General features: G+C 64.7%; 229 protein-coding genes and 1 riboswitch (2 of these 230 running past the window's edge). Of the genes, 91 read left to right on the top strand and 138 right to left on the bottom strand.

Annotation, left to right across the window (positions count from 1 at the left end):
- Positions 1-1,818: the 5' portion of a TonB-dependent receptor gene (locus PSTAB_RS04515; protein WP_013981896.1), read on the bottom strand. It extends 444 nt beyond the left edge of the window; 1,818 of the gene's 2,262 nt are visible here — the first part of the coding sequence; the start codon lies at positions 1,816-1,818; the stop codon falls past the left edge of the window.
- Between the two features lie 137 nt (positions 1,819-1,955).
- On the opposite strand from PSTAB_RS04515, the gene PSTAB_RS04510 reads away from it, so the two are divergent.
- The gene (locus tag PSTAB_RS04510) at positions 1,956-2,636 is read left to right on the top strand and encodes a Fe2+-dependent dioxygenase (protein WP_013981895.1); all 681 of its coding nucleotides are present in this window, start codon (positions 1,956-1,958) and stop codon (positions 2,634-2,636) included.
- Entirely contained in the window at positions 2,636-3,394 is a 759-nt protein-coding gene (locus tag PSTAB_RS04505) for a tetratricopeptide repeat protein (protein WP_013981894.1), read from the top strand. The genes PSTAB_RS04510 and PSTAB_RS04505 overlap by 1 nt, the downstream gene beginning before the upstream one ends.
- Positions 3,395-3,452: 58 nt before the next feature.
- Here the strand turns inward: PSTAB_RS04505 and PSTAB_RS04500 are convergent, their stop codons facing one another.
- Positions 3,453-4,616, bottom strand: a complete 1,164-nt coding sequence (locus PSTAB_RS04500; protein WP_011912182.1) for a type III PLP-dependent enzyme — start codon at positions 4,614-4,616, stop codon at positions 3,453-3,455.
- 405 nt (positions 4,617-5,021) lie between these two features.
- On the opposite strand from PSTAB_RS04500, the gene PSTAB_RS04495 reads away from it, so the two are divergent.
- Both PSTAB_RS04495 and PSTAB_RS21080 read left to right on the top strand, forming a co-directional pair.
- Entirely contained in the window at positions 5,022-6,605 is a 1,584-nt protein-coding gene (locus PSTAB_RS04495) for a peptide chain release factor 3 (RefSeq protein ID WP_013981893.1), read from the top strand.
- Positions 6,606-6,682: 77 nt separating this feature from the next.
- Positions 6,683-7,090, top strand: coding sequence for an endonuclease domain-containing protein (locus PSTAB_RS21080; RefSeq protein WP_013981892.1), 408 nt, complete (start codon positions 6,683-6,685; stop codon positions 7,088-7,090).
- A 449-nt stretch (positions 7,091-7,539) separates the two neighbouring features.
- On the opposite strand, the gene PSTAB_RS04485 is transcribed toward PSTAB_RS21080, so the two are convergent.
- From PSTAB_RS04485 to ptsP, 4 genes are all read right to left on the bottom strand, one after another.
- Positions 7,540-9,930: a membrane-bound PQQ-dependent dehydrogenase, glucose/quinate/shikimate family gene (locus tag PSTAB_RS04485; RefSeq protein WP_013981891.1), complete on the bottom strand. Its 2,391-nt coding sequence runs from the start codon at positions 9,928-9,930 to the stop codon at positions 7,540-7,542.
- A 122-nt stretch (positions 9,931-10,052) separates the two neighbouring features.
- Positions 10,053-11,792: a PTS fructose-like transporter subunit IIB gene (locus PSTAB_RS04480; RefSeq protein ID WP_013981890.1), complete on the bottom strand. Its 1,740-nt coding sequence runs from the start codon at positions 11,790-11,792 to the stop codon at positions 10,053-10,055.
- 17 nt (positions 11,793-11,809) lie between these two features.
- Positions 11,810-12,745 carry a 1-phosphofructokinase gene (gene pfkB / locus PSTAB_RS04475; RefSeq protein WP_013981889.1) on the bottom strand — a complete coding sequence of 312 codons (936 nt, stop codon included), beginning with the start codon at positions 12,743-12,745 and terminating at the stop codon, positions 11,810-11,812.
- Entirely contained in the window at positions 12,745-15,627 is a 2,883-nt protein-coding gene (gene ptsP, locus PSTAB_RS04470) for a phosphoenolpyruvate--protein phosphotransferase (RefSeq protein WP_041771648.1), read from the bottom strand. The genes pfkB and ptsP overlap by 1 nt, the downstream gene beginning before the upstream one ends.
- 178 nt (positions 15,628-15,805) lie before the next feature.
- Between ptsP and cra the strand changes: the two genes are divergently transcribed.
- From cra to PSTAB_RS04440, 6 genes are all read left to right on the top strand, one after another.
- The gene (gene cra, locus PSTAB_RS04465; protein WP_013981887.1) at positions 15,806-16,795 is read left to right on the top strand and encodes a catabolite repressor/activator; all 990 of its coding nucleotides are present in this window, start codon (positions 15,806-15,808) and stop codon (positions 16,793-16,795) included.
- A gap of 66 nt (positions 16,796-16,861) precedes the next feature.
- Positions 16,862-17,167 carry a nucleotide pyrophosphohydrolase gene (locus PSTAB_RS04460; protein WP_013981886.1) on the top strand — a complete coding sequence of 102 codons (306 nt, stop codon included), beginning with the start codon at positions 16,862-16,864 and terminating at the stop codon, positions 17,165-17,167.
- The gene (locus PSTAB_RS04455; RefSeq protein WP_013981885.1) at positions 17,164-17,913 is read left to right on the top strand and encodes a methyltransferase domain-containing protein; all 750 of its coding nucleotides are present in this window, start codon (positions 17,164-17,166) and stop codon (positions 17,911-17,913) included. Before PSTAB_RS04460 ends, PSTAB_RS04455 begins: the two co-directional genes overlap by 4 nt.
- 18 nt (positions 17,914-17,931) lie before the next feature.
- Positions 17,932-18,540: a DUF4136 domain-containing protein gene (locus PSTAB_RS04450; protein ID WP_013981884.1), complete on the top strand. Its 609-nt coding sequence runs from the start codon at positions 17,932-17,934 to the stop codon at positions 18,538-18,540.
- 73 nt (positions 18,541-18,613) lie between these two features.
- Positions 18,614-19,171, top strand: coding sequence for a DUF4136 domain-containing protein (locus PSTAB_RS04445; protein WP_013981883.1), 558 nt, complete (start codon positions 18,614-18,616; stop codon positions 19,169-19,171).
- Positions 19,172-19,256: 85 nt separating this feature from the next.
- Complete coding sequence (locus PSTAB_RS04440) at positions 19,257-19,706, top strand: DMT family transporter (protein ID WP_013981882.1); 450 nt, start codon at positions 19,257-19,259, stop codon at positions 19,704-19,706.
- A 21-nt stretch (positions 19,707-19,727) separates the two neighbouring features.
- On the opposite strand, the gene PSTAB_RS04435 is transcribed toward PSTAB_RS04440, so the two are convergent.
- Positions 19,728-20,663, bottom strand: a complete 936-nt coding sequence (locus PSTAB_RS04435) for an SdiA-regulated domain-containing protein (protein WP_011912170.1) — start codon at positions 20,661-20,663, stop codon at positions 19,728-19,730.
- A 222-nt stretch (positions 20,664-20,885) separates the two neighbouring features.
- Here PSTAB_RS04435 and PSTAB_RS04430 point away from each other — a divergent pair, with 222 nt between their 5' ends.
- From PSTAB_RS04430 to PSTAB_RS04420, 3 genes are all read left to right on the top strand, one after another.
- Positions 20,886-21,179, top strand: coding sequence for a hypothetical protein (locus PSTAB_RS04430; RefSeq protein ID WP_011912169.1), 294 nt, complete (start codon positions 20,886-20,888; stop codon positions 21,177-21,179).
- Positions 21,180-21,275: 96 nt separating this feature from the next.
- The gene (locus tag PSTAB_RS04425; RefSeq protein WP_013981881.1) at positions 21,276-22,649 is read left to right on the top strand and encodes an MATE family efflux transporter; all 1,374 of its coding nucleotides are present in this window, start codon (positions 21,276-21,278) and stop codon (positions 22,647-22,649) included.
- A gap of 2 nt (positions 22,650-22,651) precedes the next feature.
- Positions 22,652-23,110 carry a DUF2214 family protein gene (locus PSTAB_RS04420; protein ID WP_011912167.1) on the top strand — a complete coding sequence of 153 codons (459 nt, stop codon included), beginning with the start codon at positions 22,652-22,654 and terminating at the stop codon, positions 23,108-23,110.
- Positions 23,111-23,123: 13 nt separating this feature from the next.
- Here PSTAB_RS04420 and speA read toward each other — a convergent pair whose 3' ends face one another.
- From speA to thiO, 3 genes are all read right to left on the bottom strand, one after another.
- Positions 23,124-25,037 (bottom strand): arginine decarboxylase, encoded by a 1,914-nt coding sequence (speA, locus tag PSTAB_RS04415; protein ID WP_013981880.1) that lies wholly within the window; start codon positions 25,035-25,037, stop codon positions 23,124-23,126.
- A 122-nt stretch (positions 25,038-25,159) separates the two neighbouring features.
- Positions 25,160-25,531 carry a translation initiation factor Sui1 gene (locus tag PSTAB_RS04410; protein ID WP_013981879.1) on the bottom strand — a complete coding sequence of 124 codons (372 nt, stop codon included), beginning with the start codon at positions 25,529-25,531 and terminating at the stop codon, positions 25,160-25,162.
- A 148-nt stretch (positions 25,532-25,679) separates the two neighbouring features.
- Entirely contained in the window at positions 25,680-26,777 is a 1,098-nt protein-coding gene (thiO, locus tag PSTAB_RS04405) for a glycine oxidase ThiO (RefSeq protein WP_013981878.1), read from the bottom strand.
- A 153-nt stretch (positions 26,778-26,930) separates the two neighbouring features.
- Here thiO and PSTAB_RS04400 point away from each other — a divergent pair, with 153 nt between their 5' ends.
- The 7 genes from PSTAB_RS04400 (at position 26,931) to PSTAB_RS04370 (ending at position 34,285) form a co-directional block, all read left to right on the top strand.
- Positions 26,931-27,425, top strand: a complete 495-nt coding sequence (locus PSTAB_RS04400) for a GspH/FimT family pseudopilin (protein WP_041771646.1) — start codon at positions 26,931-26,933, stop codon at positions 27,423-27,425.
- Between the two features lie 167 nt (positions 27,426-27,592).
- Positions 27,593-28,084 carry a GspH/FimT family pseudopilin gene (locus PSTAB_RS04395; RefSeq protein ID WP_013981877.1) on the top strand — a complete coding sequence of 164 codons (492 nt, stop codon included), beginning with the start codon at positions 27,593-27,595 and terminating at the stop codon, positions 28,082-28,084.
- Between the two features lie 8 nt (positions 28,085-28,092).
- Complete coding sequence (pilV, locus tag PSTAB_RS04390) at positions 28,093-28,650, top strand: type IV pilus modification protein PilV (RefSeq protein ID WP_013981876.1); 558 nt, start codon at positions 28,093-28,095, stop codon at positions 28,648-28,650.
- The gene (locus PSTAB_RS04385) at positions 28,647-29,498 is read left to right on the top strand and encodes a PilW family protein (protein ID WP_041771644.1); all 852 of its coding nucleotides are present in this window, start codon (positions 28,647-28,649) and stop codon (positions 29,496-29,498) included. Before pilV ends, PSTAB_RS04385 begins: the two co-directional genes overlap by 4 nt.
- The gene (locus PSTAB_RS04380) at positions 29,495-30,100 is read left to right on the top strand and encodes a PilX N-terminal domain-containing pilus assembly protein (protein WP_013981874.1); all 606 of its coding nucleotides are present in this window, start codon (positions 29,495-29,497) and stop codon (positions 30,098-30,100) included. Before PSTAB_RS04385 ends, PSTAB_RS04380 begins: the two co-directional genes overlap by 4 nt.
- A gap of 11 nt (positions 30,101-30,111) precedes the next feature.
- Positions 30,112-33,837: a pilus assembly protein gene (locus tag PSTAB_RS04375; protein ID WP_172600240.1), complete on the top strand. Its 3,726-nt coding sequence runs from the start codon at positions 30,112-30,114 to the stop codon at positions 33,835-33,837.
- 34 nt (positions 33,838-33,871) lie between these two features.
- Positions 33,872-34,285: a type IV pilin protein gene (locus PSTAB_RS04370; protein WP_041771921.1), complete on the top strand. Its 414-nt coding sequence runs from the start codon at positions 33,872-33,874 to the stop codon at positions 34,283-34,285.
- A gap of 66 nt (positions 34,286-34,351) precedes the next feature.
- Here the strand turns inward: PSTAB_RS04370 and ispH are convergent, their stop codons facing one another.
- The 6 genes from ispH to murJ all read right to left on the bottom strand — a co-directional run bounded on the left by ispH (position 34,352) and on the right by murJ (position 41,881).
- The gene (ispH, locus tag PSTAB_RS04365; RefSeq protein WP_013981871.1) at positions 34,352-35,296 is read right to left on the bottom strand and encodes a 4-hydroxy-3-methylbut-2-enyl diphosphate reductase; all 945 of its coding nucleotides are present in this window, start codon (positions 35,294-35,296) and stop codon (positions 34,352-34,354) included.
- Positions 35,297-35,414: 118 nt separating this feature from the next.
- A complete protein-coding gene (locus PSTAB_RS04360) occupies positions 35,415-35,852 on the bottom strand; it encodes an FKBP-type peptidyl-prolyl cis-trans isomerase (RefSeq protein WP_013981870.1) in 438 nt (145 codons plus the stop codon).
- The gene (gene lspA / locus PSTAB_RS04355; RefSeq protein ID WP_013981869.1) at positions 35,845-36,348 is read right to left on the bottom strand and encodes a signal peptidase II; all 504 of its coding nucleotides are present in this window, start codon (positions 36,346-36,348) and stop codon (positions 35,845-35,847) included. The genes PSTAB_RS04360 and lspA overlap by 8 nt, the downstream gene beginning before the upstream one ends.
- Before the next feature lie 117 nt (positions 36,349-36,465).
- On the bottom strand, positions 36,466-39,297 hold the full coding sequence (gene ileS, locus PSTAB_RS04350; RefSeq protein ID WP_013981868.1) for an isoleucine--tRNA ligase: 2,832 nt from the start codon (positions 39,295-39,297) through the stop codon (positions 36,466-36,468).
- Position 39,298: 1 nt separating this feature from the next.
- Positions 39,299-40,249: a bifunctional riboflavin kinase/FAD synthetase gene (gene ribF / locus PSTAB_RS04345; RefSeq protein WP_013981867.1), complete on the bottom strand. Its 951-nt coding sequence runs from the start codon at positions 40,247-40,249 to the stop codon at positions 39,299-39,301.
- Positions 40,250-40,333: 84 nt separating this feature from the next.
- Complete coding sequence (gene murJ / locus PSTAB_RS04340) at positions 40,334-41,881, bottom strand: murein biosynthesis integral membrane protein MurJ (protein ID WP_013981866.1); 1,548 nt, start codon at positions 41,879-41,881, stop codon at positions 40,334-40,336.
- A 221-nt stretch (positions 41,882-42,102) separates the two neighbouring features.
- On the opposite strand from murJ, the gene rpsT reads away from it, so the two are divergent.
- Positions 42,103-42,381, top strand: coding sequence for a 30S ribosomal protein S20 (rpsT, locus tag PSTAB_RS04335; protein WP_003288018.1), 279 nt, complete (start codon positions 42,103-42,105; stop codon positions 42,379-42,381).
- Between the two features lie 89 nt (positions 42,382-42,470).
- Here rpsT and PSTAB_RS04330 read toward each other — a convergent pair whose 3' ends face one another.
- The 5 genes from PSTAB_RS04330 to rplU form a co-directional block, all read right to left on the bottom strand.
- The gene (locus PSTAB_RS04330) at positions 42,471-42,935 is read right to left on the bottom strand and encodes a CreA family protein (RefSeq protein WP_013981865.1); all 465 of its coding nucleotides are present in this window, start codon (positions 42,933-42,935) and stop codon (positions 42,471-42,473) included.
- An 8-nt stretch (positions 42,936-42,943) separates the two neighbouring features.
- On the bottom strand, positions 42,944-44,062 hold the full coding sequence (proB, locus tag PSTAB_RS04325; RefSeq protein ID WP_011912148.1) for a glutamate 5-kinase: 1,119 nt from the start codon (positions 44,060-44,062) through the stop codon (positions 42,944-42,946).
- 106 nt (positions 44,063-44,168) lie between these two features.
- Complete coding sequence (cgtA, locus tag PSTAB_RS04320) at positions 44,169-45,386, bottom strand: Obg family GTPase CgtA (protein WP_013981864.1); 1,218 nt, start codon at positions 45,384-45,386, stop codon at positions 44,169-44,171.
- A gap of 157 nt (positions 45,387-45,543) precedes the next feature.
- Positions 45,544-45,801, bottom strand: a complete 258-nt coding sequence (gene rpmA, locus PSTAB_RS04315; RefSeq protein ID WP_011912146.1) for a 50S ribosomal protein L27 — start codon at positions 45,799-45,801, stop codon at positions 45,544-45,546.
- A 35-nt stretch (positions 45,802-45,836) separates the two neighbouring features.
- Entirely contained in the window at positions 45,837-46,148 is a 312-nt protein-coding gene (gene rplU / locus PSTAB_RS04310) for a 50S ribosomal protein L21 (RefSeq protein WP_013981863.1), read from the bottom strand.
- Between the two features lie 241 nt (positions 46,149-46,389).
- Here rplU and PSTAB_RS04305 point away from each other — a divergent pair, with 241 nt between their 5' ends.
- Together PSTAB_RS04305 and PSTAB_RS04300 are read left to right on the top strand one after the other, a co-directional pair.
- Positions 46,390-47,358, top strand: coding sequence for a polyprenyl synthetase family protein (locus tag PSTAB_RS04305; RefSeq protein WP_013981862.1), 969 nt, complete (start codon positions 46,390-46,392; stop codon positions 47,356-47,358).
- 144 nt (positions 47,359-47,502) lie between these two features.
- The gene (locus tag PSTAB_RS04300) at positions 47,503-47,730 is read left to right on the top strand and encodes a PA4570 family protein (protein WP_003281581.1); all 228 of its coding nucleotides are present in this window, start codon (positions 47,503-47,505) and stop codon (positions 47,728-47,730) included.
- Positions 47,731-47,839: 109 nt separating this feature from the next.
- Here PSTAB_RS04300 and PSTAB_RS04295 read toward each other — a convergent pair whose 3' ends face one another.
- The 7 genes from PSTAB_RS04295 to PSTAB_RS04270 form a co-directional block, all read right to left on the bottom strand.
- A complete protein-coding gene (locus PSTAB_RS04295) occupies positions 47,840-48,457 on the bottom strand; it encodes an FKBP-type peptidyl-prolyl cis-trans isomerase (RefSeq protein WP_013981861.1) in 618 nt (205 codons plus the stop codon).
- A gap of 73 nt (positions 48,458-48,530) precedes the next feature.
- Positions 48,531-48,659, bottom strand: a complete 129-nt coding sequence (locus tag PSTAB_RS21075) for a DUF2256 domain-containing protein (protein WP_020306566.1) — start codon at positions 48,657-48,659, stop codon at positions 48,531-48,533.
- Positions 48,656-50,191 carry a cryptochrome/photolyase family protein gene (locus tag PSTAB_RS04290; RefSeq protein ID WP_013981860.1) on the bottom strand — a complete coding sequence of 512 codons (1,536 nt, stop codon included), beginning with the start codon at positions 50,189-50,191 and terminating at the stop codon, positions 48,656-48,658. Before PSTAB_RS04290 ends, PSTAB_RS21075 begins: the two co-directional genes overlap by 4 nt.
- Positions 50,192-50,225: 34 nt before the next feature.
- Entirely contained in the window at positions 50,226-50,531 is a 306-nt protein-coding gene (locus PSTAB_RS04285) for a DUF6482 family protein (protein ID WP_013981859.1), read from the bottom strand.
- 87 nt (positions 50,532-50,618) lie between these two features.
- Positions 50,619-51,107 carry a TIGR00645 family protein gene (locus tag PSTAB_RS04280; RefSeq protein WP_011912140.1) on the bottom strand — a complete coding sequence of 163 codons (489 nt, stop codon included), beginning with the start codon at positions 51,105-51,107 and terminating at the stop codon, positions 50,619-50,621.
- 154 nt (positions 51,108-51,261) lie between these two features.
- A complete protein-coding gene (locus PSTAB_RS04275; RefSeq protein ID WP_013981858.1) occupies positions 51,262-51,588 on the bottom strand; it encodes a PA4575 family protein in 327 nt (108 codons plus the stop codon).
- 174 nt (positions 51,589-51,762) lie between these two features.
- The gene (locus PSTAB_RS04270) at positions 51,763-54,204 is read right to left on the bottom strand and encodes a Lon protease family protein (RefSeq protein WP_013981857.1); all 2,442 of its coding nucleotides are present in this window, start codon (positions 54,202-54,204) and stop codon (positions 51,763-51,765) included.
- 269 nt (positions 54,205-54,473) lie between these two features.
- On the opposite strand from PSTAB_RS04270, the gene PSTAB_RS04265 reads away from it, so the two are divergent.
- From PSTAB_RS04265 to PSTAB_RS04240, 7 genes are all read left to right on the top strand, one after another.
- Complete coding sequence (locus tag PSTAB_RS04265) at positions 54,474-55,502, top strand: cytochrome-c peroxidase (RefSeq protein ID WP_013981855.1); 1,029 nt, start codon at positions 54,474-54,476, stop codon at positions 55,500-55,502.
- Between the two features lie 101 nt (positions 55,503-55,603).
- The gene (locus PSTAB_RS04260) at positions 55,604-55,993 is read left to right on the top strand and encodes a cupin domain-containing protein (protein ID WP_049790749.1); all 390 of its coding nucleotides are present in this window, start codon (positions 55,604-55,606) and stop codon (positions 55,991-55,993) included.
- Entirely contained in the window at positions 55,986-56,150 is a 165-nt protein-coding gene (locus PSTAB_RS21710) for a hypothetical protein (protein WP_013981853.1), read from the top strand. The genes PSTAB_RS04260 and PSTAB_RS21710 overlap by 8 nt, the downstream gene beginning before the upstream one ends.
- Positions 56,151-56,162: 12 nt before the next feature.
- Positions 56,163-57,032: a c-type cytochrome gene (locus tag PSTAB_RS04255; RefSeq protein WP_041771642.1), complete on the top strand. Its 870-nt coding sequence runs from the start codon at positions 56,163-56,165 to the stop codon at positions 57,030-57,032.
- Between the two features lie 45 nt (positions 57,033-57,077).
- Positions 57,078-58,448: a cbb3-type cytochrome c oxidase subunit I gene (locus tag PSTAB_RS04250; RefSeq protein WP_013981851.1), complete on the top strand. Its 1,371-nt coding sequence runs from the start codon at positions 57,078-57,080 to the stop codon at positions 58,446-58,448.
- A gap of 7 nt (positions 58,449-58,455) precedes the next feature.
- Complete coding sequence (locus tag PSTAB_RS04245; protein WP_013981850.1) at positions 58,456-59,271, top strand: CbbQ/NirQ/NorQ/GpvN family protein; 816 nt, start codon at positions 58,456-58,458, stop codon at positions 59,269-59,271.
- Positions 59,272-59,279: 8 nt separating this feature from the next.
- Positions 59,280-61,316: a nitric oxide reductase activation protein NorD gene (locus PSTAB_RS04240; protein WP_013981849.1), complete on the top strand. Its 2,037-nt coding sequence runs from the start codon at positions 59,280-59,282 to the stop codon at positions 61,314-61,316.
- Positions 61,317-61,319: 3 nt separating this feature from the next.
- Here PSTAB_RS04240 and mscL read toward each other — a convergent pair whose 3' ends face one another.
- The gene (gene mscL / locus PSTAB_RS04235) at positions 61,320-61,730 is read right to left on the bottom strand and encodes a large-conductance mechanosensitive channel protein MscL (protein WP_013981848.1); all 411 of its coding nucleotides are present in this window, start codon (positions 61,728-61,730) and stop codon (positions 61,320-61,322) included.
- A 247-nt stretch (positions 61,731-61,977) separates the two neighbouring features.
- Here mscL and PSTAB_RS04230 point away from each other — a divergent pair, with 247 nt between their 5' ends.
- A complete protein-coding gene (locus tag PSTAB_RS04230) occupies positions 61,978-62,238 on the top strand; it encodes a YdcH family protein (protein ID WP_013981847.1) in 261 nt (86 codons plus the stop codon).
- Between the two features lie 111 nt (positions 62,239-62,349).
- Here the strand turns inward: PSTAB_RS04230 and PSTAB_RS04225 are convergent, their stop codons facing one another.
- Positions 62,350-62,784 carry a CopD family protein gene (locus PSTAB_RS04225; protein WP_013981846.1) on the bottom strand — a complete coding sequence of 145 codons (435 nt, stop codon included), beginning with the start codon at positions 62,782-62,784 and terminating at the stop codon, positions 62,350-62,352.
- Positions 62,785-62,899: 115 nt separating this feature from the next.
- On the opposite strand from PSTAB_RS04225, the gene radA reads away from it, so the two are divergent.
- Positions 62,900-64,261, top strand: a complete 1,362-nt coding sequence (radA, locus tag PSTAB_RS04220; RefSeq protein WP_013981845.1) for a DNA repair protein RadA — start codon at positions 62,900-62,902, stop codon at positions 64,259-64,261.
- Positions 64,262-64,264: 3 nt separating this feature from the next.
- On the opposite strand, the gene PSTAB_RS04215 is transcribed toward radA, so the two are convergent.
- The 3 genes from PSTAB_RS04215 to glyA form a co-directional block, all read right to left on the bottom strand.
- Complete coding sequence (locus tag PSTAB_RS04215) at positions 64,265-64,633, bottom strand: PilZ domain-containing protein (RefSeq protein ID WP_013981844.1); 369 nt, start codon at positions 64,631-64,633, stop codon at positions 64,265-64,267.
- A gap of 56 nt (positions 64,634-64,689) precedes the next feature.
- Entirely contained in the window at positions 64,690-65,151 is a 462-nt protein-coding gene (locus PSTAB_RS04210; RefSeq protein WP_013981843.1) for a methyltransferase family protein, read from the bottom strand.
- Positions 65,152-65,292: 141 nt separating this feature from the next.
- On the bottom strand, positions 65,293-66,546 hold the full coding sequence (gene glyA, locus PSTAB_RS04205; RefSeq protein WP_013981842.1) for a serine hydroxymethyltransferase: 1,254 nt from the start codon (positions 66,544-66,546) through the stop codon (positions 65,293-65,295).
- Between the two features lie 254 nt (positions 66,547-66,800).
- Between glyA and ettA the strand changes: the two genes are divergently transcribed.
- The 6 genes from ettA to gdhA all read left to right on the top strand — a co-directional run bounded on the left by ettA (position 66,801) and on the right by gdhA (position 73,993).
- Positions 66,801-68,468: an energy-dependent translational throttle protein EttA gene (ettA, locus tag PSTAB_RS04200; protein WP_013981840.1), complete on the top strand. Its 1,668-nt coding sequence runs from the start codon at positions 66,801-66,803 to the stop codon at positions 68,466-68,468.
- Positions 68,469-68,633: 165 nt separating this feature from the next.
- Complete coding sequence (gene siaA, locus PSTAB_RS04195; protein ID WP_013981839.1) at positions 68,634-70,625, top strand: biofilm regulation protein phosphatase SiaA; 1,992 nt, start codon at positions 68,634-68,636, stop codon at positions 70,623-70,625.
- Between the two features lie 15 nt (positions 70,626-70,640).
- A complete protein-coding gene (siaB, locus tag PSTAB_RS04190; protein ID WP_013981838.1) occupies positions 70,641-71,183 on the top strand; it encodes a biofilm regulation protein kinase SiaB in 543 nt (180 codons plus the stop codon).
- A 17-nt stretch (positions 71,184-71,200) separates the two neighbouring features.
- Positions 71,201-71,578, top strand: a complete 378-nt coding sequence (siaC, locus tag PSTAB_RS04185; protein WP_013981837.1) for a biofilm regulation phosphoprotein SiaC — start codon at positions 71,201-71,203, stop codon at positions 71,576-71,578.
- Positions 71,579-71,590: 12 nt separating this feature from the next.
- Positions 71,591-72,376 (top strand): biofilm regulation diguanylate cyclase SiaD, encoded by a 786-nt coding sequence (siaD, locus tag PSTAB_RS04180; RefSeq protein ID WP_013981836.1) that lies wholly within the window; start codon positions 71,591-71,593, stop codon positions 72,374-72,376.
- Between the two features lie 279 nt (positions 72,377-72,655).
- Positions 72,656-73,993 (top strand): NADP-specific glutamate dehydrogenase, encoded by a 1,338-nt coding sequence (gene gdhA, locus PSTAB_RS04175; protein ID WP_013981835.1) that lies wholly within the window; start codon positions 72,656-72,658, stop codon positions 73,991-73,993.
- Between the two features lie 98 nt (positions 73,994-74,091).
- Here the strand turns inward: gdhA and PSTAB_RS04170 are convergent, their stop codons facing one another.
- Positions 74,092-74,868, bottom strand: a complete 777-nt coding sequence (locus PSTAB_RS04170) for a ferredoxin--NADP reductase (RefSeq protein WP_013981834.1) — start codon at positions 74,866-74,868, stop codon at positions 74,092-74,094.
- A gap of 93 nt (positions 74,869-74,961) precedes the next feature.
- On the opposite strand from PSTAB_RS04170, the gene PSTAB_RS04165 reads away from it, so the two are divergent.
- The 3 genes from PSTAB_RS04165 to PSTAB_RS04155 all read left to right on the top strand — a co-directional run bounded on the left by PSTAB_RS04165 (position 74,962) and on the right by PSTAB_RS04155 (position 77,103).
- On the top strand, positions 74,962-76,089 hold the full coding sequence (locus PSTAB_RS04165) for a methyltransferase (protein WP_013981833.1): 1,128 nt from the start codon (positions 74,962-74,964) through the stop codon (positions 76,087-76,089).
- On the top strand, positions 76,086-76,463 hold the full coding sequence (locus tag PSTAB_RS04160) for a MerR family transcriptional regulator (protein ID WP_013981832.1): 378 nt from the start codon (positions 76,086-76,088) through the stop codon (positions 76,461-76,463). The genes PSTAB_RS04165 and PSTAB_RS04160 overlap by 4 nt, the downstream gene beginning before the upstream one ends.
- Before the next feature lie 235 nt (positions 76,464-76,698).
- Positions 76,699-77,103 carry a carboxymuconolactone decarboxylase family protein gene (locus PSTAB_RS04155; protein ID WP_013981831.1) on the top strand — a complete coding sequence of 135 codons (405 nt, stop codon included), beginning with the start codon at positions 76,699-76,701 and terminating at the stop codon, positions 77,101-77,103.
- A gap of 34 nt (positions 77,104-77,137) precedes the next feature.
- Here the strand turns inward: PSTAB_RS04155 and PSTAB_RS04150 are convergent, their stop codons facing one another.
- Both PSTAB_RS04150 and PSTAB_RS04145 read right to left on the bottom strand, forming a co-directional pair.
- Positions 77,138-78,193: a serine hydrolase gene (locus PSTAB_RS04150; protein WP_170934285.1), complete on the bottom strand. Its 1,056-nt coding sequence runs from the start codon at positions 78,191-78,193 to the stop codon at positions 77,138-77,140.
- The gene (locus PSTAB_RS04145; protein ID WP_013981829.1) at positions 78,190-79,269 is read right to left on the bottom strand and encodes a serine hydrolase; all 1,080 of its coding nucleotides are present in this window, start codon (positions 79,267-79,269) and stop codon (positions 78,190-78,192) included. Before PSTAB_RS04145 ends, PSTAB_RS04150 begins: the two co-directional genes overlap by 4 nt.
- 143 nt (positions 79,270-79,412) lie before the next feature.
- On the opposite strand from PSTAB_RS04145, the gene PSTAB_RS04140 reads away from it, so the two are divergent.
- Complete coding sequence (locus tag PSTAB_RS04140) at positions 79,413-80,651, top strand: acyltransferase family protein (protein ID WP_013981828.1); 1,239 nt, start codon at positions 79,413-79,415, stop codon at positions 80,649-80,651.
- A gap of 210 nt (positions 80,652-80,861) precedes the next feature.
- Here PSTAB_RS04140 and PSTAB_RS04135 read toward each other — a convergent pair whose 3' ends face one another.
- The 6 genes from PSTAB_RS04135 to PSTAB_RS04110 form a co-directional block, all read right to left on the bottom strand.
- Positions 80,862-83,063 carry a xanthine dehydrogenase family protein molybdopterin-binding subunit gene (locus PSTAB_RS04135; protein WP_013981827.1) on the bottom strand — a complete coding sequence of 734 codons (2,202 nt, stop codon included), beginning with the start codon at positions 83,061-83,063 and terminating at the stop codon, positions 80,862-80,864.
- Positions 83,060-84,046, bottom strand: coding sequence for an FAD binding domain-containing protein (locus PSTAB_RS04130; RefSeq protein ID WP_013981826.1), 987 nt, complete (start codon positions 84,044-84,046; stop codon positions 83,060-83,062). Before PSTAB_RS04130 ends, PSTAB_RS04135 begins: the two co-directional genes overlap by 4 nt.
- Positions 84,043-84,555, bottom strand: coding sequence for a (2Fe-2S)-binding protein (locus tag PSTAB_RS04125; protein ID WP_013981825.1), 513 nt, complete (start codon positions 84,553-84,555; stop codon positions 84,043-84,045). Before PSTAB_RS04125 ends, PSTAB_RS04130 begins: the two co-directional genes overlap by 4 nt.
- A 124-nt stretch (positions 84,556-84,679) precedes the next feature.
- On the bottom strand, positions 84,680-85,270 hold the full coding sequence (locus PSTAB_RS04120) for a nucleotidyltransferase family protein (RefSeq protein ID WP_013981824.1): 591 nt from the start codon (positions 85,268-85,270) through the stop codon (positions 84,680-84,682).
- Between the two features lie 7 nt (positions 85,271-85,277).
- On the bottom strand, positions 85,278-86,252 hold the full coding sequence (locus tag PSTAB_RS04115) for an XdhC family protein (RefSeq protein ID WP_011912112.1): 975 nt from the start codon (positions 86,250-86,252) through the stop codon (positions 85,278-85,280).
- Positions 86,253-86,320: 68 nt separating this feature from the next.
- Complete coding sequence (locus PSTAB_RS04110; protein ID WP_013981823.1) at positions 86,321-86,884, bottom strand: DJ-1 family glyoxalase III; 564 nt, start codon at positions 86,882-86,884, stop codon at positions 86,321-86,323.
- Between the two features lie 130 nt (positions 86,885-87,014).
- Here PSTAB_RS04110 and PSTAB_RS04105 point away from each other — a divergent pair, with 130 nt between their 5' ends.
- Complete coding sequence (locus PSTAB_RS04105; protein WP_013981822.1) at positions 87,015-88,310, top strand: NCS2 family permease; 1,296 nt, start codon at positions 87,015-87,017, stop codon at positions 88,308-88,310.
- Positions 88,311-88,428: 118 nt separating this feature from the next.
- Positions 88,429-89,517: a tRNA (uridine(54)-C5)-methyltransferase TrmA gene (gene trmA / locus PSTAB_RS04100; RefSeq protein WP_013981821.1), complete on the top strand. Its 1,089-nt coding sequence runs from the start codon at positions 88,429-88,431 to the stop codon at positions 89,515-89,517.
- 58 nt (positions 89,518-89,575) lie between these two features.
- Here the strand turns inward: trmA and PSTAB_RS04095 are convergent, their stop codons facing one another.
- The 7 genes from PSTAB_RS04095 to PSTAB_RS04065 form a co-directional block, all read right to left on the bottom strand.
- A complete protein-coding gene (locus PSTAB_RS04095) occupies positions 89,576-91,729 on the bottom strand; it encodes an LTA synthase family protein (protein ID WP_013981820.1) in 2,154 nt (717 codons plus the stop codon).
- A 28-nt stretch (positions 91,730-91,757) separates the two neighbouring features.
- Positions 91,758-92,165: a diacylglycerol kinase gene (locus tag PSTAB_RS04090; RefSeq protein ID WP_013981819.1), complete on the bottom strand. Its 408-nt coding sequence runs from the start codon at positions 92,163-92,165 to the stop codon at positions 91,758-91,760.
- Complete coding sequence (locus PSTAB_RS04085) at positions 92,155-92,874, bottom strand: lipopolysaccharide kinase InaA family protein (protein WP_013981818.1); 720 nt, start codon at positions 92,872-92,874, stop codon at positions 92,155-92,157. Before PSTAB_RS04085 ends, PSTAB_RS04090 begins: the two co-directional genes overlap by 11 nt.
- A gap of 2 nt (positions 92,875-92,876) precedes the next feature.
- Positions 92,877-93,554 (bottom strand): class I SAM-dependent methyltransferase, encoded by a 678-nt coding sequence (locus tag PSTAB_RS04080; RefSeq protein ID WP_013981817.1) that lies wholly within the window; start codon positions 93,552-93,554, stop codon positions 92,877-92,879.
- Between the two features lie 81 nt (positions 93,555-93,635).
- Positions 93,636-94,904, bottom strand: a complete 1,269-nt coding sequence (locus PSTAB_RS04075; protein WP_013981816.1) for a sensor histidine kinase — start codon at positions 94,902-94,904, stop codon at positions 93,636-93,638.
- On the bottom strand, positions 94,894-95,577 hold the full coding sequence (locus PSTAB_RS04070; protein ID WP_013981815.1) for a response regulator transcription factor: 684 nt from the start codon (positions 95,575-95,577) through the stop codon (positions 94,894-94,896). The genes PSTAB_RS04075 and PSTAB_RS04070 overlap by 11 nt, the downstream gene beginning before the upstream one ends.
- An 84-nt stretch (positions 95,578-95,661) precedes the next feature.
- A complete protein-coding gene (locus PSTAB_RS04065; protein ID WP_013981814.1) occupies positions 95,662-96,699 on the bottom strand; it encodes an SdiA-regulated domain-containing protein in 1,038 nt (345 codons plus the stop codon).
- A 237-nt stretch (positions 96,700-96,936) separates the two neighbouring features.
- Here PSTAB_RS04065 and PSTAB_RS04060 point away from each other — a divergent pair, with 237 nt between their 5' ends.
- From PSTAB_RS04060 to PSTAB_RS04025, 8 genes are all read left to right on the top strand, one after another.
- On the top strand, positions 96,937-97,626 hold the full coding sequence (locus PSTAB_RS04060) for a thermostable hemolysin (RefSeq protein WP_013981812.1): 690 nt from the start codon (positions 96,937-96,939) through the stop codon (positions 97,624-97,626).
- Positions 97,610-99,055 (top strand): AMP-binding protein, encoded by a 1,446-nt coding sequence (locus tag PSTAB_RS04055; RefSeq protein ID WP_013981811.1) that lies wholly within the window; start codon positions 97,610-97,612, stop codon positions 99,053-99,055. Before PSTAB_RS04060 ends, PSTAB_RS04055 begins: the two co-directional genes overlap by 17 nt.
- Positions 99,056-99,070: 15 nt before the next feature.
- The gene (locus PSTAB_RS04050; RefSeq protein ID WP_013981810.1) at positions 99,071-99,742 is read left to right on the top strand and encodes a TenA family transcriptional regulator; all 672 of its coding nucleotides are present in this window, start codon (positions 99,071-99,073) and stop codon (positions 99,740-99,742) included.
- Positions 99,729-100,559 carry an SDR family oxidoreductase gene (locus tag PSTAB_RS04045; RefSeq protein ID WP_013981809.1) on the top strand — a complete coding sequence of 277 codons (831 nt, stop codon included), beginning with the start codon at positions 99,729-99,731 and terminating at the stop codon, positions 100,557-100,559. The genes PSTAB_RS04050 and PSTAB_RS04045 overlap by 14 nt, the downstream gene beginning before the upstream one ends.
- Positions 100,556-101,206 carry a tetratricopeptide repeat protein gene (locus PSTAB_RS04040; RefSeq protein WP_013981808.1) on the top strand — a complete coding sequence of 217 codons (651 nt, stop codon included), beginning with the start codon at positions 100,556-100,558 and terminating at the stop codon, positions 101,204-101,206. The genes PSTAB_RS04045 and PSTAB_RS04040 overlap by 4 nt, the downstream gene beginning before the upstream one ends.
- Before the next feature lie 69 nt (positions 101,207-101,275).
- On the top strand, positions 101,276-101,935 hold the full coding sequence (locus PSTAB_RS04035; protein ID WP_013981807.1) for a response regulator: 660 nt from the start codon (positions 101,276-101,278) through the stop codon (positions 101,933-101,935).
- The gene (locus PSTAB_RS04030; protein ID WP_013981806.1) at positions 101,929-103,401 is read left to right on the top strand and encodes an ATP-binding protein; all 1,473 of its coding nucleotides are present in this window, start codon (positions 101,929-101,931) and stop codon (positions 103,399-103,401) included. The genes PSTAB_RS04035 and PSTAB_RS04030 overlap by 7 nt, the downstream gene beginning before the upstream one ends.
- A 58-nt stretch (positions 103,402-103,459) precedes the next feature.
- Positions 103,460-104,011: a cytochrome b gene (locus tag PSTAB_RS04025; protein WP_013981805.1), complete on the top strand. Its 552-nt coding sequence runs from the start codon at positions 103,460-103,462 to the stop codon at positions 104,009-104,011.
- A 54-nt stretch (positions 104,012-104,065) separates the two neighbouring features.
- Here PSTAB_RS04025 and PSTAB_RS04020 read toward each other — a convergent pair whose 3' ends face one another.
- The 11 genes from PSTAB_RS04020 to PSTAB_RS03970 form a co-directional block, all read right to left on the bottom strand.
- Positions 104,066-105,298 (bottom strand): molybdopterin molybdotransferase MoeA, encoded by a 1,233-nt coding sequence (locus tag PSTAB_RS04020; RefSeq protein WP_013981804.1) that lies wholly within the window; start codon positions 105,296-105,298, stop codon positions 104,066-104,068.
- A complete protein-coding gene (moaB, locus tag PSTAB_RS04015) occupies positions 105,295-105,840 on the bottom strand; it encodes a molybdenum cofactor biosynthesis protein B (RefSeq protein ID WP_013981803.1) in 546 nt (181 codons plus the stop codon). The genes PSTAB_RS04020 and moaB overlap by 4 nt, the downstream gene beginning before the upstream one ends.
- 240 nt (positions 105,841-106,080) lie before the next feature.
- A complete protein-coding gene (gene moaA, locus PSTAB_RS04010; protein WP_013981802.1) occupies positions 106,081-107,070 on the bottom strand; it encodes a GTP 3',8-cyclase MoaA in 990 nt (329 codons plus the stop codon).
- Positions 107,071-107,179: 109 nt separating this feature from the next.
- Entirely contained in the window at positions 107,180-108,136 is a 957-nt protein-coding gene (locus PSTAB_RS04005) for a peptidylprolyl isomerase (RefSeq protein WP_013981801.1), read from the bottom strand.
- A gap of 80 nt (positions 108,137-108,216) precedes the next feature.
- The gene (gene narI, locus PSTAB_RS04000; RefSeq protein ID WP_013981800.1) at positions 108,217-109,008 is read right to left on the bottom strand and encodes a respiratory nitrate reductase subunit gamma; all 792 of its coding nucleotides are present in this window, start codon (positions 109,006-109,008) and stop codon (positions 108,217-108,219) included.
- Positions 109,001-109,756, bottom strand: coding sequence for a nitrate reductase molybdenum cofactor assembly chaperone (gene narJ / locus PSTAB_RS03995; RefSeq protein ID WP_013981799.1), 756 nt, complete (start codon positions 109,754-109,756; stop codon positions 109,001-109,003). Before narJ ends, narI begins: the two co-directional genes overlap by 8 nt.
- A gap of 3 nt (positions 109,757-109,759) precedes the next feature.
- A complete protein-coding gene (gene narH / locus PSTAB_RS03990; RefSeq protein WP_013981798.1) occupies positions 109,760-111,298 on the bottom strand; it encodes a nitrate reductase subunit beta in 1,539 nt (512 codons plus the stop codon).
- An 11-nt stretch (positions 111,299-111,309) separates the two neighbouring features.
- Positions 111,310-115,068, bottom strand: a complete 3,759-nt coding sequence (locus PSTAB_RS03985) for a nitrate reductase subunit alpha (RefSeq protein WP_013981797.1) — start codon at positions 115,066-115,068, stop codon at positions 111,310-111,312.
- A 105-nt stretch (positions 115,069-115,173) separates the two neighbouring features.
- The gene (locus PSTAB_RS03980) at positions 115,174-116,661 is read right to left on the bottom strand and encodes an MFS transporter (RefSeq protein ID WP_013981796.1); all 1,488 of its coding nucleotides are present in this window, start codon (positions 116,659-116,661) and stop codon (positions 115,174-115,176) included.
- A gap of 14 nt (positions 116,662-116,675) precedes the next feature.
- Complete coding sequence (locus tag PSTAB_RS03975) at positions 116,676-117,134, bottom strand: universal stress protein (RefSeq protein WP_011912084.1); 459 nt, start codon at positions 117,132-117,134, stop codon at positions 116,676-116,678.
- A 15-nt stretch (positions 117,135-117,149) separates the two neighbouring features.
- Complete coding sequence (locus tag PSTAB_RS03970; protein ID WP_013981795.1) at positions 117,150-118,751, bottom strand: MFS transporter; 1,602 nt, start codon at positions 118,749-118,751, stop codon at positions 117,150-117,152.
- A gap of 267 nt (positions 118,752-119,018) precedes the next feature.
- On the opposite strand from PSTAB_RS03970, the gene PSTAB_RS03965 reads away from it, so the two are divergent.
- From PSTAB_RS03965 to PSTAB_RS03950, 4 genes are all read left to right on the top strand, one after another.
- Complete coding sequence (locus tag PSTAB_RS03965) at positions 119,019-120,995, top strand: ATP-binding protein (RefSeq protein WP_013981794.1); 1,977 nt, start codon at positions 119,019-119,021, stop codon at positions 120,993-120,995.
- On the top strand, positions 120,973-121,581 hold the full coding sequence (narL, locus tag PSTAB_RS03960; protein ID WP_011912081.1) for a two-component system response regulator NarL: 609 nt from the start codon (positions 120,973-120,975) through the stop codon (positions 121,579-121,581). Before PSTAB_RS03965 ends, narL begins: the two co-directional genes overlap by 23 nt.
- Positions 121,582-121,747: 166 nt before the next feature.
- On the top strand, positions 121,748-122,533 hold the full coding sequence (locus tag PSTAB_RS03955) for a type IV pili methyl-accepting chemotaxis transducer N-terminal domain-containing protein (RefSeq protein ID WP_013981793.1): 786 nt from the start codon (positions 121,748-121,750) through the stop codon (positions 122,531-122,533).
- Between the two features lie 96 nt (positions 122,534-122,629).
- The gene (locus PSTAB_RS03950; protein ID WP_013981792.1) at positions 122,630-123,325 is read left to right on the top strand and encodes a Crp/Fnr family transcriptional regulator; all 696 of its coding nucleotides are present in this window, start codon (positions 122,630-122,632) and stop codon (positions 123,323-123,325) included.
- A gap of 3 nt (positions 123,326-123,328) precedes the next feature.
- Here PSTAB_RS03950 and PSTAB_RS03945 read toward each other — a convergent pair whose 3' ends face one another.
- Positions 123,329-123,868 (bottom strand): DUF4345 domain-containing protein, encoded by a 540-nt coding sequence (locus PSTAB_RS03945; protein WP_013981791.1) that lies wholly within the window; start codon positions 123,866-123,868, stop codon positions 123,329-123,331.
- A gap of 191 nt (positions 123,869-124,059) precedes the next feature.
- Between PSTAB_RS03945 and PSTAB_RS03940 the strand changes: the two genes are divergently transcribed.
- Positions 124,060-124,494, top strand: coding sequence for a DUF411 domain-containing protein (locus PSTAB_RS03940; RefSeq protein ID WP_013981790.1), 435 nt, complete (start codon positions 124,060-124,062; stop codon positions 124,492-124,494).
- A 118-nt stretch (positions 124,495-124,612) separates the two neighbouring features.
- Positions 124,613-125,470: a KPN_02809 family neutral zinc metallopeptidase gene (ypfJ, locus tag PSTAB_RS03935; protein ID WP_041771640.1), complete on the top strand. Its 858-nt coding sequence runs from the start codon at positions 124,613-124,615 to the stop codon at positions 125,468-125,470.
- A gap of 102 nt (positions 125,471-125,572) precedes the next feature.
- Here ypfJ and PSTAB_RS03930 read toward each other — a convergent pair whose 3' ends face one another.
- From PSTAB_RS03930 to PSTAB_RS03920, 3 genes are all read right to left on the bottom strand, one after another.
- The gene (locus tag PSTAB_RS03930; protein WP_013981788.1) at positions 125,573-126,163 is read right to left on the bottom strand and encodes an HAD family hydrolase; all 591 of its coding nucleotides are present in this window, start codon (positions 126,161-126,163) and stop codon (positions 125,573-125,575) included.
- Positions 126,160-127,029 (bottom strand): acyl-CoA thioesterase II, encoded by an 870-nt coding sequence (gene tesB, locus PSTAB_RS03925; RefSeq protein WP_013981787.1) that lies wholly within the window; start codon positions 127,027-127,029, stop codon positions 126,160-126,162. The genes PSTAB_RS03930 and tesB overlap by 4 nt, the downstream gene beginning before the upstream one ends.
- Positions 127,030-127,105: 76 nt before the next feature.
- The gene (locus PSTAB_RS03920) at positions 127,106-127,660 is read right to left on the bottom strand and encodes a GNAT family N-acetyltransferase (RefSeq protein ID WP_013981786.1); all 555 of its coding nucleotides are present in this window, start codon (positions 127,658-127,660) and stop codon (positions 127,106-127,108) included.
- 70 nt (positions 127,661-127,730) lie between these two features.
- Here PSTAB_RS03920 and PSTAB_RS03915 point away from each other — a divergent pair, with 70 nt between their 5' ends.
- Together PSTAB_RS03915 and PSTAB_RS03910 are read left to right on the top strand one after the other, a co-directional pair.
- Positions 127,731-128,651 carry a histone deacetylase family protein gene (locus PSTAB_RS03915; protein ID WP_013981785.1) on the top strand — a complete coding sequence of 307 codons (921 nt, stop codon included), beginning with the start codon at positions 127,731-127,733 and terminating at the stop codon, positions 128,649-128,651.
- Between the two features lie 19 nt (positions 128,652-128,670).
- Positions 128,671-129,954, top strand: a complete 1,284-nt coding sequence (locus PSTAB_RS03910) for a BaiN/RdsA family NAD(P)/FAD-dependent oxidoreductase (protein ID WP_041771639.1) — start codon at positions 128,671-128,673, stop codon at positions 129,952-129,954.
- A gap of 27 nt (positions 129,955-129,981) precedes the next feature.
- Here the strand turns inward: PSTAB_RS03910 and adhP are convergent, their stop codons facing one another.
- Complete coding sequence (gene adhP, locus PSTAB_RS03905; protein ID WP_013981783.1) at positions 129,982-131,004, bottom strand: alcohol dehydrogenase AdhP; 1,023 nt, start codon at positions 131,002-131,004, stop codon at positions 129,982-129,984.
- A 195-nt stretch (positions 131,005-131,199) separates the two neighbouring features.
- On the opposite strand from adhP, the gene PSTAB_RS03900 reads away from it, so the two are divergent.
- Positions 131,200-132,039 carry an AraC family transcriptional regulator gene (locus PSTAB_RS03900; protein WP_011912070.1) on the top strand — a complete coding sequence of 280 codons (840 nt, stop codon included), beginning with the start codon at positions 131,200-131,202 and terminating at the stop codon, positions 132,037-132,039.
- Positions 132,040-132,140: 101 nt separating this feature from the next.
- Positions 132,141-132,728, top strand: a complete 588-nt coding sequence (locus PSTAB_RS03895; RefSeq protein WP_013981782.1) for a LysE family translocator — start codon at positions 132,141-132,143, stop codon at positions 132,726-132,728.
- Between the two features lie 74 nt (positions 132,729-132,802).
- Here PSTAB_RS03895 and PSTAB_RS03890 read toward each other — a convergent pair whose 3' ends face one another.
- Entirely contained in the window at positions 132,803-133,141 is a 339-nt protein-coding gene (locus tag PSTAB_RS03890; RefSeq protein WP_237234195.1) for a DUF2845 domain-containing protein, read from the bottom strand.
- A gap of 43 nt (positions 133,142-133,184) precedes the next feature.
- Positions 133,185-134,510 (bottom strand): DEAD/DEAH box helicase, encoded by a 1,326-nt coding sequence (locus PSTAB_RS03885; protein ID WP_013981780.1) that lies wholly within the window; start codon positions 134,508-134,510, stop codon positions 133,185-133,187.
- Positions 134,511-134,834: 324 nt separating this feature from the next.
- On the opposite strand from PSTAB_RS03885, the gene rimA reads away from it, so the two are divergent.
- Positions 134,835-135,644 (top strand): S6 modification regulatory phosphodiesterase RimA, encoded by an 810-nt coding sequence (gene rimA / locus PSTAB_RS03880; RefSeq protein ID WP_041771638.1) that lies wholly within the window; start codon positions 134,835-134,837, stop codon positions 135,642-135,644.
- A 3-nt stretch (positions 135,645-135,647) separates the two neighbouring features.
- Here the strand turns inward: rimA and PSTAB_RS03875 are convergent, their stop codons facing one another.
- The 10 genes from PSTAB_RS03875 to PSTAB_RS03830 all read right to left on the bottom strand — a co-directional run bounded on the left by PSTAB_RS03875 (position 135,648) and on the right by PSTAB_RS03830 (position 150,717).
- Positions 135,648-136,331 carry a type 1 glutamine amidotransferase domain-containing protein gene (locus PSTAB_RS03875; RefSeq protein ID WP_013981778.1) on the bottom strand — a complete coding sequence of 228 codons (684 nt, stop codon included), beginning with the start codon at positions 136,329-136,331 and terminating at the stop codon, positions 135,648-135,650.
- A 121-nt stretch (positions 136,332-136,452) separates the two neighbouring features.
- Positions 136,453-138,342, bottom strand: a complete 1,890-nt coding sequence (locus PSTAB_RS03870; protein ID WP_041771916.1) for a methyl-accepting chemotaxis protein — start codon at positions 138,340-138,342, stop codon at positions 136,453-136,455.
- Positions 138,343-138,527: 185 nt separating this feature from the next.
- The gene (locus tag PSTAB_RS03865) at positions 138,528-139,988 is read right to left on the bottom strand and encodes a sodium-dependent transporter (protein ID WP_013981776.1); all 1,461 of its coding nucleotides are present in this window, start codon (positions 139,986-139,988) and stop codon (positions 138,528-138,530) included.
- A gap of 81 nt (positions 139,989-140,069) precedes the next feature.
- On the bottom strand, positions 140,070-140,729 hold the full coding sequence (gene maiA, locus PSTAB_RS03860) for a maleylacetoacetate isomerase (RefSeq protein ID WP_013981775.1): 660 nt from the start codon (positions 140,727-140,729) through the stop codon (positions 140,070-140,072).
- The gene (locus PSTAB_RS03855) at positions 140,719-141,702 is read right to left on the bottom strand and encodes a fumarylacetoacetate hydrolase family protein (protein WP_013981774.1); all 984 of its coding nucleotides are present in this window, start codon (positions 141,700-141,702) and stop codon (positions 140,719-140,721) included. Before PSTAB_RS03855 ends, maiA begins: the two co-directional genes overlap by 11 nt.
- Positions 141,702-142,841, bottom strand: coding sequence for a homogentisate 1,2-dioxygenase (locus tag PSTAB_RS03850; RefSeq protein WP_013981773.1), 1,140 nt, complete (start codon positions 142,839-142,841; stop codon positions 141,702-141,704). Before PSTAB_RS03850 ends, PSTAB_RS03855 begins: the two co-directional genes overlap by 1 nt.
- Before the next feature lie 157 nt (positions 142,842-142,998).
- Entirely contained in the window at positions 142,999-144,084 is a 1,086-nt protein-coding gene (gene hppD, locus PSTAB_RS03845; RefSeq protein WP_013981772.1) for a 4-hydroxyphenylpyruvate dioxygenase, read from the bottom strand.
- A 410-nt stretch (positions 144,085-144,494) separates the two neighbouring features.
- The gene (locus PSTAB_RS03840) at positions 144,495-145,904 is read right to left on the bottom strand and encodes a sodium-dependent transporter (RefSeq protein ID WP_013981771.1); all 1,410 of its coding nucleotides are present in this window, start codon (positions 145,902-145,904) and stop codon (positions 144,495-144,497) included.
- A gap of 128 nt (positions 145,905-146,032) precedes the next feature.
- Positions 146,033-147,127 (bottom strand): Glu/Leu/Phe/Val dehydrogenase dimerization domain-containing protein, encoded by a 1,095-nt coding sequence (locus tag PSTAB_RS03835; protein WP_013981770.1) that lies wholly within the window; start codon positions 147,125-147,127, stop codon positions 146,033-146,035.
- 119 nt (positions 147,128-147,246) lie between these two features.
- Positions 147,247-150,717 (bottom strand): indolepyruvate ferredoxin oxidoreductase family protein, encoded by a 3,471-nt coding sequence (locus PSTAB_RS03830; protein ID WP_013981769.1) that lies wholly within the window; start codon positions 150,715-150,717, stop codon positions 147,247-147,249.
- Positions 150,718-150,958: 241 nt separating this feature from the next.
- On the opposite strand from PSTAB_RS03830, the gene PSTAB_RS03825 reads away from it, so the two are divergent.
- On the top strand, positions 150,959-151,429 hold the full coding sequence (locus tag PSTAB_RS03825) for an Lrp/AsnC family transcriptional regulator (RefSeq protein WP_013981767.1): 471 nt from the start codon (positions 150,959-150,961) through the stop codon (positions 151,427-151,429).
- A gap of 31 nt (positions 151,430-151,460) precedes the next feature.
- Here the strand turns inward: PSTAB_RS03825 and PSTAB_RS03820 are convergent, their stop codons facing one another.
- Positions 151,461-151,877: a DUF192 domain-containing protein gene (locus PSTAB_RS03820; protein ID WP_013981766.1), complete on the bottom strand. Its 417-nt coding sequence runs from the start codon at positions 151,875-151,877 to the stop codon at positions 151,461-151,463.
- 111 nt (positions 151,878-151,988) lie between these two features.
- Between PSTAB_RS03820 and PSTAB_RS03815 the strand changes: the two genes are divergently transcribed.
- The 4 genes from PSTAB_RS03815 to PSTAB_RS03800 all read left to right on the top strand — a co-directional run bounded on the left by PSTAB_RS03815 (position 151,989) and on the right by PSTAB_RS03800 (position 156,949).
- Positions 151,989-153,329: a short-chain fatty acid transporter gene (locus PSTAB_RS03815; protein ID WP_013981765.1), complete on the top strand. Its 1,341-nt coding sequence runs from the start codon at positions 151,989-151,991 to the stop codon at positions 153,327-153,329.
- Positions 153,330-153,600: 271 nt separating this feature from the next.
- Complete coding sequence (locus PSTAB_RS03810; RefSeq protein ID WP_013981764.1) at positions 153,601-154,992, top strand: GntP family permease; 1,392 nt, start codon at positions 153,601-153,603, stop codon at positions 154,990-154,992.
- Between the two features lie 154 nt (positions 154,993-155,146).
- The gene (locus tag PSTAB_RS03805; RefSeq protein ID WP_013981763.1) at positions 155,147-155,917 is read left to right on the top strand and encodes a 3-hydroxybutyrate dehydrogenase; all 771 of its coding nucleotides are present in this window, start codon (positions 155,147-155,149) and stop codon (positions 155,915-155,917) included.
- Between the two features lie 135 nt (positions 155,918-156,052).
- Positions 156,053-156,949: a ribose-phosphate diphosphokinase gene (locus PSTAB_RS03800; RefSeq protein ID WP_013981762.1), complete on the top strand. Its 897-nt coding sequence runs from the start codon at positions 156,053-156,055 to the stop codon at positions 156,947-156,949.
- A gap of 248 nt (positions 156,950-157,197) precedes the next feature.
- Here the strand turns inward: PSTAB_RS03800 and PSTAB_RS03795 are convergent, their stop codons facing one another.
- The 4 genes from PSTAB_RS03795 to PSTAB_RS03780 all read right to left on the bottom strand — a co-directional run bounded on the left by PSTAB_RS03795 (position 157,198) and on the right by PSTAB_RS03780 (position 159,827).
- The gene (locus PSTAB_RS03795; protein WP_013981761.1) at positions 157,198-157,980 is read right to left on the bottom strand and encodes a DNA-formamidopyrimidine glycosylase family protein; all 783 of its coding nucleotides are present in this window, start codon (positions 157,978-157,980) and stop codon (positions 157,198-157,200) included.
- Positions 157,981-158,046: 66 nt separating this feature from the next.
- Complete coding sequence (locus PSTAB_RS03790) at positions 158,047-158,931, bottom strand: RluA family pseudouridine synthase (RefSeq protein ID WP_013981760.1); 885 nt, start codon at positions 158,929-158,931, stop codon at positions 158,047-158,049.
- A gap of 162 nt (positions 158,932-159,093) precedes the next feature.
- A complete protein-coding gene (locus PSTAB_RS03785; RefSeq protein ID WP_041771637.1) occupies positions 159,094-159,357 on the bottom strand; it encodes a PepSY domain-containing protein in 264 nt (87 codons plus the stop codon).
- Between the two features lie 113 nt (positions 159,358-159,470).
- Positions 159,471-159,827: a copper-binding protein gene (locus PSTAB_RS03780; RefSeq protein ID WP_013981758.1), complete on the bottom strand. Its 357-nt coding sequence runs from the start codon at positions 159,825-159,827 to the stop codon at positions 159,471-159,473.
- A gap of 171 nt (positions 159,828-159,998) precedes the next feature.
- Here PSTAB_RS03780 and PSTAB_RS03775 point away from each other — a divergent pair, with 171 nt between their 5' ends.
- From PSTAB_RS03775 to PSTAB_RS03760, 4 genes are read left to right on the top strand one after another with little or no spacing between them, the layout of a single operon-like run.
- Positions 159,999-160,307: a PepSY domain-containing protein gene (locus PSTAB_RS03775; protein WP_003281732.1), complete on the top strand. Its 309-nt coding sequence runs from the start codon at positions 159,999-160,001 to the stop codon at positions 160,305-160,307.
- Positions 160,308-160,315: 8 nt separating this feature from the next.
- Positions 160,316-160,621: a PepSY domain-containing protein gene (locus tag PSTAB_RS03770; protein ID WP_003301964.1), complete on the top strand. Its 306-nt coding sequence runs from the start codon at positions 160,316-160,318 to the stop codon at positions 160,619-160,621.
- Positions 160,621-161,286, top strand: coding sequence for a response regulator transcription factor (locus PSTAB_RS03765; protein ID WP_013981757.1), 666 nt, complete (start codon positions 160,621-160,623; stop codon positions 161,284-161,286). Before PSTAB_RS03770 ends, PSTAB_RS03765 begins: the two co-directional genes overlap by 1 nt.
- The gene (locus PSTAB_RS03760) at positions 161,283-162,599 is read left to right on the top strand and encodes a sensor histidine kinase (RefSeq protein WP_013981756.1); all 1,317 of its coding nucleotides are present in this window, start codon (positions 161,283-161,285) and stop codon (positions 162,597-162,599) included. Before PSTAB_RS03765 ends, PSTAB_RS03760 begins: the two co-directional genes overlap by 4 nt.
- 3 nt (positions 162,600-162,602) lie before the next feature.
- Here PSTAB_RS03760 and PSTAB_RS03755 read toward each other — a convergent pair whose 3' ends face one another.
- A complete protein-coding gene (locus tag PSTAB_RS03755; RefSeq protein ID WP_003281738.1) occupies positions 162,603-162,818 on the bottom strand; it encodes a hypothetical protein in 216 nt (71 codons plus the stop codon).
- A gap of 325 nt (positions 162,819-163,143) precedes the next feature.
- Between PSTAB_RS03755 and PSTAB_RS03750 the strand changes: the two genes are divergently transcribed.
- The 9 genes from PSTAB_RS03750 to PSTAB_RS03715 all read left to right on the top strand — a co-directional run bounded on the left by PSTAB_RS03750 (position 163,144) and on the right by PSTAB_RS03715 (position 175,525).
- Positions 163,144-164,016 carry a helix-turn-helix transcriptional regulator gene (locus PSTAB_RS03750; RefSeq protein ID WP_013981755.1) on the top strand — a complete coding sequence of 291 codons (873 nt, stop codon included), beginning with the start codon at positions 163,144-163,146 and terminating at the stop codon, positions 164,014-164,016.
- Between the two features lie 1,078 nt (positions 164,017-165,094).
- Entirely contained in the window at positions 165,095-166,330 is a 1,236-nt protein-coding gene (locus PSTAB_RS03745; RefSeq protein WP_013981753.1) for an exonuclease SbcCD subunit D C-terminal domain-containing protein, read from the top strand.
- Positions 166,327-169,980 (top strand): SbcC/MukB-like Walker B domain-containing protein, encoded by a 3,654-nt coding sequence (locus tag PSTAB_RS03740; protein WP_013981752.1) that lies wholly within the window; start codon positions 166,327-166,329, stop codon positions 169,978-169,980. Before PSTAB_RS03745 ends, PSTAB_RS03740 begins: the two co-directional genes overlap by 4 nt.
- A 243-nt stretch (positions 169,981-170,223) precedes the next feature.
- Positions 170,224-170,440: riboswitch (cobalamin riboswitch) on the top strand.
- A complete protein-coding gene (locus tag PSTAB_RS22170; RefSeq protein WP_435966893.1) occupies positions 170,396-170,527 on the top strand; it encodes a hypothetical protein in 132 nt (43 codons plus the stop codon). Its footprint overlaps the riboswitch before it by 45 nt.
- Before the next feature lie 13 nt (positions 170,528-170,540).
- Positions 170,541-172,448 carry a TonB-dependent receptor domain-containing protein gene (locus PSTAB_RS03735; protein ID WP_013981751.1) on the top strand — a complete coding sequence of 636 codons (1,908 nt, stop codon included), beginning with the start codon at positions 170,541-170,543 and terminating at the stop codon, positions 172,446-172,448.
- Positions 172,449-172,525: 77 nt separating this feature from the next.
- A complete protein-coding gene (locus PSTAB_RS03730) occupies positions 172,526-173,299 on the top strand; it encodes an ABC transporter substrate-binding protein (protein ID WP_013981750.1) in 774 nt (257 codons plus the stop codon).
- Entirely contained in the window at positions 173,287-174,273 is a 987-nt protein-coding gene (locus PSTAB_RS03725; protein ID WP_013981749.1) for a FecCD family ABC transporter permease, read from the top strand. Before PSTAB_RS03730 ends, PSTAB_RS03725 begins: the two co-directional genes overlap by 13 nt.
- Positions 174,274-174,293: 20 nt before the next feature.
- Entirely contained in the window at positions 174,294-174,992 is a 699-nt protein-coding gene (locus PSTAB_RS03720) for an ABC transporter ATP-binding protein (protein ID WP_237234194.1), read from the top strand.
- Between the two features lie 2 nt (positions 174,993-174,994).
- Positions 174,995-175,525 carry an ATP:cob(I)alamin adenosyltransferase gene (locus PSTAB_RS03715; RefSeq protein ID WP_013981747.1) on the top strand — a complete coding sequence of 177 codons (531 nt, stop codon included), beginning with the start codon at positions 174,995-174,997 and terminating at the stop codon, positions 175,523-175,525.
- 71 nt (positions 175,526-175,596) lie between these two features.
- Here PSTAB_RS03715 and PSTAB_RS03710 read toward each other — a convergent pair whose 3' ends face one another.
- From PSTAB_RS03710 to nrdR, 12 genes are all read right to left on the bottom strand, one after another.
- Positions 175,597-176,403 (bottom strand): cobalamin-binding protein, encoded by an 807-nt coding sequence (locus tag PSTAB_RS03710; protein ID WP_013981746.1) that lies wholly within the window; start codon positions 176,401-176,403, stop codon positions 175,597-175,599.
- Complete coding sequence (locus PSTAB_RS03705; RefSeq protein ID WP_013981745.1) at positions 176,403-176,810, bottom strand: hypothetical protein; 408 nt, start codon at positions 176,808-176,810, stop codon at positions 176,403-176,405. Before PSTAB_RS03705 ends, PSTAB_RS03710 begins: the two co-directional genes overlap by 1 nt.
- Complete coding sequence (gene ribA, locus PSTAB_RS03700; protein ID WP_017244894.1) at positions 176,807-177,424, bottom strand: GTP cyclohydrolase II; 618 nt, start codon at positions 177,422-177,424, stop codon at positions 176,807-176,809. Before ribA ends, PSTAB_RS03705 begins: the two co-directional genes overlap by 4 nt.
- Positions 177,425-177,547: 123 nt before the next feature.
- A complete protein-coding gene (locus PSTAB_RS03695; RefSeq protein WP_013981743.1) occupies positions 177,548-178,195 on the bottom strand; it encodes a retropepsin-like aspartic protease family protein in 648 nt (215 codons plus the stop codon).
- An 89-nt stretch (positions 178,196-178,284) separates the two neighbouring features.
- Positions 178,285-178,782: a phosphatidylglycerophosphatase A family protein gene (locus PSTAB_RS03690; RefSeq protein WP_013981742.1), complete on the bottom strand. Its 498-nt coding sequence runs from the start codon at positions 178,780-178,782 to the stop codon at positions 178,285-178,287.
- Positions 178,783-178,833: 51 nt separating this feature from the next.
- Positions 178,834-179,796: a thiamine-phosphate kinase gene (gene thiL, locus PSTAB_RS03685; RefSeq protein WP_013981741.1), complete on the bottom strand. Its 963-nt coding sequence runs from the start codon at positions 179,794-179,796 to the stop codon at positions 178,834-178,836.
- A 12-nt stretch (positions 179,797-179,808) separates the two neighbouring features.
- Entirely contained in the window at positions 179,809-180,294 is a 486-nt protein-coding gene (gene nusB / locus PSTAB_RS03680) for a transcription antitermination factor NusB (RefSeq protein WP_011912029.1), read from the bottom strand.
- Positions 180,291-180,767 carry a 6,7-dimethyl-8-ribityllumazine synthase gene (gene ribH / locus PSTAB_RS03675; RefSeq protein WP_011912028.1) on the bottom strand — a complete coding sequence of 159 codons (477 nt, stop codon included), beginning with the start codon at positions 180,765-180,767 and terminating at the stop codon, positions 180,291-180,293. Before ribH ends, nusB begins: the two co-directional genes overlap by 4 nt.
- Before the next feature lie 183 nt (positions 180,768-180,950).
- Positions 180,951-182,030 carry a bifunctional 3,4-dihydroxy-2-butanone-4-phosphate synthase/GTP cyclohydrolase II gene (ribBA, locus tag PSTAB_RS03670; RefSeq protein WP_013981740.1) on the bottom strand — a complete coding sequence of 360 codons (1,080 nt, stop codon included), beginning with the start codon at positions 182,028-182,030 and terminating at the stop codon, positions 180,951-180,953.
- Between the two features lie 11 nt (positions 182,031-182,041).
- Positions 182,042-182,704: a riboflavin synthase gene (locus PSTAB_RS03665; protein WP_011912026.1), complete on the bottom strand. Its 663-nt coding sequence runs from the start codon at positions 182,702-182,704 to the stop codon at positions 182,042-182,044.
- Positions 182,705-183,241: 537 nt separating this feature from the next.
- On the bottom strand, positions 183,242-184,342 hold the full coding sequence (ribD, locus tag PSTAB_RS03660; protein WP_013981739.1) for a bifunctional diaminohydroxyphosphoribosylaminopyrimidine deaminase/5-amino-6-(5-phosphoribosylamino)uracil reductase RibD: 1,101 nt from the start codon (positions 184,340-184,342) through the stop codon (positions 183,242-183,244).
- Complete coding sequence (nrdR, locus tag PSTAB_RS03655) at positions 184,339-184,806, bottom strand: transcriptional regulator NrdR (protein ID WP_003304016.1); 468 nt, start codon at positions 184,804-184,806, stop codon at positions 184,339-184,341. Before nrdR ends, ribD begins: the two co-directional genes overlap by 4 nt.
- Before the next feature lie 113 nt (positions 184,807-184,919).
- Here nrdR and PSTAB_RS03650 point away from each other — a divergent pair, with 113 nt between their 5' ends.
- The 3 genes from PSTAB_RS03650 to thpR are packed head-to-tail and all read left to right on the top strand — an operon-like array spanning position 184,920 to position 186,532.
- Positions 184,920-185,345 carry a YbaY family lipoprotein gene (locus PSTAB_RS03650; RefSeq protein ID WP_013981738.1) on the top strand — a complete coding sequence of 142 codons (426 nt, stop codon included), beginning with the start codon at positions 184,920-184,922 and terminating at the stop codon, positions 185,343-185,345.
- The gene (locus PSTAB_RS03645; RefSeq protein ID WP_013981737.1) at positions 185,342-185,995 is read left to right on the top strand and encodes a class I SAM-dependent methyltransferase; all 654 of its coding nucleotides are present in this window, start codon (positions 185,342-185,344) and stop codon (positions 185,993-185,995) included. Before PSTAB_RS03650 ends, PSTAB_RS03645 begins: the two co-directional genes overlap by 4 nt.
- Positions 185,996-186,010: 15 nt before the next feature.
- Positions 186,011-186,532: an RNA 2',3'-cyclic phosphodiesterase gene (gene thpR / locus PSTAB_RS03640; RefSeq protein WP_013981736.1), complete on the top strand. Its 522-nt coding sequence runs from the start codon at positions 186,011-186,013 to the stop codon at positions 186,530-186,532.
- Between the two features lie 19 nt (positions 186,533-186,551).
- On the opposite strand, the gene yedF is transcribed toward thpR, so the two are convergent.
- Both yedF and yedE read right to left on the bottom strand, forming a co-directional pair.
- Entirely contained in the window at positions 186,552-186,791 is a 240-nt protein-coding gene (yedF, locus tag PSTAB_RS03635) for a sulfurtransferase-like selenium metabolism protein YedF (RefSeq protein ID WP_013981735.1), read from the bottom strand.
- Positions 186,760-187,986, bottom strand: a complete 1,227-nt coding sequence (gene yedE, locus PSTAB_RS03630) for a selenium metabolism membrane protein YedE/FdhT (protein WP_013981734.1) — start codon at positions 187,984-187,986, stop codon at positions 186,760-186,762. The genes yedF and yedE overlap by 32 nt, the downstream gene beginning before the upstream one ends.
- A gap of 206 nt (positions 187,987-188,192) precedes the next feature.
- On the opposite strand from yedE, the gene trxA reads away from it, so the two are divergent.
- Positions 188,193-189,062, top strand: coding sequence for a thioredoxin (trxA, locus tag PSTAB_RS03625; RefSeq protein WP_013981733.1), 870 nt, complete (start codon positions 188,193-188,195; stop codon positions 189,060-189,062).
- Here the strand turns inward: trxA and PSTAB_RS03620 are convergent.
- Positions 189,056-189,442 carry a hypothetical protein gene (locus PSTAB_RS03620; protein WP_013981732.1) on the bottom strand — a complete coding sequence of 129 codons (387 nt, stop codon included), beginning with the start codon at positions 189,440-189,442 and terminating at the stop codon, positions 189,056-189,058. The two genes, trxA and PSTAB_RS03620, sit on opposite strands and share 7 nt — an antisense overlap.
- A gap of 95 nt (positions 189,443-189,537) precedes the next feature.
- On the opposite strand from PSTAB_RS03620, the gene PSTAB_RS03615 reads away from it, so the two are divergent.
- From PSTAB_RS03615 to PSTAB_RS03600, 4 genes are read left to right on the top strand one after another with little or no spacing between them, the layout of a single operon-like run.
- A complete protein-coding gene (locus PSTAB_RS03615; protein ID WP_013981731.1) occupies positions 189,538-190,164 on the top strand; it encodes a DUF2796 domain-containing protein in 627 nt (208 codons plus the stop codon).
- Positions 190,165-190,181: 17 nt separating this feature from the next.
- Complete coding sequence (locus PSTAB_RS03610; RefSeq protein ID WP_013981730.1) at positions 190,182-190,889, top strand: ABC transporter ATP-binding protein; 708 nt, start codon at positions 190,182-190,184, stop codon at positions 190,887-190,889.
- A 3-nt stretch (positions 190,890-190,892) separates the two neighbouring features.
- The gene (locus PSTAB_RS03605) at positions 190,893-192,158 is read left to right on the top strand and encodes an ABC transporter permease (RefSeq protein ID WP_013981729.1); all 1,266 of its coding nucleotides are present in this window, start codon (positions 190,893-190,895) and stop codon (positions 192,156-192,158) included.
- A gap of 8 nt (positions 192,159-192,166) precedes the next feature.
- Positions 192,167-192,679, top strand: coding sequence for a DUF3299 domain-containing protein (locus PSTAB_RS03600; protein WP_013981728.1), 513 nt, complete (start codon positions 192,167-192,169; stop codon positions 192,677-192,679).
- Between the two features lie 51 nt (positions 192,680-192,730).
- Here the strand turns inward: PSTAB_RS03600 and PSTAB_RS03595 are convergent, their stop codons facing one another.
- Genes PSTAB_RS03595 through PSTAB_RS03570 form a run of 6 tightly spaced genes read right to left on the bottom strand, consistent with a single transcriptional unit; the run spans position 192,731 to position 197,628 of the window.
- Positions 192,731-193,822 carry a tetratricopeptide repeat protein gene (locus PSTAB_RS03595; protein WP_013981727.1) on the bottom strand — a complete coding sequence of 364 codons (1,092 nt, stop codon included), beginning with the start codon at positions 193,820-193,822 and terminating at the stop codon, positions 192,731-192,733.
- Position 193,823: 1 nt separating this feature from the next.
- Entirely contained in the window at positions 193,824-194,537 is a 714-nt protein-coding gene (locus tag PSTAB_RS03590) for an energy transducer TonB (RefSeq protein WP_013981726.1), read from the bottom strand.
- The gene (locus tag PSTAB_RS03585) at positions 194,537-194,950 is read right to left on the bottom strand and encodes an ExbD/TolR family protein (RefSeq protein ID WP_013981725.1); all 414 of its coding nucleotides are present in this window, start codon (positions 194,948-194,950) and stop codon (positions 194,537-194,539) included. The genes PSTAB_RS03590 and PSTAB_RS03585 overlap by 1 nt, the downstream gene beginning before the upstream one ends.
- 11 nt (positions 194,951-194,961) lie before the next feature.
- Positions 194,962-195,507 carry a MotA/TolQ/ExbB proton channel family protein gene (locus tag PSTAB_RS03580; RefSeq protein WP_011912010.1) on the bottom strand — a complete coding sequence of 182 codons (546 nt, stop codon included), beginning with the start codon at positions 195,505-195,507 and terminating at the stop codon, positions 194,962-194,964.
- A complete protein-coding gene (locus tag PSTAB_RS03575) occupies positions 195,500-196,846 on the bottom strand; it encodes a MotA/TolQ/ExbB proton channel family protein (RefSeq protein WP_013981724.1) in 1,347 nt (448 codons plus the stop codon). Before PSTAB_RS03575 ends, PSTAB_RS03580 begins: the two co-directional genes overlap by 8 nt.
- Positions 196,843-197,628, bottom strand: a complete 786-nt coding sequence (locus PSTAB_RS03570; protein WP_013981723.1) for a DUF3450 domain-containing protein — start codon at positions 197,626-197,628, stop codon at positions 196,843-196,845. Before PSTAB_RS03570 ends, PSTAB_RS03575 begins: the two co-directional genes overlap by 4 nt.
- A 184-nt stretch (positions 197,629-197,812) precedes the next feature.
- Here PSTAB_RS03570 and PSTAB_RS03565 point away from each other — a divergent pair, with 184 nt between their 5' ends.
- Positions 197,813-198,490 carry an OmpW/AlkL family protein gene (locus PSTAB_RS03565; RefSeq protein WP_013981722.1) on the top strand — a complete coding sequence of 226 codons (678 nt, stop codon included), beginning with the start codon at positions 197,813-197,815 and terminating at the stop codon, positions 198,488-198,490.
- A 70-nt stretch (positions 198,491-198,560) separates the two neighbouring features.
- On the opposite strand, the gene PSTAB_RS03560 is transcribed toward PSTAB_RS03565, so the two are convergent.
- The 4 genes from PSTAB_RS03560 to PSTAB_RS03545 form a co-directional block, all read right to left on the bottom strand.
- Complete coding sequence (locus tag PSTAB_RS03560; RefSeq protein ID WP_013981721.1) at positions 198,561-199,490, bottom strand: NAD-dependent epimerase/dehydratase family protein; 930 nt, start codon at positions 199,488-199,490, stop codon at positions 198,561-198,563.
- A complete protein-coding gene (locus PSTAB_RS03555) occupies positions 199,483-200,367 on the bottom strand; it encodes a sugar nucleotide-binding protein (RefSeq protein WP_017244908.1) in 885 nt (294 codons plus the stop codon). The genes PSTAB_RS03560 and PSTAB_RS03555 overlap by 8 nt, the downstream gene beginning before the upstream one ends.
- A 10-nt stretch (positions 200,368-200,377) precedes the next feature.
- On the bottom strand, positions 200,378-200,869 hold the full coding sequence (locus PSTAB_RS03550; protein WP_003281797.1) for a single-stranded DNA-binding protein: 492 nt from the start codon (positions 200,867-200,869) through the stop codon (positions 200,378-200,380).
- A gap of 171 nt (positions 200,870-201,040) precedes the next feature.
- Positions 201,041-202,408, bottom strand: a complete 1,368-nt coding sequence (locus PSTAB_RS03545) for an MFS transporter (RefSeq protein WP_013981719.1) — start codon at positions 202,406-202,408, stop codon at positions 201,041-201,043.
- A gap of 131 nt (positions 202,409-202,539) precedes the next feature.
- Here PSTAB_RS03545 and uvrA point away from each other — a divergent pair, with 131 nt between their 5' ends.
- Entirely contained in the window at positions 202,540-205,377 is a 2,838-nt protein-coding gene (gene uvrA / locus PSTAB_RS03540; protein ID WP_013981718.1) for an excinuclease ABC subunit UvrA, read from the top strand.
- Positions 205,378-205,443: 66 nt separating this feature from the next.
- Here the strand turns inward: uvrA and PSTAB_RS03535 are convergent, their stop codons facing one another.
- The 30 genes from PSTAB_RS03535 to tuf form a co-directional block, all read right to left on the bottom strand.
- The gene (locus PSTAB_RS03535) at positions 205,444-206,901 is read right to left on the bottom strand and encodes a catalase (protein WP_013981717.1); all 1,458 of its coding nucleotides are present in this window, start codon (positions 206,899-206,901) and stop codon (positions 205,444-205,446) included.
- 161 nt (positions 206,902-207,062) lie between these two features.
- Entirely contained in the window at positions 207,063-207,452 is a 390-nt protein-coding gene (rplQ, locus tag PSTAB_RS03530) for a 50S ribosomal protein L17 (protein ID WP_011912000.1), read from the bottom strand.
- Between the two features lie 45 nt (positions 207,453-207,497).
- On the bottom strand, positions 207,498-208,499 hold the full coding sequence (locus PSTAB_RS03525; protein WP_003281807.1) for a DNA-directed RNA polymerase subunit alpha: 1,002 nt from the start codon (positions 208,497-208,499) through the stop codon (positions 207,498-207,500).
- Positions 208,500-208,521: 22 nt separating this feature from the next.
- On the bottom strand, positions 208,522-209,142 hold the full coding sequence (gene rpsD, locus PSTAB_RS03520; RefSeq protein WP_013981716.1) for a 30S ribosomal protein S4: 621 nt from the start codon (positions 209,140-209,142) through the stop codon (positions 208,522-208,524).
- Between the two features lie 17 nt (positions 209,143-209,159).
- Positions 209,160-209,549, bottom strand: coding sequence for a 30S ribosomal protein S11 (gene rpsK / locus PSTAB_RS03515; RefSeq protein WP_003281811.1), 390 nt, complete (start codon positions 209,547-209,549; stop codon positions 209,160-209,162).
- A gap of 30 nt (positions 209,550-209,579) precedes the next feature.
- Positions 209,580-209,936 carry a 30S ribosomal protein S13 gene (gene rpsM, locus PSTAB_RS03510; protein WP_011911998.1) on the bottom strand — a complete coding sequence of 119 codons (357 nt, stop codon included), beginning with the start codon at positions 209,934-209,936 and terminating at the stop codon, positions 209,580-209,582.
- Positions 209,937-210,065: 129 nt separating this feature from the next.
- Complete coding sequence (gene rpmJ / locus PSTAB_RS03505) at positions 210,066-210,182, bottom strand: 50S ribosomal protein L36 (RefSeq protein ID WP_003281814.1); 117 nt, start codon at positions 210,180-210,182, stop codon at positions 210,066-210,068.
- A 29-nt stretch (positions 210,183-210,211) separates the two neighbouring features.
- On the bottom strand, positions 210,212-211,540 hold the full coding sequence (gene secY / locus PSTAB_RS03500) for a preprotein translocase subunit SecY (RefSeq protein ID WP_011911997.1): 1,329 nt from the start codon (positions 211,538-211,540) through the stop codon (positions 210,212-210,214).
- Positions 211,541-211,975 carry a 50S ribosomal protein L15 gene (gene rplO, locus PSTAB_RS03495; protein WP_003281817.1) on the bottom strand — a complete coding sequence of 145 codons (435 nt, stop codon included), beginning with the start codon at positions 211,973-211,975 and terminating at the stop codon, positions 211,541-211,543. It abuts the gene before it with no gap.
- 3 nt (positions 211,976-211,978) lie between these two features.
- The gene (rpmD, locus tag PSTAB_RS03490; protein WP_003281818.1) at positions 211,979-212,158 is read right to left on the bottom strand and encodes a 50S ribosomal protein L30; all 180 of its coding nucleotides are present in this window, start codon (positions 212,156-212,158) and stop codon (positions 211,979-211,981) included.
- 2 nt (positions 212,159-212,160) lie between these two features.
- The gene (gene rpsE / locus PSTAB_RS03485) at positions 212,161-212,661 is read right to left on the bottom strand and encodes a 30S ribosomal protein S5 (protein ID WP_011911996.1); all 501 of its coding nucleotides are present in this window, start codon (positions 212,659-212,661) and stop codon (positions 212,161-212,163) included.
- Positions 212,662-212,664: 3 nt separating this feature from the next.
- On the bottom strand, positions 212,665-213,015 hold the full coding sequence (rplR, locus tag PSTAB_RS03480) for a 50S ribosomal protein L18 (RefSeq protein WP_013981715.1): 351 nt from the start codon (positions 213,013-213,015) through the stop codon (positions 212,665-212,667).
- 10 nt (positions 213,016-213,025) lie between these two features.
- Positions 213,026-213,559 (bottom strand): 50S ribosomal protein L6, encoded by a 534-nt coding sequence (gene rplF / locus PSTAB_RS03475; protein ID WP_041771635.1) that lies wholly within the window; start codon positions 213,557-213,559, stop codon positions 213,026-213,028.
- Between the two features lie 12 nt (positions 213,560-213,571).
- The gene (gene rpsH, locus PSTAB_RS03470; protein WP_011911993.1) at positions 213,572-213,964 is read right to left on the bottom strand and encodes a 30S ribosomal protein S8; all 393 of its coding nucleotides are present in this window, start codon (positions 213,962-213,964) and stop codon (positions 213,572-213,574) included.
- Positions 213,965-214,143: 179 nt separating this feature from the next.
- Entirely contained in the window at positions 214,144-214,449 is a 306-nt protein-coding gene (gene rpsN, locus PSTAB_RS03465; protein ID WP_011911992.1) for a 30S ribosomal protein S14, read from the bottom strand.
- A gap of 13 nt (positions 214,450-214,462) precedes the next feature.
- Positions 214,463-215,002 (bottom strand): 50S ribosomal protein L5, encoded by a 540-nt coding sequence (rplE, locus tag PSTAB_RS03460; protein ID WP_011911991.1) that lies wholly within the window; start codon positions 215,000-215,002, stop codon positions 214,463-214,465.
- A gap of 19 nt (positions 215,003-215,021) precedes the next feature.
- Complete coding sequence (rplX, locus tag PSTAB_RS03455) at positions 215,022-215,336, bottom strand: 50S ribosomal protein L24 (RefSeq protein ID WP_003304067.1); 315 nt, start codon at positions 215,334-215,336, stop codon at positions 215,022-215,024.
- An 11-nt stretch (positions 215,337-215,347) separates the two neighbouring features.
- Entirely contained in the window at positions 215,348-215,716 is a 369-nt protein-coding gene (rplN, locus tag PSTAB_RS03450) for a 50S ribosomal protein L14 (protein WP_003281831.1), read from the bottom strand.
- A gap of 23 nt (positions 215,717-215,739) precedes the next feature.
- Complete coding sequence (gene rpsQ, locus PSTAB_RS03445) at positions 215,740-216,006, bottom strand: 30S ribosomal protein S17 (protein WP_011911990.1); 267 nt, start codon at positions 216,004-216,006, stop codon at positions 215,740-215,742.
- A gap of 2 nt (positions 216,007-216,008) precedes the next feature.
- Positions 216,009-216,200: a 50S ribosomal protein L29 gene (gene rpmC / locus PSTAB_RS03440; RefSeq protein WP_003281834.1), complete on the bottom strand. Its 192-nt coding sequence runs from the start codon at positions 216,198-216,200 to the stop codon at positions 216,009-216,011.
- Positions 216,200-216,613, bottom strand: coding sequence for a 50S ribosomal protein L16 (gene rplP / locus PSTAB_RS03435; protein WP_003281836.1), 414 nt, complete (start codon positions 216,611-216,613; stop codon positions 216,200-216,202). Before rplP ends, rpmC begins: the two co-directional genes overlap by 1 nt.
- A gap of 12 nt (positions 216,614-216,625) precedes the next feature.
- Positions 216,626-217,312, bottom strand: coding sequence for a 30S ribosomal protein S3 (rpsC, locus tag PSTAB_RS03430; RefSeq protein WP_003289210.1), 687 nt, complete (start codon positions 217,310-217,312; stop codon positions 216,626-216,628).
- 13 nt (positions 217,313-217,325) lie between these two features.
- Positions 217,326-217,658, bottom strand: coding sequence for a 50S ribosomal protein L22 (rplV, locus tag PSTAB_RS03425; protein ID WP_003304070.1), 333 nt, complete (start codon positions 217,656-217,658; stop codon positions 217,326-217,328).
- A gap of 13 nt (positions 217,659-217,671) precedes the next feature.
- Positions 217,672-217,947 (bottom strand): 30S ribosomal protein S19, encoded by a 276-nt coding sequence (gene rpsS / locus PSTAB_RS03420; RefSeq protein WP_003293029.1) that lies wholly within the window; start codon positions 217,945-217,947, stop codon positions 217,672-217,674.
- A 16-nt stretch (positions 217,948-217,963) separates the two neighbouring features.
- Positions 217,964-218,785, bottom strand: a complete 822-nt coding sequence (gene rplB / locus PSTAB_RS03415) for a 50S ribosomal protein L2 (RefSeq protein ID WP_011911989.1) — start codon at positions 218,783-218,785, stop codon at positions 217,964-217,966.
- A 14-nt stretch (positions 218,786-218,799) separates the two neighbouring features.
- On the bottom strand, positions 218,800-219,099 hold the full coding sequence (gene rplW, locus PSTAB_RS03410) for a 50S ribosomal protein L23 (RefSeq protein ID WP_003281842.1): 300 nt from the start codon (positions 219,097-219,099) through the stop codon (positions 218,800-218,802).
- Positions 219,096-219,698 (bottom strand): 50S ribosomal protein L4, encoded by a 603-nt coding sequence (gene rplD, locus PSTAB_RS03405; RefSeq protein WP_011911988.1) that lies wholly within the window; start codon positions 219,696-219,698, stop codon positions 219,096-219,098. Before rplD ends, rplW begins: the two co-directional genes overlap by 4 nt.
- Positions 219,699-219,710: 12 nt before the next feature.
- Positions 219,711-220,346: a 50S ribosomal protein L3 gene (rplC, locus tag PSTAB_RS03400; protein ID WP_011911987.1), complete on the bottom strand. Its 636-nt coding sequence runs from the start codon at positions 220,344-220,346 to the stop codon at positions 219,711-219,713.
- Between the two features lie 82 nt (positions 220,347-220,428).
- A complete protein-coding gene (gene rpsJ, locus PSTAB_RS03395) occupies positions 220,429-220,740 on the bottom strand; it encodes a 30S ribosomal protein S10 (protein WP_003186070.1) in 312 nt (103 codons plus the stop codon).
- Positions 220,741-220,890: 150 nt separating this feature from the next.
- On the bottom strand, positions 220,891-221,156 hold the end of the coding sequence (gene tuf / locus PSTAB_RS03390) for an elongation factor Tu (RefSeq protein WP_011911986.1). The gene runs 928 nt beyond the window's last position; 266 of the gene's 1,194 nt are visible here — the last part of the coding sequence; its start codon lies beyond the right edge, outside the window — the gene reads right to left on this strand; its stop codon occupies positions 220,891-220,893.

Here is a 221,156-nt window from a genome sequence, read left to right as displayed (position 1 = left end):
GGCGCCCAGTTCCAGGCCATCGACCCGGGTTTCACCGATGCTTTCCTGGAAACCGCTGGCGTTGGTCACCCGCGCGTTGGTCTTCTCGGTGCGGAACAGCGCGGCGGTCAGGCCGAGACGCTCATCGAGGAAGTCCCACTTGGTGCCGATCTCGTAGTTACGGTTGCGCTCGGGATCGAGAATCGCGTTGTTGACGCTGAGCGCATCGGCACCCTCTCCACCGGTCTCGCCGGACGGGTTGCTGGAGGTCGACCAGGCCGCGTAGAGGCTGCCGTTGGGCAGCGGATTGAAGACCAGGCCCAACTGGTAGTTCCAGAAGTGGCTCTTGTTCTCCGGCCGCGTCACCACTCCGGCAGTGGAGACGGCCTTCTGCTCCGTTTCGTAGTCGTCGTAGCGCAGGCCCATGTTCAGCGACCATTGCTCGTTGAACTTCAGCGTATCGAATACATAGGCCGCCAGCGTTTCGGTGTCGGTATCGGTCGTCGCGGTGCTGCGCGCAATGCTGCCGGTCCAGGCATCCTTGGGGCTGGGGTTGTACAGGCTGGTGCAGTCACCGGACGCCAGGTGCGCCGGCGTACAGGTGTTGCCGCTGGTACCCGGAGTCACTATGTAGGGTCGGTTGTGCACCCCCACATCGCTGATCTCGACGCCCGATACCAGGGTGTGCTCGATGCTGCCGGTATCGAACCGTGCGGTCAGGTCGGTCTGGTTGACCCAGCTCTGGGTGTTGGAGTTGCGGCTCTTGGCAGAGCGCGAAACCAGGCCATTGGCCACGTTGCCACGCGAGTCATCCGGGTTGGTGACGATGTAGTCCAGGGTGGTGCGGGCGATACGTGTGGTGTTGGAGACGGTCAGGTTCTCGTTCAGGTCGTGCTCCAAACGGATCGTGCCGGCATCCGTGGTGCTCTCGCGGAAATCGCGACTTTCCAGGCCATAGAAGTTGTCCCGATCGACCTTGGCGGGCTCGCGGCGCGGATTGCTCGGCGTCGCCACCGTCAGCGGAATGCCGTAATCCGGCATGTCGTCGGTTTCCAGGTGGTAGTACGACAGCGTCGCGCGGGTCGGCGTATCGAAGCCGAAGGTGATGGTCGGCGCCACGCCCCAACGACTGACGTCAACGCCATCGCGGCCGGCGACGTTGGCTTCGTGCTTCATCAGGTTCAGGCGCCCGGCGACGTTGTCGCCGAGCACGCGGTTGACGTCCAGTGTGTAGCGGCGCGTCTGGTCCGAGCCGAGGGTGACGCTGGCGTCGCCGAAGTCGCGCTGCTTGGCGGTCTTGCTGATCAGATTGAGGCTGCCACCCGTGGAGCCCGCGCCAGTGTAGGCCGACCCCGGCCCCTTGCTCACCTCGATGCGCTCGACGTTGAAGATCTCGCGGGTTTGCGAGCCAACATCACGCAGGCCATCGATAAAGGTGTCGCTCTCGGCGTTGAAGCCGCGAATGATCGGCCGGTCACCCGCCGGGTTGCCGCCCTCACCCGCACCGAAGGTAATGCCGGAGGTGGTACGCAACGCGTCGACCAGCGTGAGCGAGCCGGTGTCGCGGATCACCTGATCGGTAATCACGGTGACCGATTTTGGGGTCTCGCGCAGCGGCGCGGTGTACTTCTTCGAAGCGGAGGTATCGGCTTTGTAGCTTTGCTCCTGCTCGCCGATCACGGTCAATTCGTCGAGCGCGACCGGCGCATCGCCGCGGGCGGCAGTGGTGTCCGGCACGGACTGGGCAATGGAGGGGGCGGAGAAAGCGGTTAGGGCAACACCAATAGCCGAAGCCAACACGCGGGGTGGCTGGGCCAGTTCGAGAGACTGACGCGACATGGAATGCAGATCCTCAGGAGTTAATGCAACTGCGAATTGCTATTATTAGCGGATGGCATTCTGATACATTCTGTCGCATTCTGAAACATCTAAATGCAAACTAATATCGTTCAACCTTTTCCTTCTGCCGGTGTCCCATGCTGCTACGCATTGCCAATGTGTTTTCCCGCGAAGAAACCGCCCGTATCCGCGTCGCGCTGGAACAGGCTGCCTGGCAGGACGGTCGGGTAACGGCCGGCTACCAGTCGGCCAAGGCGAAACACAACCTGCAGCTGGCCGAAGACGACCCGCTCGCCCGCGAGATCGCCGAAGCCATGCTGCAGCGTCTCTGGCAACATCCGCAGTTCATGTCCGCCGCACTGCCGAGCAAGGTCTTCCCACCCCTGTTCAACTGCTATACGGCCGGCGGCGAGTTCGGCTATCACATCGACAACGCGGTGCGGCAGGTGCGCAACAGCGCCGAGCGCGTGCGCACCGACTTGTCCGCCACGCTGTTCTTCAGCGACCCCGACGAGTACGACGGCGGCGACCTGGTCATCCAGGACACCTACGGCACCCAGCGGGTCAAATTAGCTGCCGGCGACATGGTGCTCTACCCCAGCACCAGCCTGCACAAGGTCGAGCCGGTAACCCGCGGCGCACGGCTGGCCTCGTTCTTCTGGATTCAGAGCCTGGTGCGCGAGGACGCTCAGCGCACGCTGCTTTACGAGATGGATCAGGCCATTCAGCAGCTGACTGCCGATGTGCCAGACCACCCGTCCCTGGTGCAGCTGACGGGCACTTATCACAACCTGCTGCGGCGCTGGGTCGAGGTCTGATGCAGCATCTTCTGCGCCGTGAGGAAACACTCGACACCACCCAGCTGGGCGATCTCGCCGAACAGCCGCAGCGTGCCGCGCGATTGGTACTGGCGGCTGCGGCGAACGGGGAAATCGAGGCCCAGGCACTGCTCGGTCAGATCCTGCTGGAAGGCTACGGCATCCAGGCCGATCCGACGCTGGCCCTGACCTGGTTCGACATCGCCGCCGAGCGCGGACATGCCATGGCCTGCAACATGGCCGGGCGCTGCCACGAACACGGCTGGGGTTGCACAGCCGATACGAAGCGCGCCGCCGACTACTACCGCCGCGCCGCCGATCTGGGGCTGGACTGGGGCATGTACAACCTCGCCAACCTGCTGGCCACCGGACGTGGCGTGGTGAAGGACCACACGACCGCCTACCGGCTCTATCGTCAGGCTGCCGAGCTTGGTCATGCCAAGTCGATGAACCTCACCGGCCGCTGCCTCGAAGACGGCTGCGGCGTGGCCCGGGATGTCACCGCGGCACACGCCTGGTATGCACGCTCGGCCGAAGCCGGCGACTTCCGCGGGCAGTTCAGCCACGCTGCCGTATTGCTGGCACAGGGCCAATGGGAGCAGGCCCGCGGCTGGCTGGAGCGCGCCTTGCGGCTCGGCCATCTCAGGTTTATCGAGACCGCGCTGGCCAGCCTGCGGGCCGCCGCATTGCCGCAGATCGCCGATATCGTCGAGGCCTACGCGCGACGACGCGACGAGCTACGCGCCGGGGCGCGGTGAGCGAAAGGCGGAAACGAAAACGCCCCGCATGGCGGGGCGTTCGTGCAGCGACTAAGGCTTAGATGTAGTAGGCCTTCAGCGGCGGAAAGCCGTTGAATTCGACGGCGCTGTAGCTGGTGGTGTAGGCACCGGTGGACAGCCAGTACAGGCGATCACCGATGGCCAGATTCAGCGGCAGGCCGTACTTGTAGTTCTCGTACATGATGTCCGCGCTGTCGCAGGTCGGACCGGCGATCACCACTTCCTCCACCTCACCCTTCTTCTCGGTGTAGATCGGGAACTTGATGGACTCGTCCATGGTTTCGATCAGACCGCTGAACTTGCCCACATCGACGTACACCCAGCGCTCCACGGCGGTGCGCGACTTGCGTGCCACCAGCACCACTTCGCTCACCAGGATGCCGGCATTGGCGATCAGCGAGCGGCCCGGCTCCAGGATGATTTCCGGCAGGTCGTCGCCGAAGTCTTCCTTGAGGAAGCGGATGATCTCCTCGGCGTAGGTTTCCAGGCTGTTGGTGCGGGTGATGTAGTTGGCCGGGAAGCCGCCACCCATGTTGATCATCTTCAGCTCGATGCCGTCTTCTTCCTTCAGGCGCTCGAAGATCACCTTGACCTTGGCGATGGCGGCGTCCCAGACGGAGATGTCGCGCTGCTGCGAGCCGACGTGGAAGGAAATGCCGTACGGTTCCAGGCCCAGCTGGCGGGCAAGAATCAGCAGATCCATGGCCATGTCGGTCTGGCAGCCGAACTTGCGCGACAGCGGCCAGTCGGCCGTGGTCGAGCCTTCGGTGAGGATGCGCACATAGACCTTCGCGCCCGGCGCGGCCTTGGCGATGTTGCGCAGGTCGGCTTCGGAGTCGGTGGCGAACATGCGCACGCCCTTCTCGAAGAAGTAGCGGATGTCCCGGGATTTCTTGATGGTGTTGCCGTAGCTGATGCGCTCCGGACCGACGCCGCGGGACATGACCTTGTCCAGCTCGTAGATCGAGGCGATATCGAAGCTCGAGCCCTTGTCACGCAGCAGGTCGATGATTTCCACCGCTGGGTTGGCCTTGACGGCGTAGTACACCTTGGCGAATTCGAAACCGGCGCGCAGGTCGTCGTAGGCCTTGCTGATGGTTTCGGTGTCGATCACCACGAACGGGGTTTCGTGCTGGTCGGCGAAGGCCTTCATCTTCTGGAAGGTGGCGCGCGGGAAATAGTCTTCGATCTTGACCGTCATGCGTGGGACTCCAAAAACGGGAAACAAAAGTCGGATGAGGGGTGAAGGGCGTCAGCCCTGACAAGAACGCCTGATCAGTTTCCCCACTTTGGTTCGCCTACTTCCCAAGGCATGTCGCCGAGTATCACGTGGATCTCTCGTCGTCAGTACTTGAGCCGGATGGATCGTTGCCAGCATGGACGTTCGGGCGCGAACTTTAGGACCAAGGGGGGCATAGATCAATCAAAAAAACGTCCCGATTGCGCATCCGTTTCGAGTTGTTGTCGATTCAAAACAAAGCGTCATGGAAACTGCACAAAACGGCTGATTTCCGCTGCCGTGCCGGCCGCAGGGAAATCCATTTGCCGCTATAATCGCCGCCTTTTTTGACAGACCGACTACTCGTCGACGGGTTCCTTAATTCCGATGACCACTCAGGCCGCCGAAGTCGCGAAGCGCCGTACCTTCGCCATCATCTCGCACCCCGATGCGGGCAAGACCACCATCACCGAAAAGCTGCTGCTGATGGGCAAGGCGATCGCCGTCGCCGGCACGGTGAAATCCCGCAAGTCCGACCGCCACGCCACCTCCGACTGGATGGAGATGGAAAAGCAGCGCGGCATCTCCATCACCACCTCGGTGATGCAGTTCCCCTACCGCGAGCACATGATCAACCTGCTCGACACCCCCGGCCACGAGGACTTCTCGGAGGACACCTACCGCACCCTGACCGCGGTGGACTCGGCGCTGATGGTGCTCGACGGCGGTAAGGGCGTCGAGCCACGTACCATTGCGCTGATGGATGTCTGCCGCCTGCGGGATACGCCAATCGTGAGCTTTATCAACAAGCTCGACCGCGACATCCGAGACCCCATCGAACTGCTCGACGAGATCGAAGCGGTCCTGAAGATCAAGGCCGCGCCCATCACCTGGCCGATCGGCTGCTATCGCGACTTCAAGGGCGTGTACCACCTGGCCGAGGACCGCATCATCGTCTTCGTGCCCGGCCATGGCCACGAACGCATCGAGACACGGGTCATCGACAAGCTCGATTCCGACGAGGCCCGCGCGCACCTGGGCGATATGTACGACGATTTCGTCGAGCAGCTGGAGCTGGTCCAGGGCGCCTGCCACGAATTCGACAAGGACGCCTTCCTACGCGGCGAGATGACCCCGGTCTTCTTCGGCACCGCGCTCGGCAACTTCGGCGTCGACCATGTGCTGGACGCCGTCGTCGACTGGGCACCGAAGCCGCTGGCGCGCGTCGCCAACGAGCGCACCGTGGAGCCGGTCGAGGAGAAATTCACAGGTTTCGTGTTCAAGATCCAGGCGAACATGGACCCCAAGCACCGCGACCGCATCGCCTTCATGCGCATCTGCTCGGGCAAGTACGAGAAAGGCATGAAGATGCGCCACGTGCGCATCAAAAAGGACCTGAAGATCGCCGACGCGCTGACCTTCTTCTCCAGCGAGCGGGAGATGCTGGAGGAAGCCTGGGCCGGCGACATCATCGGCCTGCACAACCACGGCACCATCCAGATCGGCGATACCTTCACCGAAGGCGAAGTGCTGGGCTTCACCGGCATCCCGCACTTCGCCCCGGAACTGTTCCGGCGCGTGCGTCTGAAGGATCCGCTCAAATCCAAGCAGCTGCGCCAGGGCCTGCAGGAGTTGGCCGAGGAAGGCGCCACCCAGGTGTTCTTCCCGGAGCGCAACAACGACATCATCCTCGGCGCGGTGGGCGTGCTGCAGTTCGACGTGGTCGCCAGCCGCCTGAAGGAGGAATACAAGGTTGAATGCGCCTACGAGGCAATCAACGTCTGGTCGGCGCGCTGGATCGAGTGCAGCGACGAGAAGAAGCTCAAGGAATTCAAGGACAAGGCCTACGAAAACCTCGCTGTCGACGGCGGCGGCCACCTCACCTACCTGGCCCCGACCCGCGTCAACCTCAGCCTGATGGAAGAGCGCTGGCCGGAGGTGAAGTTCCGGGCGACGCGCGAGCATCATTGAGGCAACCGACCGCCTCGCGCTGATCGAGCAAGCTCTCGCACGGATGCGAGAGGCCTATACCGACACAAGGATGTGCGATGCCTACCGAACGCCCATCGCCCGAACAACGTCACTTCGCCAGAGCGCTTCGCAGCCAGCTCACCGATTGCGAGCGCCTTCTATGGCGGCGGCTGCGCAATCGCGGCTTAGCGGGATTCAAGTTCCGGCGGCAGCACCCGTGGCCGCCTTATGTGCTGGATTTCTACTGTGCCGAGCTGCGGCTGGTGATCGAGCTCGATGGCGGGCAACACCATGACGCCGCCGGGCTTGCACGGGATCAGCTGCGGACAGCGCATCTGGAGCGCCAGGGGCTGGAGGTGCTGCGTTTCAGTAATCTGGACGTATTGCAGAATCTGGAAGGCGTTCTGACGGAGCTGTTGCGCTGGATCGAAGCCCGCGCCCCTCACCCCAACCCTCTCCCCAGCGGGGAGAGGGGGCCTGAATGAAGCCACCGAATCATCCGTACTTGGCGGGCACATCATGCATTCCACCCTACACCGGACCGGCAACCCAACTCGGCGCAGTCCCCTCGCCCCTCCGGGGAGAGGGCTAGGGTGAGGGGCTGGCCGCCATGCCTAGCGCCGCAACTAAAACCCACAGCCCTATCAGCTACTCCTCAAGCGTCCAGGCGATCAATGAATCACCCAGTTTGGTACCGAGCGAGTTATGCCGGTATGGGTCGAAGCCCGGCCTCGCCCCTTCCTCTCCAACGGGGAACGGTGGCCTGAGTGAAGCCACCGAACCATCCTTAGATGGCAGGCACATCATGCATTCCACCCTACACCGGACCGGCAACCCAACTCGGTCCAGTCCCCTCTCTCCTCTGGGGAGAGGGCTAGGGTGAGGGGCTGGCGGCCATGCCTAGCGCCGCGACTAACACCCCCACCCCTATAACCTACTCCTCAAGTGTCCAGGCGATCAAGGAGTCACCCAGCTTGGTGCCGAACGAGCCATGCCCGCCGGCCATCTGCACCACGTACTGCTTGCCGGTCTTCTCGGACACGTAGGTCATCGGCGTCGCCTGGCCACCGGCGGGCAGGCGACCTTTCCACAGTTCCTTGCCGTTTTGCAGGTCGTAGGCGCGCAGGTAGTAGTCCAGGGTCCCGCTCATGAAGGCCACGCCACCCGCGGTGACGATCGGCCCACCCAGCGCTGGCGTACCCACCGGCAGCGGGATGCCCAAGGGCGCGCTGTCGCGGCTGGTGCCGTTCTTGTGCATCCAGACCTTTTTCATGCTGCGCAGGTCCAGCGCGGTGACGTAACCCCAGGGTGGCGTCTGGCAAGGCAGGCCGAGCACCGACAGGAAGGGCTCCAGCCGCACCATGTACGGCGCGCCGAGGTTCGGCTGCAGACCGGTCTCGCCACCACCGGTGCGCTCCTCCGGATCGACGTCATCACGGTTGACCATGGTCGAGACGAAGGCCAGGTAGTTCGGTGCGCCGAACAGCAGCTGGCGGCTCGGATCGACGGCCACGGACGGCCAGTTAAAGGTTCCCACGTTGCCCGGGTAGATCAGCGAGCCCTGCTCCGACGGCGGCGTGAAATCGCCCTCGTAGCGCAGCTGGCGGAACTGGATGCGGCACATCATCTGGTCCAGCGGCGTGCCACCCCACATGTCGCGCTCGCGCAGTGGCTCGTCCGGCGCGTAGCTTACGGCCGAATAGGGCTGCGTGGGCGCGGTGAACTCGCCGTAGTCGGTGCCTTGCGGCACGGGCATCTCGTCGACCGGCACGATGGGCTCGCCAGTACGCCGGTCGAGGATGTACAGGTCGCCGCGCTTGGTCGGCTGGATGATGGCCGGGACCTTGCCCTGCGGCCCGTCGATATCCACCAGCGTGGGCTGCGAGGGCAAGTCGCGATCCCAGAGATCGTGGTGCACCGTCTGGAATTCCCAGCGCACCTGACCGCTCGCCAGGTCCAGCGCTACCAGAGTGTCCGTGAAGCGCTCGGATTCCGGCGTTCGCGGCTGCGCCCACTGGTCCGGCGTCTGGTTGCCGGTGGGGATGTAGACCAGCCCCAGCGACTCGTCGGCGGTGGCGATGGTCCAGGAGTTCGGCGTGCTGCGCACGTAGGTTTCGCCGGGGGCCAGGGGCTCGGTGGCGTCCGGATTGCCCGGGTCGAAATTCCATACCAGCTCGCCGCTGCGCACGTCATAGGCGCGGATCACCCCGCTGGGGGAATCCACCGCACCGTTGTCGGTGATCGAGCCACCGACGATGACCAGCTTCTCGGTCACCACGGGCGGCGAAGTCGGCAGGTAGACGCCCAGCGCGCCCTCGCCCAGCCCGGCCTTGAGGTCCACCGTGCCGGCATCACCGAAGTCCTCGCAGGGCTTGCCGTCGGCAACGTCCAGGGCGATCAGCGTGCCGTCATTGGTCGGCAGGAACAATCGGCGCTCGCAACGCGCAGCCGGCTCGGCCGCAGAGGCCGGCGCCTGGCTGTAGGCCGTGGCGTCGTGGTAGGCCAGACCGCGGCAGGTCATGTGCTGGTAGTACTCGGCATCGCGATTGATGCTCGGATCGAAGCGCCAGCGCTCCTCGCCGGTGTCGGCATCCACCGCGATGGCGATGCTGTGCGGGGTGCAGATGAACAGGTTGTCGCCAACCTTCAGCGGTGTGACCTGGTAGGTGATCTCGCCGGGGTCGCCCTCACCCGGCAGATCGCCGGTGTGGAACTCCCAGGCCTTCTTCAGCTTGCCGCCATTGGCCGGCGTGATCAGGTCCGCCGGAGCGTAGCGGTCGCCCCGGTCGGAGCCGCCATAGGCCGTCCACTCGCTGGCCTGGCGTCCGGCCTGACCTTCCGGGGCCAGACCCTGCATCTGCGCGTCGCTGAACTCACCGGTGATCGAGTGGTAGTCCTGCGTCAGCGAATAGCCTGCCATCAGCGCACCGGCCAGCAGGCCGATCCCGAGCAGACCGCTCGCACCGTCGCGCCAGATCAGCCGATCGCTGACATGGCGATTGACGAAGGGCAGGATCAGCCAGAGCCCGAGGATGCACCAGAGGTCGATCCGCGGTGCCAGCTGCCACCAGTCGAAGCGCACCTCGTAGAACGTCCAGGCCAGCGTGCCCAGCAGCAACGTCGCGTACAGCCAGATCGCCGCGCGCCGCCGGGTGAACAGCAGGCCGGCCACCACCAGCAGACCGACACCGGCGACCAGGTAGTACCAGGAACCGCCCAACGTCGCGAGGTAGCCGCCGCCGATGGTCATGAGCGCACCCAGTACCAGAATCACCAGGGCGGTCAGGGTGATACGCAGGGGCCGCGCCCCGTAATCGATACTCATCGCAGTCTCCAGCCAGATCGATGCAAAGCAAAAAGCTGGCGAAACCTTCTGACACAAAGTCTTCGCCAGCTTGTAGTGGATGCGGCGCGGAGCCCTTTAGTTCAGCCCTTTTGGCCTGCCGGTCAGGCGGCCGCACCGACCGCAAGCGGCTGAGTCTCGGGCCGCTTGATCAGCGCGTAGACCACCCCGGTCAGCAGGCTCCCGGCCAGGATCGCGACCAGGTAGAGCAATGCATGGTTGATCGCGTTGGGAATCAGCAGCACGAACAGCCCGCCATGGGGCGCCAGCAGCTTGGCACCGAACGCCATGGACAGCGCGCCGGTCAGTGCACCACCGGCGATGCTGGCCGGAATCACCCGCAGCGGGTCCTTGGCAGCGAAGGGAATCGCGCCCTCGGAGATGAAGCAGCAACCCAGCACCAGCGCGGCCTTGCCGGCTTCGCGCTCGGTCTGGGCGAACTTGCGGCGGGCGATCAGCGTGGCGATGCCCATGCCGATCGGCGGCACCATGCCGGCGGCCATGGTCGCGGCCATCGGCGCGTAGCTTTGCGAGGCGAGCAGCCCGACGGAGAAGGCATAGGCCGCCTTGTTCACCGGCCCACCGAGGTCGACGCACATCATGGTGCCCAGCAGCAGCCCGAGCAGGATCGCGTTGGAGGTGCCCATGGTGTCGAGGAACTCGGTGAGCCCGGCGAGCAGCTTCGCCACCGGCGTGCCGACGATGTAGATCATCACCAGGCCCGTCACCAGGCTGGCCAGCAGCGGAATGATCAGGATCGGCTTGAGCGATTCGATGCTGGCCGGCAGTGGAATCCAGCGACTCACCGCCTTGGCCGCATAGCCGGCGACGAAACCGGCGATGATGCCGCCAATGAAGCCCGCGCCGAGCGTGCCGGCCAGCAAGCCGCCGATCATGCCGGGCGCCAGGCCCGGGCGGTCGGCGATGGAATAGGCGATGTAGCCGGCCAGCAGCGGCACCATCAGCTGGAAAGCGGTTTCGCCGCCGATCTTCATCAAGGCAGCGGCTAGCGTGCCCTCCTCCTTGAACGCCTCGATGCCGAAGACGAACGACAGGGCGATCAACAAACCGCCCGCCACCACCATCGGCAGCATGTAGGACACCCCGGTCAGCAGGTGTTTGTAGACACCGGTCTTCTCCGCTTTCTGCTCTCCCGTAGCGGCACTTGCCGTGACGCCACCGCCGAGCACGGCCGCTTCCTGCAGCGCACGATCCAGCGTCGCCTCCGGTTGCTTCAGTGCGACACCGGTGCCGCAGCGGAACACGCGCTTGCCGGCGAAACGGGTGACATCCACCTCGATATCGGTCGCCAGCAGCACCGCGTCGGCTTCCTCGATGGCCTGGGGGTCCAGCACGTTGCGCGCGCCCACCGAGCCACGCGTCTCCACCTGCAGGTCGTAGCCCTTGCGCGCGGCGGCCTGCTGCAGCGCCTCGGCGGCCATGAAGGTGTGCGCCACGCCGGTCGGGCATGCGGTGATGGCCACCAGCTTGGGTTTGCCGGCGGACGGCGCGGCGTCGGCTTCGTCGACCGGCTGCAATTCGGCTGCGGTATCGGCGGCGCTGCGCAGGAAGCCTTCTGGGTCGAGCAGGGCCTCGGACGGGGTCGACTGCACGACACGCTTGCCGACGAAGCGTTGCAGCGACAATGGCCCGGTTTTCACCACCACGACCAAGTCGGCCTCGGCGATCTGTTCGGCCGTGAGCGGCGAGCCGATGGCCTTGGGATCGTGGACTTCCACGGCGGTCGACCAGCCCAGGCGATGAGCCGCGGCTTCGAGCAGGCGCGAGGTCAGCACGCTGGTGACCATTCCGTTGGGGCAGGCCGTGATGATGAGCAGATTCATTCCTTCACCTCTTGTAATTATTGGCTGAGCGGCTGCAACCGCACGGCCGCTTCAAGCTCGGCCAGTTGCGCCCGATCAGTGATGCCGAAGCCGATTTGGCCGACGGCCTGAGCGGCAATCGCCGTGGCATGCGCCAGCGTTCGCTCGGCCGGCCAACCCGCCAGCAAGCCGTGGAGCATGCCGGCCAGCAGCGAATCCCCGGCGCCCACGGTGCTGACCACCCGCACCTTCGGCGGCTGGGCATGCCAGGCGGCAGCCGGCGAAAACCAGCTGACCCCGGCGGCGCCCTGGGACATCACGACATGCTCGATGCGGGCATTCAGGCGCCGAGCCTCGTCGGCCAGGGCCTGCGCGTCGGCCGGATCGAGGTCGCGGGCCTGGGCCAGTTCCTCTTCGTTGGGCTTGATCAGCCAGGGTGACAGGGCCAGCCCTTCGCGCAGCGCCGCGCCACTGGTGTCCAGCGCGACACGCGCACCGAGCCGCGCGAGCTGCTGCAGCAGCTCGACGAACCACGGAGCCTCGACGCCGCGCGGCAGGCTGCCGGCCACCACGACCAGCTCATGGCCAGGCACCATGCGTTCGAGGCGGGCTAGCAGCTCGTCGCGCTGGGCGGCACCGACCTCCAGCCCCGGGCCATTGATATCGGTGATCCGCCCATCCGCCTCGGCCAGCTTGATGTTGCTGCGGGTCTCGCCCGCCACGCGGACGAACTCGTCGGCAAAGCCCCGTGCGGCGAACAGCTGCTCGAAAGGCTGGGCATTGGCTTCGCCGAGAAAGCCGGTCACGGTCAGCTGATGGCCGAGATCGGCCAGGACCTGGGCGACATTGAGCCCCTTGCCCGCGGCGTGCACCTGCAGGTTGTCGCTGCGATTGACTTCGCCCAGGCGCAGCGCGGGCAGCTGCACGGTGAGATCCAGCGCGGGATTGAGGGTGACGGTCAATACGCGCGCCATCAGCAGTGCTCCCCGACGAAGGCGCGCACTTCATGGGCGCCGGGCAACATCAGGGCCTGCTGAGCGAGTTGCTGACAGGCGACGAAGTTCAGCTCGCGCACCCGCGCCTTGACCAGCGCAATGCTGCGCGCCGACACGCTCAACTCATCAACGCCCAGCCCCACCAGCATCGGTATCGCCAGCGCATCGGCGGCCAGCTCGCCGCAGACGCCCACCCATTTGCCCTGCGCGTGGGCGGCTTCCACCGTCATACCGATCAGACGCAACACGGCCGGGTGCAAGCCGTCAGCCTGCCCTGAAAGAGTCGGGTGGCCGCGGTCGATGGCCAGCGTGTACTGGGTCAGATCGTTGGTACCGATGCTGAAAAAATCGACTTCCTGCGCCAGCACCGGCGCGATCAGCGCGGCGGACGGGATCTCGATCATGATGCCCACCTGCAGGTCGGCCACCGGCAATTCGACGCGCAGGCGATCGACCAGCGCCTTGGCGGTGCGCCATTCCTCGATATTGCCGACCATGGGAAACATGATCCGCAGCGGCCGGCCGTCGGCGGAGGCGAGCAAGGCACGCAGCTGGGTTTCGAGGATGTCCGGGCGCTGCAGGCTCAGGCGAATGCCGCGCACACCGAGGAAGGGGTTCTCCTCGGCCGGCATCGGCCAGTACGGCAGCGGCTTATCGCCGCCGACATCGAGCGTGCGCACCACCAGGGGCCGGCCTTCGAGGGCTTCCAGCACACGGCGGTATTCGGCTTCCTGGGTCGCCTGATCCGGCGCCTGAGCGTGGTTCATGAACACCAGCTCGGTGCGCAGCAGGCCGATGCCCTCGGCACCGAGCGCCACCGCCTCGGGCGTCTCGCCGGCGGCGCCGATGTTGGCAGCGATCTCCACCGGATGGCCGTCACGGGTGATCGCCGGCTCCAGACGTCGCTCATGGGCCAGGCGCTTGCGTTCCTCCCGCGCGGCGCGCTCGCCCCGGGCCTGTTCGAGCTGCGTATCGCTCGGCGCTACCAGCAGCTCACCGCGCTCGCCATCGAGTAGCAGCAAGGTGTTGGGCGCCAGGCCGAGCACACCGGGCCCGGCGCCGACGATGGCCGGAATACCCAACGCCCGGGCAATGATGGCGCTGTGCGAGGTGGCGCCGCCGCCGGCGGTGAGAATGCCGGCGACGCGCTGGGCATTGAGGGTGGCGACGTCCGACGGCGCCACCTCGTCCATCACCAGAATGTAGGGCTCGTCCGGGGCCTGCTCGGCTTCGACACCGGCCAGGCAGGCCAGCACGCGGCGGCCCACGTCGCGCAGGTCGGCCGCACGCTCGGCGAGCAGCTGGTCATGCAGCGCCTCCTGCTGCTGCGCCGCGCTTTCGATTTCCTCCATCCAGGCCGCCTCGGCGCTGAGGCCTTTCTGCAGGCACACCTGCACCTCTTCGCGCAGGGCAGGATCCCTGAGCATGGCCTGGTGGGTGGTAAAGATGTCGCGGATGCTGGCGACCTGGCTCTGCGCGATCAGCGTGCCGATTTCCGCGAACACCTTGTCCAGCGCCGCGTCGAGCCGCTGCAGCTCGACGGCGGGCGATTCGCCGCGCCGCGGATAGTCAATCGCCTGCGGCTTGCGCACCAGCACCGGGCCGATGGCGATGCCGGGCGAGGCGGCGATGCCGATCACCTGCTCGCCGGCCCGCAAGGCGGGCACGTCCTGGGCGGCTTCGTTCAGTTGCACGGTGGCAGCTGGCGGCTCCGCCGGTTCCCCGCCGACTGGCAGCGGCTCGATTTCCTCGCCCAGCCCTTCCTCCACCGCGCGCACCAACGCCGGCAAGGCATCGTCGGCGATCGAGGGCTCGGCGATGAACTCCAGCACCTGCCCGCGATGCGAGCCCATCACCAGCAGCTTGCTCAGGCTCTTGGCCGACACCCCCGCGCTCTGGCTGCCGGCCAGGCGCACGCGGATCTCGCCGGCAAAGGCCTGTGCGACCTCGGTCAGCACCTTGGCGGGCCGTGCGTGCAGGCCGTGGGCATTGGCCAGCGGCACGCGGGCGCTCGGCCAGTCCGCCGGCACGTCGCCGCCCAGGGCTTCGAGCACTGTGCGACTGGAAGTCGCCTGGCTCAGCTCCGCGCCGCGCCCCTCAATCAGCAGGTTGCACAGGCGTTCGAGCATCGCCCGGTGCGCTTCACCGAGACTGGCCAGCACGAACAGGCCGTTGAGCGGCTGGCCGTGATGATCCAGCGACGCGGCGGGTGTGACGAACGCCAGCCCCGGTCGCTGCACCGACTGCTCGCTGCTCAGCCACCAGAGGCCCTCACCCAGCGGCAAGGCCTGGTCGAGCGCGAGCCCGGCATTGAAGCCAGAGACCACGCATTCGGCGCGCTTGAGCAGCTTGACGCCCTGCCAGGCCAGCTCATCGAAGTCCTCGGCGGCGACGCCCAGCCCCACCAGCTCGCCATCGAGCGCCAGTTCCTGCGGCGCGCCCTGCAGCAGCGCGATGATCGCCTCGGGGCTTTCGGCCTTCTGCAGCGCCTCACTGAGGTCGCCCTCACCGAGAGCGCGGGTCAGCAGCTGCAGCAGACGCAGATGCTCGTCGGAACGCGCGGCGATGCCGATGGCAAGGTGGACCTGCTGGCCGTTGCCCCAGTCGACGCCCTCCGGAAAATGCAGCAGCCGCACGCCCGTGGTGAACACCTGATCGCGGGTTTCCGGGGTGCCATGGGGGATCGCGATGCCCTGGCCGAGAAAGGTCGAGCCCTGGGCTTCGCGTGCGCGCAAGCCGTCCAGGTAGCCGGGCGCCACCAGCCCGTCGGCGACCAGCACCTCGCCGAGCAGGGCCAGCGCGGCCGGTTTGTCCGCCGCGACCTGATGCATGTGGATGTGCTGCGCATTCAACTCAAGCATGAAGAACTCCTGCGGGGCTCGCGATTGTTGTGGCCGACGATGCGCCGGCATTGCCCGAATCCTGGGCTGGCGCTTCAGACCTGAGAGCTGCTGAAACGTTTCAGCCAAGGCTGGCACATTACGCAATATTGGGTAATTCTAGAAGCCCGAGTTCATACCACCCGTCTTAGGCCCCCAGTTGAAACTGACCGACATCGCCCGCCTCGCCAACGTTTCGGTAACCACCGCCAGCTACGTGCTCAACGGCAAGGCCGCGCAGCGACGGATCAGTCCAGCCACGGTCGAGCGCGTGCTGGCGGTCGCCGAGCAGCAGGGTTTCCAGCTCGACCAGCAGGCCGCCGGGCTGCGCCGCGGGCAGTCCCGGACCCTCGGTTTCATCGTGCCGGACCTGGAAAACCCCAGCTATGCACGCCTGGCCAAGCTGCTCGAGCAGCGTGCGCGACAGCGCGGCTACCAGTTGCTGATCGCCGGGACGGACGACGAGCCGGACACCGAGCGCCAGGTCATTCAGGTGCTGCGCTCGCGACGCTGCGATGCGCTGATCGTCGCCAGCTGCCTGCCGGCGGACGATGCCGGGTACCGCAAGGTCCAGGCGACCGGCACGCCGGTGATCGCGCTGGACCGTGCGCTGGATGCCGAGCACTTCAGTTCGGTGGTCAGCGACGACCGCGAGGCCGGCGCGCAGCTGACCCGCTCGCTGGACGTGCCGCCCGAGGCGCATGTCGCCCTGATCAGCGCGCGCCCGGCGCTGCGCATCAGCCAGCAGCGCGAGGAAGGTTTCCAGCAGGCACTGGCGCAGCACCGCGGGCCGGTCAGCATCCTGCGTGCCGAGCAGTTCAGCCGCGCCTGCGGCCGCGCGCAGATGCTCGCCCTGCTCGACCGCGGCGCGCTGCCCGATGCGCTGATCACCACCGCCTACGTGCTGCTGGAAGGCGTGTTCGACGCGCTGCGCGAGCGCAACCTGCTCTGGCCCGAACAGCTGCGGCTGGGCACCTTCGGTGATGCGCAGTTGCTGGATTTCCTGCCGATCCGGGTCAACGCGATTTCCCAGCAGCACGCACAGATCGCCGAGCAGGTGCTGGAGCAGGCCATTCGCGCCATCGAACAGGGCGACTACCGCCCCGGCGTGATCGCCATCGAGCGCGAGCTGAAGGTCCGCCGCGGCTGACGCCCTCTTGCGGGCGCCGACGCACTGGCGGAAGCTTGTCGTCTTTCGAACAGCCCGCCTCCCCTGATGAACATCGAACAGATCACCCAGCGCCTGCATGCGATCCGCGATCGCAACGACTGGCAGCGCTTTCACAGCCCGAAGAACCTCGCCATGGCCGCCAGCGTGGAAATGGCCGAGCTGGTGGAAATCTTCCAGTGGCAGACCGAGGACGAGTCGCGCCAGCTATCGGCCGACAAGCTCGAGCACGCTGGCCAGGAGGTCGGCGACATCCTCATGTACCTGCTGCTGATGTGCAGCGAGCTGGGGATCGACATGGAACAGGCGCTGCTGGACAAGCTGGCCGACAACGAGCGGCGCTTCGTCCGATGAGCGACCGCCATTTCGACGAGCTGGCGACGCGTTTCGCCGAGAAGATCTACGGCGGCGCCAAGGGCGCGATCCGCCTGGCCGTGCTGCAGGCCGACCTGGCCGAGATCCTGCCGCCGCGCCCGCTGCGGGTGCTGGACATCGGCGCCGGGCTCGGCCATATGAGCCTCTGGCTGGCGCAGCAGGGCCATGCGGTCACCCTCGCCGAGCCCGCCGAACCGATGCTGCAAGGCGCCCGCCAGCAGTTCGCCGACGCCGGTCAGCAGGCCACCTTCATCCAGGCGCCCTGGCAGGAGGTGGAAGCGCGTGTCGACGGCCGCTTCGACTTGGTCATCTGCCACGCCGTGCTGGAGTGGCTCGCCGAGCCCCAAGCGATCCTGCCGGTGCTGCACCGCCTGACCGCGGCCGATGGCTGGCTGTCGCTGGCCTTCTACAACCGCGATGCGCTGATCTACCGCAACCTGCTCAAGGGCCACTTCAAGAAGCTGCGCAGCCAGACCTATGCCGGCGAACGGCAGAGCCTGACCCCGCAGCAACCGCTGGACCCACGCGAACTGGCTGCGCAACTCGCGCCGCACTGGCAGGTCGAATTCAGCAGTGGCGTGCGCGTTTTCCATGACTACATGCCCGCCGATTTCCAGGCCCGCACCGAGCCGGCCGACCTCATCGAGATGGAGCTGGCCTACCGCCGCCATCCCACCTTCGCCGGCCTCGGGCGCTATCTGCACTGGTTGTGCCGACCACGCTGAGCCGGCCGGGAGGTTTCCATGTCGAACCGCGCGTTCTTGCCCTTGCTCTGCCTTACCCTCGCGGCCTGCCAGAGCCAGAACCCCTATACCGATGAATCGGCGCCGATCCCGCCCGCCCCTCCGGTGGAACAGATCCAGGCGCCCACCTACCCGGCCGCGCCCCGGGACTTCTCCAGCTACCAGCACTGGAGCTGGCGCAGCCCGCCACCGGGTACGGCCTCGATCAGCGGTGAAGAACTGCAGGAAATGGTCGCCGGCGCACTCGATCAACGTGGTCTGCGCCCGGCCCCGGGCAACGCTCCGGGTGATGTACGGATCAGCGCCAGCGCCAGCAAGGAAACCCGAGTCCGCCAGACCTACGACAACTACGGCTACGGCCCGCATGTCGGCGTAGGCCGTTATGGCGGTGGCTACGGCACCGGGTATGGCGTCGGCACCAGTGTGCCCATCGTGCGCAACTACGAGGAGGAAGTCGTCTCGGTGCGCATCGAGATGTTCGATGCGGCCTCCGGGCAATCGGTCTGGAGCAATCGTGCCGAAGCGCGCCTGAGCGGCAGCCGGGCCAAGCAGCAAGATGCGGTGCGCCAGGCCGTCGAGCGGGCGCTGGCCGATTATCCGCCGCGCTGAGTGCGGCAAGTGGCTACGCGCCGAACGAAGGCGCCGGGCCTAGACTGAGCAGACCCTTCCCTGGAGAACGATCATGTTCCGCCGCCTGTTGCTGATTCCCCTACTCCTCGCCCTCGTCGCCTGCCAGGGCCCGCAGGTGCAGCGTGATTTTGATCCGACACGGGATTTCTCCGCCTATCGCGCCTGGAGCTGGAAGGAGCCGGCGCTGCAGTACCGGCCGGATGACCCGCGCATACAGAGCGACCTCACCGAGCAGCGCATCCGCGACGCCATTGCCGAGCAACTGGACCAGCGCGGGCTGCGGCCCGCCACGGCGAGTGCCGCGGCCGGCGTGCAGGTGCAGGCCTGGTACATCGTCGACCAGCGCACCCAGCAATACACGACCACTTCCGGCGCCTGGGGCAACCCCTGGTACGGCTACTGGGGCGGACCGATGTTCACCGATACCCGCACCATCGACTGTCAGGTCGGCACCTTGCAGATCGATCTGTATGACGCCACCGACGGCAAGCTGGTCTGGCGTGGCAGTGCCGAACAGGTACTGCGCAACCGCCAGGGCACGCCCGACGAGCGCACTGGCAGCATGCGCGAGCTGGTGGCGCGGGTGCTGTCGCAGTACCCACCGCACTGAGCCAAGCGCCTGAACCTGCCGCGGTGCTGGCGAGTGACTGCCGCGCTCGCCATACTGTCGCGCCGCTGATCCTTGGAGACCTGAAATGCCTGCTGTTGCCTGGTGGTTGCTCACCCTGCCGTTCATTGCCGGAGCCATGCTGCCTTTGCAGGCCGGAATCAACGGTCAGGTGGCTCGCCAGCTCGGCAACGTCATGGGCGCGGCGCTGCTTTCCTTCGCTGTCGGCACTCTGGCCCTGTTCCTCATTGTGCTGACCCAGCGCGACCTGCCGGCGCTGCAGTCCCTCAAGGCACTGAGCTGGTGGCAATGGACCGGCGGCCTGCTGGGCGCGTTCTTTATCGCCACCGCCGCCTTCGCCGCGCCGCGCACCGGCGCGCTGCTGTTCATGGCGTTGCTGCTGGCCGGGCAGTTGTTCGTCGCCCTGCTGCTGGACCACTTCGGCTGGGCCGGTTTCCGCCAGTCGCCCATCAGCCTCGGCAAGGTGGCCGGCCTGTTGCTGATCTTCGGCGGTGTCTGGCTGATCCAGCGTGGCTAGGTTTGCACAGCCAGGTCATTCTCACTGATGCTCGAAGGCGTAGAACAGGTTGGGCTCGCTGACCAGATAAAGATTGCCCTGAGCGTCGAACGTCATGCCCTCGGCCTGCGGCACGCTGCGCTCGAGCCCGGCGAAACCGCGCCATAGCGAGCGGAAACTGACCAGCTCCCCCTCGGCATCCAGCTCCAGCATCATCTTCGCCTCGTCGCTGAGCAACACGAGGTGACCGGTCTGCTCGTCGAAATGCACCGACGACAGGTCGCTGGCCATGTCAAGCTTGTCGATCCAGGCCTGGCGGTCGATGATCTTGATGTCCATGTCGCCGGCCAGGCTGCGCTTGATGCCGTGGATTTCATAGAGCTTGCGCGGCGAATGCTCCTTGACCACGAACAGACGATCGCCCGCTCGGTCGTAACCGACGCCTTCGAAACCGGTGTTGTCCGCCTCGTTCAGCGCCAGCGTGATGGAGCGTGCATCGGCGCGGCGCAGCGGGCCGGCCAGGTTCGGCACTTGCACCACCACCAGCGCCTGCTGGCGTTCCTCGGTCAGCACCAGCAGGTCGTCACCCAGATAGGTCACGCCCTCGACGTCTTCGAAGCCCTGCAGCGGGTAGCGCGCGATGAACGTCCCATCACGGCCCAGCGCCAACAGCTCCTCGGGGTTGTTGACCACGGCCCACAGGTGACCACGACGCTCGTCGTAGGTCAGCCCGGAAAGGTTGTCCTTCACCGTTGCCACGGGCAACGCATCGATTCTCGCCCGGTATTCCGGCAGCCACAGGCTGCGACGCTCCCAGCTGTTCTCATGCCAGGTGGTTTTCAGTGTGTAGAACAGCCGCTCATCCAGATGCAGCGTGACGGCAAGGTACAGCAGGCAGAACAGCAGCAGGCCACAGGCCCAGCTCAAGGGGCGCAGCGTCGCCAGTCGTCCCAGCTGCGCGATGGCGAGGGCTCGCATGGTGTCTACTCGTTGAAGTCGTGTGGGCAGGCTGCCCGGGACTTGTTGCAGTTGAATGAAGGCAGGAATCGCGACGGATGCGTCACGCACTACGCAGGGACATTCCGACCCTCATCCGCCGCGCTTGTTCCCCTCTGACATTGAACTCTCGGCCCCGGCCAGCAGCCCAATGCCCAGGGCTGCGCTTGCGCACCGCAATCGAACGATCTGGGAGAGTGATAGATGCGGGTAGAAGGATTCTTCGAGTGGCTGGGTCAGGCACTCGGCACCGTCATACGTTTCATCGTCGAAGGGCTGGCCGACTTCTTCGGCCTGTTTGCCCGCGCCGGGCACAACTTTCTCGAGGGGTTGTCACGCACGCTGGGGATGGACCGCTCGCTGCTGAGCCTGGTCGCGCTGGTCATCGGCCTGCTGTTGCTGGTCGCGGCCGTTCGCTCATTCTTCCGCGGCTCGATCATCGGCGGACTGGTCTGGCTGTTCCTCGGCTTGTGGCTGCTGAGCTGGCTGATTCACTGATCGCGCCGATACATCGCCCGGTGTGCCCCGGGCACTGCGGTTTTTCCTCTTTTCCCACAGGCCACGTATAGTGCCGGGCCGTCCCGGAGGCCCGTAATGTCCCGCATGCTTGCCGCCTGGCGCCACGCGCCCACGCATCAGAAGGTGTGGGCGCTGGCGGCGCCGATGATCCTGTCGAACCTGTCCGTGCCGCTGGTGGCGCTGGTGGACAGCAGCGTGATCGGCCATCTGCCGCACGCTCACCAGCTGGGCGCGGTAGCGGTTGGCGGCAGCCTGTACACGCTGCTGGTGTGGGTGATGGGCTTCCTGCGCATGGGTACCACCGGCTTCGCCGCACAGGCAGCCGGCCGCCAGGATGGCGGCGCGCTGCGCCAGATACTGTTGCAGGGACTGTTGCTGGCCGTCGGCTTCGCCCTGCTGCTGGGCACGCTCGGGGTGCCACTCAAGGGCGCCGCGCTGCAGCTGATGCAGCCCTCGGCGGAACTGAACGACCTGACCCGCGACTATTTTCACACGCGCCTGTTCGGCCTGCCCGCCGCGCTGGCCAGCTATGCACTGATCGGCTGGTTTCTCGGCACGCAGAACGCCCGCGCGCCGCTGGCCATTCTGCTGACGACCAACCTCATCAATGTCGCGCTGGACCTGTGGTTCGTGCTCGGCCTCGACTGGGGCGTGGCCGGGGCCGCTCGCGCCTCGGTGATCGCCGAATGGAGCGGCGCGCTGCTTGGCCTGGCCCTTACTCGCAAGGCCCTGGCGCGTTATCCCGGCCGACTCGACACTCGCGCGCTGCGGCACTGGACAAGCTGGCGCCCGCTGATGGCGGTCAACCGCGACATTTTCCTGCGCTCGCTGGCACTGCAGCTGGTGTTCTTCCTGATCACGGTGCAGGGCACCCGCCTGGGCGATGCCACAGTCGCCGCCAACGCCCTGCTGCTCAACGGCCTGCTGCTGACCGCGCATGCCCTCGACGGACTGGCCCATGCGGTGGAAGCCTTGAGCGGGCATGCCATCGGTGCAGGCGACCGCAACGCACTGCAACGGGTGATGGTGGTTGCCGGGGGTTGGTCATTGCTGGCCAGCATCGCCTTCGGCCTGTTCTTTCTGTTCGGCGGCCAGCTGTTCATCCAGTTGCAGACCGACATACCCGAGGTGCGCCAGACCGCGCTGACCTACTTGCCCTATCTGGCGACATTGCCGCTGATCGCGGTCTGGAGCTATCTGCTCGATGGCCTGTTCATCGGCGCCACCCGCGCGCGGGAGATGCGCAACAGCATGCTGCTGGCAGTGGCGCTGACGTTGCCGCTGGGCTGGCTGCTGCAGGGGCTGGGCAATCACGGCTTGTGGCTGGCGTTTCTCGCCTTCATGCTGACGCGTGGCATCTGCCTGGGCGTGCTCGCCTTGCGTCTGCAGCGCCGCAGCGCCTGGTTTACCATGAGCACGCCTGGCACCACCCATTCCGAAGGACGCTGAACATGGCCTATGCCATTGCCGCCTACCTCCACTTCCTGGCGATCTTCCTGCTCTTTGCCCTGTTGCTGCTGGAGCATCAGCTGTTCCGCCAGCCGCTGACGCTGGAGCGCGCGCGCAGCCTGTTCCGCATCGATATAGCCTTTGGCATCACGGCCGCGGCCGTGCTGGCGAGCGGCATCGCCCGGGCGGTCTTCTACGGCAAGGGACTGGACTACTATCTGAAGAACAGCTTCTTTCACGCCAAGGTCGGTTTGTTCGTAGTCGTCGCCGTCCTGTCCATCTACCCGACGCTGACCTTTCTGCGCTGGCGCCCCGCTCTCGCGGCAGGCCAGGCACCGACCATCTCGAGCGGCAGCGCCAGATGGGTCAAGCTGACCATCCGCCTGGAGCTGCTGCTGCTCGCGATGATTCCCCTGCTGGCGGCGCTGATGGCACGGGGCTTCGGCGTCATGCCCGGCTGACGCCGGGCACCCATCAGGGCGTCAGGTAGGACGAACGCGTCAGTCCCAGGCGCAGCGCGTCGATGTACTGCGTGCGTTCCTTGGCGCTCAACTTGGCCCCGGCCACCTTGTCGCGGTAGTAGGTCATCAGCTCCTCGGGCGACAGATGCACATAGCGCAGCATGTCCTCGATGGTGTCATGGGTCTCGATGCCGGCGTGGTAGTAGCTACCGTCCTCGCGCTGATAGACGTTCACCGAATCGGTATCGCCGAACAGGTTGTGCATGTCGCCGAGAATTTCCTGATAGGCACCCACGAGGAACACCCCGAGGAAATACTCCTCGCCAGGCGCGACCTCGTGCACCGGCATGCTGCTCTCGATGCTCTGCTCGTCGACGTAGTGCTTGATCTTGCCGTCCGAGTCGCAGGTCAGGTCCTGCAGCACGGCGCGCCGCACCGGCTCCTCGGTCAGCCGCTGCAGCGGCACGATCGGCAGGATCTGGTCGATCGCCCAGGTATCGGGCAGGCTCTGGAACACCGAGAAATTGCAGATGTACTTGTCCGCCAGCTTGTCATTGAGCTCGTCGAGCACCGCCCGATGGGAGCGCTGACGGGCCTTGAGCTGGTTGTACAGACGACGGCAGATGGCGAAATAGCTCTGCTCGGCCAGCGCCTTCTGCGCCAGCGTCAGCTTGCCGGACGCGTACTGCGCGCTGGACTCGCTCATGTAATGGGTGGCGCGCCAGTAGGTCTCGGTGACCATTTCCGGGTCGGTCGGCCCGAGCAGATCGGCCAGCGACTGGACGATGTCCGGCAGCTCGCCGTAGTTGTCGATCTGCGGTATTTCGTCGTTGTGCCGCTCGACGTCGGTGACCTGCATGACCAGCACCGCATGGTGCGCCGTCATCGCCCGACCGCTCTCGGAGAAGATGTTCGGATGCGGCAGCCCCTGCGCCTCGCAGAACTCCTTGAGCATGCCGACCACGGTACCGGCATATTCGTCGATGTCGTAGTTGATCGAACTGGCATTGCGCGAGTGGGTGCCGTCGTAGTCGACGCCCAGGCCGCCGCCGACATCGATGTAATCCACCGGCAGGTTCAACGCCCGTAGCTCGGCGTAGTAACGGATAGCCTCACGGAAGCCCTGACGGTAATCCGCCAGGTTGGCGATCTGCGATCCCATGTGGAAGTGCAGCAGGCGGATGCCCTGATCCATTTCTGCGGCGCGGAAGCGTTCGATCACCGAGAGCAACTGCGCTGCGGACAAGCCGAACTTGGAACGCTCGCCACCGGTATCGGCCCATTTGGACGATGCCAGCGACGACAGGCGCACACGCAGACCGACCTGCGGGGTCAGCTTGAGCTCGTTGGCCTCCTCGATCACCAGTCCGACCTCGGACTCCTTCTCGATGACGATGAACACCTTGTGGCCGAGCTTCTGACCCATCAGCGCCAGGCGGATGAACTCGCGATCCTTGTAGCCATTGCAGACGATGGTGCCGCCCTTCGGCGCCAGCGCCAGCACCGCCATCAGCTCCGGCTTGGAGCCTGCCTCCAGGCCGATGGAAACGTTCTGCGTGGCGATGATGTTCTCCACCACCGCTTCCTGCTGATTGACCTTGATCGGGTACAACGCGGTGTACTTGCCGGCGTACTCCATGCGCTCGATGTTGGCATCGAAGGCGCCAGTCAGGCGCCGCACGCGGTCCTGCAGGATACCGGGGAAGCGCACCAGCAACGGCAGCGACAGCCCTGCCTCGCGCAGTTGTTCGATCAGCCCGTTGAATTCGATCGGCTCGCCGCTGGGGCCCTGCGGGCGAACCTCGACGTTGCCCTGATCATTGATGGCGAAGTAACCGGCGCCCCAGTGGCGAATGCCATAGATGCTGCGGCTGTCGGCAGCGGTCCACTGGCTACCGTCGTCTTTGCGTGTGCGTCGTACAGGCATCGAAGCCTCCCGGAAAGAATTGAACGTTTCGCCGCAAGCAGATGTGCCCGGCGAAGGCTATGCGGCTTCGACAGCCGATATGCGCAAAAAGGTGAAAATTGGTGAGGCTGTCACAGCGGCACTCAGCCGCCAGACTTCTTGGCCTTGAAGCCGCGTTTGCCGAGTTCGTCGAGCAGCAGCTGCACGTGATCGCCCTGAATCTCGATGACACCGTCTTTCAGCGCCCCGCCGGTACCACAACGGCGTTTCAGCGCGCTGGCGAGCTCCTTGAGCTCGCTCTCCGGCAGAGGCACGCCACTGATAGTCGTCACCGTCTTGCCACCCCGGCCCTTGCTCTCGCGACGTACCCGCGCAATGCCGTCGCCTTCGGGCACGAGGTTTTGCTTGCACACGCAGCTGCCCAGAGGCTGACTGCAGTCGGGACAATGCCGACCGCTGTCGGTGGAATAGACCAGCCCACCCAGGCCGGCCAGGGAAGTGGTTTTCTTGGCCACGCAAACCTCGCTCGCGAATCTGGTCCTGTCTGACAGGACCGAACAGCCGGCTAATTTACCAGCATTGCGGCCCAGCTAGCAGACCGCCGCCCGGACAACGACCAGTGCCGGCCGGACGACCTGCGAGAAAAGTTCGAGCCTGCGCGCCTCAGACGATACGTCCGGTTGGCGCATAAGGTGCCGGGTCCACGATCGGTTCGCGACCGAGCATCAGATCCGCCAGAAGCTGGCAGGACGCAGGTGCCAGCACCAGCCCGTTGCGGAAGTGCCCGCAGTTCAGCCACAGCCCATCGAAGCCGCTCACCGGTCCTATATAAGGCACGCCGTCCGGCGAACCGGGCCGCAGACCTGCCCAGTGTCTGACCACTTGCGCGTTGGCCAGCGCGGGCAGCAATTCGATTGCGGTCGCTCGCAGGCTTTGCAGCGCATCCTCGGTGGGCGTCTTGTCGAAGCCGACATCTTCCAGCGTGCTGCCGACCAGGATATGGCCGTCGCGCCGCGGAATCGCATAGCGCCGCTTGGCCAGCACCATGCTCGGCAGGAAGTCTTCGGCGCACTTGAAGAGGATCATCTGCCCCTTCATCGGCTTGACCGGAATCTCCAGCCCCAGCGTCGCCAGCAGCTGTGCACTCCAGGCGCCCGCCGCCACCACGACCTGCTCGGCATGCATATCGCCCTGCGCCGTCCTCACGCCCACGATCCGCGAGCCGTCCTGCAGAAAGCCCTCGACCGGGCAATGCTCGACGACCGTCACGTTGGGCAACCTTGCCAGCGCCCCGCGTAACGACTGCAGCAGCCGCGGATTGCGAATGTTGGCGACTCCCTGCATATACACGGCCCGCTGGTACCCATCGCCCAGCGAAGGCACCGCCCGATGTACCGCCTCCATCGACACCGATTGCAAAGGTCGGCCATAGCGCTCGGCCCAACTCAGCGCCTCGGCCTCGTCGTGCAGATCGAGCCAATAGAGCCCCGTCACATGCACCTCGGGGTCCACGCCCGTCTCGCTTAGCAGCCGTTCACCCAGCTGCGGGTAGAAGTCCTGCGACCAATGCGCAAGCGCCGTAACCGCCGGGCTGTAGCGCCACGGGTACAGAGGCGAAACGATCCCGCCGCCAGCCCAGGAGGCTTCGCTGCCGACATCGCCAGACTCCAGCAGCAACACCGACTTCCCCGCTTCCGCCATTCGATAGGCCGATAGCAGACCAATCACGCCTCCGCCGACAACGATCACTTCTTGATTCACAAGCCTCTCCCACAATCTGGTTCACATTTCCGCCCGAGCTGACTTGGACGGCCGGGCACGCTGCTTTAAAAGAGAACGTTCGCGCATCTCTTCATGACATGCGCGAACAGCAGCCAGGACGGCCGAACATCATACGTGCAAAGGAACCGCACTATGTCGAACCGAAATCAAGGCTTCACGCTTATCGAACTGATCGTCACGCTGACAATACTGGGCATCGCTGTCGCGATCGCCGTCGCGGCATTTGGAGAGGTGATTGAACGGAATCGACAGGAGGCACTGAAAGACGAGATCGAGAACGCGCTGTACACCGCCCGCACGCAAGCGATTCTGCAGCGCCGGACCATCGAGATATGCGGGAGCGGAAACGGAAAGAGCTGCTCATCCAGCTGGACGGATGGTTGGCTCATTCGTGCACCGAGCGGCCAGATACTGAAGCACACCCAGCTTCCGGCCCATACGCTGCGCTGGAGGGGGTTCAGCCCTTCCGTGCGCTTCCGTGACAACGGCACCAGCCCCACAAGCAATGGACGCTTCTTCCAATGCTACAAACAGCAAATTGCCTGGCAGCTCATTCTCAATCGACAAGGTCGGGTACGAGCCGGGTCGCCCGCAGAAAACGCCAGCAACGCGAATCTGTGTCGATGACTGAATTGCTTGAGCAGGAACACGAACATCGACGCCGTCACAACTTGATTTGACGCAGATCGAAGGGCCGACCGCCCATCCACGTATATGTGCCAACCATCTTCCGCAGAAGGACAGACACACTGGTGCATTTGCATTATTCGCTCACGATTCTCTTGGAGCACACCATGTCACGCCGAACCGACATGCACGGATTCACCCTGATCGAATTGATGATCACCTTGGTGTTACTTGGCATATTCGCCGCGATTGCCGTTCCCAGTTTCAACGCGCTGATCCGCGGCAACCAGGTGCAAAGCAAGGCGGAGGAGCTGGTCACTTTCCTGCAGTTCGCTCGCGGCCAGGCTGCGCTCAATCGGCAACCATATGAAGTGCAGATCAAAAGCAACGCGCCATGGGAAATCCGCAAAAGCGGCAGCAACGAAGCCGAGCGAGTTCTCGAACACAATCCGGAGCACGCTGAAATACTCAGTTCGGCCCTGAGCGACAACAAGCTCGTGTATCGCCCCAACGGGACCGCGACAGCCGCCAAGTTCACCATCTGCCGCGAAGCAGACCCCACCACCGGCTACTTGCTCGAAGTACAACCCAGCGGCGGTCTCGTTCTTTACCCACGAGGCCAGAAAGATGGAGCCGCCTTGGACAGCTGCACCCCATGAGGAAAGCGATGAAAACCAATAAAGGCTTCAGTCTGATCGAAGTGCTCGTAGCGCTACTGCTGACCACCATCGGAGTACTTGGAATGGTGGCGCTGCAAGGCCGCAGCATCCAATACACCCAGGACTCCGTACAACGCAACACGGCCATTCTTCTGTCCGGAGACCTTATCGAAATCATACGGGCACACCCGAAAGAGCTTTTCAACACCTCCCCTCCAAAGTTCCCCATGAACAGCGGGTTAAAAAGCAGCTCGATGTTCTACAAGGAGGCCGGAAGCGATTTCATTGATCGTGAAAGCTGCGTCGCTAGCCCGACCCGAATAGCGCAGACAGCAAAAGAGTTGCGTGACTGCTGGGCGGACAAGGTGGAAGCAGCGCTACCTGGCGGAGCCGAGCTGTTCGACAGCGATACCTACATCTGCCGAAGCTCCACGCCGGGCAATTGCGACGGCCAAGGCTCGATGCTCGAGATTCATATGGCCTGGCAAGTTCGAGAAGGCGCCTGTCTCGACTCGAGCAATACCGACGACACCGTCTGCACCTACACCGTTCGGGTAGAACCATGAAACACATGAAACATGAAGTCGGCCTGTCCATGGTCGAGCTGTTGATCGCGTTGGTTATCAGCAGCTTCCTCATCCTCGGGATCACCCAGGTTTATATCGACAACAAGCGCAACTACGTTTACCAGCAGAATCAGGCGGGAAACGTGGAAAACAGCCGTTTCGCCGCTCTTGTAATCAACGACTATCTGGGCAAGGCCGGGTATCGTCGCTCGCCTTCGGCATTGCTAGATATCGTATTTCCTGCCCGTGGAGCTACCGGCGGATGTCAGGCATTCAGCGCAGGCCACGCAGCCACTGGCCTCGACCCCGACGAAGGGATCGGTTTCTGCATCCGATACCAGCCACAGGTGAGCAACGAACTTGACTGTCAGGGCGTTGCCAGCCCGGTCGTATACAACGAGGCATTCCCTTCGTCGCCACCAGATGCGAGTGAACTCACCGTTCTGGCTTTCAAGTATGAGCCAAGTAGCGACGGGGAATTGCAGAGCGGCGCGCTGCTTTGCAAGAGCCTGAACGCCCCCAGCCCACAGTACGGTGAGGTGCTTCGCGGCATTGCCGATTTCCGGCTCGATTTTGGGGTTGGCAAAGCAGACATGCTGGAAAAGGAAGTCACGACATTCATCTCGCAAGCCGACTGGACGCCGGCCAGCGGCGCCATTCGCAGCGTGCGCTATTCGCTGCTGCTCACCAGCCGTGCCAGACAGCGTGACAGCGACGATTCGAAGGTGCTTGCCGATTGGCTCGTCGAGGCACCCGCGGATGAACAAACCCGTCTGCAGGACGCAGACAGCGGACGTATCTATCAAGTTGCAGGAGCAACTCAGACCCTAAGGAACCTCATGCCATGAGCCTTAACACTCGCAAGTCTCAGGGCGGCGCGGTGCTGCTCGTATCACTCGTCATGCTCCTGGTCCTAACGGTGCTTGCGGTCAGCAGCATGCGTGGCGTGACGCTTGAATCACGTATAACGGCAAACCGCGCCCAAGACATGAAAACGCAGAACATTGCGGACGCGGCATTGCGGGAAGCTGAGTTTCGTTTTTACGGTCCTGGCAACTTGGCCGACAAGCTTGAAGCTAACGCGGCTAACTGCGAGACCTCGAACACGATAAAGCTCAACGGCATCAATAAGCCATGTCTGCTTGAAGTAGAACCCGATCGCCGCCTGGCCTTCGTAGACCAGCCGCAACTCATCAGCGCGGACGACCTGTCGATCACGTCGAAAGTCTGGATGCCTTACCGTGGCACAGACCCCGCCGCAGAAACTGAAGCAGATGCGTCCTACAACAGCATTCTGGCGGACGAGACCGGCAACGCAGCCCTGAACGCGGAGTATGGCGGCCGTGGCGAAGGGAACGGCACCTACTTCTACCTCAACAATGGCAAGACTGGCGATGCTCTTTATCTGCAGTCGACGCACGCCAACATCTACCTTGGCCTTAACAATTGAGAGCCGACATCATGTTTCGTTTTCGAACCTATTCTCATGCCAAGACGCTGTCGTCTGCGTTGTTCGGCGTGGCACTGCTGAGCGCAGTCAACAGCTTTGCTGCTGTATCACAGAGCCCATTAAGTCTTACTGTTGGCGTCCCGCCAAACATGTTGCTGACACTGGACGACTCGGGCAGTATGCGCTGGGCTTTCGCGCCTGATAGCATGGGAGCTACTCATACAACGCGCAGGGCCAAATCGAGCGATTACAACCCGATTTACTACAACCCTAATGTGATTTATAAAGCACCCATCGTTTTCACAACGGCGGGCGTCGAGCAACAGCTATCAACGAGTTTCACTGCTGCTTGGCATAACGGTTTTAATACCACCGTTGGCTCAGTCGACCTTAGCAAGGCCAACTACCGCGTATCTTGGGACGTACCGATCACCAATGCACCTTCGAGCTATACGTACGCGGACTTCACAAAGTACGGCGGAAGCACTGGAACCTTATTCCGCTTAGCGCAAAATCCCGCAGCAGACTTCAGCGCTAGCGCTAGCCGCACAACTAACGATACCACCCCGGTTACCGTGGGCGACATCACCTTCGCTATCACCCGAACTGGCAAAAACAGCTGTACAGCGACCGCAACGATGGCAGGCGTGACTGTAACTGCGGCCTGCACCGGCTCTAACAATAGCTTCACAGCTAGCTTAACCCAAGTCAGCGTCCCCCCTTACTATTACAAATATGACGCTTCTATCTCCCCGACATGCACCACTGTCAATGACAGTTGCTATCGTCTAAATTTCATCAGCACGGACGAACGTCAGAATTTCGCTAACTGGTACTCCTTTTACCGTAACCGCGCTCTTTCCACAGTGACTGCGGCTGCACTGGCGTTCTATGACTTGTCGCCCTCGGTGCGCCTAAGCTGGCAGAGCCTAGGTAACTGCACGACGTTCAGCAGTACCGACCCCAATAGCCAATGTAAAAACAACGCTTTCAAAGAATATTCCCCAACTCATAAAGGGCAACTCTACGCGTGGCTACGAACTATTGCCTTTGACCAAAGCACGCCCTTGCCAGCTGCTCTCAAAAGAGCTGGTGAGTTCTATACCACAAGCACGCCGTGGCAGAAGAACCCTAACGGCACGGGCAACACTCCGCAAAACACATATGCCTGCCGGGCCAGTTACCACATCCTCATGACCGACGGACAGTGGAACGCCACGACCACGATGCCAAGTAATTTCCGTCATGACGCGGCGAACTTTACATTGCCCGACGGACGAGCCTACAGCCAACGCAAGCCCTACTACGACAGCACGAACGAAACCCTGGCTGACCTTGCGATGCACTACTGGGCTACAGACCTCAATCCAAATCTCGACAATGATCTGCCCGCTTATATGCCTTTCAAAAGCGGGGACAACACCACAGATTACTGGGATCCGCGTAATGACCCAGCGACCTGGCAGCATATGACGAACTTCGTCATGGGTCTGGGGCTGACCGAGTCCTTGAACAATGCCAGCATTCCCTGGGCTGGCAGCACATTCGCAGGTCAAGGCTATTCCAACCTACTCGCAGGCACAGCCAACTGGCCAGCTGCCTCCAGCGGCAGCGCTAACAACGTCTACGACCTCTGGCACGCTGCCATCAACTCTCGCGGCGAGTTCTTCAGCGTCGACAGACCGGAGGCGATGGTTAAGGCATTTGATGACATCCTGTCCCGCATCGCTGATCGCAAATCCACTGCGGCGAGGCCCGCAATCAACTCTGGTCAAGTCAGCACCGACGAGAACAACAACGGTACGGTAAAGACAGTCTCCTATCAGACGTCCTATGCCAGCGACGACAACTGGTCGGGCGACGTCAAGCGTTTCGAAAAAACGTGGAGCGCTCAAAACAACGCATTCGAGACTTCCGAGATATGGAGTGCCAAGAATCAGGTGCCTGGGTGGCAAAGCCGCAACATCAAGATGGCTGGCAATACGAACAGCGGCCTGGTGAACTTCAGCTGGGAAAACGCCGGCGCTGCGAATACCGACGGCACGTTAGCTAACCTGCTCAGCCGCGACCCGGAAAATAGCAACCTGCCCGACACACTTGGCCAACGCCGACTGGAGTATCTGCGCGGCAAGCGCAGTGATGAGGGCTCACCATTCCGCCACCGCAGTGGTGTATTGGGAGATTTCTATTCATCAAGCCCAGCCGTGGTCACAGGGCCACGTTACCTCGTCAACTACAGCAACCGGCTGGAAGGGAACACTGCTTACTCGACCTTCGCGACCAGCATCGCCAACCGCACGCCGCGCGTTTACGTGGGCGGGAATGACGGCATGCTGCATGGCTTCAATGCACTGACCGGCGTCGAAGAGTTCGCCTTCGTCCCCAGCGCGGTTTTCCACAAGTTGAACAAACTGACCGGAAACAATTACAGCCATGAGTTCTATGTCGACGGCAGCCCAGTCGTAGCCGATGTCTATAACGGCACCGAGTGGCGCACCATCCTGGTCGGTACCTTGAAGGCAGGCGGCAAATCCATTTTCGCACTGGATATCACGTCCCCCGGAAGCGAAGAGCTGCTATGGGAATTCGATGACAGCAGCCTGCCGGCTGACGCAGCTGTGAAGATGGGCTATAGCTTCTCCCAGCCTACGATTGCGCGCCTGCACACCGGAACCTGGGCCGTCGTATTTGGTAACGGCTACGAAAGCGCCAACAACACCAACGGCAAGGCGGCTCTGTTCATCGTCGATGCAATGGAAGGCACCCTCCTCAAAAGCCTTGAGGTTGAAGGCGTAAACGGCATTGCCAACGGCCTTTCGACGCCGAAGCTTGCCGATTACAACGCCGACGGCGTAGCTGATTACGCCTATGCAGGAGATCTGCAAGGCAATCTCTGGCGTTTCGACCTGCTGCGTAACGGTCGTAGTGATACGGCGCCCTTCACCACCGAAGATGACAGTGAAAACGCCATTGATGACTTCGAGGTGGCCTTTGGTGGCCAACCGCTGTTCAGCGCCGTGGCAAACACCGGGACCAAAGGTCGTCAGCCCATTACATCAGCACCAAGCCTAGTGCTCCACCCTACTGGCTTCGGCTATCTGGTCGTATTCGGTACCGGCAAGTTCTTCGAAACCGGCGACAAGGAAGGCGACAAGAGTTTCGCCCAAACGGTATATGGCATCTGGGACAAACAGACGCTGGGCGAGGAAGCAAGTGACCCGAATATCGCTCGCAGTAGCTTGCAGGAACAGACGATCACAACCCAAACCACCGTCGAGGCCAACGGCACCACGCGCCAAGGTCTCGTACTGAGCAATAACAACGTCAGCTGGCAGGGCAGTGACACCCAAGCGGCACAAAACGGCTGGTTTCTGAACCTGCGCAAGAGCCAGGGGGAGATGGTGGTGGAAAACATGTCGCAGCTGGGCCGCACGATCTTCTTCCAGACGCTGATCCCTAACGATGATCCATGTGGTGACGGCGCGAACAACTGGACCTATGCCATCAACCCCTTCACAGGCGGCAGAACGTCCCACAACGCCTTCGACTACCGCCCGACAACGGACATAGGCACAACCAACGTCTCAGCCATCCGCCAGGACGGTGAAGGGGGCGGCACGCTATCGCAGGATTCCGATGGGACCTACCAGTATTGCACAGGCCAGGAATGCGTTAACGTCTACCCAGATCCGGCCAGCCTGGGCCGCCAGAGCTGGCGCCGGGTCGAGCAGGAGTAGCAGCCGGATGAACTCAGTATTAATGGAGCAGTACATGAAGCGCGCTCAGAGCGGTTTCACCCTGATCGAGGTCATGATTGTCGTCGCAATCATCGGGATCCTGGCGGCGATCGCCTATCCCAGTTATGACGAGTACGTTAAACGCGGTAACCGTACCGAAGGCCAGGCGCTGCTGAACGATGCAGCCGCTCGACAGGAGCGCTATTTCGGCCAGAACAACGCCTACGTAACCGCCGACGCGAATATCGCCAAGCTGGGTCTGAAGAACGGCAACACTTCGGAAACAGGCAAGTACACGCTTTCCGTAGGCTCTACCAATGGCGACGGCGGGTATACGCTGACAGCAGAACAGGATTTCGGCGACGCTAAATGCGGCAACCTGACTTTGAATGCCCTTGGCATCAAAGGTAACACTGGCAGCAAGAGCGCAGCGGATTGCTGGCGTTGAACTGAAGGCGCTCCGCTAGACAATAAAAAAGGGGTCTCTAAAGACCCCTTTTTTGACGAGAAAGCATCACAGTGCCTTAACCCGCAGTTCCTTCGGCATGGAGAACGTCACGTTCTCCGGCCGCCCTTCCAGCTCGGCCATGTCGCTGGCACCCCACTCTTTCAGCCGCTCCATTACCCCACGCACCAGCACCTCTGGCGCCGATGCGCCGGCGGTGATGCCGATACGCTCGACGCTCTCGAACCATTCTCGCTTGAGGTCCTCGGCGCCGTCGATCAGATAGGCCGGGGTGTTCATGCGCTCTGCCAGCTCACGCAGACGGTTTGAGTTTGAGCTGTTGGGGCTGCCGACCACCAGTACCACGTCGCATTCATCGGCCAATTGCTTTACCGCATCCTGGCGATTCTGCGTGGCGTAGCAGATGTCGTCCTTGCGTGGACCGCCGATGCTCGGGTACTTGCTGCGCAGCGCGTCGATGACGCGACTGGTGTCATCCATGGACAACGTGGTCTGGGTGACGAATGCCAGGGTCTCGGGGTTGCGCACCTGCAGCTGAGCGACATCCTCTTCATCCTCGACCAGATAGATCGCACCGCCATTCCGCGAGTCGTACTGCCCCATGGTGCCTTCGACTTCAGGGTGGCCCTGGTGGCCGATGAGGATGCACTCGCGCCCTTCACGACTGTACTTGGCCACTTCCAGATGCACCTTGGTCACCAGTGGACAGGTGGCGTCGAACACCTTCAGGCCGCGTTTCTCGGCTTCCTGTCGAACGGCCTGTGAAACGCCATGGGCGCTGAAGATGACGATGACGTTGTCCGGCACCTGATCCAGCTCCTCGACGAAGACCGCACCGCGGGCACGCAGGTCTTCCACGACGAACTTGTTGTGCACGACCTCATGTCGCACATAGATCGGAGGACCGAAGACTTCCAAGGCGCGGTTGACGATTTCGATGGCGCGATCTACACCCGCGCAGAAGCCGCGAGGGTTGGCGAGTTTGATTTGCATGATGGGTCTCGGCACGCGAAGGCTTGATGACGGGGGAGTGTAACGCGATACGTGCGGGCTTTCTCGGGTGCCCTTCGTCAGCCAGCGGACGCGAACGCCTCCGCCGACTGCGAGCCGGTTACACCGGTTTGACGTCGATGATTTCGACTTCGAACGTCAGGGTCTTGCCAGCCAGAGGATGGTTGAAGTCGACAGTGACCTGATTGTCATCGAAGGCCTTCACCACCCCTGGCAGCTCAGTGCGGGCCGCGTCCTGAAAGCTCACCATCAAGCCTTCGGAGAGCTCCATCCCGGCGAACTGACTGCGTGGCATGACCTGCACATTCTGCTGGTTGACCTGACCGAAGCCCTGCTCCGGCGCAATCTGCAGGGTGCGCTTGTCACCTGCCTTGAGTCCGTAGAGTTGCTGCTCGAAGCCTGGCAGCAGGTTGCCATCGCCCACCTTGAAGGTGGCAGGCTTCTTGTCGAACGTGCTGTCGACCAGCTCACCCGTCTCCAGGCCGAGCGCGAAATGCAGGGTGACTTCCTTGTCCGGCCCAATGCGCTGTTCAGTCATGTGCGGCTTCTCCGGTCTTGTTGCCCTTGAACATATCCAGCGCCAGCATCACGGCGCCGACGGTGATGGCGCTATCGGCGATATTGAATGCAGGGAAATACCAGCGATTCTGCCAATGCACCAGGATGAAATCGACCACATGGCCCAGCACCACGCGGTCGTAGAGATTGCCAATCGCACCGCCCAGAACCAGCGCCAGCGCGACGGCCAGCCAGGTTTCGTTCGGTTTTAGACGCTTAAGCCAGACCACCAGCACAGCGCTTACGCCAATCGCGATCACGGCAAACAGCCAGCGCTGCCAGCCACCGTGATCGGCGAGGAAGCTGAACGCCGCACCGGTGTTGTAAGCCAGCGTCCAGGCGAAGTAGCCGGGAACTACGTCGACCTTTTGATACAGGCTGAAATTGGCCTCGAAGTAGTGTTTTGTCGCCTGATCGAAGGCGATCACCAGCACACTGAGCCAAAGCCAGGGGAGCCTGCCGAAACGTGCACTCATACCGCAGCCTCCGCTAGCACACCGCGCGGCAAGGTGGTGGTGGTCCTTTCCCCACCGAAACGGAAGGCCACGTCGTAATGGGGGGCTGAAGCCCACCCTACGGCAGTAAGCACAGAGTCACGCATAGTGGCGAACCTCACCAGCACCTTCGATGTTCTCGATGCAGCGCCCGCAGATTTCCGGATGCTCGGCATGAGCACCAACATCTGGAAGGTGATGCCAGCAACGCCCGCACTTGCTGTGCTCGGTCTTCTTGACCACCAGCTTGAGGCCGACCAATTCGCTGTCCACGGCTTCGGCTGGCGCCTGGGTCAGTGGTGCGATATCGACAGCAGAGGTGATCAGTACGAAGCGCAGCTCGTTGCCGAGCTTGGCCAACTCTGCAACCAGGGCATCTTCGGCATACAGCGTGACTTCGGCCTGCAGGTTACCGCCGATGGCCTTGGCGTTGCGCTGGTTCTCCAGCTCCTTGTTTACCGCCGCCTTGACCTCCATGACCTTGTCCCAGAACGGGCGACCCAGCTCGAAGCCTTCCGGCAGCTCGGCAAGCCCTTCGTACCAGGTATTGAGCATCACCGACTCGTTACGCTCGCCCGGCAGGTACTGCCAGATCTCTTCGGCGGTGAACGCCAGGATCGGTGCGATCCAGCGCACCAGCGCCTCGGCAATGTGGTACAGCGCAGTCTGGCAGGAACGCCGCGGCAGACTGTCGGCGCCGGTGGTGTACTGGCGGTCCTTGATGATGTCCAGATAGAAGCCGCCCAGCTCCTGCACGCAGAAGTTGTGCACCTTCTGGTAAACGTTCCAGAACCGGTAGCTGGTGTAAGCCTCCTCGATCTCGCGCTGCAGCAGCAGCGCACGGTCGATGGCCCAGCGATCCAGCGCAATCAGCTGATCATTCGGCACCATGTGCTGCGCCGGGTCGAAACCGTCGAGATTCGAGAGCAGGAAGCGCGCGGTGTTGCGGATGCGTCGATAGGCATCGGCGCTGCGCTGCAGGATCTGCTTGGAAACCGCCATCTCGCCGGAATAGTCGGTGGCCGAGACCCACAGACGCAGGATGTCGGCGCCCATGCTGTCGGTGATTTCCTGCGGCGCGATGACGTTGCCGAGGGACTTGGACATCTTGCGGCCGTTCTCATCCACGGTGAAACCGTGGGTCAGCAGGCCCTTGTACGGCGCATGACCGTCGATGGCCGCGCCGGTCAGCAGCGAGGAATGGAACCAGCCGCGATGCTGATCGGAGCCTTCCAGATAGAGGTCGGCACGCGGCCCCTGCTCGTGGCCCATGGGGTGCGAGCCGCGCATCACGTGCCAGTGGGTGGTGCCGGAATCGAACCAGACGTCCAGGGTATCGGTGATCTTCTCGTACTGCGCCGCTTCGTCGCCGAGCAGCTCGGCCGCGTCCAGCTTCGACCAGGCCTCGATACCGCCCTGCTCTACGCGCTGCGCCACCTGCTCCATCAGCTCGACGGTGCGCGGGTGCAGTTCGCCGCTTTCCTTGTGCAGGAAGAACGGGATCGGCACGCCCCAGGTGCGCTGGCGCGAGATGCACCAGTCCGGGCGTCCGGCGATCATGCCGTGCAGGCGCGCCTGCCCCCAGGCCGGGACGAACTCGGTCTGCTCGATGGCGTCCAGTGCACGACGACGCAGCGAACTGCCGTCATGGGCAACCTTGTCCATGCCGACGAACCACTGCGCCGTGGCGCGGTAGATCAGCGGCGTCTTGTGCCGCCAGCAGTGCATGTAGCTGTGCTGGATCGACTCGTGCTTGAGCAGCGCACCCACCTCGGCGAGCTTTTCGACGATCACCGGATTAGCCTTCCAGATGAACTGGCCGCCAAAGAACGGCAGATCCGAGACATAGACGCCGTTGCTCTGCACCGGGCCGAGAATGTCGTCATTCTCCATCCCGTAGTGCTTGCAGGAGCGGAAGTCGTCCTCGCCGTATGCGGGCGCCGAATGGACGATACCGGTACCGGCACCGGTTTCCACGTAGTCGGCCAGATAGACCGGAGCGAAGCGCTCGTAGAACGGATGACGGAAGCGGATCAGCTCCAGCGCCTTGCCTTCGCAACGGGCGATGATTTCACCGGCCAGGCCATAGCGCTGCAGACAGGACTCGACCAGTTCTTCGGCCAGCACCAGCAAGCGCTCGCCGGTGTCCACCAGCGCATAGACGAACTCGGGATGCACGTTCAGCGCCTGGTTGGCCGGAATGGTCCAGGGCGTGGTGGTCCAGATGACGATGCTGGCGGACTTGGCCAGACTGGCCAGGCCGAACGCGGCGGCCAGCTTGTCGGCGTCCTCGACATCGAAGGCGACGTCGATGGCATCGGATTTCTTGTCCTGATACTCCACCTCGGCCTCTGCCAGCGCCGAACCGCAGTCGAAGCACCAATTCACCGGCTTCAGGCCCTTGAAGACAAAGCCACCCTCAACCATCTTGGCCAGGGCACGAATTTCCCCGGCCTCGTTGGCGAAGTCCATGGTCTTGTAGGGGTTGTCCCAGTCGCCCAGAACGCCGAGACGAATGAAGTCGGCCTTCTGCCCTTCGATCTGCTCGGCGGCGTAGGCGCGGCAACGCTCGCGGGTCAGATCCGCTGGCTGGTTCTTGCCGAAGGTGGTCTCGACCTTGTGCTCGATGGGCAAGCCATGGCAGTCCCAACCCGGTACGTAAGGTGCGTCGAACCCGGCGAGGGTACGCGAACGCACGATCATGTCCTTGATGACCTTGTTCACCGCATGGCCGATGTGGATGTTGCCGTTGGCGTACGGCGGGCCATCGTGCAGGATGAACTTCGGGCGTCCCTCGCCGATCTGCCGCAGCTTCCGGTACAGGTCGATGCTGTTCCAGCGCTGCAGAATCTCCGGCTCGCGCTGTGGCAGACCGGCCTTCATCGGAAATGCCGTGGACGGCAGATTGAGGGTCGCTTTGTAATCGGTCATTTCAGTCCTGACTCGTCATAAGGGATGAAGCCCGCCAGTAATCACGGGCAGCGGCGATGTCCGCATCGATCGCCGTCTTGAGCGCCTCAAGCGAGGCAAAGCGCTGCTCGTCGCGCAGCTTGCGATGAAAGGTCACCTGCACCAGACGGCCATACAGGTCACCCTGGTAATCGAGCAGATGGACCTCCAGATGGGGCTGGCCGTCGCTTTCGACCGTAGGCCGCATGCCGATGTTGGCCACGCCTGCGAACACATTGCCCTCTACCTCGAGTGTCACGACGAACACGCCGCTGAGCGGCGTATTGCGACGCTTGAGCTGCACATTGGCAGTCGGTGCGCCGAGCTGGCGACCTAGCTTTTGCCCATGCATGACCCGACCGGTGATACCGAACGGCCTGCCGAGCAGCGCCTCGGCACAGCCCAGGTCACCGTCGGCCAGCACTTGGCGCAGCCGCGTACTGCTGACCCGCTCGCCATCCACCTCAATGGTGGTCGCGGCCTCAACCGAGAAGCCTTCGGCCGCGCCGGCCTTGAGCAGGAAATCGAAATCGCCGGCGCGGTCGCAACCGAAACGGAAATCGTCACCCACTTCCAGGTGCCGCACGCCAAGGCCTTCCACCAGCGTGGCATGGACGAACTCGGCGGCACTCAGCTCACGCAGGCGGCGATTGAACGCCAGACACAGCACCAGATCGACGCCCTGCTCGCTCAGGAGCTGCAGCTTTTCACGCAACCGGGTGAGCCGTGCCGGCGCCTTGTCCGGCGAAAAGAACTCACGCGGTTGCGGCTCGAAGATCACCACACAACTGGGCAGCCCCAATTCGGCCGCACGCTCGCGCAGCCGCGCCAGGATGGCCTGATGCCCCCGGTGCACGCCGTCGAAATTGCCGATGGTGGCGACGCAGCCCCGATGCCGGGGTCGCAGATTGTGAAGGCCTCGAACCAGCTGCATACCGCACTTCTTGCTTGAAAAGTGGCCGATTATACGCATGTGCCGAGCATCCCGGACAGGTTTGCATCGGCCGGACAGTGGCGATCAATGCCGCAAATGTCGCGGCCGCAACCCCGTCAGCAAGAGCCCGCCGGCAAATGCCGCCAGGCCGGCACAGACCAGCAAGCCCAATTGCAGCGCGCGCTGCTGCCAACCCCACTGGAACCAGTCCTGGGCCGGCACGTTCAGCCACCAGACCACCGCCACCATCGCCGCACAGGCCGCCGCCAGGCGCAGGCCGAACAGCCACCAGCCGGGTGCCGGCCGATAGACGCCGATTTTGTACAGCCCCCAGAAAAGCAGCACGGCATTGAGCATGGATGACAGCGAAGTCGCCAGCGCCAGGCCGACGTGCTGCAGCGGCCAGATCAGAATCAGGTTCATCACCATGTTCGCCACCATACAGATCACGGCGACACGCACCGGCGTCTTCAGGTCCTGACGCGCGAAGAAGCCCGGCGCCAGCACCTTGATCAACATGAACGCCAGTACGCCCAGCGAGTACGCCTGCAGCGCCCGAGCCGACTGCACTACCGCCTCCTCGCTCATGGCGCCGTAGTAGAACAGGCTGGCGATCATCGGTTCGGCGAGAATGCCCAGTGCCAGTGCCGCCGGTACGCCCACCAGCAGCACCATGCGCAGCGCCCAGTCCAGAGTCGCCGAGAACGCCTTGGGATCCTCGCCAGCATGCTGGCGCGACAGGCTCGGTAGAATTACCGTGCCGATGGCGATGCCGAACGCACCCAGCGGCAATTCAGACAGCCGGTCGGCGTAATAGAGCCAGGAGACGCTGCCGGTTTGCAGGAAGGACGCCAGCACGGTATCCAGCAGTAGATTGATCTGGCTCACCGAAACCCCGAACAGCGCCGGCACCATCAACAGCATGATGCGCCGCACCCCCTCGTCACCCCGCTTGACTCGTGGCCTGGGCAGCAGCCCCAGCTTGGCGACATACGGCAGCTGGAAAGCCAGCTGGGCGAACCCGGCGATGAACACGCCCCAGGCCAGCGCCATGATCGGCTGATCGAAATAGGGGGTCAGGAACAACGCCGACATGATCATGCAGACGTTGAGCAGCACAGGCGTGAAGCCGGGCACCGCGAAATAGCCGTAGCTGTTCAGCACCCCCGAGGTGAAGGCCGTCAGCGAGATCAGCATCAGATAGGGAAAGGTGATGCGCAGCAGCTCGCCGGCCAGCTGCATTTTCGCCGGATCGTCATGAAAGCCCGGCGCGAAGACCATCACCACATAGGGCGCGAACAGCACGCCCAATGCAGTCAGCCCTGCCAGAATGAGCCCCAGCATGCCAGCCGTACGATCCACCAGCTGCTTGACGTCCGCCAGCGTGCGCTTGGTGCGGTACTCCGACAACACCGGCACGAAGGCCTGGGCGAAGGCCCCCTCGGCGAACAACCGGCGGAGGAAGTTGGGGATCTTGAACGCGATGAAGAACGCATCCGCCGCCGCACCGGAGCCGAAGTAGCTGGCGACCACCATATCGCGTACCATGCCCAGCACGCGCGACAGCAGGGTCATGACACTGACCACGGCGCTGGAGCGCAACAATCCGCCCTTGCCGATTTTTTCGGACATTTGTCTTCCTAGAGTTGCAGCGAGAGTGATCGACCGGGCGCCCTGCGCCGGCCTGATCGATGGCCAGTTACGACACGAAATGAGGCGGCGAGTTTAGCCTCAGCCCATCTGTCCGGCCAGCTTCTCAAGCCATTCGACCAGGCTTGACAAACGCCCTTCGCATCGGCATGATTCGCGGCCTTATTTGCTTTGCAATCCCCACGTTTTCGAGGAGTTCGACGGTGGCCAACAGCCCTTCCGCCAAAAAACGCGCAATTCAGGCTGAGAAGCGTCGCAGCCACAACGCCAGCTTGCGCTCCATGGTTCGCACCTACATCAAGAATGTGGTCAAGGCCATCGACGCCAAGGACCTGGACAAGGCCCGCGCAGCCTACACCGCCGCTGTGCCGGTCATCGACCGCATGGCCGACAAAGGCATCATCCACAAGAACAAAGCCGCTCGTCACAAGAGCCGCCTGAACGGCCACATCAAGGCCCTCGGCGAAGCTGCTGCAGCCTAACTGCAGGTTCTTGTAAAAAAACCGGCCTAGCGCCGGTTTTTTTGTGCCTGCTTTTTCTGCCTCACCCCGACGGATCCAGACGACGGCAATTATTGCGTCACCGGCCAGGGCAGAATCGGAATCGCCGTCACAGCATTCTGCGGACTACCCTCGATGACCCGATCGCTGTACACGAGATAGACCAGCGCATTGCGCGACTCGTCAAAGAAACGCACCACCTGCATGGTCTTGAACACCAGCGACGTGCGCTCCTTGAACACCAAATCGCCATCCTTGAGCTTGCCCTTGATGCGAATCGGGCCGACCTGACGACAGGCGATGGAGGCTTCCGCGCGATCCTCCGCCAACCCCAGGCCACCTTTTATTCCACCGGTCTTGGCCCGCGACAGATAGCAGGTCACGCCATCGACCATGGGATCATCGAATGCCTCGACGACGATCTTGTGATTCGGCCCGAGCCACTTGAACACCGTGTCGACCGCGCCGATCTCCTCGGCAGCCGCCAGGCCCGGCAGGGCCAATCCCATCATCAGTGCCGCAATCGCCAAGCGCATGGAACACCTCAGACCAGAATCATGTTGTCGCGATGGATCAACTCGGGCTCATCGACATAGCCCAGCAGCTTTTCGATCTCGTCGGATGGCCGCCCGAGAATGCGCTGCGCCTCGGCTGCACTGTAATTCACCAGACCACGCGCCACCTCGGCGCCCTGCGGACCGACGCAGACCACCATCTCGCCACGACGGAACGCGCCCTGCACCGCACGCACGCCGACCGGCAGCAGGCTGCGGTTGCCCTGACGCAAGGCCAGCACCGCCCCTTCATCCAGGGTCAGCGTGCCACGCGTCTGCAGATGCCCGGCCAGCCATTGCTTGCGCGCCGCATGCCGATTGCATTCAGGCGCCAGCAGGGTACCCAGCCGCTCGCCCGCCTTGAGGCGCGACAGCACCTGCTCGATGCGCCCACCGACGATCACCGTGTGCGCACCGGAACGCGCAGCGAGGCGCGCCGCCCGGAGCTTCGTCTGCATGCCGCCGCGCCCCAGGGCGCCACCGGTGCCGCCTGCGACCGCATCCAGCGCCGGGTCGTCGGCACGCGCCTCGCTGATCAGATTGGCTTCGGGGTTATGGCGCGGATCGGCATCGAACATGCCATCGCGATCGGTGAGGATCACCAGCAGATCGGCCTCGACCAGGTTGGCAACCAGTGCGGCCAGGGTATCGTTGTCACCGAAGCGGATCTCGTCGGTGACCACCGTGTCGTTCTCGTTGATGACCGGCACCACGCCGAGATCGATGAGCGTGCGCAACGTGCTGCGCGCATTGAGGTAGCGCTTGCGATCGGACAGATCGTCATGGGTGACCAGAATCTGCGCGGTCTGCTGATCGCAGCGCGCAAAGCTCGACTCCCAGGCACGAATCAACCCCATCTGGCCCACCGCAGCGGCAGCCTGAAGCTCGTGCACCGCCTTGGGGCGCGAAGCCCAGCCGAGACGACTCATGCCGGCGGCCACCGCACCGGACGAGACCAGCACCAGCTCGACGCCCGCCGCTCGCAGCGCCACCATCTGGTCGACCCAGACAGCCATCGCCGCCTGATCGAGCCCTCGACCGTCGGCGGTCAGCAGCGCACTGCCAATCTTCACCACCCAGCGCCGCGCGCCGCTCACCTTGTCCCGCATCGTTCCCGCCTTCCATTCGGCCAAAACACTTCCGGATCGGGCTGCGCACGAGCCAGCCCGTCGATCACCCGCCTGAACCAGACCTCACAGCGGCCCGACGCTCGCGTCAGCGAACGTAGATGATCTCGGCGCCGCCCTCGTCATCATCATCGTCGTCGAAGTCGTCATCATCCGCCTCTTCGACCGACTTGACGCCAGCACGACGCAGCGCCCGCTGATCATCGAGCTCCTGCAGCCGAGCCCGCGCCTCGTCCTCGATCTGCCGATCCAGCTCGGCAAGCGCCTCGGCATACTCCGGCTCCTCGGCGATACGCACGGCGCGCTCGTCCAGGTAACGCATGATCGCCTGACTGAGCGCCTCGGTACCCTCGCTCTCCAGCGCGGAGATGACGAACACCGGTCCTTTCCAGTCCAGCCGCTCGACCACCTGCCGGACGCGCTCTTCGCGCTCTTCTTCAAGCAGCTGATCGGCCTTGTTCAGCACCAGCCAGCGATCACGCTGCGTCAGCGCCGGACTGAACTTCTCCAGCTCGTGCAGGATCACCTCAGCAGCATCGGCAGGGTCACTGCCGTCCAGCGGCGCCATATCGACCAGATGCAGCAGCAGACGGGTACGCGCCAAGTGCTTGAGGAAGCGAATGCCGAGCCCGGCACCTTCCGAGGCACCCTCGATCAGCCCCGGAATATCGGCAATCACAAAGCTCTTGTAGCGACCCACGCTGACCACGCCGAGGTTCGGCACCAGCGTGGTGAACGGATAGTCAGCCACCTTCGGCTTGGCCGCCGACACCGAGCGAATGAAGGTACTCTTGCCGGCATTCGGCAATCCGAGCAGACCGACGTCCGCCAGCACCTTCAGCTCCAGCTTGAGGTCGCGCGCATCGCCCGGCTTGCCTGGCGTTGTCTGCCGCGGCGCGCGGTTGGTGCTGGACTTGAAACGCGTATTGCCGAGCCCGTGCCAGCCACCCTGCGCCACCAGCAGTCGCTGACCAGCCTTGGTCAGGTCGCCCATGATTTCCTGGGTCGCCGCATCGATGACCGTGGTACCTACCGGCACCGGCAGGATAAGGTCTTCGCCTTTGGCGCCAGTGCAATCGGTGCTGCCGCCCTTCTGCCCGTTCTGCGCTTGGAAGCGCCGGGTATAGCGATAGTCCACCAGCGTATTGAGGTTCTCGTCAGCCTCGAGATACACCGAGCCGCCGTCACCACCATCACCGCCGTTGGGGCCACCCTTTTCGATGAACTTCTCGCGGCGGAAGCTCATCATGCCGTTACCGCCGTCGCCGGCCTTTACAAAAATCGATACTTCATCGACGAATTTCATGGGAACGCCTCCCGTCGCAGGACGGGCTTAAGAAACAAGAACGTAAGGATCTTGCGAAAAACCGGACGATCGCCAAGCGGTTCTCGGCAAGAGCCTCACAGGATACAGAAACAAAAAAGCCCCGTCGCATGACAGGGCTTTTCCAGCAACGCCGCAGTTAGGCTGCGACGACGCTCACGTAGCGACGGCCAAAAGCGCCCTTCACTTCGAACTTGACCACGCCTTCGACCTTGGCGAAGAGGGTGTGGTCCTTGCCCATGCCAACGCCATAACCGGCGTGGAACTGGGTGCCGCGCTGACGCACGATGATGTTGCCGGCCTTGATGGCCTGGCCGCCGTACATCTTCACGCCAAGTCGTTTGGCTTCTGAGTCGCGACCGTTGCGGGTAGAACCGCCAGCTTTTTTGTGTGCCATGAGTTCAATACTCCTATATGGGGATTCAGGCCCGATTAGCCCTGAATACCGGTGATTTTGACCTCAGTGAACCACTGACGGTGGCCCTGACGCTTCATGTGGTGCTTACGACGGCGGAACTTGATGATGGTCACTTTGTCGTGGCGGCCCTGGGCAACCACTTCAGCGGTGACTTTGGCACCATCGACCACCGGAGCGCCGATCTTCACATCGTCGCCGTTGCCGATCAGCAGAACGCGGTCAAAGGTGACAGCTTCGCCAGTCGGAACTTCGAGTTTTTCAATCTTGAGGTATTCGCCTTCGGCAACCTTGTATTGCTTGCCGCCGGTTACGATAACTGCGTACATCTTGTATCTCCGTTGATCCTGCTCACCCAGCGCTTTGAAAGAATGATTAGTGGCTGGCATGGCTGCATGGGGCCGGAAGGTGACGCCCGTGCAATTGCGTAAGGCAGGGAAATGCCCAGGGGGAAGTTCAGGGTCCGCGATTGTACGCATGCACCACACCCCGCGCAATAGCCAAAGGGCGTTGCCTTGACAGTGCCAGACCCGCCCCCTAGCATGCCGCGCAATCTGCGAGGAGTCCCCGATGCAACCCCAGCCTTTCTATCAAGTTGTGGCGGACGATTTTGCCGCTGTCGACGGCATCATCCGCAAGCAGCTGACTTCGCGCGTTCCTCTGGTGGAAAAGATCGGGGATTACATCACTTCGGCCGGCGGCAAACGCCTGCGCCCGCTGCTGGTGCTGCTGAGCGGCAGCGCGCTGGGCCATCAGGGTGAGCAATTGCGCCTGCTCGCCGCCATCATCGAATTCCTCCACACCTCCACGCTGCTGCATGACGACGTCGTCGATATGTCCGGCATGCGTCGTGGCCGCTCCACCGCCAATGCGCTATGGGGCAACGCGCCCAGCGTGCTGGTTGGCGACTTTCTATATGCGCGCTCGTTCGAGATGATGGTCGAACTGGATTCGATGCCCGTCATGCGCATCATTTCCCAAGCGACCCGGGTCATCGCCGAAGGCGAAGTGCTGCAGTTGTCGAAGGTTCGCGACGCCAGCACCACCGAAGAGATCTACATGGAAGTCATCCGCGGCAAGACCGCGATGCTCTTCGAGGCCTCGACGCACAGTGCCGCCACGCTGGCCGGCGCCAGCGAGCAGCAGCGCGAGGCGCTGCGTACCTTCGGCGACCACCTCGGCATCGCGTTCCAGCTGGTGGATGATCTGCTCGACTACCAAGGTGATGCCGAAACCCTCGGCAAGAACGTTGGCGATGACCTCGCCGAAGGCAAACCCACGCTACCGCTGATCTACACGATGCGCGAAGGCACCGCCGAACAGGCTGCCCTGGTGCGCAAGGCCATCCAGAAAGGCGGACTGGAAGATCTGGAGAGCATCCGCAGCGCAGTCGAGGCGTCCGGCGCCCTGGACTACACCGCCAAGCTCGCCCGCGACTATGCCGAACGCGCCATCGCCTGCCTCGAAGTCATTCCGGCCAATCAGTATCGCAACGCACTGGTCCAGCTTTGCCGCTTCGCGGTAGCCCGCACGCACTGACACCCTTCTTGACGCTGCGCCAAGCGCGCAGCTCGCCCCTCCTATCAAGCCCCTCCTCTCCGCTCGCATGAGCGGTGAATAATTGCGCTTGCATATTTGCGAATAACAATTATTCTCATTAACAAACTGAATGGGAGGTGCCGCATGACCTATCTGATCGATGCCTGGCTGGACCGGCCGCAACCCTACCTGCGGATACTCGACCGCAACACCGGCGCGGTGTGCGTTTCACTGGAAGGAGAGGCGCTGGAGGAGCTGCGCGAGCAGGGCGATCTCGACCTGCAGGAGCTCAGCACGAACGAGCCCTGCGTACTCAAGGAGCAGATCCGCAATCTGTTTCTGTTCAGCTATGCCCGGGCGTTGCGCCCCTGAGCCGATCGAGGCCTGAACGCACGCACCGAGGTGGGAACACGTGCGTCCCGTGGCCAGCGCCGCCGCGCATTGCGCGACAGCTACCGAGAGACCGTCGATCGCAACCGCGTCAGAGCACGTCCAGCAGTTCGACGTCGAACACCAGCGTACTGTGCGGCGGGATGCTACCGACGCCCTGCGCACCATAGGCCAGTTCGCTCGGCACATAGAGGCGCCATTTGCTACCGGCATTCATCAGCTGCAGCGCCTCGGTCCAGCCGGCGATGACACCTCCGACCGGGAACTCGGCCGGCTGGCCGCGCTGGTAGGAGCTGTCAAACACGCTGCCGTCGATCAGGGTGCCGTGGTAGTGGGTCCGCACGCTGTCTTCGCGGGTCGGCTTGGCGCCGTCGCCTGCGGACAGCACTTCATACTGCAGACCGGATTCCAGCACCACCACGCCGTCGCGCTTGGCGTTTTCGGCGAGGAAGGCACGGCCTTCGGCAGCGGCGGCCTCGGCCTTCTGCTGAGCTTCGACCTGCATGCGCTGGCGGATCACCGCGAAGCTGGCATTCAGCGCCTCGGGGCTGACCTGGCTGGCAGCACCGGCGAACGCGTCACGAATACCGGCGATCACCGCGTCGAGGCTGACACCCGGCGGCGGGTTGTCACGCAGCTGATCACCCAGCTGACGGCCAATGCCGTAGCTGACGCGGGTTTCGTCGGTGGAGAGATTGAGTTCGGTCATGCCGGGCTCCGGTCAGGTAAAAAAGGTCGGCCAGACTAGCACAGCCGAACAGCCGGAGTCGTCGCAGCGTGGCTCACCTGCCCCGGCAGCGCTGCGAGCAGTAACGCACTTCATCCCAGCAGCGCGCCCACTTCCTGCGCCAGGTGAACGGCAGGCCGCAGCGGGCACAAACCTTCGATGGCAGGTCGGCCTTCCTTCTCACAAGGAATCCCCAGCATCCAGCCGTGCCAGCAGCGCCTCGCCACGCTGCCAGAGCGCTTGCTGCCTGGCCTCGTCCATGCGGGTCAAGTTGCGATAGACCATGGTCATTCGTGGATTGCCCTGCAGCCGCTCACGGTGGCGCATCAGGAAATGCCAGTACAGCGCGTTGAACGGACAGGCATTCTCCGTCGTGCTCTCGGCCACGCTGTATGAGCAACCCTGGCAGTAATCGGACATCCGCTTGATGTACTGGCCGCTCGCGCAGTAAGGCTTGGACCCCAGGTAACCACCGTCGGCGTGCAGCACCATGCCCAGCACGTTGGGCAGCTCCACCCACTCGAAGGCATCCATGTAGACGGCCAGGTACCAGTCGCACAGCGCAGGCGGTGCGATACCCGCGAGCAGGGCGAAGTTGCCAGTCACCATCAGCCGCTGGATATGATGCGCGTAGGCCAGTTCGAGCGTCTGGCCGATCACCTGGCGCATGCAGTTCATCCGCGTCCGACCGGTCCAGTAGAACTCCGGCAGTGGTCGGTCGTTGCCGAATGCATTGCGCCGCGCATAGTCGGGCATCTGCAGCCAGTAGATGCCGCGCACGTACTCGCGCCAGCCGATCAGCTGACGAATGAAGCCCTCGGCCGCGTTCAGCGCCACGTTCCCCGTTCGATAGGCCGCCTCGACATCGGCGCACAGTCGCCGTAGGTCGAGCAGTCCGACGTTGAGCGCCGCGGCGATGCGCGCATGAAACAGAAAGGGATCGCCGCTGGCCATGGCGTTCTGGTAATCACCGAACGCCGCCAGGCCGAAATCCAAAAAGTGCTTCCAGAGCTGCTCGGCCTCGGCGTGGGTCACCGGGTAATCGAAGCCATCCAGGCCGCCGTAGTGATGGGCGAAGCGTGAGCTCACCAGTGTCAGCACTTCACGGGTAATGTCATCGGCCGTAAGGGACAGCCTGATCGGGCCATGTAACCCGCGCGGCAGCGCCTTGCGATTGTCGGCGTCGAGATTCCAGACACCACCCTCCGGTGAGCCATCCGGATTCAGCAGCAAGCCGGTTCGACGCCGCATCTCGCGGTAGAAGAACTCCATGCGCAACTGCGCCTTGCCCTGTGCCCAACGCGCGAACTCGCTGCGCGAGCAGATGAAACGCCGATCGGCATGCCAGGTGATTGGCAGGCCGCAACCGTTGAGCGCCTGCTCGACGCGCCAGTCGCCGGCCTCGGTGACATGAATCGATCGTGGCCGATGCAGCGTCGCGAAACGGAGCAGCTCGCCGGCCAGCGAGCCACTGTTGGCCGGATCGTCGAGCCGTACATAGTCCACCGCCACGCCGCGCAGCCGCAGTGCCTCGGCAAAGTGGCGCATGGCGCTGAATATGAAGGCGATCTTCTGCGGATGATGGGGAACGTGACCTGCCTCCTCCGCCACTTCCGCGAGCAGCACCCGGTCACGCGCCACATCAAGACCTTCGAGGGCGGACAGCTCGAAGCTCAGCTGGTCCCCCAGCACCAGCCGCAGCGCCGCTACGCTCACAGCGAAGCGCCTTCAGCACACGCCCTGGCGAGTCTCACCACTGCGAACGCATGCCGATGGGTACGCGCAGCGGCTCGCGAACGCCATCCGCCAGGCCGCACATCTCGTCATAAGGGGACTGCTGCACCAGATGGAATGGCAGCTCGGGAAGGTCGCGCAGCAGGTCGCGCGCGTGCTCGACCGAGCGCAGATGGCAAACGCTGCCGCGCTCGTCGACCAGCGCGTGTCGCTGGCCTTGCAGATAGATGTCGAGGATATAGATGCCGCCCTCAAGGGAAATCAGCTCGAGGGCATCGATACGCCCCGCATTGGCATGCCGGGCGAGGTCGCTCAGGTTCATGGCAAGTACTCAGGAAATAACGATACAGAATATTGAACAAAACAATAATTCTGTACAGCTTTTCCGATGACTGCCGCAGGCGAGGTGTCAGTGCTTGGTGATCTTGTCCATGTAACCCATGGCAAAGGCCGACACCACGAAGGTGAGGTGGATGATCACGTACCACATCAGCTTTTCGCTATCGATCTGCTGTACGTCCATGAACATACGCAGCAGGTGGATAGAGGAAATCGCCACGATGGAGGCGGCGACCTTGAGCTTCAGCGAGCTGGAATCCATCTTGCCGAGCCAGTCGAGCTTTTCCTTGCCCTCGTCCACGTCCAGTTGCGAAACGAAATTCTCGTAGCCGGAGATCATCACCATCACCAGCAGCCCGCCGACCAGCGCCATGTCGATCAGCGACAGCAGGGTCAGCACCAGATCCGCCTCGCTGATGGAGAGGATCATCGGCAGGATATGGAAGATCTCCTGAAAGAACTTGATCGCCAGGGCCAGCAGCGCAAATGCCAGACCGAAATAGATGGGCGCCAGCAGCCAGCGAGCGGCATACATGGCGTTCTCGAGAATGCGTTCCATGAGGTCTCACAGCGGTAATTGAACGAGGCGCGAGTATACGCAGCAGGGTCGAGCGGACCAAGGCGGGCAAAGGGTCATCGTGGCGCCAGGACAGAACCGGGCCGTCACCGGCAGGTCAGCGCCAGAAGGCCGCACATCGATGACGCTGTGACGATCATTCCCAGCCGCTGAGGAAGCGCCCCTGGTTGGCATTGACTCGCCGCAGCTCGGCCTGCATGTGCAGCTGCCAGATGGAGGGATCGTCCGATTCGCGGTAGCCCTGCCCGACGAGATTGTCGGCGATGGCCTGCAGCACCGACTCAGCCATGGCCGGCCCATGGAAGGGGCCCTGAACCTTGATCGCGGTGGGCTGACCATCGGCCAGCCCAGCGGCGCAGAGCAGCGTCCATAGGCCATTGCCGCCAGCGAGGGGGCGGATAACGCATTCGATACGGGTAACCAGGCCCAGGCACTGGCGGTTGAGACAAAGGTTGTGCGGCATGACGGCAATCCTCGCGTCGGGCTGACGCGGAACATCCAGCACGGATGTAGCGCGAGAGCCTGTTTATCCCCTGAAGCTGTGGATAATCCTGTGAATGAAGGGTGCATGCCCTTCTCCACTGCAGACCCGCCGCGCGCCCTATCGTTCCGTTCAAAAACCGCACAATGGCGACGTTCAGCTGCTCCCTTCGGATTTGGCAGCCTCTTGCTCCGGCGCCGCCGCCGTCTCGCCCTTGCCTTCCTCTTCCAGTTCGATCTCGGCGATGTCGCGCAGCCGTTCGACTACCCTGGCGTTCACGCTGCCCTTGGGAAAGTGGCCCTGCTCATTGGCCGCGCCCACATCCTCGCCCACCAGCAGCGACAACGCCTCATCCACCTGTCTTACAGCATAGACGTGGAAGCGCTGCTGGCGTACGGCCTCCAGCACGCGCTCATCGAGCATGAGGGTGGTGACGTTGGCGAACGGGATGATCACCCCCTGCTCGCCGGTCAGGCCGCGCGCCTCGCAGAGGCGGAAGAAGCCTTCGATCTTCTCGTTGACCCCGCCGACCGCCTGCACTTCACCGAACTGGTTGATCGAGCCGGTGATGGCGAAGCACTGCTTGAGCGGTGTGCGCGACAGCGCCGAGATCAGCGCACAGCACTCGCCCAGCGAGGCGCTGTCGCCATCGACGTAACCGTAGGACTGTTCCAGCGCGATGCTCGCGGAAATCTCCAGGGGAAACTCCTGGGCGTAGCGGCTGCCCAGGTAGCCAGTGAGGATCATCACCCCCTTGGAGTGGATCGGCTGGCCGAGGTTGACCTCACGTTCGATGTCGACGATGCCTGAACCACCCGGATAGACGGTGGCGGAGATGCGTGCCGGCATACCGAATGCCGAATCACCGACTTCCAGCACGGTCAGGCCGTTGCACTTGCCGATCGCCGCACCCTCACTGTCGATCAGGATCACGCCGGCGAGGATGTCCTCGAGAATCCGCGCCGAAACGCGGCCCGTACGCGTGGCCTTGGCCTTCAGTGCACGCTCGATATGGCCGACGTCCGTCACCTCGTCCTTGGCCAGCTGGCGAATGAAGTCGGCCTCGCTGACCAGCTGGAACAGGTCGCCAATGCGCGCCGACAACCGCCCCTGATGCTCGGCCAGACGTGCGCTGTAGGTTGCCAGGCGCGCCACCGCTGCCGAGGTGAGAGGGGCCATGCCCTCTTCCGATGTGCGGGTTTTCATCAGCTGGGCGAACTGCTCGAGGCTGTCCTCGGCCAGCGGGATGTCCTCGTCAAAGTCCACCAGCACGCGGAACATCTCCTGGAAGTCCGGATCCAGGTCCTGCAGCGTGTAATAGAGCTGGCGCGAGCCGATGATGATCACCTTGACGTTCAGCGGGATGACCTGCGGCGTCAGCGTCACCGTGGCCAGGCGACCCAGCTCGGCCAACGGCGACTCCATCTTCAGCTTGCGCGATTGCAGGGCGCGCTTGAGCGCCTCCCAGACGAAGGGCTCGCTGAGCAGCTTCTCGGCCTCCAGCATGAGAAAGCCGCCATTGGCGCGATGCAGGGCGCCGGGGCGCAGCTGGCGGTAGCTGGTATAAAGCGCGCCCTGGTCGGTACCGTATTCGATACGGCCGAACAGGTTGTCGAAGGTCGGGTGCGGCTCGAACACCACCGGCGCGCCGCCATCGACCGGGTGGCCGACCACCAGGCTCGGGCTGTACTGCTCCTCGAGCAGCACGCGGTTCTGTGCCTCCGGGCGGTTCTCGTCGACCAGCTGCTCGACCACGGTCTTCAGCAGGTTGACCTGCACCGCCTGCAGATAAGCCTCGATGCCGGCGTTCTCGGCATACTTTTCCGAAAGGGGCGCCAGCAGCGGCTGCAGTGCCTGACTGATGGTCTCGTCATTGAGCTGGCGCAACTGGTTGGTGGACTCGCGCTTCCACTGCGGGAGGCTGGCCAGCTCTTCGTTCAGCCGCACTTCCAGCGCGGAAATATCTTCGTGGTAGCGCTCGCGCTCGGCTTCCGGCAGCTGAGCGAATTCGGTCTCGTCCAGCGCCTTGCCGTCCTTCATCGGGGTGAAGGCGATATTGGTGCTGTCGCGGTAGAGGGCGATTTCCTTCTCGAGCGCAAGCTTCTCGATGACGTCCAGCGCCTTGTCGTAGCGCTGGTTGAAGGCGCGGTCGATGGCGCTCTTCTTCTGCTGGAAACTCGGATGCTCGAACACCGCCGGAAAGGTCGCCAGCAGGTTGTCGATCAGCTGGTTGATGTCGGCGATGAACCCCGCCGCGCCACCATGGGGCAACTCGAGCACGCGCGGCTCACGGGGCTCGTTGAAGTTGTTGACGTAGACCCAGTCCGACGGCGTCTGCAGTCGCTTGCCTTCGGCCTTCAGGTAACGCCGTACGAAAGAGAAACGCCCGGTGCCCGGCTCGCCCATCACATAGACGTTGTAACCGGGTCGTGGCATGGCAACGCCGAATTGCAGCGCCTCGACGGCGCGCTCCTGACCGAGCACGCCGAGAAAGGGCTCAAGCTCGGCGGTGGTCTTGAAGTTGAATTGGCTGGGCTCGAAGGGACGGGTCAGCGCATCGGGTGCCAGGCGCAAGCCGGCAGCGACAGTTTCAGGCATCGGGAATCCTTGCTGGAGTGGCGCATGCGGCCACGATTGATGGCGTCATTCTGGCGTTGCCTCGGGCGCGCCGCAAGGCTGGCAGCCGGGCCGGGCATCCAGCGGCCGACGGTCCGGTTTCGGCGATAAAACCCGAGCGGCGGCTGCAATGACACAAGTGGATACATTTGGCCGCAGCGGACACCGCCCCGGGGCTTGATGCAGATCAAACGGTCGCTTGACGGAAAAGCGCTTCCTAAAGCCAGCCAACACAAAAAGGAGCTTCCGTGATGCGCCCTTCTCTTCCCCTATTGCTTAGCAGCCTATTGGTCACCGGCGCCGCGAGTGCTGACGATCTTCGCGAACGCGCCAATGCCATCTTCAAGCCGATTCCGGACAAAGTCACCGAGGTGCGTGGCCAGAAGGTCAGCGAGGATCAGGCCATGCTCGGGCACAAGCTGTGGTTCGACCCGCGCCTGTCCAGCAGCCATGTGATCAGCTGCAACACCTGCCACAACCTGAGCATCGGCGGCAGCGACAACGTGCCGACGTCCATCGGCCATGGCTGGCAGAAAGGCCCGCGCAACTCGCCCACCGTGCTGAATGCCGTGTTCAACGCCGCCCAGTTCTGGGATGGCCGCGCCAAGGATCTCCAGGAACAGGCCAAGGGCCCGGTCCAGGCGAGCGTGGAAATGAACAGCACGCCCGAACGCGTCGTCGCCACGCTCAAGAGCATTCCGGAGTACGCCGCCGAGTTCAAGAAGGCCTTCCCGAAAGACAAGGACCCGGTCAGCTTCGACAACATGGCCTATGCGCTGGAAGCCTTCGAAGTCAGCCTCACCACGCCGAACTCACCGTTCGACCGCTTCCTCAAGGGCGAGGACAAGGCCCTGGATGACAAGCAGAAGCAAGGCCTCGCGCTGTTCATGGACGCGGGCTGTTCCGCCTGCCACAACGGCGTGAACCTCGGCGGCCAGGGCTACTTCCCGTTCGGCGTCGTCAAGAAGCCGGGTGCCGAAGTGCTGCCGGCCGGCGACAAGGGCCGCTTCACGGTGACCAATACCGCCAGCGACGAATACGTCTTCCGCGCCGCACCGCTGCGCAACGTCGCCCTGACGCCGCCGTACTTCCACAGCGGCGAGGTCTGGGAACTGGAGCAGGCGGTGGCCATCATGGGCGACAGCCAGCTGGGCCGTCAGCTCAATCAGGACGAGGTCAGCGCCATCACCGCCTTCCTGCGCAGCGTGACCGGCGATCAGCCTCAGGTAGCCTACCCGGTGCTGCCCGCCAGCACCGCGACGACGCCGAAGCCCGAGTAAGAGTCCTCGGCCACAGAACCTGCAGGCGCCCTGCCTGCAGGTTTGACGTATCCCTTCCCCTGGTCTAGCCTTCGAATACCCGCTCCGAACGGTGAAGACCCATGGCCCTGCACCATGCCCGCTCGGGTGAAGTGATCGGCCTGCTGGCCCATCCACAAGCCCCAACCCTGCAATCGCAAGCGATCGTCAGCACCCCCGAGCTCGAGGTGATGCGCCTGTGCCTGCCCGCCGGCAAGCAGGTTCCACCCCACGCCGTTGCCGGCCCCATCACCCTGCTCTGCCTGCAGGGTCAGATCGAAGTCCAGGCCCACGGCGGCTGGCAACCGATGCGCGCGAACGATCACCTGTACCTGGCCGGCCAGGTCGAGCATGCGCTGCGAGCACTCACGGACGCGGTGGTGCTGGTCAGTATCCAGCGCCACGCCACCAGCGCAGCGAAACGGAACGAAACGGATACGGAAACGGAACGGAAGCAAATAAACCATGACTAACGATTACCGGCGTGGCGCAGCGCCGATCACCGAAAGGAGCTTAGCCTTGGTGAAGTTCTTCAGAATTCTCAGCTTTGCGGTGCTCGCGCTGATGGTAGCCGCAGCCCTCTACGCCGGCATCATGGGCATCGTCCATTGGGCCGGCATCGGCGTCTGACCGGAGCCCGAGATGAACAAGAGACAGACTCGCTCTTTTGCCATTATTTCCACGCTTGTCTCGGCTTTGGTGTTTCTTGGGATGACCGTCGACAGTCACCGGCAGTTTCCGAAGCTGACCAATGCCGACAGCATCACGCCCGCGGTCACCCGCGGCCAGGACGTCTGGCACGCCAACAACTGCATCAACTGCCACACCCTATTCGGCGAAGGCGCCTACTACGCACCGGACCTGACCAAGATCACCCAGTTGCGCGGCGCGCCTTATCTCAAGGCCTTCTTGAAGGCGCCGGAGCGCTTCTACGACGAGCAGCGCCACCGCCGGCTGATGCCCAACCCCAACCTCAGCGACGAGGAGATCGACGACCTGATCGCCTTCTTCGACTGGGTCGCCAATGTCGACAACCAGGGCTGGCCGCCGCGCCCGATACTGGTCACCGGCTCGTCGATTCCCGGCACCAGCCTGAGCATCGCCCAGCAGGACATTTCCGGCCCGGACAAGACCGCCGACCAGATGCCACCCGGCGCCCGCCCCGTTTCCGGCAACGAAGATCCCATCGCCCTCGGCGAAGCGCTGTTCCGTACCGCAACCCCGGCCTGCAACGCCTGCCATTCCATCGCCCCCGGGGTGAACCTGGCCGGGCCAACCCTCGCCGGCCTGGCGGCACGGGCGCAACAGACCATCGACTCGCCGGACTACCAGGGCAAGGCCGACAGCGTCGAGGCCTTCATCCGCGAATCCATCGTTTCGCCCAGCGCCTACCTGCATCCCGGCGAGATGTATTCGGCAGGAGGCGTGTCCTTCATGCCCACCAGTTACGGCGAGTCGCTGACGGACGAGCAGCTCGATCAGCTGGTGCGGTACCTGGCGTCATTCAAATGATCGCGGCGCCCACGGCCCGCCGGACGAACATGCAGAGGTTCAGCCATGCGCTATAAATCTCAATCGGTCGCCTACTGGTACTTCGCCGTCGCCATGGTGCTGTTCGGTCTGCAACTGGTGTTCGGCCTGCTGTCGGCGACCAAGTACCTGGGGCCGGACCCGCTGCTGAACATCCTGCCGTTCGATGTCACCAAGGTGATTCACACCAACCTGCTGATCGTCTGGGTACTCACCGGCTTCATGGGCGCGACCTACTGGATGGTGCCGGACGAGTCGCGCACAGAGCTGCACAGCACCAAGCTGGCCTACATCCAGCTCGTGCTCTGGACCCTGATGGGCGTGACCGCGGTCATCGGCTACCTGTTCGGCTACGGCACCGGCAACAAGCTGCTCGAGCAGCCCCTGCCGCACAAGATCGTCATCGTCATCTGCATGCTGATCTTCCTTTACAACATCGGCATGACCATCAGGAAATCCGGCCGCTTCACCACCACCGAAGGCGTGCTGCTGCTCGGGCTGGTCAGCTCCGCCGTGCTGTTCTTTCCGGCGCTGCTGCATTACGAGAACTACACGGTCTCCATCTTCTATCGCTGGTGGACCATTCACCTGTGGGTCGAAGGCGTGTGGATGATGATCATGGGCGCCTTCCTCGCCTACCTGCTGATCCGCCTGTCCGGCGCCGACCGCGAGGTGCTGGAGAAGTGGCTGTACGTGATCGTCGGCCTGGTGTTCATCGCCGGCATTCTTGGCACCGCACACCATTATTACTGGGTCGGCGTGCCCTACTACTGGCTGCCCATCGGCGGCTTCTTCAGCGCGCTGGAGCCGCTGGCCATCGTCGGCATGGCGATGTACGCCTACAGCGCCATGCGCCGCTCGGGCCTGGCGCACCCCAATTCGCTGGCCCTGCACTGGACCCTCGGCAGCACCATCTTCACCCTGTTCGGCGCGGGCCTGCTGGGCTTGGCCCATACCTGGCCGAGCATCAACAAATGGACCCACGGCACGCTGATCACCGCCATGCACGGTCACGCCGCCTTCTATGGCGCCTACGCCATGATCGTGCTGGCGATGATTACCTACGCACTGCCGTCGCTGACCAACAAGCGCCCGGAGCAAGGCACCACCATCGGCTATTGGGCGTTCTGGCTGCAGCTGGCCGGCATGTTCGGCATGACCCTGTCCTTCGCCACGGCCGGGATCGGCCAGGTGTATCTGGAACGGATCATGGGCATGGGTTACCTGGATGCGCAGCTGAAAATCCAGATCCACTTCGTGATGCTGATCTCCACCGCGAGTATCTTCGCCACGGGCGTGGGGCTGTTCATCTACGACTTCTTCAGCTACCGACCGCGCTTCGAGACGCTGGACAACGAGCTGATGGAGCCCGCCGTGCCCGCCGACCGGGTGGTCTGAGGTGGGCTTGGATCAGTCCATCCGCAGCCTGGCTGCACGCCCGACGGCCGATGAGCCCTGGTATCAGCCGACAGGCAATGAAGTCGCGCTGTTCGAGCAGTGCCACGCACGCGGCCTAGCAGTCATGCTCAAGGGCCCGACCGGCTGCGGCAAGACCCGTTTCGTCGAGCACATGGCCTGGCGCCTGGGCCGCCCGCTGGTGACCATACCCTGCCACGACGACCTCTCGGCCAGCGACCTGATCGGCCGCTACCTGATCCGCCATGACGGCACCGTCTGGCAGGACGGCCCGCTGACCCGCGCCGTGCGCGAAGGCGCCATCTGCTACCTGGACGAAGTCGTCGAGGCGCGTCAGGACACCGTGGTGGTGCTACACGCACTGACCGACTACCGGCGCATGCTGCCCATCGACAAGACCGGCGAGAACATCGAGGCGGCGCCCGGCTTCCAACTGGTGGTGTCCTACAACCCCGGCTACCAGCGCATGCTCAAGGACCTCAAGCCCAGCACCCGCCAGCGCTTCGTCGCCATGGACCTGGACTTTCCCGCGCCGGAACACGAGGCGCTGATCGTGCAGCACGAGAGCGGCGTCGAACCGGCCGTCGCCAGAGGGCTGGTCAGCCTGGCCGAACGTATCCGCCAGTTGCGCGACCGTGGCCTGGCGGAGGTGCCGAGCACCCGCCTGCTGATCGCGGCCGGGACCCTGACGCTCTGCGGCATCCCGGTGCGTGAAGCCTGTTATGCCGCCATCGTCTCGCCGCTTTCGGATGAGCCGTCCATGGTCAGCGCGCTGCGCGATCTGGTCGACGGCACTTTTGTCTAGCAACCGCCATGGCTGAAGCCGAGGAGCTGGTCAGCGACGCGGCGCGTCATGCGACCATCCATGTGCAGCGCTTGTGGCGGCGCTATCGCCCACTGCCGGAAGGCCCACCAACGGTCATGCTGGTCGATATCGCACCGCGCCTGGACTTGCTGATCAGCGCGGTGACCGGCAGCAGCTACCCGATCAGAATCGCCCAACCGCCCGCCTTGCCGACTCTGCTGGCACGCTTTTTCCGCCGCGTCCAGGCGCCCTGGCAACAGCAGCCAATTCCCGCCACCGATGGCCAGCGCCTGTGGCTGCCCGCCGACTCCGGCCTGCGGGACATCGAGCACGGTGCCGAAGCCTACCGGGTGATGGCGCTGCAACAGGCGCTGCGCGCCCAGCGCGGCACGGCCCAGGCGCTGCCTCCCGCCTCGCCTGCGATGCTGGCGGATGCCTACCTGCTGCTCGAAGCCTGGTCGGTGGACGCACAGCTGGCGCAAACGCTGCCCGGCATGACGCCCGCCATCGAGCGGCTGCGCCAGCGCTGCCTGCAACGCCGCCCGCCGCTGGCGGCGTTTTCCCGCTCACGCCAGCCACTGGAAAGGCTGCTCAGGCAACTGCTCGACAGCCGCTGCGATCAGCCGCCGCCAGGCTTCCTGCTGAGTGAGTCGCCCGCGCAATCGCTGCGGCTCGCCGAGGGCCTGCTGGCCGACCTGGGACTCTCGATCGAAGACCGCTCCGGCGGCAATGCCCCGCTGCTGCGGGACGAGTGGACCGGCACCCTGCATGCGCCCGCGTCCAATACCGCCAAGGCCAGGCCGAGCCAGGACGCGCCTGCGGACAGTGATACGAATGCCTCGGCGCCCCGTAGCGCCAACCTGCCCCGTCGCCCGCAGGTGCGCGAGTCGAAAGAGGATGAGGATGAAGGCGACGAGGGGATTTTCATGGTGCAGGCCGACGAGCCTCACCAGCATGCCGAGGACCCGCTAGGGCTCAACCGCCCGGTCGACCGCGACGAAGACACCAGTGCCGACGAATACGGCGATATGCTTTCCGAACTGCCCGAGGCGCGCCTGGTAGCAACGCCGGGCAGGCCCAAGGAGGTGCTGATCTCCGACGACCCACCGGACAGCAATACCGCCCTGCAACTCAAGCGCGCCATCGCCGATGGCCAGGGGCTGCACTACCCCGAATGGGATTACCGCGGCGGGCATTACCGCCAGCCCGGCGCCACCGTCAGGCTGCTCCCCAACCTGCCCGGCAGCCAGAAATGGGTGGACGATACCCTGGACAAGCATCGCGCCTTGCTGAATCAGATCCGGCGGCGCTTCGAGATGCTCAGGGCCCGCCGTGTCACGCGCAGGCGACAGCTCGACGGGGATGAAATCGATCTGCACGCCTATATCGACAGCTATGCGGATTTCCGCGCCGGTGGCTCGCTGTCCGAGGCGCTGTACCAGTGCCAGCGCAGGGCGGAACGGGACCTGGCCATCACCCTGCTGATCGACGTCAGCGGCTCGACCGACGGCTGGGTTTCAGCCGAGCGGCGCGTCATCGACGTGGAGCGCGAGGCGCTGCTGCTGGTGTGCATCGCGCTCGACGGGCTGGGGGAGCCCTATGCGGTGCAGGCGTTCTCGGGGGAAGGCCCCGATGCGGTGATCGTGCGGGAGCTGAAAGCATTCGACGAAACCTTCAGCAACGAGGTGGCGCTGCGCATCAGCGCGCTGGAGCCCGAGCACTACACTCGCGCCGGCGCCGCCATTCGCCATGCCAGTACGGGTCTACTGCAGCAGGCCGCCTCTCATCGGCTTCTGCTGCTGCTCTCCGATGGCAAGCCGAACGACAAGGATGACTACGAGGGCCGCTACGGCGTGGAAGACATGCGTCAGGCGGTCACCGAAGCCACCTTGCAGGGCATTTCGACGTTCTGCCTGACCATCGACCGCCAGGCCGCCAACTACCTGCCCCGCGTCTTCGGCGCTCGGCAGTACGCCTTGCTGCCCAAACCGGAACTGCTGCCTGGCGTGCTGCTGGAATGGCTCAAGCGGCTGATCACGACCTGAGTATCAGGAGCGGTTCTGCTCCTTAAGCAGATCGCGAATCTCGGTCAGCAGCACTTCTTCCTTGGTCGGTGCCGGTGGTGCCGAGGGTGCCTCGGCCTCCTGGCGCTTGAGGGTGTTGATCGCCTTGATGGCCAGGAAGATGGCGAAGGCGATGATGACGAAATCGACCACCGTCTGGATGAACATTCCGTAATTGAGCGTCACCGCGGGCGCGTCGCCCACCGCTTCCTTGAGCACTATGGCCAGATCGGAGAAATCCACCCCGCCGATCAGCAGGCCCAGGGGTGGCATGACCACACCGTCGACGAACGAGGAAACGATCTTCCCGAACGCCGCGCCGATGATGATCCCCACCGCCATGTCGATGACATTGCCCCTGACGGCAAAGGTCTTGAATTCGCTGAGAAAGCTCATGTGACTAGTCCTTCTTTCTTGGTTGCTATATGCCCGCAAGCGGCCCGCTAGAGCATAGGCGGGCTTGAAGGCAGAGGCCAGGATCTATTGCCGTTTCATCGCGAGCCCCGTTGCAACGAGAATGGCAACAGCCCCTGACGCGGCGACGAGAGGAAGGATGAAATTCATCCGCTTGATCGCCGTCAACCGGGAAACACCTGCGAAAGACTAAGGTTCAGCTTTTCCTGAACCCCCGGAGCGGCCTTTCATGCACGTCGAACATCACTCCCTGAGCAATGACTTTCCCGAGAAACAGGCACAGCTGCTGAAACTGAGCCAGGAAGACCCCACTTTTGCCCGCAAGGCCGAGAACTACGAAGCGCTGAGCCAGCGCATCCGCAGCCTGGAAGATGGCGCCGACAGCGCCACGCTCGAATCGCTCAAGCAAGAGCACAGCGTCCTGAAGGAAGACATCGCCCGCGACCTCAAGCGCGCCTCGGGCAGCTGCTGCGGCGGTTGCTGCGGCTGACGCCTGTACCAGACAACAGCAAGCTCGACAACCCGACCGTAGGGCCGAATTCATTCGGCCAGCCACTCAACGACCGAACAAGTTCGGCCCTACGGCCAGCCGCCTATCCTTCTAGAGCAACCCGCCGAACCTGAACCCCGCCCCGACCCAGACGAAGGCCACCGCCGTCAGAGTGATCAGCACGATATGCAACCCCAGCTGCGGCAAGCGCTGGGCATCGAGCCGCGGAATCAGCGCCAGGCGTGCATGCACTCCGAGCAGCGCGGTAAAACCCAGCAGCGCCAGCTTGGCCTGCACCAGATGGGCGATGGGCGAATCACCGAACCACTGCGCATGGGGCAGCCACAGGCTCGCCATCCATAGCCCGGTCACGATCTGCACCAGCAGCGCGGGAATGCCGATGCGTTCGTAGATCTGCTCGAAATTGCGCACCGGCTGCGGGTCGCGCTGGCGCATGGCCCTGGGCAGCACGCCGAACAGCAACACCAGGTGTCCGCCAACCCAGACGCTGGCACCGAGCAGGTGAAGAAACAGCAGATGGCGCATGGTTCTCGCTCCCGTCCCATTTGTTCGAAGTCTGACGACTCGTGCGCCGCTTGTGGCTGATGGCGATCAAGTCAACGGCTATCATGCGACTCCATTTCCCCGACCCGGAGTTCCCATGGCCAAAGCCAAGCGCATGTACGGCTGCACCGAGTGCGGCTCGACCTTTCCCAAGTGGGCCGGCCAGTGCGGCGACTGCGGCGCCTGGAATACCCTGGTGGAAACCCTCATCGAAGGCGCGGCGCCGCCGTCCGGGCGCGCCGGTTGGGCCGGTGACCAGGCCAATATCAAGACCCTGGCCGAGGTCAGCGTCGAGGAAGTGCCGCGCTTCTCCACCGCCTCCGGCGAGCTGGACCGCGTGCTCGGTGGCGGCCTGGTGGACGGCTCGGTGGTGCTGATCGGCGGCGATCCGGGCATCGGCAAGTCCACCATCCTGCTGCAGACGCTCTGCGCCATCGCCCAGCGTTTCCCGGCGCTCTACGTCACCGGCGAGGAATCCCAGCAGCAGGTGGCCATGCGCGCGCGGCGCCTGGACCTGCCGCAGGACAAACTCAAGGTGATGACCGAGACCTGCATCGAATCCATCATCGCCACCGCGCGGCTGGAAAAGCCCAAGGTGATGGTGATCGACTCGATCCAGACCATCTTCACCGAGCAATTGCAATCCGCGCCGGGTGGCGTCGCCCAGGTGCGCGAGAGCGCGGCGCTGCTGGTGCGCTACGCCAAGCAGAGCGGCACGGCGATCTTCCTCGTCGGCCACGTCACCAAGGAAGGCGCCCTGGCCGGGCCGCGCGTGCTCGAGCATATGGTCGACACGGTGCTCTATTTCGAGGGCGAGTCCGATGGCCGCCTGCGCCTGTTGCGTGCGGTGAAAAACCGCTTCGGCGCGGTCAACGAGCTGGGCGTGTTCGGCATGACCGACAAGGGTCTGAAGGAAGTCACCAACCCCTCGGCAATCTTCCTCACCCGCGCCCAGGAGGCGGTGCCCGGCAGCGTGGTGATGGCGACCTGGGAAGGCACCCGGCCGATGCTGGTGGAAGTGCAGGCGCTGGTCGACACCAGCCACCTGGCCAACCCGCGCCGCGTCACCCTCGGCCTGGACCAGAACCGCCTGGCCATGCTGCTGGCCGTGCTGCATCGCCATGGCAGCATCCCGACCTATGACCAGGACGTGTTCATCAACGTGGTGGGCGGCGTGAAAGTGCTGGAAACCGCGGCGGATCTGGCGCTGATGGCTGCGGTGATCTCCAGCCTGCGCAACCGGCCGCTGGATACCGACCTCCTGGTGTTCGGCGAAGTGGGACTGTCCGGAGAGATCCGCCCGGTACCGAGCGGTCAGGAGCGGCTGAAGGAGGCCGCCAAGCATGGCTTCAAGCGCGCCATCGTGCCCAAGGGCAACGCGCCGAAAGAGGCGCCGGCGGGCCTGCAGATCATCGCGGTGACGCGTTTGGAACAGGCGCTCGACGCGCTCTTCGAATAGCCGTCAGGCCTCGCCGAGCGCGGCCAACTCGCGCTCCAGCAGCGCTTCGTCGCCGAGATTGAGCTCCACCAGACGGCGCAGGTGGGCAATGGAGTCGAGGTCGATGTGCTGGCAGGCGAAACCGATCAGCTCGCCCTCCTCGTGGCTCATCGTCACCTCCATGCGCACCTCGGCATCGTCGGACAGCCGAACCCGCGCCTCGAACGGCTGCCCGGCGTCGGCGCTCCAGCCCGCCGGACGGCGGACCAGCAGACCTTTGAGCGACAGGTCATGCAGTTCGACCGGCCAGCGGCGCTCGCCCTGAACCAGCTCGGTGGCAGCGTCGAACTCGATGCGCTGAAAGCGCCGGCGCTCACTGGACGAATCACTCATGGCATTACTCCGCTAGGTCTGGGTTCACTATAGGACAGCGCCAGCTGAAGTCGTCGTCACAACCAGCGGCGGACGCGCGTGCAGTAGGCCCGATAGTCATCGCCGAACAGCTGCCCCAGCAATCGCTCTTCGTGCACGATCACCCCGCGCTGCATGGTCAGGATCACCAGGGGCAGCAGCAGCCATGGCCACAGCGAGCCCCAGAGCAAGGCGATGCCGCCGTAGATCAGGCTGTCGGCCAGGTAGATGGGATTGCGCGAAAAGCGGAACGGCCCCTCCTCCAGCAATTGCGCGGGCTTGCCGTAGGGATTGACCGTGGTCTTGCGCCAGAGCATCAACAACCCGGCCCACAGCATCAACAGCACGCCGGCATCGATCAATCCCCAACCGATGTAGCGCGTCCAGAGCGTCTGCGGCAGCGCGATGGGCAGCATCGCGTCGAGCAACCAGGCGGCAGCCAGGAACAACAGGTAGATAAGCGGTGGCGGGAGGATCACGCCAGTGGCGTTTTTGAACATGCCAGAACTCCGATGAGCGGTAAGCGGAGTCTAGCGCGGCACAAGCCCGCAGCGACGACCGGGATCAAGCCATCAGCAGTTGCTGGCGCCAGAAAGCAGAAAGCCCGCTTGCGCGGGCTTTCCGTTTGCGTCTGGACGCGCTTAGTTTCCGTACACCGGGAACTTGGCGCAGACCGCCTCGACCTTGCCGCGGACCGCGTCGATCACCGACTCGTCGCCCATGTTATCGAGGATGTCGCAGATCCAGCCGGCCAGCTCGCGGCACTCGGTCTCGCCGAAACCGCGGGTGGTGACGGCCGGCGTACCGATACGCAGACCGGAAGTGACGAACGGCGAACGCGGATCGTTCGGCACGCTGTTCTTGTTCACGGTGATATGGGCGCGACCCAGGGCGGCGTCCGCGTCCTTGCCAGTGATGTCCTGCTTGATCAGCGAGAGCAGGAACAGGTGGTTCTGGGTGCCGCCGGAAACCACGTCGAAACCGCGCTGGATGAATACTTCGGCCATGGCCTGGGCGTTTTTCACTACCTGCTGCTGGTAAGCCTTGAACTCGGGCTGCAGGGCTTCCTTGAAGCACACCGCCTTGGCCGCGATGACGTGCTCCAGCGGGCCGCCCTGGGCGCCCGGGAAGACTGCGGAGTTGAGTTTCTTCTCGATCTCCTCGTTCTTCTTGGCCAGGATCAGGCCGCCGCGCGGGCCGCGCAGGGTCTTGTGGGTAGTGGTGGTGACCACGTCGGCGAAGGGCACCGGGTTCGGGTAGACGCCGGCGGCGACCAGACCGGCCACGTGAGCCATGTCGACGAAGAGATAGGCACCGACCTTGTCGGCGATCTCGCGGAAGCGGGCAAAGTCCAGCTTCTGGGAATAGGCCGAGAAACCGGCGACGATCATCTTCGGCTTGTGCTCGACGGCCAGGCGCTCGACTTCGTCGTAGTCGATCAGGCCTTGATCGTTGATGCCGTACTGCACGGCGTTGTACAGCTTGCCGGAGGAGGACACGCTGGCACCGTGGGTCAGGTGACCACCGTGGGCCAGGCTCATGCCGAGGATGGTGTCGCCCGCACTGAGCAGGGCCAGGTAGACCGCGGCATTGGCCTGGGAGCCGGCGTGCGGCTGGACGTTGGCGTAGTCGGCGCCGAACAGCTGCTTGGCGCGATCGATGGCCAGCTGCTCGACCACGTCGACGTACTCGCAACCGCCGTAGTAGCGCTTGCCCGGGTAGCCTTCGGCGTACTTGTTGGTCAGCACCGAACCCTGGGCTTCCATCACCGCCGGGCTGGTGTAGTTCTCCGAGGCGATCAGCTCGATGTGGTCTTCCTGACGCTTGGCTTCCTGCTGCATGGCAGCGAAGAGATCGGCGTCGAAACGGGCGAGGGTCAAATCACGGCTGAACATGGCAGTCCTCTGAGATCAGCTGGCGGTATAAAAGAGAGGCGCGGATTCTACCTCATCCGGCCGGCGGCGGGTATGAGCGATAGTCATGTACAAGATGAGCAGCAGGCGCCCCGGAGCCGCAGCCGCGGCGCTGCGGCGGTTTGCCCTGACCGGTGCATTCGGGTAGCTTTGCGCCCTTTACATGCCTCCCTTTTTCCTGGCCCTCGCGGGCTCCAGGGCGGCATCCATCACCACTGTCACGGGCATCTGTTTCCATGGCTCAATACGTCTACACCATGCACCGGCTGAGCAAGGTCGTTCCGCCGAAGCGTGAGATCCTCAAGAACATTTCCCTGTCGTTCTTCCCTGGCGCCAAGATCGGCGTGCTCGGCCTGAACGGCGCGGGTAAGTCCACCCTGCTGCGCATCATGGCCGGCGTCGACACCGAGTTCGACGGCGAAGCCCGCGCCATGCCGGGGATCAATGTCGGCTACCTGCCACAGGAGCCACAGCTCGACCCGAGCAAGACCGTTCGCGATGTGGTGGAAGAAGCCGTCAGCCAGATCAAGGACGCCCAGGCGCGCCTGGATCAGGTGTACGCCGCCTACGCCGAGCCGGACGCCGATTTCGATGCCCTGGCTGCCGAGCAGGCCAAGCTGGAGGCCATCCTGCAAGCGTCCGACGGTCACAACCTGGAGCGTCAGCTGGAAGTCGCCGCCGACGCCCTGCGCCTGCCGCCGTGGGACGCCAAGGTCGAGCACCTCTCCGGCGGAGAGAAGCGTCGTGTGGCGCTGTGTCGTCTGCTGCTGTCGGCTCCCGACATGCTGCTGCTGGACGAACCGACCAACCACCTGGACGCCGACTCGGTCGCCTGGCTGGAGCGGTTCCTCCATGACTTCCCGGGCACCGTGGTGGCCATCACCCACGACCGCTACTTCCTCGACAACGTCGCCGGCTGGATTCTCGAGCTCGACCGCGGCGCCGGCATCCCGCACGAGGGTAACTACTCCGGCTGGCTGGAAGCCAAGTCCGAGCGTCTGGCCCAGGAGTCCAAGCAGCAGTCGGCCCACGAAAAAGCCATGAAGGAAGAGCTGGAGTGGGTGCGCAAGGGCGCCAAGGCCCGCCAGGCCAAGTCCAAGGCCCGCCTGCAGCGCTTCGAGGAGATGCAGTCGCAGGAATTCCAGAAGCGCGCCGAGACCAACGAAATCTACATCCCGGCCGGCCCGCGCCTGGGCGACAAGGTCATCGAGTTCAAGAACGTGACCAAGGGCTACGGCGACCGCGTGCTGATCGACGACTTGAGCTTCAGCATGCCCAAGGGCGCCATCGTCGGCGTGATCGGTGGTAACGGCGCCGGTAAGTCGACCCTGTTCCGGATGATCATGGGCAAGGAAACCCCGGATTCGGGCAGCATCGAGATCGGCGATACCGTGCAGCTGGCCTGCGTGGATCAGAGCCGCGACGACCTGGACGGCAGCAAGACCGTGTGGGAAGCGGTGTCCGACGGACTCGACATGATCAAGATCGGCAACTACGAGGTGCCGTCGCGCGGCTACGTCGGCCGCTTCAACTTCAAGGGCGGCGACCAGCAGAAGTTCGTCAAGGATCTGTCCGGTGGTGAGCGTGGCCGCCTGCACCTGGCGCTGACCCTCAAGCAGGGTGCCAACGTGCTGCTGCTCGACGAACCGTCCAACGACCTCGACGTGGAAACCCTGCGCTCGCTGGAAGAGGCACTGCTGGACTTCCCCGGCGCCGCCATCGTGATCTCCCACGACCGCTGGTTCCTCGATCGGGTCGCCACTCATATCCTCTCCTACGAGGACGATGGCAGCGTGGTGTTCTTCGAGGGCAACTACACCGAGTACGAGGCCGATCGCAAGAAGCGCCTCGGCGATGCCGCGTCCCAGCCCCACCGCGTCAAGTACAAGAAACTGGCGCAGTAAGTCGGCATGCACACAGGAACGGAGCCAATCGGCTCCGTTCCTGCGTCAGAAACACGACAATCGACTAGTAGCAAAACGCCTTATGCCGGATAATTGCCGCCCACTCTGACCCACGGCCGGCAATCGTCTACCGCGCCACGACTTCGTGACAGGAAGGAATTTCGCATGGCAGCCCTGGGATTGCGCGGCAAATCACTGCTGGCCTTGTTGCTTACCTGCCTGCTGGCCTTCGTGTTCGCAGGCTTCATCGGCCGCGAGGCGCTGCTCGGCGTGCAGAACCGCTTCGGCGAAGCCTATGCACGCAACGTGGTGCAACTCAACCGCGAACGCCTGTTCGCGCCGGTGTCTCGCGAGCTCGCACTCGCCCAGCGCCTCGCCGCGTCGCAGTTGACCCTCGCCTGGCTCAACGACGAGCGCAATCCGACCAAGCGCGAGATCTTTTTCAAGGAAGCTGCCGGTTACCAGCAAGCGCTGGGCGATCACGCCTACTTTGCCGCGTCGGCACGCAGCAACAGCTACTATTCCAACGGGCCCGACCAGGCGCCCAGCGAGACGCCGCGCTATGAAATGAGCCCGGACAATCCGCGCGACGAGTGGTTCTTCCAGACGCTCCAGGCCAATGCACCCTACGCACTCAACGTCGATCGTTCGGTGGTCACCGGCGAACTCAAGGTCTGGTTCAACGTGCAGGTACGAGATGGCGATCGGCGCCTCGGGCTGGTCGGCTCTGGCATCGGCCTGCAGGCTTTCCTCGACGACTTCATCGAGTCCAACAAGGTCGGTGTCGAGTCGATGGTGCTCGACGCCTTCGGCTCCATCCTGGTCCACCCCAACCAGAACCTCGTCACCCTGAATGCCGAGACGGCACGGGGGCGCTCGCTGTCCACCAACATCCTCGGCCTGCTCGACGACCTCAGCGCTGCGTCTGCGGTACGCCAGGCCATGGCCGAAAGCCGCGACAGTCCGGGCAGCGTGGCGACCGTTCGGGTCACGCTGGATGGCGCCCCGCGGTTGCTGGCGCTGAGCTGGATTCCGGAACTGCAGTGGTTCGTCGCCAGCGCCGTCGACCTGAGCACCGCACAGGTGGTCGAGGTGCGTCCGCTGCTGCCGGCCATCGGACTGTTCCTCGTGCTGTTCCTGCTGCTGATCGGCGGTGGCGCCTGGCTGGTGGAGAAGCGCGTGCTCAAGCCGCTGCGCCAGCTACGCCGCAGCGCCCAGGCGCTGGCGGCCGGGCAGTACGACGCGCCGCTGCCGCTGCATCGCCAGGATGAGATCGGCGAGCTCAGTGCAGCCTTCGGCGCCATGGCACAGAAGGTGCGCAGCCACACCAGCGAGCTGGAGAACCGCGTACGCGAGCGCACCCGCGACCTGGAACAGGCCAACCGGGACATGGCCGCGGCACACAAGAAGATCGACGACTCCATCGATTACGCCAGCCTCATCCAGCGCTCGATCCTGCCGAACCGGCAGCTGGTCAGCGCCATGGGCGATCGCCATGCGGTGCTGTGGCGGCCGCGCGATGTCGTTGGTGGTGACTTCTATGTCTATCGCGCCGACGACCACGGCTGTCTGTTTGGCGTGGTCGACTGCGCCGGCCATGGCGTACCCGGCGCCCTGATGACCATGCTGGCCCATGCCGCGATCGATCAGGCACTCGGCAGCACCGGCCTGGCCGATCCGGCCGCGGCGCTGGCGCGTACCGACGCCATCGTGCGCAGCATGCTCAAGGAAGAGGATGATGCCCACGCGCTGGCCACCAACATGGACATCGGCCTGGCCTATGTCGATCTCAAGCGGCGCAAGGTGCATTATTCCGGCGCGAAGATCGCGCTGTACTACTGTGATGGCGAGGACGTTCACGAGGTCAAGGCGGCACGCCGGGCGATCGGCGACAAGCGCGTCGGCGAGTACCACAACACCAGTATCGACCTGCGGTCAGGTCGGACCTTCTACATGACCACCGACGGATTCCTCGACCAGGCCGGCGGCGACCAGGGCTACGGCTTCGGCAATAGCCGCTTCGCCAGCATGATCCGTGAGCATGCAAGGCGTCCACTGGCTGAACAGGGCGAAGCCTTCAGCCTCGCACTGGCGCGCTACCAGGGAGAATTTCCGCAGCGCGACGACATCACGATGTTATGTTTCCGTTTCGATTGAGACAGGGAGTTGGCCATGGCCCCCATTGACATGTTCGCGATGCGCGAATGCTACAACCAGCAACAGATCATGCTGTGCTTCAACGGCCCCATCTCACGCAGCCTGATCGAAGAAATCGGCAACGCGCTGCGCAACTACATGACCGAAGAGCAGGCACATCCATCTTCGGCGATGGACGTGTTCGCCGTGTACATCGAAATGACGCAGAACATCCGCCACTACACCCGCGAGAAGAACTGGTCCGATCAGCAGGCCGGCGCCACCGTGGTGGTTTCCCGTGATGACCAGGGCCGCTATGTCGTCTCGGCAGGCAATCTCATCGAAACCGCCGACGGTCAGGTATTGCTCAACGCTGTCGCGGAACTGGCGAAGAAAGACAAAGCCGAACTGAAGGCTCTGTACAAGGAGCAACTGCGCAAGCCACGCGACGAACACGTGGCCACCGGCGCAGGGCTGGGCCTGATCGATATCGCCCGCAAGTCCAGCGAACCCCTCAAGGCTTCGCTGCAGCCGGTCTCCGGCGAACTTTCCTTCATCAGCCTGAGCGCCGTCATCTGAATCCCAAGAGCATCCCCATGAACGACTTTTCCATCCCCGGCAGCCAGTCCACTCCCGCTATCCAGTCCGACTGGGAAAAAGGCATCGTCTCGATGCATGGCGATTCCTATCCGGAAAATTCCTACGAACTGTTCCATCAGGTCTACGAGTGGATCGAACGCTTCCTGGGCCAGGCCAGCCACCCGCTCAGCCTCGAACTGCGCCTGCTGTACCTCAATACCAGCAGCATCAAGGCGATGATGGACATCTTCGACCTGCTCGAGGCCGCGTTCCAGGATGGCCGCCAGGTGGCGGTCAACTGGTACTACGACGTCCGCAACGAGCGCGTGGTCGAGCTGGCCGAAGAGTTCAAGGAGGACTGCACCTTTCCGTTCTCCATCCTGAGTCACGACTGACAGAAGGTCGATATGCGCGGGCCATCACCGTTAGAGCAAGAAGTAGCCAGCCTTCTCGCCGATCCACAGTTCGAAGGGCATCCACTCAAGGAAGCCCTGAGCCAGCTGTGGAGCGCCCACCACGATCTGCTCGGGCGCATCGAGCGAATCGCCCGCGTCTCCGACGGCTACCAGAGCATTGCCCGCGAGCGTGAACTGAGCCTGGCGGCGCGCTTCGACAAGCAGCTGCGCCAGCTGGAGAAGGTTGCGCGCATCTCCGATCGCTACCAGGCGATGATGCAGGATCTCAACGCCTCGCTACGTGAAGCCTCGATGCTGGACTCGCTGACCGGCATCGCCAACCGCCGCCTGCTCACCGAACGCCTGCGCGAGGAAAGCGAGCGGGCCAAACGCTATGCACGCCCGCTGGCGCTGGTCATGCTCGACATCGACCGCTTCAAGATCATCAACGATGACTACGGCCACGATGTCGGCGACCGGGTGCTGATCGAGGTGGTACGGGTGATGGAGTCGGAGATCCGCGAGCACGACCTGTGCGGCCGTTGGGGCGGCGAGGAGTTCCTGATCCTGATGCCCGAGTGCACCGCACAGATGGCGCAGACCGTCATGCGCCGCCTGGGCGCCAGCATCGCGGCGCTGGGGGTACGGGTGAACGAGGATCTGCTCGGGGTCACCGCCAGCATGGGCATCGCCGAACTGCGCCCCGAGGAAACCTATTCGAACACCATCAACCGTGCCGATCTCGCCCTGCTGCGGGCCAAGCGCAGCGGTCGCAACCGGTGCGAGCTGGCGGACTGACCGCTTCGCCCGCCACCTGCACAAAAACGATGCGTTCGATGCGACATTTCGGCGCAAAGCAGGACAGCGACGGGGAAATCCTTCTCGACCTCCCTTGAAAGGCGCACCAGACAAGCGATACGCGCAAAGCATCACCATCCGCTGGCGCCGCACGCCGCGCACCACATAAAGGCACCCTCTAGCCACATCGCACTTCCGCGGTGCAAATCAGGTTTGTTACAGTCGCCCGCCAAAAAAATTATCAATGACTGCCAACAAGCGGTCGCCGAGGGCCTACTGATGATCGAAACCGTTGATGCCTTTCTCGCCCGACTGAAGCAACGCGACCCCCACCAACCCGAATTCCACCAGGCGGTGGAAGAAGTGGTTCGCAGCCTCTGGCCATTCCTCGAAGCCCACCCGCACTACATGCAGGCCGGCATCATCGAACGCATGGTGGAGCCGGAGCGCGCCATCATCTTCCGCGTGCCGTGGGTCGACGATCAGGGCCGCGTCCAGGTCAACCGCGGTTTCCGCATCCAGATGAACAGCGCCATCGGCCCATACAAGGGCGGCCTGCGCTTCCACCCGTCGGTAAACATCGGCGTACTCAAGTTTCTCGCCTTCGAGCAGGTCTTCAAGAACTCCCTCACCTCGCTGCCCATGGGCGGCGGCAAGGGCGGTTCGGACTTCAACCCGAAGGGCAAGAGCGACAACGAAGTGATGCGCTTCTGCCAGTCCTTCATGAGCGAGCTGTACCGCCACATCGGCGCCGACCTCGACGTGCCAGCCGGAGACATCGGCGTTGGCGGCCGCGAGATCGGTTTCCTGTTCGGCCAGTACAAGCGCCTGTCCAACCAGTTCACCTCGGTACTGACCGGCAAGGGCCTGCCCTACGGCGGCAGCCTGATCCGCCCGGAAGCCACCGGCTACGGCTGCGTGTATTTCGCCGAGGAAATGCTCAAGAGCACCCACAGCAGCTTCGATGGCAAGCGCGTGGCGATCTCCGGCTCCGGTAACGTCGCGCAGTACGCCGCGCAGAAAGTCATGGAGCTGGGCGGCCGCGTCGTCTCGCTGTCGGACTCCGGCGGCACGCTGCACTTCCCGGACGGCATGACCGACGAGCAGTGGGCCTATCTGATGGATCTGAAGAACGTCCGTCGCGGTCGTCTGGAAGAGATGGGCACGCAGTTCGACGTGACCTACATGGCCGACCAGCGTCCCTGGAGCCTGCCGTGCGACATCGCCCTGCCCTGCGCCACGCAGAACGAGCTGGACGGCGAAGACGCCCGCGCGCTGCTGAAGAACGGCTGCATCTGCGTCGCCGAAGGCGCCAACATGCCGTCGACCCTGGAAGCCGTGGACCTGTTCCTCGAGGCCGGCATCCTCTATGCCCCGGGCAAGGCCTCCAACGCCGGTGGTGTGGCCTGTAGCGGCCTGGAGATGAGCCAGAACGCCATGCGCCTGCACTGGACCGCTGGTGAGGTGGACACCAAGCTGCACGGCATCATGCAGTCGATCCACCACGCCTGCGTCGCCCACGGCGATGAAAACGGCCGGATCAACTACGTCAAGGGCGCCAACATCGCCGGCTTCGTCAAGGTCGCCGATGCCATGCTGGCCCAGGGCGTCGTGTAACGGCTGCGCCGACCGGCAAGCCTCGGCCAGAAAGACAAAGCCCCCGTCGGATCGTCCGGCGGGGGCTTTTGCTTTGCGGGGCTTCCCGCGGCAATCGACTACCAGTAGTTCTCCACTGCCACCTGACCGGGCCTGCGGGTCATCGCCAGGTTCAGATCACGGGCTTTCAGTACCGCACGGGTGTCCTCGATCATCTGCGGGTTGCCGCAGAGCATGATCCGCGAATGCTCCGGCGTCAGCTGCAGATCCGCGGCGCGCTCCAGTTCGCCGTTCTCGATCAGCGTGGTGATGCGCCCATGCAGCGCGCCGGACACCCGTTCGCGCGTGACTACCGGCAGGTACAGCAGCTTCGCGCCGAGACCCTCCAGGTAGTCGCGCTGAGGCAGTTCGGCGATCAGCTGCTGATAGGCCAGTTCGCGGGCTTCGCGCACGCTGTAGACGAGAATGATGCGCTCGAAGCGCTGCCAGGCCTCGAAGTCCTGCAGGATCGACAGAAACGGGGCGATCCCGGTGCCGGTGGCCAGCAGCCAGAGGTCACGACCATCGGGAAAGCGATCCAGCGTCAGGAAGCCGAAGGCCTGCTTGTCCACCAGCAACTCGTCGCCCACCTCGAGCCGGCTCAGCTCACTGGTGAATTCGCCGTCCGGCACCACGATGGAGAAGAAATCGAGAAACTCGTCGTGCGGCGCCGATACCATGGAGTAGGCACGCCAGACAATACAGCCGCTGGGCTTGCGCACGCCGAGGCGGGCGAACTGCCCGGCGGTGAAACGAAAGCCGGGGTCGCGGCTGGTGCGCAGGGTGAACAGGTTGGGCGTCAGCGTCTGCACCTCGAGCAGGCGCTGGCGGGTGAACTTCTCTTCGCTGGCGGTCATACTTCGCTCCCTCCGAGCATCAGTGGACACTTACGTGGCGCCCCGTGAACTCTTGATACTCCTTTCCGACGCCCACAAACACCGCCAGTTCTCATGCCTATTCTCGACACCCCGTACGCCAGCCTCGACCTGATCCGCCAGCCGGAGCAGCCCAACGAGCCGTTGCAGGCCTTCGACGCCGCCGACGAATACGTGCTCGCCACGTTGCATGAACAGCGTCTGCCGGCCGCCACGCGGGTGCTAATTCTCAATGACAGCTTCGGTGCGCTAGCCTGCGCGCTGGCCGCGCATGTCGAAGTGACCAGCAGCGGCGATTCGCATCTGGCCCATCTGGCCCTGCAGAAAAACCTGGCACGCAACGACCTGCCGGCCGAACGCGTGCGTTTCGTTCCCGCCAGCGAGGTCGCCGAGGGCCCGTTCGACCGGGTGCTGATTCGCGTACCGAAGACCCTAGCCCTGCTGGAAGAACAGCTGATCCGTCTGCACGACCAGCTGGCGCCCGGCGCGCAGGTGATCGCGGCGGCGATGATCAAGCACCTGCCGCGTGCCGCCGGCGATCTGCTGGAGCAGTACATCGGCCCGGTGCAGGCTTCGCTGGCGGTAAAGAAGGCCCGCCTGCTCAGCGCCACGCCAAGCGCGAAACCGGTACCGCGGTCGCCCTACCCGACCCGTTATCAGCTCGACCAGCCAAAACTGGAACTGCTAAACCACGCCAACCTGTTCTGTCGCGAAGGGCTGGACATCGGCACGCGTGCCTTTCTGCCGCATCTGCCCAAGGCGCTCGGCGCGCTACGTGTCGCCGACCTCGGCTGCGGCAACGGCGTGCTCGGCATCGTCTACGCGCTGGGTAACCCGCAGGCGGAGCTGACCCTGGTGGACGAGAGCTACATGGCGGTGCAGTCGGCGCGCGAGAACTGGCAGGCGATCCTCGGCGAGCGCCCGGCCGATATCCGCGCCGGCGACGGCCTGGCCGAGCAACCGCCCGGCTCGCTGGATCTGGTACTGTGCAATCCGCCGTTCCACCAGCAGCAGGTGGTCGGTGATTTCCTCGCCTGGCGCATGTTCACCCAGGCCAAGGCGGCACTGACCAAGGGCGGCGAGCTGTGGATCGTCGGCAATCGCCACCTCGGCTATCACCTCAAGCTCAAGCGTCTGTTCGGCAATGCCGAGCAGGTCGCCGCCACGCCGAAATTCGTCGTTCTGCGGTCGATCAAGGCATGAACGAGGTGCCGGTCCGCCTGAGCATCCAGCAGTTCGCCGCACGTACCGGGCTGTCCGCCGACACGCTGCGCTATTACGAGAAGATCGGCCTGCTGCGGCAGGTCGCTCGGGATGCCAGCGGTTTTCGCGTCTATGGCCCACGCGACCTGGAGTGGATCGGCTTCATCCTGCGCCTGAAAGACACCGGAATGGCGCTGGACGACATCATCCGCTATGCCGAACTGCGCGAATGCGGCGATACCACGCTGGCGGCGCGCCAGGCGCTGCTCGAAGAACATGCGGCCCGGCTGCAGGAACGCATCCAGCGCGACCATGATCATCTCGACGCGTTGCGCGCGAAGATCGCCCTGTATCGCCAGCAAACTTCCGCTTGACCTGGAGCTGACTCCAACCCGCAGGCTTTCCTCTAGGGTCTGTTCCCGTTTCGTCGCAAGCCGCGTTGCTGCACCAAATGGTGCCATGGCCGGGCGGCGTTCCGCAGGCGCGGGACGCAGGTAATGGGGTTCCCTTGCCAAGTCCCGCAACGCCGCTTGGCGCCATTTGCCGCGCAACCCGCGGGCCGGGCCTGCGCGGCCGCGTACGGCCCTTACCCATCAAGAGGAACGCTCCATGTCTGCATCGACCCGCTACACAAACGGCCTGGCCAAGCTCGAAGAAATTGACGGCGAAGCCGGGCGCAAGGTCATCGACAGCCTGCAAGCCATCGCACCGGACCTGGCCCGCTACGTGATCGAGTTTCCCTTCGGCGACATCTATCAGCGCCCCGGCCTGGACCTCCCCCAGCGCGAGCTGGCGACCGTGGCGGCGCTCACCGCGCTCGGCCACTGCCAACCGCAGCTGGCGGTGCACGTTCACGGCGCGCTGAATGTCGGCTGCACGCCGGAGCAGATCGTCGAAGTGGTCATTCAGATGGCGGTTTATGCGGGCTTCCCGGCGGCACTCAATGGCATGCACACCGTCAAGACGGTATTCGCCGAACGAGGTTTGCTGCCGACCGGCAACGCCAACGAATGACCAACTGCCGGGCTTGCCTTGCTGCAGGCGCGGCTCAGTTCGGCGGCGCCTCGCTCAGCAACGCCTTGCTGATCGCCTGGCCGACCTGTTCGAACAGGCTGCCGGCTTCCTTGCCTTCGTCCAGGCCTTCGGCGCAGGCCACCACGACGATCGCACGGCGCTCGTCCTGCGGCTCGATCACGCCCACATGGCAGGCGCGCTCCAGCTGCGTGCCGGTCTTCTGGATGAAGGGCACGTCCTCCGGCAGCCCGGCCTCGAGCCGGTAGTTGTCATAGGAATCGAGCTTCATGAAGCCGTACAGCAGATCGCGGCTCTCGGCCGACAGCAACTCCCCGCGCACCAGTTTTTCCAGCATCGTGCCGTAGGCCACCAGGCTGCTGGAGTTGAGCTGGCGGGCGTAGTAGCGCTCGTAGGCCTGCTCCATGCTTGCCGCCTTCAACTCGTCCTGCCGCAGATTGAGTACCCGCGCCAGCGCCTCATAACGCGGCTTGCTGAACGGCGCTGAGGCCAGCTCCACCAGCTGCATGTTGTCCAGCCGGGCGGCATCGGGATGTACCTCGCCGTATACGTCGCGCCGCACCTGGGTAAAGCTGGTGATGGCCTCGAAGTCACCGCCCATGCTCTTGCGGGTGCGCTGGTTGAGCGCATCCTCGCCGACCAGGCGGATCAGCATGTTGGCGGCCGTGTTGTCGCTTTCGATGAGCATTTCCTTGAGCAGGTCGCGCAGCGAGTAATCGACGCCATTGTCCTGCCAGACCAGATCGCCGGAGCCGTCCACCTTGTCCTCCGCCTCCAGCGTCAGCCGCTGATCGAGGCGAAACTCGTCATCGTCGACGCCCTGCAGCACGGCCAGCGCGATCGGCACCTTCACTGCCGAGCCGAGGTACCAGAAGCGCTCGGCGTCGTAGCGCAGCTCGGCGTCCTCGCCCAGATGCTTGATGTACACGCCGAGCTTGCCTGGCGACGCCTCGTCGACGCGGCGCAGCTCCTGCTCCAGCCCATCCTTCCAGGTCGCCTCGGCCTGTTCGGTGCAGGCCGTCAGGCCGGCCAGTGGCACCAGCAGTGCGCCCAACGCGATCAATCTGCTCATCTTCGAATCAACCCCGTTGCGGCGACGGCCTCGCCGGTGCCACGCAATGCCCGCTCGGCCTGGGTGGTGGAGGCCACCCCGCGCACGCAGGCGACAATGATCAGGCGCTGGGACGTCGAGTCCGCCGCGCCTGGCTGGTCCACCAGCCCGGCATCGCAGATGCGCGCGCGCTGGGTGCCGGTCTTGTGCGCGAACCCGGTGCCGGACGGCAGGCCAGCCTTGATTCGCCGCCCGCCGGTCTCGACCCGGCGCATCACGCTCAGCAGGTACTCGGTGCTCGCCGGCCCCAGCGCGGTGCCGGCATCGAGTGCCGAGAGCAGATCGCCATAGGCCTTCAGCGTGCCGGAGTTGAACGGCGTGGCGTAGTAACGCTCGTAGGCCTCGCCGAGGCTGATGGGCACCAGCGCGCTGCGCTCCACGCCGATCAGCCGCGGCAGCAAGGCCAGGCGGCCGGCGTCGTTCGGCTGCCGCTTGAGGGCGAGAAAATCCTTACCGGACAGGGTGCGCGCCGCCGGATGCAGTTCGCCATAGATCAGCCGTCGCACATCGGCCAGGGTGGTGATCGGCCCGAAACCCTCGGGCACCAGCTCGCGGGTAACCGCATTGACCTGGTCGATGCCGACCAGCCTGATCAGCATGTCGCTGGCGGTGTTGTCGCTGTGGATCAGCATCTGGTCCAGCAGATAGCGCACGCTCAGCGCCTTGCCCGGCGCATGGCTGTTGGTCGGGCCGGCACCGTCGACATAGTCGCTGGCAAGCAGGGTCACCGGGCTGTCCAACGTCAAGTCGTCCTGCTCGACACGGCGCATCACCGCGATGGCAATCGGCACCTTGACCGTCGAGGCCAGGTACCAGGCGTCCTCGCCGTGGTAGGAGACCGAGATGCCGGTCTGCATGTCCTTGACGTAGACGCCCAGTTGCCCCGGTGTCTGCCTGTCCACCTGCGCCAGGCGGGCCAGGAACGGGCCGCTCCATTCGATGCTGTCCTGCGCCACGGCGCGCTGGGCGAGCGACAGCGTGATCAGCAGCAGACACAGAGCGGCGAACGGTGAACGAAGCTGGGCGGGCAACAACATGGGCCTCCGGATCGAATGGTGCATTTCCCACCTATCCGACCACCGGCGCTGGCGGGCGTGCGCCGGGTCCCGATTACCGGTGCAGCGCAACCGCTGGCGTCGATGCGAGTCCGATGACTATCAACCGACGCAGGAGTGGAGCAGTGGCGCGCACCGAACATTTCATCGGACTGGAGTGGCTGCGCTTTCTGCTGGCCATCTATGTCGTGCTGTTCCATACCGTGCACGCCTACGTCGAGGACGAGCCGACCTGGCTCTCGGAGCTGGCCGGCGTCGGCTTCTTCGCCACCAGCAGTTTCTTCGTCCTCTCCGGCTTTCTGCTGGCGCACGTCTATTGTCGGCAGGGCGAACTGCGCGAGCCGGCGCGGCATTTCCTCGGCAAACGCCTGGCCAACCTCTACCCGCTGCACCTGTTCTCGCTGCTGCTGACGGCCATCGTGCTGACCATCATCGCCAAGCTAGGCATTCCGCCGGACGACGCCAAGGCGAGCCTGCGCTATGTGGTCTACGACACCAACGAGGAGCTCAGCGGCGAGGCCCGCGACGCCCTCGAGTACTTCATGAACAACCGCGAGCTGGCGTTCAACTTCATTCTGCAGCTGCTGATGCTGCATGCCTGGAACCCGCTGTACCTGACGTTCAACCCGCCGCTGTGGTCGATCTCCACGCTGTTCTTCTTCTACCTGTGCTTCCCGCTGCTGGCACCGCGCCTGATGCGCCTGCGCCACAAGGGCTGGTGGCTGCTGGCAATCGCCGCGCTCTACCTGCTGCCGCCGCTGTGGGCGATCCAGCAGGATGCCTACGGCATTCCCGTCACCGGCATGCTGCACCGCATGCCGCTGCTGCGGCTGCCGGAATTTCTCGCCGGCATTCTGCTCTGCGGGCTGTTCCGCGAATGGCGAGCGGCCGGCGGGCAACTCGGCATCGCAGCACGGCTGGCACTGGGGGCCTTCGTGCTGGCGAGCTTTCTGGCCACGGTGTGGCTGCTCAAGGGCGAACGCTACTGGTATTTCCTGTTGCACAACGGCCTGCTGCTGCCGGCGCAACTGGCGCTGGTCTGGCTCTGCGCGCTGATCGCCACGCCACGCAGTGCCGCAGTGGTCGGCTGGTCACAGCGCCTGGGAGCGGCCTCGTTGCCGCTGTTCGTGCTGCATGTGCCGGTGTTCATCCTCTTCTCGCGCTCGGAGAAGCTGCTCGGGGCGGTGTCGGCCGAATGCCTCGAGGACTGGGCCGATTGCGTGGCTCAGGCGGGGGAACTGGCGCTGACGCCGGCCTTCTATCCGCTGTATCTGGGATTGTGCATCGTGGTGTGCGTGCTGGCGCAGGAGCGAGCGGTGGTGCCGGTGAGGCAGTTCCTGCTCAGGCGGGTATTGAAGGTTTGATGCAGGGGCACGTGAAGTCGCATGCCCACGCGCGCCAGAAAAAGCGAAGAAAGATCGCGACCGAAAACCTACAGGCAAAACGGACTCAAACCCCTCCGACCGCGTAGCGTCAAAACGGCGCGGTCCACCACGCCGCAGCGCGGGGACCATCAGCGGCTCCATCTTCCTCAGCCGCAACGGCGGGCCGAAGCCCACCCAGCGCGCCGGCGACTACAGCAGTTTATCCAGGGTAATCGGCAGGTCCCTTACCCGCCTGCCGGTCGCGTTGTAGATCGCATTGGCCACCGCCGCCGCCACACCGACGATACCGATCTCCCCTACTCCCTTCGACCCGAGCTCGTTGACCACCTCGTCGTGTTCCTCGACGAAGATCACCTCGACCTCCGGAATGTCCGCGTTCACCGGGATGTGGTACTCGGCGAGGTTGTGGTTCATGTAGCGGCCGAGCCGGTGGTCGATCAGCGTCTCCTCGTGCAGCGCCTGGCCGATGCCCCAGACCACGCCGCCGACGATCTGGTTGCCGGCCGTCTTCGGGTTGACGATTCGTCCGGCGGCGATCGCACTGACCACGCGGCTGACCTTGATGGTGCCAAGGTCCTCGTCGACGCGCACTTCGACGAACACCGCCGAATGGGTCGCGGTCGCCCAGGCGTCGCGCTTCTCGTCGGGCTTGACGCTGGCTTCGGCGTCCAGCGCGCCGCTGACCTGGACGATGTCGCGCAGCGCCACGGCATGTTCGCCGGTTTTCAGCCGCAGCTGCCCATCGACGAACTCCACCGCGTCCAGACTCGCCCCGGTGAACGGCGAGGCCGGCGACTGCTGCACGGCGTCCAGCAGCTTCTGCCGCAGGCCGGCGCAGGCGCGCTGCACCGCACTACCGACCGAGGACACGGTGGCCGACCCGCCTTCCAGCGGCGCCTGCGGCAGGCTGGAATCACCCAGACGGAATTCCACCTCGCTCATCGGCAGGCCCATCGCGTCGGCGGCGATCTGGGTCATCGCGGTGTAGGTGCCGGTGCCGATGTCGGCGGTGGCGCTGGTTACCAGCAGCCTTCCGTCCGCGTCGAGACAGGCGCGAGCGGAGGCCGGCATCTGCATCGCCTCCCAGACACCGGTGGCCATGCCCATGCCGACCAGTTGATGGCCGTCGCGCAGACTGCGTGGCTGCGCCGGGCGCCGCGACCAGCCGAAACGCTCGGCACCCTGCTGGTAGCAGGCACGCAGTTCCTTGCTGGAATAGCGCTTGCCCTCGTTGCCGTTGGTCTCGGTGTAGTTGCGCAAGCGCAGCTCCAGCGGATCGATACCGACTTCATAAGCCAGCTCGTCCATCGCGCACTCCAGCGCATAGACGCCAATGGTCGCCCCCGGGGCGCGCATGTCCAGCGGGGTATAGACGTCCAGCGGCGCCAGACGGTAGCCGAGGCGCACGTTGTCGCAGGCGTAGAGCATGCCGGACCACTCCACCTCGTGTTCGGTGAAGTCCTCGAAGCGCGAGGTCTGGCCGATGGCCCTGTGCTCGATGGCCTGCAGCCGCCCGTCACCATCGGCCGCCAGCTTGAGCTGCTGGACGGTGCGTGGGCGATAGCCGAAGGTGAACATCTGCTGGCGGGTCAGCTCGACGCGCACCGAAGCCTTGAGCTTGAGCGCGGCCATCACCGCCAGCGGCAGCTGGTACTGCGGGCGCAGGCCGGAGCCGAAGGCACCGCCGACGAAGGGCGACAGCACGCGGATCTTGCCCTCCATGTCGAACACCTGCTCCAGGTAGCGCTGGCAGTTCTGCACGCCCTGGGTCTTGTCGTGGATCAGCAGCTCCCCGCCCGGCTGGTACTGGACGATGGAAGCATGCGGCTCCATGGGGTTGTGGTGTTCCACCGGGGTCTCGTACTCACGGTCGATGCGATTTGCCGCCGCCGCGAACGCCGAGTCGAAATCACCGCGCGGCTCGGGCAGCTCGGCAGGCGCATCGTGGGCCTGGTCGCGCACGGCCTGCAGATCGGTCTGGTGCGCCTCGACTTCGTATTCGACTCGCACCAGGCTCGCCGCATGGCGCGCCAGGGCCTGGGTCTCGGCCACCACCAGCGCCAGAGGCTGGCCGCTGTAGAGCACGCGGTCGTTGTACAGCGGGCGGAACGGCGAGCCTTCGGCGGCATCATCGTCCTCGTAGGGCTTGTCGTAGCTGGCCACCGGCGGTCGGTTCTGATGGGTCAGCACCAGGCGCACGCCGGGCAGTGCCTCGGCCGCGGCGGCGTCGATGCGCGTGACTCGGCCACGGGCGATGCGGCTCGAGACCACCGCGCCGTAGAGCAGCCCCGGCACCTCGGCTTCGGCGGCATAACAGGCCTTGCCGGTGACCTTGAGCGGGCCGTCGACGCGATCCAGGGGCTTGCCGAGTGGAGAGTTGGCGCTGTTCATCGGACGGTTCCTCCGGCGGCTTCGGTGAGCGCGCGCACGATGGCGCGATGGGCCAGGTCGATCTTGAAGGCATTGTCGGCAAGCGGTTGCGCGCCTTGCAGCAGGCGATCGGCCGCCGCGGCGAACCTCGCCGGCTCGGCGCGCTGACCACTGAGCAGGTCTTCGGCTTCCTCCAGGCGCCAGGGCTTGTGGGCCACGCCGCCCAGGGCGATGCGTGCGCGACGGATGACGTCGCCATCGACCTCCAGCGCGGCGGCAACGGAGACCAGCGCGAAAGCGTAGGACGCGCGGTCACGCACCTTGAGGTAGGCGCAGTGGCTGGCGAAGCCCTCCACCGGCAGTTCGACGGCGGTGATCAGCTCGCCTTCGGTGAGCACGTTGTCCAGCTGCGGCTGGTCGCCGGGCAGGCGGTGAAAGTCCACCAGGTCGACGCGCCGCTGGCCATGCGGCCCTTCGATGTGCACCCGCGCGTCCAGCGCCGCCAGCGCGACGCACATGTCCGAGGGATGCACGGCGACGCACGCCTCGCTGGCACCGAGGATGGCGTGGATGCGGTTGCGCCCGTCGTGTGCGCCGCAGCCGGACCCTGGCTCGCGCTTGTTGCACGGGGTGGCGGTGTCATAGAAGTAGTAGCAGCGGGTGCGCTGCAGCAGATTACCGCCGGTGCTGGCCATGTTGCGCAGCTGGGGCGATGCCCCGGCAAGAATGGCCTTGCTCAGCAGCGGGTAGCGCTGCTCGATCTGCGGGTGCCAGGCCAGGTCGGCGTTGCTCACCAGCGCACCGATGCGCAGGCCACCCTCGGCTGTCTGTTCGATCTCACGCAGCGGCAGGCCGTTGATGTCGATCAGCTGGCCCGGATGCAGCACGTTTTCCTTCATCAGGTCGAGCAGGTTGGTGCCACCGGCGATATAGCGGCTGTCCGGCCCGTGCAGGGCGATGGCCTGGTCGATACGTTCGGGGCGCTGGTAGCTGAACGGCGTCATTGCGCACCCTCCTGGCCACGTAGCACCGGCAGTGCCTCCTCGATGGCGGCGAGGATGTTCGGATAGGCGCCGCAGCGGCAGAGGTTGCCGCTCATGTGTTCGCGGATCTCGTCGCGGCTGCTGGCGCGGTGCTCGGCCGCGAGCCCGGCCGCCGAGCAGATCTGCCCCGGCGTGCAATAACCACACTGGAAGGCATCGTGCTTGACGAAGGCGGCCTGCAGCGGGTGCAGCGCCTCGGTGCTGGCCAGGCCCTCGATGGTGGTCAGACGCGCGCCGTCGTGCATCACCGCCAGGGTCAGGCAACTGTTGATGCGCCGCCCGTCGAGCAGCACCGTGCAGGCGCCGCACTGGCCGTGATCGCAGCCTTTCTTGGTGCCGGTCAGGCCGAGCTGGTCGCGCAGCAGGTCGAGCAAGGTGGTCCAGGGTTGCACCTGGAGCTCACGGCGTTCGCCGTTCAGCTCCAGGCTGATGGTGCAGGTCTGGCCTGCAGCTGAAGAATGTTCGCTCATGGCAGCCTCACGGTTTGGGCATTGGTGTGCGCTGTCCGTGCGTCTTGGGGTACGACTGGCGTGGCGCCGAAATCGTTCCGCTCCCTGAGCAGGGGCCGGAGCATCGCCGTGCAGGCTTATCGGATCAGCACCGCCGGCGATCGTCCGGGTGGTCGATGTCCTGCAACACGCCAGGGTCGTCCACCTCCAGCTGCTGCACGGCATGCCGGGCGAACAGCGCCTGGGCACCGCGATCGCCATCGAGCTGCAGCAACCGTTCGCGATGAGCGCCACCAATCCCGCGCGGATGGCCGGGCCGCCCCTGATGGACAGGCACCACCAGATTGTCGTGGTCGATCGCCGCGACGATGGCCCGCAGGGTCGCTGGCTGGACATAGGGCATGTCGCCCAGCGCCACCAGCCAGCCGTGGGCCGCCGGTGCATGGGCGACCGCCTGGGCCAGGCTATGACCGAGGCCACGGGTCTCCACCAGCAGCCGCTCGCAGTCCTCGGCATGGGCGCGAAGCCAGTCGTGCAGCGGACCATTGTCGGCGCGGGTCACCACCAGCAGCCGCTCGGCGACGCCGCGCAGGTTCGCCAGCGTGGCGGCGAGCACCGGCGGCGCCGGCGCATCGCTGAGGCTCGGCGCCAGCAGCTTGTCCGCACCACCGGCCGCGCGGTAACGGCTGCCCTGCCCGGCGGCGAGCACGATGGCGCAGACACCGGCACCAGACACCCTGTGCTCAGGCACAGCGCTGCTGCGCCGACAGGCTCGGCGCCAGGGCGCCATTCTTCAGCGCCACCACCTCGGCCATCAGCGACAGGGCAATTTCCGCCGGCGTGCGGCTGCCGATGGGCAGCCCGATGGGGCCGTGCAGGCGCTGCACCTGGCGCTCGCCAAGACCCAGCGAGAGCAGGCGCGCCTTGCGCTTCTCGCTATTGACCCGCGAGCCCAGGGCGCCGACGTAGAAGGCTTCGGACTGCAGCGCGGTGAGCAGCGCCATGTCGTCCAGCCGCGGGTCGTGGGTCAGCGCGACGATGGCGGTGTGCGCATCCGGCTCGATGGCCAGCACGGCGTCGTCCGGCATGCCGGGCACGAAGCGCACGGCGGCCGGATTCCAGTCGTGGGCATAGCCTTCGCGTGGGTCACAGATCAGCACCTCGAAGCCGAGGCCGTGAGCCAGGTCGGCGACATAGCGCGACAGCTGCCCGGCGCCGATCATCAGCAGGCGCCAGGCCGGACCGAATGGCGCGCGCAGGGTATGCCCGTCGAACTGCAGCACAGCCTCACGCCCGGCGGGCTGCAGGACGACCGCGCCGCTGGCCATGTCCAGCCGGCGCAGCAGCCGCTCGTGTGCGGCACAGCGCGACAGCAGCTCGTCGATCCAGCCGGCATCGCGCAATGGCTCCTGCAGCAGGCGCAGGGTGCCGCCGCAGGGCAGGCCGAAACGCGCGGATTCCTCCTTGCTCACGCCATAGGTGATCAGCTGGCAGGTCGACGGTGGCTCATCGGCCATGACCCGGGCGAGCAGGTCGTCCTCGACGCACCCACCGGACACCGAGCCCTCGACACGGCCGTCGCCGCGCAGCGCCAGCAGCGAGCCCACCGGGCGCGGCGCGCTGCCCCAGGTTTCGATCACCGTGTAGAGCACCACCGCGTGACCGTCACGCAACCAGTCGCGGGCACGCCGCAGCACTGCCAGATCGACACTGTCCATCGTTCTCCTCGAATTCACCGTTTGCACCGGCTGGCCGGCATGCAAGCAGTGACCGATGGGCTGCGTGGTTAGTTCGTCGCCGGCACCAGCATGGCGTCGGCCACCTCGCGCCGCTTGCCCCGTCCGGCCAGTCGCTCCACCAGGGTCAGGGCGAACTCCAGGGCGGTCGCCGGGCCCTGGCTGGTGATGCAGTTGCCGTCCACCACCACCGGCTGGTCGAGGAAATGCGTGCCGGTGAGGTTGTCGCTCATGCCTGGGTAGCAGGTCACCTGGCGGCCCTTTAGCACACCGTAGGGGTGCAGCGCCACCGCCGGCGCGGCGCAGATCGCCGCGTAGTCCAGTCCGGCGCGGGCCTGCTGGCGTACGCGCTCGGCCAGTGGCTCCAGCTCGCCGAGGGTCTTCGCGCCGGGCATGCCGCCGGGCAGCACGATGAGGTCGAAGTCCTGCGCCAGCACGTCGAGCAGCATGGTGTCGGCAGTGATCCGGGTCCCGCGCGCACAGGTCAGCATGCGCCGTTCCTCGGCGCTGGCCACCACCACGTCGAACTCGGCACGGCGCAGCACGTCGATCAGGGTGACGACCTCCAGGTCTTCGGAACCGTCGGCGATCGGAATCAGGACACGTTTGCTCATGGCGTTCACCTGCTCAATGGAAATTCAACCGCGCTGCCGGCCGGTGTAAGATGCCCGGCTTTTGCGACGACAGGCCAGCCGCCCGCCAGAGGCGACGGCCCCACACTTAACCGGCACAAGAGGATCGACCATGCTGGAAAAGCTGTTTCAACTCAAGGCGCACAACACCACGCTGCGCACCGAGATCCTGGCCGGCATCACCACCTTCCTGACAATGGCCTACATCCTCTTCGTCAACCCGAGCATCCTCGCCGAGACCGGCATGGACCACGGCGCGGTGTTCGTCGCCACCTGCCTGGCAGCAGCCATCGGCTCGGCGATCATGGGTCTGGTCGCCAACTACCCGATCGCGCTGGCACCGGGCATGGGCCTGAACGCCTTCTTCACCTACACCGTGGTGCTGACCATGGGTTACACCTGGCAGACCGCGCTGGGTGCAGTGTTCCTCTCCGGCCTGATCTTCTTCGGCCTGTCGATCTTCAAGATCCGTGAATGGATCATCCACAGCATTCCGCTGGCCCTGCGCGCCGGCATTGCCGCCGGTATCGGCCTGTTTCTGGCGATCATCGCTCTTCAGAAGTCAGGGATCGTTGTTTCCCACCCAGCTACGATGCTAACGCTTGGAGACGTGAGCGCCGGCGGCCCGTTGCTGGCATGCCTTGGCTTTTTCATCATTGTTGCGCTCGCCTATCTCCGGGTGACCGGTGCAGTGATGATTGGAATCATCTTAGTAACCGTGCTATCGATCGCGCTGGGTCTATCGCAGCTCAACGGCGTGGTGTCGATGCCGCCGTCGCTGGCGCCGACTTTCATGCAGCTGGACATCATGGGTGCGCTGGATATCGGCCTGATCAGCGTGATCTTCGCCTTCCTCTTCGTCGACCTGTTCGACACTTCCGGCACCCTGATCGGCGTGGCGCAAAAAGCCGAGCTGCTGGACAAGGACGGCAAGATGCCGCGCCTGGGCCGCGCCCTGCTCGCCGACAGCACCGCCACCATGGCCGGCGCGGCGCTGGGTACCTCGACCACCACCAGCTACATCGAATCCGCCGCCGGTACCGCTGCCGGTGGCCGCACCGGCCTGACCGCCTGCGTGGTCGCCCTGCTGTTCCTGCTCAGCCTGTTCTTCGCCCCGCTGGCCGGTGCCGTGCCGGCCTACGCCACCGCCCCGGCGCTGCTGTTTGTCGCCGTACTGATGATGAGCAGCCTGGCCGGCATCGACTGGGACGACCTCACCGTCGCCGCGCCGGTGGCCATCGCCGCGCTGGCCATGCCGCTGACCTTCTCCATCGCCAACGGCATCGCCTTCGGCTTCATCGCCTGGACCGCCATCAAGCTGCTGGCCGGCCGCTGGCGCGAGCTGAGCCCGGCGATGTGGATTCTCTCGGCGCTGTTCGTGGTCAAGCTGGGCTGGTTCGCCGGCTGACGCTCCGTAGGGTGGATGGCGCTTTTCATCCACCTTTCACCCGGCGACGGTGGATGGATGAAGCGCCAGCTGCGCACCCCGATCCACCCTACGATTACCTACCTTTCCAAGAGTCTTCATGAGCGCTCCGCAATTCGACCCCGCCACCTACGCCGCCCAACTCGCCGAAAAAGCCGCCCGGCTGGAGGAGCTGCTGGCACCGTTCGATGCACCGGCAGCGGAGGTCTTCGACTCGCCCCGCGAGCATTACCGCCTGCGTGCCGAGTTCCGCCTGTGGCGCGAAGACGGCCAGCGCCATTACGCGATGTTCGAGCAGGGCGACAAGCACAAGGCGATCCTGATCGACGACTTCCCTATCGCCAGCCGCCGCATCAACGAGCTGATGCCGCAACTGAAGGCCGCCTGGCAGGCGTCGGAAGTGCTCAGCTTCAAGCTGTTCCAGGTCGAATTTCTCACCACCCTGAGCGGCGATGCGCTGATCACCCTCGCCTACCACCGCCCATTGGACGAGGCCTGGCAGGCCGAAGCCGAGCAGCTTGCCGCCGACCTCGGCGTCAGCCTGGTCGGCCGTTCCAAGGGCAAGCGCATCGTCATCGGCCGCGATTACGTGGAAGAACAGCTGGTGGTCGCCGGCCGCCGCTTCCGCTACCGCCAGCCGGAAGGCGCCTTCACCCAGCCCAACGGCGAGGTCTGCCAGAAGATGCTGAACTGGGCCTTCGAAGCGCTCGGCGAACGCGATGACGACCTGCTGGAGCTGTACTGCGGCAACGGCAACTTCACCCTGCCGCTGGCCACCCGCGTGCGCCGCGTGCTGGCCACCGAGATCAGCAAGACCTCGGTCAACGCCGCGCTGGCCAACATCGAAGACAACGGCATCGACAACATCGAGCTGGTGCGGCTCTCCGCCGAGGAGCTGACGCAGGCACTGAACGAGGTGCGCCCGTTCCGCCGCCTGGCCGGGATCGACCTGAAGAGCTACGACTTCGGCAGCGTCTTCGTCGACCCGCCACGCGCCGGCATGGACCCGGACACCTGCGAACTGACCCGTCGCTTCGAGCGCATCCTCTACATCTCCTGCAATCCGGAGACCCTGGCGCAGAACATCGCCCAGCTCGCCGACACCCATCGCATCGAGCGCTGCGCGCTGTTCGATCAGTTCCCCTACACCCACCACATGGAAGCCGGGGTGCTGCTGGTTCGCCGCTGAGGCAGCAGCGCACTCGCCAGCCCCGGCACACCACTTGCTGCTCGGCGCACTTGAGCCCTCAGCCCTCGCGGGGGCCGCGCTGGCCCTTCGGCGCAATCGGTGGTTCACCGTCGGCGGCAGCGCGCGCCAGCGTTTCTCCGGTTGCCGTCTCCTTCCGCTCACGATCGCCCGCGGTGTTGGCCAGCAGGCTGCCGGTGGCCACCTGCAGATAGGCCTGCAGCTGGCGCAGCATCGACGCCGCGTTGTCGGCATCCTCGATCCGCTGGGCGCTGGCATCGGCACCGAGGCGATAGCGGTACAGGCGCGGCTCGAGGTCCTTGGGCTGTACCAGGATCTGCTCGCCGCGGATCATCGCCACGGTCTGATCGCTGCCCGAGGGCTTGATGATGCCGAAGCCCGGGTCACGTTCATCCAGTGCCAGCAGGTCGCGACCCCAGCACTGATGGCGCACCTCGCCCCCGAGGCGGCCCATGATGGTCGGCACCACGTCGACCTGGGTACCCACCACTTCGCGCCGGCTGCCGAACTGCTCGGTAACGCCCGGGGCGATCAGCAGCAGCGGCACGTGGAAACGGAACAGATCCATCTCGGTGAGCTGTTCCGGCGCGCCGAAGCCATGGTCGCCGACCACCACGAACAGGGTCTCCTTGTACCAGGGCTGGCGCTTGGCCTGCTCGAAGAAGCGGCCCAGCGCCCAGTCGGAATAGCGCATGGCGGTCAGGTGCGCATCCTGCGAGCCATGGCTGGTGACCGCCGGCACCGGCAGCGGGTCCGGCAGCGCATAGGGTGTGTGGTTGGACAGCGTCTGCAGCAGTGCATAGAAGGGCTCGTCCGGTGCCAGCGCGCCGAGCTCCTGCACGGCGCGGTCGAACATGTCCTGGTCGGAGACGCCCCAGGTCGGGTCAGCCACCACCGGGTCGACGTAGTCGTTGCGCCCGACAAAACGGGTCATGCCCTGGTTGCCGAAGAAGCCGGCCTGGTTGTCCCAGGCGAAATCGCCGTTGTAGACGTAGACGTCGTTGAACGCCCGGGCGCTGAGCAGCTGCGGCAGCCCGGAGAAGCGGTTGCCGCCCTCCGGTGACTGCATCAGGTACTCGAACCCCGGCAGATTGGGAAAGCACGCCATGCTGGCGAACATGCCCTGGTGGGTGTGGGTGCCGTTGGCGAAGAAGCGCTCGAACAGCAGGCCCTCACCGGCCAGGCGGTCGAAGTGAGGTGTGATGCCGTCGCGGCTGCCCAGCGCGCCGACATAGCGCCCGGCGAAACTCTCCATCAGGATGACCACCACGTTACGCACCGGCAAGCGAGCGGCCTCCGGCGCCCGGTAGTCGCGGCGCACAGCGGCCAGCTCCGGGTCGGCCAGCTGGTCGTTGCCGGTCAACAGCAGCTCGCGGGTGACCGCCAGGGCCTCGTCCTCGGGCAGCACGGCTTCCCAGGCGTTGTCGCGATGATCGGAATAGCGGTTCTTCGCCGCCTCGTAGAGGGTCAGCGCCGGGTTCAGGCCGAGCTGGTTGATGAACACCGAGTCGGTGGTGAAGGCATCGCCCCAGCGTAGCGGCGGGCCCTGACGCAGGGTGCCGCGAGCGGCGACCACGCTGATCAGGACCAGCACCAGCAGCGTGGCGCCACGCCAGTGCCAGGCCAGCGGCGGACGAGCTGGCGAGCGGCGCATCTGGCTGGCGCCGCGCGGCCGGCAGCGACCGTCGAGCCAGCGGAGCAGCAGCGCCCAGACCAGCGTCAACCCGCCCCAGACGCTCAACAACGTCACCACCGGAAAGCCGTGCCAGAGCATGCTCAACACCGTGGCCGGATCCTCGCCGAGGTATTGGAAGACCAGCGCATTCAGCCGCTGATGAAACTCCTGATAGAAGTTCAGCTCGATCACGCCGAGCAGGATCGCCAGACTGGCGCAGGCGGTGAGCCAGATTCGCTGCAGCCTGCGCGCGGCCATTGCGCGTGGGCTAAACACCGCCAACGACAGCGGCACGAAGATATAGACCAGCACGCGCAGGTCGAAACGCAGGCCGTTGCCGAAGCCTTCGAGCAGGGTGGCCAGCGAGGCGTCACCAAGCAGCTCGCGGTTGAACAGCAGCAGTGCCAGGCGCAGCAGGGCCAACAGCGTCAGCAGTGCGAGCGCACTGCCAGCCATGAACAGCAGGTGGTGGCGTAGTCCGGGCTGGACAGGCTGCGCGCGGGCGGTTGCGTCGGTCATGGGAAAGTCCTGGGTAAATGGAAGAAATTCAGAGGAGGATCACCGCCCAGATCAGCGCGATCAGCAGCATGGTCAGCAGCTGCGCCGCGCTGCCCATGTCCTTGGCGCGCTTGGACAGCGGGTGCAGCTCCAGCGAAATGCGGTCGACGGTGGCCTCGATGGCCGAATTGAGCAGCTCGACGATGGGCGCCAACAGCACCACGGCGATCAGCACGGCGCGCTCGACCCGACTGACCTCGAGCAGGAATGCCAGCGGTATCAGCAGCAGGCAGAGCAGCACCACCTGGCGGAACGCCGCTTCACCGCGGTAGGCGGCCCGCAGGCCGGCCAGCGAATAGCCCCCGGCGAGCCACAGCCGCATCAGGCCGCTGCGCCCCTTGAGCGCCGCGCCATCGGCCACTGTGCTGCCGCTTTCGGATGAGCATTCAGGCGACATCGCAGCGCACCTCGCGATAGCCGGCATGGGCGGTCAGCAGCCGTTGCCAGTCCGGTTCGCTCATGGCCACGCAATGACGCCTGAGCTGGCGCAGGTCATGCCGGGCGGCGGCGTGACGGCGCAGCCGACGCCGGCTCTTTTCCAGATCGAGCAGGGCCACCTCGACCTGCGCTCCATCGTCTTGGCCATGGACCCTGAGGAAAATGTGCTTGGGGTAACAGCAACCATGCTGCCAACGCGCGTGGTGGAGACGCCCGAGGGTGCGGCCGACCGCATCCAGCATGCGTGCCTGCACGACGCTGCCGTAGTAGCCCGGCATGCCCTCGCCGTACCAGTCCTCCAGGCTGACGAAGCCCTGCAGTTCGGCCGTTACCAGCAGGGCCTGCCACTGCCCTGCCTGCTGCCGCGTACCGCAGTAGATCAGCTCCGGCACGCGCACCCCGAGATCACGCAGGGCCTGCAGCGCGTGGCACTCGCGCATCACCGTGGGCCGGCCGAACGGATGCAGCGGCGAGCGGTACAGATGGCCGATCTGGCGCTTGCAGTAGAGCAACGGCTGCTGCAGATCGCGCGGGCGAATCCGCTGCACACCGCTTTCGCCGGCGCGTCGCCGGTTGGGCTCCTCGACCCACTCGCCACGCATGTCCCACCAGCGCTGAAAGGTGCTGGTCCGCGCCTCGCGGGCCGGCAGTACGAAGGCTCGGCTCATGCTCAACCCCGCTTGCGCAGGACGTAGACCCGCCACATGGCGTAGCCCGGGAGGAAATCGCTGCGGTCGAGGATGTCGAAACCGGCCTCGGCGAACTCCGCCTCGATCACCGAACGGGCGACCACGAAGCGGTTCTGGTTGTCCTTGGCCGGCCGCCGACGCTCCAGGCGCCTGCGCTTCCAGGCCTTGTAGTTGCCGTCCACCCACAGCGAGACGATCAGCGTGTCGCGCGTGACGCGGTGGAATTTGCGCAGCATCGCCAGGCGATGCGCCGGGTCGGCGATGTGATGCAGCAGGCGCATGCAGAAGATGCTGTCCACCGCGTTGTCGCCCATATCGATGGCGAAGGCCGAGGTCTGGAAGGTCTCCACCCGCTTGACCACATCCAGCGGCTGCGCGGCCTCGGCGATGGCCAGCATGTCGGCGGAATTGTCCGCGGCGAAGATCATCCGGCTCGGGTGCTCGGCCAAAAGCGGCCAGAAGCGCCCGGCACCACAGGGCAGATCGAGGACCAGATCGGGTTCGCCGGCGATTTTCAGCGCGCGTCGCGCCATCTGCTCGTCACGCCAGTGCGACAGCCGCCGGGCGAGGCCGTCCTGGTGCTTGTGCAGGTATTCGTAGGCGTGCTGGCGGTCGTACTTGCGCGAGAACTCAAGTTCGATGGGGCTCGATGTCGGCATGTCGGGCACTCCGGGGGAAGACGGAGCGCCAAACTAACCGGCCGGACATCAACGGGTTGTCAAAGAGATGTGAAAAAAACGTCAAGACGCCAGGCGGACGGCAAAGCAGCTGCCGCAGGGTTCGCGGCCATGCACTTCGACCGCCCAGCCCTGGTGCGCACAGATTCGCCGCACCAGCGACAGCCCCAGGCCGAGCCCTTCGCCGCGCCCCTCGGCGCCCCGCACGAAGGGCTGGAACATGCGCTCCTGCTGATCTACCGGAATCCCCACGCCGGTGTCTTCGACGCGGAAGCCGCCGTGCTCGAGCACCAGTCGCACCTGCCCGTGCTCGGTGTAGTGCAAGGCGTTGCGCAGCAGGTTGGACATCACCGTGCCGAGCAGCGTGTGGTTGTAGGTCTGCTGGTCATCGCCTTCGCGCACCACCTCGAACGCCAGTCCCTTTTCCCGCATCGGTGGCCCCCAGCGCTCGCTCTGCTCGCGGGCCACGTCAGCCAGGCCGGCGCTGCCACCGAAGACCTCCTGCTGATCGGGTCTGGCCCGCGCCAGCAACAGGAAGGTGTCGACCAGCGCCTGCATCTCCTCGGCCGCGCGCTGGATGCGCTCGGCCTGGCGCCGCGAGCGCTCGGGCAGGTCGCCGGCGAGCAGCAGCTCGCAGGCGCCGAGCACCACCATCAGCGGCGTGCGCAGCTCGTGGCTGACGTCGGCGGTGAACAGCCGCTCGCGCTCCAGCGTCTGGCGCAGCTGGCCGAGGGTGCTGTCGAACGCAGCCGCCAGATGGCCCACCTCGTCATCCACATACTGCAGCGCCAGCGGCGGTGCCAGCGGATGCAGCTGGTCGCGGTGGCGTACCTGATTGGCCAGCCGGCTGACCGGGGCCATCACCTTGTGCGCCATCAGCCGGCCGAGCAGCCAGGCGCCCAGCACGCTCAGCAGGAAGCCGGCGAGCACTGTCTTGAACAGAGCGTTCTCGCGCTCCTCGAACTCGTTCTGGTCTTCCATCAGCACGTAACGCTCGCCGTCCAGATCGCGAACGTAGACGTAGTAGGCCTCGTCGCCGCGGACCACCTCGGTGAAGCCCTCGGGCAGCGTGGCGAAGCCTTCGGGCAGCGGATAGTCCGGCAGCGCGGTGCTGAAGAAGCGTGTCTGGGCGTCGAGGCGCGGTGGGCGTCCGCTGGGCAGGTCCTCGTGCAGCACGATATCCAGCTCGCGACTCAGCTCCTCGGTCACCAGCTGTGACTCGACGAAGTAGACCACCGCGACGATCCCCAGCGAGAACACGCCGCTGACCACCAGGGTCATCAGCGTGAAGGCGATGACGATGCGGCGGGCGAAGGGTTGCTTAGTGAGCATCGCCATCCTCCGCCAGACGGAAGCCCACACCGTGCACGGTGTGCAGCAGCGGCCGGTCGAAGGGCTTGTCCAGTGCCTGGCGCAGCTGGTGGATGTGGCTGCGCAGGCTGTCGCTGTCCGGTACGTTGTCGCCCCACAGCGCCTCCTCCAGCGCCTCGCGGCGCACCACCGCCGGGCTGCGCTGCATGAGGATGGCCAGCAGCTTGTGGCCGATGGGGTTGAGCCGTATCGGCACGCCGCCGCGGCTGACGGCCAGGGTATCGAGGTCATAGACCAGGTCACCGACCTGCAGCTGGCGACGCCGCGAACCCTGGCTGCGACGCAACACCGCCTCGATACGGGCGACCAGTTCGGACAGCGCGAAGGGCTTGATCAGATAGTCGTCGGCGCCGGCTTCCAATCCCTTGATGCGATCCGGCAGGGCGTCGCGCGCGGTGAGCATGATGATCGGCGTGTCGCGCCGTGCGTCTTCGCGCAGGCGCTTGCACACCTGATAGCCATCGATGCCGGGCAGCATGATGTCCAGCACGATGAGGTCGTATTCCTGGGTCGCGGCCAGATGCAGGCCACTCAGCCCGTCCTGCGCACAGTCCACCAGGTAGCCCTTGAGCTCGAGGTAGTCGAGCACGTTGGCCAGGATGTCACGGTTGTCTTCAATGACCAGGATGCGCATATCGGTTCGCGGCTATGACGATCTTTTCATGGCTTCTTGACGAAGGGCTCAGGGACGTCAACGCAGACTGCGCCGCGTTCGTCCTCAGCCGTGGATCATACGATGCCTTTTCTCCGTCATGCTCAGCTTCGTTATCTCGTCCTGCTGCTCCTCTGGCTCGTGGTATTCCGGTTGACCCTCCTCGCGGCGGAAGCTGTAGAACAGGTTCGGCTCGCTGACCACGTACAGCGTGCCGTCATTGTCCAGGGTCACGCCTTCAGGCTGCGGTGCCGAGCGGCCGAGGTCGCTGAACAGGCCGTTGAGGCTGCGGTAGCTGAGCATGCGGCCGTCGGCGCCGAGCTCCATCACCAGCCGCGACTCGTCGCTGAGCAGAATCAGGTGGCCGGTCTCGGCATCGAAGTGGATGTCGGAGAGGTCGGTGGCGAACACCTGACTGGCGATCCAGTCACTGCGATCGTGAACGGCCAGTTGCAGCTGGCCGTCGAGGCTGGCGGCGACGCCCCGGACCTCGTAGAGCTGGCGCGGGTCGCGCTCCTTGACGATGAACAGGCGGTCGCCCACGGCATCGTAGGTCACCCCCTCGAAGCCCTTGTTGCCGTTGAGGCCGATGCCCAGGGAGAAGAACCTGGCCTCGGACACATTGATGCTGCGCGCCAGTGTCGGCAGCTGGAAGATGCTGATCCGCTGGGCACGCTCGTCGGACACCGCAACCCGGCCGCCACCCATATAGGTCAGCCCCTCGATATCGCCGAAGCCTTCCAGCGGGTAGCGCTCGAGCAGCTCGCCGCGCTTGCTCAACGCGACGATTTCCGTCGGCCCGCCATTGATCACGCCAAGCAGCCGGTCGAGATCGCTGTCGTAGGTGATCGCCGAGAGGTTGCGGCTGATGCCCTCGATCGGTCGGGCGTCGATGGCTACCCGATAGCCCGGCAGCCAACGCAGCGCCGGATCGTGCGCGCTGACGTTCCACTGATGGGTCAGGTGGAAATACAGCCGCTCGTTCCAATGCAGCGCGATGCTCGCGCCCAGGCCGATCAGCAGCAATGCGAGCAGGCCGAACAGCCGGTAATGGCAGCCCGAGCCTGTGGCCGGGCGTGGCGCGGGGTATGGATGAATCTGCATCTGCTGGCCTTCCTCTTCGCGGCTCGCTCTGCTTGCGATAGCTGCTTCGGTGGTCGGCCGGCCAGCGTTCGATGGGCCTCTGGCGCAGCTGGAGCACCGGTGGCTCGACCCCGAGCGCCGCGACCATAGCCCAGCGAATGTGAAGAAAATGTCAGCGTTCTGACGGCTTCGGCGACTTAAGACTGCCTTAAGTTTGCCCACCAACAATCGGCCCAGGCTTCTAAACGAGGTTCCCCGATGGAACTGCCCTGGGTTGATCACACCGACATACTGGCCCGCATCGGCCGCGAGCCCTCGCTCTGCCTGCAACTGACACAGGCCGGCAAGAACCCGCGGCGCGTGGCCCTTGAAGACTTCATTCGCCAGCGCTTCGCCGAGCATTACGGCGCCCGGGTGCGTCACTTCATGCCCTGCCTGCTTGGCCTGCATGGCGACAACGGCGAGGTGCAGGGCGCGGTCGGCCTGCGCAGCGCGCAGCGTCGCCCGCTGTTTCTCGAACGGTACCTGGACGAACCCATCGAGCTGGCCGTTGCCCGCCGCAGCGGCCGCTCGGTGCCGCGCGAGGAGATCGTCGAGGTCGGCAACCTGGCGGCCTTCGGCAGCGCCTCGGCGCGGCTCCTGATCGTCGCGCTGACCGATCTGCTGGTCGCCCAGGGCTTTCGCTGGGTGGTGTTCACCGGCACGCCGGCCCTGCTCAACAGCTTCCAGCGCCTGGCCCTGGAGCCACTGGCGCTGGCCCCGGCCGACCCGGCGCGGATGGGCGAGGAGCTGGCCGACTGGGGCAGCTACTACGCCAGCCGCCCGCAGCTGATGGCCGGCGAGATCCTGCCCGGCCACCAGCGCCTGCTGCAGCTGGGCATCTACGCCCGACTTGGCTACCAACCGTTGTTCGATGCCTCGGAGGTGCCGCATGCAGCCTGCAACTGAACGCTTCTGGACAGTCCTGGAACAGCACAGCGGCATCGCCCTGGGCGAAGGGCCGCGCCAAATGAGCTACGCCGAATTGCGCCACGAGGTGGCCGCACGTGCCAGTCAGCTGCAACAGCTCGGCGTGCAGCGCGTAGCCCTGGCGCTGGACAACGGCCTGGAGTGGGCGCTTTGGGATCTGGCCCTGCTGCGCGCCGGGCTGATCTGCGTGCCGCTGCCGGGCTTTTTTTCCCCGGCACAGCAGGAGCATGTACTGAACCACGCCGGCATCGACTGCCTGATCGGCACGCCATGCGCGCTTGCCGAGCGTTGCGGCTTCCAACCGGCGGAAGCCGGCCTGCTGCTGCGCCAGCCGCAGACAGTTACGCCGGTGCCGGCCGGCACCTGCAAGATCACCTACACCTCCGGCACCACCGGCCAGCCCAAGGGCGTCTGTCTGGATGCCGAAGCGCAGCTGGCGGTGGCCGAGAGCCTGCGGCAGGCCAGCCTGCCGTGCGACGTGCGACAGCACCTGTGCGTGCTGCCACTGGCGACGCTGCTGGAGAACATCGCCGGGCTCTATGCGCCGCTGCTGGCCGGTGCACGGATCGAATTGCGCCCGCTGGCGGAGATCGGCTTCAGCGGCGCGGCGGGCTTCGAGCTGCAACGTCTGGTGGCCACGCTGCAGGCGAGCCAGCCGCACAGCCTGATCCTGCTGCCGCAGCTGTTGCTGGCTCTGGTCAGCGCCGCCGAGCAGGGCGTGCCGATGCCGACCTCGCTGCGCTTTATCGCGGTCGGTGGCGGTCGCGTCGCGCCGCAGCTGTTGGAGCGCGCCGAGCGGCTCGGCCTACCGGTGTTCGAGGGCTACGGCTTGTCCGAATGCGCCTCGGTGGTCTGCCTGAACACACCCGAGGCGCGGCGCATCGGCACGGTCGGCCGGCCGCTGCCACACGTCGAGCTGCGCTTGGCCGACGATGGCGAGGTACTGGTGCGCGGCCCGCACATGCTCGGCTATCTCGGCGAACCGCCGCTGACCGGCGAGTGGCTGGCCACCGGCGACCTAGGCCATTTCGAGGATGGCTTCCTGATCCTGCACGGGCGCAAGAAGCACCAGTTCGTCACCGCCTACGGGCGCAACGTCAACCCGGAATGGGTCGAGGCGGAGTTGGTGCAGCAGGCCCCCATCGCCCAGGCCTGGCTGCATGGCGAAGCACTGGCACAGAACGCCGCCGTGCTGGTGCCCAGACGCGGCGATTGCAGCGATGCCGAGCTGCAGACGGCAGTCGAGCGGGTCAACGCCAGCCTGCCCGACTATGCCCGCGTACACCAATGGCTGCGTGCCGATGCGCCGTTCAGCGCCAGCAACGGCCTGGCCACTGTCAACGGGCGCCTGCGCCGCAATGTCCTCTTCGATCATTACCAATCGGCGATTAACGCCTTTCAGCCCTGACTTTCGAGGTTCACCATGGAATTCTTCGACCAGCTGCAACAGCAGACCAGCGCCGAGCGCGACTACCTGTTGGCCGCGCCGATCATCCATTCGGCACTCGCCGGCACCGCAACCCGCGCGCAATACATCGCCTTCCTCACCCAGGCCTACCACCACGTCAAACACACGGTGCCGCTGCTGATGGCCTGCGGTGCGCGCCTGCCGGAGCGGCTGGAATGGCTGCGCGAGGCCATCGCCGAGTACATCGAGGAAGAGATCGGCCACCAGGAATGGATCCTCAACGACATCCGCGCCTGCGGCGGCGATGCCGAGGCGGTGCGCCATGGCCAGCCGGCGCTGCCCACCGAGCTGATGGTCGCCTACGTCTACGACCGCATCGCCCGGCACAACCCGGCGAGCTTCTTCGGCATGGTCAACGTGCTCGAAGGTACCAGCATCGCCCTGGCCACCCAGGCCGCCGGCGTGCTGCAGGACAAGCTCGACCTGCCGGCCAAGGCGTTCAGCTACCTGACCTCCCACGGCAGCCTGGACCTGGAGCACATCGAGTTCTTCAAGCGCCTGATGAACCGCCTCGATAACGAGGACGACAAGGCCGCCGTGGTGCACACCGCACGGGTGGTCTACCGCCTCTATGGCGACATCTTCCGCAGCCTTCCCGCGGCGGAGCACGACCATGCACTTGCCTGACGCGCGCCTCCTGCTCACCGGTGCCAGCGGCGGTATCGGCCAGCTGCTGGTGGAACGGCTCTGCGCCGGCGGTGCCCGGCTGCTGCTGGTGGGGCGCGACAGCATTGCGCTGGAAAGCCTGGCCCGCCGTTACCCTGGGCAGATCAGTCTGGTCGTGGCAGACCTCACCCAACGCAGCGGGCGACAGCTGGTGCTGGAGGCCGCGCGCCGCTTTGGCGGGCTCAACGGTGTGATCAACGCCGCTGGGGTCAATCAGTTCAGCCTGCTCGAACAACAGGACGAGGACGCCATCGCCCGGCTGATCGGCGTCAACGTCACCGCCACCCTGCAGTTGACCCACCTGCTGCTGCCCTTGCTGCGCCAGCAACCGCGAGCGCTGCTGGTCAATCTCGGCTCGACTTTCGGCTCCATCGGCTACCCCGGCTTCACCGCCTACTGCGCCAGCAAGTTCGCCTTGCGCGGCTTCTCCGAGGCGCTGCGCCGCGAGCTGGCCGACAGCCAGATCAAGGTGCTCTATATCGCGCCGCGCGCCACCCGTACGGCGATGAACAGCGCCGACGTGGTAGCGATGAACGACGAGCTGAAGGTGGAGATGGATGATCCGCAAGAGGTCGCCCGGCAGATCGTCCATGCCATCACCGCCGAGCGAGAGGAGTTCTATCTCGGCTGGCCGGAAAAACTCTTCGTGCGCCTCAACGGCGTGCTGCCGCGACTGGTCGACCAGGCGCTGCGCAAGCAATTGCCGGTGATCAAGCGCTTTGCCCGTGCCGAACAGCCACCCGCACCGCAACCCACCGCTCCCGGAGAACACCCATGAAGCCTCTGTTAGGCCTTTGCGCCCTGATGCTGGCCCTGGCCAGCCAGCCCTCCTTCGCTCTCAGCCCGGCCGGCGAGTCGTCGCTACGTCAGATCCAGACGCGCTGGGCCGAGATCAACTACCAGACGCCCGAGGCTCAGCGCGAAACCGCCTTCGCCAGGCTCGCTTCGCAGGCCCAAAGCGCTGTGATCGGCGAACCGCAGGCCGCCGAACTGCATATCTGGCACGGCATCGTGCTCAGCACCTGGGCTGGCGCCAAAGGCGGACTCGGCGCGCTGGGGCTGGTCAAGCAGGCCAAGGCCGAACTGGAAAAGGCCATCGAACTCGACCCCGCGGCACTCGACGGTTCGGCCTACACCAGCCTCGCCAGTCTCTACTACCAGGTGCCCGGGTGGCCGATCGGTTTCGGTGACGAGGACAAGGCCGAGGCGCTGTTCAAGCAGGCGCTGGCGCTGAACCCGAACGGCATCGACCCGAACTACTTCCACGGTGATTTCCTGCTGCGTCAGAAACGCTACGGGGAAGCGCGCGCGGCGCTGGAAAAGGCCCTCGCCGCGTCCGACCGCGCGGGTCGTGAAGTCGCCGATGCCGGTCGCCGCGACGAAGCCCGCGCGCTGCTCGGCAAGGTCAAGGAAAAGCTGGAATAAACCGAGACGGCGGCGTTGAATGCACAGCAACGCCCAGCGGCCGAGAACGACAGGAACGACAGGAACGACATGCGCATTCTGCTGGTGGAAGACGATCGCGCCCTTGGCGAGGGCATCCGCACCGCGCTCAAGCCGGAGGGCTATACGGTGGACTGGCTGCAGGACGGCGCCAGCGCGCTGCACGCGCTGAACCATGAAAGCTTCGAGCTGGTCATCCTCGACCTCGGCCTGCCGCGCCTGGACGGGCTGGAGCTTCTCAAGCGCCTGCGCGCTGCCGGCAATCCGGTGCCGGTGCTGGTACTCACCGCGCGCGATGCCACCAGCGACCGCATCGCCGGGCTGGACGCCGGCGCCGACGACTACCTGGTCAAGCCGTTCGACGTCGCCGAACTCAAGGCCCGCCTGCGTGCCCTGCTCCGGCGCAGCTTCAATCGACCGGAACCGGTGCTGGAATACCGCGGCATCCTGCTCGACCCGGTCAACCAGCAGGTCAGTTACCAGGGCACGCCGATCAACCTGCCGCGCAAGGAGTTCGTCCTGCTCCACGAGCTGCTCGCCCAGCCCGGTCGCGTGCTGACCCGCGATCGCCTGCAGCAGGTGCTCTACGGCTGGGACGAGGACGTCGAGAGCAATGCGCTGGAGGTGCACATCCACCACCTGCGCAAGAAGTTCTTTCCCGAGCTGATCCGCACCGTGCGCGGCGTCGGCTATCTGGTGGACAAATGCTGAAGCGCTCGATCCGCCAGCGCACCCTGGCGCTGCTGCTCGGCACCCTGCTGGTCTCGCTGAGCCTGATCTCCTGGCGCAGCTACCGCGACGCGCGCCACGAGATCGAGGAACTGTTCGACGCCCAGCTGGCGCAAAGCGCGCGGCTGGTGCAGGGCCTGGTGATGCGCGAGATGGAGCCGCAGGCCCGTCAGGCCCTGCAAACCGCGCTGGATGCGGCGGTGAACGCTCGCCGCGATCAGGGCGTGCCGGGGCACGACTACGAGACCAAGCTGGGTTTTCAGGTCTACGCCGAGGACGGCAACAGCGTGCTGCAGTCGGCCGGCGCACCGAACGGCGCCCTGCAGCAGCTGGCCGCGGGTTCGGCGTCGCCGTTCAGCCACCTGGCCGGCGGCTATCACGAGGTGCTGCTCGACGGCCATGCCTGGCGCCTGTTCCTGCTGCACGACCGCGAGGACGCGCTGTGGATTCTGGTCAGCGAGCGCGGCGATGTGCGGGGCGAGCTGGTGGGCAAGATCGCCCGGCGCAGCCTGTTGCCCGACCTCGTCGGCCTGCCACTGCTGGCGTTGCTGATCTGGCTGGCGGTGGGCTGGGGCCTGCGCCCGCTGGCACGCATGGCTCAGTTGCTCAAGAGCCGCGACCCGGACAACCTCGCGCCGCTGTTGCTGGCACCGCTGCCGCAGGAGCTGGAACCGGTGGCGGCCTCGCTCAATCGCCTGCTGCAACAGGTCAATCAGCTGATCGAACGGGAGAAGCGCTTCATCGCCGACGCCGCCCACGAACTGCGCACGCCGCTGGCGGTGCTGCGCATCCATGCACAGAACGCGCTGCAGGCCGCCAGCGAGGACGAGCGCGAACGGGCTCTCGAACAGCTGATCGCCGGCGTCGACCGCACCACCCGCGTGGTCACCCAGCTGCTGACCCTGGCGCGCCTGGAACCGAGTGCCCAGCGCCTGGGCCTGACCGACCTCGATCTGCTGCCGCTGTGTCGTAAAACCCTCGCCGAGCTAACGCCCCTGGCGCTGGCCCGCGGCCAGGAGCTGACGCTGGATGTCGACGAGCTGGCCGATTTCCACCTCAGCGGCGATGCGGCGAGCCTCGCCACGCTGCTGCAGAATCTGGTCGGCAACGCCCTGCAGTACACCCCCGACGGCGGCCAGATCCAGGTCGGCCTGCAGGCCACCGCTACCGCGATCACGCTACAGGTGGACGACAGCGGCCCCGGGGTGCCGGCGACGCAACGTGACAAGCTGTTCGAGCGCTTCTATCGACAGGGTGACGGCCAGGGTGCGGGCCTCGGCCTGGCCATCGTCGCGCGCATTGCCGAGCTGCACGGCGCCAGCATCGAGCTGGCCGACTCGCCGCTCGGCGGGCTGCAGGTCGCCGTGCACCTGCCCCGCCAGCCTCTCAGCACGACCACTGGCGCGCAGCCGCGACCGCACGCCACAGGCGCAACGGGCATTCGCTAAGGTTCGCTTAAGCCTGGCGCCCTAGACTGCCGCCATTCCCCTACACGGAGTGCGTGAAATGTCTGTGACCACCCCCCTGCCGCGTTACGGCCGGCTGAGCATCGCCCTGCACTGGCTGATGCTGCTGCTGATTGCCGCCGTCTACGCCACCATCGAACTCAAGGGCAACTTCGCCAAGGGCAGCGAGCCACGCGAGTTGCTCAAGCACTGGCATTTCATGCTGGGCATGACGGTGTTCGCGCTGGTCTGGCTGCGGCTGATCGCCCGCTGGTTGCACCCGGCGCCGCGCTCGCTTGCCGGCGCGGGTTGGGAACAGGCGCTGGCCAAGCTGATGCACCTGGCGCTGTACGGCCTGATGATCGGTCTGCCGCTGCTCGGCTGGCTGACCCTGAGCGCGGCGGGCAAGCCGATCCCCTTCTTCGGCCTCGAGCTGCCAGCGCTGATCGGCGCGGACAAGGCGCTGGCCGGCGATTTCAAGGAGCTGCATGAAACGCTGGCGGTGGCCGGCTACTGGCTGATCGGCCTGCATGCCGCAGCCGCGCTGTTCCACCAGTACGTGCGCCGCGACGGCACCCTGTTGCGCATGCTACCGCAGCGCCACCAGGCCTGAGGCGCAGACGCGACAACGCCCGGCCGATTCGCATCGGCCGGGCGTTGTGGCGTTTCAGCCGAGCAGTTCGCTGAACGGCAGGTACTGCACCAGCTCGCCTTCGGCGAGGGTGCGCTGGCACTCGACGATGGCCAGGCCATCCGCCCAGGTCGCCGAGGTCAGCATGGCCGAGCCCTGGCGCGGGAACAGACGCACCTCGAGCCGGCCATCGACCGCTTCGAGCCGCGCGCGCAGGAACTGCTGGCGCACGTTGGCCTTGCGCCAGGCGAAGCCGGCAGGCAGGCGCAGCGGCGTGACCTGCACCTGCGTGCAGCCCTGGGCGCGCAGCAGGAACGGCCGAGCCACCACCAGCGAGGTGACCAGTGCCGCCGCCGGGTTGCCGGGCAGGCCGATCCACGGCGTGCCGTTGACTTCGCCGAAGGCCAGCGGCTTGCCCGGCTGGATCGCCAGACGCCACAGGTGCAGCTCGCCCAATTCGCGAATCGCCTGCTTGAGATGATCCTCCTCACCCACCGAAACACCGCCCGAGGTGATGATCAGGTCGAAGCGGCTCGCCGCATCGGCCAGCGCGTCGCGGCTGGCGCCCAGATCGTCGATCAGGATCGGGTAGTCGTGCACTTCGCAGCCGAGGCTCTGCAACACGCCGAGCAGGCTGTAGCGGTTGGAGTTGTAGATCTGCCCGGCGTCCAGCGGCTCGCCCGGCTCGCGCAGTTCGTTGCCGCTGGACAGCAGCGCCACGCGCAGGCGCCGGTACACCTTCACCCGCGCCACGCCGAAGGTCGCCAGCAGGCCGAGCTCCTGCGGGCGCAGACGCTTGCCGGCGTCGATCAGACGCTCGCCAGCCGCGGTTTCCTCACCCAGGCAGCGCACGTTGTCACCGGCGTTCACCGCCGGCAGCCAGATGCGATCGCCTTCGATACGGCAGTTTTCCTGCGCCACCACGGCGTCCGCGCCCGGCGGCAACGGCGCGCCGGTGAAAATGCGCACCGCATGCCCGGCCGGCAGCTGCTGACTGGCGGCGTCCCCGGCGGCGATGCGTCCGGCCAGTGGCAGCGCACCGCCTTCGGCCGGCAGATCGGCGGCGCGCAGGGCGTAGCCGTCCATCGCGCTATTGTCCCAGGGGGGCACCGGAAAGCTGGCATCCAGCGGCTCGGCGAGCACGCGACCGAGGGCATCGCGCAGCGCGACCTCTTCCACCGCGGGCGGCGCCGGCACCCGCGCCAGCAGCTCGGCGATGGCCTCGTCGACCGGCTTCAGCCCGCCGGTATCGCAGCCGCAGGCGCTCATGAGCGTGGCCCGCAGTTGTCCACCGCGGCCGCCTTCAGGTGCGGGACGAAGTTGCAGGGTTTGGTACGGCTATCCAACTGCTCGACGAGGATCTTGTTCCAGGCGGTGCGGCAGGCGTTGGTTGAACCCGGCAGGCAGCAGACCAGCGTGCCGTTGCTCATCCCGGCCAGCGCGCGGGACTGCACCGTGGAGGTGCCGATCTCGCTCAGCGATACATGGCGGAACAGTTCGCCGAAGCCGTCGACGTCCTTGTCCAGCAGCGGCTGTACGGCCTGCGGGGTGTTGTCGCGGGCGGTGAAACCGGTGCCGCCGGTGATCAGCACCACCTGCACGTTTTCGCTGGCGATCCAGTTGCACACCCGGGCGCGGATCTGCCAGATGTCGTCCTTGACGATGGCCCGCTCGGCCAGCGTATGGCCTGCGCTCTGCAGGCCGTCGATCAGCGCCTGGCCGGAGGTATCGGTGTCCAGGTTGCGGGTATCGCTCACCGTGAGCACGGCGATGTTCAGAGGCTGGAATTCGGTGTTGGACAGGTGAGCCATGGCTCGAAACTCCCTTGAAGATGTGTGCGCAGGCTGCACCGGCGCCGCGGGCCAGCCCATTCCCCGTTGGAGGTAGGCGCGCGGCAGGCGGTGCCGGCAGGTCGACCAACGCGCATGGCGTTGGTCAGCGAGCGTTGCGACAAACCCGACTGCAACGCAGCGGGGCATGGGTCAGACCGGCAGTGCCGGCCGATGGTAGCGAATAAAACGGTCGGCCCGCAGCCCGTTCGGCGCGGGCAGTCAACCGCCGCTGGCGTTCATGAAGCGCAATACCTGGACCTCGCCGCCGCTGGAGAATTCGTGACGCAGCGGTTTGCGTTGCAGCGCGGCGTGAATGGCGTCGATCACCGGCTGGTCGCTGGTCGGGTGGCGGCGCAGCAGTGCGCGCAGGTCGATGGAATGCTCGTGGCCCAGGCACAGCAGCAGGCGACCTTCCACGGTCAGCCGCACGCGGTTGCAGGTGGCGCAGAAGTTGTGCGAATGCGGCGAGATGAAGCCGATGCGCGTCTGCGGGTGCTCCGGCAGGCGCACATAGCGCGCCGGCCCGCCGCTCTGCTCGGCCGAATCGATCAGCGCGTGACGCTCGGCGATCAGCGCCTTGACCTCGTCGCTGGAGCAGAAGCTCTCGCCGCGCGAACGGCCGACATCGCCCAGCGGCATTTCCTCGATGAAGCTCAGGTCCAGCCCGCCGGCGATGGCGAAGTCCACCAGGTCGGCGACTTCCTCGGCGTTGCGGCCCTTCATCACCACGGCATTGAGCTTGATCCGCTCGAAGCCGGCGGCGCGCGCCGCATCGATGCCGTCGAGCACCTGCTGCAGCTGGCCGGTGCGGGTAATGGCGTGGAATTTCTCGGCGTCCAGACTATCCAGACTGATGTTCAGCCGCTTGACCCCGGCCCGTGCCAGCGGTGCGGCGAGCCTGACCAGCTGCGAGCCGTTGGTGGTCATCACCAGTTCACGCAGACCGGGCAAGGCCGCGATGCGCTCGCAGAGACCGACGATGCCCTGGCGTACCAGCGGCTCGCCGCCGGTGAGGCGAATCTTCTTCACGCCCAGCCCGACGAAGATGCGCGCGATGCGCTCCAGCTCCTCCAGACCGAGCACCTGCTGGCGCGGCAGGAAGGTCATGTCCTCGGCCATGCAGTAGACGCAGCGGAAGTCGCAGCGGTCGGTGACCGACATGCGCAGGTAGTCGATCTGGCGGTTGTGGGCATCGCGTAGTTGAGTCATCGATAACACCTCTGAAGCCTCGTAGGGTGGATGACACTTTTTCATCCACCGTGGGCCCCGCGTGGTGGGTGGTGAAGCATCATCCACCCGACGCAGGGCCAAGCCGCCGTCATTGCATCAGTGGCGTTTCCGCGCCCTGCAGGTGAATGCCTTCGATGTTCGCCGCCCCCACCAGGTTCTGCAGGTACTGGCTGACGCCGATCTGCCAGACACGCTGGTTGAGTTCGGCGCGAATCGTTCCGGCGACGATCTCATAGGGCAATTGCTCGCCCTCGATACGCTGGTCGACGAACACCAGATGGTAGCCATAGCGGCTTTCCAGCGGCTGCTGGCAGAGGCCGACCGGCAGACGGAACAGCTGGCGCTCGAACTCCGGCACGGTCTGGCCCTTGCTGATCTGCCCAAGCGCCCCGCCCTGCTCCTTGGACGGACAGGCCGAATGCTGCAACGCGAGCTCGGCGAAGCGTTGCGGCGCCGCCTGCAGTTGCTGCAACAGGCCCAGCGCCTGTTCCCGCGCCAGGCTGCGCGCTTCGGCGTCATCCCCCGGACAGGCCAGCAGGATGTGCCGCGCGGCCAGCAGCGGCGCGCTGAAGAAGCGCTGACGGTTGCCGTTGTAGTACTGCTGACAGGCCGCCTCGTCGGCCAGCGGCAGCGGCACTTCCTGTTCGATCAGCGTGCGGGTGGCCGCTTCTTCCTCGCTTTCACCGAATTCAGCACGCACCACCAGGCCGAGTTCGGCGATGCGCTGCTGCAACAGCTCGCGCACCACCAGTGCCTGGGTCGCCAGAAAGACCGCCTCGTCGCGGCTCTCGGCGGGGTGATACTGCAATTCCTGGGCGATGGCCTGGGGCGCGATCGCCACCCCGTTGACCCGCACCCGCGGCCACTCCTGCTCGCTGCTGGCGATCAGCAGCGGCTCGCCGGAGGCCTGCTCCTCGGCGGGCTGGTGTTCTTCTTCATGCGGCAGCTCCTCGAAAAGAGGGGCCTCGGCCGGCACTTCGATTTCCGGGCGGGCGCCGCCACCGCAGCCGCCACCACCCGTGCTTCCACCACATCCACAACCCATGATGATTACCTCGATAAGACGCTTGAAGCTTCGATCCGATCGGCCAGACCGGCTGACGCGTGGGCGTCAGCCGGCAAGGGTCATACCGGGCTCTTGCTCTTTGCCGTGGCAGGCACGGCGGACGGCACGGCAGTTTCGCGTACCGGTGCTTCGTAGGTGCGCGGGCGCTGCGGACGCGGCATGGCCGGCTTGACGCCCTTCTGCCGGACGATCTGGTAGCGCCGGCCCAGGTACCACACCGGCGCGCTGACGATGTGCACCAGACGGGTGAAGGGGAACAGCACGAACAGGGTCATGCCGAGGAACACGTGCAGCTTGTAGATGACGCTGACCGACTCGATGGCGCCTGCGGCCTTGACCGGCTGCAGGGTGACCAGGCTCTGTGCCCAGGTGCCCAGCAGCACCATCACCGAACCGTCCAGGTGGCCGGTGGAGGCGACGATGGTCAGCAGCCCCAGCACCAGCTGCGCCAGCAGCACGAACAGGATCATCACGTCGCTGGTGTTGGAGGTGGCCCGCACACGCGCGTCGGTCAGCCGGCGATGGATCAGCATCACCAGGCCGATCAGGCAGAGGATGCCGAAGAAGCCACCGGACACCATCGCCACGATCTGCTTCTGACCGCTGGTGATGAAGTGGTGATACAGCGCCTCGGGCATCAGCAGGCCGACGAAGTGACCGGCCAGGATGAAGATGATGCCGACGTGGAACAGGTTGCTCGCCAGGCGCATGCGGTTGTTCGACAGCATCTGGCTCGAGCCGGCCTTCCAGCTGTATTGCGACAGGTCGAAGCGCGCCCAGCTGCCGATCAGGCAGATGGCCAGGGCGATGTAGGGGTAGACCCCGAACAGCAGGAAATTGAAGTTAGACATTGCGCACCTCCTGGGCGAGCGCGGCGGCCTGCCCGTCATGCTTGAAATCGGTCCAGTGCAGCGGCACCGGGCTTTCCTCGCGAGCCTTACCCGGCCCGCTCGGCATGGATGGGCAGCGATCCTGCTGCTCGGCCTGGAGGAAGTTGACCTGCTCCTCCTCCCAGATCTTGTCCAGCGCCTCCAGCGAGTCGTCGCGCTCTTCGGCGGCGACCTGCTCCTGCAGGCTGGCCAGGGTTTCCTGCACCGGCTCGCCGGCGATCTGCAGCAGTGCGGTGAAGCACGCGGCATGCGGGCTCTCGCGTTCCTGCAGACGCGCTGCCAGCAGAGCCAGCAGGTGCGACACGTCGGCCAGACCCTCGCGGGCCTCGAGGTCATCGCGGGTGGCGAGGTACTCGAGGTACAGCGGGATGTAGTCCGGCAGCTCGCGTACGCCGATTTCGAAACCGGCCTCGGTGTACTGCGCCATCAGGTCGACCATGGCCTGGCCGCGATCGCGGGACTCGCCATGCACGTGCTCGAACAGCAGCAGCGACAGTGAACGGCCGCGGTCGAACAGGTCGGTGTAGCGCTCCTGCACGTCCATCAGGTCGTCTTCGGTCAGCTCGTCGAGCAGGCGGCGCAGCGCGATGCGCTGCTCCGGGCTGATCTCGCGGGCCGAACCGATGGCCTGAGCCAGTTCGGCATGGCCGTCGCGCAGGTGCTGGTCGGGATAGTCCAGCAGCAGGGAAATCACTTTAAGGATGCGCATGGCTCAGTCCTCCCACAGCTGGACGGTCTTGATGATGTCGCGGCGGTTGGCCTTCCTGGCGCCGAACATGTTGGTGTCCGAGGCGCCCGAGCAGCCGCTGCCGAAGCTGAAGCCGCAACCGGAGCGCTCGGCGAAGGCGTCGCTCATGGCCTCTTCGCGGTGCGCGGTCGGGATCACGTAGCGGTCCTCGTAGTTGGCGATGGCCAGGTAGCGGTACATGTCCTCCACCTGGGCCACCGACAGGCCGACGCTCTCCAGCACCTTGAGGTCCTGCACGCCATCGACCTGCTCGGCGCGCTTGTAGGCACGCATGGCGAGCATGCGCTTGAGCGCCAGCTTGACCGGCTCCTCGTCGCCTGCGGTGAGCAGGTTGGCCAGATAGCGCAGCGGGATGCGCAGGCTGTCGACGTCCGGCAGCACGCCGTCCATGCTGACGTGACCGGCGCTGGCGGCGTTCTGGATCGGCGACAGCGGCGGCACGTACCACACCATCGGCAGCGTGCGGTATTCCGGATGCAGCGGCAGGGCCAGCTTCCAGTCCACCGCCATCTTGTATACCGGCGACTTCTGCGCGGCTTCGATCACCGACATCGGAACGCCGTCGTTGAGCGCCTGCTCGATGACCTTCGGGTCGAACGGATCGAGGAAGATCTCCAGCTGCTTGGCGTACAGGTCCTGCTCGTTGACGGTGCTGGCCACTTCATGGATGCGGTCGGCGTCGTACAGCAGCACGCCGAGGTAGCGGATGCGGCCCACGCAGGTCTCGGCACAGACGGTCGGCATGCCGGCCTCGATGCGCGGGAAGCAGAAGATGCACTTCTCGGATTTGCCGCTCTTCCAGTTGAAGTAGATCTTCTTGTACGGGCAGCCGCTGATGCACATCCGCCAGCCGCGGCACTTCTCCTGGTCGATGAGGACGATGCCATCCTCCTCGCGCTTGTAGATCGCACCGCTCGGGCAGGACGCGGCGCAGGCCGGGTTCAGGCAGTGCTCGCACAGGCGCGGCAGGTACATCATGAAGGTGTTTTCGTACTGGCCGTAGATGTCGGCCTGCACCTTGTCGAAGTTCTTGTCCTTGCGGCGCTTGGCGAACTCGGTACCGAGAATCTCTTCCCAGTTCGGGCCCCACTCGATCTTCTCCATGCGCTGACCGGAGATCAGCGAGCGCGGACGCGCCACCGGCTGATGTTCGGAGATCGGCGCGGTGTGCAGGTTCTGGTAGTCGAAGTCGAACGGCTCGTAGTAGTCGTCGATCGTCGGCAGGTCCGGGTTGGCGAAGATGTTCGCCAGCACGCGGAACTTGCCGCCGATCTTCGGGTTGATGGTGCCGTCGCCGTTGCGCACCCAGCCGCCCTTCCACTTGTCCTGGTTTTCCCACTCCTTCGGGTAGCCGATGCCGGGCTTGGTCTCGACGTTGTTGAACCAGGCGTATTCCATGCCTTCGCGGCTGGTCCAGACGTTCTTGCAGGTGATCGAGCAGGTGTGGCAGCCGATGCACTTGTCCAGGTTCAGGACCATGCCTACTTGTGAACGAATCTTCATGGCCTTATTCCTCAGATATCTTGCGGCAGGGGTTGCGGCAGGTCGTTGCCGTTCGGGCCGTCGAGCCAGTCGACCTTGGCCATCTTGCGCACCACGACGAACTCGTCACGGTTGCAACCCACGGTGCCGTAGTAGTTGAAGCCGTACGCCTGCTGGGCGTAGCCGCCGATCATGTGGGTGGGCTTGAGCACCACACGGGTCACCGAGTTGTGGTGGCCGCCGCGGGTCTTGGTGCTCTCGGCGCCCGGCACGTTCACGATGCGTTCCTGGGCGTGGTACATCATCACCATGCCTTCCATCACGCGCTGGCTGACCACCGCGCGGGCGGTCAGGGCGCCGTTGGCGTTGAAGCACTCGATCCAGTCGTTGTCCTCGATGCCGGCCTTCTTGGCGTCGACTTCGGACATCCACACGATCGGGCCGCCACGGCTCAGGGTCAGCATGATCAGGTTGTCCGAGTAGGTGCTGTGGATGCCCCACTTTTGGTGCGGGGTGATCCAGTTCAGGACGATCTCGGGGTTGCCGTTGCTCTTCTTGCCCTTCACGTAATCGATCGTGCGGGTGTTGATCGGCGGCCGGTAGCTCATCAGCTGCTCGCCGAAGGCCTGCATCCAGGGGTGATCCTGGAAGAACTGCTGGCGACCGGTGATGGTGCGCCACGGGATCAGCTCGTGAACATTGGTGTAGCCGGCGTTGTACGACACATGCTCGTCTTCCAGGCCTGACCAGGTCGGGCTGGAGATGATCTTGCGCGGCTGCGCCTGGATGTCACGGAAGCGGATCGCCTCGTGCTCCTTGGGCAGCGCCAGGTGGCTGTGGTCGCGGCCGGTGAATTCCGACAGCGCGGCCCAGGCCTTCACGGCAACGTGACCGTTGGTTTCCGGTGCCAGGCTGAGGATGACCTCGGCAGCATCGATGGCCGATTCGATCTGCGGACGCCCTTGGCTGACGCCCTCGTCGCGCACCTTGTAGTTCAGCTCGCCGAGGAAATCGACTTCATCCTGGGTGTTCCAGTTGATGCCCTTGCCGCCGTTGCCGAGCTTGTCGAGCAGCGGGCCGAGGGAGGTGAACTTCTTGTAGGTGGCCGGGTAGTCGCGCTCGACCACGGCCATGTTCGGGCAGTTCTTGCCCGGCTGCGGATCGACGCCAGCGGTCTTCCAGTCGGTACCGCCGAACGGCTGCGCCAGTTCGCCGGGGCTGTCGTGCAGGAGCGGCACGGTGACCAGGTCCTTCTCCACGCCCAGCTGACCTTCGGCCATCTTCGAGAAGGCCTTGGCGATGCCCTTGTAGATCTCCCAATCGGACTTGGCTTCCCAGGCCGGGTCGATCGCCGCCGACAGCGGGTGGATGAAGGGGTGCATGTCCGAGGTGTTCATGTCGTCCTTCTCGTACCAGGTCGCGGTCGGCAGAACGATGTCGGAGTACACGCAGGTCGAGGACATGCGGAAGTCGAGGGTGGTGACCAGATCGAGCTTGCCGATGGCGCCCTCGTCCTGCCATTCGGCCTCGGTCGGCTTGAAGCCGTCGGCGCGCTTGCCCAGGTCTTCGTTCATCACGCCGTTCTTGGTGCCCAGGAGGTACTTGAGCATGTACTCGTGGCCCTTGCCCGAACTGCCCAGGAGGTTGGAGCGCCAGACGAACATGTTGCGCGGGAAGTTATCCGGATTGTCCGGCTGTTCGCAGGCGAACTTCAGCGAGCCGTCCTTCAGCGACTGGGTGACGTAGTCGACCGGCGACATGCCGGCCGCCTCGGCATCACGGCAGATCTGCAGCGGGTTGCGGTTGAGCTGCGGTGCGCTCGGCAGCCAGCCGGCGCGTTCGGCGCGGATGTTGTAGTCGAGCATGTGCTCGGGGAACTGCGACTTGTCGGCCAGCGGCGAGAGCACTTCGTGGATGCTCATCTTCTCGTGGCGCCACTGCGAGCTGTGGTTGTAGAAGAAGCTGGTGCCGTTCATCTGGCGCGGCGGACGGCTCCAGTCGAGGCCGAAGGCCAGCGGCAGCCAGCCACACTGCGGACGCAGCTTCTCCTGACCCACGTAGTGCGCCCAGCCACCACCGGTCTGACCGACGCAACCGCACAACATCAGCATGTTGATCAGGCCGCGGTAGTTCATGTCCATGTGGTACCAGTGGTTCATCGCCGCACCGACGATGATCATGGACCGGCCATGGGTCTTGTCGGCGTTGTCGGCGAATTCACGGGCGATCTGGATGGCCTTCTCGCGGGACACGCCAGTGATGACTTCCTGCCAGGCCGGAGTGCCGGGCACGCTGGCGTCGTCGTAGCTGGAAGCGACGTTGCCGCCACCCAGACCACGGTCGATACCCAGGTTGGCAGCCATCAGGTCGAACACGGTGGCGACCTTGGTGGTGCTGCCGTCGGCCAGGGTGATGGTGCGGACCGGCACGCGGCGCAGCTGGATGCTTTCGCCTTCGGCGTGCTGGAAGTGCTCGTGGAGGATGCCGCCGAAGTACGGGAAGGCGACCTCGGCCGTCTCGCCGCCCTCGATCTGGGTCAGGGAGAGGTCGACATCACGACCGTCCTTGCCTTCGCGGGCCTCGATGTTCCACTTGCCCTTCTCGCCCCAGCGGTAACCGATCGAACCCAGCGGCGAAACCAGCTCGCCGGTGCTGCCGTCGACGGCGATGGTCTTCCACTCGGGGTTGTTTTCCTGGCCGAGGTTGTCGGCCAGGTCGGAGGCGCGCAGGAAGCGGTCGGCGATGTAGCTGCCGTCCTTCTCGTTCAGGCGCACCAGCACCGGCAGGTCGGTGTAGCGCTTGGCGTAGTCGCGGAAGTACTCGCTCGGCTTCTCCAGGTGGAATTCCTTGAAGATGACGTGGGCGAAGGCCTGGGCCAGCGCGGCGTCGGTGCCCTGCTTCGGATTGAGCCAGAGGTCGGTGAGCTTGGCGACTTCGGCGTAGTCCGGGGTGATGGCGACCGTCTTGGTGCCCTTGTAGCGGACCTCGGTGAAGAAGTGAGCGTCCGGCGTACGGGTCTGCGGGACGTTGGAGCCCCAGGCGATGATGTAGTTGGAGTTGTACCAGTCGGCCGATTCCGGCACGTCGGTCTGCTCGCCCCAGATCTGCGGCGAGGCCGGCGGCAGGTCGCAGTACCAGTCGTAGAACGACAGGCACACGCCGCCGATCAGCGACAGGTAACGGCTACCGGCCGCGTAGGAAACCATGGACATGGCCGGGATCGGCGAGAAGCCGATGACGCGGTCCGGACCGTACTGCTTGACGGTGTAGACGTTGGCCGCGGCGATGATCTCGTTGACTTCGTCCCAGCTCGAGCGGATGAAGCCGCCCATGCCGCGCTTGCTCTTGTAGGACTCGGCCTTGGCCTTGTCCTCGACGATGCTGGCCCAGGCGTCCACCGGGGTCATGTTGCGCCGTGCTTCACGCCACAGCTTGAGCAGCGGCTTGCGCACCTTGGGGTACTTCAGGCGGTTGGCGCTGTAGATGTACCAGCTGTAGCTGGCACCGCGCGGGCAGCCGCGTGGCTCGTGGTTGGGTAGGTCGTTGCGGGTGCGCGGGTAGTCAGTCTGCTGGGTTTCCCAGGTGATCAGGCCGTTCTTGACGTAGATCTTCCAGGAGCAGGAACCGGTGCAGTTCACGCCGTGGGTCGAGCGCACGATCTTGTCGTACTGCCAGCGCGAGCGGTAGACGTTCTCCCAGTCGCGGGATTCGATGCGGGTTTCACCATGACCATCGGCGAACTCGCCTTGCTTCCTGTTGAAGAAGCGCAGTTGATCGAGCAAGTGGCTCATCGTTTTCTCTCCTCACTCCGGTTGCGAACCACTGGCCCGACCGGTCGGCTTATCAATCTCGGCTTGCGCCAGCCGGCGTGGCTGGCGCATTCGTTCGGTGAAATCTCAGGACGCGAGCTTCTGGCGGGCCTCCAGCTCACGGTCGACGCTGGACACGTAGTACTCGTCGGAGAACGCGCCCTCGGGCTCCTTCAGCCAGAGCAGGCAGAGCCCGAAGCTGACGAAGGCACCGGCGGCGATCACCATGAAGAACTGCGATGGGGTCACGAAGGTGAACAGAGTCAGGTAGCAGACGGCACCGACGTTGCCGTAGGCCCCGGCCATGCCGGAGATCTGCCCGGTGACGCGGCGCTTGATCGACGGGATGATCCCGAAGGTCGCGCCTTCGGCGCCCTGGACGAATACCGAGCAGAGCACGGTGATCGCCACGGCCACGATCAGCGGCCACTTGGAGTTCATCAGGCCCATCAGCAGGAAGCCGACGGCGATCCCCAGCATGTACGCCAGCATCACGAAGCGACGGTTACCGAAGCGGTCGGAGACCAGGCCGCCCATGGGCCGCGCCACCAGGTTCACGAAGGCGAAGGAGGCGGCGATGATGCCGGCGGTGGTCGGCGTCAGCCCCCAGGTCTGCTCGAAGAACATCGGCAGCATCGACACCACCGCCAGCTCGGCACCGAAGTTGGCGAAGTAGGTGGAGTTCAGCGCAGCCACGGTGTTGAAGGGGTACTTGTCGTCTTCCGGCACGCCCTTCTTCAGGATCGGCACGTTGACCCGCAGGATCTGCACCACCTGAAACACCACCACCAGCACGATCGCCGCGTAACAGATCAGCGCGCCAGTGGAGCCCAGGTAGCCCATGCCCTCGACGCGCCAGACCAGGACAGCGAGCACACCGACCATGGGAATGGTCCAGATGATCAGCTTGATCATGTCGGCCCAGGTGCTGACTTCCAGCGCACTGGCCTTGTGCGGCTTGCGGTGCACGGTGCCGGCGGGGCCGTCGGTAATGGCGAACCAGTAGTAGACGCCATACAGCGCCATGATGATGGCCGAGCTTGCCGTAGCCCAACGCCAGCCTTCCGGGCCACCGAAGGCATGGATGGCGATGGCCGGCAGACTCATGGCGGCAGCAGCGGAACCGAAGTTGCCCCAGCCGGCATAGAAGCCTTCGGCGAAACCGATGTCCTTGGGCTTGAACCACATGGCGGTCATGTGAATGCCGACCACGAAGCTGGCGCCGATGGAGCTGAGGATCAGGCGCGAGACCAGCAGCTGGGTGCGGCTGTCACCGAAGGCGAAGAACAGGGCCGGGATCGCCATGACCACCAGCAGCACCGAGAACACCCGACGCGGGCCCCAGTGGTCGAGCGCCATGCCGACCAGGATGCGCGCCGGGATGGTCAGCGCCACGTTGGCGATGGCGAACAGCTTGAGGTCTTCGGGCGTCAGCCAGTTCACGCTTTTCAGCATGCTCGAGGCCAGCGGCGCCATGCCGAACCAGACGAAGAAACAAATGTAGAAGGCGATCCAGGTCAGGTGCAGAGCCCGGATCTCGGGGCGCTTCCATTCGAACAGCGTAGAAACTCTCATGATGAGCTCCTCACTCAGGGGCAGGCTTGAATCAGGACCGGGCAAGGCGCCCGGCGGGCCAGGAAGGCGCTGACGCTGCCGAAGGTCATGTAGTCGAGCTCGTCGACCAGCAGATTCAGCGAGCGGGAAATGAAGCCGCCGTCCGGTTCGTTTGAATGTCGCGCGATGACCAGCAGGTCCGGCTTCTTGTGCTCGGCAGCCTTGAGGATCATCTTGCGGGCGTCGCCTTCGGCGAGGATCACGTCGACGTCCAGGCCGAAGGCGCTGACCTTGGCCGCCGCCTCCTGCAGGAAGGCCTGGAATTCGCGACGCTCACGCTCGTACAGCTCGACCGCCGAATCGCTGGTGTCACGGGTCTCTTCCACCACGCCGATCAGCATGATCAGCGGCTTCAGCGGACCGAACATCTCGAGGGTGGCGTCCAACGCTTTGCGGGCGTTACGCGAGTTGTCGTAGGCAATCATGATGTTCATGGCAGCTCTCCAGACTCAGGGGTTCTTCACGTAGGCGTTGGGGCGCAGGTAGAACCACCAGTTGAGGATCAGGCACAGCGCGTAGAACACCGCGAAGCCGTACATCGCCACTTCGGGGGTACCGGCCTTGACCTGCTCGCCGATCACGATGGGGGCGACGAAGGAGCCGTAGGCGGCGACGGCGGAGGTCCAGCCGAGGACCGGGCCGGCCTTCTCGCGGTCGTAGATCACGCCGATGGTGCGGAAGGTGGAGCCGTTGCCGATGCCGCTGGCAGCGAACAGCACCAGGAACAGCACCAGGAAGAGGAAGAAGTACTCCTCGGGCTGGGCCGAGCCGTAGGCCTGGTGCATCACGTAGCCGGCGGCGACCGAGGCGATGACCATCACCACCGAGATCACCTGGGTGACGATGGAGCCGCCGACCTTGTCGGAGATCCAGCCGCCCAGCGGACGGATCAGGGCGCCGATGAAGGGGCCGATCCAGGCGTAGGTCAATGCGCTCGGTGCGTTGGGGTTGGCGACGCGGGTGATGGTGCCGTCGGCGGCCACTTCGTTCATGAAGCCGAAGATCACCGTGATCGACAGCGGCAGCGCCATGGAGAAGCCGATGAACGAGCCGAAGGTCAGGATGTAGAGGATGCTCATCGACCAGGTGTGCTTGTCGCTGAAGATGGTGAACTGGCGCTTGATGTTCGGCTTGATGCTGCCCGGCAGCATGCGCAGCATGCCGAGGGTCAGGCCGATGGTGAGCAGCATTACGCCCCACATGTTCAGCACGCCGAGGCCGGTCGGTGCAGGCAGGTAGAGGTACAGGCCGAGGGCGGCGGCGACGAAGCCCACGGCATAGAGGCCGAGAATCTTGCCGAAGGCGTTCAGCGGGTAACCCGGTGTTGGCGAGATCACCAGCAGGTTGTTCATGCCGAACCAGCCGGCGAAGGCCAGCGGGACGAGGAACAGCAGCCAGACCCAGCCGGCGTTCTGAATCCAGGTTTCGGTACCGGCGGAGATCTTGCCGATCAGCGTGCCGCTATCCTTGATCAGCTCCATCGGCGCACCGGCCATCGCGCCGAACACACCGGCGGTCATCACCAGCGGGATGAGGATCTGCATGGTGGTCACGCCGAAGTTACCGAGGCCGGCGTTCAGGCCCAGGGCCAGGCCCTGCTGGTTCTTCGGGAAGAAGGTGCTGATGTTGCTCATCGAGCAGGCGAAGTTGCCGCCACCGATGCCGGAGAGGAAGGCCAGCAGCTGGAACACCCACAGTGGGGTGTCCTGGCTCTGCAGCGCGATGCCGGCGCCGGCGGCCGGGATCATCAGCAGGGCGGTGGTCAGGAATATGGTGTTGCGCCCGCCGGCGATGCGGATCATGAACGACGCCGGGATACGCAGCGTGGCGCCGGTGAGACCGGCGATGGCGGTCAGGGTGAACAGTTCGGCCGGCTCGAAGGGAAAGCCCAGATTGAGCATCTGCACCGTGACGATGCCCCACATCAGCCAGATGGCGAAGCCCATCAGCAGACTCGGGATGGAGATCCAGAGGTTGCGATTGGCGACCCGCTTGCCGGTGGTGTCCCAGAAGACCTGGTCCTCCACGTCCCACTTTTCGATATTGCTCATGGTCGATCCTCTTGGCGCCAAGGCCCTGCTGACAAACGCAGCGGGGTCAGGAATGGCTCGCACGCTAAGCGGAGGGGACCGTCCCGAATTTGACTCAGGTCAATACACGACAGGTGGCAATTTGCTTTGGGGTACCTTTCTACCTCTTTCGGGATATTCCGATTTTCATGATAAAAATCATTATTTATCAATAAGTTAAGAAACCATCAAACAACCGGTTGTGGCACCAGGCATAACCCCGAAAGCATTGGGAGTACACCCCTCACCATGGCAAGCGAATGCCGCAAGGCGCAGAATGCGTCATCGCCGCCCGACGAGCCGACCATGCCTCAACTCGACCGCGACCAGCTCTCGACCCGCCACTCCATCGTTTTCAATACGCTGGTGGCGTTCGTCGTGATCATCGGCTTTTCCCTGGTCAGCATGTTGGCCAGCCTCTACTTGGCCGATGCGCTGGAAGGCGATGCCGAGGCCATCAACCAGGCCGGCAGCCTGCGCATGCAGGCCTACCGGTTGTCGTTCACCGCGGAGCAGGGTCCGGAAGCGGCACTGGAGGCACGCATCGACACACTGGAACGGACCCTGCGCTCAGCCACGCTGCGCTCGGCTCTGCACCGCCATGGCAACACCGAGCTGCCGGCTCTGCACGCCGGTGTGCTGCAACACTGGCAGGAACGCATGCGTCCGCTGCTCGATGCACAGCCACCGCAGCTGGAGGACTATCGCCGGGAGGTACCGGAGTTCGTCAGGGAGCTGGACGTCTTCGTGCGCTCCCTGCAGGAAGCCTCCGAGGGCAAGCTTGGCGTCATCCGTGCCCTGCAGGCGGGGACGCTGTTCGTCATCGTGCTGATCGCCTTCGTGCTGATCTACGGCCTGCACAACAACCTGGCCACGCCGCTGCGCAGCCTGACCAAGCTGGCGCGCGACATCGGCAAGGGTGACTTCAGCGGCGAGGTACAGATCCCCGGCGAAACCGAACTGAGCCTGCTGGCACGCACCCTCAACCAGATGAGCAAGGAGCTGGCCAGCCTCTATGCCGACATGGAGCAGAAGGTCGACGACAAGACCGCCGCCCTCACCCGCAGCAACGCCACGCTGCAGCTGCTATTCAACAGTGCGCGCATGCTCTACAGCCAGCCGGACGACCCTTCGCAGATGATGGGCTCGCTGCTCGCCAAGATGCAGCAGATCCTCGGCACCGGGCCGATCTCGCTGTGCCTGAACCGCTCGGCCGAAGCCGGCAGCCATACCGCCATGACCTCCCGCGATCTCCGCCCGCCCGAGTACTGCAAGCTGCCGCAATGCGGGACCTGCCTGGTCAACCAGACCGGCCGACTGCCCAGTGGTGAGGAGTTGATATCCTTCGAGTTGCGCTCCGGGCCGGATGATCTCGGCTCGCTGCGCGTCGCCCATCCGCCGGGCCAGCCACTGGAAGCCTGGCAAACGCTGTTGCTGACCACCCTGGCCGACCTGTTCGCTGCCTCCCTGAGCCTGGCGCAGCTGGGGCAGAAGCAGGCCCGACTGGCGCTGATGGAAGAACGCGCGGTGATCGCCCGCGAGCTGCACGATTCGCTGGCCCAGGCGCTGTCCGCACAGAAGCTGCAGCTGGCGCGTCTGAAGCGGCTGATGCAGAAGGAAAGCGGTCAGGCGCAGCTGGATGACAGCGTGCAGCAGATCGACCGCGGACTGAATTCGGCCTACCGCCAGCTGCGCGAGCTGCTCACCACCTTCCGCATCAAGGTCAACGAACCGGGGCTCAAGCCGGCACTACAGGCCACCATCGAGGAGTTCGGCGCCAACTCCGGGCTGCACATCGAGAGCGACTTCCAGCTGGACCACTGCCCACTGACGCCCAACGAGGAAGTGCACTGCCTGCAGATCATCCGCGAGGCGCTGAGCAACGTGGTCAAGCACGCCGAGGCCGAGCATTGCTGGCTGCGCCTGACCCAGGACGGCATCGGCACCATCAACGTCGAGATCGAGGACGACGGCATCGGCATCAGGCCCGAGGAGCAGCGCACCGGCCACTATGGCCTGATCATCCTGCGCGAGCGCGCCAACAGCCTGAATGGCAGCATCAGCATCGGGCTGCGTCCCGGCGGCGGCACCCGGGTACACCTGCGCTTCCCGCCCGCCTATCGCCACATTCCCCTGATACAGGAGCCTGTCACGCATGAACGAAGGGACAACCACACGAATCCTGCTGGTCGACGACCATCCCATGATGCGTCGGGGTCTGCGTGACCTGCTGGAGCTGGAAGACGACCTGGAGATGGTCGGCGAGGCCGGCAACGGTGAGGACGCCATCCGCCTGGCGCAGCAGATCGAACCCGACCTGATTCTGATGGACCTCAACATGCCGGGCATCGACGGCCTTGAGACCACCCGACGCATGCGCGATGCCGATATCGACGCGCGCATCATCATGTTCACCGTCTCCGACGAACAGAGCCACGTGCTCGAAGCGCTGCGCAACGGCGCCGACGGCTACCTGCTCAAGGACATGGACGCCGAGGAGCTGATCGAGCAGATCCGCATCGCCGCCACCGGACGCATGGCCCTGAGCCCGGAGCTGACCCAGGTGCTCGCCGAAGCCATCCGGGTGCGCCCCAAGCCCACCGGGCAGGTGCAGTTCTCCAGCCTGACCAAGCGCGAGAAGGAAGTGCTGCGACAGATCGCCAAGGGCCAGAGCAACAAGATGATCGCCCGCAAGCTCGGCATCACCGAGGGCACGGTGAAGGTCCATGTGAAGAACCTGCTGCACAAGCTGGGCCTGCGCTCACGGGTCGAGGCCGCGGTCTGGGTGCTGGAGAACGAGGCGAAAGGTTGAGCCACCGCCAATCGCTCGCATTCTGTGCGTGAGCGCGCAAGGCGCAATGCCGTGGCCGCCCCCTTGACGATCATCAATGTCATCCACGTGAAGCGCTCTATCGTCTCGTCCTCGTCGAACTGACCGGCTGGTCAGCATCGCGCCCGCCCGGACGTAAGGAGCGCCCATGTTCAAGATCCTGCTACCCACCTCCCTGCTGCTCGGCCTGCTCGCCGGCAGCCTTTCCTGCCAGGCTGCCATCAGCGACGCCGAAGCGGTCAACCGCGCCGGCATGCAGCGCATGCTCAGCCAGCGCATTGCCAAGAATTACCTGATGATCGGCACCGATACCCGCGTCGACCTCGCCGCCAGCCAGCTCGACAGCAGCATCGCCAGCCTCGAGGAAAACGCCCAGCTGCTGGGCGACTATGCGCCCAGCGACGGCATCCGCAAGGCCCTCGACGAGACTACCCAGACCTGGCACCAGTACCGCCAGCTGGCGTTGAGCCGTCCGGACCGCGAGCAGTCGGCCGAGCTGCTGCGCCTGGCCGAGCGCTTCCTCGCTCAGAGCGAGGCTCTGGTTCAGGAAATCGAGCGCCACAGCGGCAACCACGCGGCGCGCCTGGTCAACCGCAGCGGACGCCAGCGCATGCTCAGTCAACGCATCGCCATGCTCTACCTGGCCATGAGCTGGAAACTGCCGGATCAACGTCTGCGGGAGGACTTCGATGCCGCGGTCGCGGAGTTCGAGCGCGGCCTGGATGAGCTGAACAAGGCGCCGCAGAACACCGAGGCAATCAACCGCCAGCTCGAACAGATCGCCGCCCAGTGGCGCTTCGCCCGGGCCGGCTTCAGCCTCGCGGATGACTCCCGCTTCGTCCCTACGGTGATCGTCACCACCAGCGATTCGCTGCTGCGCAAGATCGAGCAGCTGACCCTGGACTACGAGCGCCTCGCCGGCAGCAGCCGCTGAGCGCGACTACCTCCTTTGCCCATAAAGAGGTATGGCTTAGGGGAAATGGGATAGCGGCACCGTGCAACCTAGCATGCCCCCATCAAAAGGAGGGGGATGGCCATGCTGACAGGCTCCGCAGTGCTCAATACGTTGCGCCGTCATCATCTGTTCCGCGGGCTGTCGGAAACGGCCCTGCAGAACATCGCCACGCACACCACGGCCAGGCATCTGCCGGCCGGTTGCACGTTGTTCCATCAGGGGGATGCGCCCGAGCATTTCCATGTGCTGATCAACGGCCAGGTCAAGCTGCACCGCGTCACCTGCGATGGCCAGGAGAAGGTCATCGAGGTGATCCGTCCGGGCGAGGCCTTCGCCGAGGCGATGCTCTTCAACAAGCTCGCCGAACATCCGCTGAGCGCTACCACGCTCAAGGAGAGCCTGGTACTCAACGTGCAGAACAGCCACTACCTGCGTCTGCTGGAGACCCAGCCGCAGCTGTGCATGCAGCTGCTCAGCAGCCTGAGCGCGCGGCTCAACCAGCGCCTGCACCAGATCGACAACCTGACCTCGTCCAACGTCTGCCAGCGCGTCGTGCGCTACCTGTTTCAGGAGCGGCAGACGGCGCGCAGCGACGTCATCGACCTGGACCTGCCCAAGCGCCTGATCGCCTCGCAACTGGGCATCCAGCCGGAGACGCTGTCACGCATCCTGCACCGGCTGACCGATGCCGGGCTGATCGCCGTGCAGCGACGACGCATCGAGATTCTCGACCAGCACAGCCTTTCCGCCTACCTCGAGGCGGCTGCCTGAAACTCACTCGGATGGATCGCCACGACGAAACGGCTGCGCAGCCGGCTCGGCCGGGGCCGGCTCGAGCGTCGGCGGCACTTCGCCGAGCTGGAAGGGTTTCGGCGGCTCGCTGACGCGCCTGCGCGCAGCCGGCTCGATGCGCTCGGGCGCCGGCTCCGGACGCTCACGAATGACGTACCAGGCGACCGCCGCCAGGGCGGCAGCGAAGATCCGGTAGACCAGCGAGGCCAGATCGAAGCCGACCAGCTCGCCGCCATCCAGCCAGAGCGACACCAGCCGCCCGAGCACCAGTGCCGTCATGGTGATCATCAGCATCATCAGGGCCGGCCGCGCCCGCTCCGGCGCCCGCGCAGCCCAGATCAGGAACAGCGCCAGGCCCAGCTGCAGGCCGCCGTAGTAGACCCGCATATGGCTGACGGACGCGCCTTCCATCAACAGCATGCCGTTCAGATTGGCCATCTCGTAGGGGCGAAACCAGTAGGCCAGGCTGAGGCTGGCCATCACCAGTGCCTGCGCGAGCAGAACGAAACGGGCAAAACGCATCGAAAACTCTCCTGATGTGCGACTCGCTATCCCGGTTGGCATGGGACTGTGCTGCGCCCGTTTTGTTTCGCGACCGCGATGTCGACCGACCGTCCGAAAGCGTCTTACGGCGTGACAATTGCGCGCGGGGTGCGGCTTGGGAATGGCATCGCCCCAGCGTATTCTGGGCCTCTCGCTCGTTGGAGATTCCCATGCGCCGTCTTCTGCTCGCCCCCCTCCTGTTCGCCGGTTTCGCCCAGGCGGCCGACCCCATCGCCATCGACGTCTACCGTGACCCCAACTGTGGCTGCTGCAAGGCATGGATCGAGCATCTGGAAGACAACGGCTTCGCCGTGGCCGATCACGTGGTCAACGACATGACCTCGGTGAAGATGGAGCATGGAGTACCGCACCGCCTCGGCTCCTGCCACACCGGTGTGATCGACGGCAAGTTCGTCGAAGGCCACGTGCCGGCGGCGGACATTCTCAAACTGCGCGCACAGCCTGACCTGATCGGCGCCGCGGTGCCGGGCATGCCGGTCGGCTCACCCGGCATGGAAATGGGTGAGCGCAAGGACGCCTTCCAGGTGATCGGCGTCAGCAAGCAGGGCAAGGAGAGCGTGATTTCCGAGTACCCCGGCAACTGATCGGTACCCGACAGCCAACATCCGCTGCAGCGTTTTGCCCGGTGCACGGGTCTGAGTGGAAAGCGCTGGCCGCTTCGCTGCGGCCGGCGCTCCCATCCATCCACCCGAGGGGCAACTCATGCGCTGGAATCGAGCCCGACGCAGCGACAACGTAGTGGACGCCAGAGGCCGCAGCGGCATGCGCCTGGGCGGCGGCCTCGGTCTGGGCGGCATCGCCATCGTGGTAGTGATCGGCCTGCTCTCGGGCCAGGATCCGCTGCAGATTCTCGGCCAGTTGGCCAACCAGGGCGGGCCCGCAGTCTCTCAGCAAGGCCAGCGCCCGGCTGGCGACGATCCGCAGGTGGAATTCGTCCGCGCCGTGCTTGGCGACACCGAAGACACCTGGCGCGCCCTGTTCCAGCAGAACGGCGCGCAGTACCGCGACCCGACCCTGGTGCTGTTTCGCGGCGGCGTGAACTCGGCCTGCGGCTTCGCCAGTTCGGCAGTCGGCCCGTTCTATTGCCCCGGCGATCAGCAGGTCTACCTCGACCTGCAGTTCTTCGACGAGATGGCCCGGCGCTTTTCCGCCGCCGGTGACTTTGCCCAGGCCTATGTGATCGCCCATGAGGTCGGTCATCACGTGCAGACACTGCTCGGCGTTTCGCAGCAGATGCAGGCCGCCCGCCAGCGTGGCGCGCGGATGGAAGGCGACAACGGTCTGCTGGTGCGCCAGGAACTGCAGGCCGACTGCTATGCCGGCGTCTGGGCCTATCACGCCCAGCAACGCCACGACTGGCTGGAGGAAGGCGACCTGGAAGAAGCGCTGAACGCCGCCAATGCCATCGGCGACGACAACCTGCAGAAGCGCAGCCAGGGCCGCGTGGTCCCGGATGCCTTCACCCACGGCACCTCGGCGCAGCGGGTGCGCTGGTTCCGCGATGGCTTCGAACACGGTGATCCGGCGCGCTGCGACACCTTCAAGGCGGCGCGGCTGTAGGCGCTTCCGGGCGCGCCCGCACCCTGGGGGGCGGGCACGCCTGCGAGGGCCGTTGCAATGACTGGTGGGCCTGAGCCCACCTCCAGGCGCCGATGTCCGCTCTCAGCCCAGCATGCCGTGCAGCGCACGACAATCAGGCGCGTACAGGTCGGCCAGCTCCGGCCATTCATTGCGCGGCACGTTGACCAGCACCCCGCGCGCGCCAGCGGCCCTGGCGCATTCCAGGTCGAAGCGGTAGTCCCCCACCATCAGCATCGACGCCGGCGCCACGCCCCAGCGCTCCGCCAAATGCAGCAGCCCGCCCGGATGCGGCTTGGGCGGTGCCTCGTCGCGACCGAGGATGTCCTCGGGCAGAAAACAGTCGCCCATGCCCACCGCCTGCAGGGTCACCAGCGCCAGTTCGTGGGCATTGCGGGTCAGCACGCCGAGGCGGCAGCCGCGCTCGCGCAGCGCATGCAGCAGCTCGCGGGCGCCTTCGGCCGGGCGTGCGGCGTAGGCGAGTTCGCGTTCGTGCTCCAGCAGCCAGGCGCGCTTGGCCGCCGCTTCGTCGGCCGGCAGCGCAGCCAGGTGATGGAGGATGTCGTCCTCCTCGGGAATCTCCAGGGCGCGGCGGATCGCGGCGAAATCGTGCACGGCGATGGTCAGGGTGCCGTCCATGTCGAACACCCAGTGCCGCACCTCGGCGATCTTCACATCCAGTCCTCGCGCACGCGGATCAGGCCTTCCTGGGCCACCGAGGCAACCAGCTCGCCCTGGCGGTTGAAGATGCTGCCACGGGCGAAGCCGCGGGCATTGCCGGCCCAGGGGCTGTCGATGGAGTACAGCAGCCAGTCGTCCATCTTCACTTCGCGGTGGAACCAGATGGCATGATCGAGGCTGGCCAGCTGGATGAACTTGCTCCACGAGCTGACGCCGTGGGGCTGCAACGCGGTGCCGATAAAGCTGAAGTCCGAGGCGTAGGCGAGCAGGTACTTGTGCAGCGCCGGGCTGTCGGGCAGCGAGCCGTCGGCGCGGAACCACAGGTGGCGGACCGGTTCGATCGGCTGCGGGTTGGCCGGATCGACCAGGGTGACCGGGCGAATCTCGATGGGCTTGGGCCGGCGCAGCTTCTCCATCACACGTTCCGGCACCATCGGCGAAAGCTTGTGCAGCAGCTCCCACTCGTTGGGCAGGTCGTCCGGCCCGATCACATCCGGCATCGGCAACTGGTGCTCGTAGCCCGTTTCCTCGGCCTGGAACGAGGCGATGCCGGTGAAGATGGTCTGCCCCTTCTGGATCGCGCTGACCCGTCGCGTGGTGAAGCTGCCGCCATCGCGTACGCGATCGACGTCGTACACCACCGGCTGGTGCGAGTCACCGGGACGCAGGAAATAGCCGTGCAGCGAATGCACATGGCGCTCCGGCGTCACCGTCTGGCTGGCAGCGGAGATCACCTGGCCGAGCACCTGCCCGCCGAACAGCTGGGGAAAGCCGAGGTCCTGGCTGGCGCCACGGAACAGGTTTTCCTCGATGCGTTCCAGGGTCAGCAGATTGACCAGGGCGTCGAGTATCTGGGTCATTTCGGCATCCTTGATAAGGGGGGCGGACAGGCGCGCCATGTTACGGATTTCGCCGGCAACGCTCCAGCAACAGGGCTTATTGTCGCCAATCGCCCCGCTGCAGCCGGTAGAGCAGCTGCTCGTGCAACGGGTGCCCCGCCGCCAGCTCCGGGTGGGAGAAGGACGCAGCCTGATCGGCGCGCATGCCCAGCTCCGCCACCAGCTGCTTGGCCGGCTCGTTGATCTGCGCCATGCAGGCGACCACCTCGGGCAATTGCAGGGTGACGAAGGCATGCTGCAGAACCGCCCGTGCCGCCTCGAGCACCAGGCCCTGGCCCCATTGTTCACAGGCCACGCCCCAGCGCAGCTCCACCGCCGAGCCCGGCACCGACGACGGCGCCCAGACCAGCCCGCAGTAGCCGATAAAGGCACCACTGTCCTTGCGTTCCAGCGCCCACAGGCCGAAGCCGTGCCGCAGCAGATGAAGGCGACTGCGCACCATCAGCGCGGCGCACTCATCCCGCGACAGCAGGGCCGGGTCGTAGCGCATGACTTCCGGGTCGGCGCACAGCTGCGCCAATGGCTCGAGGTCGTCGTCATGCCAGCTGCGCAGCCGCAGACGCGAGGTTTCGAGGGCGATTCGATCGACCATCCTTGCTCCTTGAGCGCGTCGACGGCCAGCCTGCATACTGCGGCGCACATCTGTCGAACACGCGTGGTTCATGTCCCTTCCCCTGGTCTATCACGACGATTACAGCCCGCCGCTGCCGCCGGGCCATCGATTTCCCATGGAGAAGTTTCGTCTGCTGCGTGACCACCTGGTCACTCTCGGTATGACCACGGACGCAGCGCTATTGCGCCCGTCACTTTGCAGCCGCGACATCCTGACTCTGGCCCATGACGCCGATTATGTCGCGCGCTACTGCAGCGGCGAGATGGGCCGCGACGAGCTGCGCCGGCTCGGCCTGCCCTGGAGCCCGGAGCTGGCGCAGCGCACCGTGCGGGCAGTAGGCGGCTCGCTGCTGGCGGCGGAGCAGGCGCTGCAGCACGGTCTGGCCTGCCATCTGGCCGGCGGCACGCACCATGCGCATCGCGATCACGCCTCGGGCTTCTGCATCTTCAACGACCTGGCGGTGATCGCGCTGTACCTGCTGGAAAGCGGACGTGTCGGGCGCGTGCTGATCTTCGACTGCGACGTGCACCAGGGCGACGGCACCGCGCGCATCCTGGAGAACGTGCCGGATGCGGTGACCGTCTCGCTGCACTGCGAGAAGAACTTCCCCACCCGCAAGGCCCATAGCGACTGGGACATCCCGCTACCGCCGGGCATGGGCGACGAGGCCTACCTCCAGGTCGTGCACGACACGCTGAACTACCTGCTGCCGATCTATCAGCCGGACCTGGTGCTCTATGACGCCGGCGTCGACGTCCACCGCGACGACGCCCTGGGCCTGCTCTCGCTGACCGACGCCGGACTCGCCGCGCGCGACAGCGCGGTGCTCGATCACTGCCTGGGTCGAGACATTCCCGTGGTCGGGCTGATCGGCGGCGGCTACGACAAGGACCGCGCCCTGCTCGCCCATCGTCATGCGACCTTGCATGTCAGCGCCCACTCGGCCTGGCAGCGCCACGGGCTCGGCTGAGCAACCGTCAGCAGCTACAATGCCCGCCCCGCTCGCCTGCCCGGTTGCCACCATGCCCCAGCCCTCCTCTTTTCGCGTCGCCATCATCGGTGGTGGTCCGGCCGGCCTGATGGCCGCCGAGGTGCTCGGGCAGGCAGGCGTGAATGTCGACCTGTATGACGCCATGCCCTCGGTGGGGCGCAAGTTCCTGCTGGCCGGCGTTGGCGGCATGAACATCACCCATGCCGAGGACTACGCCGCGTTCGTCAGCCGCTACGCCGAGCGCGCCGGCGACCTGCGTCCGCTGCTCGATGCCTTCTCCCCGGATGCGCTGCGCGAATGGATTCACGGGTTGGGCATCGACACCTTTGTCGGCAGTTCGGGCCGGGTGTTTCCCACCGACATGAAGGCCGCGCCCCTGCTGCGCGCCTGGCTCAAGCGCCTGCGTGAAAGCGGCGTGCAGCTGCATACCCGCCAGCGCTGGCTGGGCTGGGACGAGCATGGCGCGCTGCGTATCGCCGGGCCGCAAGGCGAAAGCCTGATCGAGGCGGACGCCACCCTGCTCGCCCTCGGCGGCGGCAGTTGGGCCAGACTGGGTTCGGATGGCGCCTGGGTGCCCCTGCTGCAGAACCGCGGGATCGCCATCGCGCCGCTGCAGCCGGCCAACTGTGGCTTCGAGGTAGCCGGCTGGAGCGAGCACCTGCGGGAGAAATTCGCCGGCGCGCCGCTGAAGACGGTCAGCCTGGCATTGCCCGGCGAAGCACCGCGCAAGGGCGAGTTCGTGCTCACCGCCACGGGCATCGAGGGCAGCCTGGTCTATGCGCTCTCGGCGCCGATCCGCAACACGATCAACCGTGACGGCGTCGCCACGGTACTGCTCGACCTGCTGCCGGATCGCACCCTGACGCAGATCGCCAGCGCCCTGGCCAGACCGCGGGGCTCGCAGTCCATGGCCAAGCACCTGCACCGCCAGCTGAAGCTCGACGGCGTCAAGGCGGCGCTGTTGCGCGAGCTGACCGATGCCACGACCTTCCAGGCCCCACAGGCCCTGGCCGCCGCGATCAAGGCGCTGCCCATCCGCCTGGTCCGCCCGCGTCCGCTGGACGAGGCGATCAGCAGCGCCGGCGGCGTGCCCTTCGAGGAACTGGACGAGGATCTGATGCTGCGCCGGCTACCCGGCGTGTTCTGCGCTGGCGAAATGCTCGACTGGGAAGCGCCGACCGGTGGCTATCTGCTGACCGCCTGCTTTGCCAGCGGACGCGCCGCAGCCGAAGCCATGCTGCGCTGGCTGCGTGCCAACGTGCCGGCAAACGCGCCGCGCTGAACGGTGCGCTGCCGGCCGCACGGCCTGCTACATCTTCATCACGATACGGCCTTCGATGCGCCCGGCGCGCATGTCGTCGAAGATCTGGTTGATGTTGTCCAGGCTGTCGGTGTGGATGGTCGCCTTGACCAGGCCCTCGCCGGCGAAATCCAGCGCCTCCTGCAGATCGGCGCGGGTGCCGACGATCGAGCCGGTGATGCTGATGGCCTTGAGCACGACGTCGAAGATCGGCGTCGGGAAGTCTCCCGGCGGCAGCCCGACCAGCGCCACGGTGCCATGCCGCCGCGCCATGCCGATGGCCTGGCCGAAGGCGCTGTTGGACACCGCGGTGACCAGCACGCCGTGGGCGCCGCCGATATCGCGCTGGACCACCTCCACGGGATTCTCCGTGCGTGCGTTGATGGTCAGCTTGGCACCCAGACGCTTGGCCAGCTCCAGCTTGGCGTCATCCACATCCACCGCCACCACGTGCAGCCCCATCGCCTTGGCGTACTGCACCGCGACATGACCGAGGCCGCCGATGCCGGAGATCACCACCCACTGGCCGGGGCGTGCACCGGTGACCTTGAGGCCCTTGTAGACAGTGACACCGGCGCAGAGAATCGGCGCGATCTCGTCGAACTCGACGTTCTTCGGCAGGATGCCAACGTAGTTTGGGTCGGCCAGCACGTATTCGGCGTAGCCGCCATTGACCGAGTAACCGGTGTTCTGCTGGCCTTCGCAGAGGGTTTCCCAGCCGGTCAGGCAGTGCTCGCAGCAGCCGCAGGCGGTGTACAGCCAGGGCACGCCGACGCGATCGCCCTCCTTCACCCGGGTCACGCCGGCACCCACCGCCGCGACGTGGCCAACGCCTTCATGGCCGGGAATGAACGGCAGGGACGGTTTCACCGGCCAGTCGCCCTCGGCAGCGTGCAGGTCGGTGTGGCAGACGCCGGAGGCGGCGATCTTCACCAGGATCTGACCGGGGCCGGGCATCGGCACCTTGACTTCCTCGAGGCGCAGCGGCTCGCCAAAGGCGTGAACCACTGCCGCTTTCATGGTCTGGGTCATGGGCTTGCTCCTTGATTCGGGACGTTCGAGTCTGCGCCAGGCAGACGGCAGCAAGCCTAGACCCAGATCAATCATCGGGCAGAGTGGCCGACCATCCGTCGAGCACCGCTGCACGAATGTTCCAGACGATGGCCCGCCCGGCGGACGATACTCAACCCGAGCAACGCTTGCCGAAGCGTCACCGGAGTCACCGCCATGGGCAACAATGACTGGATCGAGCTGAACAGGGATGCCGAAACCGGCATCGAGACGATCCGCGCCCATTTCGAAGGCCACGCCTACGATCCGCACTTCCACGACAGCTACCTGATCGGCTTCACCGAACAGGGCGTGCAACAGTTCCATTGCCGCAAGGCACTGCACAGCAGCACCCCAGGCCAGGTCTTTCTGCTCGAACCCGGCGAGCTGCACGATGGCCACGCCCCGGCCCGGGGCGGCTTCACCTACTCGATGCTCTACCTCGACCCGCACTGGCTCGAGCGCGAGCTGCGCGGGCTGTTCGAGGACGCGCCAGGCGATTGCCAGCCGGCATTCGCCAAGACGCTGGCCAGCGAGCCCGAGTTGCTGGCGGTGATTGCCGAAGCCTTCCAGGCACTGCAGAGCCGCGATCTGCGCATCGTCCGCCAGGCCGCGCTGGATGCGTTGCTGGCCAAGCTGGCGCGACATCTGGCCTGGCGCCCGCGGCTCGACAGCGATCCGCGCATGCCGCTGGTGGCACTGCGGGCACGGGATTATCTGCACGCGCACATGGAGCAGGACCTGGGCCTGGACGAGCTGGCCTGGGCAAGCGGTGTCGATCGCTTCCGCCTGTCGCGGGCGTTCAAGGCCGCGTTCGGCATCGCGCCGCATGCCTATCTGGTCCAGCTGCGCCTGGCCAGGGCACGACAGCTGCTGGCCAGCGGGCAGCCACCGGCGCGGGTGGCGATGACACTGGGTTTCGCCGACCAGAGTCATATGGGCCGCTGGTTTCGCCGCGCCTACGGCCTGACCCCGGCGCATTACCGCAGGCGCTGCTCGAATCTTCCAGACCGCTGAACCGGCAGGCGCGATCATTCGGCCATCCGCAACCCGACGGAGCCGATCGCCATGTCGCCCAGCCCCCGCCCTGACCGCTCCCACGAAACGAGGCCGCCACGATGAGCCAGTGGCTGCCTTTCGTGCTGTTTGCCTTCGTCGCCTCCATCACCCCGGGCCCGACCAACATCCTGGTGCTGAGCAACAGCTCGCGCTTCGGCCTGCTGGCGGCGCTTCCCATCATCTTTGGCGCCTGCGCGGCCGCGGCGCTGATCGTGCTGCTGGTGGGCCTTGGCGCCGGAGAATGGCTGCTGCGCCATCCGCCATTGCAGCAGGCGATGGCCTGGCTCGGGGTCGGCTGGCTGCTCTACCTGGCCTGGCAGATCGCCCGCAGCCCGACCGAAGCGATCGAAGCCGACACCGCCAGCCGTCGACTCGGCGCCCTGGGCGCCGCCGGGCTGCAGGTGATCAACCCGAAGGTATGGATGATGGCGCTGGCGGTGGTCGGCGTGTTCAGCGGCGCCAACGCCGATGCCGGGCGCTACGCCATCCACGCGCTGCTGTTCTTCCTGATCGCCCTGCCCTGCCTGGCGGCCTGGGCCCTGCTCGGCGCCGGTGCGGCCCGGCTGCTGCGCTCGGCGACGCATCTACGCCGCTTCAACCAGGCGATGGCGTTGCTGCTGGTGGTGTCGGCGCTGGCGAGCCTGTAGGCCCGCAAGCGTTACGGCGACTGTGGACAGAATTGCCGTTTGCACGACCGGCACAGCTGCATGGCGAAAGCGGATTACAACCTGCTCGGCTCTGGCTCGCGCACCATACGGATTTCAACCAAACGGCCATCGATGAAGCGAAGATGATGTTCCGCGCCGTTTCGCGGACCGTAGACCCGGCGGTCGACCCTGACAGCTCCCGGCTGTACGACACCATCGCTACGCAGCGACGGTGCTTCGACGCTTTGGCGATCGGCAGGACCGCACTTGGCCTCGACCTGCTCATCTGTGTCGCCCAGACCAACCAGGCGGGTGCCACACCTCATGGACGCCTCTGCCGATACACTGAACAGCACGCCGACCAGCAGGATCACCGACGTCGTTTTGCTACCCATGCTCAGGTTTCCTCGCATCATACGTTCCAGCCTGACCCGAAGAGCCAGTGTTCTAAGACTCTTAGCGCTTCTTAGCCGGTTTGCCGCCGCCGAGGCTCGGCACCTTGCGAATCGGCCGGGCGTTGGGCTTTTCGTTCTCCTCGAACCAGTTGCCGAGATGGATCTTGCCCTTGCCGGCAGCTTCCTTGGGCTTCTTGGGTTTCTTCGGTTTCTTGATGATCTGCCCGCCCAGCGCCGTGGCCGGCACGCGGTGATCCGGTACGAAGCCCGGCTCGTCATGCCGCGGCAGCACCTGATTGATCAGGGTCTCGATGGCGGCCAGCTGGTCCACCTCGTCGGCGGCGACCAGGGAGATCGCCTCGCCACTGGCTCCGGCGCGGCCGGTACGACCGATGCGATGCACGTAATCCTCGGCGACTATGGGCAGGTCGAAGTTGACCACCTGCGGCAGGTCGTGGATGTCCAGTCCGCGCGCCGCCACGTCGGTCGCCACCAGCACCTGCACCTCGCCAGCCTTGAAGCGCTCCAGCGCGCGCAGACGCGAGGCCTGCGGCTTGTCGCCGTGGATCGCGTCGCTGGCGATGCCCTGCGCCTGCAGCTCGTCCACCAGCTGATCGACGCCCTTGCGCGTCTTGACGAATACCAGCACCTGACCCCAGCGCCGCTCCGCCAGCAGATGCAGGAACAGCTCGCTCTTGCGCTTCTTGTCCACCGGCACCAGCCACTGCTTGACCGTCTTCGCCGCGGCGTTGCGTGGGCTGACCTCGACCGACAGCGGGTCGCGCAGCAGCTCGCGGGCCATCTGCCGGATCGCCTCGGAGAAGGTCGCGGAAAACAGCAGGGTCTGGCGCTTTTTCGGCAAAGCGGAGAACAGCGCATCCAGCTCTTCAGCGAAACCGAGGTCGAGCATGCGGTCCGCCTCGTCGAGCACCAGCGCCTGCAACTGGGCGAAACCGACGGCGTTCTGCCGGTAGAGGTCGAGCAGGCGCCCCGGGGTGGCCACCAGCACATCGATGCCCTTGCGCAGCGCCATCATCTGCGGATTGATGCTCACGCCGCCGTACACCGCGTAGGTGCGCAGCGGCAGGTTCTGCCCGTACACGCGAAAGCTCTCGTGAACCTGCTCGGCCAGTTCACGGGTCGGCACCAGTACCAGCGCGCGCACCGAATTGCTCGCCACCTTGGCGCCTTCCATGGTCAGGCGCTGCAGCAATGGCAGGGCGAAACCGGCGGTCTTGCCGGTACCGGTCTGCGCCGCTGCCATCAGGTCGCGGCCTTTGAGCACGGCGGGAATGGCCTCGGCCTGCACCGGCGTCGGCTTGCGATAGTCGAGGGTTTCCAGGGTCCGCAGCAGCGGATCGATCAGGCCCAGGGAGGCGAAGGTCATGGCAGGCTCGCGGCGCCGATTCGGCGCGGTGAAAAAGGGCGGATTCTAGCAGCAGCCCGCCCTGCTCGCTCTGGCATGTTCTCCGGTCTCCAACCACCCGCATGCGCCAGCTGACGGGAAACGGCAGCAACGGGCCGCCGTGGGATAACGCCCAGTCCGGAACCGCTACGAAGCCACCTTGCATAGCCGCATGGCCCGCCGTCCACGTAGCGTAAGACAGCCGCGCCTCGCAGAGGGCCGCAGCCCGCCAACTGCGGACGGATGGCCTCCAGCCAGGGCCTTCGCGGCCGCTACACTGGCATATCCATGCAGAAGAGCGCGTCCATGTATTCCAGCACTAGCCCCAACCCGGCTCCCGACGCTTATTCCTGCCACGGCGCGAGCGATCACGGTGCGTGTCCCAGCTGCGCCAGCGGCGAACGCCTCGGCTTCGGCTTCAGCTATGCCTTCCAGCCGATAGTCGATCTGCGCCGCCGCGAAATTTTCGCTCACGAAGCACTGGTGCGCGGCACTGGCGGCGAGCCCGCCCCCAGCGTGCTAGCTCAGGTGAACGAGGAGAACCGTTTCCGCTTCGATCAGGCCGGCCGGGTGAAAGCGATCAAGACTGCGGCGAAGCTAGGCATGCAAAGCAGGTTGTCGATCAATTTCATGCCCAACGCCATCTACCGCCCCGAGCTGTGCATTCGCTCGACGCTGGAGGCTGCGCGCGCCCATGACTTTCCGATCGAGCGGATCATCTTCGAGACCGTCGAAGGCGAGCGCATCAGCGACGGCAAATGGCTCACCGAGGTGTTTCGCGAGTATCAGCGCATCGGCTTTCTCACCGCCATCGACGACTTCGGTGCGGGCTTCGCCGGCCTCAACCTGCTGGCCGATTTTCAGCCGGACATCATCAAGCTGGACATGGACCTTATCCGCGGCATCGACCAGAGCCGCACGCGCCAGGCCATCGTCCGCGGCACCGTGTCGATGTGCGAGGAGCTGGGCATCAAGGTGATCGGCGAAGGCGTCGAGACCGCCGACGAATGCAGCGCCCTGTTCGATCTGGGCATCCATCTGATGCAGGGCTACCTGTTCAGCCGGCCGCTGTTCGAAAGTTGCGGCCAGGCGGAACGGCTCGCCTGGCCGCGCTGACGTCTAACCCGCGCGCAGCAGCTTGAGCAGCTCCTGCGCTGCCGCCTCGGATGACGCCGGATTCTGCCCCGTCACCAGCAGCCCATCGACCTGCACATAGGGTGTCCAGTCGGCGCCCTTGCTGTACTGCCCGCCGCGCTCGCGCAGGCGGTCCTCGAGCAGGAACGGCACCACCTCGGTCAACTCCACCCCCGCCTCCTCGCCATTGGTAAAGCCGGTGACGCGCTTGCCCTTGACCAGATACTCGCCATCCTTGCCGCGCACCTCGGTCAACGCCGCCGGTGCATGGCAGACCGCGCCTATCGGCTTGTCTGATTTGACGAAGGACTCGAGCAGGGCGATGGACGTCGGGTTGTTCACCAGGTCCCACAGCGGACCATGGCCACCGGGGTAGAACACCGCGTCGAAATCCTCGGCCGAGACCTGATCCAGCCGATAGGTGTTGGCCAGCAGCGTCTGCGCCTCGCCGTCCCCGTTGAAGCGCTCGGTGGCCTCGGTCTGGGCGTCGGGCTGGTCGCTTTTCGGGTCGAGCGGCGGCTCGCCACCCTCGGGCGAGGCGAGCACCACCTGCGCTCCGGCATCCTTGAAGACGTAGTACGGCGCGGCGAATTCCTCCAGCCAGAAGCCGGTCTTTTTGCCGGTGTCACCCAGCTGGTCGTGGGACGTGAGCACGATGAGAATTTTCATGGAGCCTCCTTGTTGAAGCGCGACGTGAACAGGTGAGACTGCCGCCGCGGGCACATTGCTCCGCTGCCAAAACACATCCATGAAAAAGGGCGCCGAAGCGCCCTCTAAAAACCCGTTCTGGTCAGATGCGGAAGCTGTCCACTAGTTGCTTGAGCCGACGCGCCTGCTGGTCCAGGTCACCACAGGCCCGCAGGGTCGACTGCAGGTTCTCCACGCCTTGCTGGTTCAGCGTGTTGATCTCGGTGATGTCCATGTTCAGCGACTCGATCACCGCGGTCTGCTCCTCGGTGGCGGTGGCCACCGACTGGTTCATGCCGTCGATCTCGCCGATGCGCTGGGTCACCTCGCCGAGGCGCTCGCCGGCGCGGTCGGCGATGGAGACGCTGGACTCACTCTGCCGCTGGCTTTCGGTCATGGTCTGTACCGAAGCACCGGCGCCGACCTGCAGCTGCTCGATCATCTGCTGGATTTCCTGCGCCGAGCTCTGCGTGCGATGCGCCAGATTGCGCACCTCGTCGGCGACCACGGCGAAACCGCGGCCTGCCTCGCCGGCCCGCGCCGCCTCGATGGCGGCGTTCAGCGCGAGCAGGTTGGTCTGCTCGGAAATGCCCTTGATCACCTCGAGAATCTGGCCGATGTCCACGGTCTTGGCATTCAGGGCCTCGATCTGCGAACAGGAAGCACTGATCTTCGCCGACAGCTCGCGCATGGCGGCGATGTTCTGCTCCACCACCTGGCGACCGTCTTCGGCCTGATGCCGCGCGCCGCTGGCATGCTGCGAGGCATCCGCCGCGTTGCGGGCGATCTCCTGGGCGGCGGCACCGAGTTCGTTGATCGCCGCCGCCACGCTGTTGGTGCGGCTGGCCTGCTCGTCGGAGTTGGCCATCGATGCATTCGAAGCGCTGAGCACGCGTTGCGCCACTTCGTTGACCTGCAATGTGGCCGAGGACACCTCGCGGATCGATTCATGGATACGCTCGACGAAGCGATTGAAGGCGGTCGCCAGCTGACCGAACTCATCTCTGGACTGCACGGCGAGGCGCCGGGTCAGGTCACCCTCGCCCTCGGCAATGTTGGCCATGGCGCGGCCCATGTCGGTGAGCGGACGCATCAGCACACGAATCAACATGCCCAGCAGCAGCAGGATGAACGCCACGGCGGCAACCGTGGCGACCAGCGCAGTGGTGCGGAAACTGGTCAGCGCGGCATAGGCCTTGTCACGATCCAGCGAAATACCCACGTACCATTGCACCGAAGGCAGGCCCTTGACTGGGCTGAAGCCGAGGATGCGCGGATTACCCTCAAGCTGCGCCTCGACATAGCCACTACTGAGCGACGGCGTATTCTGCGGGTAAATATCCTGGAGCGACTTCATGACCATCTGCTGATCGGGATGGACCAACACCTTGCCGTCGCCGCTGACAAGAAAGGCGTACCCCATGCCATCAAAATCCAGCGCGTTGAGCATATCCACCAGAGTTTTCAGGCCTAGGTCGCCACCAACTACACCCGTCGCGCCCTGGCCGCTTTTGACCGGGGTTGCGACTGTCACAACCAGCTCGTTCAGCGTGGCATCCAGGTAAGGTTCGGTCAGCGTCGTGCCATCTGCAGACAGCGCATCCTTGTACCAGGGGCGAGTTCTCGCATCGTAGTCGTCCGGCATGGCCTCGTAAGGGCGGAGGATATAGCTGCCATCGGCTCCGCCGAGATAGGTGAACATGAACGTAGAGGTCAGTGCACGTTGTTCGAGCAGACTGCCAACAGACTCTGCCGAGTCATCCCGGCCGATGGTCTGCGCAGCGCTTTCCACCAGCAGGATACGGCCTGACAGCCAGTTCTGAATGTTGTGGGCGGTAACCTCGCCCATTTCCCCCAGGTAGCTTTCGAGGTTGGCGCGAATGGCGCTCCGCTGCAGATAATCGTTATAGAGGGTAAACAGCGCAAAAGTTGCGATCACCACTAACGAGGCGGCCAGCAGAATCTTGTGGCTGAACTTAAGATGACTAGACATTTGAGGCGCATCCGAATGACTGAACGGGGTGCTGGCATCCTGCGCACTGTGCATTCCTTTGATCTCAATCACTTTTTCGGCCGTTCCCAAAGAAACTTGACCTACTAGTCGCAATGCGGATGTTTCCCCATAAAAAACGCCAGCCTGCTGGCTGGCGTTCTTCACGCGAAGGGGCCGCGCCGTGGTCAGCGACCGGCCAGTGCCGGCATCACCCGCGGACGCAACATCTCGCCAAGCACCGCCAGCGCACCGATCGCTCCGGCGATCCAGTACCAGCGCTGCAACGGGTCGAAGCCCAGCCAGCCAAGGGCATGCAGGAAGACCATGAGGATCAGCACCGGACAGACATAGCGCACCATGAACAGCCACAGCGCGTAGCCCAGCGGCGGCAGGTTCAGCTCGTCGCGCATGATCTCACTGCGCAGCGCGTAGCCGGCCAGCAGCACGGTAAAGATCCCGCCCAGCGGCATCATCCAGCGCGAGGTCAGGTAATCCAGCCAGTCGAAGAAGTTCTTGCCCATCGGCGTCCAGCCCGACATCAGGTTGAACGAGAGCATCGCCAGCAGGCTGATCACCAGCAGCACCACGCCGGAACCCATTGCCGCCTTGATCCGCGAAATGCCGTGCTTCTCGTTGAGGTAGGCGACGGTGGCCTCGATCATGGAGATCGCCGAGGTCAGCGCGGCGATCGATACCATGGCGAAGAACAGCACGCCGAAGGCGGTGCCGAACGGCATCTGCTGGAAGGCCAGCGGCAGGCTCATGAAGATCAGCCCAGGGCCGGCAGTCGGGTCCATGCCGTTGGCGAAGATGATCGGGAAGATCGCCAGGCCCGCCAGCAGCGCCACGCAGGTATCGGCGATGGCGACCATGAAGGTGGTGCGGGCGATGGACTGGTCGTCCGGAATGTACGAGCCGTAGGTGAGGATCGCGCCGGACGCCAGGCTGAGGGTGAAGAACGCGTGGCCGAGCGCGGCCAGCAGCGCCTCGCCGGTGATCTTCGAGGTATCGAAGCTGAACAGGAAAGCGAAGCCCTGATCGAATCCGCCGCTGGTCACCGCGTAGCCGACGAGGATCAGCAGCAGCACGGCCAGGCCCGGCATCATCCAGCGCACGGCGTTCTCGATACCCTTCTGCACGCCCTTGGCGACGATCCACAGGGTCAGCAGCGCAACCAGCAGGCTCCAGCCACCGAGTTCCCAGGGGTTGGCATTGTGCGCCTCGAACACCCCACCGAGCGCCTCGACGCTGGTGGCGGCCAACGAGCCGTCGAGCATCTTCACCGTGTAGGCGAAGGCCCAGCCGGCGACCACGACGTAGAAGCAGAGGATCAGGAAGCCGGCCGTCATGGCCATGCCACCCACTGCCTTCCACAGCAGATTGCCGTTGTTCTCGCGGACCACCCGGCCGATGGCGTCGATCGGGCTGCCACGGCCGCGGCGGCCAATGGCGATCTCGCACATCATCACCGGCACGCCGATGGCCAGGATGCACAGCAGGTACATCAATACGAAGGCACCACCGCCGAATTCACCGGTGATGTAGGGAAATTTCCAGATGTTGCCCAGGCCCACGGCCGAGCCGGTTGCCGCGAGGATGAAACCCCAGCGCGAGAGCCAGAGGTTCTTCGGTTTTTCACGAGTCATACGTCACCTGTTTGTTGTTATCTGTGACGGGATCGGGACCGTCGCGCAGGGCGCGGCGGCGTGCAAGGCGGATTCAGTCTTTCATTGAGCGTCGGGCTGCACCTCCGGCGCGGCCTGCTGGAAGGCCGGAAGCGTCTCGCAGCGTGCGACGATCTCGAGAATGCGTGGATACGCCGCGAGGTCACAGGCAAAACGGCGCGCATTGTATACCTGCGGAACCAGGCACGCCTCCAGGTAACCTGGCCGGTTGGTCAGTGAACGCTTGTCACCAAAGGTTTCCAGCCCTTGCTCCACCGCCGCCAGGCCCTGCGCGACCCAGTGCCGGTACCAGGCGTTCTTCGCCTCGTCGTCGACGCCCAGTTCGGCACTGAGGTACTGCAGCACGCGCAGGTTGTTCAGTGGATGGATCTCGCAGGCGATATGCATCGCCAGCGAGCGCACCCGGGCGCGCTCGACCGGATCGGCCGGCAACAGGGCCGGCACCGGAAACACCTCGTCGAGGTACTCCAGGATCGCCAGCGACTGGCTGATGCGCGCGCCACTGTTGGCTTCATCGACCAGCAACGGCACCAGCTGCTGCGGGTTGAGGGCGCGGTAATCGGCCGCACGCTGCTGGCCGCCATCCTTGACCAGATGCACCGGCACCTGCCGATAGGCCAGGCCCTTCAGATTCAGCGCGATGCGCACCCGGTAGGCGGCACTGGAGCGCCAGTAGCCGTAGAGCGTCAGCTCAGTGCTCATAGCGCTCGACCTGCTGATCGATGGCGCCGAAGATGCTCTGCCCGGCGGCGTCGAACATCTCGATGCGCACCCGGTCGCCGAACTTGAGGAACGGCGTCTTCGCCTCGCCGTGCTCGATGACCTCGAGCATGCGCTTCTCGGCCAGGCAGGACGAGCCGGCACTGCGATCGTAGTTCGACACGGTACCCGAGCCGATGATGGTGCCGGCGCCCAGCGGACGCGTGCGCGCGGCATGGGCGACCAGGGTCGGGAAGTTGAAGGTCATGTCGGTGCCGGCATCCGGCTGGCCGAACAGCTCACCGTTGATGTGCGAGACCAGAGGCCGGTGCACCTTGCCGTCGCGCCAGGTTTCGCCCAGCTCGTCCGGCGTCACCGCCACCGGCGAGAAGCTCGACGACGGCTTGCTCTGGTAGAAGCCGAAGCCCTTGGCCAGCTCGCCAGGGATCAGGTTGCGCAGCGACACGTCGTTGACCAGCATCAGCAGCTGGATATGCGCGGCCGCCTCGGCCGGCGTCGCACCCATGGGCACGTCGTCGGTGATCACCGCCAGTTCGCCTTCCAGATCGATGCCCCAGGCCTCGTCGGCCAGGCGGATCGGGCTGTGCGGCGGGATGAAGGCATCGGCGCCGCCCTGATACATCAGCGGATCGTGCCAGAAGGACTCCGGCATCTCGGCGCCACGCGCCTTGCGCACCAGCTCGACGTGATTGACGTAGGCGCTGCCGTCCGCCCAGTGATAGGCGCGCGGCAGCGGGCTGTGGCAGGCGCTCTGGTCGAAGGCGAATGCGCCCTCCTCCAGCCCGTCGTTGAGGCGCTGGTAGACCGCTTCCAGCTTCGGCTTGCAGTAGTTCCAGTCATCCAGCGCCGCCTGCAGCGTGGCGGCGATCTGCGGCACTTTCACCGCCTGGGCGAGATCACGGGAGACCACGACGAGCACGCCGTCGCGGCCCTGGTTGAGGGTTGCGAGTTTCATCAGGATTCCTTGCCCGGCGCACGCCAGGAGTTGACGTATTCGGGGACATCGACGGCGGCGGCAGCCTCGCCGACTTCCAGCGCGCGGCGGGTGTCGATCATCACCGCCACCTCGTCGGCAAAGGTCGCCGGGTCGGTGCTGGCCTTCTTCAGCGCCTTCGGATGCGGCCCGTGGGGGAAGCCGCAGGGGTGGAAGGTCACCATGCCCTGCTCGATGTTGTCGCGGCTGAAGAAGTTGCCGCGGTGGTAGAACAGCACTTCGTCGTAGTCGTCGTTGTTGTGGAAGAACGGCACCTTCAGCGCACCCGGATCGGATTCCACCGGCCGCGGCGTGAAGGTGCAGACCACGAAACCGTTGGCGACGAAGGTGGTGTGCGCCGACGGCGGCAGGTGGTAGCGATGGCTCATCAGCGGGCGGATGTCACGCCAGTTGAGCCGTACCACGGTGTTGTCGCCGTGCCAGCCGACCACGTCCAGCGGGTTGTACGGGTAGGTCACGGTGGTGATCTGGTCGCGCCGCTTGATGCGGATCTGCCAGGGGTTCTCGTCCTGCTGCGCGCGGAAGGCCTCGTCCAGCCGCGGATGGTCGAGCACCGCGGCGTCGAAGATGGCATGCGGGCCGACCAGGCCTTTTTCCGGCAGCTGGTAGGCGCCGTCGGTGTTCTCGATCAGCAGCATGAACACCGGCTGCGTCGCCTCGATGCGCCAGGCGGTGCCGCGCGGGATCATCAGGTAGTCGCCGTCGCGAAACTCCAGGTGGCCGAAGTCGCAGTACAGATGCCCGGCGCCCTCGTGGATGAACAGCAGTTCGTCACCATCACCGTTGCGCACCAGGTGGCGCATGGCGCCGTTGGTCTTCCACAGGCGCAGCTTGACGTCGGCATTGTGCAGCGCCAGCGGCGCCTGCAGCGGGCAGTCGCCTTCGCTGGGGATGTGATTGAAGTTGAAGGCGTGCGGGCGCAGCGGGCCTTCCCAGTCGATCCAGCCGGTCGGCGGATGCTTGTGATGCAGGTGCGAAGCCGGGCCGAAGAAGCCTTCGCGGCCCATTTCGCGCTCGTAGGTGCCCTGCGGAAAATCGCAGTGCGCCTGACGCGAACTCTCACCCTCGCGGATGGGGAAACTGATCCATTTGCGGCTCATGTGCCTCTCCTTCGTGATACCGCGTGATCTGAATGGCGCTGCGGTGGTTGCCGATGCGTAGGGTGGATGTCGCGAAGCACATCCACGCGTTGGTCGGCCCGACACGGACGCGTGGAAGATGCTCCGCAGTCTTCCACCCTACGGTCCTCGCGCGGCCTTACTCGCCCGCCTTGATCACGCCACGACGCACCTGGTCTTCCTCGATGGATTCGAACAGCGCCTTGAAGTTGCCTTCGCCGAAGCCCTGGTTGCCCTTGCGCTGGATGATTTCGAAGAAGATCGGGCCGATCACCGTGTTGGTGAAGATCTGCAGCAGGATGCCGTCATCGCCCGGCGCACCGTCGATCAACAGGTTCAGCTCGCGTAGCTGGCCGAGCGGCTCGCCGTGGCCGGCGACGCGGGTGTCGACTTTCTCGTAGTAGGTGTCCGGGGTGGTCATGAAGTCCACGCCGTTGGCACGCAGGCGGCGCACGGTCTCGTAGATGTCGTCGGTGGACAGCGCGATGTGCTGGATGCCCTCGCCGTGGTACTCGCGGATGAATTCCTCGATCTGCGACTTGTCGTCGGCCGACTCGTTGATCGGAATGCGGATCTTGCCGCAGGGCGCGGTCATGGCACGGGAGAACAGGCCGGTCAGCTTGCCCTCGATGTCGAAGTAGCGAATCTCGCGGAAATTGGCGATGCGCTCGTAGAAACCGGACCAGACGTCCATCTGCCCGCGACGCACGTTGTGGGTCAGGTGATCGATACACATCAGGCCGACGGCATTGTCGTTCGGCGTGCGCCCTTCGATGTACTCGAAGTCGACGTCGTAGATGCTCTTGTCGCCGTAGCGGTCGACGAGATAAAGCAGCGAGCCGCCGATGCCTTCGACGCAGGGGATGTTCAGCTCGCCGAAGTTGGCGTGGCTGCCGACCAGCTTGGCGCCCTGCGATTCGACGTAGGCAGCGGCCTGCGCGGCGTTCTTCACCCGGAAGGCCATGGCGCAGGCGCTCGGGCCGTGCTTCTCGCCGAACTCGCGCACATGCCCGGTGGGGCTGCCGTTGAGCACGATATTGATGTCGTGCTGCTGGAACAGCCAGACCTCCTTGGAGCGGTGCTTGGCGGTTTCGGTAAAGCCCATCTGGGTGAACAGCGTGCGCAGCTGCTCGATGCCCTCGGCATTCGGCGCGGTGAATTCGACGAACTCGAAGCCGTCGGTGCCGATGGGGTTGTGCTGTTCGATCTTGTTCACGGCGTTCATATCGCCTCCTGATTATTGTTGTGAGGACTGCCATTGCACGGCTTGGCTGGCCCCATCACACCCCAGGCCAAGGCGGCGAACAATGCTGTTTACGGGCACGGAAAGCGGCTGGAGCCATCCCCGCTGTCAGGTTTTCCTTACAGCGCGTTTTTCGCTGAAAAGCCTGGCTCGGCGGCTTGCCAGGCGTAACGAAAAGCTGACAGCCTGGTGCGACAAGCTGCCGCACATGTCATCTGGCGCAATGGCGTCGCGCATAAAAGAAGGTGGGCTGAAGCCCACCCACCAAGGCCGGCGTCGGCCTCGATGGATGGACCTGAGCCCACCAAAAGGGCTTCCTGAGAAGCCCGCAGCATGCTTGCGGGATGGGCTTCAGCCCACCGGCGCGTTCTGCACGGACGACCGAGGTCGCGCTAGATCAGCCCGAGCAGGTTGAGGAATACCAGCACGATGGCCACCGGCGTGCCGTAGCGCAGCAGCTTCCACCAGGCCTGGAACAGCCCGGCGTTGCGAATGCCGATGGCCTCGCTGACCACGTGACGCTGCAGCACCCAGCCGGTGAACAGCACCGTGCCCAGCCCGCCCAGCGGCATCAACCAATTGGTGGTGAGGTAGTCCAGGGTGTCGAAGAAGGTCTTGCCGAACAGCTGGTAGTCCGCCCAGTGGTTGAACGAGAACACGCTGCCCAGGCTCAGCAGCCAGAGCACCAGGCCGCTGCCCAGCACGGCCTTAGTCCGGCTGATGCGAAAGCGCTCGGTGAGCCAGGCGATGCTCGGCTCGGAGAGCGAAATGGCCGAGGTCAGCGCGGCGATCACCAGCATCACGAAGAACAACCCGCCGACGACCTGCCCCAGCGGCATCTGGCCGAAGGCGATCGGCAGCGTGACGAAGATCAACCCCGGCCCGGCCCCCGGCTCCAGCGCGTTGCCGAACACCAGCGGGAAGATCGCCAGGCCGGCCAGCAGCGCCACCGCGGTATCGGCCAGCGCCACCAGAATCGAGGTCTTGGCGATCGAGGTGCCTTCCGGCAGATAGGAGCCGTAGACCATCATCGCGCCGCAGCCCAGGCTCAGGGTGAAGAAGGCATGGCCGAGGGCGACCAGCACGCTCTGCGCGGTCAGCGCGGAAAAGTCCGGCACGAAAAGAAACTGCAGCGCCTGGGCGAACTCGCCTTCGATGGCGGCGTAGACCACCAGCACCAGCATCAGCACGAACAGCCCGGGCATCAGAAAGCGCAGCGATCGCTCCAGCCCGCCGCGCACGCCGAAGCCGACGATCAGCATGGTCGCCGCCAGCACCAGCGTGGCACAGACCACCAGGCGCAGCGGGTCCGCCAGCAGCGCGCCGAACAGCGCACCACTGGCCTCCCCGCTGACCCCGGTGAAGCCGCCGCTGAAGGTCGCCGGCACATAGGCCAGCGCCCAGCCGGCCACCACCAGATAGAAACTCAGGATGAGAAAGCCGGTCAGCCCTCCGAGCCAGCCCACCACCCGCCAGCGCGAACTGGCCCCGGCCTCGCGCGCCAGCCGCGCCACGGCGCCATCAGGGTTCGCCCGACCACGGCGGCCGATCATCACCTCGGCCATCAGCAGCGGAATGCCGATCAACAGGATGCAGGCGAGATAGACCAGCACGAAGGCGCCGCCGCCGTTCTGCCCGGTCACGTAGGGGAATTTCCAGATATTGCCCAGGCCCACAGCGGAGCCGGTGGCGGCGAGGAAGAACACCCAGCGGGAGGACCACAGGCCTCGGCTGGCGTTGTCCTGGATGCGTGCGCGCGCGCCGGCGAAGGTGCCGGCCGCGAGGCTGGTTTTATCGGTCATTGCGGATTCCTGCTTGTTGTTTTTGTCAGGGATGGTGCGAACGAACGGAGCGGGTACGGCGCTGGCGATCAGAGCCCGCCGCCCCACTCAGCGAAGGCCGGCGCGCTCGGGCGACCGGCCATGTGCCGTCATGAAGCCTGCCGCTGCAGCGTCGCGACCTGCGGCGCGCCGCCGGCCTGCAAGTGCTCGAGCGCCAGGCGGTCGGCGATCACCGAGGTGCACTCGCCACTGGCGGCGGCCCGCTCGAAAATCTCGCGCAGCGTGCCGGCGATGGCGTTCACATGGGCATCGATCTGTGCGGCGCTGCCGCCGTTGCGCTGGTAGTAGACGTCGATGATGCCGCCGGCGTTGATTGCGTAGTCCGGCGCGTAGAGCTGGTTGCGCCGCTGCAGTTCGACACCGATCTCGGCGCTGGCCAGCTGGTTGTTGGCAGCCCCAGCGATCACCGGGGCACGCAGCACTTCCAGGGTCTGCTCGTTGAGGATGCCGCCCATGGCGCAGGGCGCGAAGACGTCAACATCGAGACCGTAGATGTCCTGCGGGCGCACCACGTTGGCTCCCAGCTCGTCCATTGCCTGCTTGACGTTGGCATCGAAGATGTCCGCCACCCACAGTTCGGCGCCTGCCGCTTTCAGGTGCCGCGCCAGCCCCAGCCCGACATGGCCGACGCCCTGGATCGCCACCTTCAGCCCGGTCAGCTCGTCGCGACCGAGGCGCTGGCGCACCGCTTCCTTGAGGCCGACGAAAACGCCGTAGGCGGTAGACGGCGACGGGTCGCCGCTGGCGACGCTGCCGTCGAGCAGGGTGCGCGGCGTGGCGCCGACCACATGGCGGGTGCGCTGGGCGAAGGCCTGCATTTCGGCATCGCCGGTGCCGGAGTCGGCGGCGGTGATGTAGCGCCCGCCGAGGCTGTCGACGAAGTCGCCCATGGCGTGCAGCAGCGCCTGGCTCTTGCCGGTATGCGGGTCGCCGATGATCACCGCCTTGCCGCCGCCGAGCTTGAGCCCGGCCAGCGAGGATTTCAGCGTCATCCCGCGCGACAGCCGCAGCACATCGCGCAGGGCCTCGTCGTCACTGGCATAGGGGAACATCCGGCAGCCACCCAGCGCCGGCCCGAGGCGCGTGTCGTGGATGGCGATGATGGCTTTCAGACCCGACGCCTGGTCATGGCAGAAGACCACCTGCTCGTGGCGGTCGAAGTCAGGATGAGCGAAGACGGACATTGGGTTACCTCGTTCTTGTTTGTCTGGTGGCCTGTCACGGACAGGGCCTCGTTAGCGGGTATCGCCTGCGGCGGTGGCCATGCGGGGCGACCGATTTCACCCCGCTAGCGCACTGCGAGCTACGCCGCCGGCTGGAACAGCCGTACGCTCTGCACCTCGTCGCCTTTGGCCAACTGCTCGCGGAGCAACTTCTCCTGCTGGCGGGCCTTGGCGATGGAACGCTCCTTCACCGGGCCGTAGCCGCGGATCTGCTCCGGCAGCGCGGCGATGGCCACGGCGGTGCGGTAGTTGGTCGGCTTGAGCTGGGCCAGCAGCTCGTCCACGGTGTTCTCGTACTCGCTGATCAACTGGCGTTCGACGCGGCGGTCGTGGCCATAGCCGAACGGGTCCAGGGGCGTGCCACGCAGGAAGCGGAACTTGGCCAGCACGCCGAACACATTGAGCATCCACGGCCCCAGCTCGCGCTTGCGCGGCTCGCCGGTAACCGCGTCACGCTTGGCCAGCCAGGCCGGGGCGAGGTGGAACTGCAGCTTGTAGTCGCCCTCGAACTGCGCCTCGAGCTGCTGGCGGAATTCCGGCTCGCTGTAGAGCCGCGCCACCTCGTACTCGTCCTTGTAGGCCAGGAGCTTGAAGTAGTAGCGGGCGACGGCCTTGGACAGCGCCAGATCGTCCGCCGTATCGGCATCGCGCACGCGCTCGACCAGCTGGCGATAGCGGCGCGCCAGCGCGGCGTTCTGGTAGCGGGTAAGGAAGTCCACGCGCCACTCGACGATCTCTTCCAGGGTTTTACAGAGTGGTTCGGCGGCTTCGACTGGGCGCGCCAGCCCCTCCACGGCCTCGCGTTCGAGCACCGCACGGCGGCCCCAGCGGAAGGCCTGCAGATTCAGCTTGGCGGCAACGCCATTGAGTTCGATGGCCTTCTCGATGGCCTCGGCGCTGATCGGCAGCAGCCCCTGCTGATAGGCGAAGCCGAGCAGGAACAGGTTGGTGGCGATGCTGTCGCCCAAGAGCCGCGTGGCCAGGCGGGTGGCATCGACGAAGTGGGTCTTCTCGGCGCCGACCGCGTCGCTGATCGCCTGGCGCATGGCCGCGCCGGGCACCTGGGCGTCCGGGTTGCGAGTGAACTCGGCGGTGGCGGACTCGTGGCTGTTCACCACGGCATTGCTGATCTGCTCGTTGAGGCGGGTCAGCGATTCATCGCCCGCCGCGACGATCAAGTCGCAGCCCAGCAGCAGGTCGGCTTCACCGGCGGCGATACGCACCGCGTAGATGTCGCTCTGCTTAGCGGCGATGCGCACGTGAGTGGTCACCGGGCCGAATTTCTGCGCCAGACCGGCCTGGTCGAGCACGGTGCAGCCCTTGCCTTCCAGGTGCGCGGCCATGCCGAGCAGCGCGCCGAGGGTGGTCACGCCGCTGCCGCCGACGCCGGGGATCAGCACATTCCATGGCCGCTCCAGCGACGGATGCTGCGGCTCGGGCAAGGTCGCCGCCTCGATACCGCCAGCCACGGCTTCGGGCTTGCGCAGCCCGCCGCCATGCACGGTGACGAAACTCGGGCAGAAGCCCTCGACGCAGGAGTAGTCCTTGTTGCAGGCGTTCTGGTCGATCTCGCGCTTGCGGCCCAGCTCGGTTTCCTTCGGCAGCACCGACAGGCAGTTGGACTTCTCGCCGCAGTCGCCGCAACCCTCGCACACGGCGGGATTGATGAACACGCGCTTGGCCGGGTCTTCCAGCTTGCCGCGCTTGCGCCGACGACGCTTCTCGGTGGCACAGGTCTGGTCGTAGATGATCACCGAGACGCCCTTGAATTCACGCAGCTCACGCTGCACCGCATCCAGTTCGCGGCGATGGTGGAAGCTGGTGATCGGCGCGAAGGTATCGCGGGTCGGGTACTTGTCCGGCTCGTCGCTGACCAGGGCAATGCGTTTGACCCCCTCGTGGAAGATCTGCCGGCTGAGCTGGTCGACGCGCAGCTCGCCGTCGATGGGCTGGCCGCCGGTCATGGCCACGGCATCGTTGTAGAGAATCTTGAAGGTGATGTTGACGCCGGCTGCCACTGCCGCACGCACCGCGAGGCTGCCGGAGTGGAAGTAGGTGCCGTCGCCGAGGTTCTGGAACATGTGCGGGGTGTCGGTGAACGGCGCCTGGCCGATCCAGTTGACGCCCTCGCCGCCCATCTGGGTAAAGGTCTCGGTGCGCCGGTCCATCCACTGCACCATGTAGTGACAGCCGATACCGGCCGAGGCGCGGCTGCCCTCGGGCACCTTGGTGGAGGTGTTGTGCGGGCAGCCGGAGCAGTAGTGCGGCGTGCGCACGGTGCTGTAGCTGCGCGCGGCCAGGGCCTTCTCCTTGGCGGCCAGGAAGGCCAGGCGTGCCTGGATGCTGTCGCTGGTGTAGATCGGCGCGAGGCGCTTGGCGATCACCCGGGCGATCATCGCCGGGGTCAGCTCGGAGAGGTTCGGCAGCAGCGAGTTGCCCTGCTCGTCGAACTCGCCGACCACCCGCGGACGCTTGCTGACGGGCCAGTTGTAGAGCTGTCCGGTGAGCTGGTCCTCGATGATGCTGCGCTTCTCCTCGACCACCAGAATCTCGTCCAGCCCCTGGGCGAACTCGTGCACCGAGACCGGTTCCAGCGGCCAGCTCATGCCGACCTTGAGCACGCGCAGGCCGACCGAGGCGCACAGCGCTTCGTCCAGGCCCAGGTCGTCCAGCGCCTGACGCACGTCGAGATAGGACTTGCCGGTGGTGATGATGCCAAGCCGCGGATTCGGCGAATCGAGCATCACCCGGTTCAGGTTGTTGGCCCGGGCGAAGGCGCGTGCGGCGTAGATCTTGTACAGGTTGAGGCGCTTTTCCTGAGCCAGCGGCGGGTCCGGCCAGCGGATGTGCACGCCGTCTTCGGGCAGCTCGAAATCTTCCGGGATACGCGTCTGCACGCGCAGCGGATCGACTTCCACCACGGCGGAGGAGTCGACGTTCTCGGCGATGGTCTTCAGCGCCACCCAGCAGCCGGAGTAGCGCGACAGCTCCCAGCCGATGATGCCGTAGTCGAGGATTTCCTGAACGTTCGCCGGATTCAGCACCGGAATCGAGGCGGCGATGAAGGCATGCTCGCTCTGGTGCGGCAGCGTCGAGGATTTGCAGCCGTGGTCGTCACCCGCCAGCAGCAGCACGCCACCCTTGGGCGACACACCCGCCGCATTCGCATGCTTGAACACGTCACCGGCACGGTCGACGCCCGGCCCCTTGCCGTACCACATGGCGAACACGCCGTCGTACCTGGCGCCGGGGAACAGGTTGGTCTGCTGGCTGCCCCACACCGCGGTGGCGGCCAGCTCTTCGTTGACGCCCGGCTGGAAGTGGATGGCGTGTTGCTTGAGGTAGTCGCGGGCTTCCCAGAGGCTCTTGTCCAGCCCGCCCAGTGGCGAGCCGCGATAGCCGGAGATGAAGCCACCGGCGTTCAAACCACGGGCCTGATCACGCTGATGCTGCAGCATCGGCAAGCGGGTCAGCGCCTGGGTGCCGGTGAGGTACAGATGACCGGTAGCAAGCCGGTACTTGTCGTCCAGACGGATCTCGGCCAGAGACATGGGGCGCTCCTAATTTGTTGTTATCGGAGTCAGGGTGGCGTTGTTCGCTACCCGCCTGACGCAGTCATGGAGAAACCGCACGGTTGTTTCTCCACGCCGGCAATCGGCAGGGGATCACCCCACCGTCGCGTGTCGATTAACAGTCTGACCGTGACGCGGAGAGATTTTCTTTCTACTTTTGCGGTAGAACAGCGGTTCTGTGCATGACCCATTCGCAAACAACAACAAAACAGGAACGACCATGCAGTCCACACCTCTGAGTAGCACCGATCGCAAGATCCTCCTGCTGCTGCAGCACAACGCCGATCTGTCCGCTGCGGAAATCGCCGAGAAGGTCGAGCTGTCGCAATCGCCCTGCTGGCGACGCATCCATCGCATGCAGGAGGAGGGGCTGATCGAGCGCAAGGTCGCCCTGCTCAACCCGAAGAAGCTCGGGCTGAACATGACGGTGTTCGTCAACATCAAGCTCTCGGCCCATGGGCGCAGCAACCTCGACGAGTTCGAGCGGGCGGTGGTGGGTTATCCCGAGGTGCTGGAGTGCCACACCATGGCCGGTGAGTCGGATTACCTGCTCAAGGTGGTGGCACGGGATATCGACAGTTACGAACGCTTCCTGCGTGACCAGCTCCTGCAGCGCCCCCACGTGCAGGAGGCGCACTCACATATCGCCATGAGCGAAGTGAAGCGGACCACGGAGTTACCGCTGGATTGAGGCGGGACGCGGGTCATTGGGCAGGGTTGGCCTACTCCACCGGAATCCCTGCCAGCCGCGCGCCCCGTCCGATCTCCCGCTCGGCGAACCAGCCCTGGTTCATCTCCAGGGCATAACGCGCGGGCCGCTTCGAACAGCGTATCTCCGTGTTGAAAGGCTCCAGGTCGATCACATCGACCAGAAGCCCAGCCTCATCGAAGAACGCCGCCGACAAGGGCAGCGGCGTGTCCTTCATCCACAGGCAGTGGCGGCGCACTTCATCAAAGCGGAACAGCATGCCGCTGTCGACGGCCAGCTCGCGGCGCCCCATCAGCCCGCGCTCGCGCTGGGCGACGGTCTGCGCGTATTCGGCGTGCAGCTCATGCCCCTGGATGCGCAGCCGCAGCGGCTCTTGTGCCTGAGCGGAAGCCACAAACAGCAGCAGCGACAGTGAAAGCGCAACACGCATCGACCAACCTCCTCAGGCGCAGCGCAGCGGGAACAGCCGGCCGCCGCCGCACTCATAAGCGAAGCGCCGCACCTGCGCGGCGACATAACGACAACAAGGGAGAACCCCATCGTGCTCAACAGAATAACCGCCGCCAGCGTCTACCTGGTGCAACGCTTCCTTCCCTCGCCCTTCGTCTTCGCCATCCTGCTCACGTTGATCGTGCTGATCGCCGCCATGCTCAGCACCGGTCAGGGCCTGCCGGCCATGGCGCAGCACTGGGGCAACGGCTTCTGGAACCTGCTGGCCTTCACCATGCAGATGTCGCTGATCCTGGTCACCGGCCATGCCCTGGCACGGGCGCCGGCAATCAATCGCCTGCTCGACCGCATGGCCCGTATCCCGCAGTCCCCGGGCCAGGCCATCGTGCTGGTGACTCTGGTGGCGCTGGCCGGTTCCTGGATCAACTGGGGCTTCGGCCTGGTGATCGGCGCCGTGTTCGCCCGCGCGCTGGCACGCCAGGTGCGCGGCGTCGACTACCCGCTGCTGGTGGCCTCGGCCTACTCAGGATTCCTGATCTGGCACGGCGGCTTTTCCGGCTCGATTCCGCTGTCGCTGGCCAGCGGCGGGGCCGATCTGGAGAAGATGACCGGCGGCGCGCTGACCGAAGCCATCGGTGTCGGCCAGACGCTGTTCGCTTCCTACAACCTGATCATCATCGCCGTGCTGGTGGTGGGCCTGCCGCTGCTGAACTGGGCCATGCAGCCGAAGACGCCGAAAGTGGTCGACCCGGCGCTGCTGGAAGAGCCCCAGCCGAGCGATATCCCGCGGGAAACTGCCACCCAGCGCCTGGACGACAGCCGCATTCTCGGCCTGATCATGGTCGCGCTGGCGGTGCTGTTCTTCTACCGTCACTTCAGCGAGAACGGTCTGGCGCTGAGCCTGAACATCGTGATCTCGATCTTCCTCTTCGCCGGCCTGCTGATGCACGGCACGCCGGAGCGCTACATGCGCGCCATCGAGGAAAGCATCCGCGGCATCGCCGGCATCGTCGTGCAGTTCCCTTTCTACGCCGGGATCATGGGGATGATGGTCGGCGCCAACGCCGCTGGCCTGTCCCTCGGCCGGCAGGTCACCGACACCTTCATCGCCTGGTCGTCGGCCGAGAGCTTCCCGGTGCTGGCCTTTCTCAGCGCCGGGCTGGTCAACGTCTTCGTGCCCTCCGGCGGCGGCCAATGGGCGGTGCAGGGGCCGATCATGCTGCCGGCCGGCGCGGCGCTGGGCGTGGCGCCGGAAATCACGGCCATGGCGATCGCCTGGGGCGATGCCTGGACCAACATGATCCAGCCGTTCTGGGCTCTGCCGCTGCTGGGCATCGCCGGGCTCGGTGCCCGCGACATCATGGGCTACTGCCTGCTCTGCCTGGTGTTCTCCGGTGTGGTGATCGCCGGCGGGCTCTATTTCCTGACCTGAGGCCGGAGCATTCCGGACGGCAACGCTGTCCGGAATGCTGGACCAGGCTGTCCAGGATGCAAGACACAAGCGCCGTCCAGCTATCTGGACAATCAAGATAAAAACCATGCAAATCAGCGACTTGCGTATCTGGCACGGAACTCGCTAAATCACCGTGCGGCCTGTCCGCAGCCGAAACAAGAAAAACAATGCGCCTGCCGTGCAGCAGCGAGTCCCCGAATGCCCTCGGCAGCGTTCGGTCGTGCCGCACGGGGCCAGGAGATCGTCCCCGATGAGCGTCGTCATCGCCCTTGCTGCATTGGCCCTGCTGATGCTCGCCGCCTACCGCGGCTACAGCGTCATTCTGTTCGCTCCCATCGCCGCCATGGGCGCGGTGCTGCTCACCGACCCGTCCGCCGTGGCGCCGGCCTTCACCGGCATCTTCATGGAGAAGATGGTCGGCTTCATCAAGCTGTACTTCCCGGTGTTCCTGCTCGGTGCGGTGTTCGGCAAGCTGATCGAGATGTCGGGTTTTTCGCGCTCCATCGTCGCCGCGGCGATCCGCCTGCTCGGCACCAGCCAGGCAATGCTGGTAATCGTGCTGGTCTGCGCGCTGCTGACCTACGGCGGTGTGTCGCTGTTCGTCGTGGTGTTCGCGGTGTACCCGTTCGCTGCCGAGATGTTCCGCCAGAGCAACATGCCCAAGCGCCTGATCCCGGCGACCATCGCCCTCGGCGCGTTCACCTTCACCATGACGGCCATTCCCGGCACGCCGCAGATCCAGAACATCATCCCCACCACCTTCTTCAATACCAACGCCTGGGCCGCACCCTGGCTCGGCCTGATCGGCACGGTCTTCGTGTTCGGCCTGGGCATGCTCTATCTCAAGTGGCAGCTCGGCAAGGCCATTGCCGCCGGCGAAGGCTATGGCACCAACCTGCGCAACGAGCCGGAGACGCCCGCCGACATCGCCCTGCCCAACCCCTGGCTGGCGCTGTCGCCGCTGCTGCTGGTGCTGGTCGCCAACCTCCTGTTCACCCGCTGGATTCCCAAGTTCTACGGCACCAGCCACACGCTGCAGCTGCCCGGCATGAGCGCACCGCTGGTCACCGAGGTCGGCAAGCTCACCGCGATCTGGGCGGTGGAGGCCGCGCTGCTGCTGGGCATCGCCCTGGTACTGGCGACCAGCTTCGGCACCCTGCGCGGCAAGCTCGCCGAGGGCAGCCGCACGGCGGTCGGTGGTTCGCTGCTGGCGGCGATGAACACCGCGTCGGAATTCGGCTTCGGCGCGGTGATCGCCTCGCTGCCGGGCTTCATCGTGGTGGCCGATGCGCTGTCGGCGATTCCCAATCCGCTGATCAACGAAGCCATCACCGTTAACCTGCTGGCCGGCATCACCGGCTCGGCCTCCGGCGGCATGAGCATTGCCCTGGCCGCGATGGCCGACAATTTCGTCGCCGCGGCCAACGCCGCACAGATACCGCTGGAAGTGCTGCACCGGGTAGCTTCGATGGCCTCCGGCGGGCTCGACACCCTGCCGCACAACGGCGCGGTGATCACGTTGCTGGCCGTCACCGGACTGACCCACCGCGAATCCTACAAGGACATCTTCGCCATCACCCTGATCGCCACCGCCGCGGCCTTCTTCGTGATCGGCGTGTACTACGCTACCGGCATCGTCTGATGGGGCGCGCCCGGCTCGCCGGGCGTTGTGCGCCGCTGTTGCGGGCCGGGCGCTTCCGGCCGGCGGCACGACGAGCGCCGCGCGATCAGCTGTGCCTTCCGACAACAACAAGCAAAGGGCGCCGCGCACGACGGCCGCCACACGGGAGAATCGCATGAACCTCACTGGCAAGACCGCCCTGGTCACCGGCTCCACCAGCGGGATCGGCCTCGGCATCGCGCTGAAGCTGGCCGAAGCCGGCGCCGACCTGATCCTCAACGGTTTCGGCGATGCCTCGACAGCGCTGGCCGAAGTCGGCCGGCACGGCCACAAGGTCGGCCACCACGGCGCGGACGTGTCGGACCCGGCACAGATCGCCGAGCTGTTCGCCTATGCCGAGCGCGACTTCGGCGGCATCGACATTCTGGTCAACAACGCCGGCATTCAGCATGTCGCGCCGGTGGAGCAGTTCCCGGTGGAGCGCTGGGACGCCATCATCGCCATCAATCTGTCCTCGGCGTTTCACACCACACGCCTGGCGCTGCCCGGCATGCGCCAGCGCGGCTGGGGGCGGATCATCAATATCGCCTCGGTGCACGGGCTGGTGGGCTCCGAGCAGAAGGCCGCCTACGTCGCCGCCAAGCACGGGCTGGTCGGGCTGACCAAGGTCGTCGCGCTGGAAACCGCCACCACGCCGATCACCTGCAATGCCATCTGCCCCGGCTGGGTGCTGACCCCGCTGGTACAGCAGCAGATCGACGAGCGCGCGCGGGAGAGCGGCGACGAGCAACGCGCCCGCCACGACCTACTGGCCGAGAAGCAGCCTTCGCTGGACTTCGTCACCCCCGCGCAGCTGGGTGCGATGGCGCTGTTCCTCTGCAGCGAGGCCGGCGATCAGGTACGCGGCGCCGCGTGGAACATGGACGGCGGCTGGGCAGCGCGCTGACGACGACTGGCCACCCCGGCGAACGGCTGCGGGCTGCAGGCTGTCTGTATCCCATTCAGGCAGACTGTCGCGCCGAGATCGCCGGAGGATCAGGTCGGCAGCGCCGGACAGCCAAAAACCGTTTCGGGAGTGCCGATGCAAAGCCAGCTGCTGTATTTCGATGACGAGCGCGCCGCCGCCCTGCGACTGGCCGAAGCCTCTGGGCTGGCCGCTGCGGCAGTCGAGCGCCATCGTTTTCCCGATGACGAACTACGCCTGCGTCTGCCACTGGGTGAAGGCGAGGCCATCGCCGAGCAGCTGGTGATCTACCGCGGCCTCGACCATCCCAACGAGAAGCTGGTCGAGCTGCTGCTGATCGCCGGCGAGGCGCGCCGACTGGGCGCCAGGCGACTGATCCTGGTCACGCCTTATCTGGCCTACATGCGTCAGGACATCGCCTTCAATCCCGGTGAAGTGGTCAGCCAGCGGGTGCTCGGCCAGCTGCTGGCCAGCCAGTTCGACGGGCTGATCACGGTCGATCCGCACCTGCACCGCGTCGCTACCCTGCAGGAAGCCGTGCCGCTGGAAGATGCCGTGACACTGTGCGCGGCACCGGCGCTGGCACGGCTGATCGCCAAGCGGCATCCCGATGCCCTGCTGATCGGCCCGGATGCTGAGGCGCTGCAATGGATCGAAGCCGCCGCCGTCGAACATGGTTTCGAACACGGCGTGTGCAACAAGGTGCGCCACGGCGATCGCCAGGTCGACATCGCACTGCCGGCGCTGGAGTTTTCCGGGCGCCATGTGGTGCTGCTCGATGACGTCGCCAGTTCCGGCCGCACCCTTGCCAACGCCGCGGAGAAACTACTGGCCGCCGGCGCCGCCTCAGTAGACGTCGCAGTGACCCACGCCCTCTTCGCCGACGATGCGCTGGCGGTGATCCGCGCTGCCGGCGTCGGTCAGATCTGGAGCACCGACTGCATCGCCCATGAAAGCAACGCGGTGAGCATGGCCCCGCAACTGGCCGAGGCGCTCAGGCCGCTGTTGCGCTGAGGCGATAGGCAACGAGCGGCACATAGGGTGAATAACGCGGCAGCTGTCCCAGTGTTCTTCCAAGCCAGCCGCGTGGACAAGGCGGTGCCGTTGTCCACCCTACGAGGATCCTGCACCGGCAAACCATCTACGCCCCAACACCACAGCCGCCGTAGGGTGGAAAACGCGCAGCTATTCCACCGGAACCCGGCGAACCACCTCGGCGGCGGCAGATCAACCGCGTGGACACGGCTGCGCCGTTGTACACCCTACCCCTCATCCACCGCGCTCGGCTCGTCGGCCGCCACCTGCGCTGCATCACCATAGCGCTTCTGGCAGCGCTCGCAGAAGAATGCCCGGCGCTGGCTGCGCCCCAGCTCTTTCACCCTGACCAACGGAATCCGGCAGCGCACGCAGGTGGTCTTGCCGTGGGCCAGCCAGTGCGCCTTGAGCACACCGGCCCGCTTCCACTCGAGAAATTCGAAGCTGTAGGTACGCGCCTCACGCACCAGCTCGCGCAATTTGGCCGCCGGCAGTTCGCCGATCAACGACAGTGGATGCACGCGAATGCGGTAGAGCACCTCGTTCTTGATGATATTGCCGGAGCCGGCGAACAGCGCCTGGTCGAGCAGCGCATCGCAGGCCAATAGCTGCGGACGTTCGCGCAGCCGCTTGAGCGTGGCGCGCGGGCTCCAGGCGTCGCTCATCAGGTCCATGCTCCAGTCGTACGTCGCATCCAGCGGCCCTTCGATCAACTGCACCGAGCAGGCGTAGAAGTTCAGCTCGCCGTTGGCAAAGCCCAGACTCAGCCGTGCTACGGCGTCCTTGCGCTCATTGATGCGATAGCTGCCGAACAGCAGCAGGTGGATGCGGACGGAGACGCCCTCCAGCTCGATCAGGAAATGCTTGCCCCAGCTATGGAAGCCACGCACCACCTGACCGGCCAGCCGGGACATGTCGATCTTAGCGCTACCCTCGGCACTTTCGATGGTGCCCCCGGCGAATGCCGCGACTTCTTCACGCAGGATGACGATGGAAGGACCTTCGGGCATGGCTGCACCAGTGGCTGGGCTGTCTTGGATTTGAGACTCGCCACCGCCGCGAAGGTGCGCCCGCCGTTACCAGTCCAGTTGCAACGTGCTCTCGAACTCGCGACGTTCACCAGTCAGCGGATCGCGAAATTGCAACCCGCGCGCCAACAGCTTCAGTGGCCGCGCGTAGTCGTCGGCCTCACGCTCGCTGCGCTCGAGCAGCTCGGGATAGAACGGATCGTTGCAGATACCGGCGCCGAGGGTCGCCATGTGCAGGCGCAGCTGGTGCTTTTTGCCGCTGATGGGGGAAAGCCCGTAGCGCCAGAGGTCGCCGCGCCGTTCGAGCACCTCGATCAGCGTTTCGCTGTTCGGCTCATCCTCGCCTTCGCGCATCAGGAAGAAGGGGTCACCCGGCACCATGCACAGGCGTCGTCGCAGGGGAAATTCGAGATGCGGCAGCGCCGGGCAGATTGCCTCGTAGCGCTTGCTGATCTCCCGCTCACGGAACAGCGCCTGGTAGGCGCCACGGCTTTCGCGGTTGGCCGAGAACAGCACCAGACCGGCGGTGAGCCGATCGATGCGATGAATCGGCACCAGATCGGTGTTACCGAGCCGTTTGCTGAGCCGCGCCAGCAGGGTTTCATTGACGTATTCGCCAGCCGGCATCACCGAGAGAAAGTGGGGCTTGTCCGCCACCACCAGATGCTCGTCGACGTGCAGGATGCGTTCTTCGAATGGCACCGGGGTCTCGTTCGGCACTTCACGAAAGTAATGAATGCGCATGCCGACCCGATAGGCTTGCGCGGCATCGATCGGCTGCATCTGCGCATCCAGCACGCGGCCGCGGGCGATGCGATCGAGCCAGGTATCGCGACTGATCGCCGGGAAGTGCGCGCACAGGCAGTCGAGCACCGTATGCCAATCGCCTTGCGGCAGATGCAGGGTGCTGGGACGGGGGCTGGAAGCGAACATGAGTGCAGCTACACGGAACGACGAGGGAGGTGAATGATACCCGCTCTGTCAGTGGCTGCCTCCCGTTGCGGGAGTGTTGTGGCAAGTGACAGCTGAGCACAGCGCCGCTGTAAGGCAGGCGATGCGCTCAGCAAAGACGCCAGGCACGTGGAGTGCGTCGGCTCAGTCTTCTTTGTCCTTGGTAACTTCGCCAGTGCGGCCATCGATCTTGAACTCGTACTTCTTGCCGTCCTGCTTCATGCCCTCGCCTTCCCAACCGTCATCATCGGCCTCGATGCCATGCAGTTCGGTATAGCCGGCGGCCTTGGCCTTCTCGACGGCTTGCTCAAGGGTGATCCAATCAGCGCCGGGCTTGTCGGCCGCAAAGGCAGCACCGGAGCTCAGGATGGCAACGGCGAACGCCGCGGTTAGTGTCTTGTTATACATGTCGTTTTCCTTCTTCAAATGGAACCAGATCCGGCCATACGAATGGCCCCTGCCTGAATTACGAGCCCAACGGCGACCGCTAAGTTCAACCAATTGCCCGTACCAGCCACTGTCTACTGCCGTCGAATGAAGACGATCTGCGGGTCCATCTCGCCGTTGCTGAAGCGGAACTCCACCGCATCGCCCACGGCCAGTCCGCCGAGCTGTGCGGCGTCCAACTTGAACGGCATCACCATCGCCGGCCACTTCAGCTCAGGCACCGGCCCGTGGGCGATGGTGACGGTGCCCTGCTGCGCATCGATGGCGCGGATCACGCCTTCGGCCCTGTAAGCGGGCTCGGTCTCCAGGCTGTTGCCAGCCGCCACATCGTCGACCGTTGGCGGTGTGGTGGAGGGCTTCAGCAGATCCTCGGCAGAGGCCTGGCCACTCAGCCCTAGGGTCGCAAGCAGTACGAGAAACACGGTTTTCATGGCGTCTCACCCAGAGGATCGGTTGTGCTGACCTGCAGCAAGCGTAGTCCCCATGGCGCGGTTCGCCCTCGCCCGAACGGTGCATTCGCAGGCGGGTGGTGGCGTTCAGTTTCGTTTAAGCAAGCCCTCGTAACCTGTGAATCGTCGAAACCAACCACAGGAATCAAAACCATGAAAACACTGACTACGCTGCTCACCGCCGCCACCCTCGCCCTCGGCGCCAACCTGGCCATGGCCAAGGACATCGGCCCGGACGAGGCACTGAAGCTGCGCGATGCCGGCACCATCCAGTCGTTCGAGAAGCTCAACGAAGCGGCATTGGCCAAGCATCCCGGCGCGACCATCGAGGAGACCGAGCTGGAAGAAGAGTACGGCCGCTACGTCTATCAACTTGAATTGCGCGACGACAAAGGTGTGCAATGGGACGTCGAGCTCGACGCCAAAACCGGCGAAGTGCTGAAGGACCATCAGGACGACTGAGGCCAGCCATGCGTGCCCCCCTTTTCGTAACCGTTCCACTGACCCTGCTGCTCGCTGCCACTCCAGCGGCGAGCCGCGACCTGGACCAGGATGAGGCCCTGCGGCTACGCCGCGAGGGCCTCATCATGCCGCTGGAAGCTCTGCTCCAGCGCGCCATGGAGCGCTATCCGGGGGCCAGCCTGCTGGAAGCGGAGCTGGAGGAGGAAGATGGCATCTACGTTTACGAGATCGAATTGCTCACCACCGACGGCGTTGCCCGCGAGCTCGAACTGGATGCCCGCGACGGGCGCCTGCTCAAGGATGAAGAAGACTGATGCGCCTGCTGCTGGTCGAAGACAGCGTGCCGCTGGCCGATGAACTGATCGCCAGTCTCAACCGCCAGGGCTACGCCACCGACTGGCTCGCCGATGGCCGCGACGCCGCATACCAGGGCGCGACCGAGCCCTACGACCTGATCATTCTCGACCTCGGCTTGCCTGGCAAACCGGGGCTGGAGGTGCTGCACGACTGGCGCGCCGGTGACCTCACCACACCGGTGCTGATCCTTACCGCGCGCGGCTCTTGGGCCGAACGCATCGACGGCCTCAAGGCCGGCGCCGACGACTACCTGACCAAACCCTTTCATCCCGAAGAGCTGCTGTTGCGCATCCAGGCGCTGCTGCGCCGTGCCCACGGCCTGGCCAACCAGCCCATGCTGCAAGCCGGTGGCCTGGAGCTGGACGAGTCGCGCCAGTGCTGTCGCAAGGACGGCCAGGACATCGAACTCACCGCCGGTGAATTCCGCCTGCTGCGCTACTTCATGCTGCATCCGGGGCAGCTGCTGTCGAAAACCCAACTGACCGAACACCTGTACGACGGTGAAACCGAACGCGATTCCAACGTCATCGAGGTGCATGTCAACAGGCTGCGCGGCAAGCTCGGTCGCGAGCTGATCGAAACGCGCCGTGGCCAGGGCTATCGCTTCGGCGGCCAGCCGTGAAATCGATTCAGCGCAGCCTCAGCCTGGCGCTGATCGCCACTCTGCTGCTGGTCGCGCTGGTGCTGGTGCAGACCAGCCTGTGGCTCTTCGAGTCAGGCCTCAGGCGCAGTCTGGAAACCGACCTGCGCGAGGAAACCGAAGGCCTGCTGATTGCCTTGGTGAAGGGACCGAACGGTGATCAGCTGGACGTACAGCGCCTCAACCCACGCTATCAACGGCCGTTCTCCGGCCACTACTTCAAGATCGAACTGCCCGAGCGCACCTGGCGTTCCCGCTCGCTGTGGGACGCCTCGCCAGAATGGCCGGAACGCGCGGGACTGGCGGACGAACTGCTCGACGGCCCGCAGGAACAGCGACTGCTGGGTTATCGCGCCGAGTACCGCCGCGACGGACAGCCGATCGTCATCAGCGTGGCGCAGGACTACACACCGGTTCTCGACAGCTTTGCCCGCGTGCGGCTGAGCGGTCTGGGCCTGGTCGGTTTCGCCCTGCTCGCCCTGCTGCTTTTGCAGCGCTACGCCATGGGCCTGGCACTGCGCCCGCTGGAGCGCGCCCGGCAGCAGATCGCCCAGTTGCAGCAGGGCCAGCGCCAGCAGCTGGACCAGCAGGCGCCCGTCGAGCTGCAGCCGCTGGTCGAGCAGATCAACCACCTGCTCAGCCACACCGAGGACACCTTGCAGCGCTCGCGGCACGCGCTGGGCAACCTCGGCCACGCGCTGAAGACGCCACTGGCCGTGCTCGGCAGCCTGGTGCAACGCGAAGAAGTCGCCGCCCACCCCGAACTGCAGGCCAGCCTGCAGGAGCAGCTGGAGCAGATCCAGCAACGGGTCAGCCGCGAACTGGGCCGCGCGCGGCTATCAGTGGACGTGCTGCCCGGTGCGCATTTCGACTGCGGTGCGGAACTGCCGGCACTGTTCGATACGCTGGCGATGATCCACCGCAGCGGCCTCGACCTGCGCTGGCAGGCGCCCGCCGGCTGCCGGTTGCCGCGTGACCGCGAGGACATGCTCGAGCTGCTGGGCAATCTGCTGGATAACGCCTGCAAGTGGGCCCGTAACCGTGTGGAGCTGAGCATCGAGCGCAGCGGCGATGCCTTCGTCCTGCTGGTGGACGACGACGGACCGGGGATTCCGGCGGCACAGCGCGAACAGGTCATCAACCGTGGCGTTCGGCTGGACGAGTCGGCGGAAGGTCACGGGCTGGGGCTGGGGATCGTCAGCGATATCCTGACGGCTTGGCGTGGCGAGTGGAGTCTTGAAGAAAGCCCGCTGGGTGGTTTGCGCGTGCGCATCGCACTACCGGCGACGCGCTGACCGTTATTGCGGGCGAGCCAGCTCGTTACGCATGTCTTCGAGAATGGTTTCGACCAGCAGGGTGTTCTGCACCTGGTGCCCGGCCATGATGCGCGTGGCGTGGGTGCCATTGATCGGGTAGCCGACATGCACCAGCAGGCGACCGTCCGCTTGCGGCTCGACGCGCGTGCGGTACTGCGAGGTGAAGGTTTCGGCCAGGTAGCGGGACAGAGTCTTCATGGAACATCTCTAGCAATGAGCCTGAGACAAAGACCCTGTTCATCGCTCGGAGATTCATGCCGTCCATCGGGAATCCACTGATCTTCATAGAACTGTAACGCTCATCACCCCTTCCGATCGCCGCTGCCATAGGCCAGCCAAGCCAGAAACAGCATCACAACGAACGCCATGCAGGACATCACCAACGCATTGATCATCAGGCTCATGTCAGGGTCTCCTCATCCACCGGATCGAGTTGAAACATACCCCGAATATATGTAGCGTTGAGCGACACGTCGACCTGCTCGACATAGGCATGTAAATCTTTGGAACAGGTGCAGAGGCGATGAAACGCAAGCAATCGATCAGTCAGATTCGCTGGGACCTGGCGCTGCGCTACCGGCTGATCGAGACCATCGCCTGGTGGGAAGGCCGCCTGACCACGGGCCACCTGATGCAGAGTTTCGGCATCAGCCGCCAGCAGGCATCGAAAGACATCAACACCTACCTGAACGAACATGCGCCCAGAAACCTGACATATGACCGCCATCTGAAGGGCTACAAGCCGACCAAAGGCTTCCAGCCGCTGTTCATCGACGGCAGCGCCAGCGCCTATCTGCATTTGCTCGACCAGAACCGTGTCCGCGCCCCGCATATCGAGGGCCTGGCGCTGGCCTACGCGCATACCGAAGTGCTGCAGGTGCCGGACCGCAGTATCCGACCCGAGGTGCTGCGGCCGATCCTGCAGGCCTGCCGCGAGGGGCTGCGGCTGGAGAGCGAGTATGTCTCGCTGGCCAATCCCGAGGTGGAAATCCGCGTGATGGCGCCGCACACGCTGGTGTTCACCGGCATGCGCTGGCATGTGCGCGCCTACTGCGAGAAGAACCGCGAATACCGCGACTTCGTGCTCAGCCGCTTTCGCGGCGAGCCAGACCTGATGGACGCCAGCGAACACACCCGCGAACAGGACGAGGCATGGAACACGCCGGTGACCGTGCTGATCGAGCCGGACGCACGATTGAGCCCGGCACAGAAGGCGATCATCGAGGTGGATTTCGGCATGGTCGAGGGCCAGCTGCCGGTCGAGACGCGCGGAGCGCTGGTGCAGTACGTGCTGCAGCGCTTCGGTATCGATCCGAATACCGTGCAGGCCAATGCGGCGGCGCAGCAGCTGCAGGTGGGGAATCTGCAGGCGTTGAAGGAGTGGTTGTACTCGTGAGGGCTCTTGGGGGCGCTCTTGGCCGTGAAGGGCGTCGGCACGGAGCTCGGTATGTGAGCGGCGCGATTTCCTTGGCGTTTGGCTCAGGTTTCGCCCTGCTGGGCGACTCACTTTTCTTTGCACGCGCAAAGAAAAGTAAGCAAAAGAAAGCGCGCCCCTACATCCGGCCCTGCGCTACGCGCAGGGTTCGTTCGCTTCATCGCCGCTCCAGGGGTCGGCTTACAAGGGCCATCCATGGCCCTTTAAGCCTTTCGCCGCATCCATGCGGCTCACCCCCTTGCGCAACGATTCCGCTCTCCCTACTGAAGGGGAATCTGGTGCTGCCTGTCAGGCCGCGCATGGAAACGCACAAAGCAAAGTCAACTGCGAAGCAAAGCGTAGTTAGCCTTCGATCCATCAGGCGACCCGGACTGGAATCCGCCTCAGGAGGCCGAACTCAGCCCTTGCACAGCGGGACGCGAGCAATGGACGCCGAGCGAGGAATGACGGGACAGGGACGTACCGTCATGACGTGTCCCGATATAAGGTGGAACACTGATCAACATTTTCCACCGCTGGCTTCAAGCAAGGTGTTGCCGGACCACGGCGGGTTACTTTGCAAACCGGTGGGTAAGCGTCGCGTTACCCAAGCTACAGACAACGCAACCAAGCAGAGCGTGGGTTCGGCCATTTACAGCGCCCCCTGCCCATCCCCAATTGCACGACCTTTCAGGCAACACCAAACGCCCCTTTCAGGAGGCCGAGTGCAGGTGGCGTGGAAAGGGTTGAGCGGCATGGATGCCGCGAGAGCTGCGATGGGCCAGGGATGGCCCTTCGCAGCGGGCCCTTGGAACGTCACCGGAACGAGGGAACCCCGGCGCAGCCGGGGCCGGATGGAGGGGCAAGCGTTTTTGCTTACTTTTTTCGCGACTGAAAAAAGTGAGTCGCCCAGCAGGGCGAAACCAGCGCGTCATACCAGCACGATAAGTGACAGCCACATCCAACCGCGCCCACAAGCCTTTACATCCGACGCAACCACCCACCGCCCATCCCACGCCAGCGGTTCGCCGCGGCGCCCGCACACAATGAGCCTGAGCCCATGCGCCTGATCCACACCTCCGACTGGCACCTCGGCCAGACCCTCCACGGCCAGGACCGCGACCACGAACACGCGCAGTTCCTCGCCTGGCTGCTCGACCAGCTGGTAGTCCACCGCGCCGACGCCCTGCTGATCGCCGGCGACGTGTTCGACACGGTCAACCCGCCACTCAAGGCCCAGGAGCGCCTCTACGACTTCATCGTCCGCGCCCACGAAAAGCTCCCGCAGCTGGACATCGTGATGATCGCCGGCAACCACGACTCGGGCGGGCGCATCGAGCTGCCGGCACCGCTAATGAGGCGCCTCAACGCCCATGCCGTGGGACGCATCAGCTGGGTCGCCGAGGGCCAGCTGGATCACCAGCGTCTGCTCGTACCGCTGCATGACGCCAATGGCAACACCGCCGCCTGGTGTCTCACCCTGCCCTTCCTGCGTCCGGCCGAAGTCACCGGAATGACGCTGGGCGACGACTATATGGCCGGCATCCGTCAGGTGCATGAACGCCTCATCGCCGCCGCCGAAACCGCACGCCAGCCCGGCCAGGCGCTGGTCGCCATGAGCCACGCGCACATGGCCGGCGGCGCGGTCTCGGAGGAGTCCGAGCGCAATATCGTTATCGGCAGCGCCGAAGCGCTGCCGGCCAGCCTGTTTCCCGAATCGGTCGCCTACGTCGCCCTCGGCCACCTGCACAAGCCGCAGCAGGTCGCCGGGCAGGCGCGCATCCGCTACAGCGGCTCGCCGCTGCCGCTGTCCTTTGCCGAGGTGAACTACCCGCATCAGGTGCTGCTGGTCGAACTCGATGGCGAGGCCCTGAAACAGGTCGACAGCCTGCCGGTGCCGCGCGCGGTGGAAATGATCCGCATCGGCCGCGCCCCGCTAGCCGACGTGATCACCGCGCTGGAAGCGCTGCCGCCCACCGGTCTGTTCGACGACAACCTGCCCTGGCTGGAGGTACGCGTGCTGCTCGACGAGCCGCTGCCGGACCTGCGCCAGCGCATCGAAACCGCGATCACCGGCAAGGCCTGCCGCTTGGTGCGCATCGCCAGTGAATACGCCGGCAAGCGCGGCGAGACGGAATCGGAAGTGCTGCTCGGTCTCGACCAGATCACCCCGCAGGAGCTGTTCGCCCGCGCCTGGGAAGAACAGTACGGCAACCCGGCGGACGAGCAGGCGCTGGACGATTTCGCCACTTTGCTGCAACGAGTCGAGTTCGCCCATGAGGAGATTGAGCGATGAAAATCCTCGCCATCCGCCTGAAGAACCTGGCCTCCTTGGCCGGCGAACAGATCATCGATTTCACCGCCGAACCCCTGGCCAGCGCTGGCCTGTTCGCCATCACCGGGCCTACAGGTGCGGGCAAGAGCACCATCCTCGACGCCCTGTGCCTCGCGCTATTTGGCAGCACACCCCGGCTCGACAGCGTCTCACCGCTGAACAAGGTCCCCGACGTGGAGGCCGAAATCGGCGGCGGCGACGAGCGCAACCTGCTGCGCCGCGGTTGTGGCAGCGGCTACGCCGAGGTCGATTTCGTCGGCGTCGACGGCCACCGCTACCGCGCACGCTGGGAGGTCAAGCGCGCCCGCGAGAAGGTCGACGGCCGCCTGCAGGCCAGCAGCCAGAGCCTTACGGATCTCGACAGCGGCACGCTCCTGGCCAGCGGCAAGAAACGCGAATTCAAGGAACTGCTCGAAGCCCGCCTTGGGCTGACCCTGGCGCAGTTCACCCGCGCCGTGCTGCTGGCGCAGAGCGAGTTTTCCGCCTTCCTCAAGGCCGACGACAACGAGCGCGGCACCCTGCTGGAAAAGCTCACCGATACCGGCCTCTACAGCCGGCTCGGCCAGGCCGCGTTCGAGGCCGCCAAGCAGGCGAAGGAGAGCCTGACTCGCCTTGAACAGCAGGCCGGCGGCCTGCAGCCGCTGGAGCCCGAGCAGCGTGAAGTACTGGAGCGCGAACATCAGGCCCAGCTCGAAGAATTGAAGAAGCTGCAACAGCAGCTCAAGGAGCTGGAAGCCCAGCGGCAATGGCTCAGCGAACTGCAGCGCCTGGAAAACGAGCGCGAAGCCGCACGCCAGCAGCTGCAGGACGCCGAAGGCGAGCGCGAGAGCCTGACCGAGGCCCGCCGTATTCTCGACCTGTTCGAACGGCTCGCACCGCAGCGCCACCGCTTTCTCCGCCAGCAGGAACTCGAACCGCTGCTGGGCAAGGCCGCCGACAGCCTCGCTCGCCTGCAGCACGAGGCGCAAAGCCTGCAGCAACGTCTCGACACCTTGCAGTGCGAGTGCGAAGCGGCCGGCAACGTCCTGCGTGCGGCCGAACAGGCGCGCCAGGACGCCGAGCCGCGGCTCGTCCAGGCGCGCCGTGAAGAAGAACGCCTACAGCATCTGAACGCCGACCTCGCCTCGATCCGCGAAGAAAGCGTCCAGGCCGATGCCGCGGCGAGCACCGGCGAGGCAACGCTCAAGCAGCTCGCCGAGCAGCAACAGCGCGCCGCCGAACAGCTAGCAACGCTGACGCAGCAACTCGAGACGAGCGCAGCGCTGCAACCACTTTGTGCAGCCTGGGGCGGTTACCGTCCGCGTCTGCAACAGGCCGTCCAGCTGGCGGCGCGGCTGCAGCAAGGTCAGGGCGAACTCCCGGCACTGGAAGCGCAGGCCAAGGCTGCCGAAACCCGACAAAGCCAGGCGCGCGAGGCGCTGGACAATCTGCAACGCGAGCGCGACAGCGAACTAGGGCTGGCCGAACAGCTGGCCGGTCTGCATCGACAGCTCGACGAATGGCGCCAGGCCGAGCGCGAAACCGAGGCCCTGCGCGAACTCTGGGCGCAGCAGCTCACGCTCACCGCCAGCCAGCGCGCACTGAGCGACGCCCACATCCGCCAGCAGGCCGAGCTGGACAGCCTGGTACCTCAGGGCAAACAGCTTCGCAGTGACCGTGATGCTGCCGAGCAGGCGCTCAAGGTCACCCTCGCCCTGCTCGAACGCCAACGCCTGGCACGCAGCGAGAATGTCGAAGCGCTGCGTGCGGCACTCGTTCCCGGCGAGCCCTGCCCGGTCTGCGGCAGCGACGAGCATCCCTGGCAGCAGACCGACGCGCTGGTCGCCAGCCTAGATCAGCACGACGACAGCGAAGCCGCGCGCGCTCGCCAGTCGCTGCAGGAACAGGACCAGTGTCTGCAGGAACTGCGGGATCGCCATGTCGCGCTCAGCACGCAGTTGCGCCAGACGCAACAACGCCAGGGCGAAGTGGAGGCGCAGCTGCAGGCCCTGGCACCGCGCCTCCTCGCCCTGCCCGCACACACGCGATTGCTTGAGCAGCCGGAAGCCGAGCGTTCGCAATGGCTGGAAGCGCAGCTGACGACACTCAAAGACCAGATCGCCAACACCAGCCAGCGTCAGCAGCAACTGCTCGCGCTGCAACAGCGCAGCGAAACCCTGCAGCAGGCCTGGCAGGCCGCGCGCGAGGCCTGCGTCGAGGCGACCCAGCAACTCGCCCGCCAGCACGATGCCCTGGCCCGCGACAGCCAACAGCTCGACGAGGAGCTGGCGGCCTTCGCCGAACTGTTGCCCGTCGAGCAACTGCAGCGCTGGCGTGAAAATCCGGCGCAGACCTTTCTGCAGTTGGACGTCAGCATCGCCACGCGGCTACAGCAACTGCAGGCGCAGACCGAGCTGGCCGAGGAGCTGCGCCAGTGCGAGCAGCGCCGCAGCGACGAGCAGTTGCAACAACGCCATCGCCAGGAGAAACAGGAAAGCTGCAGCGCACGACTGACCGAGCGCGAGAAACTGCTGCTGGCCTGCCAGCAGGCGCTGCGTACCAGCCTTGGCGAACAGACCAGCGCCAGCGCCTGGCAACAGCAGCTGGACGCGACCATCCAGGCTGCGCGGCAAACCCAGGCCGAGATCGATCGGCAGCTCAACGAGAGCAAGGTTGGCCTGACGCGACTGCACAGCGAGCAGCAGAACTGTCGCCAGCGCCAAGCCGAACTGGAACAGGAACGCGACGCGCTGAAAGCGGAACTGGCCACATGGCGCACCAGCCACCCGCAGCTGGACGACGCCACCCTCGCCCAGCTGCTGCACATGGATGACCAGCTGATTGCCGAGGCGCGCCAGCGCCTGCAACAGAACGCCGAAACCCTGACCCGCTGTCGCGAGCGTCTCGACGGTTGCCTCAACCGCCTGAACCTGCACAAACAGCAGCAGAGCGACGCCCCGGATACCGAGCAGCTGCAACAGCGCTATGCCGAGCAGCTGCAGCAGTGCGAGCAGGCCGATCAACGCTGTGCGGAAACCCGCGCCCAGCTGATCGACGACGACAAACGCCGCAGTCAGAGCCAGGAGCTGCTCACCCAGATCGACGCGGCGCGGGCCGAGCATCAGCGCTGGGGACGCATCGCCGCGCTGATCGGTTCGAGCGACGGCGGTGCGTTCCGCAAGATCGCCCAGGCCTACAACCTCGACCTGTTGGTGCAGCACGCCAACGTGCAGCTGCGCCAACTGGCGCGGCGCTATCGGCTCAAGCGCGGCGGCAGCCCGCTGGGGTTGCTGGTGATGGATACCGAAATGGGTGACGAACTGCGCTCGGTGCATTCGCTGTCCGGCGGCGAGACCTTTCTCGTTTCGCTGGCCCTGGCGCTGGGCCTGGCCTCGATGGCCTCGAGCAAGCTCAGGATCGAGTCGCTGTTTATCGACGAAGGCTTCGGCAGCCTCGATCCCGAGTCGCTGCAAATCGCCATGGACGCGCTGGATTCGCTGCAGGCCCAGGGCCGCAAGGTGGCGGTGATCTCCCATGTGGCGGAAATGCACGAGCGCATTCCAGTGCAGATCCAGGTGCGCCGGCAGGGCAATGGGCAGAGTGATCTACAGATTGTCGGGGGGCTTTCATAAAGCTCGGCGCTGTCGCGCGGACATGCCGCCGTCGCTTGGCGACAGTCGGCACGACCTCGGCGGCTTCGAGCCCAATGTAGGCGCCCGCAAGTCAGCGCCGATCGCTGAACATTGCGCACCATCGCGGCTGGATGTTTTTTCGAGCAACGTTCGAGCGGCCTGGGACGCGGCTTTGCTTGGATACCACTGTCCTTGCGGCCATTCGTCCGCTTGTGTTTCCCCAGCACCAGCCGTAAGGTTCGCGCGTTTTCTTATCCGCCCAGGTGTGCACGACCGCAAGGTCCGCATTAAACGGGAAGCCGGTGCGCTCGATGAGCAAGGCCGGCGCTGCCCCCGCAACGGTAATCGACCGCGATCCCCAGGGATCGCCGTCCGCTCCACAGCCACTGTGTTCCGACATGGGAAGGTGAGCGTGATGCGTGTCGACAGCCCGGAGACCGGCCTGACGGATTCGACTGGTGTTGCGGAGGGCAGCACCGTCAAGCGCTGCTGCCCGTCATCCCCCGCGCTTGTTCCTGCCCTCCTCAAAAGTGCTGAAATCTTTTGAGGAATCTTTACCGATGAAATTATCCCGCTTGGCACTGGCCGTTGCCCTGACGCCCAGCTTGGCATTAGCTCAGACATCGTCCCGCGAGGACGCACTAAAGCTCTCCGATACGTTGATCACGGCCAATCGCGATGTGGAACAGCGCAGTGACAGCAGCGCCGCCAGTACCGTGTTCACCCGTGCGGATATCGAGCGGTTACGTCCGGCCAGCGTGCCCCAACTGTTGACGCAGGTGCCCGGTGTTCAGGTTGCCAACTACGGAGGCCGCGGCGCCGGCTATGGCCTTTATGTCCGCGGTACGAGCACGGCTCAGACGCTGGTGTTGATCGACGGTGTACGAGCGGGCTCGGCTACCGCTGGTGGTGCGGCGTTGCAGTTTCTCAGTATCGATCAGATCGAGCGCATCGAGGTTCTGCGCGGATCGCGTTCGGCCATTCATGGAGCCGATGCCATGGGCGGCGTGATTCAGATCTTCACCCGCCGAGGTGAAGGCCAAGAACTGCGCCCCTACGTACGCATCGCCGGCGGCAGCGACAATACCTGGGAGCGCACCCTTGGCCTGTCCGGTGGCGATGAGCGCACCCGCTTCAGCCTGTCCGCCGGGCTGGAAGAAACCGCCGGTATCGACCGCACCCGCACCTCTTACGCCAGTGATGCGGACCATGACGCCTACCGCAACCGCTCCCTGGCGCTCAGCTTGAGCCACCAGCTCAGCGACGACCTGCAAGCCGGTTTTACCGTACTGGATCAGCGAGGCAAGACAGAGATCGATAACCCCTTCGGGCGTTGGGATCCAAGCACCTTCCTGACGTTCCCTGCCGAGCCCTACGACGAGTACAGCGTCAGCACCACCACCACCTGGCTGGACGGGCGCATCAACGATGTCTGGCGCAGCCGTATCGAACTCGGCCACAGCGAAGACAAGCAGGAAAACTTCGACAAGCTGTTCCCCGGCAGTACGGTCAACAACAGCTATCGCGACTCGGCCAACTGGCTCAATACCCTGACGCTGGGCGATGGCCATAGCCTGCGCCTGGGTGCCGACTATCTGAATGACAAGGTCCGCAGCAGCAATGATTTCGGCGTCGACAGCCGCGACAACAAGGCAGTCTTTGCCCAGCACAGCTTTCAGGGCCAGCGCTTCGGCACCGAACTGGGCATGCGCCACGATGATAACCAGCAATTCGGCAACGAGAGCACCTTCAATGGGGCGCTTAGCTACCAGCTCGATGCGGACAACCAGCTGATCCTGTCCTACGCCGAAGGCTTCCGTGTACCGACCTTTGCCGATCTTTACTGGCCACTGGATGGCGGCTACCAAGGCAATCCGGACTTGAAACCGGAAAGATCCCGCAGCTATGAACTGCAATGGCGTAGCCAGCTCAGCCCGAGCACGCGCCTGGAAACTTCGTTGTATCGCACGGATTTTCGCGACCTGATTACCATCGTGAGCGATCCGGTGACGTGGGAAAGCACCACGGAAAACACCGACCGGGCCCGGGTCAACGGCTTCGAAGCGGTCCTCAGGCAGGAGCTTTTCGGCTGGCACGGGGATTTGGGTATCAGCGTCATCGATCCACGTAACCGCGAAAATGGCCACACCCTGTCCAACCGCGCCAAGCGCACCCTGAACCTGAATGTTGATCGTCAGTTCGGCGATTTCGGCGTCGGTGCCAGCTTCGCTGCCGTCAGCAGCAGCTACGGTAACGCCGCCAACACATCAGAACTGCCCGGTTACGGTGTTCTGGACCTGCGCGCCAGTTGGCAGGCCAGCAGCGAGCTGGCCTTCGACATGAAGCTGGCCAACGTGCTGGACAAGGACTATAGCCGCCTGGTGTACAGCCACAACGGCCAGGAATACGGCTACCGGGAAACACCGGCAAGCGTGATGGTCGGCATGACCTGGATACCCCAACTGTAACCTCACCGAGGTCGTCGGCTCAGCCGGCAAGATCCCGCCCTGGCGTAGCGCCAGGGCGCCCCTGATAAGGCTTCTCCATGCTGCGCCTGGCGATTGCTCTGCTGATCATGTTGCTGGCATTACCAAGCTGGGTTCTGGCAGCGACGCCCCAGCGCATCCTGTCCCTCGATCTGTGCCTGGACTGGCTGGTGGCGCATCATGCCGACCGGCAAAACGTGGCAGCCCTGTCCGCGCTCCAGAAGCGCTACCCCATCGACTGGATCGGCCCCGAGTGGCCATTGCACGACGGCAGCCTGGAGAGCATCTATGCGCTGCGGCCAGACCTGGTGCTGGTCGGCCAATATGCTGCGGTCATGTTGCGCCAACGGCTGCAGAGCCTGGGCGTGCGCGTGGAAGTGCTGGCGCTGCCGCTGACTCTGCAGCAGGTGGTGGCATACGAAAAACAGTTTTTGCGTCATCTGCAACTGTCCGAAGCGCTCGCTAGCGAAGTACCCGCGCCACATCGCCGCCCTACCAGGCCCCAGCGCCTGTTGCTGCTCGGCTCAAATGGCATCGGAACAGGCACCGGCACGCTGGAACACGAGATTCTCGAGCATGCCGGTTGGAGCAACTACCTGACCGAGCCCGGCTACCTGCGCCTGGATCTGGAAAGCATCGTCAGCGATCCACCGGACGCCATCCTCTGGGCCGCGCCTGCACATCGTGCGCTGGCCAATCAATTTGCCGAGCATCCGGCACTGGCCAGGGCCGTACCGCCTGAACGCTGGTTAGCCACCGATTACTGGCGCTGGCAATGCCCGGGGCCCTGGACCTGGGACCTGATAGGACAACTGCACCAATGGCTCGACTGATCACGCCGCTGCTGGGCGTTGCATTGCTGATTGCCGTCCTGCTTTCGCTGAGCCTGGGCTCGACCTCTGTCAGCCTGGTCGGCGGCCTGCTCGACTGGCTGCGCGGCTCGGACACGCTCGATGCCATCGTGGTTGGCGACATTCGCCTGCCGCGTACGTTGCTGGCCATCTGTGTCGGCGCGGCGCTGGGTCTCTCCGGCGCCGCATTGCAGGGCCTGCTGCGCAATCCGCTGGCCGATCCGGGCCTCATCGGCGCCAGCCAGGGCGCGGCGCTCGGCGCAGCAGCGGTGTTCTACTTCGGTCTGCTGTCCTTCGCCGGCGAGATGGCGCCAGCACTGGCCGGGTTACTGGGAGCCGGCGTTGCCCTCGTCCTCATGCTCGCCTTGGCCGGCTCCTCGCGTCCGTCGATGGTCATCATGGCTGGGCTGGCAATATCCACCGTCAGCGGTGCGCTGCTGGCGGTGCTGCTGAACTTCGCACCCAACCCCTATGCCATGCAGGAACTGGTGTTCTGGCTGCTGGGCTCAGTGTCCGAACGTGGGCTGAACCACCTGCGCATCTTGCTGCCGGCCCTGCTGATCGGAGGACTACTGATTCTGCGCCAACGTCCGCTGCTGTATGGCCTCAGTCTTGGCGAGCGTGCTGCGCAAAGCCTCGGATTGAACGTCAAACGCGGCAGCCGGCTGATCGTGCTAGGGGCGGCGGTGCTGGTCGGCTCGGCGGTGGCGGTAGCCGGCGCCATAGGTTTTGTCGGGCTGATCGTGCCCCACCTGGTGCGCCCGTTGGTCAAGCACCGGCCCGATCGTCTGCTGATCCCATCGATGCTGGCTGGTGCCACGCTGGTGCTGTGCGCCGACCTGCTCGTCCGGCTGTTACCACCAGGGCGCGAACTCAAACTTGGAGTACTGACATCGCTGATCGGAGCCCCATTGTTCATTTGGCTGGTTTGGCGGGAGCGGCGGAAATGGAGCTGATTCGAGCGCACCAGTTGAGCGTGGCCGAGCGCCTGCATGAAGCCGATCTGGCTCTCGCTGCCGGTGAGGTGCTGGGCATCATCGGCCCCAACGGCTCGGGCAAGTCCACTTTGCTCAACTGCCTGGCCGGCGTGCAAACGTACCGCGGCCAGGTAGAAATCGGCGGCCAGTCCAGCCAAGACCTGCGCGGCGACGAACGTGCGCGCCAGGTCGCGCTGTTGCCGCAGTCCAGCCAAAGCGCCTGGGCTTTGACCGTGGAGAACATCGTCACCCTTGGCCGCCTGCCCTGGGGCGATGAGGATGTCGGCAAGATCCACCATGCCATGCACCAGGCCGGCGTCTGGCAATGGCGCGGGCGGCGTATCGACCAGCTCTCCGGCGGCGAGCAGACGCGCGTCTGGCTGGCCCGCGTGCTGGCCGGCGAGCCTCGCGTGCTGATCGCCGACGAACCGGTCGCCAGCCTCGACCTGTATTACCAGCGGCATATTCTGCAATTGCTCAGGCAATATGCGGGCGAAGGTTGCGGCGTGCTGGTCTCGATCCATGATTTGGGATTGGCGGCGCGTTATTGCGATCGCCTTTGCCTGATGCACCAGGGCCGCATATACCGCACCGGCACGCCAGAAGAGGTGCTGACGGCTGAGGATCTGGCCGAGGTATTTCAGGTCGAGGTGTATGTGGACTTCACACAGCAGCCCCCCATCATTCAGGCGAGGTGAACATGGCATTGAAACCGAGCAGGAACTGGGACGAGGTCTGCTATCCCTTCATTCATGAAACCTCGGTACTGTGCGATTTCGAGGTGATCACCGATGAGTTGTGCGGGCATATAGGCGAAATCATCGACCTCATGCCGTTCGACGACCTGCGCGCCGATCTCGAACAACTGCAGCCGCTGGCCTTCCATGTCAATGGCTCGATTCGCGGACGGCTGGCCGTGGAGGAGGCCGACGTGGTCTGGCTGCAAGGCCGGTTGAGCCATTATCAGATGGAAGTGAGCACCCGCCTGCAGGGCTTCGTACTGCCACGCGGCAGTGCACCGGTACCGCAACTTCACCACGCACGCTCATGCGCGAAAAAAGCCATTCGTGCGATGGTCCGGGTCGATCAGGAAGGCATCGACGTGCCGCCGATCCTGCCGAGGTTGTGCAACATGATGGTCAATGTCTTCTTCGTGATGACCCTCGTGATCAACCAGAGGCGCGGCATCAGTGAAGTACAGTTCGTCAGCAAGAGCTACGGCAAGCGCTGACGGCTCTCGGCACCTGACAGAGGAAGAAAAAAGGACGGAAGTCATCAGAGACAGCAGAAGCGAGCCCAGCGCTATCCAGACGCCGCCTGCGCCATAATCCTGCAGAGCTTCCGGATCGCTCCCAGCATCTGGAAGCTCGGTCGCTCCAGGCCCTTGTCCGGCACTTCCAGTAACCTCCCATCGCGCACGGCGCTGAGCTGCGGCCAGGCCTGCCACTCGTCCAGCTGCGCCCCGCTGCCGGCCAGAATGACTTCGGGATCGCGGGCAAGCACGGCTTCGATGCTGACCTGCGGGGCGGCCAGGGTCAGGTCGGCGAAAATGTTCTGCCCACCACACACCTCGATGGCTTCGCTGATGATCTGTTGCCCGCCGAGGGTATACAGCGGGCGGTTCCAGATCTGGTAGAACACCCGCAACGGCCGTTCACGGGCGTAGGCTGTGCGCAGCTCGGCGAGCCCGGCGCGAAACGCCTCGGCCAGGCGCTCGCCCTGCTCCGTGCGTCCGACCGCCTGGCCGATCACCCTGAATTGCTCGGCCAGCCCGTCGAGGCGAGTCTGCGCCACCACCAGCACGGGAATACCGAACTGCTGCAGCTGCTCGCGCTGGCTGCGCGGCACGCTGTCCGGCCAGAGCAGGACCAGATCGGGGCGCAGGCTGAGCAAGGTCTCCATCTCCACCTGTCCATAACGCCCCACCGACGGTACCTGAGCCAGGGCAGCGGGACGTTCGCCGCCGTCCAGCACACCGGCCAGGCGGTCTACGGCATCGAGTTCCAGCATGATTTCGCTGAGCGAGGGCGCCAGGCTTACGACCCGCTGCGCGGCAACCGCAGGCAACGTGGCCAGCAGTGCCAGGGCGGCCAGCAGCAGGAGACGCATCAGTGCAGCTGCCGCGGAATACGGTAGAGCACCAGCAGCACCAGGCTGCCGAATACCAGCAACAGGCGGGCGACCGGCTCCATGCCCAGCAGAGCCCCGGCGGCCGCGAACCAGGCCGGCAGCGACGCGATCAACAGGCCGCATCGGCGAACGCGGCGCAAACGCGCCCAGGCTTCCGCCTCGGCAGGACTGTCCAGCGCCTGCTCGGTGGCGATCAGTGCGTGTTTGAAGGCGGTGAAGGCCCGCAGGCTGAAGAACAGCGAAACCATGCCAGCAGCGAAGAGCGGTAGCCCCCAATCGGCAAACACCACCGATGCGCGCCCGAGCACCAACACAGGCAGCACCATCAGCAGCGTATGCAGCCAGCCGTCACGCGCAAGCTGGCGGCGGGCGGCGACGCGGCTCACGACTGCTCGGCTTCGCCCTGGTGGATCTCGCCGAGCATATGACCGAGCTTGCCGGCCTTGGTCGCGAGATACTTGCGGTTGTGCGGGTTGTGCGCGATCTGCAGCGGTTTGCGCTCGGCCACGCGGATGCCGAAGCCCTGCAGCGCCTTGACCTTGCGCGGGTTGTTGGTCATCAGCTTGATTTCGCCGATGCCCAGATGCTCGAGCATCGGCAGGCAGATACCGTAGTCGCGCATGTCCGGGGCGAAGCCCAGGCGCTCGTTGGCCTCGACGGTATCGGCGCCGGCATCCTGCAGCTCGTAGGCGCGGATCTTGTTCAGCAGGCCGATACCACGGCCTTCCTGGCGCAGATAAAGCAGTACGCCGCGTCCTTCGTCGGCTATCGCGCGCAGCGCCGCTTCCAGCTGAAAGCCGCAGTCACAGCGCAGGCTGAACAGCGCATCGCCGGTCAGGCATTCGGAATGCAGACGCCCCAGCACCGGCTTGCCATCGGCCACATCGCCGAGGGTCAGCGCGACATGTTCCTTGCCAGTGTCCTGGTCGAGAAAACCATGCATGGTGAACACGCCGAACGGCGTCGGCAGTTGGGAAGCGGCGACGAACACGACAGACACGGGCGGAAATCCCAGGCGGCAGAAAAGCGGACATTGTAACACTAACTGCGGGCGAATCAGGCGCGAGAGTTTCGCCGACGAGCGCGCCGATACTGCCGTCCAGACCGGCAACCCGGTCGGCGCTCAGGACGTCTTCGACTCCAGCACCAGCACGCCCTGCTCCTCGCGCCAGCTGACGCGCCCGAGAAAGCTCATGCCGAGCAGCGCGTCGGTGGGCGAACCGCCCTCGACGACGACAGCCTCGACGCCGAGCACTTCGATCGCCCCGACCTTGACGCTGTTCAAGTGCACGCGCCAGGCCTTGGCCGTGCCGCTGGCAGTGCTCACTACCATCGCCCGACCGTTGACGCGGTAGTCGATGCCCAGCCGGCGGGCCTGGTGCTCGTTGATCGCCACCGAGGTGGCGCCGGTGTCGACGAGAAACTGGATCGGCTGGCCATTGATCGCACCGGCGATCCAGTAATGGCCGCCGGTACCCTTGGCCACGCTCAGCTGGGTCTTGCTCGGCGCCGCGTAGGCGCCGCTGTATTCGCGGCTCAGGTTGTAGTGACGTTCGACGCCGTCGACCCTCAGCACCGCGCCGCTGGCATCGGCACTGACCACCTGAACGCCGCCCGGCCCGGTCTGCCCGACCTTGACCAGCTTGCGCTGGCCGTCGACGTTGACCACCGCCGCGCCGGGAAACAGCCCGACCACCTGCACCATTGAGGCGGCCTGTGTCAGCGCGGGCAGCAGCAACAGGCCGGCGAACAGAACGGGGATGCTACGCATGGCTATTCCTTCCTCGAAATCTGGCCGCCCGGACCGGAGCCGCCGATCATCCACCAACCGTCAGCGACCTGCAGCGACCGGACGCACAATCAAACCAACAGCGCCACCAGCCCCTGCATGACCGCCCAGGCGGCGACCCCGGCAAGGATATCGTCGAGCATGATGCCCACCCCGCCATGGATATGCCGATCCACCCAGCTGATCGGCCACGGCTTGGCGATATCCATCACGCGAAACACCACGAAGCCGAGCAGCAGCCAGTACCAGCCCTCCGGCACCAGCCAGAAGGTGATCCAGATACCCACGAATTCGTCCCAGACGATGCCTTCGTGGTCGTGCACGCCGAGCTCGCGCGCCACCTTGCCGCACAGCCAGACGCCGAACAGCATGCTCAGGCCGAGCATCAGCAGATAGCCCCAGCCTGGCAGCAACTGCCACAGCGGCACAAACGGCAGCGCTACCAGCGAACCCCAGGTGCCCGGCGCCTTGGGCATCAACCCGGAGCCAAAGCCGAACGCCAGGTTGTGCCAGGGGTTGGACCAGACCAGGGTTTGCGGCTTCGCCGCGACCGGTGAGGTATCAGTCAAAACAGCATTCCTTATCGGGTCGGAGGCAAGCGGCTGCTCTCGCAGCGGCGCTTACGCATTGAAATGGTTGTAGCCCCGCTCGGAGACGGGCACTTCGTTGCCCGCTGCATCGATCAGCTGAACACCCTCCCCTGCCATCACCCGGCCGATGACCTGCACCGGCCAGCCGGCAGCCTGCAGCGGCGCCAGCTCGGCAGGCGGCAGGGTGAAGGCCAGCAGGTAGTCGTCGCCGCCAGCCAGCGCGCAACGCAGCGCTTCGGCGTCGCCGGCGAAACGGCACAGCGGCTCGGACAACGGCAGCCGATCACGCTCGATCTGCAGCGCGACGCGTGATGCCTTGGCAATATGCCCGCAGTCAGCCAGCAGGCCGTCGGAGATATCCAGCGCCGCCGTGGCCTTGCCTCGTAGCGCCTCGCCCAGGGCCAGCTGCGGTTGGGGTGACCAGTAACGCGCCAGCAGGTGTTCAGCGACATGCGCATCGGCTTCGGCCTGCCGCAACACCAGCGGCAACGCGCCGGCTGCCTCGCCCAGCACGCCGCCGACGCAGAGCAGATCGCCGACCTGCGCGCCGGACCGAACCAGTGCCTGCCCGGACGGCACGCGGCCGAACACGGTGACAGTCAGGCTCAGCGGGCCACGGGTGGTATCGCCGCCAATCAGACGCAGGCTGCAGTCGAGCGCCATCGCATCCAGTCCGCGGGCGAACTCGGCGAGCCAGAGCGGATCGCCGCTCGGCAGGCTCAGGGCAAGGGTGAAGCCGATGGGTGTGGCGCCCATGCCGGCCAGGTCGCTGGCGGCGACGGCCAGGGCGCGCTGGCCGAGCAGGAACGGATCGCAGGGATCGGGGAAATGCACGCCGGCGACCAGGGTGTCGGTGGACACGGCCAGCTGTTCACCGGAGGGGATCTGCAGCAGGGCGCAATCATCGCCGATGCCGAGAACGACTTCGCCGCCGGCCCTGGCACAAGCGGCGGCGGCGAAGTAGTGACGGATCAGCTCGAACTCACCCAGCAAGGCGAGCGGCCCTCAGCGCTTGTGGTTGCGCACTTCGGCGCTGCGCAACGATGGGGCCAGCTTGTCCAGCACGCCGTTGACGAACTTGTGTCCGTCGGTGGCGCCGTAGACCTTGGCCAGCTCGATGCCTTCGTTGATGACCACGCGGTACGGCACGTCGATGCGCTGCATCAGCTCGTAGGTCGACAGGCGCAGGATGGCCAGCTCCACCGGATCGAGCTCGTCCAGCGGACGGTCGAGATTCGGCGCAATGGCCTGGTCGACCTCGGTCTTCTTGCGCGCCACGCCATTGAGCAGTTCGTGGAAGTAGGCACCGTCAACACCGCTGAAATCGTTGTCGACGCGGAACTGCGCCTCGATCTCGTTGAGGCTCTGACCGGCCATGTGCCACTGATACAACGCCTGCATCGCCAGGCTGCGAGCGACCCGGCGCGTGGCGATCTTGCCCTTGGCCTTGGGCTGCGGTGCGTCCTGGCTATCGTCGTGATTCAGGCTCACTTCGCCTCCAGCTGCGACAGCAGACTCACCATTTCCAGTGCGGAGAGTGCGGCTTCGGCGCCTTTGTTACCGGCCTTGGTGCCGGAGCGCTCGATGGCCTGTTCGATGGAATCGACGGTCAGCACGCCAAAGGCTACCGGAACGCCGAACTCCATGGAGACCTGGGCCAGGCCCTTGGTGCACTCACCGGCGACATATTCGAAGTGCGGCGTGCCACCGCGGATGACCGCGCCGAGGGCGATGATGGCGTCGTATTCACCCTGCTGCGCGACCTTCTGGGCGACCAGCGGAATCTCGAAGGCACCCGGTGCGCGGATGATGGTGATGTCGTTTTCGCTGACGCCGTGGCGAACCAGCGCGTCGACCGCGCCGCTGACCAGGCTCTCGACGACGAAGCTGTTGAAGCGGCCTACGACCAGGGCGTATTTGCCCTGCGGGGCGATGAAGGTTCCTTCGATGGTCTTCAGGGGCATGGTACAAATCTCGTATAGCGTTAAAGAGCTTATGGACAAAACAGGACAGCCCTACGGAGCAGCGCGTAGCGAGCGCAGGACAGACAAGGCGAAAGCAGGTGAGGCGGCGGAGTTTACCGAGGTAAATGAGCAAGCCTCGCCTGTTTTCAACGCAGTATGTCCAAGCGCAGTAGCGCGGCACCCTTACTCAGCGGGCAGGTATTCTACAACTTCCAGATCAAAGCCGGATATCGCGTTGAACTTCATCGGCGCGCTCATCAGGCGCATCTTGCGCACGCCCAGGTCACGCAGGATCTGCGAACCGGCGCCGACGGTGCTGTAGGTGGCCGGGGTCGGCGGCTGCTGACGGGTCAGCTGCGCCAGCAGCTGCGGGCCGGTCAGCGGATTGCCGAGCAGCAGCACCACGCCCTTGCCGGCCTTGGCCACCTCGCTCATCGCAGCGCGCAGGCTCCAGCGCCCCGGCACGGTGACCAGCAGCAGATCACGCAGCGGCTCCATGTTGTGCACGCGCACCAGGGTCGGCTCTTCCGGGGAAATCTCACCGCGGGTCAGTGCCATGTGCACGGTGTCCTCGACGCCGTCGCGGTAGGTGACCAGGTTGAACTGGCCCAGCTCGGTTTCCAGCGGCTGCTCGGAAACCCGCTGCACGGTGCGCTCGTGGATCATGCGGTAGTGGATCAGGTCGGCGATGGTGCCGATCTTCAGCCCGTGCTGCTCGGCGAAGACTTCCAGCTCAGGACGGCGCGCCATGGTGCCGTCGTCATTCATGATTTCGCAGATCACGCCGCTGGCCTCGAACCCGGCCATGCGCGCCAGGTCACAGGCGGCCTCGGTGTGGCCGGCACGCGCCAGCACGCCGCCCGGTTGCGCCATCAGCGGAAAGATGTGGCCGGGGCTGACGATGTCCTCGGCCTTGGCGTTCTTCGCCACCGCGGCCTGCACGGTACGCGCGCGGTCAGCCGCGGAAATGCCGGTGGTCACGCCTTCGGCGGCCTCGATGGAAACGGTGAACTTGGTGCCGAAGCCCGAGCCGTTGCGCGGCGCCATCAGCGGCAGCTTGAGCAGCTCGCAGCGTTCGCGGGTCATGGGCATGCAGATCAGGCCGCGGGCGAAGCGCGCCATGAAATTGATGTGCTCGGCGGTCACGCACTCGGAGGCGACAATGATGTCGCCCTCGTTCTCGCGATCCTCGTCATCCATGAGGATGACCATCTTGCCGGCGCGGATGTCTTCGATCAGTTCTTCAGCGGTATTGAGCGCCATCGGGCGTCTCCTCAATTCTTCAGGTAGCCGTGCTCGGCGAGAAAACCTTCGGTGAGCCCCGAGGCCTTGGGTTCGGCGGCCTTGTCGCCCATCATCAGGCGCTCCAGGTAGCGCGCCAGCAGGTCGACCTCCAGGTTCACCTGCCGCCCGGGGCGGTAGTCGGCCATGATGGTTTCGCCGAGGGTGTGCGGCACGATGGTCAGCTCGAATTCGGCGCCATTGACCGCATTGACCGTGAGGCTGGTGCCGTCGACGGTGATCGACCCCTTGAGCGCAATGTACTTGGCCAGCTCGCGCGGCGCGCGGATGCGGAACTGCACGGCGCGGGCATTATCTTCCCGCGCCACGACCTCGCCGACACCATCGACATGGCCGCTGACCAGATGACCGCCGAGGCGGCTGGTGGGGGTCAGCGCCTTTTCCAGGTTGACCCGGCTGCCGGCCTTGAGATCGATGAAGGCGGTGCGCGCCAGAGTTTCGCGGCTGACGTCGGCCCAGAAGCCGTTACCCGGCAGCTCCACCGCCGTCAGGCAGACGCCGTTGACGGCGATGCTGTCGCCCAGCTTGACGTCGCCCAGATCCAGCTTGCCGGTTTCGACCAGCACGCGGACGTCGCCGCCCTTGGGTGTGAGCGCACGGATGGTGCCGATGGCTTCGATTATTCCGGTGAACATGTGGCCTCCCGTGGAAGGCGGATAAAACGCTGCATACGACGAACTCCTGTTTTTGAAAAACAGGGCGCTACGGATCGATAGGGATGCATGACGGGTGCACGGACGGCGCCCATCGGAATATCCCGCTCTCTCTCATCCGGACTATACCGTCGGCCCCGGAATCACACCGGGTCTGCTGACCTTGCCGAAGCAAGCGCTCGCGGGCTAGACGCGATTGAAAGCTACTGCGCGCAGAGCATGCTGCGTTGTGCTCCTCCTCGAAGTGCTCATTTACCAAGGCCTCGCTGCCCCCAGTAAAGCCCGCCTTCTCGTCGAATCACGCCTTGCCTGCTCAGCGCTCGCTACGCTTTCATCCTTGTAACTGCGCCATTACCGCCGGTGGGGAATCGCACCCCGCCCTGAGAACGTTGGGCCGTTTGCGGCCCGGCAGCGTTTTTAACACAAATAGCGACGCGGGGCAGCCCGTTATCGCCCGGTAGCAGCTATCTGAATGCAAGACGCAGGCTATCGGCGGACACCGCCGACACGGGTTGCCGATCAGTTGGCCGGGCGCGCCACGATCTTCCAGTCGTCGCCCACCGCACGGATGTCGACGATCTTCAACTCGCGCGCCTCGCTCATGCGCTCGAGCGGAAGCTCCAGCAGCGGCCGCGCCGAGGAGCCGAGAAACTTGGCCGCCATGAACAGCTGGTACTCGTCGATCAGGCCGAGGCTGGCGAACGCACCGACCAGCCGCGGTCCGGCCTCGACCAGCACCTCGTTGGCACCACGGGCAGCCAGCTCGCGCAGCAGCGCGGCCAGGTCGACCCGCTCCTGCCCCAGCACCAGCGCCTCGTGACCGGCGCGACGATAGGTCTCCTCGCAGCCGGCGACCACCGTGACGACCAGCGCCGGACCGGCCTGAAAGAACGGCGCATCCAGCGGCACGCGCAGCCGACCATCGACCAGCACCCGCAGCGGCGGGCGCTGCAGCGCCAGCGCAATGGTTTCCGCATCCAGCCCCAGTTCGGCGCCGCGTACGGTCAGCCGCGCGACATCCATCAGCACGGTGTCAGCGCCGGTCAGCACCACGCTGGAGCGGGCGCGCAGGCGCTGCACCTCGGCACGCGCCGCCGGGCCGGTGATCCACTGGCTCTCGCCGCTGGCCATCGCGGTGCGCCCGTCCAGGCTCATGGCCAGCTTGGCGCGCACGTATGGCAGGCCGCTTTCCATGCGCTTGGTAAAGCCCGCATTGAGTTCCCGCGCCTCGCCTTCCAGCACGCCGCTGGCAACTTCGATACCGGCGCTGCGCAGCCGCTCCAGACCGTTCCCGGCGACCTGCGGATTGGGGTCCTGCATGGCCGCCACCACGCGCCCGACACCGGCCTTGACCAGCGCTTCGGCACAGGGCGGCGTGCGCCCGTAATGGCTGCAGGGTTCGAGGGTGACGTAGGCGGTGGCACCGCGGGCGCGCTCGCCGGCCTGGCGCAGCGCATGGACTTCGGCATGTGGCTCGCCGGCGCGTACGTGCCAGCCCTCACCGACCAGTTCGCCATCGGCGACGATGACGCAACCGACCCGCGGGTTCGGATGGGTCGAATAAAGCCCCTTGCGTGCCAACTGCAGCGCCCGGGCCATCCAGGCGTGATCGGCCGTCATTCGGGCTTGGCCGGCTCGCGGGACAGCCGCTCGATTTCCTCGCGGAACTCGTTGAGGTCTTGGAAGCGGCGGTAGACCGAGGCGAAGCGGATATAGGCGACCTCGTCGAGCTTCTGCAGCTCGGCCATCACCAGCTCGCCGAGCACGCGCGACTTGATCTCACGCTCGCCGGTGGCGCGCAGCTGATGCTTGATATGGGCGATCGCAGCTTCCAGGCGCTCGACGCTGACCGGGCGTTTCTCCAGCGCACGCTGCATGCCGGCGCGCAGTTTCTGCTCGTCGAACGGCTGGCGACTGCCGTCGGATTTGATCAGTCGCGGCATCACCAGCTCGGCGGTTTCGAAGGTGGTGAAGCGCTCGCCACAGGCCAGGCACTCGCGGCGGCGGCGCACCTGATCGCCCTCGGCGACCAGGCGAGAATCGATGACCTTGGTGTCATGGGCACCGCAGAAGGGACAATGCATGGGGCTGGAATCGGTCGTACGTCGGGACGGCCATGGTAGCGCATCCGACCGGCAAGACAAGGCGACGGCTTTGCTGCTATACAAGCCCGCAATCGCCGTTCAGGAGGCCGTCCGTGCCATCACGTTTTCTCGTTCTGCCCGCCCTGCTGACGCTGCTCGCCGGCTGCGGCAGCCAACCCAGCGAGCCACCGACGGCTCCCGTCGAGCTGAGCACCACCCCCCATTCCAAACTGCTCAACGAACTGAGCGGCAGCCTGATCGGCGCACCGGCCGGCAGCGACGTGGAGCTGGCCCTCTTGGAGGTCGATCGTCGCGACCAGCCCGACCGCCTGCTCAGTAACGTGCAGCTCAAGGGCCGCGACGGTGAGCTGCCGTTCATCCTCCAGTTCAACCCCGACGCCTTCCCGGCCGGCCAGCGCGTCGAGCTGCGCGGCCGCGTCACGCGCGCCGGCCAGCTGATCATGCGCCTGCCGCCGCGCACCATATCGAGTGCCGCCAGCCAGGCGCTCGGACCGCTGCAGCTGGTTCCGGCACCGTGAGCGCACCGGCGCAGCTGCAGGCCGCGCTGCACGAACTGCTGGGCGATGCCCGCCTGGTCGCCGAGACGCTGCCGGACACCGAGCTGCGCCTCTGGCTGATCGATGCGGCCAACATGGATCGCGCCTTCAGCCCCGAAGAAACCCGGCGCATTCTCGACGAGCCACCATATTGGTGTTTCTGCTGGGCCAGCGGACTGGTCCTGGCCCGCTGGCTGGCCGAGCGCCCGGACTGGGTGCGCGGCAAGCGCGTGCTGGATTTCGGCACGGGTTCCGGCGTCGCCGCCATCGCCGCGGCCAAGGCAGGAGCCGCCGAGGTGGTGGCCTGCGACCTGGACCCGCTGGCACTCGCCGCCTGCCGGGCGAACGCCGCGCTCAACGGTGTCGAGCTACGCTATTCGCAGGACTTCTTCGGCGAAGCGGATCGCTTCGATCTGATCCTCGTCGCCGATGTGCTCTACGACCGCGCCAACCTGCCGCTGCTGGACCAGTTTCTCAGCCGAGGCCGGGAAGCGCTGGTGGCCGACTCCCGCGTGCGGGACTTCGCCCACCCGCTGTACCGGCGCCTGGCCGTACTTAATGCGTGCACCTGGCCGGATCTGGCAGAGCCGGCGGAGTTTCGCCAGGTGAGCCTCTACCACGCGACGCGCTAGCCATACGGAGACACCATGAGCGAGGAAAGTCTGCGCCTGTTCTTCGCCCTGCCCTGCCCGCCCGAGCAGGCGACGGCCATCTGCGCCTGGCGTGACGGCCAGGCATTCGACGGGCGCCCGGTGGCCGAAGCCAATCTGCACATGACCCTGGCCTTTCTCGGTGCCCAGCCGAAAGAGCGGCTGGATGCGCTGCTGACCATGGCATCAGGCATCGAGGGGACGGCATTCGACCTCCGGCTGGACCGGCTCACCACCATCGGCAAGGGCTTCATCTGCCTGCAACCGAGCACGACGCCGCAGGCCCTGTCGAGGCTGGTCGCTACCCTTGCCGAGCATCTGGCCGCGCTAGGCGTGGTGCTCGACAGCCGGCCCTTCCTCCCGCACCTGACGCTGGCCCGCCAGGCCCGCAGCCGATCGAGCGGCGCCGCGCCGGGCTTCGCCTGGCACGCCGACCACTTCGGCCTCTATCTGTCGACGGCAACGCCGGGCGGCGTGCGCTACGACGCGCTGGGACGCTGGCCGCTGGCAGCGCCATAGCGACCGTCACATGGCCTGCTCAGCGCGGCACTTCGATGAGAAAGCGGAACAGCGGACCGTGCTGCTCCACCGCCAGGCAGTTGTAACCCTTGGCCGTGGCGTCCTCGGGAATGCCGTGCACCGACTGCGAACAGTCCGTCACCACTTCCAGCAACTGCCCTGGTTGCATGGTCGCCAGGGTTTCCAGCGTGGCGATGGCGTTATACGGGCAGTGCTCGCCCCGCAGATCAAGCGAGAGATTCGGTTTGGCCTGGCTCACGGGCAGGACTCCTTTTCGGTTGGAAACGACGTGCGTTGAGGTGCACCAGCAACATGGCGACGGCCAGGCCGGCAAAGGTCAGCAGCAATCCGCTGGCCGGGCCGAAGCTCTCCAGCAGATTGATCTTCGGATAGGGCAGCGCCAGCGACGTGCCCAGCTGGTCCCAGTACACCGCCACCAGCGTGCCGCCGATGACGTTGCCGACGCCCACCACCCAGAAGTGCACCTGCCCTTCCATGGCGCGATACATCCAGCCGGTTTCGCAGCCACCGGCGACGACAATGCCAATGCCGAACAGCACGCCGCCGAGAATCGCGTTCGGCCCCATCCAGAAAATCTTCGGGCTTGCCCCCAGCGCGATGGCACCGAACGTACCGACGCAGGCCACCGCCATGCCGAGCAGGATGCCGTAGGCCGCGCGGGTTCGGCCGGTGGTCCAGAGGTCGCGGGCGGCACTGGTGAAGCAGATCTGCGCCCGCTCGATCAGCCCGCCGAACAACAAGCCGAACAGCACCGCCATGCCCAGCACCAGCGAGGCATCGAAGCGCCAGGCAGCGAATGCGATGGCCAGCACCGCCACCCCGGTGCCGAGGCGCGCCTGCAAAGAGGCCCGCCGCCGCGTGCCTTCCACGTCACCGAACAGCGAACTGGCTTGGCTACCGACCTTCAGCGGCGTGCGCAGCCAGGGCAGCAGGCAGATCTTCACGCCGATCCAGGCGCCGCCCACGGTGGCCAGCATGAAAGCCCAGGCATGCAGCGAGAACATTGGAATGCCGGTGAAGAAGGCCGCCAGGTTGCAGCCCATGGCCAGACGCGCACCGAAGCCGGCGATGATGCCGCCGATCAGGCCCTGCAGCAGGCGACGTCTGCTGGTCGGCCAGCGCAGGCTGACGTTGTTTGCCCACAGCGCCGCACAGAGCGCGCCAAGCAGCATGCCGATGATCATCACGCCGTCGATGCGATCGAGCGGCGTACCGGCCAGGCCGATCAGCTTGAAATAGCTCCACTCCTGCGGGGTGTAGCCGAACCAGGAAATGATGTGCCCACCCCAGCGGGTGAATTCGCCGGTGACGGCCCAGAAGGTTCCGGTGATGGCGAAGTAGTAGGCGGAGGCGACACCCAGCGCGACGAGCGCCGGCAGGGGCGACCAGAAGCGCACGAGATAGCGCTCCCGGAAATCGGAGAGAACGGACATGTGAAGCTCCTTATGACGCGCGACTGCAAACGCCGCACCGGTCTAGGAAAAGGGTTTCGCCTCGGCGGCAGGATCGCTGCCGTAACGCCGAAGCCGGCGCAACCTTAGTCCAATGACATCCGTCGCGCGAGCCCTTGCTTCCTGCATGCCGCGCCCCCACTTACCATGCACAGCTTCCCAGTCACCCGTCGCCGACGAGAATTCCGATGAGCCAGACGCCCTATATCTTCGATGTCACCACCGCCAGTTTCGAACAGCTGGTGCTCGAGAACTCGTTCCACAAGCCGGTGCTGGTGGATTTCTGGGCCGAATGGTGCGCGCCATGCAAGGCGCTGATGCCCTTGCTGGCGAAGATCACCGAGGAGTACCAGGGCGAGTTGCTGCTGGCGAAGGTCAACTGCGACATCGAGCAGGAGGTCGTCGCCCGCTTCGGTATCCGCAGCCTGCCGACCGTGGTGCTGTTCAAGGACGGCCAGCCGGTGGACGGTTTCGCCGGTGCGCAGCCGGAATCCGCGATTCGCGCCATGCTCGAGCCCCATGTACAGGCCCCGGCATCGCCGCAGGGCAATCTGCTGGAAAGCGCTGAGGCGGCCTTCGCCGAAGGCCGTTTTGCCGAGGCAGAGGCGCAGCTGCAGCAGCTGCTCAGCGAGGACAACGAGAACGCCGCCGGCCTGATTCTGTACGCGCGCTGCCTGGCCGAACGGGGCGAGCTGGGCGAGGCGGAAACCGTGCTCAATGCCGTGAAGGGCGATGAGCACAAGCAGGCGCTGGCCGGCGCGCGCGCGCAACTGACGTTCCTGCGTCAGGCCAATGACCTGCCCGATGCCGCTACGCTGAAGAGCCGCCTGGCGCAGAACGGCGAGGATGACGAGGCGGCATACCAGCTGGCCGTCCAGCAGCTGGCGCGGCAGCAGTATGAAGCGGCGCTGGACGGGCTGCTCAGACTGTTCGTGCGCAACCGAAGCTATGCCGACGGGCTGCCGCACAAGACCCTGCTGCAGGTCTTCGACCTGCTCGGCAACGACCATCCGCTGGTGACGCTGTATCGCCGCAAGCTCTATCAGGCGATCTACTGATCCCGGCCGCCGCTGGTGGCGAGTCCGTCAGCGGGCTCGCCGATCCAGTGATAGCAGGCCGAATCGGCGCCATGCTCGACCCGTACCTCGTCGCAATGACGCAGCCGCACCAGCAACCGCTTGGCCAGCTGCGCGCTCCCGGTGATCGCCTCCAGCTCGGCGAACAACTGCGGCCCTTCCAACGTCCCGGCACTGCGCAGGCATTCCCGGGCGCTGTGCCAGAGCGCATCGGCCGGCGGCGATGCCGCCGTTGCAGGCCGCCCGGCCGAGCTGATCTCGACGGCGCCCAGCCCACGCGCCAGGCCCGACCAGTCCTCTTCGCCCAGTTCGATTTCCAGATCGACCGGCCAGTCCCCTATGCGTCCGCGGATTCGGATCATGCTGTCCCTCCTGAAATATGCATTCATGCTCACATGCACGGGCCGCGCTGGCCAGCCAAGCGGCAAAGTTGTTATAACGTAACGGACCCTTGCCAATGGAGCTGACCATGCGCCACTTACTGCTCGCCGTACCCGTGCTTCTGTTGCCCCTGAGCTACAGCCAAGCACATGAAGATCATCATCACGAACATGAAGAAGCTGCCAGCCTCGGCGCCCACGAACATGGTGCGGCTCGCCTGAATGCCGCGCTGGATGGCAAGCGTCTAGAACTGGAGTTCATCAGCCCGGCCATGAACCTGGTCGGCTTCGAACACGCACCTGCCACGCCAGCGGACGAAGCGAAGATTGCCGAGGCGCGGAGCCAGCTGGAGCAACCGGCAGCGTTGTTCGGCCTGCCGACGGCCGCCGGCTGCTCGGTCAGCGAGCAGCACCTGCATGGCGAACTGCTCGGTTCGGCTCACGCCGGTTACCAGCGCCGCGACCAGGACGATGACCACCAGCACGAACACAGCCATGCCGCCGCAGAGGAACACGGCGGCCACAGTGATATCGAGGCAAGCTACCAGTTCGATTGCAGCAATCCGGGGGCGCTCCAGGCGCTGGATCTCAAGGGCCTGTTCGAACGATTCCCCGGCACGGAGAAGATTCAGGTACAACTGATCGGCCCCAACGGCCAACAGGGCGCGGAACTGACCCCGGCGCGCACGCAGCTGCCTTTCTGAACCGGCACTGGACATCGATGACCGCTCCACTTCTCGCAATCGACAACCTCGGCTTCGCCTGGCCACGCCAGGCCGAGCTGCTGGACATCCCCTGCTTTCGCCTCGAGCGCGGCGAGAGCCTGTTTCTCAAAGGCCCCTCGGGCAGCGGCAAGACCACCCTGCTCGGTCTGATCGGCGGCGTGCAAAAGGCCGCGCGCGGCAGCGTGCGCCTGCTCGACCGTGACCTCGGCAGCCTGTCGGCGGGCGCCCGTGATCGCTTCCGGGTCGATCACACCGGCTACATCTTTCAGCAGTTCAACCTGCTGCCCTTTCTCTCGGTGCGTGAAAACGTCGGTCTGCCCTGCCATTTTTCGCGGCTACGTGCCGAACGTGCGCGCAAGCGGCACGGCAGCACGGACGCCGCCGCGGCCAGCCTGCTGGAGCACCTGGGGCTGGCACCGGAGCTGTTCGAGCGGCGGGCCGATGCGCTCTCCATCGGCCAGCAGCAGCGCGTGGCTGCCGCCCGAGCGCTGATCGGCCAGCCCGAGCTGGTCATCGCCGACGAGCCGACCTCGGCACTGGATGCGGACAGCCGCGAAGCCTTCCTGAAACTGCTGTTTTCCGAGTGCCGGGCGGCGGGCGCCAGCCTGCTGTTCGTCAGCCATGATCAAAGCCTCGCACCGCTGTTCGACCGCAGCCTGTCGCTGGCCGATCTCAATCGCGCCGCACGCGCGCCGGAGTGCTGAGCGATGTATCTACTGCGCCTGGCCCTGGCGAGCCTTAACAATCGCCGCTTTACCGCCCTGTTGACCGTATTCGCCATCGCGCTGTCAGTGTGCCTGCTGCTCGCCGTCGAACGGGTACGCAGCGAAACCCGCGCCAGCTTCGCCAGCACCATCAGCGGCACCGATCTGGTGGTCGGCGCCCGCTCCGGCTCGGTGAATCTGCTGCTCTATTCGGTGTTTCGCATCGGTAACGCGACGAACAACATCCGCTGGGAAAGCTACCAGCACTTCGCCGAACACCCGCGTGTCGACTGGGCAATCCCGATTTCCCTCGGCGATTCCCATCGTGGTTATCGAGTGATGGGCACCAGCAGCGCCTATTTCGAGCATTACCGCTACGGCCGCAAGCAGCAGCTGCAGCTGGCCGAAGGCCGCGCCTTCGAAAGCGACCCGTTCGAGGTAGTACTGGGCGCCGAAGTGGCCAGCGCGCTGGGCTACCGGCTCGACGACAGTATCGTGCTGGCCCATGGCACCGCTCGGGTCAGCCTGGTGCAGCACGACGACAAGCCGTTCCGCGTGGTTGGCGTGCTGCAGCGCACCGGCACTCCTGTCGACCGCACCCTGCACATCAGCCTGGCCGGCATGGAAGCGCTGCACATCGACTGGCAGAACGGCATGCCGGCGCGCGGCGCCGCACGCATCGACGCCGAGCAAGCGCGTGGCCTAGATCTTCAGCCACAGCAGATCACGGCGTTCCTGCTCGGCTTGAACAGCAAGGTCGCCACGTTCACCCTGCAACGGGAAATCAACCAGTACCGCGGCGAACCGCTGCTGGCGATCCTGCCCGGCGTTGCCCTGCAGGAACTCTGGAGCCTGATGGGCACAGCCGAGAAGGCGCTGTTCGTGGTCTCGCTATTCGTCGTGCTGACCGGGCTGATCGGCATGCTGACGGCGATCCTCACCAGCCTCAACGAACGTCGCCGGGAGATGGCGATCCTGCGCTCAGTGGGTGCTCGCCCCTGGCATATCGCCGCGCTGTTGATCATCGAGGCCTTCGGTCTGGCGCTGGCGGGCACGCTGCTGGGGCTGGCCCTGTTGTATGCAGGGATCGCCATCGCACAGGCGCCGCTGCAGAGCCTGTACGGCCTGTATCTGCCGCTGGCCTGGCCGAGCGCCTATGAGTGGAGCCTGCTTGGCGCTATCCTGCTGGCCGCGCTGCTGATGGGCAGCGTGCCGGCCTGGCGGGCGTATCGCCAATCGCTTGCCGATGGCCTGTCGATCCGACTATGAGGAAGCCCATGCCACGCCTGCTGTTCGCCCTGCTCCTGGCCTGCGCGCTGCCCCTGCACGCGGCTGAAGTCCGTCTGCTGCAATGGTCGGAGCTGATTCCGGAAGGAGCCCCTCCGCCGCCACCGCCGCTGGCGATACATGACATGTCGCAGCTGGCCGATGCGCTCGCCGCCGAGGCCGGCCCGGCCGCGGCACAGCAGTCGCCGGCCGCGCCGGTGGTCGAGGCGCTCGATGGGCAGATGGTGAAATTGCCAGGCTATATCGTGCCGCTGGACATGACCGACGAAGGGCGCGTCATTGAGTTCCTGCTGGTGCCCTATTTCGGCGCCTGCATCCATGTGCCACCACCGCCGTCCAACCAGATCGTGCATGCCACCAGTGAACTGGGCGTGCGGGTAGAAGCGCTGTACGAGCCGTTCTGGATCGAAGGGCCCATGCGCGTCGAGCATGCCAGCAGCGAGCTGGCAGAGGCCGGCTACCGCATGCAGGCGCAGAAGATCTATCCCTACGAGTTGCAGTGACCAGCAGGCGCAGGACGACGGCGATAGTGATCGCCGTGGTCGCCACGCCAATCAGCGGACGCTGGCGACCTGCCGTTCGCGCTCGAAGCTGAGCTCGCCTTCAGCCCACTCCCGCCACTCGCGCACCCAGCGACGCTCCGCTCCGGCTCGCTCCGCCTGTTTCAGCGCTTCGAGCCCGGCCTGCCAGCGGGCCTGTTCCAGTTCGAGCTGTGCGACATTCATCCAGAACTTGGCACTGCCGGTCTGGGTCGCCAACTGCCGATAGATCTTGGCGGCTTCGGTACGCTCACGTGCCTGCCACCAGAGCATGCCCATGCGTTCCTGACGTTGCGCATTGCTCGGCAGCAAGCGCGAGGCAAGCATGCCCTCCAACAGCTTGGCGCCCTGCCAGGGCTGGCCGGCGGCACTGGCCAGCGCGACCAGGTTGTCCAGCTCGGCCTCAGTGAAGCGCAGCCCCTTGGTGTGCGCCGCCCGTAGGGTAGCCAGCGCGCGATCCTCGGCACCGGCCAGCTGCTGAAGGCCGGCGAGCTGCCGCCAGGCCTTGACCTGATCGGGATGGCGCAGCAAGAGTTGCTGTTGCCAGCGTTCGGCGGCCTGATAGCGTTTGAGTTCGGCATTGCCGGCGACCAGGAACTGCAGCCAGGTGTCGCCGGCTTTCGGATTGGCCTGCACGTAACGTTCGGCCAGCGGCAGGGCCTTGGCATGCTGACCGAGCCCCTGATAGGCCTGCACCAGCATCTGCAGGATCTCCTCGTCGGCCTGATTGGCCGAGCCCAGCAGGCTGACGACCTTGGCATAGCGCCCCTCGACCAGGTTCAAGCGTGCCAGATTGAGGCGCTCGCCGGCCAGCAGTTGCTCGTCCAGCTTGCCGCTGGCCACGGCCTTGTCCAGCCACTCCAGCGCCTGCCGGTTGTTGCCTTCGGCCCAGGCCAGATAGCCTCGGCTGCGCCAGAGCAAAGCCTCTTCGTTGCTCCCCGGCTTGGCGCTCGCGCCGTCCAGCGCCTTGCGTGCAGCCGCATAGTCGCCCTTGCTCTGCGCGGTCTGCGCTCGCTCGAGCGCCATGAACACGGCCGGGTCGATGGCCTGGGCAGCCTGGACCGAAGCAGCGAGGAAAAGGGTCAGCACAAGCAGCAGACGAAGCATTTCAGCGTTCTCCTTGCAGGCGGAAGTGCAGGGTTTTAACGGCTTCTCGGGATACCGGCGCGCCGTTCTCGGTACGCGGGGCGAAACGCCAGCGGGCCGCAGCACGCCGGGCCTCGCGATCGAACACGTTGCGTGGTGACGCCTCCAGTACGCGGATGTTCTCCACCCGCCCCTGGGGATTGATGGTGAAGGCAAGCTTGATATGGCCCTCGATGCCCTGCTGCCGTGCTCGATAGGGATACTCCGGACGCACGTCGTTGAGCGGCATGACTTCCTGCTCGGGGCCACCCGGCTTGCCAGCCGCCTCGACCGCCGCGCTAGCCGGTGCCGGAGCGGCCGCAGGCGTGCTCTGCGCAGCGGTCAGGCCGGTCAGGCTGGGCGCCGGCGCGGTCGCAACCGAAATGCCCGCATCGATGCTCGGCAGATCGAGGTCGAGCTTCGGCAGGTTGGCATCCGGCGTGGCCATGTTCGGCGTCGGCGGCGTCGGCGGTTGCGGCGTCTTCGGCTGTGGCGGTTGCGGCGCCTGCTGGCGAGTGCGCGTGACGCTGTCTTCGTTGCGTCCATCCATACGCACGAAATTGGCGATGGCCAGCGGGTCTTCCTGAATCTTGCTGCGCGGTGGATTGACCATGCTCAGCATCAGGGCGAACAGCAGCAGCGCCACCACGCAGGCGGCGACAAAAGCCAGACTGAAACGGACCAGCCGCGGTTGCATCAGCGCGACCCCGTGCTGGCAGCCAGCGCCACGTCCTGCACGCCGGCCTGGCGCGCCTGGTCCATCACCTGCACCACAAGGCCGGTGCGGGCATCCTGGTCTGCCTGGACAACCACCGCGCCCTCGGGCTGATCCACCCGCATCCGCTCGACATGGGCGCGGACGCTGCGCACGTCCACCGCCTGCTTGTCGATCCAGACCTGCCCATCGGCGGTGACGGCGATAAGGATGTTGCCCTTGTCCTGCGTGCTCGCGGTATCGGCCTGCGGGCGCTGGACCTCGACACCCGACTCCTTGATGAAGGAGCTGGTGACGATGAAGAAGATCAGCATGATGAAGACCACGTCGAGCATCGGCGTGAGATCGATACCGGTGTCTTCTTCCTGCTGGTAATGGTGACGACGCATACGCATCCCGCTAATCCTCAATCGTGACGCAGCTGGTCGGCCAGCCGGTCGAGAGACTGGCGCGCGATTCGCTCGAGGCGCGCCAGACTGAACAATCCCGTGATGGCCAGCACCATGCCGGCCATGGTCGGCAGGGTCGCCTGCCAGACGCCCGCAGCCATGCCGCGAGGGTTGCCGGTGCCGCTGAGCGCCAGCACATCGAAAACCGCGATCATGCCGCTGACCGTGCCCAGCAGGCCGAGCAGCGGATACATCGCAACCAGCGTCTTGCTCAACCGCAGCGGGCCGGACAGCTGCTGCTGTGCCTGCGCCAGCCAGGCCAGGCGCACGGCGCGCTGCCAGCTGCCGGGCTCATCGGCCAGCTGCGCCCAGGCCTGCCGGCGCGACTCGACCCAATGCGGGAAGACCCGACGCATGAACCACAGGCGCTCGAACACCAGCGTCCAATACAGCACGCACAGGCCGGCCAATGCCCACATCACCACCCCACCCGCGGTCATGAAGTCGAGCAGCGCGTGACCGCTGTCGACAACACTCAGCCAGTGAGCGCGCAGATCAGTCACGGCGCGGTGCTCCGGACAGATGCAGCGCGATCAGCCCGGCGCTCTGCTGCTCCAGCAGCTGGATCAGCGCCTTGCTGCGGCTGGCCAACAGGCTGTGCAGGAACAGCAGCGGAATCGCCACCACCAGGCCCAGCACTGTAGTCACCAGCGCCTGGGAAATGCCGTCGGCCATCAGCCGCGAATCGCCGCCACCACTCTGGGTGATGGCCTGGAAGGTGATGATCATGCCGGTCACGGTACCCAGCAGGCCGAGCAGCGGCGCCACGGCGGCGAGCAGCTTGAGTAGCGGTTGGCCACGCTCCAGCGGCGGGGTTTCCTGCAGGATGGCTTCGTCCAGCTTGAGCTCCAGCGTCTCCAGGTCCGACAGCTGCGGCTTGGGCCCCAGCACGCCGATGATGCGGCCGAGCGGGTTGTCGTCGCGCGGATGATTGAGCTCGCGCATCTGACTTCCAACCTTGCGGCCAATGCCACCGAGATAGACCATGCGCCAGATCGCCAGCAGCAGACCGATGGCGCCGAGCACCAGGATCACGCCACCGACCAGACCGCCCTGCTTGACTCGATCCCACAGGTCCGGCTGGCGCTGCAACTGCGCCAGCAGGGTACCCCGGCTCGGGTCGACAGGCAGCGTGGCCAGGGCATCGGAGCTTTTCAGGTAATCCTCGATCAGGCCCGTGCCGGAAGGCTGACGCGGCGGCACCAGCAGCTCCCCGGCATCAGCGTCGTAGCGCAGGAAGGCGTCGCTGGTAAAGGCGGAGAAGCTGCCGACACGCAGTACCGGCTGCTCGCTGCGCGCACCGTCGGTGCCCACCACCGGAAGTTGCACGCGCTCGACGCGGCCGCTGGCCGCCAGGTCTTCGAGGAGGGTCATCCAGAAGGCATCGAGGTCATCGGCTGATGGCAAGGCACGACTTTCGGCCAGGCTGCGCAGCTGCTTGAGTCGCTCGGGATACTGGGCATTGAGCAGGCTATCCTGCCACTGGCCGGCGATATCACCGGCACTCTGCCGCACCACGCCGAACAGCTCGCCGAGATGACCGACACGCTGTGCCAGCAGCTTTTCCTGCTCGGCCAGCTCCGCTTCCTGGCGGTCGAATTCAGCCTTCAGCCGCTCGGCCTCGGCCTTCTGCTCGGCGAGGGCGGCCCGTGCGCGTGACAGCAGTTGCTGCTGCTCGCCACGGTCACGCACGAAGGCCTGCTCGCGGGTCTGCATGGCGCTGACCTCGGCCGCGCGGTCGCTGCGAATGCGCTCGAGCAGCTGGTCGGGACTGAGCGGCTCCGCCGCATGAGAGGTGAGCGGCAGCAGCGCGACAAGGAACAGGGAAAACAGACGGCTCATTGCGCGGCCTCCTCGGCCAGGGTCTTCACGGGCAGTTGCAGATATGCGGGCGCCTGCTGCTGGCGGGCAATGGCGATGGCCTGGGTCAGCGGCCGTCGGGCGCTGCCATCGAGCACTTCCCAGCTGCGCGTCTGCGGGTTCCACCAGCCGCTCTCGTGGGCATCGAGGGTCTGGTAATAGAGCATCACCCGGCCCAGACGGAGGAACTCGACGCTACGCGAATCGCCATTGCCCGGCAGTTCGCCGCGCCAGGCTTCCAGTGTGCGGCCGTAGTCGCTTTCGATCTGATAGGCCTCGAGGATGCGCCGGTACTTCTCCGCCAGACTGACGTCGGCACGCGGCAGCAGGTCCTGCAGGCCGGCCAGGCGATCAGCGCGCTCCTCGGGCAGGAACGGCAAGTCGGCTGCGATGAACTCGCCGAGCACCTCGACCATGCGACTCATTTGCGGCGTTACCGCTTCCTGGGTGCGCTCGATGCTGTCCAGCTGGCGCTGGAAGCCCACCAGTTCCTTGCGCTGCGCAGCGGTCAATTCCTGCAGCTGCTTGTTGTAGGCCTTCAGGGCTTCGGTCTGCTGCAGCGCGTTGCGGTACTCGGTGAGCATCTCGCGCGTGGCGTCGTCGAGCTGATCGATCCGCGCTTGCGAAGCCTTGGCTTCGGCAGACAGGCGCTCGCTCTCATCGAGCGCAGCGTCCAGCGGGGCCGCGGAGAGCGACCCGGCATACAGGTGCAGGCAGCACGGCAGCACGGCAACCGCCAACAGGCGGGGGATGAAGGAAGGCATGGAGGGGTCCTTGCAGACGGTCGTTAACTCAAAAGAGAAACATTATCATCTGTGAATTGACGCAAAGCAACCCGGGCATTACGTCGCAGCTGACGACGCGGCTTTCATTGAGCTGGATCAAAAAGCCCAAGCGCCCACTGCCTACCATGGCCCCCAATCGCATTCCAACAAACGGAGCATCATCATGCGCAAGACCCTGTTCACCGCTTCCGCGCTGGCCCTGGCGCTGGCCGCCCCCTTCGCCCAGGCTTTCGAAGCCGGGGACATCATCGTTCGCGCTGGTGCGGTTACCGTTGATCCGCGTGAAGACAGCAGTTCTATCTCTACCGCACTGACCGGTCCAATTGCCGGTACCAAGGCTACGCTCGACAGCGACACTCAGTTGGGCCTCAACTTCGCCTACATGATCACCGACAAGGTAGGGATCGAACTGCTGGCCGCTACGCCGTTCAGCCACGACGTTGGCGTCAAAGGCCTTGGCGCACCACTGGACGGGAAGTTCGGAACTATCAAGCATCTGCCGCCGACCCTGAGCGTTATCTACTACCCGCTGGATAAAACGTCGGCTTTCCAACCGTACGTTGGGGCTGGCGTTAACTACACATGGTTCTTCGACGACAAGTTGAGCAGCCAGGCTGAGGGGAATGGTTTCAACGGCCTGGACCTGAAAGATTCTTGGGGCCTGGCCGCACAAGTAGGCATGGATTACATGCTCACAGACAACATCATGCTCAACGCTCAGGTTCGCTATATCGACATCGATACTGAAGCTACTTCCAACCACGCGGTACTGGGCAAGGTCAAAGTCGACGTAGACGTCGACCCCTTCGTCTACATGGTCGGCCTCGGCTACAAGTTCTGACGAATCGGCCTGACCGAGTCGCAGACAGACAAAAGGCGCCATTGGCGCCTTTTGTCTTTTCCGGTTTCGCTTACTTGCCCAATAAACGGGCCAGCCCTTCGCGCATGCTGGTCGGCGGTTCTGGCACGCGGTAGCGCTGAACCAGTCGCGCATTGTTCGCCCGCGAATGACGGATGTCTCCCGAGCGCGCCGCCTGATAGCTCACCTCGGGCAGATCCCCCAGCACATCGCCAATCGCGTCGAGCAGCTCGTTCAACGACGTCGCCTTGTTGAGCCCAACGTTCACCGCCCCTTCCGGCGCATCCGGCGCTTCGAGTGCCTGCACCAGCACCTCGACCAGATCCCCTACATAGATGAAATCCCGCGTCTGCTCCCCATCGCCGAACACCGCAATCGGCAGTCCCTTCTGCGCCCGCTCGGTGAAGATGCTGATCACCCCGGAATAGGGCGACGACGGATCCTGCCGCGGGCCGTAAACATTGAAGAAGCGGAACACCACCGGCTCCAGACCATGCTGGCGCCGATAGAAATCTAGGTAGTGCTCACTGGCCAGCTTGTCCGCGGCGTAGGGGGTAAGCGGCGCCTTCGCGGTGCCTTCATCGATGGCCTGACCTTCCCCGTTGTTGCCATAGACCGCCGCGCTCGAGGCAAACAACACTCGCTGCACGCCTGCCTCACGCATCGCTTCGCATAGATTGAGCGTGCCGATCAGGTTGCTCTGATGCGTACCGAGCGGATCGTCCACCGACGCTTGCACCGAGGCCACCGCGGCCAGATGCACCACGGCGCGACAACCCTGCACCGAGCGACGCACGCATTCGGCGTCGGCGACATCACCGACGATGAGCTCGACGCGCTCATCCTGTGGCAGGTTCTCACGCTTGCCAGTGGACAGATTGTCCAGCACTCGAACGGCGTAACCGCGTGCCAGCAGTGCATCGACCAGGTTGGAGCCGATGAAGCCGGCGCCACCTGTGATCAGGATCGGGGCATCAGCCATGGCGGTAATAACGCTCCAGCAGGCTCGGCAGGCCGGTGCGCCAGGCACGCGGCTTGATACCGAAGGTGGTGAATATCTTCTTGCAGGCCAGCACACCGTGCTGCGGCTCAGCCGCGGCATCCGAACAGTCGGCGTGAGCGACCGGCGTCAGCTTGGCGGTCGTCACATCGCGATACTTGGCGGCCTCGCCAAGCAGCGCCTGCGCGACCAGCAGCGGCGTCGAAGCTTCGTGGCCGCCGTAATGGTAGGTGCCCCACAACGGGGCCTGGCAATCGAGCTGCTTGAGCACTGCAAGAATGACTCTCGCAGCGTCATCCACCGGCGTCGGATTGCCACGGCGATCGTCCGCCAGCAGGATCGCCTCGCTCTGCTCCAGCCGTTGCAGAACACGCCCCAGCACACCGTCACGACTGTCGTCGAGCAGCCAGCCGAAACGCAACAGCACATGACGCGGGCACAGCGCCCGCACGCTCTGCTCGATGCGCCAGAGCGCCTGCCCCCGGGCATCCAGCGGCGCGACCTCATCCTTTTCGCTGTAGGCAGTGGTGCGCGCGCCATCGAACACGCGGTAGCTCGAAGGCTGCAGGAGAACGAAATCGTGGTGCTGGCACAGCTCGGCAAGCCGCTCCACAGCGCGCTCCTGAGCCGCGAGCGCCGGTTCGTTGGGCTGCCCGCTCTGGAACCAGTCGTAGTAATAGGCGAGGTTGATGACGACATCCGGACGGTTGTCGTCGAGCAACTGGGTAAGACTGGCGGCATCCCAGCCCTGGGCGGGCGGGCGCGGCGCGAGAAAACCGATGTCTTCCTCGGCGCCGAGGCGGATGAGCGCCTGGCCCAGGGCATTGCCGCCGCCCAACAGCATCAGGCGCATTCGCATTCAGGAAACTCTAGAAGGGGATGTCGTCATCGAAGCTGTCATAGTCCGGCGCTGGCTGCTGCCGTGCGGCCGGCTGCTGCGGCTGAGCCTGCTGACGCGGAGCCTGTTGCGGCTCGCGCTGCGGGCGCGGCTGACGTGGCGCGTCATCGGAACTGCCGCCACGGCCGCCGAGCAGCTGCATGGTGCCATTCATGTCGACGACGATTTCGGTGGTGTAGCGCTTGACGCCATCCTTTTCCCACTCGCGAGTCTGCAGGCGACCTTCGATGTAGCACTGCGAACCCTTGCGCAGGTACTCGCCGGCGATCTCGGCGACCTTGCCGAACAGCACCACACGGTGCCACTCGGTGCGCTCCTGAAGCTGACCGGTCTGCTTGTCCTTCCAGCTGTCGGTGGTTGCCAGCGTGATGTTGGTCACCGCATTGCCATTGGGCATGTAGCGGGTTTCCGGGTCGCCGCCGACATTGCCGATCAAGATGACTTTGTTCACCCCTCTGGCCATGGGTAACTCCTCTTGGAACATTGAATTTAAGTGGGCTCACCGATGGCGATCCTGCTACCAGGAGACCCGATGACCGCGAATCTTACCTCAGCCACCCCTGACAACCAACCAACGCGCCAGCAAGTTGCGTCGCCGTGCGCAGCACCACGGCCGCGACGAGCGTCGTGTTGGTCAGGCGACCAAACGATCCAGCGCGTCGCGATCCAGCACCAGGGTATCGACCTTCACATAGGCGGCCGCCTCGTCGAGCACGATCAGCACATCGCTCACGCCGGGCACGTGCAGCAGGTCGGCCTCGAGCCGGGTGTTGCTCAGCGCGCCGGCCGAAAGCGGCAGGCGCAGGCTGGTGACATAGGGAGGCTCGCGCATGCTGAAGGCGATCACGAACCACAGTGCGCAGAGTGCCACGCAGCCAGCGAACACCAGGGCCAGCCCGCCCTGCTGATAGAGCATGCCGCCCAGGACGCCGCCCAGCCCGGCACCGAGGAACTGACTGGTGGAGTAGACCCCCATGGCGGTGCCCTTGCCACCTGCCGGCGCCACCTTGCTGATCAGCGACGGCAACGACGCCTCAAGCAGATTGAAGGCGACGAAGAAGGCAACCATGCCCACCACCAGCATCCACAGGCCGTTGCCGAACCACCAGAAGAACAGCTCGCACAGCAGCAGCGCACAGACGGCACCGAGCAGCACGCGGCGCATCTGGCGCTTCTTCTCGCCATAGATGATGAACGGAATCATGCCGAAGAAGCCGATCAGCAGCGCAGTCAGGTAGACCCACCAATGCTCGTCCTTGGGCAATGCGCCCTGCTCCACCAGCGCCAGCGGCAGCGCGACGAAGCTCGCCATGAGAATCGCGTGTAATGCCAGGATGCTGAAATCCAGGCGCAGCAGGTCTGGATGACGCAACGTCAGACCCAGCGCCTGCCGGGCGACCCCGGATTCCCGATGACGGACATGGGCCTGGGCCTTGGGCAGCAGCGCAACGATGAGCCCGCCAACCACTGCCATCGCCGCCGTCACCCAGAACAACCCGGAAAGACCGAAGGCACGCGTCAACAGGGGGCCGATGATCATGGCCACGGCAAAGGAGAAGCCGATGCTCACCCCGATCAGCGCCATCGCCTTGGTCCGGTGTTGCTCGCGGGTCAGGTCGGACAGCAACGCCATCACCGCGGCGGAGATCGCGCCGGCGCCCTGCAGCACCCGCCCCGCGACCACACCCCAGATGCTGTCGGACATCGCCGCCAGAACCGCGCCGGCGGCGAAGATCGCCAGACCGAAATAGATGATCGGCAGGCGCCCGATGCGGTCAGAGAGAATGCCGAAGGGAATTTGCAGCAGCGCCTGGGTCAAACCATAGGCACCGATGGCAAGGCCGATCAGGGTCGGCGTAGCGCCTTCCAGGTCCATGCCGTAGGTTGCCAGCACGGGCAAAACCATGAACATGCCGAGCATGCGAAAAGCGAACACCAGCGCCAGCCCGGAAGCTGCGCGTTTTTCGCTGGCGCTCATGCGCTCGCTGTAGGGGTCCTGCATGGAGGGTCTCGCTTGTATGAACCGGCGGCGATTCTAGCAGCCCTCCCCCGCTCGGCACAGGCGCGCGGTTTTGCCGCGACTATCACCCCGGCCGTATACTTTCGGGTTTCCGCCCGCCACGCGAGGCTGTTTTGGACAAGATTCTGATTCGTGGGGCACGCACCCACAACCTGAAGAACATCGACCTCACCCTGCCACGCGACAAGCTGATCGTCATCACCGGCCTCTCCGGCTCCGGCAAGTCTTCGCTGGCGTTCGACACGCTTTATGCCGAAGGCCAGCGCCGCTACGTCGAATCGCTCTCGGCCTACGCCCGACAGTTCCTTTCGATGATGGAAAAGCCCGACGTGGACACCATCGAAGGGCTTTCTCCGGCCATTTCGATCGAACAAAAGTCGACATCGCACAACCCGCGCTCCACCGTCGGCACCATCACCGAGATCTACGATTACCTGCGCCTGCTCTACGCGCGGGTCGGCACACCACGCTGCCCGGACCATGACGCGCCGCTGGAAGCGCAAACCGTCAGTCAGATGGTCGACCAAGTCCTGGCGCTGCCAGAAGGGCGCAAGCTGATGCTGCTGGCACCCGTCATTCGCGAGCGAAAGGGCGAGCACCTGGCCGTGTTCGACGAGCTCCGGGCCCAGGGCTTCGTTCGCGCCCGCGTCAACGGCCGCCTCTACGAGCTGGACGAACTGCCCAAGCTGGACAAACAGAAGAAGCACTCCATCGATGTCGTGGTGGATCGCTTCAAGGTTCGCGGCGACCTGCAGCAGCGTCTGGCCGAATCCTTCGAGACGGCGCTGAAACTGGCGGACGGCATCGCGCTGGTCGCGCCCATGGATGAGGACGAAGAAAGCGAGGAGATGATCTTCTCCGCACGCTTCGCCTGCCCGATCTGCGGTCACTCCATCAGCGAGCTGGAACCCAAGCTGTTCTCCTTCAACAACCCGGCAGGTGCCTGCCCGACCTGCGATGGCCTGGGCGTGAAGCAGTTCTTCGATGCCAAGCGCCTGGTCAACGGCGAGCTCACCCTGGCCGAAGGTGCGATCCGCGGCTGGGACCGGCGCAACGTCTATTATTTCCAGATGCTCGGCTCGCTGTCCTCGCATTACGGGTTCAGTCTGGACGAGCCCTTCGACTCGCTGGCCGCCGAGCATCAGAAGTTCATCCTGCGCGGAAGCGGCCGGGAGAATGTCGAGTTTCGTTACCTCAATGACCGCGGGGACATCGTCAGGCGCTCGCATCCGTTCGAAGGCATCATCCCCAACCTCGAACGCCGCTACCGCGAGACCGAGTCCACTTCGGTGCGCGAAGAGCTGGCGAAGTACCTCAGCACTCAGCCCTGCCCGGAATGCCGCGGCACCCGCCTGCGCCGCGAGGCTCGCCACGTGTGGGTTGGCGACAAGACACTGCCGGCGGTCACGGCACTGCCCATCGGCGACGCCACCGATTATTTCGGCGGACTCTCGCTCAGCGGTCGTCGCGGCGAAATCGCCGACAAGATCCTCAAGGAGATCCGCGAGCGTCTGCAATTCCTGGTCAATGTCGGCCTCGACTACCTGACCCTCGACCGCAGTGCGGATACGCTGTCCGGCGGCGAGGCCCAGCGCATCCGACTGGCGAGCCAGATCGGCGCCGGCCTGGTCGGTGTGATGTACATCCTCGATGAGCCCTCGATCGGCCTGCACCAGCGCGACAATGAGCGCCTGCTGGGCACCCTTCGTCACCTGCGCGACATCGGCAACACGGTGATCGTGGTCGAGCATGACGAGGACGCCATCCGCCTTGCCGACTACGTGGTGGACATTGGCCCGGGGGCCGGGGTGCATGGTGGCCGCATCGTCGCCGAGGGTACCCCCGACGAGGTGATGGCGCACCCGGACTCCCTGACCGGCAAGTACCTCTCCGGCCGGGTGACGATCAATTACCCACCGGAACGCACCCGTCGCGACCCGAAAAAGCTGCTCAAGCTCAAGGGCGCCCGCGGCAACAACCTGCGTAACGTCGATCTGGAGATCCCGGTGGGGCTGCTGACCTGCATCACCGGCGTATCCGGCTCGGGCAAGTCGACGCTGATCAATAACACGCTGTTCCCGATCACTGCCACGGCGCTCAATGGCGCGTCCACCCTGGAAGTGGCGCCCTACGACAGCTTCGACGGCCTGCAGCACCTCGACAAGGTCGTCGACATCGACCAGAGCCCCATCGGCCGCACCCCACGCTCCAACCCGGCGACCTACACCGGCCTGTTCACGCCCATCCGCGAACTCTTTGCCGGGGTACCGGAGGCCCGCTCGCGCGGTTACGGGCCAGGACGCTTCTCCTTCAATGTAAAGGGCGGCCGCTGCGAAGCCTGCCAGGGCGACGGTGTGATCAAGGTGGAAATGCATTTTCTACCGGACATCTACGTCCCCTGCGACGTGTGCAAGGGCAAGCGCTACAACCGCGAGACACTGGAGGTGAAGTACAAGGGCAAGAGCATCACCGAGGTACTGGACATGACCATCGAGGAAGCTCGCGAATTCTTCGACCCAGTGCCGGCAGTTGCACGCAAGCTGCAAACCCTGATGGACGTCGGGCTGTCGTACATCAAGCTAGGGCAGAGCGCGACCACGCTGTCCGGGGGCGAGGCACAACGGGTGAAGCTGTCCCGCGAGCTGTCCAAACGCGACACCGGCAAGACCCTGTACATCCTCGACGAGCCCACCACCGGCCTGCACTTCGCCGACATCCAGCAGCTACTCGATGTGCTGCATCGCCTGCGCGACCACGGCAACACGGTGGTGGTTATCGAGCACAACCTGGACGTGATCAAAACCGCTGACTGGCTGGTGGACCTCGGCCCGGAAGGCGGCTCCAAGGGCGGTCAGATCATCGCCAGCGGCACACCGGAAGAGGTCGCGGAAATGTCGCAGTCGCACACCGGGCATTTCCTCAAACCGCTGCTGGAGCGCGACCGTCACTGACGACCAGCCGCAAAAAAGCCGGGCTCTTCCGGGGCCCGGCTTCTGCGCTCTACGGCTCGGTACAGCTTAGGCGACTTCGTTCGGGTCGATCCCCAGTCCCCGGGCGATACCCGCCCCGTATGCCGGGTCGGCCTTGAAGAAGTGCCCCAGCTGGCGCAACTGCACGTCACGCGAGACGCCTGCCATCGCACCGACAATATTGCCGATCAGCAGGTTCTGCTGCTCAGCTGTCATCAGACGGAACAGAGCTCCCGCCTGACTGAAATAGTCGTCATCGGCCCTGTGGTCATATCGGTCAGCCGCACCGGAGAGCACAAGCGCCGGTTCGGCGTACTGCGCTGCCTGCTTGGGGGCGTCGCTGTAGCTGTTCGGCTCGTAGTTGGGCGCCGAACCACCGTTGCCATCAAAACGCATCGCGCCATCACGCTGATAGTTGTGGACCGGGCAACGCGGCGCATTGACCGGAAGCTGCTGATGGTTGGTGCCGACGCGGTAGCGATGGGCATCGGCGTAAGCGAATACCCGCCCCTGAAGCATGCGATCCGGCGACAGGCCGATACCCGGGACGACGTTGCTCGGGGCAAAGGCAGCCTGTTCGACCTCGGCGAAATAGTTCTGCGGATTGCGATTCAGCTCGACCATCCCCACTTCGATCAGCGGAAACTCCTTCTGCGACCAGACCTTGGTGACGTCGAAAGGATTTTCGGCACGGCTGGCCGCCTCCGCCTCGCTCATCACCTGGATGCAGAGCTTCCACCTGGGGAACTCGCCCCGCTCGATCGCGTGGAAAAGATCCCGCTGCGCATAATCGGGATCGCTGCCGGCAAGGCGTGCTGCCTCGCTCGGATGCAGGTTTCTGATCCCTTGCATGCTCTTGAAGTGGAACTTCACCCAGTGCCGCTCGCCTTCACTATTGACCAGGCTGAAGGTGTGACTGCCGAAGCCGTGCATGAACCGATAACCATCGGGGATGCCACGATCGGAAAACAGGATGGTGACCTGATGCAACGCCTCGGGCGAGTGCGACCAGAAATCCCACATCATCTGCGGGCTCTTCAGATTGCTCCATGGGTCACGCTTTTGCGTATGGATGAAATCCGGAAATTTCAGCGGATCGCGGATGAAGAAGACCGGCGTGTTGTTACCCACGACGTCCCAATTGCCTTCCTCGGTATAGAACTTCACCGCGAAGCCGCGAGGATCACGCTCGGTATCCGCCGAGCCGCGCTCACCCCCTACTGTGGAAAAGCGCAGGAACAGGGGCGTTTGCTTGCCAACGGACTCGAACAACTTGGCACAGGTCAGGTGAGTTATGTCTGCGGTCACGGTTAGCGTGCCATAGGCCCCAGAGCCCTTGGCGTGCACACGACGCTCCGGAATGACTTCGCGGTTGAAATGGGCGAGCTTTTCGACCAAGTAGAAGTCATCCAGCAACAAAGGGCCACGAGGCCCGGCTGAACGAGAATTCTGATTGTCGGCAACGGGGGCGCCACCAGCGGTGGTGAGGGTCTTGCCTTGGCTCATGCTGTATCTCCTTGTACATACCGGTTAAGTCGGCTTGAGGAGAATTCTAACGAGACGCCAATAAAGAACTAATTTATTAAACGAACCAAGCTGATAGAGCAGCACCATCGTTCAGACAATAAAAAACCGGGCCTAGGCCCGGTTCTTCATACAGCGGCCGATTACTCGGCTGCGGCTTCAACCTCACCAGCGACCGGACGGTCAACCAGCTCGACGTAAGCCATAGGTGCGTTGTCCCCTGCGCGGAAACCGCACTTGAGGATGCGCAGATAGCCGCCCTGACGGGTGGCGTAGCGCTTGCCCAGATCGTTGAACAGCTTGCCTACAGCAGCTTTCGAACGGGTACGGTCGAAAGCCAGGCGGCGGTTGGCAACGCTGTCTTCCTTGGCCAGGGTGATCAGCGGCTCGGCAACGCGACGCAGTTCTTTGGCCTTGGGCAGGGTGGTCTTGATCAGTTCGTGCTCGAACAGCGACACCGCCATGTTCTGGAACATGGCCTTGCGGTGGGCGCTGGTGCGGCTCAGATGACGGCCACTTTTACGATGACGCATGATTGAAATTCCTTACCAAACGTTCAGTTCGGTTACTGGGGGCGATCAGGCAGTGGCCTTATCGTCCTTCTTGAGACTTGCCGGCGGCCAGTTATCCAGGCGCATACCGAGGGACAAACCACGCGAAGCCAGAACGTCCTTGATCTCGGTCAGGGACTTCTTGCCCAGGTTCGGCGTTTTCAACAGCTCTACTTCGGTGCGCTGAATCAGATCACCAATGTAGTAGATGTTCTCTGCCTTGAGGCAGTTGGCCGAACGTACGGTCAGTTCCAGGTCGTCCACCGGACGCAACAGGATCGGATCGATCTCGTCTTCCTGCTCGACAACCACCGGCTCGCTGTCGCCCTTCAGGTCGACGAACGCAGCCAGCTGCTGTTGCAGGATGGTCGCTGCACGACGGATCGCCTCTTCGGGATCCAGGGTGCCGTTGGTTTCCAGGTCAATGACCAGCTTGTCCAGGTTGGTGCGCTGCTCGACACGAGCATTCTCGACCACATAAGCCACGCGACGAACCGGGCTGAAGGTGGCGTCGAGCTGAAGACGACCGATGCTACGGCTCTCATCTTCATCACTCTGACGCGAGTCAGCAGGCTCGTAACCACGGCCGCGAGCGACCTTGAGCTTCATGTTGATCGAGCCGTTTGCCGCCAGGTTGGCGATCAGGTGATCGCCATTGACGATTTCGACATCGTGATCCAGCTGGATATCGGCAGCGGTAACAGCGCCCGCGCCCTTCTTCACCAGGCTCAAGGTCACTTCATCACGGCCGTGCAGCTTGATGGCGATACCTTTGAGGTTGAGCAGGATTTCGATTACATCTTCCTGCACGCCCTCGATGGCGCTGTACTCGTGGAGCACACCGTCGATCTCAGCCTCGACCACAGCGCAGCCGGGCATGGAGGACAACAGAATACGACGCAGCGCGTTGCCCAGGGTGTGGCCAAAACCACGCTCGAGGGGCTCGAGAGTGATCTTGGCACGGGTCGGACTGACCACCTGCACATCAATATGGCGGGGGGTCAGGAACTCATTTACCGAACTCTGCATGGATACACCTATTTTCTAGCCCTTACTTGGAGTAGAGCTCGACAATCAGGTTTTCGTTGATGTCGGCGGACAGATCGCTGCGAGCCGGAACATTCTTGAAAACACCAGATTTCTTGTCGGTATCTACTTCGACCCATTCAACGCGGCCGCGCTGAGCGCACAGCTCGAGGGCCTGGGCGATACGCAGCTGATTACGGCACTTCTCGCGAACCGCAACCACGTCACCGGCCTTGACCTGGTACGACGGGATGTTCACGGTCTGACCGTTGACGGTGATCGACTTGTGCGAGACCAGCTGGCGCGATTCGGCACGAGTGGAGCCGAAGCCCATGCGATACACGACGTTGTCCAGACGGCACTCGAGCAGCTGCAGCAGGTTCTCGCCGGTAGCGCCCTTGCGGCTGGCAGCTTCCTTGTAGTAACCGCTGAACTGACGCTCCAGCACACCGTAGATACGGCGCACTTTCTGCTTCTCGCGCAGCTGGGTGCCGTAGTCGGACAGGCGGCCACGACGCTGGCCGTGCACACCTGGCGGAGTTTCAATGTTGCACTTGGATTCGAGCGCGCGCGCACCACTCTTCAGGAAGAGATCAGTGCCTTCACGACGAGACAGTTTGCACTTGGGACCAATATAACGAGCCATTCTTTACTGTCTCCTGATTACACGCGGCGCTTCTTCGGCGGACGGCACCCGTTGTGCGGGATCGGCGTCACGTCGGTGATGCTGGCGATTTTATAACCACATGCGTTCAAAGCACGCACGGCGGACTCACGACCCGGGCCCGGGCCCTTGACGTTGACGTCTAGGTTCTTCAGGCCGTACTCCAGAGCAGCCTGGCCAGCGCGCTCTGCAGCGATCTGGGCAGCGAACGGAGTGCTCTTACGCGAGCCGCGGAAACCGGAACCACCCGAGGTAGCCCAGGACAGCGCATTGCCCTGACGATCGGTGATGGTCACGATGGTGTTGTTGAAAGAAGCGTGGATGTGGGCGATGCCATCAACCACTGTCTTTTTGACTTTTTTACGAGGACGAGCAGCAGGTTTTGCCATGACTAGATTCCTGTCGATTCGCTGACGCGATTACTTGCGGATCGGCTTGCGCGGGCCCTTACGGGTACGTGCGTTGGTCTTGGTGCGCTGACCGCGAACCGGAAGACCACGACGATGGCGCAGGCCGCGATAGCAACCCAGGTCCATCAAGCGCTTGATTTTCATGTTGACGTCGCGACGCAGGTCGCCCTCAACGATGAACTTGCCGACTTCGCCACGCAGCAGTTCGACCTGCTCGTCGGAAAGATCCTTGATCTTTGCTGCCGGATTCACACCGGTAGCGGCACAGATTTCCTGCGCACGGGTGCGACCAACACCGTAGATGTAGGTCAGCGAGATAACAGTGTGCTTGTTATCCGGAATGTTGACGCCTGCAATACGGGCCATTCAGTGAAACTCCAATTGACAGCTACCTACGCCCCGGAAGCCAAGAAAAGGGCGCGAGATATTAACGCTGTAATAACAAATATTCAACCCGGCAGCGCACTAGCTGCCGGGTTATAACGCCTTACACAATCAGCCTTGGCGCTGCTTGTGACGCGGTTCTGCGCTGCAGATCACGCGCACGACACCGTCGCGACGGATGATCTTGCAGTTACGGCACAGCTTTTTAACCGATGCACGAACTTTCATCACCAACTCCTAGAACCTTACGAACCACTTCAGCGGAGCATTCCGCTACCGTAGCCCTTCAGGTTGGCTTTCTTCATCAGGGAATCGTACTGGTGCGACATGAGGTGCGATTGCACTTGGGACATGAAGTCCATGACAACCACAACCACGATCAGCAACGAGGTCCCACCAAGGTAGAACGGCACGTTGGCTGCAACCACAAGGAACTGCGGCAGCAGGCAGACAGCCGTCATGTACAGGGCGCCGAACATGGTCAAGCGGGTCAACACGCCATCGATATAGCGAGCCGACTGCTCACCAGGACGAATCCCGGGAATAAACGCACCGGACTTCTTCAGGTTCTCCGCCACGTCCTTCGGATTGAACATCAATGCCGTATAGAAGAAGCAGAAGAAAATGATCCCAGCACTGAACAGCAGGATGTTCAACGGCTGCCCGGGCGCGATCGCCTGAGAGATATCAGCCAACCAACCCATGTTTTCGGACTGGCCGAACCACTGCCCCAGCGAAGCCGGGAACAGCAGGATGCTGCTGGCGAAGATGGCCGGGATAACGCCCGCCATGTTGACTTTCAACGGCAGGTGGCTGGTCTGCGCAGCGAAGACCTTACGACCTTGCTGACGCTTGGCGTAGTGCACCGCAATGCGACGCTGCCCACGCTCGATGAACACCACGAAACCGATGATCGCAACCGCCAGCAGCCCCACGGCCAGCAAAGCGATGATGTTGATATCGCCTTGGCGAGCGGACTCGAACGACTGCCCGAGCGCGCCCGGCAATCCGGCGACGATCCCAGCGAAGATCAGCATCGAGATACCGTTGCCAACCCCACGCTCGGTGATCTGCTCGCCCAGCCACATCATGAACATCGCACCAGACACGAAGGTCGTGATGGCCACGAAGTAGAAGCCGAAGTCGTTACTGAACGCGACACCCTGCCCCGCCAGTCCGACCGACATGCCGACGGCCTGCACGATTGCCAGAACCAGCGTTCCGTAACGCGTGTACTGGCTGATCTTGCGACGACCGGCTTCGCCTTCTTTCTTCAACTGCTCCAGCTGCGGACTGACAGCGGTCATGAGCTGCATGATGATCGATGCCGAGATGTACGGCATGATCCCCAGCGCAAAGATGCTCATGCGCTCCAGCGCACCGCCGGAAAACATGTTGAACAAGCTAAGGATGGTCCCCTCGTTCTGACGGAACAGCTCGGCCAGCCGATCGGGATTGATCCCGGGTACTGGAATGTGTGCGCCAATCCGGTAGACGATGATCGCCATGAACAGAAAGCGCAGACGAGCCCAGAGTTCGGACAGACCACCATTACTCAGCGCGGAGAGAGCACCTTGCTTAGCCATTTATTCCTCGAACTTGCCGCCAGCTGCTTCGATAGCCGCACGCGCACCCTTGGTGGCTGCGATGCCCTTTAGAGTGACCGCACGCCCAACCTCACCGGACAGCATGACTTTCACACGCTGCACGTTCTGGTTGATGACGTTGGCGTCTTTCAGGCTCTGTACGGTAACAACGTCGCCTTCCACCTTAGCCAGTTCGGAAGTGCGCACTTCTGCGCGATCCATGGCCTTCAGCGAAACGAAGCCGAACTTCGGCAGACGGCGGTGCAGCGGCTGCTGACCACCCTCGAAGCCCGGAGCGATCTTGCCGCCGGAGCGGGAAGTCTGACCTTTGTGGCCACGGCCACCGGTCTTACCCAGACCGCTGCCGATACCACGACCCGGACGCAGCTTTTCGCGACGGGCACCCGGCGCAGAACGCAGATCGTTCAGTTGCATGGCTTAGCCCTCCACACGGAGCATGTAGTAAGCCTTGTTGATCATGCCGCGGTTCTCAGGAGTATCCTGAACTTCTACGGTGTGACCAATGCGACGCAGGCCCAGGCCCTTGACGCACAGCTTGTGATTGGGGATACGACCGCTGACGCTCTTGATCAGCGTAACCTTGACGGTGTTAGCCATGATCAGGAAATCTCCTCGACGCTCTTGCCGCGCTTGGCAGCAATCGACTCAGGCGACTGCATCGCCTTCAGACCCTTGAAGGTGGCATGCACCACGTTGACCGGGTTGGTAGAGCCGTAGCACTTGGCCAGGACGTTGTGCACACCGGCCACTTCAAGGATGGCGCGCATGGCACCACCAGCGATAACACCGGTACCTTCGGAGGCAGGCTGCATGTAGATCTTGGATGCGCCGTGAGCCGCCTTGGTGGCGTACTGAAGCGTAGTGCCGTTCAAGTCGACCTGGATCATGTTGCGGCGCGCCGCTTCCATGGCCTTCTGAATGGCAGCCGGCACTTCGCGGGACTTGCCGCGACCGAAACCAACACGACCCTTACCATCACCAACTACAGTCAGCGCGGTGAAGGTGAAGATACGACCACCCTTCACGGTTTTTGCGACGCGGTTAACTTGAACCAGCTTCTCGATGTAGCCTTCGTCGCGCTTTTGCTCGTTATTTGCCATAACTTAGAACTCCAGCCCGCCTTCACGAGCAGCATCAGCCAGTGCCTTCACACGACCGTGGTACTTGAAGCCAGAACGGTCGAACGCCACCTGAGTGACGCCTGCGGCTTTCGCGCGCTCAGCGACCAGTTGACCGACTTTCTTGGCAGCGTCAACGTTGCCGGTGGCACCGTCACGCAGTTCTTTGTCCAGAGTCGAGGCGCTTGCCAGGACCTTGCCGCCGTCGGCCGAAAGGACCTGGGCGTAGATGTGCTGGGAAGAGCGGTGCACGCAGAGGCGTACGGCTTCCAGCTCGCGCATCTTCAGGCGCGCTTTGCGAGCGCGACGCAGACGAGTTTCTTTCTTTACGCTCATTTGCTATGCCCTACTTCTTCTTAGCTTCTTTGCGACGGACTACTTCATCCGAGTACCGCACGCCTTTGCCCTTGTAAGGCTCCGGACGACGGAAATCACGAATTTCAGCAGCCACCTGACCGACCAGTTGCTTGTCGACACCCTTGATCAGGATATCGGTCTGGCTGGGGGTCTCGGCGGTGACGCCTTGCGGCAGCTCATAATCCACCGGATGCGAGAAACCGAGAGCCAGGGACAGCACTTGACCTTTGGCTTGCGCCTTGTAACCGACGCCGACCAGCTGGAGCTTGCGCTCGAAGCCCTGACTGACACCGATCACCATGTTGTTGACCAGAGCGCGGGTAGTACCGGCCATGGCGCGAGTCTGCTGATCACCGTTACGACCGGCGAAACGCAGCTCACCACCTTCCTGGATAACCTCAACGGAAGGATGAACGTTCAGCTCCAGAGCGCCTTTTGCACCCTTCACCAAAAGCTGCTGGCCGGACATTTTGATTTCAACGCCAGCGGGCAGCTTGACGGGGTTCTTAGCAACGCGAGACATGCTTATCCCCCCTTAGAACACAGTGCAAAGCACTTCGCCGCCGACACCAGCAGCGCGAGCAGCACGATCAGTCATCACACCCTTGTTGGTGGAGACGATCGAGACACCCAGGCCACCGCGAACTTTCGGCAACTGGTCAACGGATTTGTACTGGCGCAGGCCAGGACGACTTACGCGCTTCAGTTCCTCGATGACCGGACGGCCTTCGAAATACTTAAGCTCGATGGACAGCTGCGGCTTGACGTCGCCACTGACCTGGTATCCCGCGATATAGCCTTCACCTTGAAGAACGTTGGCTACAGCCACCTTCAGCGTGGAAGACGGCATGCTTACGACGGACTTTTCGGCCATCTGGGCATTACGGATACGAGTTAGCATGTCCGCTAACGGGTCCTGCATACTCATGGGCTCTTAGCTCCTAAAACAAAAAAATAAGCCTTGGACGGCTCGTGTCGCCAACGGGCGAACCCTACAAAAATGCGAGGCTCAGGCGAGCCGGGCATTCTAGGCGCTCACCAGAAACGAATCAAGCCCCGAAAGGGGCTCGACCAAAACAAACAGGGCCCGAGGGCCCTGTTTGATTCTTACCAGCTGGCTTTGACCAGGCCCGGTACGTCACCGCGCATGGCGGCCTGGCGCAGCATGTTGCGCGCGAGGCCGAACTTGCGATAGACGCCGTGCGGACGGCCAGTCAGACGGCAGCGGTTACGCAGGCGCGAAGCGCTTGCATCACGCGGCTGCTTCTGCAGGGCCACCTGAGCTTCCCAACGCGCCTCCGGAGTGGACTCCGGGCTAGCGATGATCGCTTTGAGTGCCGCACGCTTCTGGGCGAACTTGGCAACCGTGCGCTGACGCTTCAGCTCACGGTTCTTCATGCTTTGCTTAGCCATGTGCCTACTCCAATCAGTTACGGAACGGGAAGTTGAAAGCGCGCAGCAACGCACGACCCTCATCATCCGTCCGAGCAGTAGTGGTCAGAGTGATATCCAGACCACGCAGGGCATCGATCTTGTCGTAATCGATTTCCGGGAAGATGATCTGCTCTTTGACACCCATGCTGTAGTTGCCGCGGCCATCGAAGGACTTGGCATTCAGGCCGCGGAAGTCACGCACGCGCGGCAGGGAGATCGAAAGCAGACGATCCAGGAATTCGTACATGCGATCGCTGCGCAGGGTTACCTTGACGCCGATCGGCCAGCCTTCGCGGACCTTGAAGCCTGCGATGGACTTGCGAGCGTGGGTCACTACAACCTTCTGACCGGTGATCTTTTCCAGATCGGCAACCGCGTTGTCGATGATCTTCTTGTCACCGATCGCTTCGCCGATACCCATGTTGAGGGTGATCTTGGTAATGCGCGGAACTTCCATCACGTTCTTGAGCTGAAGTTCTTCTTTCAGCTTGGGCGCGATTTCCTTCCGATAAACTTCTTTTAGTCGTGCCATGGTTATCTACCTAGCAGTCTCAAGCGTCAACCGGCTTCTGGGTCGACTTGAAGACACGAATTTTCTTGCCTTCTTCAACCTTGAAGCCAACGCGGTCTGCCTTGTTGGTTTCACCATTGAAAATGGCGACGTTAGAGACGTGCAAAGGCGCCTCTTTCTCGACGATACCGCCCTGAACACCGGACATCGGGTTCGGCTTGGTGTGGCGCTTGACCAGGTTGATCCCGCCAACGACCAGACGGTCGTCAGCGAGCACCTTCAGCACCTTACCGCGCTTGCCCTTGTCTTTGCCGGCGATGACGATGATCTCGTCGTTGCGACGAATCTTTTGCATGCGGCTACTCCTTACAGCACTTCAGGTGCGAGCGAAACGATCTTCATGAACTTCTCGGTACGAAGCTCACGAGTCACCGGCCCGAAGATGCGGGTGCCGATAGGCTCTTGCTTGTTGTTCAGCAGAACAGCAGCGTTGCCATCGAAGCGGATGATGGAACCGTCGGGACGGCGAACACCGTGACGGGTGCGGACCACTACAGCGGTCATCACCTGGCCTTTCTTGACCTTGCCACGCGGAATCGCTTCCTTGACGGTGACCTTGATAATGTCGCCGATGCCGGCGTAACGGCGGTGAGAACCGCCGAGCACCTTGATACACATGACGCGACGAGCGCCACTGTTATCAGCCACATCGAGCATGGATTGAGTCTGAATCATATAATTTCTCCGACCCCTAGCCCTTAGACTTCGACGGCGCGTTCAACGACTTCAACCAGCGCCCAGGACTTGGTCTTGGACTGCGGACGGGTTTCACGAATGGAAACCTTGTCGCCGATCTTGCACTGGTTGGTTTCGTCGTGGGCGTGCAGTTTGGTCGAACGCTTAACGTATTTGCCGTAGATCGGGTGCTTGACGCGACGCTCGATCAGTACGGTGATGGTCTTGTCCATCTTGTCGCTGACGACACGGCCGGTCAGCGTGCGGACGGTTTTCTGAGCTTCAGCCATGATCACTTACCTGCCTGCTGGTTGAGCACAGTCTTGACACGAGCGATGTCGCGCTTGACTTGCGAGAGCAGGTGAGACTGCCCCAACTGGCCAGTCGCTTTCTGCATACGCAGATTGAACTGGTCCCGCAGCAGCTCGAGCAGTTGCTCGTTCAGCTGCTCAACGGATTTTTCACGAAGTTCATTCGCTTTCATCACATCACCGTCCGCTTAACAAAGGAGGTGGCGAGCGGCAGCTTTGCAGCGGCCAGGGCGAAAGCCTCACGCGCCAGCTCTTCGGAAACACCCTCGATCTCGTAAAGCACCTTGCCCGGCTGAATCTGGGCTACCCAGTACTCGACGCTACCCTTACCTTTACCCATACGAACTTCCAGGGGCTTCTTGGTAACGGGCTTGTCGGGGAACACGCGGATCCAGATCTTACCGCCACGCTTGACGTGACGAGTCAGCGCACGACGTGCAGCCTCGATCTGACGCGCGGTCAGACGACCACGAGAAACAGACTTCAGCGCGAACTCGCCGAAGCTGACCTTGCTACCGCGCTGAGCCAGACCACGGTTGTGGCCGGTCATCTGCTTGCGGAATTTTGTACGCTTGGGTTGCAACATTTGGCGTACCCCTTACTTAGCAGCTTTTTTACGAGGAGCAGGCGCTTGAGGCTTGAGCTCTTCATGGCGACCACCAATCACTTCGCCTTTGAAGATCCACACCTTGACACCAATCACACCGTAGGTGGTGTGCGCTTCGTAAGTGTTGTAATCGATATCGGCACGCAGGGTGTGCAGCGGCACACGACCTTCGCGATACCACTCGGTACGGGCGATTTCAGCCCCACCCAGACGACCACTGACCTGGATCTTGATGCCCTTGGCACCAATACGCATGGCGTTCTGTACGGCGCGCTTCATGGCGCGACGGAACATCACGCGACGCTCCAGCTGCTGAGCTACGCTCTGTGCAACCAGCATGGCGTCGAGCTCCGGCTTGCGGATCTCTTCGATATTGATGTGCACCGGCACACCCATTTGCTTGGTCAGGTCCTGACGCAGCTTCTCAACATCCTCACCCTTCTTGCCGATCACGATGCCGGGACGAGCGGTGTGGATGGTGATGCGTGCGGTTTGAGCCGGGCGATGGATATCGATACGGCTTACGGACGCGCTTTTTAGTTTGTCTTGGAGGTACTCACGCACGTTCAGATCTGCAAGCAGATAGTCTGCATACGTACGGCCGTCTGCGTACCAGACGGAGGTGTGCTCCTTGACGATTCCCAGGCGAATGCCAGTGGGATGTACTTTCTGACCCATCTGATCGACTCCGTTACTTGTCCGCAACCTTGACAGTGATATGGCAAGACCGCTTGACGATGCGATCAGCGCGGCCTTTGGCACGCGGCATGATGCGCTTAAGCGAACGCCCTTCGTTGACGAAGACGGTGGAGACTTTCAGGTCATCCACATCAGCGCCTTCGTTGTGCTCGGCGTTGGCAACGGCCGACTCCAGCACCTTCTTCATGATCTCGGCGGCTTTCTTACTGCTGAAAGCCAGGAGGTTGAGCGCATCGCCCACCTTCTTCCCGCGGATCTGGTCGGCGACCAGGCGGGCTTTCTGGGCGGAGATGCGAGCGCCCGACAACTTAGCGGCTACTTCCATCTTTCCTTACCCCTTAGCGCTTGCCTTTCTTGTCCGCCACGTGCCCACGATAAGTGCGGGTAGCAGCGAACTCGCCGAGTTTGTGGCCGACCATGTCTTCGGACACGAGGACCGGAACATGTTGGCGACCGTTGTGTACAGCGATGGTCAGACCGACCATCTGCGGCAGGATCATCGAACGACGCGACCAGGTTTTCACCGGCTTGCGATCATTCTTTTCCACCGCCGCTTCGACCTTCTTCAGTAGGTGAAGATCGATAAAAGGACCTTTTTTCAGAGAACGCGGCACTGTCGTATCCCTCTAGTTACTTGCGACGACGGACGATCATGTTATCGGTGCGCTTGTTAGTGCGGGTCTTCGCGCCCTTAGTCGGGAAGCCCCATGGCGACACCGGATGACGACCACCGGAGGTACGACCTTCACCACCACCGTGCGGGTGATCGACCGGGTTCATCGCGACACCACGAACGGTCGGGCGAATGCCCTTCCAGCGCTTGGCACCGGCCTTACCCAGCGAACGCAGGCTGTGCTCGGAGTTCGAGACTTCGCCCAGGGTCGCACGGCATTCAGCCAACACCTTGCGCATTTCGCCGGAGCGCAGACGCAGCGTCACATAGGAGCCCTCACGAGCGACCAGCTGAGCCGAAGCACCAGCGGAGCGAACGAGCTGAGCGCCCTTGCCCGGCTTGAGCTCGATACCGTGAACGGTAGAACCCAGCGGGATGTTACGCAGCGGCAGGCTGTTACCAGCCTTGATCGGAGCATTGATGCCCGAGACCAGCTGATCGCCAGCGCTCACGCCTTTCGGCGCGATGATGTAGCGACGCTCACCGTCGGCATACTTCAGCAGCGCGATGTGCGCAGTACGGTTCGGATCGTATTCGATACGCTCGACGATGGCCGGAATGCCATCCTTGTTGCGACGAAAATCGACCAGACGGTAATGCTGCTTGTGACCACCGCCGATGTGGCGAGTGGTGATACGACCGTTGTTGTTACGGCCGCCAGTCTTCGACTTCTTCTCGAGCAGCGGTGCGTAAGGAGCGCCTTTGTGCAGCTCCTGATTGACCACCTTGACCACAAAACGGCGGCCCGCGGAAGTCGGTTTGCATTTAACGATTGCCATGATGCACCCCTTCCTTACTCAGCACTGCCGGAGAAATCGAGATCCTGGCCTGGCTGAAGAGCGATATAAGCCTTCTTCCAGTCGTTGCGCTTGCCCAGACCGCGAGCGGTGCGCTTGGTCTTGCCCTGAACGTTCAGGGTGTTGACGGCGGCGACCTTCACGTCGAACAGGCTTTCAACAGCCTTCTTGATTTCCAGCTTGGTTGCGTCAGTCGCAACCTTGAAAACGAATTGCTTCTTGCTGTCAGCCAGCACGGTAGCCTTCTCGGAGACGTGCGGACCAAGCAGGACTTTGAATACGCGTTCCTGGTTCATCCCAGCAGCTCCTCGAATTTCTTCACAGCCGACACGGTGATCAACACCTTGTCATAGGCGATCAGGCTGACCGGATCGGAACCCTGGACGTCACGTACGTCGACATGCGGCAGATTGCGCGCAGCCAGGTACAGGTTCTGATCGACAGCATCGGAAACGATCAGCACGTCGCTCAGACCCATACCATTGAGCTTGCTGGCAAGCGCCTTGGTCTTCGGGGCATCGACGGCGAAATCTTCTACGACTACCAGACGCTCGGAGCGAACCAGCTCAGCAAGGATGGAACGCAGCGCAGCGCGATACATCTTCTTGTTCAGCTTCTGCTCGTGGTTCTGCGGGCGAGCAGCGAAGGTGACACCACCGCCACGCCAGATCGGACCACGAGTGGTACCGGCACGAGCGCGACCGGTGCCTTTCTGGCGCCACGGACGCTTGCCACCACCGGACACATCGGAGCGGGTCTTCTGCTGCTTGCTACCCTGACGACCGCCAGCCATGTAGGCGACGACTGCCTGGTGCACCAGCGTCTCGTTGAACTCACCACCAAAGGTGCGATCGGAGACTTCGATGGCCTGTGCGCCATTTACATTCAATTGCATGTGAACTCCCCCTTAACCGCGAGCCTTGACGGCCGGACGCACGAACACGTCACCACCGGTGGCACCAGGGACTGCACCCTTGACCAGCAGCAGGTTACGCTCGGCATCGACACGCACGATTTCCAGAGACTGCACGGTTACGCGCTCGGCGCCCATGTGCCCGGACATCTTCTTGCCCTTGAATACACGACCTGGAGTCTGGCACTGACCAATAGAGCCCGGGACGCGGTGGGATACGGAGTTACCGTGGGTATTGTCCTGACCACGGAAATTCCAGCGCTTGATGGTACCGGCAAAGCCTTTACCCTTGGACTGACCGGTGACATCCACCAGCTGGCCCGCCTGGAAAATTTCGGCATTGATCTGGTCACCAACCTGGAACTCCTCGCCTTCGAGGCGGAATTCCCAGACGCCACGACCTGCTGCCACGTTCGCCTTGGCGAAGTGACCGGCCTGAGCCTTGGTAACACGGGACGCACGACGCTCACCGACAGTGACCTGCACTGCACGATAGCCATCGCTCTCTTCATTCTTGAACTGAGTGACGCGATTCGGCTCGATCTCGATGACCGTAACCGGAATAGAGACACCATCCTCGGTGAAAACGCGGGTCATGCCGCATTTACGACCGACTACACCAATAGTCATTTTTAAACCTCTTGAGTGTACGGGGCTTTCACCCGCTATGGCCGCCCATTTCAGAGCGTTACACGACTAAAACTCTCAGGTTTTAGCCGAGGCTGATCTGCACTTCCACACCAGCCGCAAGATCGAGCTTCATCAGCGCATCGACGGTTTTGTCGGTCGGCTGAACGATGTCCAGCACACGCTTGTGGGTTCGAATTTCATACTGATCGCGCGCGTCTTTGTTGACGTGCGGAGAAACCAGCACAGTGAACCGCTCTTTGCGGGTTGGCAGCGGAATCGGACCACGCACCTGAGCACCAGTACGTTTCGCGGTTTCCACGATTTCCTGGGTTGATTGATCGATCAGGCGATGGTCAAAAGCCTTCAACCGAATACGGATTTGTTGGTTTTGCATTTTGACCTCAGACTCCAAGTAGCCACCCTACCAGGCGCAATACCCCCGGTAAAAGGAGGCGCAATTGTACGGATGCACCTATAGGGTGTCAATAAATGATCAACAATAGAAAAAGGCCCCCGAAGGGGCCTTTTTCATCATCGTCAAATATTACTCGACGATCTTGGCAACCACGCCGGCACCAACGGTACGACCACCTTCGCGAATCGCGAAGCGCAGGCCGTCTTCCATGGCGATCGGCTTGATCAGGGTGACAACCATCTTCACGTTGTCGCCCGGCATTACCATCTCGACGCCTTCCGGCAGCTCGCACGAACCAGTCACGTCAGTGGTACGGAAGTAGAACTGCGGACGGTAGCCCTTGAAGAACGGGGTGTGACGACCACCTTCTTCCTTGGACAGCACGTACACTTCGG

It is taken from the genome of Stutzerimonas stutzeri (assembly GCF_000219605.1).
Taxonomy (GTDB): Bacteria; Pseudomonadota; Gammaproteobacteria; order Pseudomonadales; family Pseudomonadaceae; genus Stutzerimonas; species Stutzerimonas stutzeri.
Note: the sequence above shows the minus strand (reverse complement) of the source record. Positions and strands in the feature narration are given on the sequence as shown.

Bases quoted from the DNA above. Each gene is read 5' to 3' on its own strand.
- PSTAB_RS04510 (WP_013981895.1), top strand. From the start codon at position 1,956: ATGCTGCTACGCATTGCCAATGTGTTTTCCCGCGAAGAAACCGCCCGT.
- PSTAB_RS04505 (WP_013981894.1), top strand. From the start codon at position 2,636: ATGCAGCATCTTCTGCGCCGTGAGGAAACACTCGACACCACCCAGCTG.
- PSTAB_RS04500 (WP_011912182.1), bottom strand. From the start codon at position 4,616: ATGACGGTCAAGATCGAAGACTATTTCCCGCGCGCCACCTTCCAGAAG.
- PSTAB_RS04495 (WP_013981893.1), top strand. From the start codon at position 5,022: ATGACCACTCAGGCCGCCGAAGTCGCGAAGCGCCGTACCTTCGCCATC.
- PSTAB_RS21080 (WP_013981892.1), top strand. From the start codon at position 6,683: ATGCCTACCGAACGCCCATCGCCCGAACAACGTCACTTCGCCAGAGCG.
- PSTAB_RS04485 (WP_013981891.1), bottom strand. From the start codon at position 9,930: ATGAGTATCGATTACGGGGCGCGGCCCCTGCGTATCACCCTGACCGCC.
- PSTAB_RS04480 (WP_013981890.1), bottom strand. From the start codon at position 11,792: ATGAATCTGCTCATCATCACGGCCTGCCCCAACGGAATGGTCACCAGC.
- pfkB (WP_013981889.1), bottom strand. From the start codon at position 12,745: ATGGCGCGCGTATTGACCGTCACCCTCAATCCCGCGCTGGATCTCACC.
- ptsP (WP_041771648.1), bottom strand. From the start codon at position 15,627: ATGCTTGAGTTGAATGCGCAGCACATCCACATGCATCAGGTCGCGGCG.
- PSTAB_RS04460 (WP_013981886.1), top strand. From the start codon at position 16,862: ATGAACATCGAACAGATCACCCAGCGCCTGCATGCGATCCGCGATCGC.
- PSTAB_RS04455 (WP_013981885.1), top strand. From the start codon at position 17,164: ATGAGCGACCGCCATTTCGACGAGCTGGCGACGCGTTTCGCCGAGAAG.
- PSTAB_RS04450 (WP_013981884.1), top strand. From the start codon at position 17,932: ATGTCGAACCGCGCGTTCTTGCCCTTGCTCTGCCTTACCCTCGCGGCC.
- PSTAB_RS04445 (WP_013981883.1), top strand. From the start codon at position 18,614: ATGTTCCGCCGCCTGTTGCTGATTCCCCTACTCCTCGCCCTCGTCGCC.
- PSTAB_RS04440 (WP_013981882.1), top strand. From the start codon at position 19,257: ATGCCTGCTGTTGCCTGGTGGTTGCTCACCCTGCCGTTCATTGCCGGA.
- PSTAB_RS04435 (WP_011912170.1), bottom strand. From the start codon at position 20,663: ATGCGAGCCCTCGCCATCGCGCAGCTGGGACGACTGGCGACGCTGCGC.
- PSTAB_RS04430 (WP_011912169.1), top strand. From the start codon at position 20,886: ATGCGGGTAGAAGGATTCTTCGAGTGGCTGGGTCAGGCACTCGGCACC.
- PSTAB_RS04425 (WP_013981881.1), top strand. From the start codon at position 21,276: ATGTCCCGCATGCTTGCCGCCTGGCGCCACGCGCCCACGCATCAGAAG.
- PSTAB_RS04420 (WP_011912167.1), top strand. From the start codon at position 22,652: ATGGCCTATGCCATTGCCGCCTACCTCCACTTCCTGGCGATCTTCCTG.
- speA (WP_013981880.1), bottom strand. From the start codon at position 25,037: ATGCCTGTACGACGCACACGCAAAGACGACGGTAGCCAGTGGACCGCT.
- PSTAB_RS04400 (WP_041771646.1), top strand. From the start codon at position 26,931: ATGTCGAACCGAAATCAAGGCTTCACGCTTATCGAACTGATCGTCACG.
- PSTAB_RS04395 (WP_013981877.1), top strand. From the start codon at position 27,593: ATGTCACGCCGAACCGACATGCACGGATTCACCCTGATCGAATTGATG.
- pilV (WP_013981876.1), top strand. From the start codon at position 28,093: ATGAAAACCAATAAAGGCTTCAGTCTGATCGAAGTGCTCGTAGCGCTA.
- PSTAB_RS04385 (WP_041771644.1), top strand. From the start codon at position 28,647: ATGAAACACATGAAACATGAAGTCGGCCTGTCCATGGTCGAGCTGTTG.
- PSTAB_RS04380 (WP_013981874.1), top strand. From the start codon at position 29,495: ATGAGCCTTAACACTCGCAAGTCTCAGGGCGGCGCGGTGCTGCTCGTA.
- PSTAB_RS04375 (WP_172600240.1), top strand. From the start codon at position 30,112: ATGTTTCGTTTTCGAACCTATTCTCATGCCAAGACGCTGTCGTCTGCG.
- PSTAB_RS04370 (WP_041771921.1), top strand. From the start codon at position 33,872: ATGAAGCGCGCTCAGAGCGGTTTCACCCTGATCGAGGTCATGATTGTC.
- ispH (WP_013981871.1), bottom strand. From the start codon at position 35,296: ATGCAAATCAAACTCGCCAACCCTCGCGGCTTCTGCGCGGGTGTAGAT.
- PSTAB_RS04360 (WP_013981870.1), bottom strand. From the start codon at position 35,852: ATGACTGAACAGCGCATTGGGCCGGACAAGGAAGTCACCCTGCATTTC.
- lspA (WP_013981869.1), bottom strand. From the start codon at position 36,348: ATGAGTGCACGTTTCGGCAGGCTCCCCTGGCTTTGGCTCAGTGTGCTG.
- ileS (WP_013981868.1), bottom strand. From the start codon at position 39,297: ATGACCGATTACAAAGCGACCCTCAATCTGCCGTCCACGGCATTTCCG.
- ribF (WP_013981867.1), bottom strand. From the start codon at position 40,249: ATGCAGCTGGTTCGAGGCCTTCACAATCTGCGACCCCGGCATCGGGGC.
- murJ (WP_013981866.1), bottom strand. From the start codon at position 41,881: ATGTCCGAAAAAATCGGCAAGGGCGGATTGTTGCGCTCCAGCGCCGTG.
- PSTAB_RS04330 (WP_013981865.1), bottom strand. From the start codon at position 42,935: ATGCGCTTGGCGATTGCGGCACTGATGATGGGATTGGCCCTGCCGGGC.
- proB (WP_011912148.1), bottom strand. From the start codon at position 44,062: ATGCGGGACAAGGTGAGCGGCGCGCGGCGCTGGGTGGTGAAGATTGGC.
- cgtA (WP_013981864.1), bottom strand. From the start codon at position 45,386: ATGAAATTCGTCGATGAAGTATCGATTTTTGTAAAGGCCGGCGACGGC.
- rpmA (WP_011912146.1), bottom strand. From the start codon at position 45,801: ATGGCACACAAAAAAGCTGGCGGTTCTACCCGCAACGGTCGCGACTCA.
- rplU (WP_013981863.1), bottom strand. From the start codon at position 46,148: ATGTACGCAGTTATCGTAACCGGCGGCAAGCAATACAAGGTTGCCGAA.
- PSTAB_RS04305 (WP_013981862.1), top strand. From the start codon at position 46,390: ATGCAACCCCAGCCTTTCTATCAAGTTGTGGCGGACGATTTTGCCGCT.
- PSTAB_RS04300 (WP_003281581.1), top strand. From the start codon at position 47,503: ATGACCTATCTGATCGATGCCTGGCTGGACCGGCCGCAACCCTACCTG.
- PSTAB_RS04295 (WP_013981861.1), bottom strand. From the start codon at position 48,457: ATGACCGAACTCAATCTCTCCACCGACGAAACCCGCGTCAGCTACGGC.
- PSTAB_RS04285 (WP_013981859.1), bottom strand. From the start codon at position 50,531: ATGAACCTGAGCGACCTCGCCCGGCATGCCAATGCGGGGCGTATCGAT.
- PSTAB_RS04280 (WP_011912140.1), bottom strand. From the start codon at position 51,107: ATGGAACGCATTCTCGAGAACGCCATGTATGCCGCTCGCTGGCTGCTG.
- PSTAB_RS04275 (WP_013981858.1), bottom strand. From the start codon at position 51,588: ATGCCGCACAACCTTTGTCTCAACCGCCAGTGCCTGGGCCTGGTTACC.
- PSTAB_RS04270 (WP_013981857.1), bottom strand. From the start codon at position 54,204: ATGCCTGAAACTGTCGCTGCCGGCTTGCGCCTGGCACCCGATGCGCTG.
- PSTAB_RS04265 (WP_013981855.1), top strand. From the start codon at position 54,474: ATGCGCCCTTCTCTTCCCCTATTGCTTAGCAGCCTATTGGTCACCGGC.
- PSTAB_RS04260 (WP_049790749.1), top strand. From the start codon at position 55,604: ATGGCCCTGCACCATGCCCGCTCGGGTGAAGTGATCGGCCTGCTGGCC.
- PSTAB_RS21710 (WP_013981853.1), top strand. From the start codon at position 55,986: ATGACTAACGATTACCGGCGTGGCGCAGCGCCGATCACCGAAAGGAGC.
- PSTAB_RS04255 (WP_041771642.1), top strand. From the start codon at position 56,163: ATGAACAAGAGACAGACTCGCTCTTTTGCCATTATTTCCACGCTTGTC.
- PSTAB_RS04250 (WP_013981851.1), top strand. From the start codon at position 57,078: ATGCGCTATAAATCTCAATCGGTCGCCTACTGGTACTTCGCCGTCGCC.
- PSTAB_RS04240 (WP_013981849.1), top strand. From the start codon at position 59,280: ATGGCTGAAGCCGAGGAGCTGGTCAGCGACGCGGCGCGTCATGCGACC.
- mscL (WP_013981848.1), bottom strand. From the start codon at position 61,730: ATGAGCTTTCTCAGCGAATTCAAGACCTTTGCCGTCAGGGGCAATGTC.
- PSTAB_RS04230 (WP_013981847.1), top strand. From the start codon at position 61,978: ATGCACGTCGAACATCACTCCCTGAGCAATGACTTTCCCGAGAAACAG.
- PSTAB_RS04225 (WP_013981846.1), bottom strand. From the start codon at position 62,784: ATGCGCCATCTGCTGTTTCTTCACCTGCTCGGTGCCAGCGTCTGGGTT.
- radA (WP_013981845.1), top strand. From the start codon at position 62,900: ATGGCCAAAGCCAAGCGCATGTACGGCTGCACCGAGTGCGGCTCGACC.
- PSTAB_RS04215 (WP_013981844.1), bottom strand. From the start codon at position 64,633: ATGAGTGATTCGTCCAGTGAGCGCCGGCGCTTTCAGCGCATCGAGTTC.
- PSTAB_RS04210 (WP_013981843.1), bottom strand. From the start codon at position 65,151: ATGTTCAAAAACGCCACTGGCGTGATCCTCCCGCCACCGCTTATCTAC.
- glyA (WP_013981842.1), bottom strand. From the start codon at position 66,546: ATGTTCAGCCGTGATTTGACCCTCGCCCGTTTCGACGCCGATCTCTTC.
- ettA (WP_013981840.1), top strand. From the start codon at position 66,801: ATGGCTCAATACGTCTACACCATGCACCGGCTGAGCAAGGTCGTTCCG.
- siaA (WP_013981839.1), top strand. From the start codon at position 68,634: ATGGCAGCCCTGGGATTGCGCGGCAAATCACTGCTGGCCTTGTTGCTT.
- siaB (WP_013981838.1), top strand. From the start codon at position 70,641: ATGGCCCCCATTGACATGTTCGCGATGCGCGAATGCTACAACCAGCAA.
- siaC (WP_013981837.1), top strand. From the start codon at position 71,201: ATGAACGACTTTTCCATCCCCGGCAGCCAGTCCACTCCCGCTATCCAG.
- siaD (WP_013981836.1), top strand. From the start codon at position 71,591: ATGCGCGGGCCATCACCGTTAGAGCAAGAAGTAGCCAGCCTTCTCGCC.
- gdhA (WP_013981835.1), top strand. From the start codon at position 72,656: ATGATCGAAACCGTTGATGCCTTTCTCGCCCGACTGAAGCAACGCGAC.
- PSTAB_RS04170 (WP_013981834.1), bottom strand. From the start codon at position 74,868: ATGACCGCCAGCGAAGAGAAGTTCACCCGCCAGCGCCTGCTCGAGGTG.
- PSTAB_RS04165 (WP_013981833.1), top strand. From the start codon at position 74,962: ATGCCTATTCTCGACACCCCGTACGCCAGCCTCGACCTGATCCGCCAG.
- PSTAB_RS04160 (WP_013981832.1), top strand. From the start codon at position 76,086: ATGAACGAGGTGCCGGTCCGCCTGAGCATCCAGCAGTTCGCCGCACGT.
- PSTAB_RS04155 (WP_013981831.1), top strand. From the start codon at position 76,699: ATGTCTGCATCGACCCGCTACACAAACGGCCTGGCCAAGCTCGAAGAA.
- PSTAB_RS04150 (WP_170934285.1), bottom strand. From the start codon at position 78,193: ATGAGCAGATTGATCGCGTTGGGCGCACTGCTGGTGCCACTGGCCGGC.
- PSTAB_RS04145 (WP_013981829.1), bottom strand. From the start codon at position 79,269: ATGTTGTTGCCCGCCCAGCTTCGTTCACCGTTCGCCGCTCTGTGTCTG.
- PSTAB_RS04135 (WP_013981827.1), bottom strand. From the start codon at position 83,063: ATGAACAGCGCCAACTCTCCACTCGGCAAGCCCCTGGATCGCGTCGAC.
- PSTAB_RS04130 (WP_013981826.1), bottom strand. From the start codon at position 84,046: ATGACGCCGTTCAGCTACCAGCGCCCCGAACGTATCGACCAGGCCATC.
- PSTAB_RS04125 (WP_013981825.1), bottom strand. From the start codon at position 84,555: ATGAGCGAACATTCTTCAGCTGCAGGCCAGACCTGCACCATCAGCCTG.
- PSTAB_RS04115 (WP_011912112.1), bottom strand. From the start codon at position 86,252: ATGGACAGTGTCGATCTGGCAGTGCTGCGGCGTGCCCGCGACTGGTTG.
- PSTAB_RS04110 (WP_013981823.1), bottom strand. From the start codon at position 86,884: ATGAGCAAACGTGTCCTGATTCCGATCGCCGACGGTTCCGAAGACCTG.
- PSTAB_RS04105 (WP_013981822.1), top strand. From the start codon at position 87,015: ATGCTGGAAAAGCTGTTTCAACTCAAGGCGCACAACACCACGCTGCGC.
- trmA (WP_013981821.1), top strand. From the start codon at position 88,429: ATGAGCGCTCCGCAATTCGACCCCGCCACCTACGCCGCCCAACTCGCC.
- PSTAB_RS04095 (WP_013981820.1), bottom strand. From the start codon at position 91,729: ATGACCGACGCAACCGCCCGCGCGCAGCCTGTCCAGCCCGGACTACGC.
- PSTAB_RS04090 (WP_013981819.1), bottom strand. From the start codon at position 92,165: ATGTCGCCTGAATGCTCATCCGAAAGCGGCAGCACAGTGGCCGATGGC.
- PSTAB_RS04085 (WP_013981818.1), bottom strand. From the start codon at position 92,874: ATGAGCCGAGCCTTCGTACTGCCGGCCCGCGAGGCGCGGACCAGCACC.
- PSTAB_RS04080 (WP_013981817.1), bottom strand. From the start codon at position 93,554: ATGCCGACATCGAGCCCCATCGAACTTGAGTTCTCGCGCAAGTACGAC.
- PSTAB_RS04075 (WP_013981816.1), bottom strand. From the start codon at position 94,904: ATGCTCACTAAGCAACCCTTCGCCCGCCGCATCGTCATCGCCTTCACG.
- PSTAB_RS04070 (WP_013981815.1), bottom strand. From the start codon at position 95,577: ATGCGCATCCTGGTCATTGAAGACAACCGTGACATCCTGGCCAACGTG.
- PSTAB_RS04065 (WP_013981814.1), bottom strand. From the start codon at position 96,699: ATGCAGATTCATCCATACCCCGCGCCACGCCCGGCCACAGGCTCGGGC.
- PSTAB_RS04060 (WP_013981812.1), top strand. From the start codon at position 96,937: ATGGAACTGCCCTGGGTTGATCACACCGACATACTGGCCCGCATCGGC.
- PSTAB_RS04055 (WP_013981811.1), top strand. From the start codon at position 97,610: ATGCAGCCTGCAACTGAACGCTTCTGGACAGTCCTGGAACAGCACAGC.
- PSTAB_RS04050 (WP_013981810.1), top strand. From the start codon at position 99,071: ATGGAATTCTTCGACCAGCTGCAACAGCAGACCAGCGCCGAGCGCGAC.
- PSTAB_RS04045 (WP_013981809.1), top strand. From the start codon at position 99,729: ATGCACTTGCCTGACGCGCGCCTCCTGCTCACCGGTGCCAGCGGCGGT.
- PSTAB_RS04040 (WP_013981808.1), top strand. From the start codon at position 100,556: ATGAAGCCTCTGTTAGGCCTTTGCGCCCTGATGCTGGCCCTGGCCAGC.
- PSTAB_RS04035 (WP_013981807.1), top strand. From the start codon at position 101,276: ATGCGCATTCTGCTGGTGGAAGACGATCGCGCCCTTGGCGAGGGCATC.
- PSTAB_RS04030 (WP_013981806.1), top strand. From the start codon at position 101,929: ATGCTGAAGCGCTCGATCCGCCAGCGCACCCTGGCGCTGCTGCTCGGC.
- PSTAB_RS04025 (WP_013981805.1), top strand. From the start codon at position 103,460: ATGTCTGTGACCACCCCCCTGCCGCGTTACGGCCGGCTGAGCATCGCC.
- PSTAB_RS04020 (WP_013981804.1), bottom strand. From the start codon at position 105,298: ATGAGCGCCTGCGGCTGCGATACCGGCGGGCTGAAGCCGGTCGACGAG.
- moaB (WP_013981803.1), bottom strand. From the start codon at position 105,840: ATGGCTCACCTGTCCAACACCGAATTCCAGCCTCTGAACATCGCCGTG.
- moaA (WP_013981802.1), bottom strand. From the start codon at position 107,070: ATGACTCAACTACGCGATGCCCACAACCGCCAGATCGACTACCTGCGC.
- PSTAB_RS04005 (WP_013981801.1), bottom strand. From the start codon at position 108,136: ATGGGTTGTGGATGTGGTGGAAGCACGGGTGGTGGCGGCTGCGGTGGC.
- narI (WP_013981800.1), bottom strand. From the start codon at position 109,008: ATGTCTAACTTCAATTTCCTGCTGTTCGGGGTCTACCCCTACATCGCC.
- narJ (WP_013981799.1), bottom strand. From the start codon at position 109,756: ATGCGCATCCTTAAAGTGATTTCCCTGCTGCTGGACTATCCCGACCAG.
- narH (WP_013981798.1), bottom strand. From the start codon at position 111,298: ATGAAGATTCGTTCACAAGTAGGCATGGTCCTGAACCTGGACAAGTGC.
- PSTAB_RS03985 (WP_013981797.1), bottom strand. From the start codon at position 115,068: ATGAGCCACTTGCTCGATCAACTGCGCTTCTTCAACAGGAAGCAAGGC.
- PSTAB_RS03980 (WP_013981796.1), bottom strand. From the start codon at position 116,661: ATGAGAGTTTCTACGCTGTTCGAATGGAAGCGCCCCGAGATCCGGGCT.
- PSTAB_RS03975 (WP_011912084.1), bottom strand. From the start codon at position 117,134: ATGAACATCATGATTGCCTACGACAACTCGCGTAACGCCCGCAAAGCG.
- PSTAB_RS03970 (WP_013981795.1), bottom strand. From the start codon at position 118,751: ATGAGCAATATCGAAAAGTGGGACGTGGAGGACCAGGTCTTCTGGGAC.
- PSTAB_RS03965 (WP_013981794.1), top strand. From the start codon at position 119,019: ATGGCAAGCGAATGCCGCAAGGCGCAGAATGCGTCATCGCCGCCCGAC.
- narL (WP_011912081.1), top strand. From the start codon at position 120,973: ATGATGCGTCGGGGTCTGCGTGACCTGCTGGAGCTGGAAGACGACCTG.
- PSTAB_RS03955 (WP_013981793.1), top strand. From the start codon at position 121,748: ATGTTCAAGATCCTGCTACCCACCTCCCTGCTGCTCGGCCTGCTCGCC.
- PSTAB_RS03950 (WP_013981792.1), top strand. From the start codon at position 122,630: ATGGCCATGCTGACAGGCTCCGCAGTGCTCAATACGTTGCGCCGTCAT.
- PSTAB_RS03945 (WP_013981791.1), bottom strand. From the start codon at position 123,868: ATGCGTTTTGCCCGTTTCGTTCTGCTCGCGCAGGCACTGGTGATGGCC.
- PSTAB_RS03940 (WP_013981790.1), top strand. From the start codon at position 124,060: ATGCGCCGTCTTCTGCTCGCCCCCCTCCTGTTCGCCGGTTTCGCCCAG.
- ypfJ (WP_041771640.1), top strand. From the start codon at position 124,613: ATGCGCTGGAATCGAGCCCGACGCAGCGACAACGTAGTGGACGCCAGA.
- tesB (WP_013981787.1), bottom strand. From the start codon at position 127,029: ATGACCCAGATACTCGACGCCCTGGTCAATCTGCTGACCCTGGAACGC.
- PSTAB_RS03920 (WP_013981786.1), bottom strand. From the start codon at position 127,660: ATGGTCGATCGAATCGCCCTCGAAACCTCGCGTCTGCGGCTGCGCAGC.
- PSTAB_RS03915 (WP_013981785.1), top strand. From the start codon at position 127,731: ATGTCCCTTCCCCTGGTCTATCACGACGATTACAGCCCGCCGCTGCCG.
- PSTAB_RS03910 (WP_041771639.1), top strand. From the start codon at position 128,671: ATGCCCGCCCCGCTCGCCTGCCCGGTTGCCACCATGCCCCAGCCCTCC.
- adhP (WP_013981783.1), bottom strand. From the start codon at position 131,004: ATGACCCAGACCATGAAAGCGGCAGTGGTTCACGCCTTTGGCGAGCCG.
- PSTAB_RS03900 (WP_011912070.1), top strand. From the start codon at position 131,200: ATGGGCAACAATGACTGGATCGAGCTGAACAGGGATGCCGAAACCGGC.
- PSTAB_RS03895 (WP_013981782.1), top strand. From the start codon at position 132,141: ATGAGCCAGTGGCTGCCTTTCGTGCTGTTTGCCTTCGTCGCCTCCATC.
- PSTAB_RS03890 (WP_237234195.1), bottom strand. From the start codon at position 133,141: ATGCGAGGAAACCTGAGCATGGGTAGCAAAACGACGTCGGTGATCCTG.
- PSTAB_RS03885 (WP_013981780.1), bottom strand. From the start codon at position 134,510: ATGACCTTCGCCTCCCTGGGCCTGATCGATCCGCTGCTGCGGACCCTG.
- rimA (WP_041771638.1), top strand. From the start codon at position 134,835: ATGTATTCCAGCACTAGCCCCAACCCGGCTCCCGACGCTTATTCCTGC.
- PSTAB_RS03875 (WP_013981778.1), bottom strand. From the start codon at position 136,331: ATGAAAATTCTCATCGTGCTCACGTCCCACGACCAGCTGGGTGACACC.
- PSTAB_RS03870 (WP_041771916.1), bottom strand. From the start codon at position 138,342: ATGTCTAGTCATCTTAAGTTCAGCCACAAGATTCTGCTGGCCGCCTCG.
- PSTAB_RS03865 (WP_013981776.1), bottom strand. From the start codon at position 139,988: ATGACTCGTGAAAAACCGAAGAACCTCTGGCTCTCGCGCTGGGGTTTC.
- maiA (WP_013981775.1), bottom strand. From the start codon at position 140,729: ATGAGCACTGAGCTGACGCTCTACGGCTACTGGCGCTCCAGTGCCGCC.
- PSTAB_RS03855 (WP_013981774.1), bottom strand. From the start codon at position 141,702: ATGAAACTCGCAACCCTCAACCAGGGCCGCGACGGCGTGCTCGTCGTG.
- PSTAB_RS03850 (WP_013981773.1), bottom strand. From the start codon at position 142,841: ATGAGCCGCAAATGGATCAGTTTCCCCATCCGCGAGGGTGAGAGTTCG.
- hppD (WP_013981772.1), bottom strand. From the start codon at position 144,084: ATGAACGCCGTGAACAAGATCGAACAGCACAACCCCATCGGCACCGAC.
- PSTAB_RS03840 (WP_013981771.1), bottom strand. From the start codon at position 145,904: ATGACCGATAAAACCAGCCTCGCGGCCGGCACCTTCGCCGGCGCGCGC.
- PSTAB_RS03835 (WP_013981770.1), bottom strand. From the start codon at position 147,127: ATGTCCGTCTTCGCTCATCCTGACTTCGACCGCCACGAGCAGGTGGTC.
- PSTAB_RS03830 (WP_013981769.1), bottom strand. From the start codon at position 150,717: ATGTCTCTGGCCGAGATCCGTCTGGACGACAAGTACCGGCTTGCTACC.
- PSTAB_RS03825 (WP_013981767.1), top strand. From the start codon at position 150,959: ATGCAGTCCACACCTCTGAGTAGCACCGATCGCAAGATCCTCCTGCTG.
- PSTAB_RS03820 (WP_013981766.1), bottom strand. From the start codon at position 151,877: ATGCGTGTTGCGCTTTCACTGTCGCTGCTGCTGTTTGTGGCTTCCGCT.
- PSTAB_RS03810 (WP_013981764.1), top strand. From the start codon at position 153,601: ATGAGCGTCGTCATCGCCCTTGCTGCATTGGCCCTGCTGATGCTCGCC.
- PSTAB_RS03805 (WP_013981763.1), top strand. From the start codon at position 155,147: ATGAACCTCACTGGCAAGACCGCCCTGGTCACCGGCTCCACCAGCGGG.
- PSTAB_RS03800 (WP_013981762.1), top strand. From the start codon at position 156,053: ATGCAAAGCCAGCTGCTGTATTTCGATGACGAGCGCGCCGCCGCCCTG.
- PSTAB_RS03795 (WP_013981761.1), bottom strand. From the start codon at position 157,980: ATGCCCGAAGGTCCTTCCATCGTCATCCTGCGTGAAGAAGTCGCGGCA.
- PSTAB_RS03790 (WP_013981760.1), bottom strand. From the start codon at position 158,931: ATGTTCGCTTCCAGCCCCCGTCCCAGCACCCTGCATCTGCCGCAAGGC.
- PSTAB_RS03785 (WP_041771637.1), bottom strand. From the start codon at position 159,357: ATGTATAACAAGACACTAACCGCGGCGTTCGCCGTTGCCATCCTGAGC.
- PSTAB_RS03780 (WP_013981758.1), bottom strand. From the start codon at position 159,827: ATGAAAACCGTGTTTCTCGTACTGCTTGCGACCCTAGGGCTGAGTGGC.
- PSTAB_RS03775 (WP_003281732.1), top strand. From the start codon at position 159,999: ATGAAAACACTGACTACGCTGCTCACCGCCGCCACCCTCGCCCTCGGC.
- PSTAB_RS03770 (WP_003301964.1), top strand. From the start codon at position 160,316: ATGCGTGCCCCCCTTTTCGTAACCGTTCCACTGACCCTGCTGCTCGCT.
- PSTAB_RS03765 (WP_013981757.1), top strand. From the start codon at position 160,621: ATGCGCCTGCTGCTGGTCGAAGACAGCGTGCCGCTGGCCGATGAACTG.
- PSTAB_RS03755 (WP_003281738.1), bottom strand. From the start codon at position 162,818: ATGAAGACTCTGTCCCGCTACCTGGCCGAAACCTTCACCTCGCAGTAC.
- PSTAB_RS03750 (WP_013981755.1), top strand. From the start codon at position 163,144: ATGAAACGCAAGCAATCGATCAGTCAGATTCGCTGGGACCTGGCGCTG.
- PSTAB_RS03745 (WP_013981753.1), top strand. From the start codon at position 165,095: ATGCGCCTGATCCACACCTCCGACTGGCACCTCGGCCAGACCCTCCAC.
- PSTAB_RS03740 (WP_013981752.1), top strand. From the start codon at position 166,327: ATGAAAATCCTCGCCATCCGCCTGAAGAACCTGGCCTCCTTGGCCGGC.
- PSTAB_RS22170 (WP_435966893.1), top strand. From the start codon at position 170,396: ATGCGTGTCGACAGCCCGGAGACCGGCCTGACGGATTCGACTGGTGTT.
- PSTAB_RS03735 (WP_013981751.1), top strand. From the start codon at position 170,541: ATGAAATTATCCCGCTTGGCACTGGCCGTTGCCCTGACGCCCAGCTTG.
- PSTAB_RS03730 (WP_013981750.1), top strand. From the start codon at position 172,526: ATGCTGCGCCTGGCGATTGCTCTGCTGATCATGTTGCTGGCATTACCA.
- PSTAB_RS03725 (WP_013981749.1), top strand. From the start codon at position 173,287: ATGGCTCGACTGATCACGCCGCTGCTGGGCGTTGCATTGCTGATTGCC.
- PSTAB_RS03715 (WP_013981747.1), top strand. From the start codon at position 174,995: ATGGCATTGAAACCGAGCAGGAACTGGGACGAGGTCTGCTATCCCTTC.
- PSTAB_RS03710 (WP_013981746.1), bottom strand. From the start codon at position 176,403: ATGCGTCTCCTGCTGCTGGCCGCCCTGGCACTGCTGGCCACGTTGCCT.
- PSTAB_RS03695 (WP_013981743.1), bottom strand. From the start codon at position 178,195: ATGCGTAGCATCCCCGTTCTGTTCGCCGGCCTGTTGCTGCTGCCCGCG.
- ribH (WP_011912028.1), bottom strand. From the start codon at position 180,767: ATGCCCCTGAAGACCATCGAAGGAACCTTCATCGCCCCGCAGGGCAAA.
- ribBA (WP_013981740.1), bottom strand. From the start codon at position 182,030: ATGGCGCTCAATACCGCTGAAGAACTGATCGAAGACATCCGCGCCGGC.
- PSTAB_RS03665 (WP_011912026.1), bottom strand. From the start codon at position 182,704: ATGTTCACCGGAATAATCGAAGCCATCGGCACCATCCGTGCGCTCACA.
- ribD (WP_013981739.1), bottom strand. From the start codon at position 184,342: ATGACGGCCGATCACGCCTGGATGGCCCGGGCGCTGCAGTTGGCACGC.
- nrdR (WP_003304016.1), bottom strand. From the start codon at position 184,806: ATGCATTGTCCCTTCTGCGGTGCCCATGACACCAAGGTCATCGATTCT.
- thpR (WP_013981736.1), top strand. From the start codon at position 186,011: ATGAGCGAGGAAAGTCTGCGCCTGTTCTTCGCCCTGCCCTGCCCGCCC.
- yedE (WP_013981734.1), bottom strand. From the start codon at position 187,986: ATGTCCGTTCTCTCCGATTTCCGGGAGCGCTATCTCGTGCGCTTCTGG.
- trxA (WP_013981733.1), top strand. From the start codon at position 188,193: ATGAGCCAGACGCCCTATATCTTCGATGTCACCACCGCCAGTTTCGAA.
- PSTAB_RS03620 (WP_013981732.1), bottom strand. From the start codon at position 189,442: ATGATCCGAATCCGCGGACGCATAGGGGACTGGCCGGTCGATCTGGAA.
- PSTAB_RS03615 (WP_013981731.1), top strand. From the start codon at position 189,538: ATGGAGCTGACCATGCGCCACTTACTGCTCGCCGTACCCGTGCTTCTG.
- PSTAB_RS03610 (WP_013981730.1), top strand. From the start codon at position 190,182: ATGACCGCTCCACTTCTCGCAATCGACAACCTCGGCTTCGCCTGGCCA.
- PSTAB_RS03605 (WP_013981729.1), top strand. From the start codon at position 190,893: ATGTATCTACTGCGCCTGGCCCTGGCGAGCCTTAACAATCGCCGCTTT.
- PSTAB_RS03600 (WP_013981728.1), top strand. From the start codon at position 192,167: ATGCCACGCCTGCTGTTCGCCCTGCTCCTGGCCTGCGCGCTGCCCCTG.
- PSTAB_RS03595 (WP_013981727.1), bottom strand. From the start codon at position 193,822: ATGCTTCGTCTGCTGCTTGTGCTGACCCTTTTCCTCGCTGCTTCGGTC.
- PSTAB_RS03590 (WP_013981726.1), bottom strand. From the start codon at position 194,537: ATGCAACCGCGGCTGGTCCGTTTCAGTCTGGCTTTTGTCGCCGCCTGC.
- PSTAB_RS03585 (WP_013981725.1), bottom strand. From the start codon at position 194,950: ATGCGTATGCGTCGTCACCATTACCAGCAGGAAGAAGACACCGGTATC.
- PSTAB_RS03575 (WP_013981724.1), bottom strand. From the start codon at position 196,846: ATGAGCCGTCTGTTTTCCCTGTTCCTTGTCGCGCTGCTGCCGCTCACC.
- PSTAB_RS03570 (WP_013981723.1), bottom strand. From the start codon at position 197,628: ATGCCTTCCTTCATCCCCCGCCTGTTGGCGGTTGCCGTGCTGCCGTGC.
- PSTAB_RS03565 (WP_013981722.1), top strand. From the start codon at position 197,813: ATGCGCAAGACCCTGTTCACCGCTTCCGCGCTGGCCCTGGCGCTGGCC.
- PSTAB_RS03560 (WP_013981721.1), bottom strand. From the start codon at position 199,490: ATGGCTGATGCCCCGATCCTGATCACAGGTGGCGCCGGCTTCATCGGC.
- PSTAB_RS03555 (WP_017244908.1), bottom strand. From the start codon at position 200,367: ATGCGAATGCGCCTGATGCTGTTGGGCGGCGGCAATGCCCTGGGCCAG.
- PSTAB_RS03550 (WP_003281797.1), bottom strand. From the start codon at position 200,869: ATGGCCAGAGGGGTGAACAAAGTCATCTTGATCGGCAATGTCGGCGGC.
- PSTAB_RS03545 (WP_013981719.1), bottom strand. From the start codon at position 202,408: ATGCAGGACCCCTACAGCGAGCGCATGAGCGCCAGCGAAAAACGCGCA.
- PSTAB_RS03535 (WP_013981717.1), bottom strand. From the start codon at position 206,901: ATGAGCCAAGGCAAGACCCTCACCACCGCTGGTGGCGCCCCCGTTGCC.
- rplQ (WP_011912000.1), bottom strand. From the start codon at position 207,452: ATGCGTCATCGTAAAAGTGGCCGTCATCTGAGCCGCACCAGCGCCCAC.
- PSTAB_RS03525 (WP_003281807.1), bottom strand. From the start codon at position 208,499: ATGCAGAGTTCGGTAAATGAGTTCCTGACCCCCCGCCATATTGATGTG.
- rpsD (WP_013981716.1), bottom strand. From the start codon at position 209,142: ATGGCTCGTTATATTGGTCCCAAGTGCAAACTGTCTCGTCGTGAAGGC.
- rpsK (WP_003281811.1), bottom strand. From the start codon at position 209,549: ATGGCAAAACCTGCTGCTCGTCCTCGTAAAAAAGTCAAAAAGACAGTG.
- rpsM (WP_011911998.1), bottom strand. From the start codon at position 209,936: ATGGCCCGTATTGCAGGCGTCAACATTCCGGATAACAAGCACACTGTT.
- rpmJ (WP_003281814.1), bottom strand. From the start codon at position 210,182: ATGAAAGTTCGTGCATCGGTTAAAAAGCTGTGCCGTAACTGCAAGATC.
- secY (WP_011911997.1), bottom strand. From the start codon at position 211,540: ATGGCTAAGCAAGGTGCTCTCTCCGCGCTGAGTAATGGTGGTCTGTCC.
- rplO (WP_003281817.1), bottom strand. From the start codon at position 211,975: ATGCAACTGAACGATCTGCGTTCTGCGCCGGGTGCCCGTCGCGAAAAG.
- rpmD (WP_003281818.1), bottom strand. From the start codon at position 212,158: ATGGCTAACACCGTCAAGGTTACGCTGATCAAGAGCGTCAGCGGTCGT.
- rpsE (WP_011911996.1), bottom strand. From the start codon at position 212,661: ATGGCAAATAACGAGCAAAAGCGCGACGAAGGCTACATCGAGAAGCTG.
- rplR (WP_013981715.1), bottom strand. From the start codon at position 213,015: ATGAGCGTAAAGAAAGAAACTCGTCTGCGTCGCGCTCGCAAAGCGCGC.
- rplF (WP_041771635.1), bottom strand. From the start codon at position 213,559: ATGTCTCGCGTTGCTAAGAACCCCGTCAAGCTGCCCGCTGGCGTTGAA.
- rpsH (WP_011911993.1), bottom strand. From the start codon at position 213,964: ATGAGTATGCAGGACCCGTTAGCGGACATGCTAACTCGTATCCGTAAT.
- rpsN (WP_011911992.1), bottom strand. From the start codon at position 214,449: ATGGCTAAGCAAAGCATGAAGAACCGTGAGCTGAAGCGTCAGCGCACG.
- rplE (WP_011911991.1), bottom strand. From the start codon at position 215,002: ATGGCACGACTAAAAGAAGTTTATCGGAAGGAAATCGCGCCCAAGCTG.
- rplX (WP_003304067.1), bottom strand. From the start codon at position 215,336: ATGCAAAAGATTCGTCGCAACGACGAGATCATCGTCATCGCCGGCAAA.
- rplN (WP_003281831.1), bottom strand. From the start codon at position 215,716: ATGATTCAGACTCAATCCATGCTCGATGTGGCTGATAACAGTGGCGCT.
- rpsQ (WP_011911990.1), bottom strand. From the start codon at position 216,006: ATGGCTGAAGCTCAGAAAACCGTCCGCACGCTGACCGGCCGTGTCGTC.
- rpmC (WP_003281834.1), bottom strand. From the start codon at position 216,200: ATGAAAGCGAATGAACTTCGTGAAAAATCCGTTGAGCAGCTGAACGAG.
- rplP (WP_003281836.1), bottom strand. From the start codon at position 216,613: ATGTTGCAACCCAAGCGTACAAAATTCCGCAAGCAGATGACCGGCCAC.
- rpsC (WP_003289210.1), bottom strand. From the start codon at position 217,312: ATGGGTCAGAAAGTACATCCCACTGGCATTCGCCTGGGAATCGTCAAG.
- rplV (WP_003304070.1), bottom strand. From the start codon at position 217,658: ATGGAAGTAGCCGCTAAGTTGTCGGGCGCTCGCATCTCCGCCCAGAAA.
- rplB (WP_011911989.1), bottom strand. From the start codon at position 218,785: ATGGCAATCGTTAAATGCAAACCGACTTCCGCGGGCCGCCGTTTTGTG.
- rplW (WP_003281842.1), bottom strand. From the start codon at position 219,099: ATGAACCAGGAACGCGTATTCAAAGTCCTGCTTGGTCCGCACGTCTCC.
- rplD (WP_011911988.1), bottom strand. From the start codon at position 219,698: ATGCAATTGAATGTAAATGGCGCACAGGCCATCGAAGTCTCCGATCGC.
- rplC (WP_011911987.1), bottom strand. From the start codon at position 220,346: ATGACTATTGGTGTAGTCGGTCGTAAATGCGGCATGACCCGCGTTTTC.
- rpsJ (WP_003186070.1), bottom strand. From the start codon at position 220,740: ATGCAAAACCAACAAATCCGTATTCGGTTGAAGGCTTTTGACCATCGC.